Origin of the sequence: Blautia caccae (assembly GCF_040095955.1) — a bacterium.
GTDB classification, from domain to species: domain Bacteria; phylum Bacillota; class Clostridia; order Lachnospirales; family Lachnospiraceae; genus Blautia; species Blautia celeris.
The window spans coordinates 115,344-346,029 of the sequence record NZ_JBBMFP010000001.1 but is presented as its reverse complement, the minus strand read 5'-3'; the positions used below and the strand labels follow the sequence as shown (position 1 = coordinate 346,029).

The 230,686-nt window shown below is 46.2% G+C and carries 195 protein-coding genes, 4 pseudogenes and 1 riboswitch (2 of these 200 only partly in view); of the genes and pseudogenes, 153 read left to right on the top strand and 46 right to left on the bottom strand.

The window, feature by feature from the left end:
- The 3 genes in view from WMO65_RS01495 to WMO65_RS01485 are tightly spaced (at most 29 nt apart) and all read left to right on the top strand, a layout consistent with a single transcriptional unit that may run on beyond the window.
- Positions 1-1,257 carry the 3' portion of a sensor histidine kinase gene (locus WMO65_RS01495; protein WP_187370637.1) on the top strand. The gene continues 408 nt to the left of window position 1, outside the view, so only the last 1,257 of its 1,665 coding nucleotides appear in the window; its start codon lies off the left edge, out of view; its stop codon occupies positions 1,255-1,257.
- Positions 1,254-3,113, top strand: coding sequence for a cache domain-containing sensor histidine kinase (locus WMO65_RS01490; RefSeq protein WP_148393100.1), 1,860 nt, complete (start codon positions 1,254-1,256; stop codon positions 3,111-3,113). Before WMO65_RS01495 ends, WMO65_RS01490 begins: the two co-directional genes overlap by 4 nt.
- Positions 3,114-3,142: 29 nt before the next feature.
- Entirely contained in the window at positions 3,143-4,756 is a 1,614-nt protein-coding gene (locus WMO65_RS01485) for a response regulator (protein ID WP_148393099.1), read from the top strand.
- 82 nt (positions 4,757-4,838) lie between these two features.
- On the opposite strand, the gene WMO65_RS01480 is transcribed toward WMO65_RS01485, so the two are convergent.
- The 6 genes from WMO65_RS01480 to WMO65_RS01455 form a co-directional block, all read right to left on the bottom strand.
- Positions 4,839-6,128, bottom strand: a complete 1,290-nt coding sequence (locus WMO65_RS01480; protein WP_148393098.1) for a sensor histidine kinase — start codon at positions 6,126-6,128, stop codon at positions 4,839-4,841.
- A 58-nt stretch (positions 6,129-6,186) separates the two neighbouring features.
- A complete protein-coding gene (locus tag WMO65_RS01475; protein ID WP_148393097.1) occupies positions 6,187-7,326 on the bottom strand; it encodes a M20/M25/M40 family metallo-hydrolase in 1,140 nt (379 codons plus the stop codon).
- A 20-nt stretch (positions 7,327-7,346) separates the two neighbouring features.
- Complete coding sequence (locus tag WMO65_RS01470) at positions 7,347-8,048, bottom strand: LytR/AlgR family response regulator transcription factor (RefSeq protein WP_033142158.1); 702 nt, start codon at positions 8,046-8,048, stop codon at positions 7,347-7,349.
- A 96-nt stretch (positions 8,049-8,144) separates the two neighbouring features.
- The gene (locus WMO65_RS01465) at positions 8,145-9,401 is read right to left on the bottom strand and encodes a sensor histidine kinase (RefSeq protein WP_148393096.1); all 1,257 of its coding nucleotides are present in this window, start codon (positions 9,399-9,401) and stop codon (positions 8,145-8,147) included.
- A 5-nt stretch (positions 9,402-9,406) separates the two neighbouring features.
- Positions 9,407-10,120, bottom strand: a complete 714-nt coding sequence (locus tag WMO65_RS01460) for a LytR/AlgR family response regulator transcription factor (protein ID WP_148393095.1) — start codon at positions 10,118-10,120, stop codon at positions 9,407-9,409.
- 10 nt (positions 10,121-10,130) lie between these two features.
- Positions 10,131-10,460 carry a helix-turn-helix domain-containing protein gene (locus WMO65_RS01455; protein ID WP_148393094.1) on the bottom strand — a complete coding sequence of 110 codons (330 nt, stop codon included), beginning with the start codon at positions 10,458-10,460 and terminating at the stop codon, positions 10,131-10,133.
- A 236-nt stretch (positions 10,461-10,696) separates the two neighbouring features.
- Here WMO65_RS01455 and WMO65_RS01450 point away from each other — a divergent pair, with 236 nt between their 5' ends.
- From WMO65_RS01450 to WMO65_RS01415, 8 genes are all read left to right on the top strand, one after another.
- Positions 10,697-10,843: a cyclic lactone autoinducer peptide gene (locus tag WMO65_RS01450; protein WP_187370636.1), complete on the top strand. Its 147-nt coding sequence runs from the start codon at positions 10,697-10,699 to the stop codon at positions 10,841-10,843.
- A gap of 1 nt (position 10,844) precedes the next feature.
- Positions 10,845-11,411: an accessory gene regulator B family protein gene (locus WMO65_RS01445; RefSeq protein ID WP_148393092.1), complete on the top strand. Its 567-nt coding sequence runs from the start codon at positions 10,845-10,847 to the stop codon at positions 11,409-11,411.
- Positions 11,412-11,446: 35 nt separating this feature from the next.
- Positions 11,447-20,584: a DNRLRE domain-containing protein gene (locus WMO65_RS01440; RefSeq protein WP_349063557.1), complete on the top strand. Its 9,138-nt coding sequence runs from the start codon at positions 11,447-11,449 to the stop codon at positions 20,582-20,584.
- 13 nt (positions 20,585-20,597) lie between these two features.
- Positions 20,598-20,936 carry a hypothetical protein gene (locus tag WMO65_RS01435; RefSeq protein WP_349063555.1) on the top strand — a complete coding sequence of 113 codons (339 nt, stop codon included), beginning with the start codon at positions 20,598-20,600 and terminating at the stop codon, positions 20,934-20,936.
- A gap of 335 nt (positions 20,937-21,271) precedes the next feature.
- Entirely contained in the window at positions 21,272-21,967 is a 696-nt protein-coding gene (locus WMO65_RS01430) for a hypothetical protein (RefSeq protein ID WP_148393090.1), read from the top strand.
- Between the two features lie 13 nt (positions 21,968-21,980).
- Positions 21,981-22,484, top strand: coding sequence for a hypothetical protein (locus WMO65_RS01425; protein WP_148393089.1), 504 nt, complete (start codon positions 21,981-21,983; stop codon positions 22,482-22,484).
- A gap of 521 nt (positions 22,485-23,005) precedes the next feature.
- Complete coding sequence (locus tag WMO65_RS01420) at positions 23,006-23,635, top strand: hypothetical protein (RefSeq protein ID WP_148393088.1); 630 nt, start codon at positions 23,006-23,008, stop codon at positions 23,633-23,635.
- A 580-nt stretch (positions 23,636-24,215) separates the two neighbouring features.
- A complete protein-coding gene (locus WMO65_RS01415) occupies positions 24,216-24,581 on the top strand; it encodes a hypothetical protein (RefSeq protein ID WP_148393087.1) in 366 nt (121 codons plus the stop codon).
- 387 nt (positions 24,582-24,968) lie between these two features.
- On the opposite strand, the gene WMO65_RS01410 is transcribed toward WMO65_RS01415, so the two are convergent.
- From WMO65_RS01410 to WMO65_RS01390, 5 genes are all read right to left on the bottom strand, one after another.
- Positions 24,969-25,532, bottom strand: coding sequence for a hypothetical protein (locus WMO65_RS01410; protein WP_148393086.1), 564 nt, complete (start codon positions 25,530-25,532; stop codon positions 24,969-24,971).
- 9 nt (positions 25,533-25,541) lie between these two features.
- A complete protein-coding gene (locus WMO65_RS01405) occupies positions 25,542-27,872 on the bottom strand; it encodes an ABC transporter permease (RefSeq protein ID WP_148393085.1) in 2,331 nt (776 codons plus the stop codon).
- Positions 27,869-28,552 (bottom strand): ABC transporter ATP-binding protein, encoded by a 684-nt coding sequence (locus WMO65_RS01400; RefSeq protein WP_033143818.1) that lies wholly within the window; start codon positions 28,550-28,552, stop codon positions 27,869-27,871. Before WMO65_RS01400 ends, WMO65_RS01405 begins: the two co-directional genes overlap by 4 nt.
- A gap of 71 nt (positions 28,553-28,623) precedes the next feature.
- A complete protein-coding gene (locus WMO65_RS01395) occupies positions 28,624-29,661 on the bottom strand; it encodes a sensor histidine kinase (RefSeq protein ID WP_148393084.1) in 1,038 nt (345 codons plus the stop codon).
- Between the two features lie 16 nt (positions 29,662-29,677).
- Positions 29,678-30,364 (bottom strand): response regulator transcription factor, encoded by a 687-nt coding sequence (locus WMO65_RS01390; RefSeq protein WP_148393083.1) that lies wholly within the window; start codon positions 30,362-30,364, stop codon positions 29,678-29,680.
- Between the two features lie 300 nt (positions 30,365-30,664).
- Here WMO65_RS01390 and WMO65_RS01385 point away from each other — a divergent pair, with 300 nt between their 5' ends.
- From WMO65_RS01385 to WMO65_RS01265, 25 genes are all read left to right on the top strand, one after another.
- Positions 30,665-31,258: a hypothetical protein gene (locus tag WMO65_RS01385; RefSeq protein ID WP_148393082.1), complete on the top strand. Its 594-nt coding sequence runs from the start codon at positions 30,665-30,667 to the stop codon at positions 31,256-31,258.
- A 55-nt stretch (positions 31,259-31,313) separates the two neighbouring features.
- Positions 31,314-31,700: a hypothetical protein gene (locus tag WMO65_RS01380; protein WP_148393081.1), complete on the top strand. Its 387-nt coding sequence runs from the start codon at positions 31,314-31,316 to the stop codon at positions 31,698-31,700.
- Positions 31,701-31,724: 24 nt separating this feature from the next.
- Complete coding sequence (locus tag WMO65_RS01375; protein WP_148393080.1) at positions 31,725-32,537, top strand: hypothetical protein; 813 nt, start codon at positions 31,725-31,727, stop codon at positions 32,535-32,537.
- 391 nt (positions 32,538-32,928) lie between these two features.
- Positions 32,929-34,233, top strand: coding sequence for a substrate-binding domain-containing protein (locus WMO65_RS01370; RefSeq protein WP_033143815.1), 1,305 nt, complete (start codon positions 32,929-32,931; stop codon positions 34,231-34,233).
- 190 nt (positions 34,234-34,423) lie between these two features.
- Positions 34,424-35,932 carry a sugar ABC transporter ATP-binding protein gene (locus tag WMO65_RS01365; protein ID WP_033143814.1) on the top strand — a complete coding sequence of 503 codons (1,509 nt, stop codon included), beginning with the start codon at positions 34,424-34,426 and terminating at the stop codon, positions 35,930-35,932.
- An 18-nt stretch (positions 35,933-35,950) separates the two neighbouring features.
- Complete coding sequence (locus WMO65_RS01360; RefSeq protein WP_033143813.1) at positions 35,951-37,606, top strand: ABC transporter permease subunit; 1,656 nt, start codon at positions 35,951-35,953, stop codon at positions 37,604-37,606.
- A gap of 141 nt (positions 37,607-37,747) precedes the next feature.
- Positions 37,748-39,358 (top strand): response regulator, encoded by a 1,611-nt coding sequence (locus WMO65_RS01355; protein WP_033143824.1) that lies wholly within the window; start codon positions 37,748-37,750, stop codon positions 39,356-39,358.
- Entirely contained in the window at positions 39,348-41,201 is a 1,854-nt protein-coding gene (locus WMO65_RS01350) for a cache domain-containing sensor histidine kinase (protein ID WP_148393079.1), read from the top strand. Before WMO65_RS01355 ends, WMO65_RS01350 begins: the two co-directional genes overlap by 11 nt.
- 2 nt (positions 41,202-41,203) lie before the next feature.
- On the top strand, positions 41,204-42,178 hold the full coding sequence (locus tag WMO65_RS01345; RefSeq protein WP_148393078.1) for a substrate-binding domain-containing protein: 975 nt from the start codon (positions 41,204-41,206) through the stop codon (positions 42,176-42,178).
- A gap of 39 nt (positions 42,179-42,217) precedes the next feature.
- Entirely contained in the window at positions 42,218-43,267 is a 1,050-nt protein-coding gene (locus tag WMO65_RS01340; protein ID WP_148393077.1) for a galactose ABC transporter substrate-binding protein, read from the top strand.
- 370 nt (positions 43,268-43,637) lie between these two features.
- Positions 43,638-44,381, top strand: coding sequence for an ABC transporter ATP-binding protein (locus WMO65_RS01335; protein ID WP_033143809.1), 744 nt, complete (start codon positions 43,638-43,640; stop codon positions 44,379-44,381).
- A 1-nt stretch (position 44,382) separates the two neighbouring features.
- Positions 44,383-46,479, top strand: a complete 2,097-nt coding sequence (locus WMO65_RS01330; RefSeq protein WP_148393076.1) for an FtsX-like permease family protein — start codon at positions 44,383-44,385, stop codon at positions 46,477-46,479.
- A 122-nt stretch (positions 46,480-46,601) separates the two neighbouring features.
- The gene (locus WMO65_RS01325) at positions 46,602-47,321 is read left to right on the top strand and encodes a LytR/AlgR family response regulator transcription factor (RefSeq protein WP_148393075.1); all 720 of its coding nucleotides are present in this window, start codon (positions 46,602-46,604) and stop codon (positions 47,319-47,321) included.
- Positions 47,318-48,616, top strand: a complete 1,299-nt coding sequence (locus tag WMO65_RS01320; RefSeq protein WP_148393074.1) for a sensor histidine kinase — start codon at positions 47,318-47,320, stop codon at positions 48,614-48,616. The genes WMO65_RS01325 and WMO65_RS01320 overlap by 4 nt, the downstream gene beginning before the upstream one ends.
- 107 nt (positions 48,617-48,723) lie before the next feature.
- Positions 48,724-48,888 carry a hypothetical protein gene (locus WMO65_RS01315; protein ID WP_186971053.1) on the top strand — a complete coding sequence of 55 codons (165 nt, stop codon included), beginning with the start codon at positions 48,724-48,726 and terminating at the stop codon, positions 48,886-48,888.
- The gene (locus WMO65_RS01310; protein WP_148393073.1) at positions 48,885-49,580 is read left to right on the top strand and encodes an ATP-binding cassette domain-containing protein; all 696 of its coding nucleotides are present in this window, start codon (positions 48,885-48,887) and stop codon (positions 49,578-49,580) included. The genes WMO65_RS01315 and WMO65_RS01310 overlap by 4 nt, the downstream gene beginning before the upstream one ends.
- On the top strand, positions 49,573-50,805 hold the full coding sequence (locus tag WMO65_RS01305; RefSeq protein WP_148393072.1) for a hypothetical protein: 1,233 nt from the start codon (positions 49,573-49,575) through the stop codon (positions 50,803-50,805). Before WMO65_RS01310 ends, WMO65_RS01305 begins: the two co-directional genes overlap by 8 nt.
- Entirely contained in the window at positions 50,802-51,026 is a 225-nt protein-coding gene (locus WMO65_RS01300; protein ID WP_033143804.1) for a hypothetical protein, read from the top strand. The genes WMO65_RS01305 and WMO65_RS01300 overlap by 4 nt, the downstream gene beginning before the upstream one ends.
- Before the next feature lie 265 nt (positions 51,027-51,291).
- The gene (locus WMO65_RS01295; RefSeq protein WP_054350900.1) at positions 51,292-52,320 is read left to right on the top strand and encodes a LacI family DNA-binding transcriptional regulator; all 1,029 of its coding nucleotides are present in this window, start codon (positions 51,292-51,294) and stop codon (positions 52,318-52,320) included.
- Between the two features lie 491 nt (positions 52,321-52,811).
- Complete coding sequence (locus tag WMO65_RS01290) at positions 52,812-53,816, top strand: Gfo/Idh/MocA family protein (RefSeq protein ID WP_033143802.1); 1,005 nt, start codon at positions 52,812-52,814, stop codon at positions 53,814-53,816.
- A 104-nt stretch (positions 53,817-53,920) separates the two neighbouring features.
- Positions 53,921-54,751 carry a sugar phosphate isomerase/epimerase family protein gene (locus WMO65_RS01285; RefSeq protein ID WP_054351059.1) on the top strand — a complete coding sequence of 277 codons (831 nt, stop codon included), beginning with the start codon at positions 53,921-53,923 and terminating at the stop codon, positions 54,749-54,751.
- 135 nt (positions 54,752-54,886) lie between these two features.
- Positions 54,887-57,010 (top strand): cytidylate kinase family protein, encoded by a 2,124-nt coding sequence (locus WMO65_RS01280; RefSeq protein WP_225305263.1) that lies wholly within the window; start codon positions 54,887-54,889, stop codon positions 57,008-57,010.
- Positions 57,011-57,012: 2 nt separating this feature from the next.
- A complete protein-coding gene (gene iolE / locus WMO65_RS01275) occupies positions 57,013-57,909 on the top strand; it encodes a myo-inosose-2 dehydratase (protein ID WP_148393071.1) in 897 nt (298 codons plus the stop codon).
- 71 nt (positions 57,910-57,980) lie between these two features.
- A complete protein-coding gene (locus WMO65_RS01270) occupies positions 57,981-58,901 on the top strand; it encodes a sugar phosphate isomerase/epimerase family protein (protein ID WP_033143800.1) in 921 nt (306 codons plus the stop codon).
- A gap of 431 nt (positions 58,902-59,332) precedes the next feature.
- Complete coding sequence (locus tag WMO65_RS01265; RefSeq protein ID WP_033143799.1) at positions 59,333-59,782, top strand: Hsp20/alpha crystallin family protein; 450 nt, start codon at positions 59,333-59,335, stop codon at positions 59,780-59,782.
- Positions 59,783-60,071: 289 nt separating this feature from the next.
- Here WMO65_RS01265 and WMO65_RS01260 read toward each other — a convergent pair whose 3' ends face one another.
- Entirely contained in the window at positions 60,072-60,713 is a 642-nt protein-coding gene (locus tag WMO65_RS01260; RefSeq protein WP_148393070.1) for a hypothetical protein, read from the bottom strand.
- A gap of 277 nt (positions 60,714-60,990) precedes the next feature.
- On the opposite strand from WMO65_RS01260, the gene WMO65_RS01255 reads away from it, so the two are divergent.
- From WMO65_RS01255 to WMO65_RS01150, 22 genes are all read left to right on the top strand, one after another.
- Positions 60,991-61,509: an RNA polymerase sigma factor gene (locus WMO65_RS01255; protein WP_033143606.1), complete on the top strand. Its 519-nt coding sequence runs from the start codon at positions 60,991-60,993 to the stop codon at positions 61,507-61,509.
- Positions 61,510-61,513: 4 nt separating this feature from the next.
- Positions 61,514-62,293, top strand: coding sequence for a hypothetical protein (locus tag WMO65_RS01250; RefSeq protein ID WP_033143605.1), 780 nt, complete (start codon positions 61,514-61,516; stop codon positions 62,291-62,293).
- A complete protein-coding gene (locus WMO65_RS01245; RefSeq protein WP_148393069.1) occupies positions 62,256-63,140 on the top strand; it encodes an ABC transporter ATP-binding protein in 885 nt (294 codons plus the stop codon). Before WMO65_RS01250 ends, WMO65_RS01245 begins: the two co-directional genes overlap by 38 nt.
- Complete coding sequence (locus tag WMO65_RS01240) at positions 63,141-64,373, top strand: ABC transporter permease (RefSeq protein ID WP_148393068.1); 1,233 nt, start codon at positions 63,141-63,143, stop codon at positions 64,371-64,373.
- A gap of 127 nt (positions 64,374-64,500) precedes the next feature.
- Positions 64,501-65,202 (top strand): lantibiotic protection ABC transporter ATP-binding protein, encoded by a 702-nt coding sequence (locus tag WMO65_RS01235; protein ID WP_148393067.1) that lies wholly within the window; start codon positions 64,501-64,503, stop codon positions 65,200-65,202.
- 1 nt (position 65,203) lies between these two features.
- Entirely contained in the window at positions 65,204-65,932 is a 729-nt protein-coding gene (locus tag WMO65_RS01230; protein WP_148393066.1) for a lantibiotic immunity ABC transporter MutE/EpiE family permease subunit, read from the top strand.
- Position 65,933: 1 nt separating this feature from the next.
- The gene (locus tag WMO65_RS01225) at positions 65,934-66,683 is read left to right on the top strand and encodes a lantibiotic immunity ABC transporter MutG family permease subunit (protein WP_148393065.1); all 750 of its coding nucleotides are present in this window, start codon (positions 65,934-65,936) and stop codon (positions 66,681-66,683) included.
- A 2-nt stretch (positions 66,684-66,685) separates the two neighbouring features.
- Positions 66,686-67,357, top strand: a complete 672-nt coding sequence (locus WMO65_RS01220; RefSeq protein WP_103731038.1) for a response regulator transcription factor — start codon at positions 66,686-66,688, stop codon at positions 67,355-67,357.
- Positions 67,336-68,691, top strand: coding sequence for a sensor histidine kinase (locus WMO65_RS01215; RefSeq protein WP_187370634.1), 1,356 nt, complete (start codon positions 67,336-67,338; stop codon positions 68,689-68,691). Before WMO65_RS01220 ends, WMO65_RS01215 begins: the two co-directional genes overlap by 22 nt.
- A gap of 222 nt (positions 68,692-68,913) precedes the next feature.
- Positions 68,914-69,456 carry an RNA polymerase sigma factor gene (locus tag WMO65_RS01210; RefSeq protein ID WP_033143597.1) on the top strand — a complete coding sequence of 181 codons (543 nt, stop codon included), beginning with the start codon at positions 68,914-68,916 and terminating at the stop codon, positions 69,454-69,456.
- Positions 69,446-70,597, top strand: coding sequence for a hypothetical protein (locus WMO65_RS01205; protein WP_148393063.1), 1,152 nt, complete (start codon positions 69,446-69,448; stop codon positions 70,595-70,597). Before WMO65_RS01210 ends, WMO65_RS01205 begins: the two co-directional genes overlap by 11 nt.
- Positions 70,598-70,752: 155 nt before the next feature.
- Positions 70,753-72,228 (top strand): S41 family peptidase, encoded by a 1,476-nt coding sequence (locus WMO65_RS01200; protein ID WP_148393062.1) that lies wholly within the window; start codon positions 70,753-70,755, stop codon positions 72,226-72,228.
- Between the two features lie 67 nt (positions 72,229-72,295).
- A complete protein-coding gene (locus tag WMO65_RS01195) occupies positions 72,296-72,553 on the top strand; it encodes a DUF3795 domain-containing protein (RefSeq protein ID WP_103731035.1) in 258 nt (85 codons plus the stop codon).
- Complete coding sequence (locus tag WMO65_RS01190; RefSeq protein ID WP_054350916.1) at positions 72,550-73,269, top strand: AlkZ-related protein; 720 nt, start codon at positions 72,550-72,552, stop codon at positions 73,267-73,269. The genes WMO65_RS01195 and WMO65_RS01190 overlap by 4 nt, the downstream gene beginning before the upstream one ends.
- Positions 73,270-73,451: 182 nt before the next feature.
- Positions 73,452-75,617 carry an EAL domain-containing protein gene (locus WMO65_RS01185; RefSeq protein ID WP_148393061.1) on the top strand — a complete coding sequence of 722 codons (2,166 nt, stop codon included), beginning with the start codon at positions 73,452-73,454 and terminating at the stop codon, positions 75,615-75,617.
- Positions 75,604-76,788: a GGDEF domain-containing protein gene (locus WMO65_RS01180; RefSeq protein WP_148393060.1), complete on the top strand. Its 1,185-nt coding sequence runs from the start codon at positions 75,604-75,606 to the stop codon at positions 76,786-76,788. The genes WMO65_RS01185 and WMO65_RS01180 overlap by 14 nt, the downstream gene beginning before the upstream one ends.
- Positions 76,789-76,797: 9 nt before the next feature.
- Positions 76,798-77,358 (top strand): methyl-accepting chemotaxis protein, encoded by a 561-nt coding sequence (locus WMO65_RS01175; RefSeq protein WP_256138972.1) that lies wholly within the window; start codon positions 76,798-76,800, stop codon positions 77,356-77,358.
- A gap of 5 nt (positions 77,359-77,363) precedes the next feature.
- On the top strand, positions 77,364-77,744 hold the full coding sequence (locus WMO65_RS01170; RefSeq protein ID WP_256138971.1) for a methyl-accepting chemotaxis protein: 381 nt from the start codon (positions 77,364-77,366) through the stop codon (positions 77,742-77,744).
- 106 nt (positions 77,745-77,850) lie between these two features.
- Complete coding sequence (locus tag WMO65_RS01165; protein ID WP_148393059.1) at positions 77,851-78,882, top strand: ArsR/SmtB family transcription factor; 1,032 nt, start codon at positions 77,851-77,853, stop codon at positions 78,880-78,882.
- 278 nt (positions 78,883-79,160) lie between these two features.
- Positions 79,161-80,789 (top strand): ABC transporter ATP-binding protein, encoded by a 1,629-nt coding sequence (locus WMO65_RS01160; RefSeq protein ID WP_148393058.1) that lies wholly within the window; start codon positions 79,161-79,163, stop codon positions 80,787-80,789.
- Positions 80,790-80,931: 142 nt separating this feature from the next.
- A complete protein-coding gene (gene tsaA / locus WMO65_RS01155) occupies positions 80,932-81,612 on the top strand; it encodes a tRNA (N6-threonylcarbamoyladenosine(37)-N6)-methyltransferase TrmO (protein ID WP_148393057.1) in 681 nt (226 codons plus the stop codon).
- Positions 81,609-82,244 carry a hypothetical protein gene (locus tag WMO65_RS01150; RefSeq protein ID WP_148393056.1) on the top strand — a complete coding sequence of 212 codons (636 nt, stop codon included), beginning with the start codon at positions 81,609-81,611 and terminating at the stop codon, positions 82,242-82,244. Before tsaA ends, WMO65_RS01150 begins: the two co-directional genes overlap by 4 nt.
- Positions 82,245-82,265: 21 nt before the next feature.
- On the opposite strand, the gene asnB is transcribed toward WMO65_RS01150, so the two are convergent.
- From asnB to WMO65_RS01130, 4 genes are all read right to left on the bottom strand, one after another.
- Complete coding sequence (gene asnB / locus WMO65_RS01145; RefSeq protein WP_148393055.1) at positions 82,266-84,116, bottom strand: asparagine synthase (glutamine-hydrolyzing); 1,851 nt, start codon at positions 84,114-84,116, stop codon at positions 82,266-82,268.
- A gap of 127 nt (positions 84,117-84,243) precedes the next feature.
- A complete protein-coding gene (locus WMO65_RS01140) occupies positions 84,244-84,822 on the bottom strand; it encodes a dipicolinate synthase subunit B (RefSeq protein WP_033143586.1) in 579 nt (192 codons plus the stop codon).
- 17 nt (positions 84,823-84,839) lie between these two features.
- A complete protein-coding gene (locus WMO65_RS01135) occupies positions 84,840-85,697 on the bottom strand; it encodes a dipicolinate synthase subunit DpsA (RefSeq protein ID WP_148393054.1) in 858 nt (285 codons plus the stop codon).
- A gap of 94 nt (positions 85,698-85,791) precedes the next feature.
- Complete coding sequence (locus WMO65_RS01130) at positions 85,792-86,637, bottom strand: AraC family transcriptional regulator (protein ID WP_148393053.1); 846 nt, start codon at positions 86,635-86,637, stop codon at positions 85,792-85,794.
- Between the two features lie 238 nt (positions 86,638-86,875).
- Here WMO65_RS01130 and dapF point away from each other — a divergent pair, with 238 nt between their 5' ends.
- The 15 genes from dapF to WMO65_RS01055 all read left to right on the top strand — a co-directional run bounded on the left by dapF (position 86,876) and on the right by WMO65_RS01055 (position 103,136).
- On the top strand, positions 86,876-87,721 hold the full coding sequence (gene dapF / locus WMO65_RS01125; protein ID WP_033143613.1) for a diaminopimelate epimerase: 846 nt from the start codon (positions 86,876-86,878) through the stop codon (positions 87,719-87,721).
- Between the two features lie 122 nt (positions 87,722-87,843).
- Entirely contained in the window at positions 87,844-88,020 is a 177-nt protein-coding gene (locus WMO65_RS01120; RefSeq protein WP_187370633.1) for a hypothetical protein, read from the top strand.
- A gap of 471 nt (positions 88,021-88,491) precedes the next feature.
- Complete coding sequence (locus WMO65_RS01115) at positions 88,492-89,424, top strand: helix-turn-helix domain-containing protein (RefSeq protein ID WP_033143583.1); 933 nt, start codon at positions 88,492-88,494, stop codon at positions 89,422-89,424.
- 214 nt (positions 89,425-89,638) lie between these two features.
- Positions 89,639-91,015, top strand: coding sequence for an ABC transporter substrate-binding protein (locus WMO65_RS01110; RefSeq protein ID WP_033143582.1), 1,377 nt, complete (start codon positions 89,639-89,641; stop codon positions 91,013-91,015).
- A gap of 157 nt (positions 91,016-91,172) precedes the next feature.
- Positions 91,173-92,060 (top strand): carbohydrate ABC transporter permease, encoded by an 888-nt coding sequence (locus tag WMO65_RS01105; RefSeq protein WP_103731023.1) that lies wholly within the window; start codon positions 91,173-91,175, stop codon positions 92,058-92,060.
- A complete protein-coding gene (locus WMO65_RS01100) occupies positions 92,057-92,863 on the top strand; it encodes a carbohydrate ABC transporter permease (protein ID WP_033143580.1) in 807 nt (268 codons plus the stop codon). Before WMO65_RS01105 ends, WMO65_RS01100 begins: the two co-directional genes overlap by 4 nt.
- A gap of 154 nt (positions 92,864-93,017) precedes the next feature.
- On the top strand, positions 93,018-96,044 hold the full coding sequence (gene lacZ / locus WMO65_RS01095; RefSeq protein ID WP_148393052.1) for a beta-galactosidase, LacZ type: 3,027 nt from the start codon (positions 93,018-93,020) through the stop codon (positions 96,042-96,044).
- A 62-nt stretch (positions 96,045-96,106) separates the two neighbouring features.
- Positions 96,107-98,134 (top strand): beta-galactosidase, encoded by a 2,028-nt coding sequence (locus WMO65_RS01090; protein WP_148393051.1) that lies wholly within the window; start codon positions 96,107-96,109, stop codon positions 98,132-98,134.
- Between the two features lie 240 nt (positions 98,135-98,374).
- Positions 98,375-98,746 carry a CidA/LrgA family protein gene (locus WMO65_RS01085; RefSeq protein WP_148393050.1) on the top strand — a complete coding sequence of 124 codons (372 nt, stop codon included), beginning with the start codon at positions 98,375-98,377 and terminating at the stop codon, positions 98,744-98,746.
- Entirely contained in the window at positions 98,727-99,419 is a 693-nt protein-coding gene (locus WMO65_RS01080; protein ID WP_033143576.1) for an LrgB family protein, read from the top strand. Before WMO65_RS01085 ends, WMO65_RS01080 begins: the two co-directional genes overlap by 20 nt.
- 18 nt (positions 99,420-99,437) lie before the next feature.
- Entirely contained in the window at positions 99,438-100,016 is a 579-nt protein-coding gene (locus WMO65_RS01075; RefSeq protein WP_349063539.1) for a cytidylate kinase-like family protein, read from the top strand.
- A 126-nt stretch (positions 100,017-100,142) separates the two neighbouring features.
- A complete protein-coding gene (locus WMO65_RS01070) occupies positions 100,143-100,730 on the top strand; it encodes a CDP-alcohol phosphatidyltransferase family protein (protein ID WP_054350935.1) in 588 nt (195 codons plus the stop codon).
- Between the two features lie 79 nt (positions 100,731-100,809).
- Positions 100,810-101,841 (top strand): LacI family DNA-binding transcriptional regulator, encoded by a 1,032-nt coding sequence (locus tag WMO65_RS01065; protein WP_033143573.1) that lies wholly within the window; start codon positions 100,810-100,812, stop codon positions 101,839-101,841.
- The gene (locus tag WMO65_RS01060; protein WP_033143572.1) at positions 101,831-102,826 is read left to right on the top strand and encodes a LacI family DNA-binding transcriptional regulator; all 996 of its coding nucleotides are present in this window, start codon (positions 101,831-101,833) and stop codon (positions 102,824-102,826) included. Before WMO65_RS01065 ends, WMO65_RS01060 begins: the two co-directional genes overlap by 11 nt.
- A gap of 19 nt (positions 102,827-102,845) precedes the next feature.
- The gene (locus WMO65_RS01055) at positions 102,846-103,136 is read left to right on the top strand and encodes a hypothetical protein (RefSeq protein ID WP_103733146.1); all 291 of its coding nucleotides are present in this window, start codon (positions 102,846-102,848) and stop codon (positions 103,134-103,136) included.
- Here WMO65_RS01055 and WMO65_RS01050 read toward each other — a convergent pair.
- Positions 103,116-103,583, bottom strand: coding sequence for a GNAT family N-acetyltransferase (locus tag WMO65_RS01050; protein ID WP_349063537.1), 468 nt, complete (start codon positions 103,581-103,583; stop codon positions 103,116-103,118). The two genes, WMO65_RS01055 and WMO65_RS01050, sit on opposite strands and share 21 nt — an antisense overlap.
- 416 nt (positions 103,584-103,999) lie before the next feature.
- Here WMO65_RS01050 and WMO65_RS01045 point away from each other — a divergent pair, with 416 nt between their 5' ends.
- The 9 genes from WMO65_RS01045 (at position 104,000) to WMO65_RS01005 (ending at position 114,376) form a co-directional block, all read left to right on the top strand.
- Complete coding sequence (locus WMO65_RS01045) at positions 104,000-105,298, top strand: ABC transporter substrate-binding protein (RefSeq protein ID WP_148393047.1); 1,299 nt, start codon at positions 104,000-104,002, stop codon at positions 105,296-105,298.
- A gap of 98 nt (positions 105,299-105,396) precedes the next feature.
- Positions 105,397-106,278 carry a carbohydrate ABC transporter permease gene (locus WMO65_RS01040; protein WP_148393046.1) on the top strand — a complete coding sequence of 294 codons (882 nt, stop codon included), beginning with the start codon at positions 105,397-105,399 and terminating at the stop codon, positions 106,276-106,278.
- Positions 106,279-106,293: 15 nt separating this feature from the next.
- Positions 106,294-107,133 (top strand): carbohydrate ABC transporter permease, encoded by an 840-nt coding sequence (locus tag WMO65_RS01035; RefSeq protein WP_052099702.1) that lies wholly within the window; start codon positions 106,294-106,296, stop codon positions 107,131-107,133.
- 31 nt (positions 107,134-107,164) lie between these two features.
- Positions 107,165-108,703 carry a DUF5605 domain-containing protein gene (locus tag WMO65_RS01030; protein ID WP_187370632.1) on the top strand — a complete coding sequence of 513 codons (1,539 nt, stop codon included), beginning with the start codon at positions 107,165-107,167 and terminating at the stop codon, positions 108,701-108,703.
- A gap of 21 nt (positions 108,704-108,724) precedes the next feature.
- Positions 108,725-109,729, top strand: coding sequence for a LacI family DNA-binding transcriptional regulator (locus WMO65_RS01025; RefSeq protein WP_033143569.1), 1,005 nt, complete (start codon positions 108,725-108,727; stop codon positions 109,727-109,729).
- Between the two features lie 18 nt (positions 109,730-109,747).
- Positions 109,748-111,148 (top strand): L-fucose/L-arabinose isomerase family protein, encoded by a 1,401-nt coding sequence (locus tag WMO65_RS01020; protein ID WP_148393045.1) that lies wholly within the window; start codon positions 109,748-109,750, stop codon positions 111,146-111,148.
- A 1-nt stretch (position 111,149) separates the two neighbouring features.
- On the top strand, positions 111,150-111,980 hold the full coding sequence (locus WMO65_RS01015; protein ID WP_033143567.1) for a transketolase: 831 nt from the start codon (positions 111,150-111,152) through the stop codon (positions 111,978-111,980).
- Complete coding sequence (locus WMO65_RS01010; RefSeq protein ID WP_033143566.1) at positions 111,973-112,902, top strand: transketolase family protein; 930 nt, start codon at positions 111,973-111,975, stop codon at positions 112,900-112,902. The genes WMO65_RS01015 and WMO65_RS01010 overlap by 8 nt, the downstream gene beginning before the upstream one ends.
- 1 nt (position 112,903) lies before the next feature.
- The gene (locus WMO65_RS01005; protein WP_148393044.1) at positions 112,904-114,376 is read left to right on the top strand and encodes an FGGY-family carbohydrate kinase; all 1,473 of its coding nucleotides are present in this window, start codon (positions 112,904-112,906) and stop codon (positions 114,374-114,376) included.
- 132 nt (positions 114,377-114,508) lie between these two features.
- On the opposite strand, the gene WMO65_RS01000 is transcribed toward WMO65_RS01005, so the two are convergent.
- Complete coding sequence (locus WMO65_RS01000) at positions 114,509-116,011, bottom strand: GntR family transcriptional regulator (protein ID WP_148393043.1); 1,503 nt, start codon at positions 116,009-116,011, stop codon at positions 114,509-114,511.
- A 162-nt stretch (positions 116,012-116,173) separates the two neighbouring features.
- On the opposite strand from WMO65_RS01000, the pseudogene WMO65_RS00995 reads away from it, so the two are divergent.
- From WMO65_RS00995 to WMO65_RS00980, 4 genes and pseudogenes are all read left to right on the top strand, one after another.
- Positions 116,174-117,208, top strand: a pseudogene (locus tag WMO65_RS00995) (HD-GYP domain-containing protein); the annotation flags it as partial.
- Positions 117,209-117,270: 62 nt separating this feature from the next.
- A complete protein-coding gene (locus WMO65_RS00990) occupies positions 117,271-119,835 on the top strand; it encodes a hybrid sensor histidine kinase/response regulator (protein WP_148393042.1) in 2,565 nt (854 codons plus the stop codon).
- 237 nt (positions 119,836-120,072) lie between these two features.
- Positions 120,073-120,291 (top strand): hypothetical protein, encoded by a 219-nt coding sequence (locus WMO65_RS00985; protein WP_033143563.1) that lies wholly within the window; start codon positions 120,073-120,075, stop codon positions 120,289-120,291.
- Entirely contained in the window at positions 120,288-121,250 is a 963-nt protein-coding gene (locus WMO65_RS00980) for a DMT family transporter (protein WP_148393041.1), read from the top strand. The genes WMO65_RS00985 and WMO65_RS00980 overlap by 4 nt, the downstream gene beginning before the upstream one ends.
- Before the next feature lie 74 nt (positions 121,251-121,324).
- On the opposite strand, the gene WMO65_RS00975 is transcribed toward WMO65_RS00980, so the two are convergent.
- The gene (locus tag WMO65_RS00975; protein ID WP_033143561.1) at positions 121,325-122,191 is read right to left on the bottom strand and encodes an AraC family transcriptional regulator; all 867 of its coding nucleotides are present in this window, start codon (positions 122,189-122,191) and stop codon (positions 121,325-121,327) included.
- 49 nt (positions 122,192-122,240) lie between these two features.
- Positions 122,241-122,825, bottom strand: coding sequence for a GNAT family N-acetyltransferase (locus WMO65_RS00970; protein WP_148393040.1), 585 nt, complete (start codon positions 122,823-122,825; stop codon positions 122,241-122,243).
- 134 nt (positions 122,826-122,959) lie between these two features.
- Here WMO65_RS00970 and WMO65_RS00965 point away from each other — a divergent pair, with 134 nt between their 5' ends.
- Both WMO65_RS00965 and WMO65_RS00960 read left to right on the top strand, forming a co-directional pair.
- Positions 122,960-124,741: an ABC transporter ATP-binding protein gene (locus WMO65_RS00965; RefSeq protein WP_148393039.1), complete on the top strand. Its 1,782-nt coding sequence runs from the start codon at positions 122,960-122,962 to the stop codon at positions 124,739-124,741.
- 1 nt (position 124,742) lies between these two features.
- Complete coding sequence (locus WMO65_RS00960; RefSeq protein WP_033143558.1) at positions 124,743-126,584, top strand: ABC transporter ATP-binding protein; 1,842 nt, start codon at positions 124,743-124,745, stop codon at positions 126,582-126,584.
- 69 nt (positions 126,585-126,653) lie between these two features.
- Here the strand turns inward: WMO65_RS00960 and WMO65_RS00955 are convergent, their stop codons facing one another.
- Entirely contained in the window at positions 126,654-127,826 is a 1,173-nt protein-coding gene (locus WMO65_RS00955) for a GGDEF domain-containing protein (protein WP_187370631.1), read from the bottom strand.
- 312 nt (positions 127,827-128,138) lie between these two features.
- Between WMO65_RS00955 and WMO65_RS00950 the strand changes: the two genes are divergently transcribed.
- The 18 genes from WMO65_RS00950 (at position 128,139) to WMO65_RS00865 (ending at position 147,664) form a co-directional block, all read left to right on the top strand.
- Entirely contained in the window at positions 128,139-129,275 is a 1,137-nt protein-coding gene (locus tag WMO65_RS00950) for a tyrosine-type recombinase/integrase (protein ID WP_148393037.1), read from the top strand.
- A 145-nt stretch (positions 129,276-129,420) separates the two neighbouring features.
- Entirely contained in the window at positions 129,421-131,055 is a 1,635-nt protein-coding gene (locus tag WMO65_RS00945; RefSeq protein ID WP_148393036.1) for an amidohydrolase, read from the top strand.
- Positions 131,056-131,089: 34 nt separating this feature from the next.
- Positions 131,090-132,466, top strand: coding sequence for a GntP family permease (locus tag WMO65_RS00940; RefSeq protein ID WP_033143618.1), 1,377 nt, complete (start codon positions 131,090-131,092; stop codon positions 132,464-132,466).
- 136 nt (positions 132,467-132,602) lie between these two features.
- Complete coding sequence (locus tag WMO65_RS00935) at positions 132,603-133,481, top strand: DMT family transporter (protein ID WP_148393035.1); 879 nt, start codon at positions 132,603-132,605, stop codon at positions 133,479-133,481.
- Positions 133,482-133,721: 240 nt separating this feature from the next.
- Complete coding sequence (locus tag WMO65_RS00930) at positions 133,722-134,513, top strand: HpcH/HpaI aldolase family protein (RefSeq protein ID WP_033143620.1); 792 nt, start codon at positions 133,722-133,724, stop codon at positions 134,511-134,513.
- Between the two features lie 26 nt (positions 134,514-134,539).
- Positions 134,540-135,505, top strand: coding sequence for a D-2-hydroxyacid dehydrogenase (locus WMO65_RS00925; RefSeq protein ID WP_033143621.1), 966 nt, complete (start codon positions 134,540-134,542; stop codon positions 135,503-135,505).
- Between the two features lie 37 nt (positions 135,506-135,542).
- Positions 135,543-136,244 (top strand): hypothetical protein, encoded by a 702-nt coding sequence (locus WMO65_RS00920; RefSeq protein ID WP_052099707.1) that lies wholly within the window; start codon positions 135,543-135,545, stop codon positions 136,242-136,244.
- Positions 136,245-136,801: 557 nt separating this feature from the next.
- Positions 136,802-137,854: a DctP family TRAP transporter solute-binding subunit gene (locus WMO65_RS00915; protein ID WP_148393034.1), complete on the top strand. Its 1,053-nt coding sequence runs from the start codon at positions 136,802-136,804 to the stop codon at positions 137,852-137,854.
- A 38-nt stretch (positions 137,855-137,892) separates the two neighbouring features.
- Entirely contained in the window at positions 137,893-138,459 is a 567-nt protein-coding gene (locus tag WMO65_RS00910) for a TRAP transporter small permease (protein WP_033143623.1), read from the top strand.
- On the top strand, positions 138,456-139,727 hold the full coding sequence (locus tag WMO65_RS00905) for a TRAP transporter large permease (RefSeq protein WP_148393033.1): 1,272 nt from the start codon (positions 138,456-138,458) through the stop codon (positions 139,725-139,727). Before WMO65_RS00910 ends, WMO65_RS00905 begins: the two co-directional genes overlap by 4 nt.
- A gap of 153 nt (positions 139,728-139,880) precedes the next feature.
- Complete coding sequence (locus WMO65_RS00900; protein ID WP_148393032.1) at positions 139,881-140,849, top strand: NAD(P)-dependent oxidoreductase; 969 nt, start codon at positions 139,881-139,883, stop codon at positions 140,847-140,849.
- Between the two features lie 13 nt (positions 140,850-140,862).
- A complete protein-coding gene (locus WMO65_RS00895) occupies positions 140,863-142,377 on the top strand; it encodes a xylulokinase (RefSeq protein WP_148393031.1) in 1,515 nt (504 codons plus the stop codon).
- Positions 142,378-142,407: 30 nt separating this feature from the next.
- On the top strand, positions 142,408-142,872 hold the full coding sequence (locus WMO65_RS00890; RefSeq protein ID WP_148393030.1) for a flavin reductase family protein: 465 nt from the start codon (positions 142,408-142,410) through the stop codon (positions 142,870-142,872).
- 13 nt (positions 142,873-142,885) lie between these two features.
- Positions 142,886-143,218, top strand: coding sequence for a cupin domain-containing protein (locus WMO65_RS00885; protein WP_033143628.1), 333 nt, complete (start codon positions 142,886-142,888; stop codon positions 143,216-143,218).
- Positions 143,219-143,230: 12 nt separating this feature from the next.
- Positions 143,231-144,568: a hypothetical protein gene (locus WMO65_RS00880; RefSeq protein WP_033143629.1), complete on the top strand. Its 1,338-nt coding sequence runs from the start codon at positions 143,231-143,233 to the stop codon at positions 144,566-144,568.
- Positions 144,569-144,909: 341 nt separating this feature from the next.
- Complete coding sequence (locus tag WMO65_RS00875; RefSeq protein ID WP_148393029.1) at positions 144,910-145,410, top strand: hypothetical protein; 501 nt, start codon at positions 144,910-144,912, stop codon at positions 145,408-145,410.
- Between the two features lie 290 nt (positions 145,411-145,700).
- Complete coding sequence (locus WMO65_RS00870) at positions 145,701-146,771, top strand: Ldh family oxidoreductase (RefSeq protein ID WP_187370630.1); 1,071 nt, start codon at positions 145,701-145,703, stop codon at positions 146,769-146,771.
- Positions 146,772-146,830: 59 nt separating this feature from the next.
- Complete coding sequence (locus WMO65_RS00865) at positions 146,831-147,664, top strand: HAD-IIB family hydrolase (RefSeq protein WP_148393027.1); 834 nt, start codon at positions 146,831-146,833, stop codon at positions 147,662-147,664.
- 49 nt (positions 147,665-147,713) lie between these two features.
- Here WMO65_RS00865 and WMO65_RS00860 read toward each other — a convergent pair whose 3' ends face one another.
- Positions 147,714-148,571 carry an AraC family transcriptional regulator gene (locus WMO65_RS00860; protein WP_148393026.1) on the bottom strand — a complete coding sequence of 286 codons (858 nt, stop codon included), beginning with the start codon at positions 148,569-148,571 and terminating at the stop codon, positions 147,714-147,716.
- Between the two features lie 153 nt (positions 148,572-148,724).
- Here WMO65_RS00860 and WMO65_RS00855 point away from each other — a divergent pair, with 153 nt between their 5' ends.
- The 9 genes from WMO65_RS00855 to idi all read left to right on the top strand — a co-directional run bounded on the left by WMO65_RS00855 (position 148,725) and on the right by idi (position 157,522).
- Entirely contained in the window at positions 148,725-148,958 is a 234-nt protein-coding gene (locus WMO65_RS00855) for an HPr family phosphocarrier protein (protein WP_054350965.1), read from the top strand.
- Positions 148,955-149,587, top strand: a complete 633-nt coding sequence (locus WMO65_RS00850) for a sugar O-acetyltransferase (protein ID WP_148393025.1) — start codon at positions 148,955-148,957, stop codon at positions 149,585-149,587. Before WMO65_RS00855 ends, WMO65_RS00850 begins: the two co-directional genes overlap by 4 nt.
- Before the next feature lie 371 nt (positions 149,588-149,958).
- Entirely contained in the window at positions 149,959-150,657 is a 699-nt protein-coding gene (locus WMO65_RS00845) for an ABC transporter ATP-binding protein (RefSeq protein ID WP_103732784.1), read from the top strand.
- Entirely contained in the window at positions 150,654-152,441 is a 1,788-nt protein-coding gene (locus WMO65_RS00840) for a COG1361 family protein (protein WP_148393024.1), read from the top strand. The genes WMO65_RS00845 and WMO65_RS00840 overlap by 4 nt, the downstream gene beginning before the upstream one ends.
- A complete protein-coding gene (locus WMO65_RS00835) occupies positions 152,441-153,826 on the top strand; it encodes an ABC transporter permease (protein ID WP_033143781.1) in 1,386 nt (461 codons plus the stop codon). The genes WMO65_RS00840 and WMO65_RS00835 overlap by 1 nt, the downstream gene beginning before the upstream one ends.
- 89 nt (positions 153,827-153,915) lie before the next feature.
- On the top strand, positions 153,916-154,614 hold the full coding sequence (locus WMO65_RS00830; RefSeq protein WP_033143782.1) for a response regulator transcription factor: 699 nt from the start codon (positions 153,916-153,918) through the stop codon (positions 154,612-154,614).
- Positions 154,607-155,956 carry a HAMP domain-containing sensor histidine kinase gene (locus WMO65_RS00825; protein ID WP_148393023.1) on the top strand — a complete coding sequence of 450 codons (1,350 nt, stop codon included), beginning with the start codon at positions 154,607-154,609 and terminating at the stop codon, positions 155,954-155,956. The genes WMO65_RS00830 and WMO65_RS00825 overlap by 8 nt, the downstream gene beginning before the upstream one ends.
- A gap of 233 nt (positions 155,957-156,189) precedes the next feature.
- Positions 156,190-156,735, top strand: coding sequence for a nitroreductase family protein (locus WMO65_RS00820; RefSeq protein ID WP_033143784.1), 546 nt, complete (start codon positions 156,190-156,192; stop codon positions 156,733-156,735).
- A 277-nt stretch (positions 156,736-157,012) separates the two neighbouring features.
- Positions 157,013-157,522, top strand: a complete 510-nt coding sequence (gene idi, locus WMO65_RS00810; RefSeq protein WP_033143785.1) for an isopentenyl-diphosphate Delta-isomerase — start codon at positions 157,013-157,015, stop codon at positions 157,520-157,522.
- A 34-nt stretch (positions 157,523-157,556) separates the two neighbouring features.
- On the opposite strand, the gene WMO65_RS00805 is transcribed toward idi, so the two are convergent.
- Positions 157,557-158,468: a LysR family transcriptional regulator gene (locus WMO65_RS00805; protein WP_052099727.1), complete on the bottom strand. Its 912-nt coding sequence runs from the start codon at positions 158,466-158,468 to the stop codon at positions 157,557-157,559.
- Positions 158,469-158,744: 276 nt separating this feature from the next.
- Here WMO65_RS00805 and WMO65_RS00800 point away from each other — a divergent pair, with 276 nt between their 5' ends.
- The 5 genes from WMO65_RS00800 (at position 158,745) to lpdD (ending at position 162,880) form a co-directional block, all read left to right on the top strand.
- Entirely contained in the window at positions 158,745-160,175 is a 1,431-nt protein-coding gene (locus WMO65_RS00800) for a non-oxidative hydroxyarylic acid decarboxylases subunit C (RefSeq protein WP_081960556.1), read from the top strand.
- A gap of 23 nt (positions 160,176-160,198) precedes the next feature.
- Entirely contained in the window at positions 160,199-160,405 is a 207-nt protein-coding gene (locus WMO65_RS00795) for a non-oxidative hydroxyarylic acid decarboxylases subunit D (RefSeq protein WP_054350977.1), read from the top strand.
- A gap of 113 nt (positions 160,406-160,518) precedes the next feature.
- Entirely contained in the window at positions 160,519-161,895 is a 1,377-nt protein-coding gene (locus tag WMO65_RS00790; protein WP_033143787.1) for an SLC13 family permease, read from the top strand.
- 29 nt (positions 161,896-161,924) lie between these two features.
- The gene (locus tag WMO65_RS00785) at positions 161,925-162,491 is read left to right on the top strand and encodes a UbiX family flavin prenyltransferase (protein ID WP_033143788.1); all 567 of its coding nucleotides are present in this window, start codon (positions 161,925-161,927) and stop codon (positions 162,489-162,491) included.
- Positions 162,488-162,880, top strand: coding sequence for a prenylated flavin chaperone LpdD (gene lpdD / locus WMO65_RS00780; protein ID WP_054350978.1), 393 nt, complete (start codon positions 162,488-162,490; stop codon positions 162,878-162,880). Before WMO65_RS00785 ends, lpdD begins: the two co-directional genes overlap by 4 nt.
- A 162-nt stretch (positions 162,881-163,042) precedes the next feature.
- Here lpdD and WMO65_RS00775 read toward each other — a convergent pair whose 3' ends face one another.
- Positions 163,043-163,900: a MurR/RpiR family transcriptional regulator gene (locus tag WMO65_RS00775; protein ID WP_148393433.1), complete on the bottom strand. Its 858-nt coding sequence runs from the start codon at positions 163,898-163,900 to the stop codon at positions 163,043-163,045.
- Positions 163,901-164,335: 435 nt separating this feature from the next.
- Here WMO65_RS00775 and ald point away from each other — a divergent pair, with 435 nt between their 5' ends.
- Positions 164,336-165,448 carry an alanine dehydrogenase gene (gene ald / locus WMO65_RS00770; RefSeq protein ID WP_103733259.1) on the top strand — a complete coding sequence of 371 codons (1,113 nt, stop codon included), beginning with the start codon at positions 164,336-164,338 and terminating at the stop codon, positions 165,446-165,448.
- Positions 165,449-165,707: 259 nt separating this feature from the next.
- Positions 165,708-167,102, top strand: coding sequence for an alanine/glycine:cation symporter family protein (locus WMO65_RS00765; RefSeq protein ID WP_054350979.1), 1,395 nt, complete (start codon positions 165,708-165,710; stop codon positions 167,100-167,102).
- Positions 167,103-167,166: 64 nt separating this feature from the next.
- On the opposite strand, the gene WMO65_RS00760 is transcribed toward WMO65_RS00765, so the two are convergent.
- The 5 genes from WMO65_RS00760 to WMO65_RS00740 all read right to left on the bottom strand — a co-directional run bounded on the left by WMO65_RS00760 (position 167,167) and on the right by WMO65_RS00740 (position 171,124).
- The gene (locus tag WMO65_RS00760) at positions 167,167-167,820 is read right to left on the bottom strand and encodes an acetyltransferase (protein ID WP_148393432.1); all 654 of its coding nucleotides are present in this window, start codon (positions 167,818-167,820) and stop codon (positions 167,167-167,169) included.
- Between the two features lie 248 nt (positions 167,821-168,068).
- Positions 168,069-168,881, bottom strand: coding sequence for an SDR family NAD(P)-dependent oxidoreductase (locus WMO65_RS00755; protein ID WP_148393431.1), 813 nt, complete (start codon positions 168,879-168,881; stop codon positions 168,069-168,071).
- A 69-nt stretch (positions 168,882-168,950) separates the two neighbouring features.
- A complete protein-coding gene (locus WMO65_RS00750; protein ID WP_033144066.1) occupies positions 168,951-169,529 on the bottom strand; it encodes a TetR/AcrR family transcriptional regulator in 579 nt (192 codons plus the stop codon).
- A gap of 78 nt (positions 169,530-169,607) precedes the next feature.
- Complete coding sequence (locus WMO65_RS00745) at positions 169,608-170,495, bottom strand: DMT family transporter (protein ID WP_148393430.1); 888 nt, start codon at positions 170,493-170,495, stop codon at positions 169,608-169,610.
- On the bottom strand, positions 170,492-171,124 hold the full coding sequence (locus tag WMO65_RS00740) for a PhzF family phenazine biosynthesis protein (RefSeq protein ID WP_148393429.1): 633 nt from the start codon (positions 171,122-171,124) through the stop codon (positions 170,492-170,494). The genes WMO65_RS00745 and WMO65_RS00740 overlap by 4 nt, the downstream gene beginning before the upstream one ends.
- Before the next feature lie 104 nt (positions 171,125-171,228).
- On the opposite strand from WMO65_RS00740, the gene WMO65_RS00735 reads away from it, so the two are divergent.
- The gene (locus WMO65_RS00735; RefSeq protein WP_148393428.1) at positions 171,229-172,098 is read left to right on the top strand and encodes a LysR family transcriptional regulator; all 870 of its coding nucleotides are present in this window, start codon (positions 171,229-171,231) and stop codon (positions 172,096-172,098) included.
- 32 nt (positions 172,099-172,130) lie between these two features.
- On the opposite strand, the pseudogene WMO65_RS00730 reads toward WMO65_RS00735, so the two are convergent.
- Positions 172,131-172,976: pseudogene (locus WMO65_RS00730) on the bottom strand (nucleoside recognition domain-containing protein); the annotation flags it as partial.
- 91 nt (positions 172,977-173,067) lie between these two features.
- Here WMO65_RS00730 and WMO65_RS00725 point away from each other — a divergent pair.
- The 4 genes from WMO65_RS00725 to WMO65_RS00710 all read left to right on the top strand — a co-directional run bounded on the left by WMO65_RS00725 (position 173,068) and on the right by WMO65_RS00710 (position 177,995).
- Positions 173,068-173,910 carry a tyrosine-type recombinase/integrase gene (locus tag WMO65_RS00725; protein ID WP_033144069.1) on the top strand — a complete coding sequence of 281 codons (843 nt, stop codon included), beginning with the start codon at positions 173,068-173,070 and terminating at the stop codon, positions 173,908-173,910.
- A 380-nt stretch (positions 173,911-174,290) separates the two neighbouring features.
- Positions 174,291-174,683 carry a hypothetical protein gene (locus WMO65_RS00720; RefSeq protein ID WP_148393426.1) on the top strand — a complete coding sequence of 131 codons (393 nt, stop codon included), beginning with the start codon at positions 174,291-174,293 and terminating at the stop codon, positions 174,681-174,683.
- A gap of 113 nt (positions 174,684-174,796) precedes the next feature.
- Positions 174,797-177,163 (top strand): alpha-xylosidase, encoded by a 2,367-nt coding sequence (yicI, locus tag WMO65_RS00715; protein WP_148393425.1) that lies wholly within the window; start codon positions 174,797-174,799, stop codon positions 177,161-177,163.
- 5 nt (positions 177,164-177,168) lie between these two features.
- Positions 177,169-177,266, top strand: a riboswitch (purine riboswitch).
- Positions 177,267-177,344: 78 nt separating this feature from the next.
- Positions 177,345-177,995 (top strand): CatA-like O-acetyltransferase, encoded by a 651-nt coding sequence (locus WMO65_RS00710; protein WP_033140263.1) that lies wholly within the window; start codon positions 177,345-177,347, stop codon positions 177,993-177,995.
- A 39-nt stretch (positions 177,996-178,034) separates the two neighbouring features.
- On the opposite strand, the gene WMO65_RS00705 is transcribed toward WMO65_RS00710, so the two are convergent.
- On the bottom strand, positions 178,035-178,796 hold the full coding sequence (locus tag WMO65_RS00705) for a GntR family transcriptional regulator (RefSeq protein ID WP_227246384.1): 762 nt from the start codon (positions 178,794-178,796) through the stop codon (positions 178,035-178,037).
- Positions 178,797-179,151: 355 nt separating this feature from the next.
- On the opposite strand from WMO65_RS00705, the gene udp reads away from it, so the two are divergent.
- The 9 genes from udp to WMO65_RS00660 all read left to right on the top strand — a co-directional run bounded on the left by udp (position 179,152) and on the right by WMO65_RS00660 (position 189,087).
- Positions 179,152-179,919: a uridine phosphorylase gene (gene udp, locus WMO65_RS00700; RefSeq protein ID WP_033140262.1), complete on the top strand. Its 768-nt coding sequence runs from the start codon at positions 179,152-179,154 to the stop codon at positions 179,917-179,919.
- A gap of 86 nt (positions 179,920-180,005) precedes the next feature.
- Positions 180,006-181,517, top strand: a complete 1,512-nt coding sequence (locus WMO65_RS00695) for an ABC transporter ATP-binding protein (RefSeq protein WP_033140280.1) — start codon at positions 180,006-180,008, stop codon at positions 181,515-181,517.
- Positions 181,511-182,608 carry an ABC transporter permease gene (locus tag WMO65_RS00690; protein ID WP_148393424.1) on the top strand — a complete coding sequence of 366 codons (1,098 nt, stop codon included), beginning with the start codon at positions 181,511-181,513 and terminating at the stop codon, positions 182,606-182,608. The genes WMO65_RS00695 and WMO65_RS00690 overlap by 7 nt, the downstream gene beginning before the upstream one ends.
- On the top strand, positions 182,605-183,558 hold the full coding sequence (locus tag WMO65_RS00685) for an ABC transporter permease (RefSeq protein ID WP_054350992.1): 954 nt from the start codon (positions 182,605-182,607) through the stop codon (positions 183,556-183,558). Before WMO65_RS00690 ends, WMO65_RS00685 begins: the two co-directional genes overlap by 4 nt.
- A 14-nt stretch (positions 183,559-183,572) precedes the next feature.
- Positions 183,573-184,670 carry a BMP family ABC transporter substrate-binding protein gene (locus WMO65_RS00680; RefSeq protein WP_033140259.1) on the top strand — a complete coding sequence of 366 codons (1,098 nt, stop codon included), beginning with the start codon at positions 183,573-183,575 and terminating at the stop codon, positions 184,668-184,670.
- 23 nt (positions 184,671-184,693) lie between these two features.
- Positions 184,694-185,905: a phosphopentomutase gene (locus tag WMO65_RS00675; RefSeq protein ID WP_148393423.1), complete on the top strand. Its 1,212-nt coding sequence runs from the start codon at positions 184,694-184,696 to the stop codon at positions 185,903-185,905.
- A gap of 47 nt (positions 185,906-185,952) precedes the next feature.
- Positions 185,953-186,606 (top strand): deoxyribose-phosphate aldolase, encoded by a 654-nt coding sequence (gene deoC / locus WMO65_RS00670; protein WP_148393422.1) that lies wholly within the window; start codon positions 185,953-185,955, stop codon positions 186,604-186,606.
- 32 nt (positions 186,607-186,638) lie between these two features.
- On the top strand, positions 186,639-187,052 hold the full coding sequence (gene cdd / locus WMO65_RS00665; protein ID WP_033140257.1) for a cytidine deaminase: 414 nt from the start codon (positions 186,639-186,641) through the stop codon (positions 187,050-187,052).
- Positions 187,053-187,485: 433 nt separating this feature from the next.
- A complete protein-coding gene (locus WMO65_RS00660; protein WP_148393439.1) occupies positions 187,486-189,087 on the top strand; it encodes a recombinase family protein in 1,602 nt (533 codons plus the stop codon).
- A gap of 7 nt (positions 189,088-189,094) precedes the next feature.
- Here WMO65_RS00660 and WMO65_RS00655 read toward each other — a convergent pair.
- From WMO65_RS00655 to WMO65_RS00640, 4 genes and pseudogenes are all read right to left on the bottom strand, one after another.
- Positions 189,095-190,111 (bottom strand): annotated as a pseudogene (locus WMO65_RS00655) (FeoB small GTPase domain-containing protein); the annotation flags it as partial.
- A gap of 75 nt (positions 190,112-190,186) precedes the next feature.
- Complete coding sequence (locus WMO65_RS00650; protein ID WP_187370670.1) at positions 190,187-190,456, bottom strand: FeoA family protein; 270 nt, start codon at positions 190,454-190,456, stop codon at positions 190,187-190,189.
- Positions 190,457-190,531: 75 nt separating this feature from the next.
- On the bottom strand, positions 190,532-192,133 hold the full coding sequence (locus WMO65_RS00645) for a response regulator transcription factor (protein WP_148393419.1): 1,602 nt from the start codon (positions 192,131-192,133) through the stop codon (positions 190,532-190,534).
- On the bottom strand, positions 192,114-193,880 hold the full coding sequence (locus WMO65_RS00640) for a sensor histidine kinase (protein WP_148393418.1): 1,767 nt from the start codon (positions 193,878-193,880) through the stop codon (positions 192,114-192,116). The genes WMO65_RS00645 and WMO65_RS00640 overlap by 20 nt, the downstream gene beginning before the upstream one ends.
- Positions 193,881-194,138: 258 nt before the next feature.
- Here WMO65_RS00640 and WMO65_RS00635 point away from each other — a divergent pair, with 258 nt between their 5' ends.
- The 5 genes from WMO65_RS00635 to bglX all read left to right on the top strand — a co-directional run bounded on the left by WMO65_RS00635 (position 194,139) and on the right by bglX (position 201,746).
- Complete coding sequence (locus WMO65_RS00635; RefSeq protein ID WP_187370669.1) at positions 194,139-195,641, top strand: ABC transporter substrate-binding protein; 1,503 nt, start codon at positions 194,139-194,141, stop codon at positions 195,639-195,641.
- Positions 195,642-195,715: 74 nt separating this feature from the next.
- On the top strand, positions 195,716-196,672 hold the full coding sequence (locus tag WMO65_RS00630; protein ID WP_033140252.1) for an ABC transporter permease: 957 nt from the start codon (positions 195,716-195,718) through the stop codon (positions 196,670-196,672).
- 15 nt (positions 196,673-196,687) lie between these two features.
- Positions 196,688-197,581 (top strand): carbohydrate ABC transporter permease, encoded by an 894-nt coding sequence (locus WMO65_RS00625; protein WP_118593820.1) that lies wholly within the window; start codon positions 196,688-196,690, stop codon positions 197,579-197,581.
- 45 nt (positions 197,582-197,626) lie between these two features.
- Positions 197,627-199,507: a beta-N-acetylhexosaminidase gene (locus tag WMO65_RS00620; protein ID WP_148393416.1), complete on the top strand. Its 1,881-nt coding sequence runs from the start codon at positions 197,627-197,629 to the stop codon at positions 199,505-199,507.
- A gap of 7 nt (positions 199,508-199,514) precedes the next feature.
- Entirely contained in the window at positions 199,515-201,746 is a 2,232-nt protein-coding gene (gene bglX, locus WMO65_RS00615) for a beta-glucosidase BglX (RefSeq protein WP_148393415.1), read from the top strand.
- Positions 201,747-201,995: 249 nt separating this feature from the next.
- Here bglX and WMO65_RS00610 read toward each other — a convergent pair whose 3' ends face one another.
- The 7 genes from WMO65_RS00610 to WMO65_RS00580 form a co-directional block, all read right to left on the bottom strand.
- The gene (locus WMO65_RS00610; RefSeq protein WP_148393414.1) at positions 201,996-202,781 is read right to left on the bottom strand and encodes a creatininase family protein; all 786 of its coding nucleotides are present in this window, start codon (positions 202,779-202,781) and stop codon (positions 201,996-201,998) included.
- 28 nt (positions 202,782-202,809) lie between these two features.
- Entirely contained in the window at positions 202,810-203,658 is an 849-nt protein-coding gene (locus tag WMO65_RS00605; protein WP_033140248.1) for a carbohydrate ABC transporter permease, read from the bottom strand.
- Positions 203,655-204,557 (bottom strand): carbohydrate ABC transporter permease, encoded by a 903-nt coding sequence (locus WMO65_RS00600; RefSeq protein WP_148393413.1) that lies wholly within the window; start codon positions 204,555-204,557, stop codon positions 203,655-203,657. The genes WMO65_RS00605 and WMO65_RS00600 overlap by 4 nt, the downstream gene beginning before the upstream one ends.
- 68 nt (positions 204,558-204,625) lie before the next feature.
- Positions 204,626-205,987, bottom strand: coding sequence for an ABC transporter substrate-binding protein (locus WMO65_RS00595; protein WP_103732990.1), 1,362 nt, complete (start codon positions 205,985-205,987; stop codon positions 204,626-204,628).
- A gap of 102 nt (positions 205,988-206,089) precedes the next feature.
- Positions 206,090-207,670 carry a response regulator transcription factor gene (locus tag WMO65_RS00590; protein WP_148393412.1) on the bottom strand — a complete coding sequence of 527 codons (1,581 nt, stop codon included), beginning with the start codon at positions 207,668-207,670 and terminating at the stop codon, positions 206,090-206,092.
- Complete coding sequence (locus WMO65_RS00585) at positions 207,663-209,528, bottom strand: sensor histidine kinase (protein ID WP_148393411.1); 1,866 nt, start codon at positions 209,526-209,528, stop codon at positions 207,663-207,665. Before WMO65_RS00585 ends, WMO65_RS00590 begins: the two co-directional genes overlap by 8 nt.
- Entirely contained in the window at positions 209,525-209,950 is a 426-nt protein-coding gene (locus tag WMO65_RS00580; RefSeq protein WP_148393410.1) for a MerR family transcriptional regulator, read from the bottom strand. The genes WMO65_RS00585 and WMO65_RS00580 overlap by 4 nt, the downstream gene beginning before the upstream one ends.
- A gap of 213 nt (positions 209,951-210,163) precedes the next feature.
- Between WMO65_RS00580 and WMO65_RS00575 the strand changes: the two are divergent.
- From WMO65_RS00575 to WMO65_RS00545, 7 genes and pseudogenes are all read left to right on the top strand, one after another.
- A pseudogene (locus WMO65_RS00575) lies at positions 210,164-210,554 on the top strand (flavodoxin family protein); the annotation flags it as partial.
- Positions 210,555-211,289: 735 nt separating this feature from the next.
- Positions 211,290-211,853, top strand: coding sequence for a biotin transporter BioY (locus WMO65_RS00570; RefSeq protein WP_243128846.1), 564 nt, complete (start codon positions 211,290-211,292; stop codon positions 211,851-211,853).
- 316 nt (positions 211,854-212,169) lie between these two features.
- Positions 212,170-212,304, top strand: coding sequence for a hypothetical protein (locus tag WMO65_RS00565; RefSeq protein ID WP_256138944.1), 135 nt, complete (start codon positions 212,170-212,172; stop codon positions 212,302-212,304).
- 291 nt (positions 212,305-212,595) lie between these two features.
- On the top strand, positions 212,596-213,342 hold the full coding sequence (locus tag WMO65_RS00560; protein ID WP_148393409.1) for a DUF5714 domain-containing protein: 747 nt from the start codon (positions 212,596-212,598) through the stop codon (positions 213,340-213,342).
- Between the two features lie 69 nt (positions 213,343-213,411).
- Entirely contained in the window at positions 213,412-213,945 is a 534-nt protein-coding gene (locus WMO65_RS00555; RefSeq protein ID WP_033140242.1) for a histidine phosphatase family protein, read from the top strand.
- Positions 213,942-214,301, top strand: a complete 360-nt coding sequence (locus WMO65_RS00550; RefSeq protein ID WP_207708213.1) for an inorganic pyrophosphatase — start codon at positions 213,942-213,944, stop codon at positions 214,299-214,301. Before WMO65_RS00555 ends, WMO65_RS00550 begins: the two co-directional genes overlap by 4 nt.
- A 37-nt stretch (positions 214,302-214,338) precedes the next feature.
- Positions 214,339-214,593, top strand: a complete 255-nt coding sequence (locus WMO65_RS00545) for a TfoX/Sxy family protein (RefSeq protein ID WP_033140272.1) — start codon at positions 214,339-214,341, stop codon at positions 214,591-214,593.
- A gap of 136 nt (positions 214,594-214,729) precedes the next feature.
- On the opposite strand, the gene hutU is transcribed toward WMO65_RS00545, so the two are convergent.
- Genes hutU through hutH form a run of 4 tightly spaced genes read right to left on the bottom strand, consistent with a single transcriptional unit; the run spans position 214,730 to position 221,697 of the window.
- Positions 214,730-216,724, bottom strand: a complete 1,995-nt coding sequence (gene hutU, locus WMO65_RS00540; RefSeq protein WP_148393408.1) for a urocanate hydratase — start codon at positions 216,722-216,724, stop codon at positions 214,730-214,732.
- A gap of 21 nt (positions 216,725-216,745) precedes the next feature.
- Positions 216,746-218,746, bottom strand: a complete 2,001-nt coding sequence (locus WMO65_RS00535) for an oxidoreductase (protein ID WP_033140240.1) — start codon at positions 218,744-218,746, stop codon at positions 216,746-216,748.
- Positions 218,747-218,781: 35 nt separating this feature from the next.
- Entirely contained in the window at positions 218,782-220,128 is a 1,347-nt protein-coding gene (locus WMO65_RS00530; RefSeq protein ID WP_033140239.1) for a YjiH family protein, read from the bottom strand.
- A gap of 18 nt (positions 220,129-220,146) precedes the next feature.
- On the bottom strand, positions 220,147-221,697 hold the full coding sequence (gene hutH / locus WMO65_RS00525) for a histidine ammonia-lyase (RefSeq protein WP_033140238.1): 1,551 nt from the start codon (positions 221,695-221,697) through the stop codon (positions 220,147-220,149).
- A 278-nt stretch (positions 221,698-221,975) separates the two neighbouring features.
- Here hutH and WMO65_RS00520 point away from each other — a divergent pair, with 278 nt between their 5' ends.
- The 5 genes from WMO65_RS00520 to WMO65_RS00500 form a co-directional block, all read left to right on the top strand.
- On the top strand, positions 221,976-224,804 hold the full coding sequence (locus WMO65_RS00520) for a tetratricopeptide repeat protein (RefSeq protein ID WP_033140271.1): 2,829 nt from the start codon (positions 221,976-221,978) through the stop codon (positions 224,802-224,804).
- 42 nt (positions 224,805-224,846) lie between these two features.
- On the top strand, positions 224,847-226,640 hold the full coding sequence (locus WMO65_RS00515) for a cache domain-containing sensor histidine kinase (protein WP_187370668.1): 1,794 nt from the start codon (positions 224,847-224,849) through the stop codon (positions 226,638-226,640).
- On the top strand, positions 226,615-228,216 hold the full coding sequence (locus WMO65_RS00510; RefSeq protein WP_148393406.1) for a response regulator transcription factor: 1,602 nt from the start codon (positions 226,615-226,617) through the stop codon (positions 228,214-228,216). The genes WMO65_RS00515 and WMO65_RS00510 overlap by 26 nt, the downstream gene beginning before the upstream one ends.
- Before the next feature lie 166 nt (positions 228,217-228,382).
- The gene (locus WMO65_RS00505; protein WP_148393405.1) at positions 228,383-229,720 is read left to right on the top strand and encodes an ABC transporter substrate-binding protein; all 1,338 of its coding nucleotides are present in this window, start codon (positions 228,383-228,385) and stop codon (positions 229,718-229,720) included.
- A 148-nt stretch (positions 229,721-229,868) separates the two neighbouring features.
- Positions 229,869-230,686: the 5' portion of a carbohydrate ABC transporter permease gene (locus WMO65_RS00500; RefSeq protein ID WP_148393404.1), read on the top strand. The gene runs 67 nt beyond the window's last position; 818 of the gene's 885 nt are visible here — the first part of the coding sequence; the start codon lies at positions 229,869-229,871; its stop codon lies off the right edge, out of view.

Here is a 230,686-nt window from a genome sequence, read left to right as displayed (position 1 = left end):
CCGGTCACGCAAAAGGAATCTCCCCTGCTTGCCAGAACAAAAGCCTCGGAGGGGCCGCTGTGGAGCTTTATCCCGAAAGAAATCGGTACAGACCGGGAGAATTATATTGTGATCTCCAAGACAATGGAACCTTACGGTAATATTGTCCTGGCCCTGAAAAAGGATTATGCGGAGACGCTGTGCCAAAACGCAGGGGCGGGAAAGCAGTGGAAAACAGCCATATTTGACGGAAGCGGCGTGCTGGTGGCAGGGGAGAATGCCTTTGACCGGATGTCCGGGGAGAAGGGGAACATCACTTCCACGGACCAGGGAAGGATGTTCACCTCCGGCCATGTGATTACAGCCATGCAGTGGAAGATCGTAAACGGAGTGCCCTATTCTTATCTGCTGGGTGGTGTCTATCAGCAGACTGCTGTTCTGGTGGTTTTGCTGGCAGCAGGACTTCTGGTGGTATTCTTTCTCTCGAGGATCATGACAGCCAGTATCACGGAACCTCTCGGAAGGCTGACGAGAGCTATGGAACGTGACGGGTGGAGTGAACTTCTGACAGACGGAGGAAGGGATGAATACCATGAACTGATCCGGGGCTTCAACCGGATGAATGAGCGCCTGGGGCATATGGGAAATGAAGTGCTGCAGATGGAACTCAAAGAGAGCCGTCTGGAACGCATTAAAAAAGAGACGGAGCTTTCCGCTCTGCAGAAACAGATCAATCCCCATTTTCTCTACAATACCCTGGAGACAATCTATTGGAACGGGCAGTATGAAGGAGCGGAGGAAATCAGTGATGTGGTGATCGCGGTGGGGAATTATTTCCGCACCATTATCAGCAAAGGGCAGGAGTACACAACGGTAGGGCAGGAGGCTAAGAGCGTGGAGAACTATCTGTTTCTTCAGAACCTGCGCTTTGGGGACAGAATCAAAATCTCCTGGAAAATCCAGGAGGGAATAGAGGACTGTCAGGTAATGAAACTGATCCTTCAGCCGGTCATGGAGGACATGATCAATGAGGCTCTGGAAGAACGGGCAAAGGAAATTCAATTTTATGTGGAGGGAAAGCGGGAAGAGGGCAGGATACGTTTTTTTATAGGCGGTGTGCCGCAGACCACTGCACAGCATTTTCAGGAAAAACAGGATTTGCCCGGCTGTGACAATGTGGATCAGCGCCTGAAGCTTTATTTCGGAGAGGCTTATGGGATAGCAATAGAAGAAAGCGGGATCAACATTCTGGTGCCCATAAAGGAGGGGGATGTATGACGGAAATATTGAGAAAACTATCCATAAAGCGCAGGATGGTCCTCTTCTTTTGCCTCCTCTGCCTTTTCCCTATACTGCTTCTCCTCTGCTTTTCCGGGTGGAGCGGCCGGTATCAGGCGGAAAATGGTGAGCAGCGGTTTACGAACATGTATCTGGAACAGGGGCAGAACCAGTTAAATGCCTATCTGGAAGAGTATGAGCAGAAAGTCAGATATCTGACAGAAAACCCGGATCTGCTGGCTGATGTCTATCTGTATCATGAAAACTGCGGTTACCGGGGGGAAACCACTGCGTCCAGAATAGAGAGTATCCTGTACCATGCCTGCAGGGAGGAGGCATTCTTTGACTATGGGATTATTTTATCAGAGGACGGCAGTGTGTTCTTAAAAGGTCAGGATATGGAGGCGGAGGCTAGTTATTTTCAGAAGCTTATGGAATCCGAAGGGGAGAAAATAACTGCGAATAAGCCGGTTTTCCTTACAGGGGAAGACGGAAATGTGTATCTGGCAGGTCTTTTGAGGCCCGGTCTGGAGCCGAAACAGATTACGTGTTATCTGATCCTCAGATGTAATATGGATGCGTTCGGGGAAATAGTTGCACTGCTGAAACGGACACAGGAGCAGAGATTCAGCCTGATGGGGGAAGAGGGACAGGTATTATTTAGTGATGCGGAGGCTGCTGTTGAGGCAGAGGCTGCTGATGATGCAGAGGCTACAGATGAGGCAGAGGCTACAGATGAGGCAGAGGCTGCAAATGATGCGGAGGCTGCCGATGATGCAGAGCTTTCGGATGAGACAAAGACCTCGGTGGATGCAGCGGCCCCGGAGGCGGTGGATACCATACGCTTGAGAAATGGCTGGAAACTTACCATTTCCGGTGATACCATCTCTTCAAAAAATCCTTTTGGTATTCAAGGACTGCTGGCCCTCATCCTTCTTCTTTTTTCAGCGGCCTGCATGTATCTGCTGGCAAAAAGCCTGACAATCCCTCTTGGGCAGATCATGGAAAAAATGTACCGCGCAGGTCTGAAAGGAGATACACAGGAAGCTACAGAAGAGAAAAATACAGCAGTTCCGTCCGGCGATGAGCATCACATGCTGGAACAAAAACTGACAGAGATGATCGGAAAACAGCGGGAACTGCGCGATAAGATGTATATGAGCAGAATCGGTGAGGAGAAGATCCAGATGCGCATCAAAGAGCTGGAATTAAATGCCATGCAGCAGCAGATCAATCCTCATTTTCTTTTGAATGTGCTGGAAACCATTTACTGGATGGCTGAGGAAAAAGGATATGAACAGACAGAGGAGATGATCGCCGTCCTGGGTGATTATTTCAAACTCTGTGTCTCAACTGCCGGGGAGTTTGTGACCATCCGGGAGGAGATAGAAAATGCAAAAAGTTACCTGCAGATACTTGCCATATTATATGAAAAGAATTTTGAAGTCCAATGGGAGACAGACCCGGATATCCTGGACGCCAGGACCATCAAACTGATCCTCCAGCCTGTCATAGAGAACGCCTTTGAACACGGGATACGCAGTATGAAACAGGGCGGCCGCATTAGGATCACGGGCCGCCGCACGGAACACGGAGTAGAATTCTGGGTCGAGGACAACGGAAGAGGCATGACAGAAGAGCGACTGAAGGAAGTGACAGATTATATGAAGGACAGCAATTATGATCCGGCCAGAAGCGTTGGCACCAAGAACGTGAATCTGCGGATCCGTCTCTATTACGGGGAAGCATACGGTCTTTCCTATGAGTCAAAAGAAGGTATGGGGACTCGGGCTGTCATAAGGATTCCCTGGGAGACCGGGGCCGGTACACAGGGAGAAAATGTCATCAGAAGCTGATATAGGAGCAGAAAAGGAGGCTTGAAATCATGTATAAGATCATGTTGGTGGAAGATGAAGCCATCATCCGCCGGGGAATCAAAAGAGGTGTCAAATGGGAGGAAAACGGATTTGAGATAGCAGCAGAGGCAGAAGACGGGGAGGAAGCGCTGAAGCTTTTGGAGGAGACCGGCGTGGATGTGATACTCACGGATGTAAAAATGCCGGGAATGAATGGCGTGGAGCTGTCCAAAAAGGTGAAAGAACAGTATCCGCAGATAGAAATCGTCATTCTGAGCGGCTTTGCCGAGTTTGAATATGCGAAGGCGGCTGTCTCCTTCGGGGCCTTTGAATATATGGTAAAACCTGTGAGAAAACAGGAGATTGAAGCGGTCTTCGGCAGACTGAAAGAAAAGCTGGACCGGCGGTCCCGTGAGGAGGCAGAGGAACAGCGCCGCATGCTGGTATTAAACGAGGGCATGGAAAAGCTGAGAGAGACACTTCTTCTGGAACTTCTGGAGGGGGAGAGGAAAGCCTATACAAACCTGGAGGAAGAGATCATGCGTCTGGAGCTGGAGCTGTCCACCCGGAATGTACAGGCGGCTGTCATACGGACTGCAGTCTCTCAGGACGCTGAGACAGAAGAGATCAAACAGGCGTATCGGAAAATCTTACGGGAGTATGTCCCGGACGGGGTTTCTGTGATACGCAGTGCACAGGAGATGGTGCTGGTCTTTTCTGATTTGGAGATGCAGAGAGAAAATCTGCTCGCTGTCAATCTGAAGAGGGCAGCAGAAAAGATGAAAGAGGAATGCTTCGGGGAGGCCAGACCTGAAGTGCGTGTTGGAATCGGAATGATATACCCCTCCATCACCCATCTGTACAAGTCCTATGCCCAGGCGAAAAAAGCCATAGATTCCAATTTCCATGAGGCAGGCCAGATTGTAAATCTCTTCCGGGACGGAATTGAATATGAGTTTGAAAAACAGTGGATTCAGGAATACCCCAGAGAGATAAGCAGTATCACGGAGCTGGTACTGGCAGGAAAAGAGGAAGAGGTAAGGTCTTCCATCGAAAAAATGTTCGCGGAGTTCGAGCACAAGAAAATGAATCCGGAGCTTATAAAAAACTATTGTTATGTCCTGGGAATCATGCTGAAAAATGCGGTCTACGGCATTCTGAAACCTGCACAGGAACAGAGTTACCCGGACGGCTCTTTTGAGACAAGGGTGAAGAATGTCTTTTCCATGGAAGAATTAAAAGAGATCATGCAGCGGGCAGCCGGAGGCATGGTGCTTATGATGAAGGAAAACGGCGTGGAGGAACCGGCCAGGGACAGGCTTGTAATCGGCCAGGCAAAGGCTTATATAGCCGAGAACTACAGCAAAAAGATATCCCTGGACGAAATATGCCGGAATCTGTATCTGTCAACGACCTATTTTTCTTTTATCTTCAAAAAGGAGACGGGACAGAATTATATGGAATATCTGACCGGTATCCGGATGGAAAAGGCAAAAGAACTGCTTGGTACCACCACAAAAAAGGTCTATGAAATTGCCGGGGATGTGGGATACAGTGATTACAAATATTTCACGGCACAGTTCAAGAAATATACAGGGATGTCTCCGAAGGATTACAGACTGGGTGACAGGGCGGGACGGTAACAACAGAGTATCATTAAAAAATCCAGGGCAATGCATTTGGCGGCATTGCTCTGGATTTTTACAGTATAGTGACGGCTGGCAGCTACAGATTCCCAATCAAAACAGTAACGGTAAACCGATCATCCGTATAAGCAATATCCAGATTCCCTGCATATTTATCCACCACATCACGGACATTCTGCACCCCGAATCCATGGGAACTCTTGTCTTTTTTCTCTGTTACAAAGCGGTCCTTTTTTACTGTGATGGGATTCGCCTTGGAATTAGAAATCTCATAGCTGAGGAATCCCTTATCATACCTCGCCTTCAGCGATATCTGCCGTTTGGAGATGTCCTGTATTTTTTCACATGCTTCGATGGCATTGTCAAGAGTATTGGAGAACAGGGAACAGAGACTTACATCATCGATTCCCAGCAGTCCGTCAATGGAAATATTGAAAAAGCAGTCTATTTTTTTATCCAGTGCGGCACTGTATTTACTGTTCAGCACAGCGTTAACAATACTGTTTTTACAGAAAATACGGTTATTCACTGTCAGCTCTCCTGAAAGCTCCCGAAAATATTTCGCAGCGCCTTCAAAATCTCGGTTCTGGATAAAAGAATAGATGACACTCAGATGATTCTTCATGTCATGGCGTATTTTCCTGACGGTTTTCTGGTTTTCCTCCAATTCCTCGTAATAAGACTGCTGGTACTTCAGGTTCTGTATTTCAAACTCGTTTCGGATGGTCTTTGCCACATAGGAAGTCAGATAGAGACATCCTATACTGGTCAGAATGCAGGCGATACAGGCGGGATATGTGGTATGGGCTCCCTCCTGGGGAGAGTTATAGATAAAAGTAATAAGGCCAATCGCCGAAGCGAGGCAGATGATATCTATGACAAGCCACATACGTTCTGTCAGCTCCCTGGCCCTGGGGACCCATCTGCGGCAAAGCAGCCAGATCAGAAACCAGGCAGGGATACGAAGATAGGTGGTAAAAGAATGCAGGGCAGTCTGTGCCAATGGGGACATATCCCTATTGGCCAGCCAGATCTGGAAACCAATATTTTCAGTTATAAAATTAAGAATCACCAGTATTGGATACAATACTATACAAACAGAAACACGCTCCAGTATTTTCCCTTTAAAGAATATCAGCAGATACAACAGAAAGAGGAAAAGAACCGAAATAGTTCCGGTCAGCTCCTCCGGATATATGATGGGTCCGGATAAGGTGGTCAGCATCAGAAAGGATGCCAGGATAAAAAGCTTCCTTTCACTTCGGAGTATGAGAAAACGGCGAATCAGAAGGTAAAGGAAAAATACATAGGCAATGGTACCTGTGAAATTGACGATGTATTCCAGCCAATAGATTAGTTGAGATGTCATTTTATCCTCCTAAGCTTGTATAAAATAATGGCAGCTTTACATGGACAGCCGCGGCTGCTCACAGTTCTGTATACTGCAGCATTAATCCAAGCGCAATCTTCATTCCTGTCGGAATGGAATCCAGGTCCACCCATTCTTCTCTGGTATGGGCATTTTTTCCGGCAATGGTTCCGATGGTGTTGGCTGAAATACCCAGGGAGAGAGGGATATTGGAGTCCGTGGAAGCGGCATTGTAGTCGATTTCTCCGGGACAGAACATTTGGATGATCTCAGCATTTTTTTCTGTGAAGGCTTTTAATGCCTCTGCGGAAATGTCTCCGTTTCCGGGACGTACGCCCATAAGCTCAGTTTCAATGGTAAATGCACCTTTCATGTCTTCAAGGATGTCGTCAAAGTTTTGCTGCATGATCTTCAGGCATTTTTGGCTGGTGGAGCGGAATTCATATAATACGGATGCCTCCTGCGCAATGGAATTGACAGTAGTGCCGCCCTGGATATAGCCCACATTATAGGTGGTCCTGGCTTCTGTGGGAACCTGCACACGGTATAATCCTTCAACTAACCTGCACAGGATCTCAATGGCGTTGGGAGTGCCGAAATCTGACCAGGAATGTCCGCCTGCTGTTTTTACGGTGATTTTGTACCGGTAAGAGCCCACTGCTTCACAGGTGCAGTTGGACAGGCTGCCGTCAAAGGAATAAAATGCCCGTATCTGACTGCCATAAGTGCGGAAGATCTCTTTACATCCGTCCAGATTACCCAGACCTTCTTCGCAGGCGTTGGCGACGATGAGGAATCCGGTATTCATTTTCGGTTTATTCTGCAGAAGAAATTTTGCTGCCATGAGAAGATTGACCAGATTGGCAGTGTCATCCCCGATTCCGGGTGCATACAGTCTTCTGCCTTCCTGTTTCATAGTCAGAGGTTCAAGGTCAGGAAATACGATATCCATATGTGCCATAAATACAATAAGATCCGTATCTTTTTTAACACCAATTTTACACACCACATTTTTAGCAGCGTCAATCGTAACATCTTCGGCTCCCTGAGAGAGAAGCCAGTCCCGGCAGAATACGGCACGTTTGTCTTCCTGGTGACTGGGGGCCGGGATTTTTCCAAGCTCCATGAGAAGCGTTTCAGCCGTTTGTGTCTGGGAGGCGGCGTATTCTTCTATGATCATTTTTGTTTTTTCATTCATTTTTCTTGCTCCTTTTCTGCTTAGTTCAGCATATATTTTGCAAAGGCAATCGCCAGATCCTGTTTGCAGGAACGGCTCACCGGAAGTTCTTCCCCAGCCATCTGAACGGAATTTCCCTGTATGGACTGTACATATTTCAGATTCACAAGGTAACGGTTATGGATCCGCACGAAATTTTCAGGCAGTTCTGTCTCCAGTTCGGAAAGCTTTCCGTAAAAGGTATGGGTCTCCTCTGCTGTGACAGCGTTTACGGACCGCCGGTCACTGAAGAAATATTTTATCCGGCTTAAGGGAAGGCGCAGGGTCTGTCCCCTGGATTCCACCATATAATATTTTTCAGAATCCCTGCCCAGGCGTTCCAGGGCGGTATGCAGGACAGAGATGATCTTCTCTTTCTGATATGGTTTCAATATGTAATTGAGGGCCTGTACCTCATATCCCTGAAATACAAAGTCAGGATAGGAGGTAACAAAAATAATCTCCGGTGCGGAAGTCCTTTTCCTTATCTCCCTCGCGGTTGCAACGCCGTCCAGATCCTTCATCTCTATATCCAGAAATATAATATCAAACACAGAGTCGTTAAGCGCACGGACAAGTGATTCTCCGCAGTCAAATTCTGCAATCTTAAATGTCTCCCCGCACAGTTCCAGCTCTGTTTCCAATACTTTTCTCAAATCATTGCGCAGTGTCCGCTCATCATCGCAGATTACCAGATTTAACATAAGTCTCTATTCCTTTCAAAAAAAGTAATTCGCGGGAGTTGTCTTATACGATTATAACGTATTTATTGTGGAAGCTACAATAGTATTTTGGCAGCTTTAAATTATTTCCGTATATAAGATAACATTTACTGTGAAAATATGGTTTTTATGAGATATGGTTACCTTCCCATTATATTTTTCCGTAACGTTTTTCACATTGCTTAATCCGATTCCATGTTTTTCACTGCCATGGGAAGTTTTGGTAGAGATATAGTTTCCATTTTGAATACGCAATTCATGCTCGAAACTGTTTTCTACAGATATGAAAAGAATACCTTTTTCTAATTTCATTTGCAGACGCAGATACTTTTCTTTTGAATTTAATGAGGCATGGACTGCATTAGCCAATAGATTTCCCAGTATGATGCTTATATCAAAATAGTCAATACCAAGTTCTGATGGAAGTTGAATATCTATACTGAGGTTTTTAAAGTCAGTCTGCGCATCACTGAGCATATAATTTAGTATACTGTCAATAACGTGATTGGCTGAATAGCGGTGGTATGCAGTTTCTTCCAGAGCTGTCTCCATTCTTTTTATATAGAGATTTACATCCTGAAACTGTTTTTCTTTGATCAGAGCAGCTATGATATTTATATGGTGTTTTAAATCATGTCGTAAGGCATTTATTTTATCCTGCGATTTTACCATTACATCCATTTGCTGAGTATAGGCTTCCAACTGTTTTTCCATATATTCATGTCTGAGATCTTTGAGATAGACATTTTGTATGGAGTCATACAGGTAAAAGATAAAAATATTGATCAATAACAAAAGCAGTATAATGATCAGATTTATTCTTTTGTTGGGAAAGCCTTCCATAATGATTACACAGATAATGGCGATACTGCTGATTGGAACACCTATCAGAGCAGACCAGTGAGAATAATTCAATTTTTGTACTTTACGAAGATCAAATATCCGCTCAATTATAATCTCTATAATAAACAACATCAGATATGTTATAGCAGTGGCTTCTGCAGTTAAACGTTTCCCCGGATAGTATTTACTGACAGTAACAGCTGTAGCAATATCACAGAGCATACTTACAACATAAAAAAATGCAATAGAGAGAAGCCGTTTCATGATACCTGCTGCATAATTTACAGAAATTATAAAGAAACCAACAAGGCTTGTCAGCATATTTAAGATGGGATGATGAAATATTATATGTACACAACTGTTTAACAGATAGAATAATATATAAGACGCAGTCAGACGTTTTTTATTTGTAAAAGAACAACCGAAGAAATAGGTATTAAAGCGGTAAAGAATATACACCCAGAAAAGATTCAACAGTAAATAGGCTATCATATATCTCACCCCTGTATCATCTGTAAAACGGCATCACGTACGGATTTTCGTTTTGCCGGACTAATACTCAACAGGCGTCCATCGGCCATTTGTACATTATCATAAGTATATTTTTCGACAAAATTGCAATTGATTAAAAATGATTTGTGGATAGACAGAAAATATCCGTTTGTCTGAGTCTCTACGTCTCTGAGTTTACCCCAGAATTCTTCAGTGGTTTTATCTGCAGTAGTAATGTAGACTTTTTTGTCTTTGCTGTAAAAATACATGATTTTGTCATAGGGTATACGTGAATACTGATTACAATTCTTATACGTGAAAAATTGTTTTTGGGTATCAAGTCTTTGGCATAGCTCATCTAAAACGGCATATAACTCGTTCGTATGAATGGGTTTGATCAGAAAATTAAAAGGCCGTATTTTAAATAACTGTAATGCATAGTCCTTGAAAGTGGAAATGTAGATAATAGGAATATCAAAGGTTTCATAAAAAGCTCTGATTTTTTTCCCGACGTCAATGCCTGTTGTATCCTTCAGGCAGATATCTAAAATAATAAAATCAAAATGTTCATGATTATACAATCGTCTTAAAATTCCTTCACCATCATAATAGATTTCAATTTCAAATAATTTGTTATGTGATTTTTCATAAGACCGGATCTCTTCTTCGAGTTTATTACAGAGTTTTATATCATCATCACAAATGGCTAATTTATACATAATTTAAACATTACCTTTCCTTCGTTTCAGTGAAAAAAATCTCTGTGATCTTATAAAGCAGCTTTTGATTGCTGGATGACAGACAGCTCATCTTTTCATAGTACTGAGATATTCTGCCGGCATTCCCATTTATTATAACACCGGCAAGCAGTTCATCTGCAGATGCCTCTAAAACATTTGCAATACGAATAAAAGTCTCCAGTCGAGGCAGCTTTTCTCCACGTTCAATCATGCCGATATACTGTACACTCAGGTTTGTATGTTCAGCAAGATCCTCCTGTTTCCATTTTTTTGATATGCGTTTTTCCCTTATACATTTACCGATATCTTTTAAATCCATACGTCATCTCCTTGTTATTAAAATGTACTAATAGTATAGTTTTTTCGGCCCGGATTATACACAAACCAAAGGTAATGCTTTATATACTAATGGTTGCTATATACCTTTTAAATATTTTATTTTCGTAATAAACCGCATTAGTTTCGCAATGCCGGCAATAGTGAAAAACATAAAGTGGTAAAATTTTACATATAGCAATAGCCGGAAAATATAAAGAAAAGATGGAGGTAAAGAAAATGAAAAAGAATATTTTGGAGAAGACCGGAAAAGTGTTAAGTACAGTTGCCAAAGCGGCTGTACTGATTGAGGTGAACAGTACATGTCCCTTTGCCGTATACCAGCCTAAGCTGCCGGAGAGTGTGGAGAAGATGAGGAAGAAATAATATGAAGATCATAGAAAAAATGGTGCAGCAGGATATTATACAGAAAGAAAATAAAGAATGGATGGAATTCGGACTGAGACAGGCTGTTCATATTATGGGTAACTGGTGTCTGGTTATATGTATCGGACTGTTATTTCAGTTGGAAATCTGGCAGAGTTTGTTTTTTTATTTTTCTTATTGTATAGTGAGGATTTTTGCAGGTGGGTACCACGCAAAGACCAGACCAGGCTGCTACATTTGTTCTATGATTTGTATTGCACTTGCATTTTTAATTTATCAACAGATTACAATCAATAAGATAGTGTGCTGCTTATTATATATGATCGCTGTAATTATGATCATATGTTATTCACCAATGGATAACCCAAATAAAAGATTGAGTGTCGTAGAGAAAGTACATTACCGAAAAATCGTAAGATGTGTATTGTTATTATATTCCCTGTTATTTGCGGGAACCATGTGTATTTCTTTCTATAGGATGTATGTATTATCTTTACTGGCCGTTTTATTTGCGGGGATTATGGTTTTTGCAGGGCTATTGCAGGAGAAAATATCCATTCATCGATGAGTAAGCAGCATACTGCCTTTTAAAGGGAGAATGCTATGAAAAGTAAAAAAAGATTTTGGAAATCATGGCTCGCCCTGCTCCTGGCGGTTATTTTATCGCTGCAGGGAACAGAGCCTGTTTTTGTTCAGGCGAAAGAGATTTCAGAGAACAAAATAAGGGACGTAGATTTTTCAAAGCCGGAAGCATTGACTGCTGAGGAGGCCGGAATTGAGGATAAAACGAATGATTCTGCAGATGACAGCAAAGAGACGAGGAAGAAGACAGACTCTGTGGATGAAAATGGAGAAACAACAGAACAACCGGAAGATAATTTGGAAACCGGAAAAGACCTGGAGGAGAATCAGGAAACGGATACAGATGGTGATCTGACATTGGAAGATCAGGTACAGGAGAATCCGGAAGAAGAGACCACGACGGAAATAGAATTAAAAGAGCCGGCTGATTATTATCCCATACCGGAAGAACCAGAAGGGGAACTGGTTGATTATGACGAAATGTCAAAAACATATAAAAACGGTGAGGGAACTTATACGACACAGTTAGGCGGCTATCTTGGCATATATGAAGATGAGAACGGGGAACTGCAGCCCGTGGAAAATGAGCTGATTGAGCCGGATACCCGTTCCGAGGGCGATGTATTTGTTAATAAAGCCAACGATTATCTGATAACCTTACCCAAAAATATTACCGAGAACGCAGGAATTGTTTTGGATAAGGACGGGAATCGTCTGGAGATTATACCGCTGAGTGGGGATTATTCCAATTCAGTGGTGAGAGGTAATGCTGTGCTGTATAATCAGGTACAGGAAGGAATCGATGTACAATATACAGTTATAGACAATAATGTAAAAGAGGATATCGTTCTGAATCACCCTGTGGAGGCAGCAGAATTCCAATATGAGATTCTTTCTGAAGGACTTACAGCAGAAGAACAGGATGGAGTGATCTACTTATACGAAGAGGGCAGTACGCCTGCAAAAGCAGTATATATTCTGGAAGCGCCTGTTATGATTGATGCGGCTGATACGGTCAGTACGAATATCGTACTGTCTCTGCAGGAGGAGGAAGGGCGTACTATATTAACTGTCTCTCCAAATCAGGAGTGGCTCAATTCCGAGGAACGGCAGTATCCTGTACGTATAGATCCAACGACAGTAAATGTGACCCGTGAAAATTTCAGTATGATCGGTGTGGAACAGGGATCTCCCACAACTTATGTCGGTGATAACAATTACCCGTATGTGGGATATGATGATGGAATCAAGTCCATGAATTTAGAGGACTATGGTACCATGCATATGATATGCCGTACCTTTGTGAAAGTGAATTATGATTTCAGTACAATACCAAAAGATTCTAAAATTGAAAGTGCCACGTTTTCAGTGAGCCAGATGACGAATTACAGCGAAGGTGCCTCACAGTTCGGATTATACCGTGTGGATTCAGAGTGGGGAGAATTTGTTACCTGGGAAGATCAGCCCATGAATCATACATTTATGGATGTACAGAATGCAAGTGGTGCCATTAATGCCTACATTGATTACAACGTTAAAGATTTAGTGAATGATTGGATCCAGGGAATACATCCCAACTATGGGATGGTATTAAAAGCAATCGATGAGGCCAGCGGTTTGGAAGCTGCTATGCAGTGTGAGGTACTGAACAACCGCAATTCACCCTACGGACCAAAGATGACAATTGAATGGTCTTCTGCAGAAGATCCTTATCTGAGAGACATGCCCATAGAAGACCTTACGATCAACCTGCGCCCTATGACAGAAAAAAATATCAAGGGAAAGCTGAATTTTGACGGAGTATTTGCAGACGGCGTTTCCAAAAGTAAATCCAGGGTGGAATACTATTTGTCTCCAAATGAGGATAAGGAAAAACATCATGAGACGGATGCGTATCCGCTGTACAAATTCCCGGATAATACAGAATTTTTAAAAGTATTTCCGGAAGCAACAAAGTATCTGAGCAAAGATTCCAACTGGCAGAGTGATCTGTATGCGAAGCTGGAGATGGATAAACTCTTCAAAATTAAGGCAGTCGCCACTAAAGACGGCGAATCCAGTGGGGAAAAGGAAAGTGACAGTTTTGTTATATATAAGGTAAAACAATTTGATACTTTTCCTAAGATAGCAAAATATTATGGCGTTCCTCTTTCCGGTATTATGAAAGACAACGGTGTACAGGATGCGCTGGTAATGGAGAATAATACCATATTTATCAGAAATCCCAAAACCAATGTGCCGTATAATCCGCCGGCCCTTACGGATACGGATAAAATGAAGATAGACGGTGCTCTTATGGGCAGAGGACTTCACTGTGAGTTTGGGTTTGAACCGGTGAATCTGAACACCGGAAATTTCTTTATGGAACAGAAGGATGCAAAGCTTCAGGAATTAGACGGTGAATTTTCCATTCTGCGGAGTTATAATTCCAAGGCCACGGATCAGAACTCTTATTTTGGACGCGGGTGGTCTTTTGTATATGAGCAGGCTCTGATCAAAATGGAGGATGACAGCATTCTTTATACAAGGGGAGACGGCAGCTACCTGTTTCTTACCCCGAACGGAGACGGTACATATTCTGCACCGGATGGTTATGATTACCAGTTAAAAGAAGTAAATTATGAAGGGACTGAGCAGGATTATATCGGTTATGAACTGACAGATTCAGATAAAACCATTTGGTCATTTGACAAATACGGACTTTTGCGCAGCAAAACAGATATGAAAGGTTTTCAGACCGTATTGGGATATGACGATGAGTATAATCTGAAAAATATCACAACACCTTCGGGAAAGACTTTTGAAATTGAACAGGACAAGCAGGGATATATCACTGCTATCACATTTCCGGATGGAAATCAGGTGGAGTATGGATATGATGAGAATCACAATCTTGTCTCCTTTAAAAATGCGGGCGGGGACACGAGAACTTATTCATATGATAAGAAAAACCGCCTGGTAAGCTGGACAGATGAAAATGGCAGTCAGGTCGTGACAAATAAATATGATAAAGAAAACCGCGTGATAAGTCAGACAGATGCCAATGGAAATACCTGTTCCTTTGCATATGAGGATGGCCGGACGACCACTACAGATAATGAAGGATACGTCACAACCTACAACTATGATGAACAGTACCGCACCACATCTGTTGAATATCCGGACGGAACAACACGGACAGATAGCTACGCAGGGAATGAACTGGCCTCACAGACAACAGCCGCGGGAACCAGATCCTATACCTATGATGCTTCCGGAAATATCCTGTCCGAGACAAGAGAAGACGGTGCTGTCAAAAGCTATACATATAATGAGCTGAACCAGCCTCTTTCCATGACAGATTATGATGGCAGTACAACAGCTATGCAGTATAATGCATATGGAGATTTGACAGCGGTTACTTATCCGAATGGTACCACAGTTTCGCTTTCATACGATGAGCTGCACCGCATTGTATCTGTGACAGACGGAAACGGAGTCACATCATCTTACAGTTATGACGGTCCGAATCCGGTATCTTACGTTGATGGAAACGGCAATACATGGACATATACATACAGCGGTATGGGACTTTTGACCGGCACAACTGACCCTTTGGGGAATGTAAGCACGATATCTTATGATAATTTGGGAAACAAAACATCGGAAACAGACCAGAACGGCGCCACCACATCTTACGAACTGGATAAAACAGGGCATGTACTTACTATTACGGATCCTGAGGGCGGACAGACATTTTATGTCTATGATGCCATGTATAATAATGTTCTGGAAACACTGCCGAACGGAGCCGAAAAAGCATATGAATTTGACAAAAATTATCGTCAGATAAAAGAGACAGATGCCAAAGGCAACACGATCACTACAGAATATGATTCTATGGGGCGTGTCATAAGTGAGAGCAGCGAGGAAGCAGGAACGGTCTCATATGAATATGATGATGCGGGTAATATGATTCGTGTTACAGATGGAGAAGGCAATGAATCTGTGGCTGAATACAACGCTCTGGGACAGCAGATAAAATTTACGGACGCAGAGGGAAATACACTGGAGAAATCTTACGATACGGCCGGCCATGTAATTGAGACAAGATATCAGGATGGCGGAATCGAAAGCAGTGTATATGATGCAATGGGAAACCTTATTTCAAAGACAGACGTCTCAGGTGTTGTCACTGCCTTTACTTACGATGGGGAAAAACGTCTGCTGACCGCGGAAGAAGACAGTGGAAGGTGTATATCCTATACATATGACAATAATGGAAATCTGCTTACCGCAGCGAATCCTGAAGGGGGCGTGGTGTCATATACTTATGATGCTGCCAACAGACAGGTTTCTGTAACCGATGAGGAGGGAAGAACAGAACAGTTAGAATATGATGGGGTTGGCAGGCTTGTAAAAGAAACGGACGCGGAAGGTATTGTCAATACGGCAGCCTATAACGGAAACGGAGATTTGACAGAAAGTACGGACGGCAATGGAAATACCTGTAAATACACCTATAACGCCGTGCGAAAAATCACATCCCTGACAGATGGCAATGGCAATATTACGGTTATGAAATACGATAAGCTGGGTAATATGAAGCAGGTCATCGATGCGTTAAAAGGAACCACATCTTATCAATATGATTCCAGGGGAAATGTGCTGAAGATGACAGATCCTGTGGGAAGTGAATACAGCTATGAGTATGATAAGGCAGGAAGAAATACAGAAATCACCCTGCCAACAGGAAACAAGACAGAGATGTCCTATGACCGCCTCGGACGTCTGCAGAAGATCACAGATGCTCAGGGACTGTCTATTGAATACACTTACGATGGAATGGGAAGAATGCTGAGTGCCCGGGACAGTGAAGGCCACTCCATGACTTATACCTATGATGTTTCCGGCAATATGACCAGCCAGACAGATAATCTGGGACGAACGGCAGTTTATACCTATGATAAATATGGAAGACTGCTGGAAATACAGGAAGCGGATGGAAGCACTACTTCCTATGAATATGATGTGATGGACCGCATGACAGCAGTAACCGATGCAGAAGGACACCGCACAGTATTTACATATGATAAGGCCGGCAATCAGTTATCCATGACGAAAGAGGACGAAGCGGTTTATCAGTACGCCTATGACAAGCGAAATCGTATTATTTCCGAGACAGATCCGCTGGGCGCTGTGAGAAATTTTAAATATGATGGCAACGATAACCTGACAGAGTCTGTGGATGCCAATGGTATAAAAAATATATTTGCTTATGATGCCAATAATAACCTGATAAGCCAGACAGACGGCAGGGGAAATACAACATCATATGGGTACGACGAACTGGACCGTAAGATAAAAGAAGTTACGCCTATGGAGGAGATTTCAGAGTATCGTTATGATGCGTTAGGAAATCTTACAAAATATAAAGATCCCATGGAACTGATCACAGAGTATCAATATGACACTCTGGGAAACCTGGTACAGGAAATTTCGCCAAAAGGATTGATCACATCCTATACATACGATAAACATGGAAATATGACATCCATGACGGATCCAAATGGAAACAAGACGGTTTATGAAGTAAATCTGAGTGACAACATTACAAAAATCACTCTTCCAAACGGGGGTGAGTATTCTTATACATACGATGAGGCAGATAGGATCAAGAGTATCACAAGCCCTCTGGGATATAAGAGAAGCTTTTCTTATGACGCAGTTGATAATGTGATAAAAGAAACAGACAGCCAGAAGAGTACAACAACCTATACATACGACAGACTTCATAATATGCTGTCTGCAGTAAATCCACTGGACGGGAGCAGCAGTTTTGAGTATGACAAATACGGAAACCTTGCAAAAGTAACAGATCCGCTGGGGAGAAGCAATGCCTATGCGTATGACCTGGCAGGCCGAATGGTGCAGGCGGCTGATCCTATGGGTAAGATTACAGAGCTTACCTATGATCCGGTTGGAAATATCATATCTATGACCAGACCCGGAGGCAGAAAGACCGGATATGGGTATGATCAGAATTATAATCTGACCACTGTGACAGATCCCATGGGGTATGTGGAGCAAAATATCTATGACAACAGTAATCGGGTGACTGAGGTGATAGATGCGTTAAAGCAAAAGACAGCCTGGCATTATGATAAAGGCAGCCGTATAACCGAAATCACTGATAAGCTTGGGCAGACAACGGGATTTGAATACGATCCTCACGGCAATATCATCACTGTGAAAGACCGCACGGGATTAAAGACGAATCTGGAATACGATGCAAATGACAACCTTGTGCGTGTGGCTGATCCAATGGGCGGAATCACAAACTATGCATACGACAATATGGACAATCTGACTTCATTTACAGATGCGGCAGGAAAAACAACCGAATATACCTATGATCTGGAAGGAAATCTGACCTCAAGGAAAACCCCGGCGGGAAACACTGAAAAATTCGGCTATGATGAAAAAGGGCGGCTCACATCCCATATATCACCAAGCGGGAAAAAGGTGTCGTATGATTATGACAAGCTGAATGACCTTCTGGAGAAATCCTATGAGGACGCAAAAGGAAAGGAAACAGACCCGAAAGTTACTTATACATATAATAAGTTTGGTGAACGTATTTCCATGAAAGACGGAACCGGAAAGAGCAGGTATGAATACGACGCGCTTGGCAGGATCATAAAAGCCATAAACGGTTCCGGAAAAGAGACATGTTATGTATATGACGGAGCGGACAACCTGCAGGAGATTATTTATCCGGATGGGAAAAAGACCGGTTATGAATATGATCTGAATGATAATCTAATTAAAGTTACAGATAAGAACGGGTCAGTGACAGAGTATGACTACGATGCATTAGGGCGTGTAACAGCGGCTGTCCGTCCAAATCAAACAAAGACTACTGTCAAATACGATGCAGAGGATCATATTACAAAGATCACCAATACCTGCACTTCCTGCGGGAAGGAGATTTCTTCTTACGCGTATACATACAATGCCCAGGGATATATTGTCAGCGAAGCAGCTTCAGAGCTGGAAGCCGGAACACGGAAGGAACCCAGTTATGAGGACTGGTACAATTGGGGAGGCAAAAAGCTTACAGAAGATACTTCCTGCTGTCATGAAGAGAAGACAGTGATCACAAAACGCACTTACAAATATGATGACAACTGGGAATTGACCAGATGTACGGAGAAAGTGGAAGGCGGCAGAAAGACTGTCCATAATTACACCTATGACGCAGTGGGAAACCGTACTCTTTATGAAAAGATCGAGGACGGATTTACAAAGGAGAAATACAAATACGAATACAGCGATTCCAACCAGATGACGCGCCGGATCAACTGTATGATCTGGGGTGACCGGGGTGTTCGTTACCAATATGACGGGGACGGCAATCTGATCAAAACCACAGAAAACAGTTATGATACACCCACACAGTATGAGTATACTGCAGAAAACCGCCTTGCGGTGGTAAGACAGGGTGAAAATGTTCTTATGGCCGCTCTCTGCGATGGCGACGGGAACCGGGTATTTCAGATTGACAATACCTACAAGTGGGAGGACTGTTACGGTGACGAGGTGTTGATCCCTGAATCACAGAGAACAGAAAAAGGAGACAGTCCGAAAGAGCAGCTTGCCGGCCTGATTCCAAACGGGGTAAACGCCAAAGGCTATACGCTGACCGAATACATCAACGATATCAACCAGGAGAATACACAGGTATTGGCTGAATATAAAGCAGATGACACTCTGCGCCAGTCATATACTTATGGCACAGAACGTCTCAGTGTTGATAAAGGGGACAAAACCAGTTATTATTTATATGACGGCAGAGGAAGCGTGACCGGACTAATGACACAGGCCGGCGCATTGACAAACAGTTACCGTTATGATCCTTACGGTGCATTGACATCAGGAACACCCGATGCCGTGAACTATTACGGATACAATGCAGAATCCACCCATGTAAAGACAGGATTTCAGTATCTGAGAGCAAGATACTACAGTCCGGAAAACGGCACCTTTACAACAGAAGATACGGAAAGCGGTACAAAAGAGAATCCGCTCACCAGGAACCGGTATCTGTATGTGCTGAACAATCCTTTGAATTATAATGACCCAAGTGGAAAATTTTTTAAATCCTTCTGGAATAAAGCGAAAAAAGGATTCCAGGCAGCAGGGAACTGGCTTAAGAAAAATATTGTCCAGCCAATCGTAAATACAGCCAAAAGAGGCTGGAACTGGATAAAGAACACAGCATCCTCCATTGTCAGCACAGTATCCGGATGGTTTGGAGGCGGATCTTCCGGTGGAAGAAGACCATCAGGCGGAAGTCCTTCATCAGGCGGAAGACCATCAGGAAGCGGATATCCCTCAGGAGGAGGCTACCCGTCAGGAGGCGGTTATCCTACGGGAGGAGGCTCCTACCCCGGCAGCGGATACGGAACCAGCTATCATTATATTTCTCCAAATGAACAGGCATCCTATATGAGCGATGCAGAGATCGGGCAGATGAGGAATGGTCTGGGCTTATCCGGAAACCAGCTTGAAAGGTACCAGACACAGCGTTCCATCGTGATAAAGAAACAGGCAGATCTTGTGAACTGCTCGGCATTAGGTTCTTTGGCTATAGAAAAAGGATTCGAGACAACCGTAGACAAGCTGTTAAAAGAGCTGCTGAAGAAAGCTGCAGGTGCTGTCGGAGGCGTTTTAGGAGGCGCAGCGGCAATAAGCGGTGGAATTGTGATAGGCATGCTGCTGAGTACGGAAGAGGTTGGTGAGAGTAAGGAAGAGCTGGATGAGTTTGTTAAGGAGCAGGAAGAAAAGAAGAAACAGGAGAATAATAAAAATAAGCCCAATAACAAGAAGGATGAGGAGCCTGAAGCAGAATTAAATGTAGGAAAGTGGAATAAAGGTTCTTTTGAAAATGCCACGAAATCCTTATTAAAACATTTCAAAAAGCATGGTGAAGAAGTAGGTGCAAAAGATGTACAACAATATCTAAGGAAGGCAGAAGAATTTGCTAGAAACTTAAAAGGAGCAAGGAAGGTACATAATATTCGTGGTGAGACATCTAATGTAACCAGATATTATAAAAATGGAAAATATATTGATTTAGCTCCTGATGGAACTATAATTTCTTTTGGTAAGCAGTAGGGAGGGAAAATGAATGATGAATAATTTAAAAATAGATGGCATAGATGCCATAGAAAAATGTGTAGGGGAATTTCAAATATGGGCACAGGGAATATTACCATATGGAAAAATGAAAGTTAAAATTTATGAAAACAAGGATGGCGTATTTACTGGCTATACGGATGTAAGAATTATTAGAAAATTTGATAATGCCCCAGAAGGAGCCGTAGGACATGGCAAGACGATAGATGAGGCATTAATGGATACACTTAATTATTTTATAGAAATTGTGAAAGAGGACTATCCAATAGAAAAATACCCGGATGGGTTACTTGAAGAAAATATTGTATATTCAGAGTTTAGTGATTTCTAAAAGAAAGAATGGAAAATTTTTTTAAATTATATCTATAAGTGTTTACTAGTTCAAAAATATAAAGGCGGAGTACAGTCCCCAAAAGACAGAAACCAAGGGGCTGAAAATTGTTTGAAAATAATGTTTAGCTAATTGTAGAAACATCCAAGAGGGGATGTAAAGAATACAACATCAGCTATTGCTGGTATAGTATGCAGACGGTTTGAGAAGGAGCTTCCAATGGAGGAAGAACCTCAGGAGGAGGCTCCTGTTGCGGCAACAGATTCGGAACCAGCTACTACTATATCGCCTAAAATAAACAGGCATCCTATATGAGCGATGCAGAGATTGGGTAGATGAGGAATGGTTTGGGCTTATCCGGAAACCAGCTTGAAAGGTACCAGACACAGCGTTCCATCGTGATAAAGAAACAGGCAGATCTTGTGAACTGTTCAGCATTAGGTTCTTTGGCTATAGAAAAAGGATTCGAGACAACCGTGGATAAGCTGTTAAAGGAGCTGCTGAAGAAAGCTGCAGGTGCTGTCGGAGGCGCTTTAGGAGGCGCGGCGGCAATAAGCGGTGGAATTGTGATAGGCATGCTGCTGAGTACGGAAGAGGTTGGTGAGAGTAAGGAAGAGCTGGATGAACTGGAAAGGGAACAGGAGAAAAAGAAGGATAACGAGGATAGGAATGATTCTGGTGGTAGTAAGAAAAAGAAACCCAAACAAGATAAAGAGGGGGATTCTGAGACTAATGCGCCGAAGAATGAGACACCCATAAACCAAGGAAATTCTAAACCGCCACAGAAGTCAACACCTAATTCAGTGTATGAGCAATTGAATCCGGATGGAACGGTAAAGAGTAGAGCCTTTTATGATAAAAATGGCAATCAGTTTAACAGACAGGATTTTGACCATCAGCATTTTGATAAAAATACACAACAGGATTTACAACCCCATGAAAATAATTATCAGTACAATGATGATGGACTGCCTAATGGAAATTCAGCAGGTCCCTTAAAACCAGGGTACGATAATAGACCGTCAAATTAAGTAGGAGGAAATTATGAGTCATTTTATATTTGGTTGTTTTAACTCGGCTGTATTGGGATCAGAAATAACTGATGAACTAAAAAAAATAGCACAAAAAAAAGATGTTTTCATTTGGTTTGACAATGGCATAGATTTTTATTCTGATATATCAAAAATGATCAAAGAGCAAGGAGGGAAAGGAAAAGTTTTATTTGCATTGACGTCTCGGAATCAGCCAAATAATAGTGATGATCTACTGTTTCCATATGATAAATATACTAATGAACAGTTATTTGCAGATAAAACAAGAGAGTATTTTTCTCAATGTTGTAAAGAAAATTTAAAAATATTGTTTTGGTACTTAAAAGAAATGATTCAGAGATTGCAACCTAAATTATTTGATGTGTTTATCACCGAAGGATATGATTGTGATTTTATTAAAAAAAGCATAACCTTAGACGAGATGGAGTTTGATATTCAGCAACAAGTGTTAACTTCTTTTTCAATAGAATCATGTGTTTATCAAATTAAAGTTTAAAAACCAAGGTAGACATCGTCCGGCAAAGCCGGGCGATGTACTCCGGTCAGGTGGCGCGAAGCCATCCGGTTTTTAACCTGCTAACATTTCGACCCTACGATTTTTCATGATTTTCAAAAAAATAGAACTATTTTACATCGAACCAACGAGCCGATACAGTTGGCTCATGGTACATCTTTCTGAGTCCTGCCGGAAAACGGCAATACGGGCGGTCACGGCGTGTCACAGGGGCAAGAAGATGATGGGAGCGGCCCCATGAAAACTAGATGAGGCGGATTTTTTATAAGATTTTTGATTTTAATTTCTTTAGCTATAGAAAAATGCTCCGAGACAAAATTGAACAAGCTGCTAAAAGAGCCACTGTAAAAAGCGACAATAAAGTTTGTTTGAAACATAAAGGTATGTATTAATATATACAAGTTGATTTCATATATTTGTAAAATCCAATGAGATAATAGTAGATTAAATATATGTACTTGAAATTTTTAGTATTAATTTGTTCTAAGTAAAGGGGGAGAGATATGATAAAGGTATCAAAAATAATCAGGGTTTCATTAGTTGTAATATTATGTATATCAATTACATCTTGTTCAAGAGAAAAAACTTTTGACGCAGCAGGATACGTAAAGAGTACATTAGATGCAGTTTATCATAAAGAATATGCAGAATATGCAAAAATCCAGGGTATATCAGAAAAAGAAGCAAGAAAGATTTTTGAACAGGATTTTGAAGAACGTATTAATTTAGAATTTGACGGAGTTGATAATATTTCTCAAGAAGAAATACAAAAATATGTTGCTTTAAAAAGTAAGATAGACAAACTGGCAAAATTCGATGTTCTGGAATCCGAGAAAACAGAAGATGGTGATTATACAGTAAAGATACAAATAGAACCCTCAAATATTTATCAGACTTTAGAACAAAGCGCGACAGATGTAAGCAACGAAAAAATCACACAGGGGATTGAAGAAACGGAGCCGGGAGTATTTGCCGCCGTGCTGACGGAGAGCCTCCAGAGAAGTATAGACGGAAATAAATATGGGGAGAAGACAATCATTGAGGTTATAGTTACAAAAGAAAATGCAAATTCATACATTTTGGAAGAAAGCCAAATGGCGAAGATAAGCGAAGCGCTGTTTCCTAATATATAAAAATGTTTGTCATAAAAATAAAGGCTGCACATTGAATAAAGGTTGATGTGCAGCTTTTTGTATTATACATTGTACAAGTAATAATAATATCGTCCAGACAATCGTAAATACAGCTAAAAAAGGCTGGAACTGGATAAAGAATACAGCATCCTCCATTGTCAGCAAAGTATCAGGGTGGTTTGGAGGCAGATATTCCAATGGAAAAAGGCCATCACATGAGAGTCCTTCATCGAGCGGCAGGTTCTGTCTGAGGGGGGAGGAGACGCAGCGGCAATAAGCATAGGAGTTTTGATAGGCATACTGCTGAGTACGGAAGAGGATACTGAGAGTAAGATAGAACTGGATGAACTAGAAAGGGGACAGGAGAAAAAGAAAGAATAGGAAAACGGGTCTGGGAATAGTTCGAGTGGTGATAAAAAGGGGTATTCTGAGACTGTAACAACTAAAAAGGGAAATGTTATAAGGGATATTGATATGAAAAATCATGGTAACCCATCTACACATCCAGAATGGCCACATGACCATATTGCGGACTGGAGTAAAAATTCACCAAAACAGAAATAATAAAGGAGTTGAACATATGCATGATGACGTTATAGTCTCATATAACATGGATTTCAGTAGTAAGACACTGGAGATGTATACATATAATGAAAAATACAATAAAAAAGGGAAATTTATTGCTTCTGGTGTTTTAACCTACTTTTTTGAAAGTGTTCTTGAAAGTAATATAATTCTTGATATTGATGAGTGGAAAATTGAAAGTTTTTTCATGGAAAATTTAGCACTACTTGAGAAAATGAAGAATCATTGTTGGCCAATACCTTATCAGGAAACTCAAGAACTAAAAGATTTTCTTGTAATCAATGGTTATAAATATATAAAAATTGTATCGGCGTATGGATTATTTGGCTGGGTATTGGCAAAGAAGTACGAAATAAAATGAGGATATTATCTGGCAAAGTCGGACAATATTCTTCGGCCGGGTGGAGGAAAGCCACCCGGCCTTTACGACATTTTAACCTTTTATATTTTTTGACTTTTTTTCATCCGGCAGAGAATAATAATAGCAACCAATATCCCCAGAGCAATTTTATGTGAGAACAGAAACCCAATCACCCATATTAAGATGAATAATAAAAATAATAAAAGCACCAGAATCTTCATCTATTTTTTCTCCCCTCTGCGAAACGCAGGAATGTATTTATGATTTCAATAAGAACATCAATTATCACAAAAAGTATGCAGACAGGCACCAGCAATAAACAGGAGAGCGCACAGCCAAGCCATATAATTCCGGATGAAACAGTTTTTCCAAAAGGATTTTTATTCCTCATTCTACTTTTAGTGACAGGCTGCCGGTAAAGTCATTGCCCTCCAAAACAATAAAATTATCCCCGGCGGTCATTGTAAATTCATAAACATCATCAGCAGTTGCTTTTGTAATCATATAAACCTCCTTATCTCCGGAAATGATATGGCTGTCAGGACTGCCCAGCCAATATAAGGCTGCAGTACCGGATTGGATCTTTAGTGAGTAAGCTGCTTTCAGTGCAGTGCCGAACTCACGTTTCAGCAAAGTACCACCGAAGATATACTCCTTTCCATTAAACTGTGTATAGGATGCTTCATAACTTCCGGCATATTCATCAACGCCAAGTTTTCGTTCACCCTTCAAATCTTTGTCTTTCGTTATGGCATATTTGCTGGCAAAGCCCATCCATTCATTGATCTCAGCCTTCAAACCGTCTTTCAGTTCTCCCAGTTCACTTTTTATTCCTTCCTTATTATCTTCTAACTCATTCAGTAAGCCGCGGCCGATATCGGAACATCCGGTGAGACAGAACATAAGCGTCACCACGAGCAGCAATGCAGGAATAAATCTGCGCTTTAACATAATTCCTCCTTACAGTTCATTTATAGTTTCCGTAACAACCATATTCCGCAGTCGTTTGGCGGGAGCATAGACAGCGGCGGCGGCAGAGACCAGAATAAACACAATGATCACGCCCAGTAAGACTACCGGGAATTCCCATGGAATCCCGAAGAAATGTGTGAGCAGTCTGACATGCAGGAAACCGCTGAGCAAAAGTCCGATCACACAACCGACGATCAGGCCGGAAACCGCATAGGTAAAAGTCTCGGCGGCAATCATCCCGGTGAGCTGGTTTCCGTCCATGCCGACAGCCCGCATGGCACCGTACTGTTTTATCCTGGCGGTCACACTCATGGAAATACTGTTGATAATATTAAACAGCGTAATCATGGCAACCACTGCCAGAAAACCATAACCAATGAAACGCGTGGCCAGATAGGTAGCCTTGATTTCCTGATTACTTTGTCGGTTATCTGTAAAAATTACATCGTCTTGTGTAAGATCACTGATCTTCTGCACGGTTTTCTCCGTGGCATCTTTACCGAGCTGGATACAGATCAGACTATAATTTTGTTCCCCCATCAGCCGGTCAAAGGTTTCCTGGGAACATATTACGCCCATTTCGCTTGGATATAAACCGTCTGATACGGCGCAGGTGATCTTCATCTCATTTTCGCCAATCCGGATGGTATCGCCCACTTTCATTGGATTGTCCTTATTGCGGATGATCATGACACAATTGCTGTCACCATAGATTGTGGAAATATCGCCCTGAACGACTCTGTCTTTTGAGCCATCCAGCAGATAGTCAGTATAGGAAACCAGATTAATATTCTCAATGCCCTCCCGTGAGGAGGTCACCGGAACCTTATTGATGTAGGAACTGCCGAATACATGTGAAACACCAGGTATCTGACTGATTTCATCACTGAGCTGCCGGTCAAGTACCAGAGAATTGGCATAACCGTTCAGACTGATATCCGGCTGCCAGGAACGAAAAGACGGAAGAAGCTGGCCTGCAAAATCGATTCCTACAAAAAAGCAGAGAAACAGAATGATACTGAGGGAAAAGGACGCTGTCATCATAAGCCAGTTTCTTTTGGAAGCTATGGCATGATGAACACCTAATGTCCACTCGATTTTGCCGAATCCTGATTTAACCGCATGTTTTACAGAGGGCTTTGTCTCCCCATTGCCTGAGACTGCTGCCATCGGAGAAACCTTGGCAGCGCGTTTTGCCGGGGAACGAGCCGCTAGAAGCACAGTTACCACACCAACCACCGCACCGCTTATGAGTCCGACAGGACTGAGTGCAAATACCGGCATCACGGAAAATTCACCGCCAATGCCATAGTGCAGTATCGCGCAAAGTACCCAACTGACTGCTGTGCCCAGAACCATGCCTACAGGCACGGCGGTTTTACACCAGCTCAGAGCCTCCAGCCGGACAAAACGAATGATTTGGCTGCGGCTTGCACCGATACAGCGCATCATACCAAAGAATTTTGTCCGCTGGGCCACGTTGCTGTTCATACTGCTGGAAATCATCAATACCCCTGCTGACAACACCAGTACAAATAAAACAGCCGCTATCCCGTAGAAACTCATTATGGACGTATTCTTACTTTTTCCTGCAATCCCCATGACCGCCGTATTTTCAGAGATACTTTCCTTCGGAAGCTGATATTGTTCCTGCAAATCCGACATGGATTTTTCAGCCTTGCCGGCATCCTGATACTGGATATAACAGAATGGATTGTTTTTTATGCCATTTTGTTCCATGATTCCGGTAAAAGCATTCCGTGTCATGTATACGGCCACCAGATAGGTCTGTCCCTGATAATACTCTTTCTCATCAGAGCCAAAACCGGACACAATAAAGTCTGTATCAACGGCAGGGGTGCGTAAGGTTATGCTTTCGCCAATCTGTGCATGGAGAGCAATCTTTGCATTGCTGCTGAGGAGGATCTCGTTATCCTTCTGCGGAAAACTGCCTTCCTCAAGTCCATCTGTAAGCCGGGTCATATAGGTTTCATCGGTGCCGCACAGGACTGCTTTTTTTTCACCGATGTAATAAGGCAGTTCTGCGTCATCATTAAATTTTTCTGACCATCCCACGGCGGTAACATCAGGGCGCCTGATGATCTTATCTGCGGCTTCCTTTGGCGGATTTTCTAACTGAATATGCCAGCTGCCATGCTTTTTCTGCAAAAAGATACTTTCTGTCCGGATCATCATATCCGCTCCGCTGAAAATAGTTGTCACCAGCAGTACGGATATGATGATGCATAATATTGTCATCCGATTCTGCCGTTTATGCACTTTCGCTGAAATGGTAACAAGGTTCAGATAGCTTTTCATTCATGGCACCTCCCCAGATCGGTCAGTACGCCATCCGTTACCTGCAATACACGGTCAGCCGTCTGTGCGATACTCCGATTGTGTGTGATCATGATAATGGTCTGCTCATATTTTTTCGATGCTTCTTTCAGGAGCGCGATAACTTCACTGCTGTTTTGAGAGTCCAGGTTTCCGGTAGGCTCATCCGCCAGGATGAGGGAGGGCCGGGTGATCAATGCACGCCCTATGGCGACTCGCTGCTGCTGGCCGCCGGATAGCTGACTGGGAAGGTGATGGCGGCGTTTTTCCAGATTGAGCACATGAAGAAGCTCCTCCAGATATTTTTTGTTGGGCTTCTGATAGTCAAGAAGTACAGGGAAAATGATATTTTGTTCCACTGTCAGTTCCGGAATCAGGTTAAACGCCTGGAAGATAAAGCCGATATTCCGGCGGCGGAAAACCGTAAGGTTATGCTCTTTCATGGAAAAAGTATCCTTACCGTCGATAATGACCTTGCCGGAGGTTGGGGTGTCCAGGGCACCCAGCATGTTGAGAAGTGTACTTTTGCCGGAACCTGACTCACCGACCACTGCCACAAATTCACCTTTTGGTATGGAAAAGCTGACTTTTTTTAAAGCGTGTACGGCTGTTTCGCCGCTGCCATAAGTTTTTGAAATGGATTTGACTTCCAATAAGTCCATAATGAAACACCTCTTTCTTTCTTGATAAGGAAAGTCTACCATGTGAACCTTACTGGCAGATGACAATAAGCCTACAATTTTGTAGGAATTAAGAAACTGAGTGTAAATGTGGTACCTGCTCCCAGTTCACTGTCAACTTCAATGGTTCCGCTGTGTGCTTCCACAATAGCCTTTGCAAGAGACAGCCCAAGTCCGATACCCTGGGTATCTTTGGAGAAGCGGCTTCGGTAAAATCTTTTAAATATATAATGTAAATCCTCCGGGTGAATGCCGCTTCCGTTATCCTTCACTATGATCTGGACAACCGATGCGGACTGTTTCCATTCAACCGATATGGTATTTCCCTTTTCCGTATGGTCAAAAGCATTTTTTACTATATTACTGACTGCTTCCATCATCCAGGTATGGTCACACAATAATGTGACCGTGTCATCACCAAAAAGAGAGAAGTTCTTTTCTTCCTGTTCCGCACGGTAGGAAAAGTGGCTTTCGATTCTGCTCATCATCTCAGATACATTTTCCACTTTTTTTTCCAGCATGATAGTACCGGAATCCAGTTTTGTGATCTTCAACAGGTTCTGCACAAGGGTTTCTATTCTGTCCAGCTCCTGCTCCGAAAAATCCACAAATTCTTTGATCGTGGGGTATTCCACTGCTTCTTCCTGTAATATCCCATTGTAGATATTAAGGGCAGCGAGCGGTGTTTTTAGCTGATGGGAAATATCGGATATTATGTTTTTTAAAAATTTCTTTGTTGCCTTCTCGTTGTCAACATGAGCATTCAGGATGGCTGCCAGAGCATTGACCTCGTGGAATAACCGGTATAATTCGCCTTCGTCGTTACATTCAATACGCGCGTTTTCATTTCCGGACACATATTCTTTCATCTGTGTGACCGCATATTCCATGATCTTATTTTGGTCATTGAAATACCAATAGCCAACTGCCAGTATAAAGAAAACCATGCACAGAGATAGGGCCAGCACATATATAGCTGCATGTTTCACGTTCAAACAAATCAAGAGAACAGAAAGCAGGGAAAAGATCATAACAGACAGAACGGACAGGGAAAAAAATAATTTGATTTTTCTATTCACCAGTATTTTCATTTTGCACCTCCACGTTTTAATCCACAGTATTCCACTTGTATCCCATACGCCGGACGGTCACGATCTTCTTCGGCTGGCTGGGGTTATCTTCAATCTTTGTGCGGAGCCTGCGGATATAAACGGTAAGCGTGTTGCTGTCAATATACTTTTCATCGCAATCCCAGAGTTTACTCAGAATCTGTTCAGGCGAAAGGACAATGTCCGGATTTTGCATAAACAAACACAAAAGTTTATATTCACTTGCCGTTACGTCAAGCAGTTCATTATCTTTATAGACTTCGCCCTTTAAGAGCTGAACTTTTATCCCGTTGGAATCAAGCTCTGCATCGGCCTGGTTAAAATTGTCACTCCTGCGGAGCAGGGCATTGATCCGGGATAGGAATACAGCTAGCTTGAAGGGCTTTGTGATGTAATCATCACCGCCGATATCAAGTCCCATGATGATATCCGTCTCCTCGTCAGCCGCGGTGAGAAAGATGATCGGCACCTTTGATGTTTTGCGGATATTTTTACATAAATCATAGCCGGAACCATCGGGGAGAGAGACATCTAAAATGACTAAGTCATATTTACCGTTTATCCACATTTTCTCCGCCTCAAGATATGTGCGGGCTATGTCTGTTTCGTATCCCTGCTTTTTGATGGCAAAAGACAGACCATTGATCAAACTCAAATCATCTTCTACAAAAAATATACGTTTCATTTATTTACACCGTCCTTTTTCGCTTTTCCTGTATTGTTTGGTACTGCCTTAATCTTCTCACATATATGGGGAATCTGCAACTGTAGGTAAAAAACTGACAGTTTTTAAATTGTCTATTGTTCCGGAAACTATGAGTAAAATGTTAGTTGACCGGGAACTGGAAATAGATATGTGGTATTAGGTGTCAGCATTGATAAAGTAGGTAGAAGGGTTATTATTGATATACAGAAAGAAGTGTTAAGTGGTTGTAGCTATGTTTCATAAAATTGGTAATGACGAGTTTTGATTAAGAGGTGATGTATGGCAATTACTCTGGATATCAACCTAATAAGTGAGAATCTTATTGATTTAAAGGATTTGATAGAATATGGATTTTGTAAAAAGTTTGACATCAAATTAGAAGATATGATTTATATGGATAACTGGAATTGGGAAAATATACGGTTTATTTATGATATAGCTAACTACGGGAAGGTATTAGAAAAAGGAAAAATTGTAGTAGTTAATTTAAAATCTAATAAATTGAAAGATTTAGGGATTTATATAGTAAAGACAGAAAAAGAATATGTATATAATCTGTGGATAAATACGGAAGGATATCCGGAATTAGATGCAGATGTCATTAGTTTTGATAATGAAAGATTTTATAAGAAAACTTATTATACGCTTGGTGAAATTATAAAGAAATTAAAGATAAAATTAAAAACGGTATCCATAGGTATGGAAGCAGAACTTGAATATGATGAAAATATTTATAAAATTATAGAACGATCTGATAATATGGTTGTCTGGATCGTAGAAGATGGGGTGAACTTGGATCATATGCTTCATAATTATATAAAAAGTAAGGCCGAAGAAATGGATGCGGTTATTTATGAACGTAGAATCAATTAAGTAAAGAAATGGATGGGGATGTATCATCTTAATAAAAGGAGGCTACATAAAAAGAATGATCATAAAGGCTGCATTTGGAATGGAAAGTGAACTTCCCTCTAATTTGACGATTGAATGTGTAGAACAAGCCATCAATGATATCAATACAGAGTCGGACTTGGCGGCATTATTTGCTGTGGTCGAAAATAAAGCATGGTGGATAGAAGATGAGGCATATGACTTTGACGTAGGCACAGAAGAATATAAGAAGGTAAAAGAAAAAATAGATTTATGGTTTGTTTTAGCAAATAAATTACGTCGTATGATTTTTGAAATTCTAAAAGCAGAAGGTGTTGAAATACCAAAGACTAAGCAAATTCTTGTTCTGGAGCCATTTATGAAAAGAAATGGTTTCAAAGATGCACAGGGATGGTGGATTGAAACCAGCATGGCTGAAAAATAAATTTAATGATGGAGGTGTATTACAATGGATGAAATAAAACAAATCCATAATTTTGCTGTAAAATGGGCTGATAAATTCTCAGACAAAACTATTAATTTTTCAGAACTGTTTGAACGTAATATGGCCGATGACTGCGCAGAGCTTGGTTTTGAGATGGATTGCGGACATACTTTTTTTGAAAAATACGGGAATGCAGCCTACGATCATGAGGCATTGGAAAAAGTTATAGATGATATTGAAGATATTCCATTGCTTGGCTCAGCTATTTATTCACGGTGGAGATATTTCAACCATTGGGCATACACGGGCGCAGAGATTTCAGAAGCAAATAATCGTATATGGTTTCTGCTTGCTCTTAATAGATTAGCCGTGCTTACAGGAGGAAGTCCTTTCGGGTTTCAAGGAACACTGAAGAAGGTGTGTATTATTTCAAATAATATTTGTTATGGTTCTCCACCGGAACCGTATGACGAAGTGGAACAGCATATTATAATTAATGCAGAAGGACAAGTTTGGTTCTCCGGATATAATTTTGGTAATGTCAGTGGAGAATATGAGGAAGCAAGGAACAATAATTTCTCTATAACCAAGGAGTCAGCAGAAAAGTTAATGATTGCCATTTCACATTTTTTTAGTAATCAGTATATTAAGATTTATGAAACAGACGTTGGCTATTGGATATTGGAAATGACCAACACGGAGGATGTGACATATAAATTCAGAGGTTCTCTATATGCTGATATTGTTTGGAACGGAATAGACTTATCTAACCTTGTGCGAGATACAGTAGGCATGAACGATTTATATGTTTTCGATGGTAACTGCAAACGGATATAATAAACAGAATAACTTTAGAATATCATAGGTATTCAGTTGACAAGTCTAAAATATGAGATTGAAGGCGGTATAGAGCGTCTTTTAGACAACTTTGATGCCGAAGAATTATTCGTAAATGTGCGATGAAGATTTTAATCTGACGCATTAATATATATTGGAAATTATAAAGAAGTATAAAGGGCTGTGCATTGACCAAAAAATCAATGCACAGCCCTTTTTACACGAAAAACACCTACACTATTGTCACAAATACCAAACCCAACCTTAAAAATTTTAATGTTCATAGAAAAATATTCTATGTTTTCTTCCTCCTGCATCAGATATACTGTCAATATCAACAAAAACAAAGAACACGGAAAAAAGTGTCAAAGGAAAGGGAGAGAATAAGTATATGAAGAAAAAAATTGTTTTGATCACAATGGCGGTACTTTTTGGACTTTCAGCTACAGCATGCGGCTCTGGCGGTTCTTCGTCAGAAAAGACAGACACAACAAAAAAGACAGAAACAGAGGAACCGGCAGCCGAGACATCAGACGTGGCAAACAAAGACAAACCTTTAGTATGGTTTAACCGCCAGCCGTCCAACAGTTCTACCGGGGCACTTGATATGACAGCACTTTCATATAATGACAATACATATTATGTCGGATTCGATGCAAACCAGGGCGCTGAGCTTCAGGGCCAAATGGTAAAAGATTACATCGAGAAAAATATTGATAAAATCGACCGCAACGGTGACGGCGTGATCGGATACGTTCTGGCAATCGGTGATATCGGACATAATGATTCCATTGCTCGTACAAGAGGTGTTCGGAAAGCCCTTGGCACAGGAATCGACAAGGACGGCGATATCAACAGTGAACCGGTCGGAACAAACTCAGACGGATCAGCAGCAGCCGTACAGGATGGTTCCATAGAAGCAGGCGGCAAGACCTATACGATCCGTGAGCTGGCTTCCCAGGAGATGAAGAACTCCGCAGGCGCTACATGGGATGCGGCTACAGCAGGCAATGCGATTGGTACATGGGCATCCTCCTTTGGTGAGGAGATTGATGTTGTTGTTTCCAATAATGATGGTATGGGCATGTCCATGTTCAATGCATGGTCAAAGGACAACAAGGTTCCGACCTTCGGATACGATGCAAACAACGACGCGGTAGCAGCTATCGCGGAAGGATACGGCGGAACGATCAGCCAGCATGCAGATGTTCAGGCATACCTGACCCTTCGTGTTCTGCGCAACGCCCTTGACGGAGCAGACATTGACACCGGTATCGGTACAGCGGATGAAGCAGGCAATGTTCTGGGCGATGACGTATATGTATACAAAGAGGACGAACGTTCCTACTACGCACTGAATGTAGCAGTTACTGCTGACAACTACCAGGACTTCACAGATTCCACAAAGGTTTATGAGCCGGTTTCCACTCAGCTTGAGGAAAGTTCACATCCTACAAAGAAGGTATGGCTTGACATCTACAATGCATCCGATAACTTCTTAAGCTCAACATACCAGCCGCTTCTTCAGAACTATGATGGTCTTCTTAACCTGGATGTGGATTACATCGGCGGTGACGGACAGACAGAGTCCAATATCACAAACCGTCTCGGAAATCCAAGCCAGTACGATGCATTTGCCATCAACATGGTGAAGACAGACAATGCAGCTTCTTATACATCCTTGCTTAATCAGTAATATCCAGTAACTGTTCAGTCAGGTCTGCGCATTTACTGCGCTGACCGTGCAAAAGAGTAGTTACAATATCCATTGAAATGCAGACTATTAGGGAGAAGAAATTCTCCCTAATAATTTACGAAAATAGAAAGCCTGCGAAGCATGTTTTCTATTGTTTATGACTATAAAAATCATACAGGAGTAAAAATATATGGAAGATAAGAAAGATGATATCGTCTTATCCATACGCGGTATGAGCAAGTCCTTTGGCCGAAACAGAGTGCTGGACCATATCAACCTGGATGTGAAGCGCGGAACGGTCATGGGGCTTATGGGTGAGAACGGTGCTGGTAAGTCCACAATGATGAAGTGTCTTTTCGGTACATATCAGAAGGATGAGGGCAATATCTTCCTTGAAGGCAGGGAAGTGAGCTTTTCCGGACCGAAAGATGCTCTTGAGAACGGTATCGCAATGGTTCATCAGGAATTGAACCAGTGTCTGGAACGAAATGTGATCGATAACCTGTTCCTCGGACGTTATCCCACCAATTCCATGGGAGTGATCGACGAGGGCAGAATGAAAAAAGAAGCCTCAGAGCTTTTCAGAAAACTGGGCATGACCGTAAACCTCACACAGTCCATGCGTCATATGTCTGTATCACAGAGACAGATGTGTGAGATCGCAAAAGCAATTTCCTATAACTCAAAAGTGATCGTTCTCGATGAGCCTACATCCTCACTGACAGTACAGGAGGTGGATAAGCTCTTTGAGATGATGAGAATGTTAAAAGAGCAGGGAATCTCCCTGATCTATATCTCTCATAAAATGGATGAGATCTTTGAGATCTGTGATGAGATATCCGTACTCCGTGACGGTAATCTGGTCATGACAAAGAGTTCCAAAGACACAGATATGAATGAACTTATTGCAGCTATGGTTGGACGTTCTCTTGAAAACAGATTCCCGCCGGTTGACAATACGCCAAAGGATGTGATTCTGTCCATTCAGCATTTGTCCACAAAGTTTGAACCTCATTTACAGGATATTTCATTTGACGTAAGAGAAGGCGAGATTTTCGGGTTGTACGGCCTGGTTGGGGCAGGCAGGACAGAGCTTCTGGAAACCATCTTCGGTGTGCGCACCAGGGCGGCCGGGCGTGTTTATTTTAATAACCGTCTGATGAATTTCAGCAGCGCCAAGGAAGCCATGGAACATGGATTTGCCATGATAACAGAGGAGCGGAAAGCAAACGGCCTTTTTTTGAAAGGAGACCTTACGTTTAACACTACGATCGCCAACCTGGAACAGTATAAGTCGGGGGTGGCACTCTCCGATTCAAAAATGATCAAGGCAACGGCAAACGAGATCAAAATCATGCATACCAAGTGCATGGGCCCGGATGATATGATCTCAAGCCTCTCCGGCGGCAATCAGCAGAAGGTCATTTTCGGAAAATGGCTGGAGCGTGGTCCCCAGATTTTCATGATGGACGAGCCGACGAGAGGAATTGACGTGGGTGCAAAATACGAGATTTACGAGCTGATCATCAACATGGCAAAACAGGGAAAGACCGTCATTGTTGTCTCTTCTGAAATGCCCGAGATTCTGGGAATCACGAACCGCATTGGAGTCATGTCAAACGGACACCTTTCCGGAATCGTGAACACAAAAGAGACAGATCAGGAAGAACTTTTAAGACTCAGCGCAAAATACCTATAATGAGGGAGATGGAAGGATATGGCGAAAGGAAACAGTAAGATTCTTACGGCTGAACAGGAAATACAGCTGCGTCAGCCAATCGAGGATTATGTCGGCAAGATTCAGGCAAAGATCGACAGCTTCAGAGTGGATGGAATAGACAAAGTGATCTCTCTTCAGAATAAAATCGACAGTATAAAGAGAGACAGAAATTTTACAAAAGAAGAGAAAGATGCCGAGATTGCCAAAATCCGGACAGAGATGGAGAAGGCAAAGGCGGTCGAGGCAAAAAATAAAGATGAGGTTTCAAAACTGATCTCCGACGCGGAGGCATATCTCAAAACGCATTTTGACAGGGATTATTATCAGCCGGTCAAAGAAAGCTGTGAGCAGGAAAAAGCAGCCGTCCAGGAAAAACACCGCAGAAGGATTGCGGAACTGGAAAAAGAGCATCAGCAGATCATGTCAAAACTTACGGATCATCAGGAGATAAAGGATGAAAAGTATGTTTACAAGAACCGGCTGTTTGACGCCAAAATGCAGTTGGAAAAGGACCTTCAGCAGGTAAAAGACAGAAGACATATGGCATATAACTACAAATATCATCTGATTGATATGCTTCGTATGTCAAAATTCACCTTTGTGGAGTCAAGAGCGCAGAAATGGGAAAATTATAAATATACATTCAACCGCAGAGCCTTTCTTCTGCAGAACGGATTGTATATTGCCATCATTCTGATCTTTATCATGCTGTGTGCGATCACACCTATGGTAAAAAATGTACCTCTGCTTACCTATAACAATGTATTGAACATTCTTCAGCAGGCTTCCCCCAGGATGTTCCTGGCGCTGGGTGTTGCCGGACTGATCCTCCTTACCGGTACGGACCTGTCCATTGGCCGTATGGTTGGTATGGGTATGACAACCGCAACGATCATCATGCATCAGGGCATTAATACAGGCGCGGTTTTCGGACATGTGTTTGATTTTACAGGGATGCCTATTGGTGTGAGAGTGATCCTGGCTCTGTTGGTGTGTATCGTGTTATGTACCTTCTTCACAGCGATCGCAGGCTTTTTTACAGCCAGATTTAAAATGCATCCGTTTATATCGACCATGGCGAACATGCTGGTCATCTTCGGACTTGTTACATACGCGACTAAAGGTGTATCCTTCGGTGCCATTGAGCCGACGATACCCAATATGATCATTCCTAAATTAAACGGTTTCCCCACCATCATTATCTGGGCAGTTGCAGCAATCGCAATTGTTTGGTTCATCTGGAACAAGACAACCTTCGGCAAAAACCTGTACGCAGTGGGCGGCAACCCGGAGGCAGCGGCAGTTTCGGGTATCTCCGTATTCGGTGTAACGGTCGGGGCTTTCATTCTGGCAGGTATTCTTTACGGATTCGGTTCCTGGCTTGAATGCGCACGAATGGTTGGCTCCGGTTCTGCAGCCTATGGTCAGGGCTGGGAGATGGATGCGATCGCAGCCTGTGTTGTGGGCGGTGTATCCTTTACCGGTGGTATCGGTAAGATCTCAGGCGTGGTAGTTGGTGTTATGATCTTCACAGCGCTTACCTATTCCCTTACCATTCTCGGTATTGATACGAACCTTCAGTTTGTATTTGAAGGTATCATCATCATTGCGGCTGTAACACTTGACTGTCTGAAATATGTGCAGAAGAAATAAATAGATATACTTGCCAAAAGGGTCAGAGATTGTTCTGACCCTTTTGGTCGATTTTGGAAAGGCTGACGTTTACATTTATTTTTGGATTTGCTATACTATTACAATACAAGGCGGATATACACGCACATGGAGACAAAAGATATGGATACATACGCAGTGCTTTTGGTAGATGACGAGGAAGAAGTGATCCAGGTCATCATGAAAAAAATCAACTGGGAAGGCCTGGGCTTCTCAGTCATCGGATATGCCAACAATGGCATGAAAGCCCTGGAAATGATGGAGGAATTCCAGCCCGATGTGGTGATGACCGATATCAAAATGCCCTACATGGACGGCATGGAGCTGTCCAACCGCATTAAAACAGAATATCCGGCAACCAAAATCCTGATCTTCACGGGATTTGATGAATTTGAATATGCGAAAGAGGCTGTCCACCTGGAGGTGGAGGAGTATATTCTGAAACCGGTCAATTCCATAGAACTGACCAATGTGCTCACCCAGCTCAAAATAAAACTGGATCAGGAGATCAGTGAAAAACGAAATGTGGAAATCCTGCAGAAATGTTATATGGAGTCCCTACCTCTTCTGCAGGCGAACTTTTACTCCACGCTGGTGGAGGGAAGGATTCATGAAGATGAGATCCCGAAGTATCTCACAGATTATCAGATTTCTTTTCCGGGACCATGTTTCTGCTGTCTTGTCATACATACATCATCCAGTCAGGTGCCGAAGGATATGAATCCTTTGCTGCTGTCCACGTCTGTCCATAACCAGGCCAGGGAACGTCTGGGCGAAAAGTGGCAGGCAAAATGCTTTTCTTATCTGGGAAATACCATCCTGATCGCACAGCTTAAAAATGAATATGAAGTCTCGGAACTGACCGATGAATGTGACAGGTTCTGCAGATATGCACATCGTATCATCGGCGCTGTGGTCACAGTGGGAATCGGCCAGGTCTGCAGAAATATCATGGATCTGCCCCAGTCTTACAGCGGTGCCAGGGAGGCGGTTTCCTACCGGGTGATCTATGGTGCCTCCAGGGCGATCAATATGAAGGAGATCGCTCCCCAGGAGATGAGCACAACGGATTTCGCCAGCGACGCGGAACTGTCTGAACTGTTTAAAATGATCCGTTTAAAGTCAGCCGATGATGTTGTCCGGGCAGTCAATCAGTATCTGGATCATATCTCTTTTCCTGCAAAATCCCTGCAGCAGCACCACATTGATATCATGGAACTGGTAAGTGCTCTGTACCGATTTTCTGCAAATAATGATATTGCGCCGGAGGATTTTTCGGGGGATATGCGGACACTGTATGGCAGCCTTCTTGATCTGGGGCCTGATGCGCTGCGGAAATGGCTCGTTGATCTCAGCCTGTCCTTCCGTGAAAAATTGATCAGTGCCAGAAGCAGGTCCACGAAATCCATTGTATCCAGAGCCATGGAATATATCCGCAGCAACTATTCGGATGAGGAACTTTCACTGGACAATATCTGTGAGGTTCTGGGCGTGTCAAATTCCTATTTTTCTACGATTTTTAAAAAAGAGACCGGCAATTCCTTTATCGGCTGTCTGACGGATTACCGGATGGACCGGGCGTCACGCCTGCTGATCGAGACAAATGAGAAAAGTTATATCATAGCAAAGAGTGTGGGGTACACAGATCCCAACTATTTTAGTTATGTATTTAAGAGGCGGTTTGGAGTGTCACCTTCAAAGTACAGAACGGAGCATACAGAAAGTGAAAAATAAGTTTTTCGGACGTTTGAAAAGCGCGAAGCCCAGGGGCATACAGTCAACGATCATGTTTGCCATCTCCGTTATATCTATTTCCATCATGCTGATCCTGGGGATCGTGATGTACATCAGGTTTTCCGTTTTATCCCGGCAGGAGATCATACAAAGCACGCAGAAACTGATGGAACAGGCAGGAGAGAATCTGGAAGATTACCTGGGCAGTATGCGGCAGATTTCAGACGCGGTCTATTATAACGTTATAAAAGAAAATGATCTGTCCAATCAGGATATGGATATCCAGAGAGGGATGAATCTTTTGTATGAGGCGAACAGAGACAGCCTGCGCAGCATTGCCATTTACAATAATTACGGCAGCCTGATGGCAGCGGAACCCCTTGCGTCCCAGAAAGAGGACCCGGATGTGACCAGGCAGGACTGGTTTAAACGTGCTATGGGGGAAATGGAAAATATGCATTTTTCCACACCCCATATCCAGAACCTGTTTGATGACGGCACCTTCCGGTATTACTGGGTGATTTCTCTGAGCCGTGTGGTTGAGCTGACCAATAAGGGGGATTCCCAGTTAGGCGTCCTGCTTGTGGATATGGATTATTCCAATATCTCCCGGATGATGAAACAGATCAATACCCTGAACAACGGACAATATTATTATCTGTGCGACAGCAACGGGGAAATTATCTATCACATGCGGCAGATACAGATCAGCGATGGAATCGGCAGTGAGAACAGTAAAACAGCCGCAAAATACAAGGACGGTGTCTACGACGAGACCTTTGAGGGGGAACACCGCAAGGTGATCGTCAACACCATAAGCTACACCGGATGGAAGCTGGTCGGAGTGATCCCTTATTCCACATTTACACACGGAATGGTCAATATCCGGTATTTTATCATGGTGCTCATGCTCTTGATGGCAATGATGCTTGTGATCATCAACCGCGTTGTGTCTGTCAGGATTTCCAGCCCTATTTTGAAACTGAATAACTCGGTCATGGAATATGAGGCGGGGGAAAAGCCGGAGATTTATACGGGAGGCTCCCTGGAAATCCGGCATCTGGGGGATTCCATACAGCGGTCCTATGAGCAGATTGACACCCTTATGCGTAAAATTGTGCTGGAACAGAATGAAAGAAGAAAAAGTGAGCTGGATGCTCTGCAGAGCCAGATCAATCCCCACTTTTTATACAATGCCCTGGAATCGATTACGTGGATGGTGGAGGGGGAGCGGAACGATGATGCTGTATTTATGATCTCACAGCTTGCAAGGCTCTTTCGGATCAGCCTTTCCAAGGGCCGCACGGTGATTAGTGTAAAAGATGAACTGCAGCATGCCCAGAGCTATATGAATATCCAGAAGGTCCGGTATAAAAACGCGTTTTCCGTTACATTTGACGTGGATCCTTCCATATATTCCTATTGTACGGTGAAGCTGATCCTACAGCCGATTCTGGAAAATGCCATTGCCTATGGCGTCAGCAGCATGGATGACTGCGGAGAAATCAGGGTGACCGGAACCATGAGAGGGGAAAATATTGTTTTCTCGGTGGCAGACAACGGAATCGGAATGTCAGAGGAAGAGGTGAGCCTTATCCTTACGGACAGCAAACGGGTACATAAACACGGGTCCGGTGTTGGCCTTGTGAATGTGAATAACCGCATTCAGATTCTCTTTGGAAAAGAATACGGCCTTACCGTTGAAAGTGAACCGGATGAGGGGACCACCGTCTCCATCTGTATGCCGGCGGTTCCTTATACGGAGGAAAACAGCAGGATTCTGGAGAAGGGCTATATCTTCAGTCGGGAAGAAATGATTGACAGGAAAACACAGGGTAAATAGAGATGAAAAACAGCAAAAGATTGTTTATTCTGATAGAAGCGGTTCTGGCCGCAATGGTGATTGTACTGGCCTTTGTCATGCTTCAGGAGAAAAACGGCAGGGATCTTGACAAGGTCTCCGTGATCATCCAAAATTCTGATGACAACCAGTGGTCCGCATTCAAATACGGGCTCAGAATGGCAGCGGAGGACCGGAAAATAGAAATGTTTGTCGTCAGCACGGGGGGCACACTGACTGCAGAGGAGGAAAAGAGCCTGATCGAACGCGAGATTGAGAACGGGGCAGATGCAATTATAGTACAGCCCGCTCCGGATGCTGACACGGAAAACATGTTAAGAGATGTGGAAAAGAAAGTTCCTGTCATGCTGGCAGGGTGTACAGCGTCAAAGGAAAAAGAGGACTCCGCCCTGCCGGTCACAGAGCCGGACCACTATGCCATGGGCACGGCCCTGGCGGAGGAACTGCTGAAAGATTACAGCGGAAATATAGAAGGTAAGACAGTGGGAATCCTCTCAGAGACCGCTGATTCGGAAGCGGCAGCCAACCGGGAGAAAGGATTTCTCGCTGGATTGAAAGACACAGGCGCTGTGATAAGCTGGTCTGTATATGATTCCTTTTCGGAGACAGACGAAAATGCACTGGAGTTCCGTTCGAGGGTGGATTTTGTCATTGCGCTGGACGACAACAGTCTGAGGACAGCCGGTAAATATTCTGCAGCCAAGAATCTGCACGGAGCTCTGGTGTATGGAATCGGCAATTCCACGGAGGCGGTCTATTATCTGGACACAGGCTTTGCGGAATGCCTGGTGGTGCCCGATGAATTTAATGTGGGATATCAAAGTCTTACCGAGACGGCAGAAAGTCTGGATGATTATTTTCACACAATGCAGAACAGAACTGTTTCCTATACGGTGATCCGCAGGGATACACTGTTTTCAAAAGAGAATCAGGAAGTTCTTTTTACAATGAGCCAGTAGAGTACGCTTTAAGCGGCCGGAAGAAATCAGGGGTATAGTATGAGAGGAAAAAACATATTGGCAGCAGGATTGATCTTCTGCATGAGTACACAGCTCTTATGTGCCTGCCAAGAGCAGCAGCTGGCTGTGTCTGACAAGGTTCACGCGGGGGTGATCTGCTATAATCAGAGTGATACCTTCCTGGATGAGCTGATCACTTGTTTTAAAGAAAAGCTCAGTGACTATGGAAGTGAGGAGTTTAAGACCACTGTGACACTTAGGGACGCCGCCGGTTCACAGAGGACCCAGAATGACCAGGTGAAGGAACTGATTGACGCGGGCTGTAATGTCCTCTGTGTAAACCTGGTGGATCGGGCGGACCCATCGGAGATCATTGACCTTGCCAGGGATAATAATGTGCCTATCATATTTTTTAACAGGGAACCCGTTGCTGAGGATCTGATGCAGTGGGACGGTCTTTATTATGTGGGCGCAGAGGCAAAGCAGTCCGGAGTCATGCAGGGGGAACTGGCAGTAGACGTAATACAGGCAGACAGCCGCATAGACCGCAACAAGGACGGCAGAATCCAGTATGTAGTGCTGGAAGGAGAACCCGGCCATCAGGATGCCATCATCCGCACGGAAAACGCGGTGGATACCTTGAAAAACAACGGCATTGAACTGGAGAAACTGAGCTATGGAATCGCGAACTGGAATCGTGCCCAGGCACAGAACAGGATGTTATTGCTGATCAGTCAGTACCAGAATAAGATAGAGCTTGTTTTAGCCAACAATGACGATATGGCGCTGGGCGCCATTGATGCCTACAAGAAGTTGAATTATTCAGAATCTGCCCTTCCGGTATTTTTTGGGATCGACGGCACGGATGTGGGACTCCAGGCAGTCCTGGACGGGGAAATGTCCGGAACGGTATATAACGATAAAGAAGGACAGGCAGAGGCTATGGCAGAGCTGGCAGTTGCCCTTGTGTCAGGTAAGGGGATGGAAGATATTAAGTTCGAGAAGGATAAGTATATCTATCTGCCTTATTCTAAGGTTACGATGGATAACGTGGAGGATTATCTGCCGGAACCCGCAAATTACAGATAAACGTAGGCTGCGGTCTTTCTGTATGGAGATACGCACAGGAAGGAAGTGAATCCGTGATGGAATTGCTGGGTAAATGCAATCTATAACGGGGACTTATTAACAGGCGAACTCTGACCGGGGAATGCATTTGACATTCTCCGGTTTTTATTAAATTAAAAAAATACAAATCTGTCATCAAATGCAAAACTTTACAAAAATCATGTCAAACTTGTCATTCACTCATCTGTAATCGATTCCCTTTTTTCGATAGAATAAATACATACAAACAACAGCCGTCCGGCTCATCAAAAGCTTCTTAACGGCAGAATTTCCGTATCAGTTCAAAATATTTGAACGATTACAAATTTATAGAAAACAGGGAGGATTACATATGTTACAGGTAAATCATTTATACAAGAGCTACAAGACAGGGAACACCACTTACGAGGTGTTAAAGGACGTTTCATTTTCCATAGAGGAAGGCGAATTCGTGGCAGTTATGGGGCCGTCCGGTTCCGGGAAAACAACCCTTTTAAACTGCATTTCCTGCTTCATCCCTCACGACAAAGGAGAAATCCTGCTGGACGGGGTCAATATTTCCAATATGAAAGAGGAGCAGATCGCCAAGATAAGAAACGAAAAGCTGGGATTTGTTTTTCAGGATTTTATGCTTCTGGACGGGCTGAATGTTTTTGAAAATGTATGTGTCCCGAAAGTCATCCATCAGGAACCGTACAGGCAGATGGAGACAAAAGCGGAGAAGCTTCTGAAAATGTTTGAGATCTCCGATATCGCCGGCAAATTTCCGGCAGAGATATCCGGCGGCCAGAAGCAGCGTGCCGCAGTGGCAAGAGCGCTGATGAACAATCCGCTTCTGATCCTTGCGGATGAGCCTACCGGTAATCTGGACAGCCGTTCCAGCGAAGCAGTGATCGGAGCTTTTCTGGAGGCGCAGAAGGAATTGAATGCAACCACATTTATGGTGACACATGACAGTTTCTCTGCCAGTTACTGTGACCGGGTGATCGTGATGAAGGACGGAACCGTCTATACAGAATTGACCAGTAATGGAAATCACAGGGAATTCATGGAAGAGCTTTTAGATGTTTTGAGAAAAATGAACGGTGGTGAATAGAATGAAACTGAGCGGATTATTTTCAAAATTACGGAAAAACAACAAAAAGGAATATATGCAGTTCCAGTTCTGCATATCCCTGTCCATTCTTTTGATCACATCGTATCTTGTTATGTATGGGAGTGACCTGGTGCAGAAAACACTGCCGAATGGGGGTGACTCCAGAAAAATAGCGGATATGATCTTCTTCCTTGCAGCAGCAGGCTGTATTATGTTCAGTATCTACGCGACAAGTCTGTTTTTGAGATATAAGAGCAGAGAGACAGGGATTTTCCTTGCACTTGGTGCCGGGAAAAGTAAGCTTGGCAGGGCTTTATTTACAGAGATCGGCAAGATGATGGTCAGATGCTCCGTTGTGGGAATTCTGCTTGGCATTGGTCTTGCAAGTGTTATCGGTGTTATTTTTGAGCATATTGCAAGCAGCGGGAATGATAACCATTTTTCCCTCTCATTTTTGGGAATTGCAGGAGGAATTGTCTACTGCATGCTCCTGATTATCTGTGTGGCTGTGATGTGTGTGCGTTTTATGAAGAGAAGCAACGTTATGGATATCATCAATGAGCAGCGCAAACAGGAGCCGCTGCGAAAGGGCATCACATTATCTTACCTGATATCCGGTATCGTGATGATTCTTGTGGGGGTTTTTATAGGATATTTTGTGCCTATCCTCTCCGTTAATATCAGCGGACACTGGATGGGGGCCTGGACCAATCTGTTTTATATTCTGGCCGCTGCAGGGCTTTACCGGATTTTAGTCTACTCCATCGCCTCACACAGGAAAGGAAAGAATGCGCAGAAATATTATGATAACATGATATCCTACGGCATGTTAAAATTTCAGGGAGGTTCCATTGTCAGAAATATGCTGGTGATCGCATTACTGCTTATGGGAGTACAGTTTGGCGTCTTTTATCTGCCGCTTCAGGGGGGCGACAATTACGGAGAATATGAAGACGATATCTCTTACCGCTATCCCATGGATGCAGATGAACTGTCAGAGGAAGAAGTATTTGCCATGGCAGATAAGTATCAGGTATCTGTGCAGGATTACCGGGAGGCGGAATTTATTCAGGTTCTGGGGGACGGTGTAAACCGTGAGGACATGGATGAAAATAATAATATGATCGAGGAATACAACGAAAAATATTTTTATTACGAATGCATCAGCGCAGCGCAGTTTGAAGCCATGACAGGAAAAGAGACCGAGATCGCAGAGGGGCATTACAGGGTAATCCAGTCAAAATCGGGCTATGAAAATATTTTTAACAGATTTGACGATACAACCAGGCTTTATCTGCAGAATGAAGAAGATTTTATTTCTATGGAATATGACGGACTGGAGATATACCGCTCTCTTGTGATAGGAGCAGGGTATGGTGAGGATTCCAGGTATATCCTGAATGATGCGGACTATGAAAAGCTGAAGGCAGATATCAGCCAAGACAAGATCATCCGCCAGGTACTGTTTCAGGTGGAAGACAGCAAAGAGACCTACGCATTCAGCAAAGATCTCTATGAACAGTTCTGCAGCAGGGCCCCCGAAAGCATGAATCATATTGGGGCATACAATGCATATCAGGCAAAAGTGCAGGGAGAGGAATATGGATACGATCTTCCGGGTATTTATGACGGCAAAAGGCCTGCTTTAGAGGCAGACTGGCTCTACAAGCCCTCCATTGTGCCGATGGAAAAGGAAAACAGTATTATGAGACGTGCCATCTTTTTACTGCTGTTTGCATACATCGCTGTGATATGCCTGGCTGCTGAAAGTATTATCTTATACACAAGAAGCCAGAACGTAGCCATGAAAAACAGCCAAATATTCAAAGATCTGGAAAAGCTGGGTGCAAATAAGAAATACCTGCGCAGGCTTCTGAAAAGCCAGTTGGCAAAAACCTTTGTACTGCCTACGATCATGGGATGTCTTCTGATGTTTTTATATGAGCTGCTCCTTCTGTGGCAGAATGACGGCATTCTGACAACGGGTGAAATAAAAATTGCCGGATTGATGCTGGCGGTCATTGCCCTGATAGGACTCTATCAGTTTGCTTTGTACAAGATTTCCATGAAGAACGCAGCAGGTGTTCTGGAGATTTAAAAGTACGGTTCACGTTTTGCTGTACCGCGAGGCGTTTTCGGGCCAAAAGTGGTTATGCCATTGCACAAGCGTATCCTATCCCCTATAATATAAGAAAGACGGAGACGAAGAGGGGGAAGGATATGCTGAAAATAGCAGTCTGTGACGATGAGGCATCCGCAGTTGCCCTGTCGGAGAAATATACCAGGCAGTGCCTGAAGACCTGCGGGGCCGCGGCAGAGATAACGACCTATACAAGCAGCCGGAATCTGCTGTATGACATTTCCGAGGATGGATTTCATTATGATCTGATCCTTCTGGATATCGAGATGCCGGATACGGACGGCATGGAACTGGCGGCAGAAATAAAGCCTTTTCTGCCGGATGTGAAGATTATTTTCATCACTTCCCATCTGGAATATGCCATTGACGCATATGAACTCGCCATATTCCGCTATGTTCCGAAAAATGATATGGAAAAACGCCTGACAGCAGCCATCACGGACGCTGTCAGGCTGCTTTTGCTTGAAGAGGGGGATTCCTATACCATAAAAAACGGCAGTTCTCTGGAAAAGGTAATGTATCGTGACATTTATTACATTATGAAGGAGGGAAAAAATTCTGTGTTTCACACTTCCAGGGGAATCTCGAAAGTCCGGAAAAGTCTGCAGCAGGTATATGAGGAACTGCAGGCAGAAGAATTTATTTTCACGGACAGGGGTTGTATCGCAAATATCATCCACATTATGCAGCTACAGAAGCAGTCACTGGTTTTAAAAAACGGGGAGGAGCTGCCTGTCAGCCGTTCCCATATACAGGGGGTAAAAGAACAGATCACAGCGTATTGGGGGGCACATATATGATGGGATGGATGGTGTTGGTTTCCGGCTTTTTTACAGACAGTATCTGCATTTTGCTGTACTTCTTTCTCATCCGTACCTGGGACGGCGGCAGGAAAGAAAAAAGCCATACAGCGGTATTGGGGACAGCGTTTTTCCTGGCAGCCTTGTCAGGTCTTCTTTTTATACTGAAAGTGCCGGAATTTCCGATATTGACTGTGCAGGTTATTCTGGCGGCATCTGCCGGAGCATGGATTTATGGAGTCAGGAGAAAAAGGGCTCTGTTTCTGGCTGTGGAATATGCAATGGCACTCAGCCTGTGGAAGTTTATCCTTTGCGGAGCCATTGGTGTTATACTGCGCATGGATACTTTGCCGGGCAGAGGTACAGGAGGAAATCTGGCTGCGGACTGGATCGTTTGTCTGCTCACAGGTGTGTTATCCTTTTTTCTTTATAAGAAAAGGGAGGAGGAGCAGTCTGTCCGGCAGATACTGTCCAGGATCGCAGTTGCGGGACTGATACTGACAGTGACGCTCACGGAGCAGAATATTCTTCCCATAGGAGAAGAGGAAATGCTGGCTCCTCTCATATTTGCTATGGTCCTTCTCATGGGAATGCTGGTGTATTATACGCAGAGGCAGTACGAGAGGGAAAAGGAGCTGGCAGAATTAAAATCCACCCAGAAGGAGCTTTTAGAGAGGGATTACAGGCGGCTCAATGAAATCTATGCGGGTAATGCAAGGCTTTTTCATGATTTTCACAACCATATGACAATTCTGGGACAGCTTCTCAGGGAGGGAAAAACAGAGGAGGCATCCGCTTATCTGGAGGACATACAGGGGCCTGTCAAGAGGATTGCCAAAACAGTATGGACCGGGGATGAAACCATGGATTACCTGATCAACAGCAAATTAATGGCGGCAAAGGAAAAGCAGATCCATATGGAGATCAATATAGAATTTCCCAGGCAGACGGGCATACGCAGCGCTGATTTATGTGCGGTTCTCGGGAATCTGCTGGACAATGCACTGGAAGCAGCAGGGCAGGCAGAGGATGACAGCAGACGCATCATTTGGCTGACCATACGGCGCATCAACCATATGCTGGTCATAAAGGTCCAAAATACCTGTGAAAAACAGCCTGTGTGGGAAAAAGGGGAATGGATGACCACAAAAGAGGACAAATCCCTTCACGGATGGGGATTGAAGAGCGCTGCCGCCGCAGTGGAAAAATATAACGGTACTCTGCAAAACAGTTGGAAGGACTCTGTGTTTACCGCTGCGGCAGTTATGCATTACCGGGAACAGGAGGAGAGGTAAGGGTTCCATTTGCGGACAAAATGCCTCCATTTACGCCCAAATCCGTACAGCGGATTCCTCTGTGCTATGATAAGACCATAGAAAAAAGCAAAGAGGAGGAATCAAATATGCGTCATTATTACTTTCGTTTATTCTTTGGAATCATCTGGCTGTTGGCAGCATTGGTAAGCTTTCTCTCGGCGAATATCTGGTTTGGTATCCTGTATATAGTGCTGGGAGCTTGTTTTCTTCTTTCGGCATATCATTTGGGAAAGGACAGGGAGGACAAATGAAAGCAGAATTTTCCGTAAAAGGCCTTACCGCCTGGTATGTGAAAGAGAAGCCGGTTCTGCAGAATCTGACCTTTCAGTTACAGGAACATGAGGCAGTGGGGATGATCGGGCTGAACGGTGCGGGTAAGACCACCTTGCTCAATTGTCTCTGCGGCCTTCATGACCGGTTTCAGGCAGAACACATCCAATGGGAGGGCGAAGATATCTCTTTGAGAAATCCTGCATTTATGTCACGCAGATATGCTGTTTTTGACGGGGAGGCGCCTTTCGGATATTTTACATTTCGGGAATATCTGGCCTATGTGTTCGGCACATACAAGAGGCAGGTTCCTGATATAGAAACGCTGGTGCAGGGGTTTTCCTTTGAGAAATATGAAGATGTACTGATAAAAGAGCTGTCCACCGGTAATAAAAAGAAAGTGTATCTCATCACAGCATTTGCGCTGCGCCCGGAGCTTCTCTTCCTGGATGAACCGGTTAACGGGCTGGATTTTCAGAGTACGGAATTTTTGTATACGCAGATTAAAGAATATAAGGAGTACGGGACGGTTTTCTTTTCTTCCCACGTGCTGGAAAGTGTGTCTCTTACAGCGGACAGGATTCTGCTTCTGAAGAACGGAAGCATGGAGGAGCTTAAGGACAGGGAATGGAAAGAAAACGGGGATATAAGAGAGGTGCTTCGTCATGTATGAGACTTTTACAGTGTTCTTAAAAAAGCTGCTGGGTAAGCGCTGGGAACGCGCTGGCAGGTCTTTTTTATACTGCGGGATCGGAGTTACCGCCACTTATGCCGTCTGGGGCAGCATAGTCATCAGGGAAGAGATTTTTTATCTGATCCTGCTGGTGTTCTCGGCTGGTGTTATGTGGAAAGCCCTGTCTTCAGAGGAGAATCGTGTGGATCTGCGCGGTGTTCTGATGCTTCCGGTTCCCGGCAGTAAGGCAGTGCGGGCCTTTGCTGCGGCCCTTGCCGTCTATACCGTGGTGACGAAAACAGCGTTTCTGCTGACCGTTCTTCTGGCAGTGTCCGGCTTTGAGCCGTGGAAACTTGTAAACGGTCTTATCTGCGCGTTTCAGGTCTGCTTCTGTACGGCGGCGGGATACTGGCTGCTTTGTAAAAAAAGATTTCCGGCAGCAGCAGTGCTGGCAGCGGGAGAAGGATTCCTTGTTTTGGGAGCGGGAAAATACAGCCGGATGTTTCTGGTGCTTGCCTCTATGGGCGTACTGGCGGTGCTGCTTGGAAGAGCTGACCCCTGCTTACTCTGCCGGTCCCGTACAGGAGCTGCAAAACGGGTGGGAAGCCTGACAGGAGACGGAAAAAAGGGAAATGTACTACGGTACCTGTTCCGGTATATGGCCTCACACGGCAATTATATGGTGAACACGCTGGCTCTGTGCGGACTTGGCCTGATGTTCTCCTTTTTTATTCCTAAAATGGGCGGCATAAGCATGATGCCCATGGGATTTGCCCTGTTGTCCCTGAACACGCCGGTGTCGATTCTGTTGTCCTCAGACCGCAGGCTCTGCCGGGGGATTCGCATGCTGCCCGGACAGATTGGGCGGTTTGCTGTTCCTTATGGCATATTTATAGCATGTAATTTACTGGTGCCGGAATCTGTATTTTTCCTTTCCTGTGCAGTACAGTTCCCGGAAGTGGGGAAGGGAGAGGCCTTTACCGCTCTGCTTTTTATCCTGCACAGCGCCCTGCTTCTCACAGCGCTGGAGTGGAAATTTCCGCTGACAAAATGGAAAATTGAAAGTGACCTGTACCATTATCCCAGGAAATACTGCGTGCCCGTGATCATGCTCCTGTGTGCAGTCTTGGTCAGCACATGGCCTGTGATGAGTTATGTGATGCTTGGTCTTCTTGCCGGGGAGGCGGGCTGGCTGGCAGTGAAAGTGAGAGGTGAGAGAATATGAAGGAGACACATAAATGTCCGAAGTGTGCATCACACAACATTGTACGCATACCGGATAACTTCCGGTATGCCAGCGGAAATAATATCTATACCACAACAATGACACTCTTGGGAAAAATACCGGTGATCCGCTACGTCTGCTGCGACTGCGGATACGTGGAGAACTGGGTAGAACAGCCATGGGAGCTGGAGAAATTAAGAAAAACCTTCGGTGGGAAATGAGAGGGAGAGTTACTGTTCACTGCGTGCCCAGCAGCACACTTCGCGATGTACAGATATGGAGCATTTTGCTCCATATCGCGCCGGCTGCCTCGGGATTTTCATGCCTTCGGCCTGAAAACACCTCGCGGGACAGTGGCATGTGAACAATAACGGGAGGAGCTTCTGTCCGGTCCTTTTCCTATCTTTGCCCTTGCATATCGCTGTTAAAAGAGATATAATAAGACAAAAGTGCGTGCACGAGTACATTTTGGGCAGGAGGATTATTATGCCAGTAACATTACAGCAGATAGCGGAAGCGGCCGGGGTGTCCAGAGGGACGGTGGACCGGGCGCTGAAGGACAGAGGAAGAGTCCGGCCGGAAGTGGCGGAGAAGATAAAGAATATAGCGAAGGAAATGGGGTATCAGCCCAGTCTTGCGGGCAGGGCCCTTGTTATGGCAAAGCGGAATCTGAAAATCGGGATCATCATGCAGTCAGCCCAGACCCCTTTCATGGTACAGGTCTATGAGGGGATGAAAGCTGCCAAACAGGAGGTGGAAAGTCTGGGCGGTACTGTGGAGATCTTTCGTGTGGACGGCGTGGATGCAGGCCGTGTCATGGAAATCATGCAGGAAATGAAGGAGCAGGAGTATTCGGGCATTGCCCTGTCTCCGTCCGAAGATACCATGCTCAAGAAGATGATCAATCAGTTTTCCGAGGAGTATGGCATTCCCATTATCACCTTTAACTCGGATATTGAGGATACGAAAAGGATATGCTTTGTGGGACAGAATACCATCCAGAGCGGAAGGACTGCAGCCGGGTTAATGGGAGAGATCACAGGCGGCAAAGGGGAGGTGGCTGTGATCTCCGGCCATATTTCCAACCCTGCGCTGAACAACAGGATCAGGGGCTTTCAGTCCGAGATATTGGAGAGCTTTCCCGGCATCCAGCTTGTGGGAACAAAATATTCCTATGATGACGAGTGGGTGGCAGCCAAAATCGTGGAGGAGCTGCTGGAGCAGTACCCGGATCTGAAGGGAATCTACGTGACAGGAACCGCAGTAAAGGGCGTCTGCGAAGCATTGGTAAAACAGGAAAAGGAACGGGAGATCAAAGTAATAGGCAACGATTTTCTGGATGAGAATAAAAAATGGGTAGAACGGGGAGCCATCAATTTTCTCATCGGCCAGGATTCCTATATGCAGGGATATGAACCGGTGATGATGCTGTTCCATTTACTTTTTGATGATGAAAAACCGGAATCTGTTTACCGGTATGCAGAGATTGTGATAAAAAACAGATATAATTTGTAGCAGTATGACCGCTTTTCAGGCGGTCATACTGTGGTTAATACAGAAAAATGACATATCCGCCGGAAAAAAGTATCTGAGGCACTTCAGCCGATTATTCCAAATGAAAAGAAAAAACATACGTGCACGCACCTTACATTACTAATACATACTCAAGATTTAATCATTATAATCCATAAATGATAGAAAAATTACCATAAATATAGCTTGGAAAAGAATAAGTAATAATGCTCCATTACTAAGCTAAAGTAAAAATAAACAAAAGTCAAGTCTGTCATCCAGGATAAAACTGGAAATAATAGACAACATGCACAAAAACATTGTTTGTTTTTTATCAATTAGCAAAAGTTAATAAAAATAGACTGTGAATCTTGTACAAAAAAACTATTGCGTTCACGTGAACGCTATGGTATGATTGCATCATCAAGAAAGAACAAAAACAAAAAAACAAATAACTGGGAAACAATGAAAAAGAGAAATGGAGGATATGTATTATGTTAAGAGTAGGAGTTATCGGATGCGGCGGAATGGGTAAGGATCACATCAAAAGACTGACAAACAAGATTCAGGGAGCTGAGGTAGTCGCAGTATCAGACGTATTTGAGGAGAGTGCAAAACAGGCGGCAGCCATCTGCGGAGCAAAGGTATACACAGATGCAAACGAACTGATCAACGACCCTGATGTGGACGCAGTGTTCATTGTATCTCCGGGATTCGCACATGTAGAATCTCTTCTGGCAGCCATCAAGGCAGGAAAGAGAATTTTCTGTGAGAAACCGCTCTGCACAACTGCTGAGGACTGCCTGAAGGTAGTTGAGGCTGAGGTGGAATCAGGAAAACATCTGATCCAGCTTGGATTTATGAGAAGATACGACAAAGGCTATATGCAGGTGAAGGAAGCCCTCACATCCGGTGAATACGGCGAGCCCCTGATTCTTCACTGCACACACAGAAATCCGGAAGTCGGAACCAACTACACAACTCCAATGGCTGTTCATGATACAGCAATCCATGAGATTGACGTGCTTCACTGGTTAGTGGATGATGAGTATGAATCCGCACAGGTTATTATGCCGAAAGTGACAAAATATTCTCACTCTGAATTAAAAGACCCGCAGATCATGCTGCTCCGCACTAAAAAGGGTGTATGCATCGACGTTGAAGTATTTGTAAACTGCAAATTCGGATATGACATCAACTGTGAAGTGGTTTGTGAAGACGGCGCGATCAAGATGCCTTCACCGATTTACCCAAGCATCCGCAAAAATGCAGCCGTTGCCACAACCATCGACACAGACTGCTTCGTAAGATTCAAAGACGCTTATGATACAGAGGTTCAGGACTGGGTTGATGCTGCAGCTGAGGGCGTGATCAACGGACCGACCGCATGGGACGGATACCTGGCAGCTATCACAGCAGACGCACTTGTGAAAGCACAGGAGACAGGCGCAGTAGAACAGATCAACGCTGCAGTTGAGAAACCGGAGTTTTATAAATAAGCCGAAGTACGGCAATAAACCAAAATACAATAGAAATGAAGCCGGATGCACCAGACAAAGCATCCGGCATGAATAAGACAAAAACCGAAAGGATGGTATATATTATGAAACTTGGATTTAATGAGGCAACAGCACTGGAATGTAAAGGACAGTCCCTTCTGGCTGATATGGAAATGTGTGAAAAATACGGATTTGATTATATTGAGATTCGTTTTGACTGCGTAAAAGATTATCTGCAGGAGCATACCCTGGAGGAATTGGCTGACTGGTTCAAAAACCATCATCTGAAACCATGGGCATACAACACCCTGATCTATTTCAACCAGAGAGACGAAGCAGGTAAAAAAGAAATCGACGATGAAGTGGATTTCATCCTGAAAGTTTCCAAAGCGATTGGTATGAAAATGCTGATCACAGTTCCGAATTTTGACGTAAAAGACAAAAGTGTCAGTGAAATCAAGGAAGAAGCTGTGGAAAGACTCCGCTATTTATCAGACAAAGTAGGCGCTGATATGAAAATATCCCTGGAGTTCTGCGGTGCACCAAACTGTTCCATCAATCAGTTCGGCACAGCATATGATGTGGTAAAAGCAGTAGACCGTGACAATGTAGGTATCACAGTTGACACCTTCCATTTCCATGAAATGTGCTCTAAACTGGAAGATTTAAAAGCAGCAGACGGCAAGAAAATCTTTGCTTACCACTTAAATGACTGCGAAGACCTGCCCCTTGGCTCCTGCGGCGATGACAAACGTCTGTGGCCGGAAGAAGGTGTGGTAGACCATGCAGGAATCGCTGCAGCTTTAAAAGAGATCGGATTCGACGGCGTGTGCACGATCGAAGAGTTCCGTCCGGAATATTACGCTATGTCCCATGAGGAGAACGTGAAAAAAGCTGCTGAAGTGACCAAGGCATTTGTAGAAAAATATTTCTAAACGATATATGTGCCCTTTGCAGGGCATAAGGAGATGGGATAAGCAAAAATGACAGGCTGTGCAAACTCCAAACGCTGAATGTGAAGACAGAAAAGCGCAGGACTTGTCACAGAATGAGAGGAAGGAGCAGGGCGGATGGGTAAGCTCCGCCCTGTAAAAGGTGATAGTATGGCAAAGGGAGGAATTCCCGAACTGCTGAATTTTAAGCAGAAGGGTAAAGATATGAATGAATTCATCAAAGTCCCAATGTCGGAAAAGCTGGCGTACTGTTTTGGTGACCCGGCGCTGACTTTGATGTATACGATGACAACAACACTGCTGATATATTTCTACACGAACGTGGTAGGCATATCTGCAGGCGCAGTGGGTATGATCATGCTGCTCTCCAGGGTATTTGACGGATTTTCCGATGTGCTCATGGGAACTATTATTGACAGGACCCATTCCAAATACGGAAAGGCCAGAATCTGGATTCTCCGACTGGCGATCCCGTATGCATTGGCAGCCATTTTGCTGTTTACCATGCCTCCCATGGGGGATATGGGGAAGATTATTTATGCATTTGTAACTTATAACATTATGAACACAGTGGTATATACCGCAATCAGCCAGCCTTTCCATGCACTTGGTTCACTTATGAGCCGTGACAGGAGAGAGAGGGACGTGATCTGCAACATCCGTATGGTGCTTTCTATTACGGCAAGTATGATCATCACAGCATTTACCCTGCCTCTGATCAATAAAGTGGCAAAACTGATTGACAACCAGCAGATGGCCTGGATTCTTGTGACTGCGGCATATGCCATTGTATCCGTATTCGTTTTGATCAATACATACTGCACCTGTACGGAACGTGTGCAGGCATCCGGCGGCAAAAAGGAAAAAGAAAACACTCCGTTCTGGACTGCTTTCAAAGTTACGGTTACCAACAGATATTTCCTTATCGCCCTTGGCCTGATGGTGTTCTATACTGCTTATCAGATCATCATCGGTACAGATCTGACCTATTATTGTCAGTACGTGTTAAATGATGTGGATCTGGTTATGCCGCTTTCCGCAGCAGAGAAGATTTCCACTATCATCGGTATCGCAATGCTTCCGAAACTGCTTCCGAAATACGGCAAGAGAAACCTGATCTGTGCCGGATGTATCCTGGGTATTGCAGGACAGCTTCTCTTCCTGCTGAACATCACAAGTGTTCCGTTAGGTGTCGCAACCTGTATTATGAGAGGATTTGGTATCGCACCGTTCTACGGCGTACAGTATTCCCTGCCAAGTGATGCCATTGAGTATGGCCACTGGAAGACAGGTGTCCGCGTAGAAGGCCTTATGTTCTCCTCCATGAGTATGGGACAGAAAGCAGGTTCAGGCTTTACATCCGCTATCATGGGCGCAATTCTTTCCATGGCAGCATTTGACGGACTGAAAGCAACAGCAGCGGAGCAGACAGCATCTGCGATCTCCGCCATCAAGACCTTTTATCTGTATGTGCCCATCGCCATCTGGGTGATCATGTTTATCATAGCAGCATGTTATAAGCTGGACAAAATGTATGATAAGATGATGCGCGAGCTGATTTCCAGAGAAGGAAAGAACGAGCTGGAAGAGATTCCGGTGGCAGCGCACTCTGAGAATAAGATCAATGTGGCCATTGGCCGTGTCTATGGCAGCAGCGGAAGAAAGATTGCGGAGGAAATCGCAAAAGAACTGAACTGCCGTGTCTATGACCGTCAGATCATCTGTCTGCTGGCAGAGAAGATGGGAATGGAAACTTCCAATCTGGAGGAAGTGCAGAAATATCTGGATAATTATAACTATGGGGACAAAGAGCCCACATTCTCTCCGTATGCCTACCCACAGGCAGGTGTAGCGGATGATATGAACGCTGTCAAAATGTTTGAAGAACAGAGCCGGATCATCAAAGGCCTTGCCAGAAGCGCGCCCGGCGTATTCCTGGGAAGATGTGCAAACTTTATCCTTGGCGGACAGGAACACACCTATTCCTTCTTCATCTATGCAGATGATGAATACAGGGAAAAAGAAGGCAGGGAATATTACGGCGGCATTTCTCTGGAAGAACTGAAAGAGAAGGATGAGATGCGGAACAGCTATTATGAGAAATTCACCGGCATGCGGCGTGATGACCCGAAACATTACGATATGGTTGTCAATGTATCAAAGACCGGTGTACAGGGCACAGTTTCCATGATTCTTGATTACATTAGGAACAAAGAAGAGAGCAGTAAGGGAGGAAATTGATAATGTTGGATAAAAGCAAAGTAAGACTGGGTATCGCTCCCATTGCATGGACCAATGATGACATGCCTGATCTGGGCAAAGAAAATACATTTGAGCAGTGCGTCAGTGAGATGGCTCTGGCCGGATTTACAGGCTCCGAGGTGGGCGGTAAATATCCCACAGATACAGAGGTACTGAAAAGAGCCCTTAATTTAAGAGGAATCCAAATCTGCAACCAGTGGTTCTCCTCCTTCCTCATTTCCAGACCATATGAGGAGACAGAGAAGGAATTCATCAAAGCCACGGATTTTCTGAAGGAAATGGGCGCAAAAGTGATCGGCGTATCCGAGCAGAGCTACAGCATCCAGGGAAAGATGGAGCAGCCTGTCTGGGAAGGCAAATATGTCATGGATGACCGGGAGTGGAAATTGCTTGCGGAAGGCCTGAATAAGCTGGGAAAAATAGCGAAGGACAAGGGCATGACACTTACTTTCCATCATCACATGGGAACTGTTGTGCAGACAGAGGAGGAGATTGACCGTTTCATGGAAATGGTTGACCCTGAGCTGGTATTCCTTCTTTTTGACAGCGGACATCTGTCCTTTGCAGGCATTGATCCGGAAAATGTGCTGAAGAAATATGTAAACAGAGTAAGACATGTACATCTGAAAGACATCCGCAGAGAGATGGTGGAAAAATCCAGAAACGAGAGATGGAGCTTCTTAAAAGGTGTCCGTGAAGGCGTGTTCACCGTACCCGGAGACGGAGATGTGGACTTTGCACCGATCTTCAAAATTCTTGAGGAGGCCGGATACGAAGGCTGGGTTGTTGTGGAAGCTGAGCAGGACCCCGCAAAGGCCAATCCTCTGGAATATGCAAAGAAGGCAAGAGCTTATATTGCGGAAAAAACAGGTTTATGATCAAAACAGTCTGCACCTCCCGGTATTCTTACCGGGAGGTATCAGAGAATAAAGATTAGGAGGAAATCAATATGAAGATCGCATTTGACGTGGACGTACTGGCAAAACAGATGGACATCAACCGTATGGTCCATCAGGTTGCAGATTGGGGATATAAATATATTGAACAGTCACCCCATCCGAGAATTAATCCGTTTTACAAACATCCGCTTTTTTCCAAAGAGTGCGAACAGGAATACAGGCAGGCTCTGAAGGAGACAGGCGTGGAGATCTCATCTTTCATCGTTGTATACCGCTGGTCAGGCCCCACGGAAGAGCAGAGACAGTTCGCGGTTGCCAACTGGAAACGTATGATTGAGATTGCAGTGGACATGGGTGTCCAGGTTATCAACACAGAGCTGTCCGGTGACCCGAACCAGCAGGAAATCTGCAATGGCATGTGGTTCAGATCCATGGAGGAACTGCTTCCTATTATAGAGAAGGAAGGCATCCGTGTGGAAATCCAGTCCCATCCCTATGATTTCTGCGAGCTGAACAATGAGACCTGTGACCTGGTAAAATCCTTCCGTTCCAAAAATCTGGGATATGTATATTCTTCCCCTCACGGCTTCTTCTATGACGAGGGCAAAGGGGATGTGCGTTCCATGCTGAGATATGCGGGAGATGAACTGACCCATGTACTGTTTGCAGATACCTTTAATCAGACACTGGACTGCCGTTACATCGCCAATCCGCCGTGGCTGAACGGCCGGGGAAAAGCAGATGTGACCATTCATCAGCACCTGGCAATGGGGGAAGGAGATGTGGATTTTGACGGCATCTTTGAAACTCTGCGTGATATGGATTTTGCAAATAAACAACTGAAAGAAAATGCCCCGAAAGTGGGCGGTGACAATATCGCCTGCGTCTCCATGTTCGGTTTTCCTGAGAAAATGGATAAACAGGCACCGGAGGCAAGAGAGAGGATCGAGAGAGAACTTCTGGGAAAATAATATATAATTAACGACTGACAGCAAACCGGCTTTTTCATATGGCAGTATACCATGTGGAAGGGCCGGTTTTTCATTGGGCAGTGCCGGTAAAATGGTTCTATATGCTGTCCTTCAAAATGTGAAAATAATGTGAATTCTAAATCGTGTGCTTGACAATATGATATATAAGTGTTATATTACAACTAGAACAAAAGAAAATTTATTGATATTGTTCACATGTCATTGTCCCGCGAGGTGTTTTCAGGCCGAAGGCATGAAAATCCCGAGGCAGCCGGCACGATATGGAGCAGAATGCTCCATATCTGTGCATCGCCAAGCGTGTTGCTGGGCACGCAGTGAACAGTAACAATTTATTTCCTGGTTCATAACAACAGGGATTCTCTGAAGAAGTAATAAAATAATTTGTCATAGAAAGAAAGGAGAAATGACTTATGTTGATGCCCAGTATTTTTGGAGAAAATTTATTTGATGACTGGATGGATTTCCCGTTCGGAAGGGGTCTTTTTGGAAAGAACAATTCTCTTTTTGAAAATGGCGGCAGTTATGGCATGAGCACAGATGTGCGGGAAACAGAAAATGGCTATGAGGTGGACATGGAACTTCCCGGATTCAGGAAAGAGGATATAAATGCCCAGTTAAAGAATGGTTACCTGACCATCCGGGCCGCGAGAACTTCAGACAAGGAAGAGAAAGATGAAAATGGCAGATATATCCGTCGTGAGCGGTATTCAGGAAGCATGAGCAGAAGCTTCTATGTGGGTGAGGATGTGACAGAGCAGGATATTCATGCAAAATTCGAGGATGGAATTTTGAAATTGGCTATTCCGAAAAAGGATGCCAAAGCTGTGGAACAGCAGGAATATATTGCTATTGAAGGCTGAAACTATTTGAATCCGCTGCGCCGAAAAGTGCGCAGCGGATTTTATGTTCCGTCCTGACAGTTATACGTTCCATCTGGAATCATGCGTGTCTTCGGAGAAATCTACGTTCCTATGGCTTTGTCGGGTGATAATATGACAGACAGAGTTTCGCATCATATTTTTTTGATTTTGTGGAATTTAATGATAGAAATATTCAGACAGGCGGATGGTTCGCATCCGCCTTATATGATTTGAAAATAACAGAGCCCCAAAGGGCAGAAAATTGCATGGAGAGACGGTAAATATAAGATTATAATCCGTATTCCTGATACAGAGATTCCAGCAGATGTACGTCAGAAGCGGCTTTTACGATCTGATCGTTCTTTCCATCATCTGCCAGAAGGAGAATTAACCGGCTGTAACGGCTCTGTTCTTTGATCTTTCCTTCAGCAAGGCCTTTGGCAAGGCTTTCAGCAGCAGCTTCTTTCTCGGCACTTTTGATCAGCTCATCTAACAACATATACTTTACCCCCATTTCCCGATTCTTTTTCAATTCTTTGATCTTATTATGGATTTTATGAACAGTTTCACTTTGAGTCTTCGCTGCACATTGATCTGTGCTGTTCTCTACATACTCCAGAAATGCAGCCAATTCTTCTGAGATATCTTCAGGATTGTTCCCTTTTGTGCTGAAAAAGATTTTCTGTGTCTCGTCTCCAAGTGCCACCAGGTTATACCCCACCTTTATCTTGTCGCTGGCATAGATATCCAGCCGGACGCTTTTGAAATCAGAGGTGAGCAGAATGCTGTGTTCCGCATGTACGGTTATATTGTTAATCGGATATCCTAAAAACAATTCCAATATCAGCCGGCATGTCTCCGGATCTTCCAGTGCAGCAGAAAACAAAAATGCATCCTGTAAATTTAACTGTTCAAATTTCTTCCTTGCCATATGGTATCCTCCCGGAAAATATGACACGAAAGCAATCTGTCTGTGTGTATATTATAACGGATATAAAGCAAATTTACAATTACTTAAAGCGTTAAAATTATATAATTTTGCAAAATATAAATATATAAAATATAAAATTAAAATAAAATAACGGTTCAGCAGGTCTGCGCCTTTTCTGTTCGGCCCATCCGTTCCCGATATTTTTAAAATGATTTGTTTTTTTCTGTCTTTCAATCGTTATATACTATAGATACCATACAGCAGAAAGGAAAATCCCATGTCCGAAAAGAAAATTCTGAAGAACATCCGAAGCGGCCGGCAGGATTCCTTGGAAATCCTCATAAAAGAATATTACCGGGATATCTATGCGTACTGTTACTGCCGCGTGGAGGACAGGCAGACGGCTCAGGACTTGACCCAGGATGTCTTTCTGCGGTTTCTGCAGAATCTGGACAGCTATGAGCATACCGGGAAGCTGAAAAATTATCTCTATGTGACAGCCGGCAATCTGATAAAAGACCATTACAAAAAGAGAAAGGAAGTCCTTTTGGAGGAGGAAGATATGCAGCAGACTGCAGGCGGTTTTTCTTCCGGAACTGAGAATATCAGTGACAGGCTTACGCTGCAGGAAATCATCCGCGGACTTCCGGAACCGGAGAAAGAGCTGATACTTCTTCGCTATTATCAGAATCTGCGGCTGTCTGAAATCGCCGGGATTGTCTCTATGCCTGTATCCACAGTCCGTTACAGGCTGAAGCTGGCAGAAAAATATATTAAAACCAGGTGGGAGGAGTGAAGACATGAAGGACAGAAAACTGAGTAAGAAAATCAGGGAGATACCCATACCGGACTATGAGGAGGATGCCTTTTTGCGGACGCTCTCGGCTGCCAAAGAAGCAGACCTTCACCCGGAGAGGAAGCGCGTGACAAAAGCGGAATTTTTTGCAGGACAGGTTCACTTTATCAGTAAAAGAGTCTGGGCACTGAAACTGCTTCTCACAGGGCTTCTGCTTCTGGGAATCCTGGAGACAGAACTGCGGTTTGACAGCAGTGCCTGGCCGCTCATATCCGTGACAGCCCCCATATTATGTCTGGTAAATGTCAATGAACTGTGCCATATCTGCAGGCCCGGCATGCGGGAAATCCTGCAGACAGCCAGATATTCTTTGAGGGAACAGCTCCTGGTGCGCCTGCTGCTCTTCGGCGGTCTGGACGGGGCAGTGTGCCTGGCAGGCGCCGTTCTCGCAAGCGGTGTAACAGCGGGACTTTTTTTGCAGGCCATTTTATATTTTGCGGCGCCTTTCAGTGTTATGTGCGCAGGATGCATGGCAGTGCTGGGACGGTGCAGGGATGAAAATGCGCTTTGGTACTGCACGGCATGGGGAGGCTTCCTGGTTGTTGTAATAAATATGCTGCGGTCAACTTCCATTCCGGTCTATGAGACAGACCGGGTTTTTGCCTGGGGTATCACAGCAGCTCTGGGTATGGCGGTCACAATACGGGAAATCAACAGGCTTTTGAAATATATGGGAGGAAATTATCATGAAATTAACTATGGAACGGCTGACAAAACAGTTTAAAAATAAAATTGCAGTGGACAGGGTGAATATGGAGCTGGAGGAAGGCATATACGGCTTTCTGGGAGCCAACGGTGCGGGTAAGACAACACTTATGCAGATGCTGTGCGGCATTGTGACACCTACATCCGGGGAAGTCAGGCTGGATGGGCGCAATAATATAGAGATGGGGGAGGACTACCGGGATTTACTGGGGTACCTTCCCCAGGAATTTGGTTATTCCCCCAGTTTTACGGCCCGGGATTTTATGCTCTATATTGCAGCAGTGAAGGGACTTTTGCCGTCCTATGCAAAGAAAAGGACAAAAGAACTTCTGGAGCTGACCCATCTTTCCGGGGATGCGGACAGGAAAATCCGTACATTTTCCGGCGGTATGAAGCAGAGGCTTGGTATTGCGCAGGCCCTTCTCAATGATCCCAGGATACTGATCCTGGATGAGCCCACCGCGGGACTGGACCCTAAGGAAAGGGCATATTTCAGGAATATGATCTCCGGTCTTTCAAAGGACCGGATCGTTATTTTGTCTACGCATATCGTTTCGGACGTGGAATATATAGCGGATAAGATCCTGATTATGAAAAAAGGCAGATTTATCATGAACGGTACCGTGACGGAACTGACGGAGACCATCAGCGGAGAGGTATGGGAGTGCGAGACCACGGAGAGGGAACTGGAAAATCTGGACCCCAGTATCTGTGTGGTAAATTCTCATCACCAGGGGAAACAAATCCGCCTGCGCGCTGTCAGTCCGACAAAGCCAATGGAAGCAGCAGTGAGGGCAGAACCGAATCTGGAGGATCTGTACCTGAGTGTATTTTACGATGAGGTGGATGAGAGGAGGAGATGGTAGATGAAGCGTCTGGTGAGATATGAATGGAAAAAAATATGGGGAAGCAGACTGAACCAGCTTACCGTACTGGGCTGCTGCCTGTTCCTGCTGTTTTGCGTCTATTCTGTTATTGTGCAGACCTATGCAGTAGATGAAAAGGGAAACAGTGTTTCCGGAATGGAGGCAGTGAAGACCCTGAAAGAGCTGCCCACCGTGCAGGTTACCCAGGAAAATGTGGAGCAGTTTATGCAGAAGTATCTGGACTGCACGGAGGATCCCCAGACGAATTCCCGTAAGGAGGAGACCGATTTTCTGAATGAGGAGCTGTACGGGACACTTTACAGAAGAAACCGGGATTTTTTTTCTCTTCTGATGACAAATTATCAGGGCAGCAGCAGAGAATTGAACATGAAAGAAGTATTTCAGAGGAACATGGGAAAAGACTTCTACAAGAGCCGGAGTGAGCAGCTTGCCATAGAACTGGATGGCTTTGTAAAGACGGGCATGATAAAGGAAAACCAGAAAGATTACTGGCTGGAAAAGGATGCGGAGGTCAAAGATTTAAAGCTGGGTAACTTTCAATTCTGGAAAAGCATGATAAATTCCGCCGGCTGGATCATACTGATCATGCCGCTTATCTGTGTTGGAATCGCCCCGCTTTTTGCAGGGGAATACCAGACCGGCGCAGATTCCCTGCTGCTTACCATGCGCTATGGGAAAAACAGGCTGGTAAGGGCAAAAATACTCTCCGCAGTTCTCTATGCAACGGCAGTATACTGGGGAATCGTACTGGCTTATGCAGGCATTTACCTGATGATATTCGGCCCTCAGGGAGGAAACTTGCCCATACAGGCGTATGACACTGCAAATCCAATCAGCTATTCCCTGACCATGTGGCAGGCTGTACTGCTGGTTGTGCTGCTGGGCTATGGGGCCGTGCTGTGCATGACTGCTGTTACTCTGCTGCTCTCTGCTGTTTTTAAGAACAGCTATGGTGTCATTATCACTGATTTTCTGCTGGTCCTGATACCAAGCTTTCTCTATGAAAGCTCAGGGGGATATCTCTGGAAGCATGTTCTGGCACTGCTGCCGTCTAAAATAACAGAATTTCGTTTTACAGATTATCTGGCATATAACGTACCCGGAAGGGTGATCGGTCTGCCGGCCATGCTGTTTGTGGTGGATGTGCTCTGTATTGCAGGATTTATCCTTGCATCGGGATATGCCTTTAAGCATCATCAGGTGAATAAATAGAAAAACCCCGGATTTTTTATGTGTATTTATAGAAAATTTAAAATTACATTCTATCCTGAATATAAGAAAACGCCTGAAAACAAACAGATATCTGCAGGCGATTTTTCAATAGAAAGGATGGAAGCACATGAAAGAATATATTTTGAGAACAGAGAATCTGAGTAAATCATTCAAGGGGCACAAGGCGGTGAACAAAGTTTCCCTTGCCATAGAGGAGGGATGCATCTACGGCCTTCTCGGTCCAAACGGCGCAGGAAAATCCACGATGCTGAAAATGATCACAGGAATGCTGAGACCAACAGGAGGAAAAATTTATTTTGGAGATCATGAGTGGTGCAGAAAAGATTTAAACCAGATCGGCGCATTGATCGAAAATCCTCCTATTTATGAAAATCTCACAGCAGAGGAAAACCTGAGGGTACATACTCTGCAGCTGGGACTTCCGGACGAGAGGATCCGTCAGGTCCTGGATACGGTGGATTTGAAAAACACGGGAAAAAAGAAAGCCGGACAGTTTTCCTATGGAATGAAACAGCGTCTGGGGATTGCCGCAGCGCTCCTGGGAAATCCCAGGCTTCTGATCCTGGATGAACCCACCAACGGACTGGACCCCATCGGAATCCAGGAACTCAGAAACCTGATCCGGTGGTTCCCCGAGCAGGGGATAACGGTGATCCTCTCCAGCCATATCCTGAGTGAAGTGCAGCAGACTGCAGACCGCATCGGTATCATAGCAGGCGGTGTGCTGGGATATGAGGGGGATGTCGCCCGGGAAGAAGATCTGGAAGAGCTGTTTATGGATGTGGTGAGAAGGAACGGGAGGGATTGAGATGAAGCGGATGATTCAGGCAGAATTACTGAAAATGCGGCACTCCGCAATGGGAAAAATGACCTGGCTGGTGCCGGTGGCTGCGGTAGTGCTGGGATACCTCATAAGCCAGGTGGGGCTTTATGCGCAGCAGTTTACCTATAACATATGGTATGGGACATTTTATCCTTGTCTGGTGCCTCTTATATGTGCCATGAACATGCGCTGTGAAATCAGGCTCCACTACCAGACCATGCTGGCCTCCCCGGTGTTCGGTGCCGGGCAGTGGGCAGCGAAATGTGCGGCAGTGGCCCTGCGGCTGCTGTTTTCCCAGGTGATTTTCTGGGCACTGATGAGCTTGCTGGGAATAGTTTTTATTTCCTCTGTTCCGGCTGTTGCAGGCGGAGCGGGGATGCTGGTTGTGTGGGCGGTAAGTTTATGGCAGATTCCCCTTTATCTGATGTTGTCCGCTAAGCTGGGGATGATTCCCACTGTCATGCTGGGGCTTCTGGCTGCTTTTTTCAGCTTTTCCGTGGTGGAAAAAGGTTCCTTCTTCCTTTTTCCCTTCTCCATTGCAGACCGGCTGATGTGCCCGATACTGCAAATCCGTCCGAACGGGCTTCTGCTGGAACAGGGGGACACTCTTTTGAGCGCGTCTGTGTTCATTCCGGGGATGGGTATGGTAATCATTTTGCTGGCAGCAGCCGCATTTGGGAGCATAAAATGGTGGATGAGACGGGAGGCAGTGTGAAATGACAGAATTTTACAGGTTTATAAAAAGTAAAGGATACAGAATGCGGCACTCGCTCTTTTTCCCTGTCCATATTCTGATTCCGCTGGCGGGAATCTTTTTATATCTGGCATATATGGGGCTTCGGCAGGCAGGCGTCTGGGAGCATTTGACAACGTATGTGACACTTCTGGCAATGGCTTACCCTGCTATAGCCGGAATCGTAACGGCAATGCTCACGGAACGGGAGGCAAAAGCGGGAAAAATGCAGAACCTGCTGGCAGTACCCGGCCGCACAAAAGCCCTGGCGGCGGAACTGATGCTTTTATATCTGCCGGGTCTTCTTGCGGTGGGGATTGCGATGTTTGGTTTTGGAGCTGCACTTGTTTTAAAAGGGGAAAAAGGAGTGGGGTTAGGAGTTCTTTTCCTTTTGGTTTTGGTACTCTGGGCATCCAATCTGCCGGTCTATGTCATGCATCTGTTCTTAGGCCTTCGGTTTGGTGAAGGGGTGACGATTGGTGTAGGCGTAGCAGAGTCTGTCATCTCCGCAGTGATGCTCACCGGCCTTGGAGACGGTATCTGGTATGTGTGGTGGCCTTCTTACGGAATGCGGTTTTCCACCCTGCTGATTGCCCTGAGACAAGGGGCTGACCGGAGATTATGGGGCCAGATGCGCCTTGGGGGAATTTGCTATCTGACGGTATCTGTGTTATTCTTGGTCATATCATTTGTCTGGTTTCAGAGATTTGAAGGACGCAGGGAGGAGGCGTAAATATGGCATCCATTTTGGCTGTGGATGATGATATTCTGCTGCTTCAATTGATTCGGAAGATACTGGAGAGGGACGGACACCGTGTTACGGCTGTGAACGACCCTCTTGAGGTCAGAAAGCTTTCATTATCAGATTATTCTTTAATACTTCTGGACGTTATGATGCCCGGCATAGACGGCTTTTCGCTGTGCAGGGAAATCCGGGATCTGGCAGACTGCCCCATTGTTTTTCTGACTGCCAAAAGCGGGGAGGCGGATGTTCTTCTGGGGCTGGGCCTGGGCGGGGATGACTATCTGAAAAAACCTTTCGGGGCAGAGGAAATCCGCGCCAGGGTGAACGCGCACCTGAGAAGAGAGCAGAGAGAAAAAAAGAATGCTGTGGAAGTGTCCGGGTTCCGTTTTTATCTGGGAGCGAAACAGATGGAAAAGGATGGGCAGGTGCTGCCCCTTACAAAAGGGGAATATGCGATCTGCGAATACCTGGCATTGCATCACGGACAGACCTTGTCAAAGGAACAGATATATGAGGGTGTGTTTGGATACGACGCGGAGGGCGACAGCTCAGTGATCGCCATGCATGTGAAAAATATCAGGCAGAAGGCAGAAGATTTCGGAAAGATACCCATACAGACCGTATGGGGGATTGGATACACATGGAAAGAGAAAGAAGTTTAAAAGGGCTTTTTATCAAATATCTCATAAGCTGGCTGGCAGGCTCTGTTCTTCTGGCTGTCATTGGGTTTGTAATGATGTCACTGGCTATGCAGAGAGGTCTTATTTACCCGGCAAATCATGGGGATACGGAGTATGAGCAGGAGAAGGAAAATCTGAAAAACGCGGAGAAGATTCGGGCAGAGGATATTCCGCCGCTTATGGCGTATGCCCTTTTTACGGAAAATGGACAGTGGAAAGAGGGGACCATACCCCAAAAAGATGCTGAGAAAGCCTGGGAGGTAAGTCACAGGGGATACACAGGATTGGGCCGTGATTTTTATCGTGTGGTAGAGCGTGACGGCGAAGTCCTGGTGCTGCGCTATACTATGAAGGCCCAGTTTACGAATCCGAAACTGCGGAAATATCTGCCCGCAGCGGAGGAGATGATATATGGGATCATATTATTGGAAATTCTGGCGTATCTGATGTTCATGGCAGTGCGTTTCGGAAAAATGCTTGAGAATAAGATGAACGGAATCCAATACGCCATAGAAAAAATAGAGCAGGAAGATCTGGAATTTCAGGTACCAGACTGCGGAGTCCGGGAGATCGACCGTATTGGAGAGGCTCTGGACCGAATGAAGGATGCCCTGAAAAAGTCACTGAAAAGCCAGTGGAAAATGGAGAAGGCAAGACAGGAGCGGATATCAGCCCTTGCCCATGACTTGAAAACCCCCATCACGATCGTGAGAGGATATAACGAACTGCTTCTGGAGGGGAATCTCCAGGGGGATGACCGCACCTGTGTGGAGGCCATTGAGGTCAGCGTCCGCCAGATGCAGGATTATGTGGAGCAGCTTTTGGATATGACCAGGGGCGGAGATATGGAGATGCCCCAAAAAACGGCCGTCCGGGCCGATGCCTTCCTGGAAGATATCAGGAAAAAGGCACAGGGTCTGACATCAGAAAAACAGGCAGTTCTTATATGGGAGGCGGCAGTGCCGGAGGGAACCATTCGGGCAGACAGGCAGCGGCTTGAACGGGCACTGTTGAATATTCTCGCTAACAGCGCTGAATATGCCGGATGCGGAGGCAGGGTTTCCCTGCGCGCAGAGGTCTGTGAGGAGGGATTGCGTATTACAGTGGAGGACAGCGGGCCGGGTTTTACAAAAGAAGCGCTGCAGAAAGGGAAAGAAGAATTCTATACCGGCAGCAGCGCCAGAAGCGGGGGAAAGCATTCGGGGCTGGGACTGTTCATTGCAGACAGAATTATAGGAGAGCATGGGGGAAGACTGGAGCTGGGAAATTCGGAAGCCCTTGGGGGAGGGTGTGTGTGCGTTTGGCTGCCGCTTTGACGATTGAATGATCGTAAAGGCGGCAGTCTTTTTCTATGGAAATAAAGGATGGTCTGCCGGTCAGCTTGGGATGGATAAGTGAAAATATTAATATCCCGCAGTATAAACTTAGTTTTTAAAATAGAATAAAAATTTTGTAAAAGTGACCAACTTTTCTCTTCCCATACGTTATTATTATTAAGAGTGATCATTCTGAAGCAAAAACAGAAGGGAGGACATGGGGTGGAAAACAAAAGAGAAAAGCAGTCAGACGCTGAACTTCTGGAATACATATTTATGAAATACAGAAACGGCATGTATGCCGTGGCCTTCTCTATCCTGCACGACCAATACCAGGCGGAGGACGCTGTGGGGGATGCCTGTGAAAAGTTCATACCATATTTGGGAAAATGCAGGGAAATGGAGGAACGGAAGATAAAGACCCTGCTGACAAGGTTTGTAAAAAATGCAGCCATAGACATATACAGGAAGAACAGACGGGAACAGGGCAATATATCTGTGGAGGAGCAGGAGTGGCTGACAGATGCGTACAGGCCCATAGAATCCTATATGAAAAGCCTGCAGTACAGGGAGCTGATACGGGAGATCAGGAAAATCCTGCCCGCACAGTATTGGGAAGTGGTGTGTATGAGGTATTTTGAAGGAATGCCCGTTCATGAAATAGCGCTGCGCCTGAATCTGAGTGAGGAAAACGTCTATTCCAGGCTGCGCCGCGCGAAGGAAAAGGTGAGAAAGGCATTGGGAGGTGAAATGGATGAAGGATGACCGGAAGAAAAAAACAGACCGGGATGACAGCGTAGAATCCGTATTATATCTGCTGGGACAGGCATGGGAGATGGAGCATATGGAAGAAAACAGTGGGGAGCACAAATTTTCCGATACATTTGAAGCACGACAGAGGGAATTGCTGGACAGAGTAAACAAGGGAAACTACACAGCAGGAAAGAACGGGGGGAGAAAACATATGGGTAAGAAAAAGCTGATCCTATTAGCTGCGGCAGTCGTAATGCTGGCAGGACTGGCTCTCACAGCCAGCGCATCTGATTTTTTCGGACTGAAAAGTATTCTGGTGGATGATGAGATACATCCTGTGGCGGAAAAAGAATATGTCTATGAAAATGCAGAGGGCGAAGAACAGACAGGCAAAGAAAAAGAAGCTGTAAATATGGCAGCCCATGCCCTTGCCGGGAGCAATGAATATAAAGCAGCGCAGGAGTGGAGCAGCTATTTCCTGGAAAACATGAATTCAGAAGAAGAATTACAGGCCATAGCGGAGGTCAGCAAAAACGGACTGCCGCAGGAACTGGAAAAATACAGTGCATACAATGCACTCAGTCAAAGAACAGCCGATAAGATTGATGAGATAACCGGAAAATATAATCTGAAGCTGTTAAGCGAGCCGGAGACGATAGAAGGATATGACGAGATTATAAGTAAAGTTGGCATCAATGACTTTTTGCTGGATAAAGAACATTTCATCTGGGATTATGCAAGAACATTTCCGGAAGGAAACTTTAACGGAGACATTATAGTGAAATTGGAAGAGGACCAGCCAGACTATCGGTATGTAGGGGGCATGTCTGTAAACAGAAACGGAGTATTTGGAGATCTTGTTCTGAATATGGGGGAATTGTCCGATTATGAGGAATGGGAGTATACCAACAGCAATGGGGATGATGTGGAGCTTATGATCAACAATATAACAAAACACAGTTATATTTTTTATAACGGAACACAAAATTTTGTGCTGGTCAATATGTCGGAAGTCCGGGAGGAAAATGTTGATATGGACACAGAAGGAAATTATATCAACACCCTTACAAACGAACCCGCCGAAGGACCTGTATCCTTGTCAAAAGAACAGCTTCAAAGTCTGGCGGATATGATCAATTTTTCAGTATTCTAGTCTAACATATCAGGCAGTTTCAAGAGCCCTTCCGGTCATACCCGGGAGGGCTTAATTTCCGCTTATCCGGTAAAAAATAGACAGGTACACTTTCGTATGGTATAGTGTTATTATATGATCTTACACGGAAATCCGATTTACTTAATGGAGGGTATATGAAAAAGAAATATCTGTTGATCAGTGCAGCGCTCTGTCTGCTGGGACCGGTACTTTTAAAAGTAGATTCATACTTTCCCCACATACCGGAATATATGATGGCTCTTCTGACAGGACTCATGATCGGGGCAGCGGTATTGTTTTTCCTGAAAAGCGGCGGCGGGATACTTTCAAAAATTTTAGTGACAGTTTACACTGTGCTGTTTGCCGTCGTTACGATTCAGGGTGTGTACTGCAATCCGTACTGGAACACTTATATGAACACAGAGATGGAATACGTGGATATCCTGGGACAGACACTCAGTTACAGGGAAGCCGAAAAAGATATAGACTATCTTATGCATTATCTGAAAAAAGACCATCCCATGTTCATAGACGGGGTCCCGGAGGATGTGCAGCAGGCCTGTGAAAAGGCAGTGCAGGAACTGAAAGATGAGGAAACGATCACGGGAATCATGCTGTACCGGAAAGTACAGAATATCGTTTCCGTATTGGGTGACGCGCATACTTCAGGCGGCGTAACACAGAAAATGAGGCACTACCTGAAGGATATGCATCAAAAAGAGAAAGATGGATATCAGATAACTGCGGTAAACGGCATTGGGCTGAAGGAATTATTCAGAGAAAAAGAAGACTTGTACTGTTATGAAACAGAAAGCAGGGCATTAAGCCGTATGGCCACAGACCTTATCACGTTGGAAGGTCTGGAATTTCTGGATATAGATTCGGACCAAGTGCGTTATACCTTCCGGAATGATACAGGCGAAGAGAAGGAAGCGGTATACGGAACGGCAGATTTTATCCCATACGAGGAATACGAGGCGGCTGATGTTTCAGATCAGGGCGCAGATGGAAAACCTTTTGTCTCCTATCGTATTGATGTCCCCGGAAGTCTTGCCATCCTCACCTTAAATGAATGTAAGAACAGCGAGGAATACAGAACATGCCTTCAGGAAATGTTTACGGAGGTAAAAGCTGAAAATATCCGAAATGTGGCGGTGGACTTAAGGGAAAACGGCGGAGGAAATTCCATGGTGGCAAATGAGTTCATACGCTATCTCGATGTTGACACATATAAGACAGGAACGCATAGCTGGAGACGGGGGCCGTTTACCGTCGGCGGAGGAGACGGTGTCTGCCAAAATGACATACACAGCGACCTGGTATTTGACGGAGAGGTATTTGTACTTACATCTGCGGATACGTTCAGCTCTGCCATGCTGTTTTCAGAATTTATAAAAGACAATCATCTGGGCAGGATCATAGGCCAGCCGCCCGGAAATGCTCCCTCCGGTTATGGGGAGATCGCCATTTTCCAGCTGCCGAATTCAAAACTCTATGTCCAGATCTCAACAAAGAAGTTCATGAGAGCGGATGAGAAGACAGAAGATAAACTGGTGACCCCGGATATTCTGTGCGATGCTGACAAGGCATTGGAAACTCTCTATGGGGAAATAGGAGTTCCTTTCGGATGATGACACACAGTTGTCATGTTTCCTGTTGTAGAATACAGGTATCTTAACAGCAGAAAGGAAAAGAAAGATGATAGAGTCAAGATGCGGATTACTGTGTAAGGAATGCAGGTTTTATTTGAAACAGGAGTGCAGCGGATGCACTGCCATTGAAAACCCGTTTTGGGGTGCCTGTCCCGTCAAGGGATGTGCAGAGGGGAAAAAACTGGAGCACTGCGGCGCATGCGGGGAATTTTCCTGCGAACTGCTGAAGAGTTTTTCCTATGCAGAGGAGGAAGGAGACAACGGGCAGCGTATCGAACAGTGCAGAATATGGAGTAAAACATGAAAAATATAAGGAGTTATGAAGATTTTACGGAGGTTCTGCTGGAAGCCGGTTTTTCTATGGGCGGCGGCAGTTCAGAGGGGATTTATTCCATCATAAACTGGGAGTGGGACAAGGAACCGCCCTATGAGACGCCGGTCAGATGGCACACAGGAGACCGGGAGACAGATCCATGGGAGTGGCGCATGCGGGTCCTGGATGAGAGAGATGACATAGCCTATGCAAAGTGTTTTTTCAAAAAAAGCGGATATATCACGAGACAATGGTATCCCTGTTTTTTCGCCTGCCGCAGAGGAGGCATGGATTTTATGGATATGTATCTGGAGGGCAGGATCAGCAATGAGGCAAAACGCATTTATTCCTGCATAGAAGAACAAGGTGTGATGCCGCTGCATGAACTGAAGAAGTCAGCCGGGTTTGGAAAAGAAGACAAATCACGGTTTGACCGGGCGCTGGTGGAGCTTCAGATGAATTTCTTCCTGACGATCTGTGGGAAAAGACATAAGCTCAGCGCGGAAGGAAAGCCTTACGGCTGGGATTCCACTGCTTTTTGCAGAACGGAGGACTTCTGGGACAGCGAGGTCTTAAAACTGGCGACATCCGTTGATGTTAAAGAAGCGGAGGAGAGAATCAGGGAACAGGTTCTGAAACTGAACCCTCTTGCTGTGGATAAAAACATACATAAATTTATTTACGGCAGGGCAGGGAGAGTGCGCTAAGAAAGAGGCGAAAGGAGATATATAAAAGGACGGGCAGGCATATCCGCATATGCTGCCCGCCTTTTATTTTCCCCGGTCATTGCCGTCAGGGTGATAATTATATAGCATTTTCCCCATAGCAGTGATAAAATGAAACTATATTAAAATTACGAATATTGGGAAAGAATCATTGAGGATTGGTAATGCTGGAAGATTGTAAATATAGAGAACTCCTGGAGGAGAACAGAAAGTTAAGGGAAAGTGTCATCCATCTCAGAGAATATGACCCGGTCACAAATCTGTACAACAGGGAAGCTTTCTGTGCGTCAGCCGAAAGGACTATACGGCAGACTCCTCAGACACGTTTTGAGATCATCTGTATAGACATTGAGCGGTTTAAACTGATAAATGAATTATACGGCAGAGAGCAGGGCGACCTGCTTTTAAAGTACGTGGCAGAACAGTTAAAATGCCTGGTCCGTGAGGAAACACATATTGCGGGGAATCTGAGGGATGATGTCTTTGCACTCTGTATTCCCGCATACGAGGAAGAGGTCACGGTGGAGCGGATACTTCGGATCTTCAGCGATAAGCCCCTGAACTCCCAGGCGGTTCCCGCGGTTGGCGTCTATCGGATGGACGCAGAGGAGCCGGCAGCGGGGAGTATGTGCGACAGGGCCCTGATGGCTTTGAATTCTATCAAAGGAAATGACCACCATGTGGCTGTGTACCGGGAGGGAATGCGGGAAAATCTGCTGAGAGAGCAGGAAATCACAAACAGCATGGCAGCCGGGATACAAAACAAGGAATTTAAAATCTATATGCAGCCAAAATGCAATATGGAGACCGGAAAAGTGGTGGGAGCAGAAGTTCTGGTGCGCTGGCAGCACCCGGAAAAAGGTCTGCTGCTGCCAGGTGAGTTTGTACCATTGTTTGAGAAAAACCATTTCATAGAAAAGCTGGACCTGTATGTCTGGGAGGAGACAGCAGCCTGGGTCCGCCGGTGGCTTGACCGGGGCAGAGCGTGTGTGCCGGTATCGGTCAATCTGTCGCGCATGGACATTTTTAATATGGATGTGTGTTCCGTGCTGACAGACTTGATGGAGCGGTATCAGATTCCCACAGGTTTGATCGAACTGGAAATCACGGAGAGTGTATACGCAGGTCAGCCGGAGCGGATCATAAAGGAGACGGAGCGGCTGAAAAAAAGCGGATTCACGATTTTAATGGACGATTTCGGAAACGGCTATTCTTCCCTGAATATGCTGAGCAGCACCAATATCGACATTTTGAAAATGGACATGCGTTTTATGGAAGGGGAGGGGCTGAAAAGTCTGGGAATCCTGGATGCCATCTTACATATGAGCAAGTGGCTGAATCTTCCGGTGATCGCCGAGGGCGTCAACAGGGAACAGCATGTGAAAACACTGCGCAGTGTGGGCTGTGTCTACGGACAGGGCTTTTACTATTACCGTCCCATGAACACGGAAGAATTTGAACATCTGCTTCTGACACCGGGCAAAGTGGATTTTGCCGACGGAGGCAGAAAGAAGGTGGGAAGCGGTCATTTTCTGGATTTGACTGACTTGTTCCACAAGGACACCCTGACAGACCGGCTTCTTGGCAATATCACAGGTGCTGTGGCTCAGTACAGCTATGACGGGACCAGGCTCTGCGTCCTGAGGGCCAACGGGGAGTATTACCGGCTGATGGATGAATACTGGATGAATAAGAGCGGCCATGTGGATGTGATGCGGGACATTCTGCCTGAGGACAGGGAGAAAATGACAGATGCGCTTTCCAGGGCAAAAGAGAGCAAAGAGAAGGAAGGCGCTGAGGTATTTGTGAGAAAGAGAAGAGGAAATACGGTTCTATGGCTCCGAATCCGTTTTTTCTGCCTGACTTCCCAATTCGGAAACGATATCTTTTATGCGGCTCTCTCCGATGAGACAGTCCGTATGAACAGCATTGAGAACCTCCGCATCAGTGAGGAACGTTTCCGTCTGGCTATGGAGGCCACCAACACGGTGATCTTTGAACTGGATACGGAGACGCGGACTGCATATTATTCGGAATATGCGCAGAAAGCCTTCGGCCTGGACGCCACGGTTGCCAATGCCCCGGAGGGATTTATTGAACAGGGCACCGTGTGTGAGGGATATGAGGAGACTTTTCGCGAAATATACCGCGCCATTTACCGGGGGGAGGACAAGGCATCCTGTGTGGTCAGGGCAAAAATGGGGGATGGAAGTACGGTACTCAACCGCATTACACTCACTGCGATCAGGGATAAGGAAGGCAGGACGGTGAAGGCGGTGGGAATGGTGGAAAACGTATCCTGCAGTGAGGTGGAAGATGAAGAAAAATAATACGGCACCCGGCTCTTTTAAGAGAATATACAGGGTAGATTTACAGGTTTTCCTTATGACTGCCATCATTGTGGTCATCTCATGCGGGCTTACCTTTGGAGTGAGCTACCGTCTCTCCTATAACGGCATGATACGGGCACTCAGTGTCAGGGCCAACAGTATCTATGAGTATGCGGACGGCAGACTGGATGTGGAGACATTTAAGAGGCTGAACAGCAGGGCTGACGGTACGTCTTATCTTTATCAGGAAGCCAAAAAGACGCTGGAAAATGTGAGAACAGCTACAGGCGTCAGATATCTCTATACAGCAAAGGAAAAGGAGGACGGTACCTTTATCTATCTGGTGGATGGGCTGCCGGTCACGAATAGAGATTTCCGCTGCATAGGGGATATGATTGAAAAAGAATGTATTCCGGATATGAAAAAGGCCATGGCGGGTCAGGTTGTACTTCCAAAAGATATTAACCATACAAGATGGGGAAATGTCTTCATCGCCTATTTTCCCATGCATGAAAAAGATGAAGTAGTAGGTGTGCTGGGAATAGAATTCGATGCCTCCGGACAGTATCATACCTTCAGTAATATGAAACTGGCGGCACCTGCCATCATCTGCATTTTCTGCATCATCGCAGCCATTATCGCTGTGGTTCTGTTCCGCAGAATTTCCAATCCTGCCTATAAGGACATGGCCAATACGGACCTGCTCACAGGCCTGAAAAACAGAAATGCCTTTGAGGTGGATATGCATAACCTGGAGACCATGAAGGTAAAAAGCGGTTTTGCCTTTGTCTCTGTGGATCTGGATGGATTAAAACATATAAATGATACCTTTGGCCATACAGCAGGGGATACATATATCCAGGCAGGCTGCAGAATACTCAGATCCTGTCTTCCGAAACGGGCCGCTCTGTATCGGACAGGAGGAGATGAATTTACAGTCATTCTCCACGAAGTCCCCCGTGAACGCATTTTGGAAATGATAGAAAAATCCTGCAGGAGAAGACGCGTGGAGGGTCTGCCCGCGGATGCGGAGATTCAGATGTCTGCAGGATATGCCTATTATGACGATAAGACAGATACCTCCCTGGAAGACACTTATAAAAGGGCGGACGCGCAGATGTATGTACAGAAAAAGGAAAAGCACGGGGAGACGGATTTGACAAGAAGTTGACCGCAGAGGATGACCTACAGCATTCGCGATCTGATCGACTATCAGAAGACGATCATTGAAGACATCAGCCGTATACTAGGTTCCATGGCAGAGGGAGACTTCAGGGTCAAATCAGCTGTAAAAGAATATTACCGGGGCCAGTATTACCGTGTCCTGACATCCATGAGAGGACTTCGCGACAAACTCAGCAGCATCCTTCTGCAGATCAGCCAGTCAGCACAACTGGTTGCGGACGGCAGTGAACAGATCTCTTCAAGGGCCCAGGCACTTGCGTTGGGAGCGTCAGAGCAGGCAAGTTCGGTGGAAGAACTGGCAACGGCTGTAAATAACATATCGAAACATGTAAAAGCTACAGAGGAAAACGCAGTGGATGCACGTGCGCAGACGAATCAGGCCGGCACACGGGTCACCATGAGCAACCGGCAGATGCAGGAAATGATCGAGGCAATGAAGGGAATCAGCGAAAAGTCCAATCAGATCGGTGAGATCATAAAGACCATAGAGGATATTGCGTTTCAGACGAATATCCTGGCTTTGAATGCTTCTGTAGAAGCTGCAAGAGCAGGGTAGCCGGAGTGGGATTTGGTGTGGTCGCAAAAGAGATACGCAGTCTGGCTGACAGAACATCTGTATCCTCTAAAAATACGTCTGCATTGATTCAGGAAACGATGGAGGCTGTTGAAAAAGGGGATAAAGCTGCCCACGCAACAGCAGATTCCCTGTCCGATGTAGCAGAAATGACAAAGCAGGTGGTCATGGCCGTGGATAAGATAGCCTCCGCGTCCGAATATCAAAGTGATTCCATCTCACAGATCACAGCCGAGGTGGACCAGATATCTGATGTGGTCCAGAACAATTCCGCAACATCAGAGGAACTGGCGGCCGCCAGTGAAGAATTATCCACGCAGGCGCAGGTACTGGAAAGTCTCATCAGCCAGTTTCAATTACACGAATAGGCACTGCAGACAGGTAAATATTATTTGGGATCATGAGAATCCGGGATTTCTTTTTCATGGATTTTGTGATATTCTATGTACATAGAATATACGGCGGAGGAATTTTATGAGTATCATATTGAAAAAGGAACTGGATCCAATCTATGAAACCCTTGCTTTGCTCAGCGTTGAGAATCCTGATAAATGGAGGGAAGAAGTCATCCGGGAACTTGGAAGCTGTGGGCTGGGGGGAGAGATTTTTTATCAGAAGCATTTCACGGTCATTGAAAAATATATCAGGACCTTTCTGAAATATAAAGTGAAGACACCGCAGGAAGAATTTTTTTACAAAGACAAATCCAATGACATGTTTTTCTGGATCACTGCGCTTGCTGTGGAAAACCGTGAATATGTGGATCACCCCGAAACGGCTAATCCTGTAAAGCTGCGCAGAAAAATGGCGTATTATCTTGTGGACACAGAGAAAAACCAGGAAATAAAAACAGAGGACGACCTGCCTGACATTTCAGAGGACGAGGCGCTTCTTGACTTTATGGATACTCTGAGCATCAAGAGCGAAGAGATGTGGTATGTGCTGAGCTGGCTGAGAAAACCTGTCTATCGGCTTCAGCAGCTCAGTGATATGCTGAAATGCAACCTTCCGGCTTTTGAAAAAGCCAGGGAATCCGTTAAAAAACCTCTGGAAAAGCTTATGCAGAAAAAAGTTGACCCGGAAGAGAACGGATATTCAAAAATCGCGGAATCCTGCGGAAAAGACCATCTTGTCTATATGTCTCTGGGGATACCACTGGCACAGATTATTATGGAAGGACGCGGTTATCAGGGAGTCCTCCTGGGATATCTGAACGCGGGAAGGCGCTCCGGAAATGACGCCAGGGAGATTGTTATCCGCCAGGCAAAGTCACTCAGCGATAAGAGCAAGCTGGATATCCTGTGTGACCTGAAGAAGTCAAAAAAATTCAACCTGGAGCTGGCTGAGAGCCTGGGCCTGTCTCCGTCAACGGTTTCACATCATATGAATTCCCTGCTGATATGTGATTTTGTCACAGTGGAAAAGCGGGATGGGAAAGTATATTATTGTTTACAGGAGGAGTCCATACGGGAATTCTTAAAAAATGTGGAGGAGATGCTTTTATAGTGTCTCCTCCACTTTTTCTATTCCTTCCCGGGAACCATGTTACAGGCCGGTCTGCATTTCATAAAAGGCGTGTGTCTGCAGGCTGCCGGCGTCATGGATGCCGGTTAAGGACGGGAAAAGATAACAGGGGAGGAGTAAGACGTTTTATTTTTTTTGTATTTGATAAATGTGAAATGTATTTGACAAATATAAAATTGTATGATATTTTATGTGTATGAAATATATTTCAAATACATGAAATGATATTGCTGTAAGATGTAATATCCGAAAGGAACCATATGAAACTGTATAAAACGAAGGACCGTCTGCTCCTGGGCGGAACTATTTTGTTTGGAGGACTGTCCTCGCTGCTGGTGGCGTTTGCCTCTATTTTGATGCAGCAGGTAATAGACGTGGCTGTTGCCGGGGATGTGAAGGGATTTTACAGGGTACTGGCTGTGATGCTGGTTTACCTGGCGGCATTAGGGGGCATCAGTCTGCTGGAAGCTATCATGGGGAAAATTCTTATCAGGAATGTTACCAGGCATCTGCGGGACAGGATTTTTAAAGGTGTGATGAAGCAGAAACCGGTGCGGTTTTCATCAAGAAATACGGCTGATTACCTGTCTGCCCTTGTGAATGATGTAAAGCTGGTAGAGGAAAACTATCTGCTTCCATTGCTGCTCTGTTTCCAGATGATCGTGCTTTTTCTGGCTACGCTGGGAATCCTGTTTTATCTGAGTCCGCTGGTGACTGTTATTCTGCTGGGATTTCTGGTACTTTTGTTTGCAGTGCCTGCGCTTATGGGGAGAAAGCTCCAGGAGCGGCAGGATGCCTATTCAGAGCAGCTTTCTGTGTTCACAGCGGCGGCAAAGGATTTTCTTAACGGTTATGAAGTGATACGGGGATATTCTGCTTTTCGTTGTATTTTTGGCAGATACCTGAAGGTGAATAAAGAAACCGCAGAGAAAAAGTTTGCGTCAGACAGACTGATGGCAGTAAACGAGAGTTTTTCAGATATCCTCTCTTCTCTTATCACAATTGTGATCGTATTTGTGGCGGCCTGGCAGATGATGCGGGGAACGGTGACGATGGGGACACTTCTGGCTTTGATACAGCTAAGCGGAACCTTTGTCATACCGGTAGTAATGATTCTGCAGAATTTCCCTAAAATTCAGGGGATTCGGCCGGTCATGGAACATTTGGGGGAATGGATGGAGTATGAGGAAGAAGAGGCCGGGGAGACGATTGACAGACCGGAAAATTCCGGTATATCGGGGCAGAAGCGTGGAATATGCTGTTCGGATCTTACATTTGCCTATACGGAAAAGCAGCCTGTGCTGGAGCATGAAAACATGCTGTTTGAGGCAGGTAAGAAATATGCTGTCACAGGCCGGAGCGGATGTGGGAAATCCACGCTGATCAAACTCCTAACCGGATATTCCGGAGATTTTGAAGGGCAGATATACATAGACGGAATTTCTGTCAAAGAGATGACGCAGCAGGAGATTAACAGACGTATAGCAGTCATCCATCAGAATGTATTTCTGTTTGACACGGATATCAAGGATAATATCTGTCTGGGAGAGGATTACACGGAGGAGGAGATACAGGCAGCGCTGAAAGAAAGCGGAATATGGGATTATCTCTCAGGCCTGGAAAACGGGATTTATACAAAAGTAGGGGAAGACGGCCACCTTCTGTCCGGCGGCCAGAGACAGCGGATCGCAGTGGCCCGGGCACTGATCAGAAAAACACCGGTTCTCATATTGGATGAAGGAACATCTGCGATTGATCGGGAAACCGCGTTTGAAATCGAAAAAAATCTGCTGGAAAAAAAGAATCTTACGGTTATCACCATAACGCACCATATGGATGAACGTCTGGCCGGTCAGTACGATGCCGTTGTAAGACTGGGGGCTGCATAGGCGGAAGAAAAATGGCGTATGCAGGTATCTTGATTGTTAAAGCAAACTGCTGTATTCTGTATTTGAGCTATTATCCCTGCGGCCGGTCCGGAGTGTGTTGGGCAAGAGGCAGCAGGACAAAGGAAGAAACGGAGAGAAGTGCATGAAGATAAACAGAATCGCCTGCATCCATACAGATTTCCCTACAAAATTCGGCATTCCCCGCCAGAGCGGCCTGGTGAAAGAGCTTGCCGGAACCATTATATTTGAGCCAAAGTACAGAAATCCCGACGCATTCCGGGGATTGGAGGAATTTTCTCATATCTGGCTTATTTGGGAGTTTTCCGAATCAGCCAGGGATACCTGGTCGCCTATGGTGCGTCCGCCAAGACTGGGAGGCAATACGAGAAAAGGCGTGTTTGCCACGCGTTCCCCCTTCCGCCCGAACCCCATAGGCCTGTCCTGTGTCCGTCTGGAAGAGATTGAAATACATCCGGAATATGGCCCCGTACTCCATGTGACAGGGGCGGATTTAATGGACAAGACCCCCATTCTGGATATCAAGCCGTATATTCCCCACGCTGACAGCCACCCGGAAGCGGAAGGCGGATTTGCCTCCAGGCACAAGGAGGACAGGCTGGAGGTGGTGTTTCAGGAGGAGCTGGAGGAAAAAGTGCCGGAAAGCAAGAGGGCAGCCCTGAGAGGCGTTCTGGCAAATGACCCGAGACCTGCATATCAAAATGATCCAAAGCGCGTCTACGGATTCGGGTTTGCGGGTATGGAGGTCCGATTTACCGTCAGGGACGGGTGTCTCACTGTCTGTGAGGTGGTGCCGGAGATATGACACTTCTGGGCATTGACAAGGTTCTGCATCTGTACGAATATGAAGATCTGCCACAGGAGCTTGTATATCAAAAAAACGATGATGAGCTGTCCAGCGGCACTCTTATTCCCGCACCGGTAACCTATGGGCAGCGGCAGATCGCTCTTCCCATTCCCAATCTGATTCAGGGAAAGCTGTGGGCAGACAGGCCGGGGGAACGTTTGAGCGTGGGAATCGGAAAATACGGTACAAAGAAAGACGGCGGCATATACATGTGTGTACTTTTGGATATGTATGACCAGAAGCCGGTCTCCTGTTCCTACGGTGTGTATTACGGTCCGCAGCTTGTACAGAAGGCCCTGGAAATCTATTTTTTCCTTCTGGAGCAGGAAGGACTCGGAAGGCGTAAAAGGAATCCCATTCTCCACAGCAGCCGTAATCCTGTATTCAGAAACAGGACTTACTGCGGCATACTGGGCCGTTTCCCGGTCAGGCCGTCCATGACATCGCCGGGAGAGAGAGGCGGTATTGCCAATATCAGCACTTATTTTTCAAGTCTGAAACGGAGGCTGGGTGGCTGCATTTTTGAGGACTGGCAGGATGCGGTAGACTGGCTGGAGAATGACAGGGAGAGACATTCCCAGCCTTTTTGAACATCTGCCGCGCCTGCATATTTATAAAATACGGATTTTATATTTTTCCAGCCAGTAATTCACCTGCAGCATGTAGGCCAGCATCTGCGGGCCTGCCATGAGCTGGCCATAGAAAGGTTTTCCGTAGTCTGAGGGACTTTCCAGAAAAGCATGAACCTTTTTCGGGTCCAGAATCTGCCGGACGGGAGCATTGGGGTCAGCCAGAACTTCTTTTAAGCGGTCACCCAGGAGCTTTTCGTAAGCCGGGTCATAGGTTTTTGGATACGGGCTCTTTTTTCGCCAGAGAATCTCTCTGGGGAGATGACCTTCCCCGGCGTGGCGGAGCAGGCCTTTGACGATACCGTCCGGGCATTTCATGCTCCAGGGGACATTGAAGACATATTCCACGATCCGATGGTCTGCAAACGGAACCCTGGCTTCCAGGCCGGAGTACATGCTGGTGCGGTCCATACGGTCCAGAAGAGTCACCATGAACCACCGCAGGTTCAGATAGGAGATTTCCCGGCGGCGTTTTTCATGGGCATCCTCACCGGGCAGAACAGGGGTTTCCCGGATGGTCTTTTCATAGGCTGCATGGGCGTATTCCTCCATGCCGAGAGAATCGGCAAAGTCATCGGAAAGCAGGATTTTTCTTGGTTCCATGCTCGTGGACCAGGGGAAATGATCACCTTCAAACGCTTCCTTTTTATGGAACCACGGATATCCTCCGAAAATCTCATCCGCGCATTCACCTGTAAGGGTCACTTTGTTGTGCTCTACTACCTGGGAACAGAAATAGAGCATGGAGGATTCCACATCCGCCATACAGGGCAGATCTCTGGCATCTACAGCCTTGAACAGACAATCCACCTGCGCTTTATTGTCACATTCCAGAAAACGGTGGTTTGTACCTGCATACTCTGCCATTTTTTCCACCCAGGGGCGGTCCTGGCTGGGCTGGAAGGCGTTGGATTTGAAGTATTTATTGTTGTCTTTGAAATCAAAGGAAAAGGTATTCAGAACTTTCCCCTGTTTTTTCAGTTCCCTGGCGCAGATGGATGTGACCAGGCTGCTGTCCACTCCGCCGGAGAGGAAGGTACTTATGGGAATATCGGAGAGCATCTGCTTTTTCACGGCATCCTCCACAAGCCAGGCTGTCTTTTCCACTGTCTTTTCAAAAGAATCCGTATGGGGGCGGCTTTCCAGTTTCCAGTACGCATGTTCAGAGACGCCGTCTTCGCCCAGGGTCAGGCAGTGCCCGGGAAGAATCTCCTGAATCCCTTTGAAGACGCCCTTTCCATAGCTTTTGGCAGGCCCCAGAGCGAATACCTCGCACAGTCCGTCCCGGTCCAGTTCGGGTGTTACGCCCGGATAAGCGAACAGCCCTTTGAGCTCTGAGGAGAATACAAGTGTTGTGTCAGCCCAGGTATAGAAGAGGGGTTTGACTCCCAGACGGTCCCGGATAAGGCGAAGTTGTTTTTTACCGGAATCCCAGAGGGCTATGGCAAAAATTCCGTTTAGTTTCTTGATATATTCCTCCCCGTGCAGCATAAAACCATGGAGGATCACTTCTGTATCGCTGGTGGTCTGAAAGACAACGCCTTCCTTTTCCAGCTCTTTTTTCAGTTCAGGCATGTTATAGATTTCACCATTGTAGACAATGGCGTATGTCCCGGAGGCGTTTTTTTGTACCATGGGCTGATGGCCTGTGACAAGGTCGATGATCTCCAGTCTTACGTGGGACAGGCCGCAGCCGCTGTCCAGGTAAGTTCCCTGGTCATCAGGCCCCCGGCGTTTCTGCGTTTGGTTCATTTTGTCCAGAATGTGATTCCATTTCCCTTTCTCTTCAGAAAAATTTCTTTTCGGATTACAAAATCCTGCAATTCCACACATGATAATTCCCCTTTCTGCTATTGGCCCGGCAGGACATTTACCCCACGGCCGGTTACTATTCACAGCCGTGCAGAAAAAGCCCCGCCGGATAAATGATCAGGCTGCGATTTGCGGCAGCAGCGGTTATTTACTGTATAACCGGCTGATATTGTTTTCCGTTTAAAGCTGCCTCAATAGAAGGTATGAGAAGTTCTGTGCGGGCAATCATGGAGTTGGGCTTTTTTTCCGGGTTATCCTGGCCAAAGGGAACAAAATAGATATTCTTGGCATTCAAAAGCAAGCCGATATTTTTCATATTCATTCCCAGCGCGTCATTGGTGGAGATGGATATGAGCAGCGGTTTATCGTTTCTGAGATGTGCCTTGGCTGCCATGAGGGCAGGTGTATCTGTGATGCCGTTGGCAAGTTTGGCTATGGTATTGCCTGTGCAGGGCAGGATAACAAGAATATCCAGCAGGCTCTTAGGACCGATCGGCTCCGCCTGGGGGATGGTGAGCATGGGCTCTTTGCCTGTGATACTGCGGGCTTTTGCCACAAAGTCCTCCGCATTGCCGAAACGGCTGTCAATACTTTTGGCGGCATCGGAAAATATGGTCTGTATTTCGGCGCCTTCGTCCGCCAGCTTCTGTAATTCATCAAACACTTTTTTATATGTGCAGAAGGAGCCGGTAAAGGCCACTCCCACTTTCCTTCCTTTTAACGACATAATTCTTCTCCTTTTATTTATGACGACATATCATTAAATTCCTTTAATATACGAAAAACAGCTTCCGCTATGGCATGGGCGGAGGAACGAGGGGCATATCTCCCCGGAAGTCCCGGGCAGAGATATGCGGATATCCCCAGGTCCCTGGCCGCGGCAAAATCCACGCCGCCGGGAGCAGAAGCGATATCAATAATAAGAGCCTGTTTTCGGAGGCTCTTTAAAAGTGACCTGTCTAGAATCGGCGCGGGAATCGTGTTGAAGATAAAATCAAAACTGTCCGCGTGTTCTTTCAGTGCTTCCGGGGCGATGGCCTTTCCTGTCAGGGTTTCGGCTTCTGCCCGTATACCGGGTCTTCTGGCACATACAGTTACATGACAGAACATGCCTGTAAGATACGAGACCAGGGTTTTTCCGCAGGTTCCGTATCCCAATACGAGACAGCGGCTCCCGTGTAGATTGCGGCTGCTTTTCTGAATGGCTTCCGCAATGGCACCCTCAGCGGTTGCGATACTGTTTTTTACTGTGAGAATCTCATCCTTCATCAGATCAGAGACAAAGATTCCTTTTGAAAAAACTTTTTCCTGAAAGTCTCTGGGTATGCATCCTGCAAAAAAGGACTGGCCCTCCCGGAGCATATCCGGCAGAAGGGACAGGGGAATCTCTTTGCTTTTATTTATGGGAATCGGCGCAAGGACAGTCTCCGCGTTAGAAACTGCTTCCGAAAGAGAGGAGGCAGCATAACAGGAAGAGTCCGGAATATCTGCGCAGAGTGCATATTTACAAACCCTGCAGCCGCATTCCAGGAGATACTCTGCCAGGTAGACCTGGCGCATATCTCCCCCGATCACTGCAAAATCAAATTTTAAGTGACTCATTGCCTGGCTCCTGAATGTCTGAACTCTTATTTACTATATGTAAGAGGAAAAAAAGATGTGCCCCGGTATGGGGGCGGACAGAGGGGAACGCCGTTTATGACGGATTCCGTTCCCCTCTGGCGGAAGTGTGGAACAGCTTTTTATAAGCTCTGGAAAAGGAAGAATAGTTTTTAAATCCGCACTGGTAACAGGCATCTGTGACGGACATACCGTTTTGGATCAGTGCCCTGGCCCGCAGCAGACGTTTGGTAGAGATATAGCTGGCTACACTGTATCCTGTCTCCTGTTTGAACAGGTGCATGAGATAATAACGGCTCATATAGAACCTGGACGCCAGCAGGTCGATGGAAATGTCCTCAGCCAGATGTTCTCCGATATAATCCAGCACAGGAAGGATTTTGGAATTACAGCGGCTGTTTTCTATATACGTGCCTGTGTAGGCATCCATGGAGAAGCGGTTTAAAAGGATCAGAAATTCCAGAAAAAGGGCCTTCTGGTACAGGGCGGCTGCAAAGGCATCCCCGCCAAAGGATTTCTCCAGCTCCTGCAGAACCTGATACAGCCGGCTCTGGCTGAACAGCTCTACGCGCAGTACATTGGAGCGGCTGGTCTGGGCCTGCACAAAGCACCGGTTCAGGGAATCTGCCCCGTCCCGGCAGGCATCCATAAATGCAGGCGAGATATAGAGGATCATGCGTTCATAGACAGATCTGCTGTTGATGACCGGTTTGTGGATCTCACCGGCATTTACAAGGACAATGTCATAGGGCTTCAGGTCAAAAGACTTACCTTCAATATGATATGTGACATCACCGCGTATGAAGATCAGTATTTTATAAAAGTCATGATAGTGGTAGGAAAAGCTGTGTTCCTCCTCATCGGTAATGTGAAAAAGGCGGAAATCGTCTTTCAGATAACCGGTTTTGCTGTAAGAATCCAATTTGGGTCCCTCCTGTGGGCTGATTTTTTTGGTTCAGCATATTTTGCAATGTTTTTAACACGATGCTTATATTATAACATAAAAGTGTCTGATAAACTAGATACAGACTCTAAGACCGATGCTTAAAATTGTTTTGAGCCGCAGAGGTATCTGGGACGGCACTGTGGGCTGTGACATAAAATAGGGTATGGCGCGTCAGATTCTGCAGACGCATCGCAGCAGGAAAGGAAAGAGAGCAGTGAAATTTGAAAAATATCATGGAATAGGAAATGATTATCTGGTATATGACTGTCAGAAAAATACGGAGGAGCTGGATGCTGATAAAATCCGTAAAATCTGTGACAGGAATTTCGGGGTTGGTTCAGACGGTATTCTGGCAGGCCCTTATATAGAAGATGGAGAATTTGCCGTCCGTGTGTTCAATCCGGACGGCAGTGAGGCAAAAAGAGCAGGAAACGGTATCCGTATCTTTGCAAAATATCTGAAGGATGCCGGATATACTTTGAGTGAACGGCTGACGATCCGGACAAAAGGCGGGAAAGTGCAGGTGCGTTTTCTCAATGCGGACGGCACGCGGATTCAGGCGGATATGGGAAAGCTGTCCTTTTCCAGCAAAGACGCGGGACTTGCGGGGGAGGCCAGGGAAGCGCTCAGAGAGAAGATGGTATTCGGGCAGAAGGAATATGACTGTTCCTGCGCATCCATGGGCAATACCCACTGTGTGATCCCCATGGCGGAGATATCCAGGGAGAAGGTCTGCACAATAGGTGCTTTTTCTGAGCGCTCTGCATACTTTGGTGACCGGGTGAATACACAGATCATGAAGGTTTTGGATAAAAATAACATTCAGATAGAGATATTTGAACGGGGTGTGGGATATACGCTGGCTTCCGGCACCAGCAGCTGCGCAGCGGCAGGGGTGGCCTACAAGCTGGGGATGATCGATTCGGATGTGATGGTACACATGCCCGGCGGCAAGCTCTGGATCCAGATCGATGAGGACTGGCATGTGATGATGACCGGCAGTGTACAGAGTGTGTGCCGGGTTGAAATGACCGAGGATTTCCTTCGGTTTGAGCCATAGGTCCTCAGGTTGAGTAAAAACCCGTTAATGCGTCCAAACGGTGCTTTTCACTGCGCGGTACCTGCGTTAAAATGAATCTGTGTAAAGAGGAACGGATTCATTGGCAGCAAAGGGAGAGGAAGATGCAGATGGATGAGAGGACCTTCCGTGTGACTGTGAGTTCACAGCAATATCATACCTGGCAGGGAGTTCTGGAATATGAGAATTGGACATATTCTTTTCTCAGCGAGCTGGACCTGGTAAGGATGATGGATGATTTTTTGAGAGACAACAAAGAAAAAACAGATACTGAGGAATAAAAAGAGCAGAAAGGCTTCCGCGCAGCATACAGGCTGAGCGGGAGCCTTTCTGTCTGTTCTGCTGCCGCTGCCTGTAAAACTGCCGGTTTTTCCGCTTTGTTGGGCAGTTTTTTGGGGCTGAGTTTACAACAAACCTGGCATTTGATACAAAAACAATGAGGCAAAGTTGCTAAAAATGATTGAAAATGCAAAAAAACGAATCGATTATGAGTAAAATAACCGGATATATGATGGTATAATTGATGAAAACCAAGGGGCAAAAGCCGAGGTGATTAGGCCGATTGACAACAGGGATCGGAGAAAAATCCTGGACAAGGGGGAATTTCTTATAAGAAAAGTCTGAGAGAGTCCGTGATAACGGAAGTTGTACGTTTTTTTTCAACAGGTTCTTAAAAATTTGACGAAGCCTAAGGGGCTATGATAAGCTAAAGTATAAAGTTATGAGTTTATTATGGAAACGAGGGCTTACAGATGAAGAAGAGAGAAAAAGAATATGTGGAATTCCGATATTATGAGATTCCGCAGCGTGTGCCTCTGATCGCACTCATGGGCGAACGCTGGGTAACAAGGTATGGAAGTGATCCTATGCATTTCCATAACTATATGGAGATAGGCTACTGCTGTTATGGCGAGGGTGTTATGCACCTGGGAAAAGAGGACGTCAGGTACGGGGAAGGCACTGTCACAGTGATACCCAAGAATTTTCCCCACCACACAACGGGAAGGGACGACGTCTTTGACAGCTGGGAATACCTTTTTATAGATACGGAGCGCTTTTTAAAGAATGTATATGCAGATAAACCTGTGTATGCCAACACGGTGCTTGAACGGCTTCACAGCCGCATGTTTCTGACCAGCAGGGAAGAAGCACCGGAAATCGATGCGCTTGTACGTGTCATTCTGAATGAGATGCGGAACAAAGAGGAGTTTTATCTGGAGAGCGTGCAGGGATGCCTGCTCACACTGCTCCTCAAAATAGCCAGAATGAATCCGGCAGACAGCGTGCCGGAGGCTAAGGTCATAGATGACGGAAGCCTGAACAGTATTCTGGCAGTTCTGAATTACATAGAAAAGCATTATCAGGAAGAGATCAAGGTAGGACAGCTGGCACAGATATGCCATATGAGCGAGACACATTTCAGGAGAGTGTTTACGGAATACATGAATACCTCTCCGGCAGAATATGTGAATCTTGTGCGGATCGAACGGGCCTGTGAATATCTGGCCAAGTCAGATGAACGTCTGGAAGACATTGCCGTTAAGGTTGGTTTCCAGGCATCCGCCACATTCATCCGTAACTTCAAGAAGATTGTGGGAACTGCTCCACACCAGTGGAGAAGTGCGGCAAGGGGAAAAGAAGACAACCCCTCCAACTATAATGTATCGGTTTTAAAGGGCTGGTAAGGCCCCGAATGCGGGTAAATATCAGAAAAAAATAGGGAATGTACAAATTAGACAAATAAATTATTGACATATGCGGCGAAGTGATGTAATATACATATATGCTGGACCGTGAAAAAACGGAAATGTGGTCATATTACACAAACAATTTGTCGAATAATAGGACCGTATGTACATTCATGTGTTTGATGCTAATAATTAAAGGGAGGCATTTATTATGAGAAAAAAAATTGTTGCAGCTATGCTGGCTTCTATGATGGTTGTTTCACTTGCAGCCTGCGGAGGCGGAGATGACGGAAGCGGAAGTACCGGCGGAGATACCAAAAAGGAAGAGACTACCGGAACAGACGAGAAAAAAGATGACGCGGCAGATGACGCCGTAGCAGCTACAGATGATGAGAATACCCTGACCGTATGGTGCTGGGACCCGAACTTCAACATCTATGCGATCAATAAAGCAGCTGAGATTTACGCAAAAGATCATGAAGGATTTAACGTTAAAGTTACTGAGATCCAGTCAGATGATATCGAGACAAAACTGACAACTGCTATGTCAGCAGGTGATTTAAGTACATTACCTGACATCTTCCTGATGCAGGACAACTCCTTCCAGAAATATGCTACAAACTACCCGGATATCTTCGTTGACTTAACGGACAAGGGTATTGACTATACACAGTTCTCCGAAGCTAAAGTAGCTTACTCTACCTTAGACGGCAAGAACTACGGCGTTCCGTTTGATAACGGTGCTGCAATCAGCTGCTACAGAACAGATATGCTGGAGCAGGCAGGATATACTGTAGATGACTTTACAGATATCACATGGGATGACTTTATGGAAAAAGCTAAAGTTGTCAAAGAAAAAACAGGACAGCCTCTGCTGACACAGCAGGCAGGTTCTACTGATATTATCATGATGATGATCCAGTCTGTGGGAGCTTCCTGCTTCACAGAAGACGGAAAAGCAAACATCGTTGATAATGAAGCTGTTAAGAAAGCTGTTGAGATTTATTCTCAGATGGTAAAAGACGGCACATTACTTGAAGTAACTGACTGGGATCAGTATGTTGCATCCATCAACAACGGTACCGTTGCAGGCGTTATCAACGGATGCTGGATCATGGCTACTGTTACAGCACAGGAAGATCAGTCCGGTAAATGGGCAGTTACAAACATGCCTAAGATGGAAGGCGTTGGCGAAGCAAGCAACTACTCCAACAACGGTGGTTCTTCATGGGCAGTTACATCTAACTGTAAGAAACCGGACGTTGCTGTAGATTTCCTGAAATCCACATTCGGCGGAAGCACAGAACTGTATGATGACCTGATCGCTAAGGGCGCTCTGGCAACATGGGCACCGGCTGGTGATTCTGATGTTTACAATCAGGAAGTTCCGTTCTTCTCAAATGACAAAGTATATGCTAAGATCGTAGATTTTGCTACAAAGACACCTTCCAACGTTACAGGACCGTTCTACTATGACGCTCGTGATGCTATCGGTGTTGCACTTTCCCAGATCACACAGCAGGGTATTGACATCGGAACCGCACTTCAGGAAGCTCAGGATACTGTAGACTTCACAATGGGCGGCTGATAAATAACAGACCCCTGAATTGATTCTTTATTTCTAAGAAATGAAAGGTCTGCTGCTGCTCATCAAAAGCAGCGGCAGACCTTTTTGAATCGGGTACAGAGGCGGAAAGCGCACTGTATCTGTTCACAATTAAAAATGAAAAGGAGGGTGCATATTTATGAGTGGTCCTAATAAAAAAGGGATGTCTCTGGAAAAGAAACATAATGTGACAGGCTGGGTCTTTCTGATTCCGGCAACAGCCCTGATCTGCTGGATGAGTTTTTATCCCATGATCAAAGCGTTCATTATGTCAATGCAGACAGGTATTGGTATTAATTTAACCTTCGGAGGTGCTGCGAACTATCTCCGTATTCTGAAAGACCCTACATTCAAACAGTGTTTGTTCAACACATTCTTCTACCTGATCATTCAGGTACCGGTCATGCTGGTATTGGCGCTGGCACTGGCTTCTATGCTGAACAACAAGCATCTGCGGTTCAAAGGACTGTTCCGTACAGCGATTTTCCTTCCCTGTGCAACATCCCTTGTATCCTATGCTATGATTTTCCGTTCCATGTTTGCAAATGATGGTTTCATCAACACAGTCTTAAGAGGCTTTGGCATGAACCCTATTATGTGGTTTGCAAATGCATGGACCGCAAGAGCAGTTATCATTATCGCCCTGATCTGGAGATGGACAGGATACAACATGGTATTCTATCTGTCAGGCCTGCAGAATATTGAATATTCCGTTTACGAGGCTGCCAAGATTGACGGTGCTTCACCGGTACAGTCTTTCTTCAAAATTACAGTACCGCTTTTGAAACCAACGATTCTTCTGACAACTATCATGTCCACAAATGGTACACTGCAGTTGTTCGATGAGTCCCTGAACCTGACAAACGGCGGACCGGGTAAATCAACAATGACTCTGTCCCACTACATATACAATACGTCCTTTGTACAGAGCCCGAATTTCGGCTATGCGGCTGCAATGTCCATCATTGTACTGATCATGGTTGCGATTCTGGCAGTTATTCAGATGAAAGTAGGTGATGAACGATGAATAAAGGCCAAAAAATATTCCAGTATGTATTCCTGACGATCGTTTCCCTGTTATCTGTATTTCCGCTGTACTACATGTTCTGCGGAGCAACAAATAAAAGTACAGACGTAGTTGCCGGCAAGCTGATTCCCGGAGGTTATGTTGCAGAAAACTTCAAAGCCCTTCTGGCAAATCAGGATCTGGCAAGAGCTATGTGGAACTCCTTCAGAAATGCTGTTATCCTTACAGCTCTGGCTCTGCTGGTATGTTCCATCGCAGGCTACGGCTTTGAGATTTACCATGACAAAGGCAAGGATGTGGTTATGACACTCCTTCTGACAGCTATGATGATTCCTTTCGCAGCGATCATGATTCCTTTGTTCAAGATGTTCTCCACTTTGAAAATGGTTAACAGCATGGCAGCCTTCATGCTGCCCACCATATCGACACCGTTTTTGATCATGTTGTTCAGGCAGAGCGCGCGTTCGTTCCCACATGATATCATCGAGGCAGCACGTCTTGATGGTTTGAGTGAGACAGGAATTTTCTTCCGCATGTTCTTCCCGACCATGCGCTCCACTTATGCGGCAGCCATGACCATCACTTTCATGAACGCATGGAACAACTATCTGTGGCCAAAGGTAATCTTACAGACAGACAGCTCCATCACCATGCCTATGCTGGTAGCCAACCTGTTAGGTGGTTATACGGTTGATTATGGTATGCTGATGCTCGGTGTACTTATCTGTACCTTGCCTACCGCAATTGTATTCTTCTGTCTGCAGAAGAGCTTTGCCGAAGGTATCACAGGTGCTGTTAAATAAAAAAGAGACAGTATTCGGTCTTGTGCCGGGCTGTTGAAAATAAGTAATTTACAGGCGGATATTTTGTTTTCATGAGATATCCGCCTTATTTTTTAATCATACGGCAGATAAAAAATAAAGGATTGTCCGCCGGATAACGAACAGGAGGTAAAAAATGAAAGCATTTCAGTACGAGAAAGTAAAAGACCCTGCCTGGTTCCAGGAAAACAGGGCAGCGGCCCATTCGGACCACAGATATTATGGTTCCATGGAAGAGATGGAGCAGAAGCAGGAGAATTTCAGGTACAGCCTGAATGGTCTGTGGAAATTCCACTATGCAAATAATTACCACAGCACAATTCCGGGGTTTGAGTCCATGGATTACTGCTGCAGGTCCTGGGATGACATCCATGTGCCGGCTCACATCCAGATGGAGGGATATGACCGTCCTCAGTATGCCAATGTGCAGTACCCCTGGGAGGGCTGGGAAGAGCTGGAGCCAGGTCAGATCCCTACACGGTTTAATCCTGTGGCAAGTTACGTGAAATATTTTGAAGTACCTGAGAACATGAAAGGAAAGCGTGTGTTTATTTCCTTCCAGGGTGCCGAGAGCGGCATTGCAGTTTGGCTGAACGGCAGTTATGTGGGATACAGTGAGGACACATTTACACCGTCCGAGTTTGAACTGACACCATACCTGCAGGAGGGAGAGAATAAACTGGCAGCCCAGGTCTTCAAATTCACAAGCAGCAGCTGGTGTGAGGACCAGGATTTCTTCCGCTTTTCAGGTATTTACAGAGACGTCTATCTCTATGCGGTGCCTGAGGTACATGTGGAGGACATGAGGATCCGTACTCTGCTGGATGACACCTTTACAAAGGCAGATCTGGAGATCGTGCTCAAGGCCACAGCAAAGGGCAGCGTAAAGATTGCTCTGTCAAAGGATGGAAATGTGCTGATGACAGAGGAAAGTGCTCTGGGCAGTGACACAAGGCTGGTAATGAAAGTGGATAACCCCGCGCTTTGGAGTGCGGAGTCACCGGTGCTTTATGACCTGCTTTTCCAGGTGTTTGACAATGCAGGTACTCTGACGGAAGTGATTCCTTATAGGGTAGGCTTCCGCAGATTCGAGATGAAAGACAATATTATGATGCTGAACGGCAGAAGAATCGTGTTCAAGGGCGTGAACCGTCATGAATTCAGCTCTGTAAGCGGCCGTCATGTGTCGAGAGAAGAGCTGGTGAAAGATATTGTCACCATGAAGAGAAACAACATCAATGCCATCCGTACCTGCCATTATCCGGACGGTTCAGATATCTATGATCTGTGTGATGAGTACGGGCTCTATATGATCGCAGAGAACAATCTGGAATCACACGGCTCCTGGGATTCCCAGGCGGAGAAGAAGGAACCGGATCTGAACAAGGTAGTGCCTTGTGACCATCCGGAATGGCTGGGCATGATGCTGGACCGCGTAAATTCCATGTATCAGAGGGACAAAAACCATACGGCTATCCTGATCTGGTCCTGCGGAAATGAATCCTTCGGCGGCAAAGACATCTATGAGATGTCAGAGTTCTACCGCAAAGAGGACCCCACAAGGCTGGTGCACTATGAGGGGGTATTCTGGGACCGCAGATATAACGGATCCAGTGATATGGAAAGCCAGATGTATCCTTCTGTGGAGAGCATCAAGGCATTTCTGGAGAAAGACAGGAGCAAACCGTTTATCTGTTGTGAATACACGCATGCCATGGGAAATTCCTGTGGTGCCATGCACAAATACACAGATCTGACAGATACAGAGCCATTGTATCAGGGCGGATTTATCTGGGATTATATTGATCAGTCCATTTATAAAAAAGACCGTTACGGAAAAGAATTTCTGGCATACGGCGGAGATTTTGATGACCGCCCCTGCGATTACAATTTCAGCGGCAACGGTATTGCATACGGCGGAGACCGCATGCCATCCCCGAAGATGCAGGAAGTAAAGTTCAATTACCAGAACATTACGGCTGTTGTGGAGAAGGATAAGGTGCGGGTGGTCAATAAAAATCTGTTTGTAAATACAGACAGCTTTGACTGTGTTGTTCTGGTGGAAAAGGACGGACATCTGCTGAGAGAGGCAGGTCTGGAAACACATGTGGCACCTCTTTCTGAGGAAGTCTACGAGCTGCCGGTCAGTGTCCAGACTCTGCCGGGAGAGTATGCCGTCACGGTATCCTTCCGTCTGAGAGAGGATACGCTCTGGGCCAAGAGAGGGCATGAGGTTGCCTTCGGACAGGGTGTGTATGAGGTTCCGGCACCTGCTGCGCTGCACAGGGGAAAGATGGAGATCGTAAAGAGCATGCACAATATCGGCATTCACGGAGATGGATTCCGTATTCTCTTTTCCTATCTGAACGGCGGCCTCGTGTCCTATGTGTACGGCGGTGTGGAGATGATCAAGGCAATACCGAAACCGAACTTCTGGAGGGCACCTACAGACAATGACTGCGGCAATCTGATGCCCATGCGCTACGGGCAGTGGAAGCTGGCCAGCATGTATCTGAACCACAAAGACCCCCAGGGCGGATACCGCATTCCGAAGCTGGAAGTCCTGGAAGACAGTGCTGTGATCACATACACATATTATATGCCGTCCATTCCTTCCGCAGAGTGCAGCCTTGCTTACAGGGTATACGGTGACGGGACCGTGGAGACCACATTGTCTTATGATCCGGTAAAGGAACTGGGCGATATGCCGGAGTTCGGCGTGATGTTCAAGTTCGACGCGGATTACGACAATGTGGCATGGTACGGCATGGGGCCGGAGGAGACCTATGTGGACCGCTGCCTCGGTGCAAAGCTGGGAATCTACAAAAATAAAGTGGCTGACAACATGGCAGAGTACCTGGTTCCGCAGGAATGCGGCAATAAGGTGGGCGTACGCTGGGCCAGCGTCACAGACAGAAAGGGCAGGGGAATGCTCTTTACAGGAGATAAGATGGAATTCTCCGCACTTCCCTATACGCCGCATGAGATTGAAAACGCTATGCATCCCTTTGAGCTTCCGGAAGTACACTACACGGTTGTCAGGGTATCTGCAAAACAGATGGGTGTTGCGGGAGATGACAGCTGGGGTTCCAAAACCCATCCGGAATATCTTCTGAACACGGACGGCAGAATGGAATTTACATTCAGCTTTAAAGGGGTATAAGAATACAGAATAGTTTAAGAACAGGGCCGGCCTGCCACAGACCGGCCCATTGGAGGACAGATATGGGCAAAGACGTAAATTTCGGTAAAATGATTCACGGCGGGGACTACAATCCGGAACAGTGGCTGGATTCCCCGGATATCCTGGAAAAAGACATCGAGTATTTTAAGAAAGCAAAAATCAATGAAGTTTCCCTGGGGATTTTCTCCTGGGCAGTTCTGGAACCCCGTGAAGGGGAGTACCATTTCGGCTGGATGGAAGATATCATAAATCGTCTCTGGGAAAACGGTATCTCCACAATCCTGGCTACTCCTTCCGGTGCCCGCCCAAAATGGATGGCAGACAAATATCCCGAGGTCCTGCGGGTGGACGCGGACAGGCACAGAAACCTGTTTGGCGGCAGACATAACCACTGCTATACCTCCCCTGTATACAGAGATAAAGTACGCCGGATGAATATGGCTTTGTCCGAAAAATTCGGAAAGCATCCCGGTGTCATTGGATGGCATCTGTCCAACGAGTACGGCGGAGAATGCCACTGTCCCCTCTGCCAGGAAGCGTTCCGCAGTTGGCTGAAGGAAAAATACGGGACTATTGAGGCGCTGAACAAAGCCTGGGCGACAACCTTCTGGAGCCATATATACAATGATTTTTCACAGGTGGAAAGCCCGTCCCCGAGAGGGGAATCCGGACTTCACGGGTTAAACCTGGACTGGAAACGTTTTGTTACGGACCGGACCGTGGATTTTGTACGCCACGAGGCACAGGCTGTGAAAGACGGCGGCTCAGACCTTCCGGTCATGATCAATATGATGTATAACTACGAAGGCCTGAATTACCACAAATTCAAGGATGTGGTGGATATCGTCACATGGGACAATTACCCCACATGGCATAAGGGGCCGGAATCCCACACTGCCATGGATACGGGAATGCAGCATGATATTATGAGGAGCATTCTGAAAAAGCCGTTCCTCCTCATGGAATCATGTCCTTCAGCCACCAACTGGCAGAGTGTGAGCAAGCTGAAAAAGCCGGGGATGCTGCGGGCAGCGTCTCTGCAGGCAGTGGCACACGGCTCAGACAGCGTGCAGTATTTCCAGCTCCGCCAGAGCCGCGGTTCCAGCGAGAAATTCCACGGCGCTGTCATTGACCACTACGGCGGGGATGACACCAGAGTGTTCGGTGAAGTCACAGAAGTGGGAGAAGCGCTGGAAGCTCTTGGCGAAATGGCGGGCAGCCGTACCATAGCCCGGGCGGCAGTCATCTATGACTGGGAAAACCGCTGGGCCATGGAGGACGCGGCAGGTCCGAGAAATAAAAACCTGTATTATAAAGAGGCAGTGGAGAAATCCTACTATGCATTTCGTAAGCTCGGACTGGATGTGGATGTCATTGACATGGAACAGGATCTGGAAGGTTATAAGATAGCGGCGGCTCCCATGCTTTATATGTTCCGGGCCGGGTTTGAGGAGAAGGCAAGGAAGTTTGTGGAAGCAGGCGGTAAGCTGATCCTTACATACTGGTCAGGGATTGTGGATGACACGGACCTCTGTTTCCTGGGCGGAACACCTCACGGACTTATGGACGTGTGCGGTCTGCGCAGTACGGAGATTGACGGACTCTATGACGGAGAGACCAACAGCGGTGTTCCGGTGGAAGGAAATACCCTGTGCATGACAAAGAGCTACACCTGTGAGCACCTCTGTGACCTGGTGAAAACAGACGGCGCGGAGGTTTTTATGACCTTTGGCAGTGATTTTTACGCGGGAATGCCGGCACTTACCTGCAACGCTTACGGTGAGGGGAAAGCTTACTATGTGTGTGCGGATTTTGAGCAGGGCTTCTATGATGAATTATACAGGAAGCTGGTAAAAGAATGCGGAATCAAACGCTACATCCATCATATTCCCGCCGGAATCGAAGTGACATCCAGGGAGACAGAGGATGCGCTCTACCTGATCGTACAGAACTTCAACCGGGAAAGCACAGAGGTGCGCCTGCCCAGAGGGCCGTTTTCAGTCTGGTATGGGGAATATGACGGTACGGTGAAGGGCTTTGACATGGTGGTTCTCAAAAAAAGAAAATAGACAGGAACCGTATGAGCTGAGATACTGAATAACAGTTAAGAGGATATAAATGCAGACAAAGAAGTCTTACGGACTCTTTGCCTGCATTTTTCATGGAGGAAAGGGGATGGACAGATTTTTGCAGGGGCTGCATCCGACAGTGGTTGTTAAGGAATTTCCAGGTATACATTGACTTTTCTTTCTGAGGGGGTATAATTTTTAAGGTATATTGACAACGTTGAAAAGACAGAAGGAGGAGCTATGAAGTATTTGAGACAATTCTGTATTATTTTACTTTTTTCATTTCTGGGAGAAGGGCTTCATATTATCCTGCCGCTTCCCGTGCCTGCCAGTGTCTATGGTCTTGTTCTGATGCTGGCCGCGCTTCAGACAGGGATTCTGAAGACGCGTCAGGTGAGGGAAACGGCGGGTTTTTTGATTGAGATCATGCCTGTGATGTTCATACCCGCTGCCGCGGGGCTGCTGAATTCATGGGGCGTGCTGAAACCTGCCTTCGTTCCGGTTGCAGTTATAACTGCGGTCACCACGGTTTTCGTCATGGCAGTGACAGGACTTGTGACCCAGGGGATTATACGGAAGGGGAAAAAGAAAAATGAAAGCATTTCTGAGTGATTCTGTTTTCTGGGGAGCTGTTTTAAGCCTGCTTGGGTATGAAGCGGGGCTGCTTCTCAAGAGAAAATTTAAAATGGCAGTCTTTAACCCACTGCTTATAGGTGTTATCTGTGTGATGGGTGTGCTGGCAGTGGGGCATATTGATTATGACAGTTATTATGAAGGCGGCAGGTATATCAGCTACCTTCTGACACCGGCAACGGTATGCCTTGCAGTGCCTTTGTATGAACAGATGGGGCTGTTGAAGAAAAATCTGAAGGCTGTGGCAGCAGGGCTGATTTCCGGTGTGCTTGCCAGCCTTGTCAGTGTATTTCTTCTGGCAAAGCTTTTCGGCCTGAACCATGCCCAGTATGTGACGCTGCTTCCAAAGTCCATTACAACAGCGATCGGTATGGGTGTGTCTGAGGAATTGGGCGGAATTGTCACAATTACCGTGGCAGTTATCATTATTACCGGGATATTGGGCAACATGATAGGAGAAGTGATATTTAAGATTTTCCGTATTCAGGAGCCTGTGGCAAAAGGACTGTCCCTGGGGGCCGCGTCCCATGCCATCGGAACGGCAAAAGCTATGGAGCTTGGTCCGGTGGAGGGCGCCATGAGCAGTCTGGCGATCGCGGTAGCAGGTCTGTTGACTGTGATCGGTGCCTCAGTGTTTGCAGGGTTTATGTAGCGGAAGGGAGCGGTTGAGATGGAAAAAGGAATCATTACCATAGGAAGACAGTACGGAAGCCAGGGGAAGGCAGTGGGGAAGATGCTTGCGCAGCGCCTGGGCTGTGCCTTTTATGACAAAGAAGAGCTTGCCAGGATCGCCAGGGGAAGAGATTATGAGGAAGTAAGGGAATTTTATGAGGAACAGCCTGTGGACAGCCTTTTGTATGCCATTGCCATGAACAATGAGGAGGGAGAAGTGGGAAGGATACCCTTTGCCCGTATCCGGGAATTGTGCGGCAATGGTCCCTGTGTACTCATTGGCCGGTGCGGAAATGAGATCTTCCGGAAAAAACAGGATGCCGTAAGCATTTTTATACACGGGGATATGGAAAAGAGGGTTCAATATGTGACGGAGACAGAGGGGCTTTCCGCACACGGTGCCAAAAAGAAAATAGACAGAGTGGATGAGGAGCGGGCATCTTTCCACAGGTATTATACCCACAGAGAATGGGGAAGGGCGGATGCCTATGAGCTGTGTCTTGACAGCGGTGTTCTGGGGGCGGATAAGTGTGCAGCGGTGATATTTGATTATCTTAAGATCAGGGGGCTGTTTTAAGGCCTTTGGGGTTGATATTTCCGTCCATTGTGATTATCATTATAAGCAGTAAGGTGCTTCAGAAGTTTAAGGATTTCCGGGTTGTGCAGGATGCGTTTTACGGCCTGCGCCCGGCGGAGGATTTGTATGGCATTTTTTGAAAAACCATTGACCAGGAAAGAGATTTTTTCCATTCCGAACATCATGGGGTATTTCCGGATTCTTTTGATCCCGGTCTATGTCCTTTTGTATTATCATGCGGAGTCGGTGAGGGAGTATTATATTGCCGCTGTGCTGGTGGGGATTTCCGGGATCACGGATATGCTGGACGGCAAAGTGGCGAGGCATTTTCATATGATCACAGAGCTGGGGAAAGCCCTGGACCCGGTGGCGGACAAGCTGACTTTGGGTGCTATGATCCTATGTCTGGCTTTCCGGTATGAAAATATGCGCTGGCTGGTGGGGCTGTTTATATTGAAAGAGGGCTTTATGGGAATCATGGGGCTTTTGCTGTCACATTACCGGGGCAGAAAGCTGGATGGGGCAAAATGGTATGGGAAGGTCTGTACTGCGTTTTCTTATGTAGTGATGTTTGTGCTGTTTTTCTTCCTGCGGCTGCCCTTATCCCTGGTAAATGCCCTGATTGTGTGCTGCGGCGTGCTCATGGCTGTGACCTGGGTGCTGTATGTGCCGGTGTTTGTGAAGATGTGGAAAGAAAAAGGACAGGCTTATTGAAAATATTTAAACTTTTTGATAAAATATTTATATGTAAATTTTATATGCAAAAAGTCTGGATAAAGGGATAGGTCGGAATATGAAAGTAAGTATAAAAGATATCAGTGAGCGCACAGGATTCTCGCCTGCTACGGTTTCCAATGCACTGAACCACAAAAAAGGGGTCAATGCAGATACGGCAGCCGAGATTTTCCGTGTGGCGAAAGAGATGGGTTATATCAGTGAATCGCGTATCGGGAAAATCAAATTCGTTATCTTCAAGAGAAATGGTTTGATCATAGACGATACGCCTTTTTTTTCACTTCTGATCGACGGAATCGAGAAAGAGTGCCGGGCATCGGGGATGGAGATGGTGCTGTGCCGCCTGAATTATGAGGACGAGGACTACGAGGAACAGGTGAACTGGCTGATACATGACAATTCTTCCGCGGTGATCATGCTGGGAACAGAGCTGATGGAGGAGGATGTGGCTCTCTATAAGAATGCGTCCTGCCCCTTTCTCATGCTGGACTACTGGAGCTGGGACATGAGCTTTAACGGCGTTCTGATCAACAACGCGGATTCTGCCCGTATGGCAACAGAATATCTGCTGCGAAAGGGGCATAGAAGGATTGGTTATCTGAGAGGGGAATTCAGGATCAAAGCATTCCGCTCCAGAGCCGTCGGGTATGCGACTGCCCTCAATAAAGCGGGGCTGGTTCCGGAGAAGAGATATACTGTTACGCTGTCCACCACTATCAATGGCGCTTATGAGGATATGAAGGCATATCTGAAGACCGGGCCTGAGCTTCCCACAGCCTATTTCGCGGATAATGATATGGTGGCTCTGGGGGCGATCCGGGCGCTGCAGGAAAAGGGGTATCAGGTGCCGGAAGATATCTCTGTGGTGGGATTTGATGATCTGCCGTTCTGTGAGATCGCCAATCCTCCGCTTACGACTCTGCGGGTTCCGAAGCAGGAGATGGGGCGTGTGGCGGTCAGAAGGATTCTGGAAGTGATAAACGGTACCGATAAGATCAAGACCAAGACCCAGGTATGCACAATCTTTGTGGAGCGCGACAGTGTCAGGGATCTGAAGGACAGAAACGGCGGTGACGGCGATGAAGGTTAAATCAAAAGAGGTGGCAGAGGCCCTGGGTGTGTCCACCGCCACGGTATCCCTTGCCATCAACGGCAAACCGGGGGTAAATGAGGAGACAAGGAAGCGGATACTGGAATATATCAGCGGCCAGCAGGGAAAAGATGTGACGAAAGGAACCTTTGTGAAACTGATCATCTTTGAAAATTCTCCCCGTGTACTGTCAGGGGGGATGGGGTCGTTCTTCAGGATCACCTATGTGGAGAGCGTGGAGCGCCTTCAGAGGGACAAGCTGGAGGTCAGGCTTGTGTATGCTTACGGCTATGAGGAACTGAAGGAGGCGCTGCTGAAAAGCAATACGGACGGGACCAGGGGCATACTGCTGCGGGCGGATGAATTCGGTGAGAAGGATTATGAACTGATCTCCCTGTGCAGGGTTCCTCTTGTCATGAGTGACTGCGGATCCGGGGAGGCCGGCTGGAATATGGTGAACTTTAACAACCGTCAGGCTGTCTTTCAGGGGATGGAATATCTGAAAGCCCATGGCTGCAGAAGGATCGTATATTTTCAGAACGCGGAGGCCATCTATAATTTCAGGGCAAGAAGAGAGGCTTTTTTGGAGTATCTCAACAGAAATCCTGAGATTTCAGGCAGCTTTTGGGAGACAGGGAACGAGAGGGAGGAGATAGAGCGGAGGGCAGAGGAATACTTTACCCGCTGTGATGTGCTGCCGGACGCGGTGTTTCTGGAAAACTTTCTGGTTTCCGTGGGGACGGCCCAGTCCCTTATGAAGCTGGGCATATCCGTGCCGGATCAGATATCTCTTCTGGGAATTGACGCCATTCCCGACACGGTACTGCTGCCCTATAAACTGACCCACTTTGAAGTACCTCATAAAAAGAGGAGTGTACTTATGGCAGAGCTCCTTTTGGAACTTATGAACCGCCCGGATGATGGCTTTGGGCGGATGGTGCTGGTGAATGAAAAAATGGCGGAGGGCAACAGTGTAAAGGGGTAGGCGGAAAGGCAGAAGTATCTTGATTTTCGGTTTGTTTTTGAAACAGCAGATTGTGACCTTCTCAGTGATCCAGATTTCATCATTCCGGATTTCCAGGGAATATCCGTCTGTCACGTCTTTGGGAAACCGGCTCATAACAGCATCAAAATCCGGAGCCGGTTCCCAGATCCAGGATTTTCATTTCGGCATTCCGTCAACGCCTGCGACCAGACTGTGGATTACCGTATCCTTAATGCATTTTACGCTGAATCCCCTGTTTGATACAGGAATGATACTGGATTATATTTTATCATTTTTGATAAAAAACTAAAGTCATTTTGTCATTTACCTTTTCGGTTTTCCCAGTGCTTTTGAATCCCATTTTTTCATACAAATAGCAATTTCCTTTTTCCGATAAAATTGTATCTAATTCCCAATTATCATTGCCGTGTATGCGTTCCGCTTCGATAATTGCCGCCTGCGCAATTCCCATATTTCTATATTTTTTCAAAATAAATATAGGTGAGATACGTTTCGCACTTCCTTTTTCCTTTTTGTCCACGACACGTAATGCCCCGACGATATTTTTATCAACTTCTATTATGTAATAATAGGTAAAGCATTGCCGGAGGCGAGATAAAATTTTTTCAAGTGGTTCAGTTGCAGGACTGGTATCAGTGTCCTGATATTTTTCGTATAAGTCAGAAAATGTTTCAATCTGCATTTTCCAAATAAGTTCTGCGTCTTCGCAAGTTGCCCTTTTTAAAATAAGTTCCATAAATATTACCCCACTAAAGTCTAATTTGCCTCATTATACAATATCCCAGGTCAGAAGTATAGCAGTGCAGTTTTCTTTTTTTGTTAAGGTTCGGTATGAAAATAAAATAATTTTAGTTTTATATAAAATATATCCTGAATTTATTTATATAAAAATTTATATAAAACTTTATCTAAACACTAAAATGCAGGTGAGAATATAGATTTAAATGACAACTTTATGTGCAATATATATAAAAAAAGAATGTAAATATTATGAAAATGAGCAAAAAGCAAAAACACACTTGAAAAATATATAAACAAATGCTAAAATAAATTTAAATCAAGAGCAAGAAAATTTAAATAAACGACGTCGATATTTAAATGAAAGCAAAAACGATTTAAACAATGTGTTTAAAATTTCAGGGAGGATTCAAAATGAAAATTAAAAAAGTAATGGCATTGACAATGGCATCAGCAATAGTGATCTCTATGGCACTTTCAGGATGCGGAAGCGACGGCGGTTCCGAGACAAAAGAAAGCAGTACCCAAGGGGAAGGCGCCAAGAGCGGAGCTACGGAAGTTACCTTCTGGACACTGAACACAAGGCAGAATGCAGTGGATCCCATTGTGGAGGAGTTCAACAAACAAAATGAAGATGTCCATGTAACCGTTTCCTATTATGATACAGACGGAATCAAGGATGCCTGCAAAGTTGCCGCTTCTTCTAAAACCCTTCCGAATATGTGGTTCAACTGGGGCGGAAGCCTGGGAGGCTTCTATGCAGAGAACGGCCTTACATATGACCTGACAGATTATGCAAAAGAAAACAAATGGGATGAGAAATTTACACAGACATCCATGGACCTTTGTACATTGGATGGAAAACTTTCCGGCTATCCTACAAGCTACAATGTTCTGGGTGTTTATTACAGAAAAGATATCTTTGAGGAGAACGGCATAGCAGTACCCACTACTTTCGAGGAGTTTGAGGCAGCCTGTGCAAAATTAAAGGAAAACGGCATCACTCCCATATCCACAGCGGGTCTCAACGGCTGGCACACCATGCGTTTTGTGGAACTGCTCATTGAACACTATGCAGGTTCTGAACTCCATGACAAGATGAACACATTTGATGAGAGCTATGACAACGACGCAGTGGTACAGGCTCTTGCAAAATACCAGGAGTTCTGTGAGAAAGGCTATTTCCCGGACGGATTCCTGACCCAGGACCCTAATGACACCCTGATCGGTATGGCAAACGGACAGTGCGCAATGGATATCCAGGGACAGTGGCAGGATGGCAAGATCATTCAGGAAGGTCTTGATATGGACCAGTATGGTGTCTTTGCATTCCCAAGCGGTGAGACAAACAGAATGTCAGCATTTGCTGAGATGACACAGTTCAATGTGGACAATACAGAGGAAGAGCTGGATGCCTGCATGCGTTTTACAGATTACTATTATAATGAAGAAAACACAGTAAAATATGCGGAGTATTACAACCTTCCGCTGCCGGTAGTAGGCGCAGAAATGCCGGAAGGACAGCCGAACGTACCTGTACTGTTAGAGACATCTGAGAAAAACGGCATCTTCACCATCACAGACCAGGCATTCCCCACAGAGGTTGCAGATGTACTGTTCAATGCGCAGGATGCCATTGCCAATGGTCAGATGACACCGGAAGACGGAGCGAAGAGCATTCAGGAGGCAATTGAGGCTTACAATAACAAATAACAGAGAAAAGACATGTAATATAAGAACGCGGAGGGGTGAAGGCCACTCCTCCGTTTTTTGAAAACCACTGCACTGACCAAACAGATTGGAGTGAAACCATGAAAAAAAAGAATAATTATACCAGGACGGACAAAGCCGCGTATTTCTTCCTGCTCCCGGCGGCGGTCATCTATTTATCCGTGATCGTGGCACCTGTGTGCTACTCCTTCTTTATCAGCCTGTTCAAATGGAACGGTATCGGCGAGAAACAGTTTGTTGGCTTATCTAATTACATAAATCTTTTTAAAGGCGATAAAATCTTTCATACGGCAATTATCAACAACCTGATCTGGATTGTTTTGACTATATTTGTGACCATGACCATTGCACTGCTCTTTGCAGTGATACTGAGCAAGCAGTTTAGAGGACGTACCTTCTTCAGAGGCTTTTTCTATTTCCCATGTGTCATCGCACCCATTGCGGTGGCTATTATCTGGAGATGGATCTACAACCCCAACATTGGATTTATCAATGAATTTTTCAAAGCACTGGGGATCAATTTTACCCAGGGATGGATATCGGACCCCAATGTCAGTCTATATGCCGTATTCGCGGCAGCTCTGTGGCAGGCGATCGGACAGCCCATGATCCTGTTTCTGGCAGGTCTGCAGGCTATCTCACCGGATGTTCTGGAGGCGGCGACCATTGACGGTGCCAACGGAATTGAGCAGTTTTTCCTGATCAAAGTACCGCTCCTTAAGGATACCTTTGTCATTGTTATTGCAACACTGATCGTTGCAGCCATGAAGGTTTACGATGTGGTGCAGGGGCTTACCGGCGGCGGTCCAAACAATGCCACTCAGATGCTTTCCACCTATATGTATTCACAGGTGTTCCAGTACAACAACGTGGGATACGGAACAGCAGTTGCCTGTATTATGGTACTGATGATGATGATCGTTATCATTCCTTATGTATCCTTTACAGCAAAAGAAGATTAGCGGGGAGGGATTATCGTGGAAGGAAAAACAAAGAAAATCACAAAAAAAGCAGTATTATATCTTGTTCTGATCATCCTGGCGCTTATCTGGGTGGTACCCATGTTCACACTGGTGGCAACTGCGATCAAGAGTAAATCTGATTTCTACAGCGGCGCGGGATTGTTCAGTATGCCGGCACACGTTGCCTGGGACAACTTTGTCAATGCCATTACAAAAGGCCGGCTGTTCACTTATATGAAAAACGACCTGATTGTATCCTGTTTAAAAGTGCCTCTGGGAATTTTCATTGAGGCACTGGCAGCTTTTGCCCTGACCAGACTGGAAATCAGGCATAAAACGGGAACTTTTATCTTCTTTCTCATCGGAATGATGCTTCCCATGCAGACAGCCCTGGTACCGATCAATGTGATCTACAGCAAACTGGGCCTGCTGAACTCTTATTTTGGACTGTTCTATGTATATGTGGGTTTCGGTATCTCCTTTGGTATTCTGATCCTGCGGGGCTTTTTCAACGGTGTCCCCAGGGAGCTTGACGAGGCGGCATACATTGACGGATGCAACAAATGGCAGTTGTTTTATAAAATTATCTTCCCGGTGGCAAAGCCTGCTGTGGCAACACTGATCATCACAGACTTTTTGTCCACATGGAATGAGTATCTGCTGGCAAGCGTTATTATCAATGATAATATGAAGAAAACCGTTCCGGTAGGTATCATGACCTTCGTGGGCGAGCATGGAACAGATTACGGCTATCTGTGCGCGGGTGTGCTGATCTCCGTTATTCCGGTGCTGATCGTGTATCTGATTTTCCAGAGACATTTCGTGGAAGGTATGGCCGGTGCTGTAAAAGCCTGACCGTTTAAAGAAAAAGACTTGGAGGTAGAGTATGGAGACAATGAAATATAAAAAGCAGGTGGAGAAATGGGATGTCTTTGAGGTGGAGTTCCAGGGTCCTGCAACGGGAAATCCATTCACGGACTATGAAGTGACAGGAACCTTTGAGAGCAAAAATGAGTGCACAGAAGCCGACGGCTTTTACGACGGGGAAGGCATCTATAAATTGCGGTTTATGCCCTCTTTTGAGGAGGAATATACCTTCAGGATCCACGCGGGATTCTTAGACTCTGACCTGGAGGGAAGTTTTACAGCGACAGCTCCCGGACAGGACAATCACGGTCCTGTGAGAGTGGCGAATACATACCATTTTGCGTACGAGGACGGCACACCCTATTACTCTGTGGGAACGACCTGCTATGTGTGGGACCTGCAGTCCGACGAACTGATTGAGAAGACACTTAAAACATTAAAGGCGAGCGCTTTTAATAAGATACGTTTCTGCGTTTTCCCGAAACATTATGACTATAACCTGGGGGAACCGCGCTCCTATCCTTACCAGGGAACACCTATGGATTCCAGTGTGCTCACAAAGGAGAACTTCCAGGAATACACAGGAAGAAGTGAGGGGAATAACTGGGATTTTACCAGATTCAACACGGAACATTTCAGACATATTGAGAAATGCATTGAGGCTCTCAGAGACTTAGGTATTGACGCGGATCTGATCGTCATGCATCCTTATGACCGCTGGGGATTTTCCTGTATGAAGCCTGAGGAGGATGACCTTTACTGGAAGTATGTGATCGCCCGGTTCGCAGCCTACAGAAATATCTGGTGGTCTCTGGCAAATGAATTTGACCTGTTTGAGGAAAAAAGTGTGGAAGACTGGGAGCGTTACGCAAAAATCATCTGCGAAAAAGACCCATACAAACATCTGCGTTCCATCCACAACTGCAGAAATTTCTACGACCATAACCGCCCATGGATCACGCACTGCAGCATCCAGAGGCAGGATTTGTACAAATCTTCAGAGCTGGTGAATGAATGGCGGGAGAAGTACAAAAAACCTGTTGTACTGGATGAGATCGCCTATGAGGGAAATATCCAGCACGGCTGGGGCAATATAAGCGGAGAGGAGATGCTGCGCAGATTCTGGGAGGCCGCTGTGCGGGGCGGGTATCCGGGACACGGAGAGACATATATGCATCCCCAGGATATCCTCTGGTGGTCACACGGCGGGGAACTTCACGGGGAGAGCCACAAGCGTTTCGGATTCCTTCTGGATATCATGAAGGAGACGCCGGGCATTGGACTTATGCCCTATGAAAAATGCGGCTGGGATGAAGTGTGTGCCGTACCTGAGGAGAGTACATCCCAGATCAAGGCTGTAAAAGAGTATTATCTGTTTTATTACAGCTTCATGCGCCCATCCTTCCGGGATTTTTACTTTGACGATGAGACTGCGTTTGAAGTCCGCGTGCTGGATACCTGGAATATGACTGTGGAGAACAGGGGCATCCATAAAGGGAAATTCAGAGTTGAGCTGCCGGGAAAACAGTACATGGCAGTGCAGATAAAAAAAGCATAAGATTTTGTTGGAGGTGAGACGGTGAAAGTAAATATAAGGACCATATCAGAATATACAGGATTTTCTCCGGCTACCGTATCCAATGCTTTGAACCATAAAAAAGGTGTGAATAAGGACACCGCGTCAGAAATTCTCCGTGCAGCCAAGGAACTGGGCTATATCGGGGAGATGGGGATCACGAAGATCAAGCTTGTCATCTATAAGGACAAGGGCCTGATCGTGGATGACAATCCCTTCTTTTCCCTGGTAGTGGACGGATTTGAAAAGGAATGCAGGGAGGCCGGCTATGAGATGGCGCTCTGTTATCTGGACCGGCAGACAGAGGATTATAAAAGACAGGTGGAAAACCTGTGCCTGGACCGGGCTTCCGCCATTGTGCTTCTGGGCACAGAGCTTACAGACGAGGAGGCAGCGGTGTTCAGGGGCATGAAGGTACCTTTTCTGGTGCTGGATTACTGGAACCACGATATGTCGTTTGACGGGGTGTTTATCAACAACGCGGACGCGGCCAGAATGGCCGGGGAGTATCTGATCCAGAAAGGCCATACCAGAATCGGATATCTGCGGGGCAGTTACCGGATCAAGGCGTTCGGCTCCAGGGCTTCCGGATTTCAGATTGCTCTCAATAAGCACAATCTGAGGCTGGAGAACAGGTACACGGTGACCATCGGCGTTACTATGGAGGCTGCCCACCAAGACATGCTGCGGTATCTGGAAGGAAAACCGGAGCTGCCCACCGCCTTTTTTGCGGATAATGACAATCTGGCTCTGGGAGCCATGAAAGCGCTGCAGGAATCCGGCTACCGGGTGCCGCAGGATGTGTCGATCATCGGATTTGATGACCTCCCCTTCTGTGAGATCGCAGTGCCCAGGCTGACAAGCCTCAGGGTGCCCAAGCAGGAGATGGGAAGGCTGGCAGTGCGCCGCATTGTGGAAATGATGCAGGAGAGGAGCACAGCCAAGACAAAGATTCAGATCTGTACGGAATTTATTGAGCGGGACAGTGTCCTTGAACTTAAAAATTAGAAAGCAGGGTGTGTGAGTTTGAATAAGATAAAATTAGGGTTCGCCCCAACACGAAGGAGCATTTTCAGTGCTCCGGATGCTATTAAATATGCGGATTTGACAAGGGAAAGACTGGGTGAACTGGACGTTTCCTTTGTGGATATTAAGGATATCAATGAGGAAGGACTTCTGTACAACGAGGCAGACAGAATAAAGATCGCGGAAAAATTCAAGGCGGAGAAGGTGGACGGCCTCTTCTTCCCCCACGGCAATTTCGGCACAGAGTATGAAGTCGCAAGACTGGCCAAGGAACTGAATGTTCCGGTGCTTTTATGGGGACCCAGGGATGAGCGCCCGGATGAGAACGGCGTCCGTCTCCGTGACAGCCAGTGCGGGCTTTTTGCCACAGGCAAGGTTCTGAGAAGGTTTCAGGTACCGTTTACCTACATGACAAACTGCAGGCTTACAGACCCGGAGTTCGAGCGGGGAATCCGGGATTTCCTGGCTGTGTGCAATGTGGTGAAGGTGTTCAGAAATACAAGAATCCTGCAGATCGGGCCGCGCCCGTTTGACTTCTGGAGTACCATGTGCAACGAGGGAGAACTGCTGGAAAGATTCAATATCCAGCTTTCACCCATACCGATTCCGGAATTGACAAAAGAGATGAAAAAGGTAAAGGAAGAGGGCACCGAGGTGGCAAAGATCATGGCATACTGTCATGATAATATGTGTGTCAGGATCAGGGAAAACGAATTGGAAAACGTGGCTGCACTGAAAGCTGCCATGAAGAATCTGGCAGAAAAATACGGCTGTAATGCTATTGCCATCCAGTGCTGGAATGCCCTTCAGGGAGAGATCGGAATTATGCCCTGCGCGGCCAATTCCCTGCTGAATGAGGAGGGAATCCCGGTCGTCTGTGAGACGGATATACACGGCGCCGTCACAGCACTTCTTATGGAAGCAGCAGGCATGGATGAGGCCAGAACCTTCTTTGCAGACTGGACGGTACGTCATCCTGACAATGAAAACGGTGAGCTTTTGCAGCACTGCGGCCCCTGGCCTGTCTCTGTGGCAAAGGAAAGGCCGTCCATCGGTTATCCCCTGGCCTTTGACCATCCCGGAGCTGTGGAGGCTGAGGCAAAACACGGGGATATGACCCTGTGCCGTTTTGACGGAGACAACGGAGAATACTCCCTGCTTCTGGGGCACGCGAAAGGTGTGGAAGGACCGTATACCAAGGGTACCTATGTCTGGGTCGAGGTTGAGAATCTTAAGCGCCTGGAGGCAAAGCTGGTGGAAGGGCCATACATCCATCACTGTGTGGGTATTCACAAGGATGTGGTGCCCGTGCTCTACGAGGCCTGCAAGTATATAGGTGTAAAACCGGATCTGTATGATCCGATCGAGGAACAGGTTAAGGCATATTTGAGAGGTGAATGAGATGGATGATCTGAAAGCGAAAGTGTTTGATCTGCGCAGGGATACGGTTGATATTATTGTTGCCGGAAAGGGAGGTCATATCGGCGGTGATATGAGTGTTATGGAAATCCTGGCCGCTCTGTATTTCCGTGTTATGAATGTTTCTCCGAAACGGGCAGATGACCCGGACAGAGACCGGTTTGTCCTCAGCAAGGGACATTCCATGGAGGCTTATTATGCGGTGCTGTGCGCAAAGGGATTCCTTGATCTGGAAGAGGTAAAAGAAAAGTTTTCAAAGTTCGGTTCCTCTTACATCGGACATCCAAACAATAAACTGCCGGGAATCGAGATGAATTCCGGATCCCTCGGACACGGCCTTCCCGTATGCGTGGGAATGGCTTTGGCAGGAAAGATGAACAAAAAGGAATACCGGGTATATACGGTTATGGGAGACGGTGAGCTGGCGGAAGGTTCTGTCTGGGAGGGAGCCATGGCTGCCAACCAGTATCATCTGGATAACCTCTGTGCAGTGGTGGACAGAAACAGGCTGCAGATTTCCGGCTGTACGGAAGATGTGATGGGACATGATGATCTGGCAGAGAGATTTTCCTCCTTCGGATGGCATGTGATCAGTGTGCGGGGAAACGATTTGGATGAACTTCTGCAGGCATTTTCAGAGGCGTCACAGACAAAGGGAAAACCAAGTGTCATCATAGCAAATACCACAAAAGGGTATGGTTCCCCTGTTATGGAAAATAAGGCAAATTGGCATCACAAGGTACCTACACAGGAGGAATATAATCAGATTATCAGTGATTTCGCCGCAGGGAAGGAGGCTGCTCTTCATGAATAAGATAGCAAATAAACAGGTGATCTGCCAGGTACTGATGGAGAAAGCAAAGACAGATAAAGACGTTGTGGTGCTGTGCAGTGACTCCCGCGGTTCCGCGTCCATGACACCTTTTGCAGAGAATTACCCGGAACAGTTTGTGGAGGTGGGCATTGCGGAACAGAATCTGGTGAGTATTTCCGCGGGCCTTGCAAAATGTGGTAAGAAAGCCTACGCAGTATCCCCTGCCTGCTTTTTATCTACCAGAAGCTACGAGCAGGCAAAGGTGGATGTGGCCTATTCCAATACCAATGTGAAGCTGATCGGCATCAGCGGCGGCATCAGCTACGGTGCCCTGGGCATGAGCCACCACTCTGCCCAGGATATCGCTGCCATGTCAGCGGTTCCGAACATGAGGGTTTACATACCAAGTGATAAAAATCAGACGAAGTGCCTGACAGAAGCGCTGCTCGGAGATGAAAAACCTGCCTATATCCGTGTGGGGAGAAACGCGGTGGAGGATGTCTATGAAGAAGGAAATTGTCCTTTTGAAATGGATAAAGCCACCGTGGTGAAAGAGGGAAATGACGTGGCAATCGTAGCGTGCGGAGAGATGGTAAAGCCTTCTCTTGACGCAGCGAAGCTGCTGGAAAAGGAAGGCATCAGTGCAGCAGTCTTGGATATGTACTGTGTAAAGCCTTTTGACAAAGAGACTCTGCTCCGGATGGTATCCGGTGTGAAGGCTGTGATCACAGCGGAGGAGCACGCTCCCTTCGGCGGACTTGGCAGTATGGTAAGCCAGGCAGTGGGAAGCGAATGCCCGAAAAAGGTTGTGAACCTGTCCCTGCCGGATGCGCCGGTCATCACAGGAACCTCAAAGGAGGTATTTGATTACTACGGATTAAACGCAGAAGGAATCGCAGCAAAAGCCAGGGAGTTAGTCTGATATGGAGAGATACATACTGGGAATTGACCAGAGCACGCAGGGGACAAAAGCACTGCTTTTTGACAGACAGGGAGCCCTGATTGCCCGTGCGGACCTTTCCCACAGGCAGATCATAGATAACAACGGCTGGGTGGAGCATGACCCGGAGGAGATCTACAGGAACACCATTCAGACGGTTAAGAATGTGGTGGAAAAGGCCGGTATCGATAAGAACCTGATAGCAGGCGCGGGCATCAGCAACCAGAGGGAGACTGCCCTTGCCTGGAAAAAGGATGGCAGACCGGTATATAACGCCGTGGTATGGCAGTGTGCCAGGGGAGAGGAGATCTGCAGCAGGATCACAGACAGTGCGGGTATGATAAGAGAACGGACAGGGCTTAAGCTCTCCCCCTACTTTTCAGCGGCAAAGATTGCCTGGATACTGGAAAATGTGGAGGGCGCCCGGGAAAGAGCCGAAAAAGGTGATCTGTGTTATGGAACCATGGACAGTTTCCTGGTATACCGGCTCACAGGCGGCAGATCCTTTCTTACGGATTATTCCAACGCATCCAGAACCCAGCTCTTCAATATCAAGACACTTGCCTGGGATGAGGAAATCTGCAGGGTCTTTAAAATCCCGGCGGAAAATCTGCCCCGGGTTTCGGACTCCAATGGTTACTATGGGGAGACGGATTTTGAAGGATTTCTGGATAAACCGGTTTCCATACACGGAGTGCTGGGAGATTCCCACGGCGCTCTCTTCGGGCAGGGATGCCTGGAGGAGGGAATGGTGAAAGCCACTTACGGCACCGGCTCCTCTGTGATGATGAATGTGGGAAAAACACCGGTATTTGGCAGCCACGGTTTAGTTTCTTCCCTGGCCTGGGGGATGGACGGGCAGGTAAATTATGTGCTGGAAGGCAATATCAATTATACGGGTGCAGTGATAAGCTGGATGCAGAAGGACCTTCAGATGGTTGCGTCCGCAGCGGAGACAGAGCGGCTTGCAAGGGAGGCGGCGCCGGAGGACAGGACATATTTTGTACCCGCATTTACCGGCCTTGGTGCCCCCTACTGGGACAGTTCAGCCACCGGGATTCTCTGTGGGATCACCAGGACCACAGGGAAAGCGGAAATGGTGCGCGCAGGACTTGACTGCATTGCGTACCAGATCACGGACATTTTAAAAGCCATGGAGGAGGATGCCGAGATACCGATCCGGGAACTGCGGGTAGACGGCGGTCCCACAAAAAATGCCTATCTCATGCAGTTCCAAAGCGATATGGCCGGCATACCGGTACAGGTGCCAGAAGCTGAGGAACTGTCCGGGATCGGGGCCGCGTATGCTGCAGGTATTGGACTTGGCATCTACAAAAAGGAAGAACTTTTTGCGAAAATGAAGAGGACTTCTTTTGAACCGCAGATGGAAAAAAGCCTTGTGGATAAGAAATATTCCGGGTGGAAAAAGGCTGTGGAAATGGTACTCGGAAAGTGAATTGTGAAGAGGAAAGACAAGGCGTACTTCGTTTAAGCGAATGTCGTTAGGAAACTGACAAAACAAACAAATAACGGCAGACAGCTAAATGGGCAAAGGGACACGGTTATGAAACGGTGTCCCTTTGCCCATTTAGCTGTCTGCCGTCCGGAAGAAACCATTGCCTGCTGTCTGGTATTTTTCCGGAACCCGAATATTAGCTACGTTATGAAACCTATATTTCTCTGCCATATGCTTCTTCATACAAACCAAATTATAACGGTAACAATCTGCTATGCCATCTGCAAAAGAGACAGCATTACCTTCCCTTAACTGCTGAAAGGCCAGAATGACTTTCTTATTGAGATGTGTGAGTGTATGTTTCTTGGACGGATAATAGGCGAAATGGTGCCCCCATTCAAGAAGATGATTGGTTTCAGATAATATAACATATAGAGGTTCTAACGTGGTATGTTTCATTATGAATTCTAAAATATCCGTTAAATAAATAGAGCCGGGAGAAGTAAATCTGTTTGCTAACTCGTCCAGTTCTGCTTTAGTAAATTGCGGAGCTGCAGCTAATGATGCCGGGTGAATAATCAATACCATAAGTTGTAAGGCATGAAGGTAACGTAATGCCTTTTCAACATACCCGGAATTAAGAGCCAGCTGATGAAGTTTAGTATCATCCGGTTCTATAACTATAGTGCCTTTACCATTTAACGTTTTTACGAAACCTCTCTGTTCCAGTTCTGCCAATGCCCTTCTGACTGTCGATAAAGAGACATCATACTGGCCAGCCAGCTGCTTTTCATATGGAAGATACATTCCGACAGAGTATTCTCCAAGGCCGATTTTCAGATTTATGTCATCAACAATTTTTGAGTAATAATAATCCTGACCACGCATGGGATTCCACGAAAACTTCAAACCCGTTTGCACAGGACATTCTGGCGTTGTCTCTAATAGGTAATTTAACGTTTTTTCAATAGAATCCGTAAGTTCTTGATACATATGGGATAACCGGTTGTACTTTGTGAGCGGATCATTGCCCTTTAGTGTATCTATAATAACACTGGTTACAGATGCAGTCCTCTGTAAAAAGTACTCAGAGAAATAAGGACAATTTTCTGCAAAAAATGCAAGTTTATTATAAAGGCCAAATGTAGAATAGAGTTCGCTGAATAGGGAATTACCACCTATTTTTAGTATATCATATACTAATTTGGAAGGAGCATCCCATCCACCTGAGGAATATCCCAAACGTAATACTTTCATAGCCTGTTTATAGTGGGGCATTATCTCCACATCACACCCTTGCAAAGAAAAAACCATAAGTGAAGGCAGTATTAGAGCAAAAGTCTGATATACCTGTAAGATACCTTCCCTTTGTTTTAAAATCTCGAAAACAGTATTTGATGAATTACAAGTATCTTTTTTTGAAACAACAATTGGTGCAAGCCGAGGCTGAATATCAACCAGTCCTTCTGCCCGTAATGCGTCAAAGACACGGTTGATCGTATATCTGCTTACATGAAATTGCTCGCAGTACATCCTTGAGGACGGCAGGGAATTTCCGGGCGGTATTTGGCCCTCTAAAATACACTGCCTGATTTCATTATAAACAAATGTAAATTTTGTTTCTTGTGGTTTCATAACTTGCCTCCTATCTATCTGGATTATACCATGACAAACCAATTTTGTCAGTATCAAAAGGCATAAACCTATTTGTACACCTGACCAAAATGGGTGTTGCGAATAGGTAAGCAAAATAGTTATAATAAAAACGTATTATTATTAAGAAAGAGATTTGGAACCATGGAAAAGCAAAAAATCTTAATTGCAGACGATTCAGAAATGAATCGCGCGCTTTTGGCAGAGATCCTGAAAGAGCAATATGATGTAGCTGAGGCTGAAAATGGTGCAGAAGCAATTTCTCTTCTTTCAAAGCAAAGAGCAGATTTTTCCCTTCTGCTGCTGGATATTATGATGCCGGAAATGGATGGCCTTGAAGTGTTAGCCTGCATCAACAAATATCACTGGAACGACACCCTGGCTGTTATTATGATTTCTGCTGACGATTCCCCTGCAAATATAAAGCGGGCTTATGATTTGGGGGCTTTTGACTATATCAGCCGTCCTTTTGATCTGACCATAGTCCAGCGCCGAATTTCTAATACGATGTTTCTCTATGCGCGGCAGCAGCGTCTTGAGAAAATTATCGCAGAACAGTTACAGGAACAGGAAAAAAATAATGAGTTGATGATCTCAATCCTGTCTCACATTGTGGAATTCCGCAATGGAGAGAGCGGATTACATATATTGCGTGTAAATACTATTACAAAATATTTGCTGAAGCAGTTGGTTCAGCGTACAGATCAATACTTTTTGTCCAAAGCAGATATTTCATTAATAAGCACTGCTTCAGCGCTGCATGATATTGGAAAAATATCAATTCCGGATACAATATTAAACAAACCAGGACGTCTTACGGCAGAGGAGTTTGAAGTAATAAAAACTCACGCAATGGTCGGCGCTGATATGCTGTCAGACCTGCCCATTGAACAACAGGAAGCCCCGCTTGTCAAAGTAGCCTCTGAGATTTGCCGATGGCACCACGAAAGGTATGATGGCAATGGTTATCCGGATGGATTAAAGGGAGAAGAAATACCAATATCTGCCCCGGTTGTTGCTCTGGCTGATGTATACGATGCTTTGACCAGTGAGCGCTGCTATAAGAAAGCTTATTCACATGAAGAATCTTTGAAAATGATTTTGGAAGGACAATGTGGTGCATTTAATCCTGCCCTTTTACTGTGTCTGGAAGAAATTGCTGATCTGCTTGAAAGTGAGTTCAGTTTTTTTGACAAGAATAAGGACAGCACGGCATCATCTGAAAGAGAGGAATAGCATCAATGGGAAACAGTAAAAAGAGGAATTCTGCAACGCGTTTTCTGATATGCAGTTTCATTGGTCTTTTGATCTTTAGTATTATTATTTTCAGTCTGCTTGGAATCTATATGAGCCGGAAAAGTAAAAAGACTGTTTATGAAATTGGAAATATTTACATGTCCGGAATGAATGAACAAATGTCCAGGCACTTTGAAACTGTGATTAAATTGCGTTTTGATCAGGTCAGCGGCGTTGTTTCTGTTGTCTCAACAGATAACAAAGATAGGAAGAATTTATATGAGGAACTCATTTACAGGGCCCAGGTCAGGGGGTTTGACTATTTGGCGCTTTGTTCTGCGGAGGGGGATTTTCAGACACTTTATGGACAATCCATACAGCCACTTAATCCGGAACCTTTTACAGAAGCATTGTTAAAGGGGGAGCAGCGAGTCGCTGTAGGTGTTGATTCTGCCGGAAATGAAGTGGTATTGTTTGGCGTTGACGCTGCTTATCCGATGCACAATGGCCATAAGAGCACTGGTCTGATTGCTGCCATTCCTCTGGAATATATTACCGATTTTCTTTCCTTGGAGGATGACGGGCAGCTGATGTATTATCATATTATCAGGCCGGACGGCAGTTTTGTAATACAGAACCCCAACACGGAGTTGTGGTATTTCTTTGAACAGCTGCAAAAGCAGCTTGATGCTGCACCCAATGAGTTATCTGTAGAAAATGCAATTAAAGAATTTGGTGCTGCACTAAAAAATCATGAAGAATATGCTACAACATTTGAAGTAAATGGTGAAGAACGACAAATATACGGTATATCGTTACCCTATTCTGAGTGGTATTTAGTATCGGTAATGCCTTATAGTATACTGGATGATGCCATAAACAATCTGAGCGGCCAGCGTATGTTCATGACATTATTGTCCTGTGCCTCTGTTTTGCTTATTTTAACCTTGATTTTTCTTCGGTATTTCTCCATAACCCGTTCTCAGGTGCATGAATTAGAGAAAGCACGGCAGGCGGCTCTTGAAGCGAACAGAGCTAAAAGCGAATTTTTGGCAAATATGAGCCATGATATCCGTACACCCATGAATGCAATCGTAGGCATGACCACGATTGCCACAGCTCACATAGATGACCGGAAACAGGTACAGAACTGCCTCAGAAAAATTACATTATCGAGTAAACATCTGTTAGGGCTGATCAATGATGTTTTGGATATGTCTAAAATTGAAAGCGGAAAATTAACTTTAACAACAGAACAAATTTCATTAAAAGAAGTTGTTGAAGGAATTGTTAACATTATGCAGCCGCAGGTTAAGACTAAAAATCAAACCTTTGACATACATGTTGAGAATATTCTAACAGAGAATGTGTGGTGCGATGGTGTACGTTTGAATCAGATTTTGTTAAATCTCTTATCAAATGCAACAAAGTATACTCCGGAAGGCGGTTCAATACAATTATCCCTTTCTGAAGAAAAATCTCCGAAAGCAGAAAACTATATCCGAATTCATATCAAGGTCAGGGATAACGGAATCGGTATGTCGCCGGATTTTCTCAAAAAAATATATGAATCCTATAGCCGTGCAGATGAAACCAGAATACATAAAACGGAAGGGGCCGGTTTGGGAATGGCCATAACGAAGTACATTGTGGATGCAATGAAGGGAACCATTGATATAAAAAGTGAACCGGATCAAGGTACCGAATTTCATCTCACGTTTGATTTTGAAAAAGCGGATGCAGTAGAAATGGATATGGATATGGCTCTTCCCCCCTGGAATATGCTGGTGGTTGATGATGATGAATTATTATGTAAGACAGTTATGGACACACTGGAAGACATGGGAATAAAAGCTGAATGGACATTAAGCGGAGAAAAAGCAGTAGAGCTGGTAATCCAACACCACCGAAGAAGAGACGATTATCAAATCATTCTATTAGATTGGAAACTACCCGGTATGAATGGGGTTCAGGCTGCAAAAGAAATCCGGCGTAATCTGGGAGATGAAGTACCGATCCTGCTGATTTCTGCATACGACTGGAGTGAATTTGAGGCTGAGGCCCGTGAAGCAGGTATTAGTGGTTTTATTTCAAAACCACTATTTAAATCTACACTGTATCATGCTTTACGTCAGTATATGGAAATGGAAACAGAACATGGCTCAAAATGGGACCAAAATACGGATCTATCCGGATGCCGTATCCTGCTTGCCGAGGATAATGAGCTTAACTGGGAGGTTGCAAGTGAATTATTGTCTGACTTGGGTGCAGAACTGGATTGGGCAGAAGATGGTCAGATATGTCTGGACAAGTTTCAAAAATCACCGGCGGGGTATTACGATGCCATTCTTATGGATATAAGGATGCCGCATATGACAGGGTATGAGGCTGCTAAGGCAATTCGCCGAATAAGTCACCCGGATGCCTTATCTATCCCAATCATTGCTATGAGTGCAGATGCCTTTTCTGATGACATACAGCATTGTATGGAGTCCGGTATGAATGCCCATATAGCAAAGCCTATCGATATTATAGAATTGACCCGTTTATTAAAGAGATATTTAATATAAAGAATTGGAATGGCAGCACAAATGGATTACGAATATTGGACTGAGACTGCAGAGGAAGGAGAGCAGGAAAATTATTCGGCGGGGAGGGAACAATATAGTCACTGAATAGTTAATAATATTTTGTTTGCCAAATGATGCAATATCCTCTATACTGAATAATATATCTTGTTAATTTTTCCGGGCAGATATGTATCGGAGAAACCGTCTTTTACATATGAAGGAAAGCGAGGAGGAACTATGCAGGCGCATGACGAACAGGAAGACAGCCGGGAGCTCGAAGAAGAAAAAAGGCTGGAGACTATAATACCTGCAATGCTGGAGACTTGCAGACAGTTAAAAGCAGCCAGAGAGCTGGTCAAAGAAAGCCTTATAGAGGAGTTTCATGTGAAGGAAGAATTCGCGGATGTGATTTTGAAGGATTACCGTGTATCAGAAGAGGAGAGCACGGAGAAATGAATACATGTAAAAAACCAATGCTGGAAAAGGCCTGGGTGGTCTGCGGGCTTGCCGTTCTGTGCAATGCACTCTGGGGAAGCGCGTTTCCAAGTATAAAAATCGGATACAAACTGTTTGAGATACCGGGGGACAGCCCGGCGTCGCAGATTTTATTTGCCGGTATGCGTTTTGCCCTGGCGGGGCTGCTGGCTGTGGTATTCGGCAGCATTCTTCAGAGAAAGGTGCTGGTGCCAAAGAGAAGGTCATGGGGTAAGATCGTGAAGCTCTCCATGTTTCAGACAATCCTGCAGTATGTGTTTTTCTATCTGGGGCTGGCCCATACCACGGGGGTGAAAGGCTCTATTATAACGGCATCCAATACATTTTTAAGCATACTGGTTGCCAGCCTGATCTTTCACCAGGAGAAACTGACAGGGAAGAAGATTGCGGCCTGTATCGTGGGATTTGCCGGAGTCGTGCTGGTGAATCTAAACGGCAGCGGCATGGGGGCAGGGCTTAAAATAAACGGCGAAGGATTCCTGCTGGTATCTGTCACTGCCTATGCCTTTGCGTCCAGTCTGCTGAAAATATATTCACGGGATGAGGACCCTGTGGTTTTAAGCGGATATCAGTTTATGATCGGCGGTCTGGTCATGATGGTATGCGGTTTTGGCCTTGGAGGGCGCATTCATACGGTTTCCATGCAGGGAGTGGTTATGCTGGTGTATCTGGCACTGATCTCTTCTGTGGCATTTTCCGTGTGGGGGATTTTGCTGAAGCACCATCCGGTGTCCAGAATCGCTATTTTCGGATTTACCAATCCCGTGTTTGGGGTTATCCTCTCCTCGGTCTTTCTGCACGAGCAGAATCAGGCGGAAGGGTGGAAGATCGTCACGGCGCTGCTGCTGGTATGCGCAGGTATTTTCCTGCTGAATTACCAGAAGGCGGAGAAGCTGGAAGTAAAAGCATCGGCCAATTGACCGGGAGATACAGGCACATCTGTATGCAGCAGGATTTGCTGTGTACAGATGTGCCTGTTGTAACTGCTGAGGAATCAGGTCATGTCCCGGGATTCTTTTCGGTACTGGCGGGCGCTTTTATTGTAATATTTCCGGAATGCTGCGGAGAAATGTTCCACGGAGGAATAGCCCAGTTCCTCCGCGATGGAGGAAATGCTGCGGTCTGAATAGGTGAGCAGGATAGAGGCAGCCGACATGCGGGCGTCTCCTTTTTTCTGCAGAAATGTTTTGCCGTAGATGTCCTGCATAAGCCGTTCTGTCTGCCGGCATCCAAGTCCCAGCCGTTCGGCAAGCTGTTCCAGTGTGAGAACCGGATAGTCGTACAGAAAGGATTCCTCTATGATAAAATCCTGGGCTTCCGCCGGTGTTGCGGGCTTAAAGTGGTGGAGGGCTTTTTTTCCGCCCTGGTAGTTGCGTATCATCTGTACGATCAACTGCCGCAGCAGTGTTTCCACGTAGACGGTATACCCGGTTTTCTGCTCCTTTAATTCACGGAAAAGCAGCTCCAGTGTGTTTTTTATCTGACAGTTATCCTGGCCGATCCAGAAGGTTTTCTCTGTAAACAGGCGGTCCAGGTCATCTGTTTTTTTCTCTCCGGATGAAGTGCGGCGCAGCCTCAGGTAAATACAGTAATCCACCATGGGATCTCCCTGTACGGAAATCTGGGCATGGGCCACGTGGGGGCCGGCCATGTACAGGGTGTTGGGGGTGATCTCGTATGTCTTTTCCCCTACTGTTATGTATCCGCGGCCGGATGCCACATAGTGGATCTCATAGCTGTTGTCCCCGTGGCTGTGGCTGGGAATGATGCGGTGCAGGTGCTCGTAAGCGATGTTAAGCGTGCGGAACCGGGTGCTGCCTATGGTGAAGTTGATATCCAGATTATTGTATTGGATAAACATATTTTTCTCTCCTGTATGAAAGCTTCTGACAATTTAGCTGACGGAATCGTTACAGGTCCTCTATAAAATGGACGGGATACTGTTCCCAGTATTTTTTATAAACACGGTCATTTTCTCCGTCAAAATTAAGCTGATACATGCGGAAGGTAACAGGAATATTTTTTGGCTGCCACTGTTCCTCGTAGGAATACTGATATATCATTCCCAGTTTTTTCATGACCTCCCCGCTCCTGGGATTTTTTATGTCATGGGTAGCGGTGATGAAAGGCATGCCGGAATTCCTCAGTTCTTCCACTACCGCCCGGCCGGCTTCTGTTATGATGCCCTTATGCCAGAAGTCTTTTCGCAGGCCATAGCCGAAATCATGGCTTTCGCTGCTGCTTACCTGGACATAACCGATGGGAATGTGATCAGTCTTTAAGCAGACTGCATACCGGTACCCAAAGGGTTCCTGATATGTGTCCAGGTACTGCTTCTGTATATAGGCATTGGCCTCCTCCATGGTTTTCAGCGGGAACATGGGAAGAAAGGTATTTACCTCCTCATCACTTAGGATTTGATAAAGTGCCCGGGCATCATCCTGGGTGAATCTTCGGAGAATCAGCCGCTGAGTTTCAATTGTGGGAGTATTCATCCAAATGTCCTCCTTTAATAACTGTTACGCAATTATATCACGCATGGAGGAAAAATGATATAGATATTGAATATATCAGAAATTCAGATTATTATATATAATAAAAAAACTACTGAGACAGGCAAAGGAGGATTATGAGAACGAAACATAGAAAGGCAGACCTGGTATTACGGTTTTTCCAGGGCTCCAAAAAGTATTTTCTGGTGGCAGTGCTGGCCTCGCTGGTCACGACCGGATTAAATTCCCTGACACCACAGATTTTCCGGTTTACCGTGGACTCTGTGCTGGGCGGGGATAAATATAAATATTTGTCCAAGCATCTGTGGATCATGGCGCTGATGCTGGTGGGAGTGGCACTTTTCTCCGGAGCGGCACTTTTTTTGAGCCGTGCGTATACCGCGAAGGCGGGAGAAAATTTTGCGAAGAACATGAGAGACGCGCTGTTTTCCCATGTACAGAGACTTCCGATGGAATGGCATGACAGACACCAGACAGGAGATATCATACAGCGCTGCACCTCAGATGTGGAGGTGATCCGTAACTTTGTGGTAACACAGTTTTTGGAAGTGTTCCGTACGGTTTTCCTGGTGACAGTTTCCTTTGGGATGATGTTTTCCATGAATGTGAAGCTGTCCCTGGTGGTTCTGTGCTTTGTGCCTGTGGTTGCACTGTACTCCACCATTTTTTACCGCCTGATCGCCGGCCGTTTTACAACAGCAGACGAGGCGGAAGGGGAGCTCTCCACAGTGGTGCAGGAGAATGCCACGGGAGTCCGGGTGGTAAGGGCTTTCGGAAGAGAAAAGTTCGAGATGGAACGCTTTTATGAGAAGAATAATGCATTTGCAGATCTGTGGATCAAGCTGGGAACACTGTCCGGGCTTTACTGGGGAATCGGTGATCTGATCACCGGTCTGCAGGTGGTTGCCGTGATCGTGCTGGGGGCTGCGGAGGCTGTGCATGGCAATATCTCCGTAGGTGAATTTATTGCATTCGCTTCCTACAATACGACACTTGTCTGGCCTATCCGCGGGCTGGGCCGTATCCTTTCTGATATGAGCAAGGCAGGGGTTTCCTTTGAGCGTGTGGACTATATCATACGGGCAGAGGAAGAGGAGTATCAGGATAGAAAAGCCTATGAAAACCAGCATGAAAATCAGAGATTTGATATTGTATTTTCCCACGTAAATTATGGTTACAAGGATGGAAAAGAAGTGCTGTCGGATGTGACATTCTCTGTTCCACAGGGCAGTACACTGGGTATCCTGGGTGGAACCGGAAGCGGAAAATCCACGATCATGCAGTTGTTAAACCGGCTGTATGAGCTGGAGGAAGGGCAGGGAAATATCACTCTGGGCGGTAAAAATATCAGGGAAATCCCACTGGAATGGATAAGAAAGAATGTGGGAATGGTACTTCAGGAGCCGTTCCTTTATTCCAGGACGATCAAAGAAAATATAGCGGCTTCTGTGCCGGAGGCCTCCTTTGAGGAGATCAGGCAGGCAGCCAGGATTGCCTGTATTGATGACGCCATTATGAATTTTCCGGACGGATACGATACGCTGGTCGGTGAGCGGGGCGTAACCCTGTCTGGAGGCCAGCGGCAGAGGATCGCTATAGCCAGAATGCTCCTGCAGAAGGCGCCTGTCATGATATTTGATGACTCTCTTTCCGCAGTTGACTCCCAGACAGACTCCAGGATCAGGAAGGCGCTTCTGGATAACAGAAGAGATGCCACGGTGATCCTCATCTCCCACAGGGTGACGACATTGATGAGCGCTGACAGGATCATGGTGCTTAATCAGGGAAAAATTGAGGAGATGGGAACGCATCAGGAGCTGATCGGACAGCAGGGCATTTACAGAAAGATTTATGACATTCAGATGAGCCAGGATGACAGAATGCAGATGGAGGTGTAAAATGGCGGCATACGAAGAACAGGATTATAACAAACCCTTCAGCTTTAAAACATGGGCTAAAATGCTGCCCTTTTTTAAGCCTTATACGAAATTTTTTGCCATTACCATTGGCCTGAACCTGATTCTTGCAGGGATAGATGTGCTGGTTCCTCTGTTTCAAAGTTATGCGATTGACCATTTTATCGCGCTGAACACGTTAAAGGGACTGCATATCTTTGCTTTGGTCTATACAGCCATGATCGTGACCCAGACGGTATCCGTGTATATCTCTGTCCACGCGGCCACCACCATTGAGATGAATGTGGGGAAGGACTTGAAAAAGGCGCAGTTTGAGCATCTGCAGACATTGTCCTTTTCCTATTATAATACAACTCCGGTGGGATATATCCATGCCAGGGTCATGAGTGATACCCTGAAGATTGCGGGCATGATCGCCTGGGGACTGGTGGATATGTTCTGGGCGTTTATCTATGTGATCAGTGTGTTTGTGATCATGTTTATGCTCAACTGGAAACTGGCGCTGATCATTATGCTGATCGTGCCCTGCATTGCGGTTCTGACTGTTTATTTCCAGAATAAGATCCTTCACTGGAACAGGCGGGTGCGGAAGGTCAATTCCCAGATCACCAGCGCGTACAACGAAGGAATCACAGGGGTAAGGACTTCCAAAAGTATGGTGATCGAGGAGGATAACCAGAAAAATTTCCGCAGCATTACCAGGAATATGCACCAGGCAGCAACCAAATCTGCCATGTTAAACGCGGTGTATATTCCTACCATATTATTCTTCAGTTCTGTTGCCGCGGCTATTGTGCTGGCAAGAGGAGGATATATGGTGCAGAGCCAGGTGATGCAGCTTGGAACCCTTTCCGTATTTATATCCTATGCGGTGGTTATTTTTGAGCCTATCCAGCAGCTCGCCCGTCTTCTGGCAGATCTGATATCCTGTCAGGCCAGTATTGAGCGTGTGATGGATCTGTTAGAACAGCAGCCCAACGTGACGGATACGCCTGAGGTAGAGGAAAAATACGGGGATATGTTCCACGCAAAGAAAGAGAACTGGGAGAGGATAGAAGGGGATATTGTCTTTGAAGATGTATCTTTCCGGTATCCGGACGGAAAAGAATATGTGCTGGAACATTTTAATCTGCATGTGCCTGCAGGCATGAATGTAGCGATCGTGGGGGAAACAGGGGCAGGAAAATCCACGCTGGTAAATCTGCTTGGCAGGTTTTTTGAACCCACAAAAGGGCGTATCCTCATTGACGGGAAGGATTACCGGGAGCGGTCTCAACTCTGGCTCCACAGCCAGATCGGCTATGTGCTGCAGAACCCCCATCTGTTTTCCGGCACGCTCTACGACAATATCCGGTACGGGCGCTTAGAGGCCACAGACGAGGAGGTCAGGGAGGCAGCCAGGAAGGTTTCGGCTGATATTGTGGCAGGAAAACTGGAAAAAGGATACGAGAGCGATGTGGGGGAGAGCGGAGGCAGACTGTCCACAGGCGAGAAACAGCTTATATCGTTTGCCCGGGCAATCCTGGCAAACCCAAGTATATTTGTACTGGATGAGGCCACATCCTCCATTGACACTCAGACGGAACAGTTGATACAGGAGGCCACAGACCAGCTTCTGAAGGGCCACACTTCCTTTGTCATTGCCCACAGACTTTCCACCATCCGCCAGGCGGATCTGATCCTGGTGGTGAAGGACGGTAAGATCATTGAGGAGGGCAGCCACAGAGAACTGCTGAGGCAGAAAGGGTATTATTATGACCTGTACTCCAGGCAGTTTGAGGAGGAATCAGCCATGCAGATTTTGGCTGGGGAAAAAGGAATTTGATAGAAATCCCGCCGGCTTGTATAGTAAAAGCCGGCGGGTATTTTATTTCCGCAGATGAGTCTTTTATGCTTATTTGCTGAACAGAACCGTCTGGTTACGGCCGTTTTGTTTTGCCTGATACAGCGCTCGGTCTGCCTCGGAGATGGCAGTTTCCAAAAGGCCCGGTTCCCATGATTCGTGAAAAGAGACGCCCACACTTACTGTAACGGAAATTCCGGCTTTGATGGGACCGGGAATTTGAACAGAGGCGACCGATTTACGAATCTGTTCTGTTTTTTCCATTATAACGTCAGAGGAAAGCCCGGTTATCACAAGAACAAACTCTTCACCACCGTATCTGACAGCATGGAAATTATCATCTTCTGCGCAGGAGGATAAGACAGAGGCAACCGCCTGCAGACACAAATCTCCCTGCTGATGGCCGTAACGGTCATTATACTGTTTAAAAAAGTCAATGTCCAGCAGTAAAACAGCCAGGGAGCCCATGTGGATACCATATTTCTCCAGGGGTGATCTCACGGATTCCTCCAGATAGCGCCGGTTGCCGAGGCCGGTCAGAGTGTCCGTCATGGACAGCAGGTCCAGTTTTTCATTGGCAGCTTCCAACTGCCGGTTTTTCTGGTCAATGATGATCTTGTCGTAAATACCGGTCAAACGTGCGTGGTACATACGATAAGCATAGACAATGGATAATACACAGATAAAAATGCTGTTTACCAATGTGCTGAATACATTTTCCTGCCCGTAAGGAGTCCCGAGCACCAGGCAGTTGGTCAGGATGCATGTGAAAATAAGCAGGATGCTTAAAATAAAAGGCGGCACTATAAGAAAAGCAGCCATCATAGGAAGAAAGGAGCAATATACAATAATGCTCACATCCCCCAGTGCATCCAGATAGGAAATGCATCCAATCCACAGAGAAAGCAGTACGCCGAAAGATATACAGAGTCTGGAATGCAGCCGCCAGTTATCTTTGGCGCGTCTGTGGAGAGACAGAAGCACAAGCAGCCCTGCACACAGTACCGTATAGGCTATGACATAGCGAAGCCTGCGAAAGCTGTAAAAAATACTGCCGGGACGAAAAGTAAAGACTAGAATCATAAAGATCTGCGTAATCAGCATGACCCAGGCAATTACCCGCTCGGATTTATAATTTAGAGAAACCATTCCCAGTTCCAACTGGTCCCGGTATTTTTCTTCATAAGGAAAGTAAATGAGAGAATGTAACTTGTCTTTTAACATATTTAATCCTTTATGCAGACGTATGATGATGGATACTTCCATATTATATAATAAATTGTAATGAAAAGCAAAATAAAAAAATATCTGCAGCCGGCATATATGCCTGTCCTGCCATTATGAAAGTCATTGCCAACAGAGATTGAGGTGATGACTTTTTTTGGTGGATTTCAATTATATTATAATATGGAGGAGTTTCGCAGCCGTATACTTTTTATTTCACCGCAAAAGTGATTTGTTAACAATGAGTGGTAAAAAGTGGTCTGAATCCGTAAATCACAGCCACGGAAGACTCAGAAGGTCAAGGAGGTCAAAATGCCCAGAAAAGGTGAAAACATCAGGAAAAGAAAAGACGGCCGTTGGGAAGCGCGTTATATGAAAGGGCGTGATATGGACGGTAAAATCAGGTATGGATATCTGTATGGCAAGTCGTATAAAGAGGTTAAAGATAAGAAAATAAAAATCATATCAGAGTTCCCGCCCTTTTTTTCATACGGCGGCCAGCCATCCGCACTGCCGGAAGATGACAGAATCCGTACAGTCAGTATACATTGGAAGAACCATATCCGTTATACCGTAAAAGAAAGCACGTATTCCAATTACGGAGAAATACTGAATAATCATATACTGCCTGTATTAGGGGATATGCAGATCAGGAAATTTACAAACCGCACCCTGTTAAATTTTGTCCAGCAGGAACTGGAAAGAGGGATGTCCTATGGAAGTATACATGTGATTATGGGAGTGCTGAAGAATATACTGCGTTATGGGCAGGAACAGGGGTGCCTTCCTGCCGAACTCCTGAAATTTCCCCGGATTCCCGCCGGCGGTAAAGAAATACGGATCATGAGTAAAGAGGATTTCAGGAAACTGGATGCCTGCCTGAGTGAAGGTACGGATCCGTTTACTTTCGGTATCTTTTTATGTATGTATACAGGCATACGTGTGGGTGAGCTCTGTGGGCTGAAATGGGAGGACATAGACTTTGAAGACTGCAAAATATACATCCGCCGGACAGTTACACGTGTAAAGAATCTGGATATGACCATAGAAGAGGGAAAAAGGGAGTGTCCGCGAACACGGCTTAACATCGGCACGCCGAAAACTTCAACCTCCATACGGGAGATCCCTCTTCCTGACCGCCTGCAGTCTATGGGAAAAGCGTTGAAGAAGAACGGAAGTTTCTTTCTTCTGACAGGAACGGAGAACTGTGCGGAGCCGCGCACAGTGCAGCGAAGATATGCAGCTCTTTTGAAAAAATGTCAGATACCACACATAAAAATACATTCCCTTCGCCATCAGTTCTCCTGCCGCTGGATAGAACAGGGCTTTGATACGAAATCCCTGTCAGAGATTTTGGGACATACTTCCGTAAAGACAACGCTGGATCTTTATGTTCATATACAGGCTGATATAAAGAGGGAATATATGAACCGGCTTACAACACCCTGAGATAAAAGAATAATGGTTGATTGTCAGGAGCATTTTTCGACAAAATTCTGCAAGATAAAACATCTGCATGACAAAATAAAGGATTCTGACTTTACAGATTACATGCTAAAATACATAAAAATACAACAAGGGAAAGGAGAAAAGTATGTACAAACAACAAGATAAATCTGCAGATGTCATATATTATAATGGTAAAATCTACACCATGGATCAGAATATGACAATTGTTCAGTCATTTGCTGTAAAGGGACAATATCTCATAGATACCGGAACCTTTGATGAAATGAAGCAGTATGGAAATTCTGATACAAAATATGTGAATCTGGACAGAGCCTGTGTGATACCGGGACTGATAGAGGGGCATACCCATCTGCTGAAATTCGGTGAAGTATCTATGCAGATTGATTGTTTTTGGAAGCAAAAAGAAGAAATTTTTCAGCAGCTCCGCGAAAAAGCAGATACGCTGTGTCCGGGGGAATGGATTCAAAGTGATTTCGGTTGGAACAACGAGGTATGGGAGGACAAAAGTTATCCCACAAAGGAAGAGCTTGACGCAGTGATACCGGACAATCCGGTATCGCTGGGAAGATGTGACGGACATATGCTCTGGCTGAACTCAAAAGCTTTGGAACTGGCAGGAATCACAAAGGATACGCCAAATCCCCAGGGCGGGGAAATCCTGAAAAGAGAGGATGGGGAACTGTTGGGATGTGTCAGCGATAACGCCTGTAAATTGGTAGTTGATAAAATCCCGCCGCTCACAGAGAAGCAAATGGAGGAGGCACTGCTCTGTGCCCAGAATGAATCCTTTAAGCTGGGATTTACTTCGGTTATGGCCATGAATGTGATATCCAGCCATATCCGCTGTATGAAAAAGCTTTTTGAAGAGGACAGGCTGCAGCTGCGGATCAGCGGAGCTCTGGGGGCACTGCCGGGTGAAGCGGATGATCTGTCGTGGAAGAGTTATTACAAGACAGGCCCGGAGATTGGACTGTATGAGAAACATCTTTCAATCCGTGCGGTGAAATATTTTGCAGACGGTTCTTTTGGGTCACAGAGTGCTGCATTGTATGAAGATTACACGGACAGGCCCGGATACAGGGGAAAATTAAATCATTCAGATGAAGAGTTATATGCCCTGGTCAAGGAAGCATACAGCCATGGGTTCCAGGTCATCACTCATGCCATTGGGGACAGAGCAAACAGACAGGTCATAGATACTTATGAGAAAGTGCTGGGTGAAAATTCCGGTGCGGACCACAGATTCAGGATTGAACATTTCCAGTTGGTGACAGAGGAGGATGTGGACCGAATCAGAAAACTGGGTATTCTTCCGGGGATGCAGGCCATCCATGCCCCGAGAAGCGCTCCCATGGCAGAACGCCGTATCGGAAAAGAGAGGGCAGCACGTTCATATGCCAGCGGAATGCCATGGAAAAAAGGAGTGAAGGTCATAGGCGGATCTGACTCGCCGTCCTCCCCGGCCAATCCTTTCTGGGGAATTTATGCAGCGGTGACAAGGAAAGACCAGGATGGAAATCCGGAGGGCGGATGGTTTCCCGAAAACTGTATCTCCAGGGAGGCAGCCCTTAGGACTTATACCGACTGGGCCGCTTTTGGACAGTTCGAGGAGAATATAAAAGGCACCATTGAAAAAGGAAAGCTGGCTGACTTTGTAATATTGGACAGGGATATTATGGAGTGTCCTGTGGATGAAATAAAGGACATTTGTGTTTTAAAAACAGTTTTGGGTGGTAAATGTGTTTATGAACACATTTAAATAACAGTTTATATGGAAAACGGAGGAGGAAAAAATGGTAACAGGACCTTTATTAATTGTTATATTTATCGTCTCACTGGCATTTTTGCTGGTGACGATCATTAAGTTTAAATTGAATGCATTCGTATCATTGATCATCACATCATTTCTTACCGCTTTGCTTGTCAGAATGCCTTTTGGAGATATTACGTCCGCAGTGGCAGATGGATTTTCCGGAACCATAGGCGGTATAGGAATTGTAACCGGTATGGGTGTCATGCTGGGAATGCTGCTTTTTGAATCAGGGGGAATCAACGCCATTGCAGACAAAATGATTCATCTGTTCGGGGAAAAGAACTCTCCGGCGGGACTTGGAATCGCGGCATATTTTGCGGGGATACCTGTATTTGGGGATGTGGTCACGGTTTTGTTTTCCACTATGGTCAGAGCTTTGTCCAGGAAGACAAATATCAGCCGTCTGTCATTTGTCTCCTGCTATGCGGTTGCAGCTTCCATAACCGCGGCGTGTGTAATTCCCACAGCTGGGCCTCTTGCAGTCTGTGAAAATATGGAGTTGAATATCGGGGTCTTCTTTGTGTATTCCACTCTGGCTGGCCTTGTTGGATTTTTGACCGGTGGTATTTTATGGGGAAAATATCTGGACCGTAAGGAAAAGAAAAGCGGATATGTGAGGGTTCTGGATGAATTTGAACTGGAAGAACAAAAAACTATGGAAAAAGAAGAGAGCAGCGATAAGAAAATCTCTTTCGGAGCAGCGATGCTGATACTTCTGATACCAATTCTGATGATCGTGATTGGCAGCTTTGCATCGGTACTTCTCCCGGAAAACAATGGGGCAGTTCCGTATCTGGCCTTTATCGGAAATAAGAATCTGGCTATGGCAGTGGGCGTATTATGTGCCATGTTGATCGCAAAACCTTATATCAAAGGAAGTATGAGTGAGATCATGGGGCGCGGCCTGGATCAGGTGGGTATGATTCTGCTGATTACAGGTGCAGGCGGAGCGTTCGGAAAGGTAATTCAGCTGACAGGTATCGGAGATTATATGGCTCAGGTATTTGGAAATCTCCACATTCCTGTGCTTATACTGGGATTTGCGCTGGCACAGATCATCCGCTTGGCTCAGGGGTCGACCACAGTGGCCATCACAACTACTTCGGCAATCCTTTATTCAACAGTTATTGCAGCAGGTACTTCGCCTATACTGGCAGCAGTTGCCATCTGTGCAGGGGGAGTGGGTCTGTCTCTTCCGAATGATTCCGGGTTCTGGTCAATCAGCAAATTCAACAGAATCAGTATACCGGAGACCTTCCGCTGCTGGACCGTGGGCGGATTTTTGGGCGGACTTGGTATACTGGGAGCGGTACTTATATTGTCTTTATTCCAGAATGTACTTCCCGGATTGCTTTAAAAAAGAAGCCAGATTCAGAGGAAACTGCTGTATCTGCATAGACAGCAGAAAAAGAAATGAAAATCACAACATAGATAATCGCCTCCCCGGCCTTTTCCGTGTAGACTAAAGGCAAACGATACGGGGAGGTGATAAAATGGACAAAGCAGGAAAACAGCAGATATGGGGGAGCCTGGGGCTTTTGACCGCCACATTGCTGTGGGGATTTTCTTTTGTGGTGGTAAAGGATTCCACGGAATCCATTCCCGTTCTCTATCTGCTGGCGCTGCGCTATCTGATCGCCTCTGTGGGGATGGCAGTTTTTTTACTTTGCAGGAGATCTTTACCGGCGGGGATACCTTTACCTGTTATAAAACAGGGTATGGTATTGGGAGTCCTGTTGTTTGTCAGCCAGTTTTTTCAGACATTGGGATGCAAGTATACGACAGCAGGCAAGAATGCATTCATCACAACCATATACGTGATTCTTGTACCATTTTTATATTGGTGGATAGAAAAAAGACGCCCGGACAGAAAATGTGTTGCCGCTGCTTTCATCGCAATTTTGGGCATTGGCCTTTTATCCATACGAGGGGATCTGACGGTTCAAACAGGAGACTTTCTGACCGTCATATGCGGCGCAGGTCTTGCTTTGCATATTATATTTGTAGATAAATATACAAGGAAAACCGACCCTGTGGTACTGACGGCCCTGCAATTTTTCTTTGCAAACCTCATTTCCTGGCTCTGCATCCTGGCAGGGCAGATACCGTTTCCGATGCAGGTATTTGAACCGGGGATGGCCGGGAAAATGTTGTATCTTGGAATCTTCAGTACTATGGCAGGATTTCTTTTGCAGATTGTATGCCAGAAACGGATAAATCCGAATGTGGCATCCGTTCTTCTGACGACAGAAGCAGTGTTCGGAATGCTGTTTTCCGTATTACTTCTGCATGAGAGGTTTACGGCGCGTATGTTTGCAGGGTGCGTATGTATGCTTGCGGCTGTGCTCATTTCGGAATTAAAAGCACAATAATGGATTGAATATTTATTTTAAAGGTGTCTGCCGGAATTTCCGGCAGGCATCTTTTTACGTGATGGATAACCGAGCCGCAGTTCGATTCGTTCCTTCGGTATTTCTGCTCCTTCTTGCAGGCAAAACAACAATGACAGGATAAGAAATGTAGTGAACAAGAATAATAATCGTTTTACAGCGCATTTTCCGGTATTCTGATATCAAGAAAAAAACAACACAACCAAAAAAGGAGAATGCACTATGTTAAACAAATTAAGAGAAAAGCTTAACGAAGGAAAAGCAACCGTCAACACCAGAATCTGGAGCACATGGCCCACGATCGTGGAGGCTGCAGCCTCAACCGGAAACTTTGATTACTTTGAATTTCTGGCAGAGTATGCACCGTTCTCTTTCAATGATCTTGAGAATTTTGTCAGGACATGTGAGCTGTACAACACAGGCTCCATGATCAAAGTGGATTTCCAGAACCGGTTCTATGTGGCACAGAAAGCGGCGGCCTGCGGTTTCCAGGCAATTCTGTTCACAGACCACGAGACACCGGAGCAGGTGAAAGAGACCATTGAAAAATTACTGCCGAAGACACCGGAGGACAACGGCAAATTCGGTTATCCCAATGCAAGATGGATCAACTACCATCCGGAATTAAAACAGATGGACTATGCGGCCATGAACCGCAGCCTTGTAAAAGCTTTTATGATCGAAAAGAAAGAGGCAATGGACAACATTGAAGAGATCTGCTCCATTCCCGGTGTGGATATGGTTCAGTTCGGACCTTCCGATTACTGCATGAGCAGAGGATGGAACTGTGCGGACCACAAAGAGGAGGTGCAGGCAGAGCACGAGAGAATGATCAGGACCGCTTTAAAACACGGAGTGCAGCCAAGAGTGGAGATCGCCACCCTTGAAGACGCAGAATATTACAGAAATATGGGAGTAAAACATTTCTGCATCCTGGATCAGATGGACATCCTCATGGCAGCCTGGACCGGTACCTGTAAGGATGTAAAAGATATGGCAGACGCCATCAAATAAGCAGTCTTAGGAAGGGAGAGATACAGATGAAGATTGTAGTATTAGACGGCTACACATTGAATCCCGGAGATCTGGACTGGAAAGGGATGGAAGCTTTTGGGCAGGTCACAGTCTATGACAGGACATCCCTGACGGATGTACAGGAGATCATTGACAGAATCGGTGATGCAGAGGTGGTCTACACAAATAAAACCCCGCTTCCGAGAGAGGTATTCGATGCATGCAGCAGCATCAGATTCGTAGGTGTACTGGCTACAGGGTACAACGTGGTGGATGTTGCCGCTGCAAAAGAAAAGGGAATCCCCGTTTCCAATATTCCAACATACGGCACTGCGGCTGTGGGACAGTTTGCCATTGCCATGCTGCTGGAAATCTGTCATCATGTGGCGCACCACAGTGACGCAGTCCACGAGGGGCGCTGGGAGAACAATGCGGACTGGTGTTTCTGGGATTATCCCCTGATCGAGCTTGCAGGCAAAACCATGGGAGTGATTGGTTTTGGCCGTATAGGGCAGGCCACAGGGCGCATTGCGAAAGCTCTTGGTATGCAGGTGATCGCCAATGATGAATATCCCAACAAATCCGGGGAAGAGATCGCAGAGTACGTCACAGTGGAAGAACTGTATGCACGTGCGGACGTGATCGCCCTGCACTGCCCGCTCTTTCCAAGTACAGAGGGAATGATCAACAGAGAAAGTATTGCAAAGATGAAAGACGGTGTAATTATCTTAAATAATTCCAGAGGACCGTTAATTGTGGAACAGGATCTGGCGGATGCTCTGAATACAGGAAAGGTTTATGCCGCAGGCCTGGATGTGGTGTCCACAGAACCCATAAAAGGCAATAACCCGCTGCTGAAGGCAAAGAACTGTATCATAACCCCGCACATTTCCTGGGCCCCGAAAGAGAGCAGAAGCAGGCTTATGAATATTGCCGTGGACAATTTGAAAGCCTTTACAGACGGCAGCCCTGTAAACGTAGTGAACCCATAACTTTAGAATCAATGAATGTGAAAAAGGAGAAATAAAAATGTCAATGTTAGATAAGATCATCATCATGCTGACCCATAATGATAAAACCGTGCCAAACGCAATTGAAATTTTTGAGGAAAACAAAGATCTTCCCATCCAGTATTGGGGATTCAAGGACGTTGGAATGGAACCTGAAAAAATGAAAGTGCTCTGCACAAAGATGAGAGAAGCCGGCAAGACTTCTTTTCTGGAAGTGGTGTCATACAGTGAAGAAGAATGTATGAGAGGTGCAAAACTGGCAGTGGAATGCGGCTTTGACTATCTCTTAGGCACTTTATACTATGACAGTGTAGCTGAGTATGTAAAAAAACAGGGATTAAAATACTGCCCGTTTGCAGGAAAGGTATCAAAGAGCCCCAGCATTTTGGAGGGAACTGTGGAGGAGATGCTTGCGCAGGAGGCAGCATTTGCGGAAAAGGGTGTATTCGGAACAGACCTGTTAGGATACCGCTATGTGGACGGAGATCCCACAGAACTCTCCGCAGAGTATATCCGCAAAGCAAAAACACCCGTCGTCCTGGCCGGAAGTATCGGCTCAGAGGAGAGGATGGAACTTGTAAAGGAGATGAATCCCTGGTGTTTTACCATGGGAAGCGCACTGTTTACAAAGAATTTTGTAAAGGAAGGGTCATTCAGGGATAATCTGGTGTATGTTGTTGGATTTTTAAAATATTTAGGAATAGAGGACGCTGTCGCTTAATGGCAAAGCAGGCGTAAGAACAAACGGTTCGCGGTAAATGACTGCGGACCGTTTAGTTTATAAAGAAATAAGCAGTTCCATAGTCTGTACTGCATTTTCTTTCCTCCATTACAGTGAAAAAAATTTCTGGCTCGTTCCGGTACGCGCCGGATCAACAGCAGGATTAGGATAAAGTGATGAAAACAGATGAAAAATCAAAAAGATACTATACAGAATGACAAGAAAAGAAACCCCGTGTGCAAGATATATTATAGAATTTGACACAAGTTTCCTGTATTCTATTATTACATTGAAGTGCTTGAAACAGTGACAGGGAAGGAGTGGATAAAATGCCCGGGGGATGAAAAAACATGCAGATGAATCAGAAGATATATGGTAACTGTTTCTAACCGTCCAGACAGGTCTGCGCAATTCCTGCGCTGACCGTATGAGAAGATAGCGGTATCAGGCATCGGCCTATCGCAAAGCGGTTTTCGGCAGTTGGAAAGGTTCTGTAAGCCGGTATCCGGAAGAGGACGGGGCCATTACAAATAAAAAAGAAAGAAGGAAATCAGATTATGAAGATGAGAAAAGTAATAGTATTTGCAGCAGTAACAGCATTGGCGGCAGGCATGATGTCCGGCTGCGGCGGCAGCGGCCAAAACAAGACAAGCGGAAGTGAAGTGAAAGCAGCGGGAGCGGAACAACAGAGCGGAAAAAAGATAACGCTTAAATTCGCGCACTCTATTCCCAGTGACAGCGTCATATCCAAGGACATCGAGACATTTGCAGAGAAAGTGAATGAGCGGTGTGACGGAAGACTGGAGATTCAGGTCTTTGCGGATTCTGTTATGGGTGATGACGACGCGGTCATTGAACAGATCGGAAGAGGAAGCTACATGATGAATTATGTGGACCCTGCCCTGCTGAAGGATTACTGTCCGGATTATGCCATCATGTTTGCCCCTTACCTGTATGATGACGTGTCTGAAATTAAGGAACTGGCATTTTCGGAATTTGGCGAAGATCTGGCACAGAAGTGTGCAGATGCAGGCATCACAGTCCTTGACAACATGAGCGGTTACTACGGAACCCGACAGACCATTGCAACGCATTCGGTTGCTGACCTGAGTGAGATGAAGGGTGTGAAATTCCGTGTGCCGAGTACCCCGCTTCAGATCGAGATGGTAAAGGCCATGGGCGCAAGCCCTACAACCGTTGCTTTTTCAGAGGTTTACACAGCCCTGCAGCAGGGAGTCTGTGATGCCATGGAAAATCCGCTTTCCCTGATTTACGCTGCGAAATTCCAGGAGGTTGCCAAACACGTGACTATGACATCTCATATTATAGCACCGGATGGAATCATCATATCCACAGATGTGTACAAGAGCCTGGATGAGGACCTGCAGACGATTCTGAAGGAGGAAGCCGTCAGCTTTGCCGAGTACACCACAGAGCACGTGCTTGCGGACGAAGAGGCGATCAAAGAAAAAATGGAGGCAGAGGGCGTAGAATTCCACGAATCTGACACAGAAGCCTTTAAGGAAGCCTGCCAGGTTGTATATACGAAATTCCCGGAATGGTCGGAAGGTTTGTATGACAGAGCGAAAAAAGCGTTAGGCCACGAATAGACAGACGGCCTGTCCTGAAAAGGGGGTTAGGAGAAAAAATGCTGAAAAAAATATGTGTAAATATAGAAGAGATTATTGCTGGTATCGCTCTCTGTATCATGTCTGTGGCAACAGTTTTTAATGTATTCTGCAGACTGGTCCTGAGCAAGAGCTATCCCTGGGCAGAGGAGATATCGTATTTCTGCTTTGCCTGGCTGATCTTTGTGGGAGCCAGTGCAGTGTACAAACGGTATCAGCACAGTTCCATTGATATCCTGGTAAGGGTTTTTCCTGAGAAATTAAAAGTGGTGGTAACTATGTTTTCCATGATAGTGCAGATTGTGTGTATCGGAGCAGCGGCATATTTAAGCCTGGTATATTCCGTAAATGCGTGGACAAGAAAGACACCGATCATGAATATCCCTTATACTTTTGAAGCTCTGGCCATGACGGTAGGCTTTGGCCTGATGTTCATCCATGCTATTTTCTTCTGCATCAATGTGGTGAGATACCAGGATTATTTCCACACAAGACCTATATATCAGGGAATCTTTACTGTGGAAACCGTGGAGGATATGGTTCTGGAGGAGAGGGAACAGACAGAAGAAAGGGGTGAGGAAAGATGAATCTATGGCCGATTTTACTGGTTTTTGTACTGTTTTTCCTGAATATACCGGTTGCATTTTCCATGATCATTTCAGCGCTTGTGTATTTTGTATTTATGTGTGAGGGAGTGCCCATGGATGTCATGACCCAGTCACTGCTGTCCACATCGGAATCCTTTACCATGCTGGCAGTACCGTTCTTCATCACAGCCGGATGTATCATGGGATACGGAGGAATCTCCAGCAGTCTGATGGATTTCTGTGAAGTGCTGACAGGGCATTTTACAGGCGGTCTGGGGCATACGAATGTGCTGCTCAGCACATTCATGGGCGGAATCTCAGGTTCCTCCTGCGCGGATTGTGCCTTTGAGAGCAAGATGCTGGTGCCGGAAATGGAGAAGAGAGGATATACAAAAGGTTATGCGGCGGCGATCACAGCGGCATCCTCCTGTATCACACCCATCATACCGCCGGGAATCTGCCTGATCATCTATGCGACGGCGGCAAGTGTATCTATCGGGGACATGTTCCTCGCAGGTTACATACCGGGAATATTGATCGCCATTTCCCTTATGATCACCAATTATATCGTATCGAAAAAAAGAGGGTTTATTGCATCCAGGAGCCACAGGCCAACCTGGAAGGAAATATGGCCTCAGCTTAAAAAATCCGTCTGGGCACTGATTCTGCCCTTTGGAATCATTATGGGTCTGAGGATGGGGATTTTCACACCCACGGAATGCGGTGCGGTGACCATTGTCTACTCCATCGTCATCGGTAAATTCGTATATAAAGAGCTGAAGAGAGAACATATCAAACATATTATTGTTGACTCTGTGTCAAGCACAGCTAACGTTCTGCTGATCTTATCGGCAGCAGGCCTGTTCTCACAGTATATGGTCTGGGAGCAGATTCCGCAGAACATGGCTTCCGCGCTTCTGAACCTGACAAGCAACAAATATGTATTCATCATGCTGGTCCTTTTGTTCCTCTTTATCCTGGGCATGTTCCTGGATGCAGCGGCTGCCCTGATCATACTGCCGCCTCTTCTGGTCCCTGCCGCCATAGCGCTGGGAATCAGCCCTATCCATCTCGGTATCGTTATGTGCCTCATGGATACCATCGGCGGCATTACACCGCCTTTCGGGGTAATGCTCTTTACCTGCATGTCGGTTACGAAAGTGAAGCTGGTTGACTACATAAAAGAAGGATGGCCTTTGATCGTGACGGTATTTCTGATCTGTATTCTGGTTGCGCTGGTGCCGGGGATCAGTACATTCCTTCTTTGATGGAATCCTGTAATAGGTCCAATCATATGCAGGACAGGATTCAGCCAAAATGACAAGATAAGAAATGATAAATGCAAGATTGCCCATCGACCCTGCAGGCGATTGCAGGTATGATGAAAACAGTGATCAAACAGCAGAAAGGAAGTAAAATCTATGAAAAAAATACTGATTTCAGAATGGGTTCCGGAAAAATGCCTTGCCCCATATAAAGAAGACTATGATTTCACCTGTCCGTCCAGAGAAAAACACGCGTTTTCTTATGATGAGATATACGAAATGATCGAGGATTATGATGCTTATTTCATACTGGACAACGAGGGTGACAAAAAGGTGATCGACAGGGCAAAGAACCTGAAAGTCATCGCCAATTTCGGCGTGGGCTACAACAACATAGACTGGAAATATGCCACAGAGGTGGGGCTGCCTGTTGTAAATACTCCCACAACAGTGACGGAGGCCACAGCGGAACATGCAGTGGCTCTACTGATCGCCACCATGCGAGGTGTGGCAAGATATGACAGGGAGGTGCGCCGCGGTGTGTGGAACTCACCGAATTTCTCAGATATCGACTGTGAAGTCTACGGCAGAACGCTGGGAATCATGGGCTTCGGGCGTATCGGAAAGATGGTCTGCAAAAAAGCCCAGGGACTTGGGATGAAAGTCATCTACTTTGACAAATACAGAGCTTCACAGGAAGTGGAAAAAGAATATAACGTAACGTACATGAGCTTCGATGATGTGGTAAAGAACAGTGACTGCATTACCCTGCACATGCCGTATATTCCGGAGAACCATCATATCTTCAATGCGGAAGTATTCCGGGCCATGAAGGACAGCGCCTATCTTATCAACGCGGCGAGAGGCCCTATTGTTGATGAAAAAGCACTGGCAAAGGCATTGAAGGACGGCACGATCAAGGGCGCGGGCCTGGATGTGTTCGAGGATGAGCCGAATGTGGAACCGGAGCTTCTGGAGCTTGACAACGTGACACTGACCCCGCATATCGCCAGTTGTACTCTGAAGGCACGCATGGGCATGTGCCGGGAGGCACTGGGCGGAATCATCGGAGTGCTGGAGGGGAAGAAACCATATAATGTGGTGAACCCGGAAGTTTTGAAATAGAGGAGGTGGGATAATGAAATTGCTGCTTGGTCTGGACATTGGAACCACTGCAATGAAGATCGCCCTGTTTGACAGGACAGGTGCACTGCTGGCTGTCTCCACCCAGGAATACGATTTACTGACTCCTGCCCCTAATTATGTGGAGGAAAAACCGGAAGTATATTGGGATGCCTTCTGCACAGGTCTGAAGGATATAAAAAGCCGTTACACCATAGCAAAGGACGCGCAGATTTCCCTTGCCATGTCCGCCCAGGGGGAGACCATCTTCTTTCTGGACAAGGACGGCAGGCCCCTAAGAAATGCCATTGTATGGATGGACAACCGCGCAGTCAGGGAGGCAGAGATGCTTAAGGAGGCCTTCGGAAATGCCAAGTGCTATCAGAAAACAGGCCAGGTCAGTTTTGAGGCCTGCTGGCCCGCATCGAAAATCCTCTGGGTACGTGAGCATGAGCCGGAAGTTTTTCAGAACACAGACAAGTTTCTCCTGATCGAGGATTACTTTATCTACAGGCTGACAGGAAAATATGCCACAGAGCCATCTCTTGTCTGCTCCTCCACCTACTGGGATATTATTGAAAGAAGTTACTGGCAGGAGATGCTGGATTTTCTGGGAATCAAGGAATCACAACTTGCCCCTGTCAGGGAATCCGGGGAGATAGTGGGAAAAATCCTGCCCGAGGTAGCAGCAGAGCTGTGCCTCGGAACGGATCTTACGGTCTGCACCGGCGCGCTTGACCAGGCGGCAGGCGCCATCGGTGCAGGAAATATCAGGGAGGGCATGTTCTCCGAGACTGTGGGTGCGGCACTTGCCGTATGTGTTCCGGTCAACAAACCCGTATTTGATCCTGCATGTAAAATGCCCCTGTTCTGTTTCCCTGTAAACGGAATGTATATGATCCACACATTCACTAACGGAGGCATGACCCTGCGCTGGTTCCGGGATAAATTCTGTGAGGTGGAAATGCTGGCTGAGAAAAGAGGAGGTCAGGATGCCTACGATATGATCAGTAAGCAGGTGGAAAAGATACCGGCCGGCTCTGACGGCCTGGTCATGCTTCCCCATCTGGCGGGTTCCCTGGCCCCGGATGTGAACTCCAAGGCGAAAGGTGTCTGGTTCGGGTTTACCCTCCAGCATACCATGCCGCATTTTATGAGATCTATTATGGAATCTTTGGGCTATATCTTGCGGCGGAATATAGAAGCACTGAACGACATGGGAATCCGGGTAAAAGAGATTCGTTCCCTGGGCGGCGGTTCCAAGAGCCGGGTATGGTGTCAGATCAAGGCAGATATCAATCAGGTGACACTGGAGACCGTCAAATCCGTGGAGGCCGCATCTCTGGGAGCCGCCATACTGGCAGGGACTGCCACGGGCATCTTTGAGAGTGTGGAAAGCGCAGTGGACAGTATGGTGGAAGTCAAAGAACGCATCACACCCTCTGCCCACAACCGGGAGGCCTATGAGAAAGGGTACGCCATGTACCGCAAACTCTTCTCTGACCTGACCGAATGCTTTGAAAAAATGTAATACGAATATGTAAGATAAGGATGCAAACTTATGAGCGAAAAAAATATCCGGTCTGCCATGAACACCATGACGCACGGCGTATATGTCATTGGTACCCATGCAGACGGAAAATATAATCTGATGACAGCAGCCTGGCTGTCCCAGGTATCGGGAAGGCCGCCCATGCTGATGGCGGCAGTCTCAAAGAGCCACTACACCGCAGAGCTTCTGAAGGCCAGCAGTAGATTTTCTGTGAGCGTTCTGACAAAGGATCAGAGAGAGACTGCCCTGAAATGCGGCAGTGTCAGCGGAAGAAAAAAGGACAAGCTGGCGGAAGTGGATGTGGAATTTACAGAGGAGGGGCTGCCCTTTATCAAAGGTGCTGCCGCCTGCATCATATGTGAGGTGACGAGTGTGACGGAAAGCTCTGACCACTGTATTTTTATTGCGGAAGCGGTCAGTGGACAGGTATTTTCCGGAGAGGCACTTTTATACAGAGAAAAGGATTTCTTTTAGGAGGGGGAAAGATATGAAAGTTATGAGAGAGAAAGAGGCGCGGATTTCCCTGGACGGACCGGAAGTCTGCAGAGAATATCTGGAAACAGGTAAGATCACATTTGGTTCCTCCACCCTTCTGCCCGGACAGACCGGGGGCATCGATCCCGGCCATCCGTTGTCCCATGAAGTGTTTTTTGTGAGCCGTGGACATGTGATCATGAGAAATCCCCATACGGGAGGACACTATGAGCTTTTTGAGGGGGATATCATCCTGGTAGAGGAGGGGGAACCCCACGAACTGACAAATATAGGAATGGAGCCGGCAGTCATTACATGGAGCTGTGCTCCCAGCCATTTCAAATAGGAGGAATTAGAGATGAACCAGCCAAAAGTAGGAGTTGTAGGCGTCACCTGCAGATTTGAGAGCGGGGGACAAAGAGCAGAGGAATTGATAAACGGAGTGAAAAACGCACTGAGCAGCCAGGGGTTAGAAGTGGTATGCGCAGATAAGGTGGCATGGGATGCGGCGGATGCGGTGGACGTATGCAGACAGTTTAAAAAAGAGGATTTGGATGCGCTGGTTATTGTGGAAGTGACATGGATCATGGACTCCATGCAGTATATCTTCATGAACGAGCTGCAGATTCCCACAATTTTCTGGGCAGTGCCTTACACAGAGACATTTTCTATCGGATGTGTACAGCATTTCGGTTCCATCCTGAAAGGTCAGGGCATCGAATACGAGTACGTTTACGGACTGCCGGAAGATGAGGCACCTGCAGGCAGAGTAAAAGCAGCGGCCCAGGCATCCCAGATCATCAGGGCGGTAAAGGGAATGCGCCTTGCCCTTGTGGGCCCCCGTCAGACATGGCGTGTGGCAGGTCCCCAGGATATGTCCGCAGAGGAGTGGGAATTTTCAAAAAAATTTGGTGTGACCCTGATCCATATTGAAATGAGCGAGATTACGGAAGGGGCAGATAAGATCAGCGATGAGGAAGCTGAAAAGACACTTAACTGCCTGTCAAAGCGCACCGGAAAGGTGCTGGCGGATAAGGAGACCATGCTGTATATGGCAAAGGTATATCTCTCTACAAAAAAAGTCATTGAGCGGTATTCCCTGGACGCCATGGCAGCGGAGTGTTATCCCATGTACAGCGGACTGATGAACCTGACATCCTCCTGGCTGGCAGACGAGGGGATGATCGTGGACACAGAGGGAGATATCGGCCACACCATGGTGATGTATATGCTGAATCTGGCGGCAAAGGGCGGCGCCTGTGCCCTCGGCGAGGTGGGTAGCATGGATGATGTGAACAATATCCTGGCCCTGGCTCATGAGGGGAGCACAGCCCATTCCCTGGCAGAGAGCATCGACAAGGTACAGATTTCACCAAGCGGCGAGAAAGGCACATTCGTGGGCGTGCCGCTGAAGGGCATGGAAAGTGTGACCGTTTCCAGCATTGTGGGAAACAGGGGACAGTATAAGCTTCTGGTGGAAAAGGCCGATGTGGAGGCAGCCACCCATGAGGAATGGGTAGAGGGGGGAGAGAAACTCCTTGTTAAACTCCACGTGTCCGGAAAGGCCAGTCAGGTGGTAAATACACTGATGGAAAAGGGAATGGACCATCATCTTCTGGTGAAAGAAGGGGATTATACAGATGTGATGAGCCTGCTGTGTAAGTTTATGGGGATTGAGAAGGTTACGTTTTGCTAACTGATCAATCAGGTCTGCGCACTTATTTCTGGTCGGAACGGTTGGGTCAAAAAACTGCCGTTCCGGCTCTTTTAATTAAAAAAGATGGGGTAAACTTTCTATAAATTTTTAAAAAATATTATTGCAGTGGAGTGCTGTATCTGATATACTGTTCCACATATTCTGATATGGATTTTTCTATTTTTCAATTTCATTAAATCGGCAATTTCTGCCGGAATTCACAATGTAGTAACAACTGAATAAGAAAAAGCGCGGGAGCGGCAAGTTGTGGAACGGATATCTTTCTGTTATAATGTATACAGGTTCCTGAGGCTTTCGCTGCTTTGGAAAGACGAGGCAATATGAACAGAAACAGAAGGAGAAGCATAAGCAGGGCACTCAGAAAAAAACAAGTAAACAGAAATTACAAGGATAGCCTGTTCCGCATGATCTTCGGGAACAGAAAGGCTGCACTGAAGCTTTATAATGCCATCAATCATTCCAATTATCAAAATCCGGAGGAGGGTGCAGTGGACAGGGCGGTGGAAGAATGTATTGCGGAAGGTATTCTTGCGGATTTTCTGAAGAAAGAGCGTGGAGAGGTGAAAGACGTGATACTGACAGAGTATAATGCGGAACGCCATATTAAAAATGAGAAGAAGCTCAGTTATGAGGAAGGGGTCGAAAAAGGAATAGAAAAAGGAATAGAAAAAGGTCTGGAACGGGGGATAAGGGCATTTATAACTGAAAAGGAGGAGGAAGAAGCAGGGAAAACAATTATTATAGAAAAATTGCAGAAGCATTTTATGCTGGACAGAGAGAAAGCAGAATATTATTATGAGAAATTTTCTAAAAAGATGTAAAAGAGTGCTTTAAAGCAGACAGTGTAATTCGTTTTGTGTCTTAACAAAAAGAGAGCTCCTTTTTGGTGAGGATTAAGATATGACAATTCTTATCAAAAAGGAGTACTTTTTATGCCGGAAAAGGTCCAAATCCAGGGCCGTCACAATCAGAACGGATAGGTAAATCTTAAAAAGCAATATAAGACATATACCGGGCAAGATATTAAATTGAATAAGAACAAGGCCAATCGTATAATCGATTTATAATATAAAAGAAATAAAAAGCAAAAAAATAAATGGAGGAAAGCAATATGAAGAGTTATAAAGTATCAGCAGCAGAGCTTAAGAATTTTACAAAAACCGTGTTTGAAAAAACAGGTTTGCAGGAAAGTGACGCGCAGGCTATAGCGGAATTGCTGGTCCATGCAGATGTGCGCGGCGTGAGCAGCCATGGAGTTATCCGCATGAAGCCTTATATCAAAAAGATAAACGGCGGCGGAGCTTCCCTAAAAAGTACATATCCTGTGGTGCAGGAGACAGCCAATACAGCAGTTATTGACGCGGAAGGCGGTCTCGGTGCAGTTGCAGGGGAAAAGGCGGTGAAGATTGCCAGGGAAAAGGCGAAGAACAGCCTGATCTCTATTGTGTCCGTAAAGAACAGCAACCATTTCGGCATGGCAGGACACTGGGCTATGAAGCTGGCCGGGGAGGACTGTATCGGTTTTGCCTGCTCCAACACGGACCCCTCCATGGCACCTCCCGGAGTGATGATTCCGTTTATCGGCAATAATCCGTTCTCTTTTGCCTTTGCAGCAGGTGAAAAATACCCAGAAGTCTGTGTGGACATGGCGACCAGCGCGGCGGCATTTGGAAAAGCCAAGGCTTATGCCCTGGCAGGAAAACCGATTCCGGAGGGATGGCTTCTGGACAAGCAGGGCAATCCCACCACAGAATTGTCCGAATACGGAATGCTGGTTCCCATGGCAGAGCACAAGGGGTTCGGTGTGGCCTTTATTGTGGAGTTGTTTGCCACACTGCTCTCAGGCGGTGTATTGTCACCTAATGTAAATGACCAGGATCTTCCGGCTACACCGGAGCTGTCCAGCCAGAGCTTTGGCTGTATCAATATCCGGGCTTTCAGGGAGCTTTCACAGTTCCATAAGGATGCTCAGGAGTACATTGAGGATATCAAGGCCCTTCCTGTAAAAGAGGGCGTGGGCAGCGCAAAATATCCCGGGGAGATTGAATACACCAACAAACAGAGGAGTCTGGAACATGGAATCATTCTCCCGGAGGCTTTGGCAGAGCAGCTTGCTGAGACAGGAAGGTCACTTGGAATCCAGATGGCTGAGATGGCATTTCTCACAGCGGAAGAAGCATAATTCTGGATTCGCAGAGGGAATATCTCTGCGAGGAATAAATAGAAAATGGAGAAAAGTTTATGAAAAGCCTGTATGTGTCCGATCTGGATGGGACGTTGTTCAATAAAAAGAAAAGGATCTCCGATAGATCAGCGGATATCATCAACCGCTGCATAGAAAAGGGAATGCTGTTTTCAGTGGCTACAGCGCGTATGCCTTACGGCTGTGATTACCGGTTGAAGGACCTGCATATGAATGTACCGGGAATTGTGACAAACGGGGTATTTTTATATGATTTTCAGTCCGAAGAAATCATTTCCGCGGAAGCTGTTCCTGTAAGTGCAGCGCAGAAAGTGATACGTGCGTTCAAAGACTGCGGGATGTCCTGCTTTTTGTACACGTATGACAGCCGGGGAATCAGCATTTATTATGATGAAAAGAGGATGGAGGAGCAGACCCAGTATTACAGTGACAGGGCGCTTCAGAAATGTGCAGAGGTCACCTTTACAAAGAAAGCAGAGGAAATGGTCCAGAAGGGAGATTCTGTATATCTGACCTGTACCGGGACGGAAGAAGAGCTGAAACCGGTGTGCAGGAAACTGGATGAGATAGAGGAGATCAAGTATTCCTTTTATCTGAATATCTATAACGGGATGTACTGCCTGGAGGTGTTCAGTGCACATGCAAGCAAGAAAAACGCTCTGAAGAAGCTGATGAAAATCACCGGGAGCGAGGAGCTGGTGGTGTTCGGGGATAACTTCAATGATCTGTCCATGATAGAGATTGCGGACAGGAGCTATGCGCCCATGAATGCGCTGCCTGAAATAAAGAAAGTGGTGGACCGGGTGCTGCCTGACTGTGATCATGACGGTGTAGCGGCGTTTCTGGCTGAGGAGTGGGGACTTAACGTCTAGTTGCTTGGGTATCAGAAAAAAATTGGAGAGGGACTGGCAGCAGTTCCTCTCAATTATTATTAGCCTGTGTATGTTGTTCTTTGTATTCCGCAGGATTCATCCCCATGTATCTCTTGAATGTCTTATAGAAATAACTGTAGTTATTGAACCCCACCTTCTCTGCGGCCTTGTTGATGGTCATATCTCCGGTGAGATAGTGGGCTGCCTGGGCTATGCGTTTTTCCACAATATAATTGGTGAGCGTATAATTCGTCACCTTCTTAAAAATCCTGCAGATGTAATATTCACTGTAACTCACTTCCTGGGCCAGTACACCCAGGGACAGATCCTCACTCAAATGGTTGTTGATATAGTCCACCAGTTTGGCTATCATGGACACATGCCGGGAATCCGTATTATCAAAATGGATGCCGTCATAACAGTCGCTGAACAGGTAGGAGGCCAGCTGATGGATCAGCGCCTTTTCAAAGATATCCTTGCCATGGGCAGGCTTCTGGTCCCGGTATTGTTCCAGAATCCGCAGATATTTGTCAAAGCATTTTCCTTCCACATGGAAAATTGGATAATTCCTGTTGTCCTTGCTGAAGATATCCAGAAGGTTTGACTGGGCAGTATTGAAAGACAGGAGCAGATTGGGGTCAATGCTGATGCTGAAACGCTCGTAATAAGTATTCTTGTTATAGATCAGGGTGTGCGGATCAAACATGTTGATGAGGGCAATATCCCCCCGCCTGATCAGATATTCTTTGCCGTTGATTTTGAAAATACCTGCATTCCCCAGATAGACAACAATTTCATAAAAGTCATGATAATGCAGGTTGGAACGCATCTCATTTTTGGGTGTCCGAAACAGACAGTCATAGTCTCCCTTGTAAATGGAAGAGCGGGATAAGAATTTGGCTTCCATGGGTTTTCCTCCTTTATACTTTCAGTTTACTGCCGGATATTCCTAAAGTCAATGAAATGACAAGATAAGAAATGTTCTCGGCAAGATTATAAATAGAATATCAAACGGAACTGAACTACTATAGGATTAAGCAAAAAAAGAAAGGACGGATCAATGATGAAATCGTTTTGTGTCAGCCTGAAAAGTATCAGGGATATCACAGAGCTTGTGAATATAGCTTCGGATTGTGAGGGGCATATTGAACTGATTCAAGGAGGGCACAGGATAAATGCAAAATCCATACTTGGCATTTTCAGCTTGAATCTGCAGGAACCAGTAGAGATCAATATGGAAAAGGAAAATGAAGAAATAGAGTGCAGGCTGAGAGAAAGGAGAATACAGTTATGACATTGGAAGAACAGAAGGAACGGATGATCACAGGAAAGCTGTATAATGATTTGACGGAGGAGCTGGTGAACGCAAGAAAAGAAACCGTCCGCCTTACAGACCGGTACAACCGCACTTATGGGGAAGAGCCGCAGGTGCGGGAGCAGGTTCTGAAACAGATATTGGGTTCTATGGGGGAGAATGTATTTTTTGAACCATCCTTCCGCTGTGAATTTGGATTTAACATCCATATCGGAAATAATTTTTATGCGAATTTTGACTGTGTCATGCTGGATGGAGGCGGAATAGAGATTGGTGACCATGTACTGTTTGGGCCGCGGGTGGGTATCTATACGACAAGACATGCGTTTGATGCGAAAGAAAGAGCAGCAGGGGCGTGTTTTGCCAGACCTGTGAAGATTGGAAACAATGTCTGGATCGGGGCAGGGGTACATATCGACTGTGGTGTTGCAATCGGGGACAATTCCATCATCGGGGCAGGGAGTGTCATCACCAGGGATATTCCCGCGAATGTGGTGGCTGCGGGAGTCCCCTGCAGGGTGATACGGCAAATATCCGGGGAGGAAAAGACGGATTATTTTGATATATTGAGAACGGAATACCGCGATACCAAAAGTGATATAGATTGAGAAAAAGTTTTGCATATTATAGTATAACAGAATACGAAAAAATTAGAGATGCAGTTTAACTGTACTCTGGACCGGTCGTGTAGAAGATTTGGTGCAGGGGGCAGATAAACTGTATTTTTTTGTAAATTCTGCAATGGTTTGATCAGTGCTTCCGTGATCAATGCCATCCCTGACACAATATCCGATGATTTTTTTTACGGCGATGAAGATCATTGTTATCCATACACTGTTTCACACTGCGCCTCCTTGCCATACTGTTAGAGGAATTAAGATTTTTTCAGAATCACATCAGAATCTGTTAAGATTTAGGATTTATAGTAAATACCGTAAAGAGAAACAAAAACATCAGGTAGGAAAATGAGGTAGAGAGAATGCAGGAAGCAATGATTAAAATATGCGGCGTCCGAAAGGTTTACAGAATAGGGACGGAAAAAGTCATTGCTCTGGACCGGATAGACGCAGATATCCAAAAGGGTGAGATATGCTGTATCTTCGGCACATCCGGTTCAGGCAAGAGTACACTTTTGAACCAGCTTGCAGGCATGGAAAAACCCACAGAGGGAAAAATTGTGATCGACAGCGTGGATATTACAAAACTGCGGGAGGAAAAGATGGCAGCCTTCAGGCAGAAACACATCGGATTTATTTTCCAGTCCTACAATCTGCTGCCATATATGACTGCTCTGGAAAATACAGCGCTGCCTCTCATGTTCCAGGGGTATGGGAAAAAGGAGAGAGAAGCCAGGGCCGCCCGGCTTTTAAAAATGGTGGGCCTTGGGGAGCGCCTCAGCCACTATCCCTCACAGATGTCCGGCGGACAGCAGCAGCGCGTGGGAATTGCAAGGGCTTTTGCCGCAAACCCGGATGTGATCTTTGCGGATGAGCCAACCGGGAACCTGGACACCAAGACAACGGCGCAGATTATGGAAATGGTCCTGGCATTTGCCAGGGAGAACCGGCAGACCATTGTACTCGTAACCCATGACCCTGAGATGGCATCCTATGCGGACCGGATACTGACTCTGATAGATGGAAATATAGTAAAGGATGAGAGAAAGGATAAAAAATGAAGGCAAAATTAATTAGAAAAAGGTTATTTGCAGGAATCATCTGCCTGGGCCTTACCGGCAATCTGTTTTTATACAATGTTTCGGCAGCAGAGGCCGGACAGGACAGCAGCACGGCAAAAAGCGCATTGGAAAATCAGTCCGGCAGCAGTGGAAAGGAGGAGAACGGACAGGAGCAGATATCTGCAGCAGGTGTCCGGAATACAGCCTCTCAGGATGAAAACCGGGAACCGCCTGCTCCGGATGACTCCGGCCAGCCGGATAAGCCCAGTCAAGCAGACAAACCGGGCCAATCGGACAATTCCGGTCAGCCGGAGAACTCAGGTCAATCGGACAATCCCGGTCAGCCGGATAAAGACCAGCAGGGGCAGGAGCCGGCAGCAGTATCCATTTCCAGAGAAGAGATGAGCAAAGGCTTGGAATCCGGGCAGGAGTTTCAGGTCAGCCTTATTCTGAAAAATACATCCCCCAACACAGATCTTAAGAATGTAAAACTGCAGATCGAGACACCCGAGGGCTTAGCAATGGCAGCGGAACAGAAGACCGGCACCATCAAGGTGGGCAGTCTGGCTGTAGATGAAACGAAAAAGGTTGCTGTAAAGTTATCCGCCGGAAAACTTTCTGGAGATGTCCCCACACTGGTAATGAAGGCGGAAGTCTCCTATGAGTACCAGGCAGAGGGCCAGACGCGGACTGGAAGTGACCGGGAAGATATACTTCTCCCTGTTGCAGCAGACAATGGGAAAAACTTCGTAGATAATTCCGGTGAGACTAACAGTGCCGAGGCGTCAAACAGCGGGGGAGACAGCCAGGATAACAGCGGCGGGGGAGACGGCGGTTACGAGGGCGGCGACGCAGGCACCGGTGACGGAGCAGGAGGCGGTGCGTCAGAGAGTGGAAAGAAGAAGCTGGACCCCATGACCCCCAATATTATTGTCAGCCAGTACGAATATGACAGAAACATCACCGCCGGCCAGGAATTTGAGCTGAAAATGGTCCTCTATAACACAAGCAAACAAAATACAATAGAAAACATAGTCATGTCCGCAGAAGCAGGAGAGGCACTTTCCATAGAAGATTCCTCCAATACCACATACATAGAGCGGATGAAACCACAGGAGTCCGTCACAAAGGTGGTAAGATTGAAAGCACTTCCCCAGGAACAGGCGGATAAAGCCAAGCTGGAGCTGAATTTCAAGTATGAGTACCTGAAACAGGAGGAGAGAACCCAGGTGACCTCCACGGAAAAACTGTCTGTCCGCTATGCCCAGCCGGACCGTTTCAGCCTCGGAGATATCCAGAAGGAAAAGGAGATCAGCGCAAATGAGGAGACTGCCATCTCCATCCCCTATGTAAACAAAGGGAAAACCACAGTCAGCAACGTGGAGGCCAGGCTGAAGACAGAGATGGCCAGCGAAGAAACTTATAAATTTCTGGGAAATGTGGAGGCCGGCACCAGCGGAACCATTGATTTTTTCGTGACACCGCCAAAAGAAGGAAAGCATAAGGCAAAAATTCTGGTGACCTATGAGGACGTATCCGGCAATGAGAAGACAGTGGAAAAGGAGGTGGAACTGACAGCCGCCCAGGGAAATCCGGATGAGTTCTCAGAAGGGTCCATGGACGGAGTGATGCCGGGCAGTGAGGAGATGGAAAGCGGCAGTGCGGGAACATCGGCTGTGAAAGCAGTGATACCGGCTGCGGGTGTACTTTCCCTTGCAGGTGTGTATATATGGCGCCGCAGACGCAGGAAAAAATCACTGTCAGAAGAAGAGGAGAATTTATAATGTCATTTTTTGATATCATGCAGATGTGTATCCGGAATCTGTACCGCAGAAAAGGCAGGACTGCCCTCACCGTCTCCGGCGTGATCATTGGCTGCTGTGCCATTGTGATCATGGTGTCCCTTGGAATCGGCATGAAACAGGCACAGGACCAGATGCTGGCGCAGATGGGAAATCTGACCAGGATCACGGTCACTCCGTCTCCTGCAAAGGATGCCCACAAAACCCTGCTGGATAAAAAGGCTGTAAAGCAGATGGGGCAGCTTCCCGATGTGACCTCAGCCATCGTAAAAAATACGCTTGATCTGGGAGAACTGCAGCTCACTGCCGGCGAGAAGAACAGATTCCAGAACGCTTCCGCCACCATCATAGGAATCCCGGAAAAGGATCTGGAAAAGATGGGCTATACCCTGACAGACGGCAAATATCCGAAGAACAGGGCATTTGAAGTCCTGGCAGGACAGCACTTTGCCTATCAGTTTACAGACAGCAGACGCCCGGAAGGAAAAAATGTGGTGGATTACTGGGACAATGAGGACGCGAAGCCTTTTTTCAAGGCAATGGGAACCGAACTTTCTGTGGCGGAAAAAAAGCAGAAAAAAACCTCCGAGCCGGGAGAAAACCAGACAGCCTCTTCCGTCGCGGAGTGGAAGGAAATCCAGAAGCTTAAAATCGTAGGACAGCTGAAAGAAAATTACGATGCAGGGGAGGAGACAGGTTCCGGACTCATCATGCGCCTGAGCGATATGGAAAAACTTCAGAAACAGATCCAGAAGATAAGCGGTCAGAAAAAGGCAAAGGAGTACTCCCAGGTTGTAGTCAATGTTAAGGATATCAAAAGCGTGGAACAGGTGGAAAATATGGTCCGGCAGATGGGATTTCAGACATATTCCATGGAATCCATCCGAAAACCCATGGAGAAGGACGCCAGACAGAAGCAGATGATGCTGGGAGGCCTGGGGGCCATATCCCTTCTTGTGGCGGCCATAGGAATTGCCAACACCATGATCATGTCCATTACGGAGAGAACCAGGGAAATCGGGATCATGAAGGCTGTGGGCTGTTTTCTTGGGGATATCAGGAAAGAGTTCCTGCTGGAGGCAGCAGCCATTGGTTTTTTGGGCGGAAGCATTGGTATCCTGCTCAGCTATCTGGTGTCCTGGCTGATGAACCATATATCCTCCCTGGCCCCGGGCGGAGGGGATATGGATATGATGGCAGCGGGCGGCATGGACATGATGGGCGGCGGAAGTACCGTCATGTCGGTGATACCGCTGTGGCTTGCGGGCTTTGCCCTTCTGTTCTCTGTTTTCATGGGCGTGGCAGCAGGCTATTACCCGGCGAACAAAGCTGTGAAAATTTCGGCACTGGAGGCCATGAAATCATAAAACCAGCGGGTATACTTATCATTTCGGCCGTACTGTGGTATAGTTTGAATTATAAAGAACTGTTGTTGATAAGATAGGACGGAGGTACCATGAATAAGGCAAATATATTGATCATTGAGGATGACGCGGATATCCGTGAGGGTATCAGAATCCTGCTGGAAAGTGAAAATTATACGGTACAGGAGGCGGAGAACGGACATGCGGGACTGAAGCTTTTGACTCCTGATACGGACCTGGTGATTCTGGATGTGATGATGCCCGGTATATCAGGACTTAAGACGTGTGAAGAGATCAGGAAAATTTCCTATGTGCCCATTATGTTTCTTACGGCAAAGGCCCAGGAATCTGACAAGCTCATAGGGCTTATGGCAGGCGGTGATGATTATCTTGGGAAGCCCTTTTCCTACTCCGAACTGCTTGGCAGGGTGAAAGCACTGCTGAGGCGTTACCGAATATACAGCGGAAAGGCAGAGACAGAGAAGGAGGAGGAGTACCTTACCGTCAGTGATATCCGGATCAGTAAAAAATTCAATGATGTGCAGGTGGGCGAAAGACAGGTGGATCTGTCAGACCTGGAATACAAAATACTGCTGCTGATGATGGAACATCCCGCAAAGGTATTTTCTGCCCAGAATCTGTATGAGAGCATATGGAAGGAGCCGTATTTCTATTCCTCCAACAGTACGGTCATGGTCCATATCAGGAAACTGAGAGTTAAGATAGAAGAAAATCCACAGGAACCGCAGCATATAAAAACCGTGTGGGGGAAGGGGTATACCTTTGTGTAAAAGACGATACAGTTTAAAAATGAAAGCCACCCTGGTGATGCTGGCAGCCATGGGGATTTCCGTTATCTTTTATTATGCTGTAAATTATTTCATAGGCAGTGCCCTGGATTCTTATTTTGCCTCCTCCTCCTATATTGAGCGGCAGACAGATAAGACCGCGGAGGAATTTCAGGATTATGTAACAAAGAACCAGATTTCTTCTTCGGACACAGAGGCGCTGAATGCGTGGGGGAGTGACAATCCGCTGATATATTATGTGATCTTAAAGGGCGGAAAGGTCATTTATCCATCGGAATATAAAGAGGATGAAATGATGATTCCGGATGATGCCGCTGAGGATAGCAGTCCCCCCGCAGCAGAGGAGGAGAGTTACTATGAGAGTGATTCCCAGTTATATGATATACAGTTTGCAGACGGGGCAGGAAGACTGTATGTGGTGGGCTTTTTCGATTATGAGATTTACGCGGCGGCCAATTATATAGAGCTCGGTGTGTCGGTGCTGCTGTTTCTCTTTATCTTCTTATTTTTCCTGCAGAGAAAGATCCGATATGTCCATCAGCTTGAGGAAGAGGTGAAAATTTTAGAGGGCGGCGGAATGGATAAGCAGATTACCGTAAAGGGTGGGGACGAGCTGTCAGAGCTGGCCTTCGGCCTGGAGCAGATGCGGCTCAGCCTGAATGAAAATATCAGGGAAAAAGAGGAGATCATGGAGGTGAACAACCGCCTGGTCACAGGTATGGCCCATGACCTGCGCACACCGCTCACCGCCCTCCTTCTGTACACAGAACTGCTGTCCCAGGGAAAATACAAAGATGAGAAGGAGATGGAGCAGTATCTGAAAAAGACAGCACACAAGGCAAATCAGATAAAACAGATGTCAGATGACCTGTTTGAACGGTTCTACATTACAAAAAATGAAGACATTATGCTGGAGGTACCGGAAAAGCTGTGCTATATTTTTGAGAACAGACTCTCTGACCTTGTTATGTTTCTGCACAGCCAGGGATTCCGGGTGGAGTGCGATACTGACTGGCCGGAAGTAAAACTTTCTGTCCTGCCTGAATACATGGACAGAATCCTGGATAATATTGCGTCCAATCTGCTCAAATACGCGGATAAGACAGAGCCTGTCACCATTGTGTTTTCCATGCAGGATCAGCCGGAAAAACAGATCACAATGATCATAAGAAATAAAATTGATCAAAACCCTGAGGATGTCAGCAGCACATGTGTGGGAGTTGCCAATATAGAGCAGATGATGCACAAAATGAAAGGGATCTGCAAGGTGGAAAATGACGGGCAGTTCTATGAAATAAGTCTGGTATTTCCCGCATATGAATAGTTGCCGGCAGCCTTTAGGATGGCAAAAGAAATCCGGAAAGACTGAATGTGGGCATACGACAGAAAAAGAAAAAATGCTGAGCGGAGAATTCTATGACACACGCGACCAACAACTGCGTGCCATGAGCAGCCGGGCAGGGGAAAAGCGGTTTGATTGCGCATGCTGCCGGGATATGTTATATTCTAGGGAGAGACAACCGTGGAAGAAATCATTATTTAGAAAAGGAGCTTACTATGGATTTTGAAACTTTACAGTTAAAGCGTGAAAGCTGCAGGGTTTACAGTGATAAACCCGTCTCCCGTGAAACCCTGACACATCTGGTGGATGTGGCCCGCCTGTCGCCCAGCGGGTGCAATGCCCAGCCGTGGCATTTTATTATTGTGGATGAGCCGGAGGCCCATGACAAACTGGCAGAGGCATTTGATGACAACGGCCTGACCGGGTGTCCCTGGGGAGACCGTGTGCCGGCTTATATCATGATCGTGGAGGAGGAAGCACACCTTATGCCGGGGGTGGGAGAACGCTACGGTTCCCAGCATTTTGCGCAGATGGATATCGGCATGGCGGCCATGGCGCTGTGTTATGAAGCTGCATCCATGGGACTGGGAACGTGTATGATCGGTACGATGAACCAGGAAAAACTGCATCAGTATTTTGGGATACCCGCCGAGCGGGTGATACGGCTGATCATAACTGTGGGCTATCCTGCAAAAGAAGGGGAACCGCGGCGGAAGAAACGCAAGAGCCTGGATGAGATTTTAAGTTATAATCACTGGTAATGGCAAAGTGCCTTCTGTCGGAAATGGAAAGTAACTGCTGTCAGACATAGACACGATTTTCCCGGCAGGGGTAAAGCACTGGCACGGCGCTGCGAAGGACTGCTGGTTTGCCCATCTGGCAGTGGAAGTACCGGGAGTGGAAATCACAAATGAATGATGCGAGCCGGTGGATGACGATGGGTATGGGAATCTGTAGGAGAATGTGCCCAGTCGAAAATGGAATTGTGATTTTTTCCGTTATCGGATATAATTGAAAAAAAGATTTCGGAGGAATCATATGGAACCTAAGGTAATATTGGTAGATTATCTGGATAATCCTTTGGGTGAGATGAAGAAAGGGGCAGCACATGCATCCCCGCATCTGCACCGCGCTTTTTCTGTGTTTTTGTACCATGACGGAAAAATACTTCTGCAGAAAAGAGCAGAGAATAAGTATCACTGCGGCGGTCTGTGGACAAACACCTGCTGTTCCCACCCGAGGCCCGGAGAAATAACACTGGATGCTGCCCGCAGAAGATTAGACGAAGAGATGAAGATCCATGTCAAAAGATTAGAAGAGATATATTCTTTTGTGTACTATTATAAGTTTGACAATGGTATCTGTGAGTTTGAATTTGACCATGTGATCATGGGGGAATATTACGGAAGCTATAAACTGGATCCGAAAGAAGCAGAAGCAGCAGTGTGGATGGAAAAAACAGAGTTACTGGAGGATATGCAGGCAAACCCACAGAAATATACACCGTGGTTTTTGACCTGTGCCGTGGAAGTTTTGAAGAGAATATGATTTGGAGAGTGCTGTCGCCGGCACTCTCTTTTTTTTAATTCGGTTCTTTGGAGACGGGAGAGAGTCCATGCTCCATAAAATACTGGTACAGCATATCTGCCTGGTGGGGGATAGTTACGTTTTTCAGCCGTACGATCCCGATCGTCGTGCACATTGCTTCATAAAACGGAATACAGATAAGATTCGGAAAGATTCTCCGGTTCATCATGATCTTGGGCAGTATTGTAATGCCGATACCCTCGTCCACCATATTGAGCAGATGCAGATGTCTGGATGTCATATTTGTGATGTTAGGAGAAAAGTCTGCTTTTGCAAACTGATCCATACACAACTGATAAATATCTGATTCACATCCAAGGATAACAAAAGGATAATCATGGAGTTTCCTCAGGGAAAGCGGCCCTTTTCCCAGGGTCTCAGCATGCTTTTTGGAACAGACAAGCGTGAATCGGTCCTCATGGATGGGGGCAAAGTCAAATTGGTCTGTGTTCAGGTAGTTGAGCCTCAGTATGGAGAGGTTTATTTTTTTTGCTAGAAGCAGGTGTAAGAGCTCCTGCTGGCTTGCTTCTGTAATATTGATTTGGATATTATGCATATTTTCCTGAAAAACGGCCAATTGCTTGGCAATGTGGTAGTCCTGCAGCAGAGGGAGGGTACCGAAGTAAATATTCTCGGTCACAATGTCCTTGGACAGACCGGACAAGTGCGCCACCATGTCTGAATAAGTATTCACAAAGATTCTGGCATAAGTCAAAAACATCTCACCTCCCGGGGTCAGAGAGACCTTATTGTTGGAGCGAAGAAATAAAGGCAGGCCAAGTTCTGTTTCCAGGGACTTGATTTGTTTAGAGAGAGAGGATTGGGAAATATACATTTCATCGGCAGCAGCGGAGAATCCTCCGAATTCGCATATAGCCAGAAAAAATTTAACCTGTAAAATTGTCATGATTACCCTCCCGTACTGGCAGACAGCTTTTCAATATTAGAATACCACACTTTTAACAATATATAAAACTAGTTGGTATTACCATAATTCACTAAGTATAACATAGCAAAATTCGGGAAAATTGCAATTCTGATTTGGAATGACCAGGTTCCTAAAGTGAATTGTGCACAAAAAAACAGAGTGATACAATAAGCGCGTAGTAAAGGATGTGTAAAACCAACGTCGACATTGGCATCATTTTAACAAGTGCATGAAACAGGTAAAGGAGGAACTGAAGTGGCTAAAGTGTATAAAGATTTAAGAAGCTTTTTGGCAACCCTGGAGAAGGAAGGACAGTTGGTCCGCATAAAAGATGAAGTTATGCCTGAACCGGATATTGCATCTGCAGGACGCGCAGCTGCAAATATCAAAAACGGACCGGCAGTATTGTTTGAGAAAGTCAAAGGATATAAAGGAAGGGTTGTCACGAATGTACATGGTTCGTGGGCTAATCACGCGTTAATGATGGGTCTGCCCAAGGATACGCCTACCAAGGAACAGTTTTTTGAGCTGGACCGCAGATGGGACAAATATCCGGTACAGCCAAATATACTTAAAAGGGAGGAAGCGCCCTGCAAGGAGAATGTGATTGATAAAAATATTAACCTTTTTGATGTCCTTCCTCTTTATAGGATCAATGACCAGGATGCGGGCTTTTTCATCTCTAAAGGGGCTGTGGTTACAGCAGACCCGGAAGAACCCGGCAATTTTGATAAGATGAATATGGGTATATACCGGATTCAGGTTAAAGACAAAGACCGTATCGGAATCCAGGCTCTGGCTTTCCACGATATCGCTGTTCAGTTGGAAAAGGCTGAGAGAAAGAATGAGAAGCTTCCGATTGCCATCACGATCGGCAACAGCCCACTCGTTTCGTTTATGGCCTCCACACCGATCGGATACAAACAGAATGAATATGAGTTTGTGGGCGCTCTCCAGGATGGAGTCCCGACAGATATCGTAAAATCAGATCTGTATGAGCACCTTTATGTGCCGGCAGGCTCAGAGGTAGTTCTGGAAGGGTATATTGAGCCGAGAGTACGTGAGCCGGAAGGCCCGTTTGGTGAATTCCCGGGTTCCTATTCAGGATGCAGGAACCAGTGCGTAGCCAAAATTGAAAGAATCACACACAGAACAAATCCTATTTTTGAAAATCTGTATCTGGGTATTCCGTGGACGGAGATTGATTACCTGATGGCACTGAACACATCAGTTCCGCTGTTTAAACAGGTGAAGGAGAGTATCCCGGAGCTGGTTGCCCTGAACGCCATGTACTCACATGGCATGGGTGTCATTATTTCCACTAAATGCCGTTATGGCGGATATGGCAAGGGCGTTGCGTTCCGCCTGCTGTCCACACCTCATGGCATGCCGTATTCAAAAATCATAATCGTGGTGGATGAATTTGTGGATCCGTTTAATCTGGAACAGGTAATGTGGGCGCTGACCACCAGGGTAAAACCGGATAAGGATGTGGCAATCATACCGAACTGTCCTGGTATGCCGCTGGATCCGTCTTCTGTTCCGGCCGGTATGCATACAAAGATGATCATAGATGCAACCACGCCGGTTGCTCCGGAGCCGAATCCGAGAGAGGTAGAACTTCTTGATCCGCCGGTTAAGACAGAGGAATATTCCAAGATTATCCGCGAATTATTTAAAAATTAAGGTAGAAATAAGGAGGTAATAAGATGATTTGTCCGCGTTGTGATAGTAATAAAGTAAGAAAAATGGTTGATTCTCCGGTGGGAAAGGTATGGGAGGTTTATCTCTGTGAGGAATGCTTTTATTCCTGGCGTTCTACAGAAACGATCAATATCCACGAAAAATTTAAGCTGGATAAAGAAAAAATACCGACCATGCAGGTGATTCCGCCCGTTCCGCCTCTGGACAAATAGTCCGAAGGAAAATCGTCAGTCTTCATATGTGCCGGACGTAACTGTTATAGTCCGGCACATTTTTTCTGGTCACAGGGCATTTTGTGGCCGTTTATAAAGAAGAGGGTAAAAGAATGAAAACAAAAAAAATTGGTTTTATCGCGGGTATACTGGTAGCTCTGATCATCCATTTCCTGCCGCTGCAGGGTATCGAGCCTGCAGGACAGACATGTCTGGCACTGACCCTTATGACGGTTGTCTGGTGGGCAACCCAGGTCGCACAGTCCGGTTATGTGGGCGGCATCTATCTGATACTTTTGATCGTACTCGGCGTGGCAGAGCCGGAGCTTGTTTTTAAATCCTGGACAGGTTCTACCATGTATCTGATCATCGGAGCATACCTGATCGCTTCCGCAGTCAAAGATTCCGGTTTGGGGGAGCGCATTGCGTATGCTTTTATCATTAAATTTGTACGTTCCTACAGAGGGATTCTCATATCTATTTTTGTGCTGACCTTTATTATGAGTATTCTGATTCCCCATCCATGGCCGAGGGCTTTTCTGATCATGTCTGTAATGGCAGTTGTGGTGAAGAGTGCCAAGATGCCAAAAGAGGATGCCGTTAAAGTGGGGTTTACCGTATTTGCGGCATCTGTGCCGGTTTCCCTTATTTTTCTCACCGGTGACAGTATTATCAATCCCCTGGCAGTTGCCAACTCAGGTGTGGACTTAGACTGGCTGGGCTGGTTTAAAGTTATGGGGCTGCCGGCGATCGTAGCTTCTGTTTTGACACTGCTTCTCATCCTTGTTCTGTTTAAACCATCCAAAGAGCTGGAAATCAATCTGGACGAGGTGAAAGAAAAACAAAATTCTTTAGGTCCTTTATCCACCCTGGAAAAGAGAACTGCTGTCTGGCTGGTAATCGCCATTGTACTGTGGGCGACGGATTCCATTCACGGTATCAATATCGGCTGGGTAACCTTGGGTGTTGCCATGTTCATGAGTATGCCGGTTATTGGCGAAGTCCTGACCGCAAAATCCTGGGGTGAAGTACCTGTGCATGTGCTGATCTTCCTGACATCAGCCATGACGATTGGGACTGTGGGAGGCGCCACAGGGATGAACGAATGGCTGGCAAAGACCATTCTGCCATCCACAATACCAAATAATCCACTGGTGTTGGCAGCGTTTATCGCGCTGATTGCCATGATCATACATATGTTTATGGGTTCTGTTATCGCGGTTATGGGCGTAGCCATCCCGGCACTCATGGCGTTTACCTCTCCTATGGGAATTAACCCGCTGGTAACGACTCTGATCGTGTATACGGCGGTGGCGATACATTATATCCTTCCGTTCCATCATTTGAATATGCTGGTAGGACAGGGGGAAGAGAACGGTATGTATACCCAGAAAGAGACGATCCGTCTTGGCATTCCGCTGACGGTAGTGGTATTCATTGTGACTGTCCTGGTGGAGATCCCATGGTGGAAACTTCTCGGCATGTTATAATTCAATCATTCATAAAAGGTGGTAAAAACATGAGGATAATCGTAGGAGTGACCGGTGCTTCCGGAGTAGAGATGAGTTATTATCTGGTAAAGGCTCTGAAGAATATAGAAGGATGCCAGGTGCATCTTATTTTAACAGAAGGTGCAAAGAAGACCTGGAAACTGGAGAGTGATATCCCTCTGATCGACCTGGTTCTGCTTGCGGATGTTGTCCATGAGGATGAAAATCTGGCAGCAGTTATTTCCAGCGGATCTTATGTGACAGAGGGCATGATCGTCATGCCGTGCAGTATGAAGACGCTGGCCGGAATTACGGCGGGATACGCGGAGAATCTTCTGGTGAGAGCTGCGGATGTGTGTCTGAAAGAAGGCAGGAAAGTGGTATTGGTACCGCGCGAAATGCCGCTTGGAAAAGTACATTTGAGAAATATGAAAGAGGCAGCAGAATTGGGATGTGTGATCATTCCGCCGGTTCTTACCTTCTATAACGGGCCAAAGAATATTGAGGAACAGATAAACCATATTGTTGGCAAAATACTGATGCAGTTTGGGATTACGCATGAGAAGTTTGTGCCGTGGACAGGAGCAGAGGAATGAATTTGGAAGAATATCATATAACAAAGGCAAGCGGCAGCAAATACCAGATTGAGCTGCTGGCCGTTTTCTGTGGTCCTGATCTCAGTGTCACCATCTGCGGAGGAACAGGATACCATGTGGGTGCCATCGCCCTGGGGTGTGCCAGACCGATAAAAGAGGGAAGAGAGAGGTCAGCTACGGTCAGTGTTATCTGTGCGTATGAGCATAAAGATGATGAGGCGGCCAGGCAGTCTGCAAAATATCTGGCAACAACCCTGAAATGCAGGGTGTCTGTGGCAGCCGGCATACACGTGGACAATGCATCAGAAGATGAACTGGATCTATTAATGAAAAACAGTGAAGACGCATGCCGCGAACTGGTCAGGGCCGTTATGGATATCAGCGTGTGATGATAACTGCAAAAATACCAAAGAATAAATAATACAGGATACACTCCTCCCCGGATGACAGATGATCCAGAAACTGCCATCCGGGGAGGGGTGTTTTATTGTATGCCATACAATTTTTCTGTATTCGCCATTGGGGAGTCCGGAAGGCCGGACCCCCACATCTCAATACACCTGAAGTTCGTTTATATATTTATCAATATTCTTCAGCTTCTCCTCATTGGAGTAACCGATCTTTTTGTTGATATCAGCACAGAGCATTTCCATAAGAAATTCCACGCCCACGTATGAATTGAAGAAGGTACTGCTGTTTAATCCGACGGTGAAGACAATATCCGCGTATTGGGCCAGCAGCGCGCTCCGCTTGTCTGTGATGACTACGATACCGGCGCCTGCGTCCTCGGCCATCTGTACTGCCATCTTATCCAGCTTGGAATACCTGGGAAAGCTGTAGACGATCACACAGTCTTCCTTTCCGATATCACTTAAATGGTCAATGACATTGGCATTGGAATCATTGGTAGGGTACACATCCGGCAGCATATGTTTTAACAGGAAATAAGTATAGGCGCCCACACCGGAGTTGGCCCTGGAAGCTATGACAAATTTTTTCCGGCTTTTGATGATCAGGTCAGCGGCCTTGTCAAAGGTTTCCCTGGAGTTATTTTTCAGAACAGAGGAAATATTAGCCTCTGTGTTCACCAGAAATTCTTCCATAAAGTTGGCTTCGCCCCGCTCCATACTCATTTTCAGACGTTCGTACGGAACGGTAATATTGCTGGACATGCTGTAGACATTGTCCTTATAGCTGTTCCGCAGATTCCGCTGAAAGTCCATGAAGCCGGTAAATCCCAGTGCTCTGGAGAAGCGGATCACAGAGGATTCGCTGACGCTTAACTTCATGGCGATATCCGTGGAGGTCATAAAACAAGCCTCCTCCACATTGTCTATGATAAATTCTGCAATGACCTTTCCGGTCTTGGTAAGTTTGGTACTTTTGAGTAATTCCTTTATTTCATTCATGCAATTCCCCCAATAATATCCCTTTATCCAGGGATTTTTCGCAAATGATCATATTTTTCCGAAATTTTAAAGCTTCCTATGTATATGTTAAAATTGTAACATATATCTTAAAATTTTGAATGGACAATTTAACCAAAAAACCAGTCTCTTTTTCTGTAAATCTGTCTTATTGCACAAATGCTTGATGTGTGATAAAGTAAAACCATCAAAGAAATGAAGAAAAAAAGTCTTTTAAAATATAAAATGAAAAATAATATTCATTACTCTATCAGCAGGACGATGACTGGTTTCATATATTACATCATAGTATTTCATAAGTGTATCTCATTGGAATTTCATAACCGGAGGGTTTTGAAATAAATAAACCACCCACGTGGATCCGCGGCCTGGGTGCTTCCAAATTAAGCGGAACAAAAATATCAGGAGGATATAATTATGAGAGTAGGATGCGTGAAGGAAATCAAAAACAATGAGTATCGTGTAGGTTTAACACCGGACAATGTTGTCTCTTATGTCAATGCCGGCCATGAAGTTTATATTGAAAAAGACGCAGGCATCGGCTCAGGATTTACCACAGACGAGTATGTAAAAGCAGGAGCTGTAATTCTTGATTCTGCGAAAGAAGTCTGGGACAGATCTGAGATGATGGTGAAGGTAAAAGAACCGCTGAAAGAAGAGTACCAGTATTTCCACGAGGGACTGATTCTTTACACATACCTGCATCTCGCTGCTGACCGTCCTCTTACAGATGCGCTGCTGGCATCAAAGGTAAAGGGCGTTGCTTATGAGACTCTGATCGAGAGAAATGGCAGTCTGCCGCTGCTGGCACCTATGAGCCAGATCGCAGGACGCCTCAGTATCCAGGAAGGAGCAAAATATCTGGAGAAACCGTTCGGAGGTTCCGGTGTTCTGCTCTCCGGTGTACCGGGTACACCAAAAGCCAATGTTGTCATTCTGGGAGGCGGCAATGTTGGTACCAATGCCTGCAAGATCGCTGTGGGAATGGGCGCGAACGTGACAATCACGGATATCAGTCTGAACCGTCTTGCATATCTGGATGATATCTTCGGTTCCAGAATCCAGACCCTGTACAGCACAGATGCTGCCATAGCCAATGCAGTGGCAAACGCGGATCTGGTCATCGGCTCAGTCTTGATTCCGGGTAAGGCAGCCCCCAAGATCATGAAGAGAGAGTATCTGAAAAATATGAGACCCGGAAGTGTGATCGTAGATGTGGCAGTGGACCAGGGCGGATGCTGTGAGACAACAAAAGTGACCTATCACGATGACCCGACCTTCGTTGTAGATGGTGTTGTGCACTATTGTGTGGGAAATATGCCGGGTGCGGTACCCAGAACATCCACCATCGCCCTTACAAACGCTACCCTGAAATATGGTCTTGAGATTGCCGGAAAAGGTCTTGAGACAGCATGCAAAGAAAATAATGTTGTGTATTCTGCTATTAATACGTATAATGGATTCAGTACATGTAAAAATGTATCGTTAAGTTTCAATATGGAAAATACAGATGTTACAACCTTGTTCTGATACTATCACTTATATGTAACTGTTCAGTACCTTCACAGTTACGAGCAAAAATCCATGTAAAATCGCCTTTGGCGATGGGATTTTTGCCTGGCTGCTGAACTTTTTCTTACGGTCAGCGCTGTAAATGCGCAGACCTGCTGAATAGTTACACTTATACTACATAAAGTATTTTACAGCGCGGCAATAGGTTAAAGACAGATGTCGGTTTCGTACCTTTGCCGCGCTCTTTTTCTCATTGGATTCGATTGGAGGTAGATCTATGGATAGTATTTTGCATTTGCTGGAAAAAGTACAGGCAGTCGTTTGGGGACCGCCTACTATGGTTTTATTGATCGGGACAGGTTTATATTTTACGCTGAGACTGAAATGTCTGCAGGTTGTACATCTTCCGAGAGCACTGCGGTATATTTTTGAAAAAGAGGAGGGCGAAGGAGATGTCTCCGCGTTTGGATCCCTCTGCACGGCCCTGGCGGCCACCATTGGAACCGGCAGTATTGTGGGTGTTGCCACAGCACTGCGGGTGGGCGGTCCGGGCGCACTTTTCTGGATGTGGGTTTCTGCCTTTGTGGGTATGGCTACAAAATACGCGGAAGGCCTTCTGGCAGTAAAATACCGCACGGTGGACGAGAACGGTCAGATCGCCGGAGGTCCCATGTACTATATCCAGAACGGCATGGGAAAAAAGTGGATCTGGCTTGCAAAGCTCTTTGCCTTTTTCGGTATCATCACAGCACTGCTGGGCTGCGGGACTTTTCCGCAGGTAAACGCGATCACAGAGTCAGCAAGTGAGGCGTTCCATCTTCCTGTGGCCATCATTGGCATTGTGGTTACCATAGCGGTGGCAGCAGTTGTCCTGGGAGGACTGAAATCCATCTCCAAGGTGGCGGAACTGGTTGTCCCGGTCATGGCGGCAGCTTATGTGATCGGTTCCTTTGCAGTGCTTTTTGTCAATGCATCAGCCATTCCGAAAGCATTTGCCCTTATCTTTGAATCGGCATTTACGCCTCATGCCATGCTGGGCGGCGCCGGCGGAACCATTATGATCTCTGTGATGACTGCCATGCGCACGGGATTTGCCAGGGGTATTTACACAAATGAAGCAGGCCTTGGAAGTTCACCCATCGTTGTGGCTGCGGCAAAGACAAAATCCTGTGTGCGCCAGGGGCTTATTTCCATGACAAGCGTATTTTTCACCACGATCATCATCTGTACCATGACAGGTATTGTGGTGATCACCTCAGGCCTTCTGGAAACCACAGAGCTGGACGGCGGTCTGCTTTCAAATGCGGCATTCAATGCCAGCCTTCCCGGGGATATCGGTATGTACATGGTGACCATCGGCCTTATTTTCTTCTCCTTTACCACCATTATCGGCTGGTGTTATTATGGGGAGCGCTGTCTGGTATATCTGTTCAACAGCGTAAAATACATACTGCCTTATAAGATGGTTTATATTGCCTGCATAGCAGTGGCTCCGTTTTTATCCCTGAAACCTATCTGGCTTCTGGCGGATATTACCAATGCCTGCATGGCATTTCCGAATCTCATCGGACTTCTGGGACTGAGTTCTGTGGTGATCGCGGAGACGAAAGCTTTTTTCCAGAAAGAAAAAGAGAAAGATAAAGAGAAGGAACGTGGGATTGCCCCCACATAATCGGATTATACCGCACCTGCGTATTTGGGTGCGGTATAATTTTGCCGTTAAGCCGGCGGAGCGGTTAATGTTTTCTTTTGGCAGGAACCCCTACAACGGTGGTTCCGTCCGGCACGTCGCGGATCACCACAGCACCGGCCCCCACAATGGATTCCCTGCCAATGGTTATGTGATCCAGGATCGTGCTTCCTATACCGATGAAGGAACGTCTGCCTATTTTCGCGTGGCCTCCCATGGAGACCTGAGGGCAGATATTGACATAGTCTTCAGCCAGACAGTCGTGTTCGATCACTGCGTGGGTGTTTACAATGCAGCCGATTCCCACATAGGCATTGATATTGACGACGGCACCTGCCAGTATGGTGCAGCCATTGGCCACATGGGCAAGGGGGCTGATGACAGCCGTGGGGTGTATCAGGGTTGCAAGGGGAACCCCTGCAGCCAGCACCTGTGCAATTTTCTTTTCCCGCAGGTAATTGCTGCCGCTTGCCACAATGACCTCGTCATAACCATGTATCAGTTCGCTGACCTTTTCCTTTGCCTCCTCATAAATTGTGTGACCGGGAATCTGGCGGTGTCCTTTCTCTTTGATATCGAGAAAGTCAATCCTGCTGTATCTCTTCATTGCCAGAGCACAGTCCAGGGCTACCGTCCCCTGATCTCCGGCGCCCCATATTAAAAGGCGCTTCGTATTTTTTGCAAATCCAGATGTTTCCATCTCCCTACCTCCTCATTCCCTCATTTCTATCTTATGCCTGTACCAGAAAACGTTTACAGTCTGTCTGCGGATGACTCGCGGGCAGTACGGTAAGCAGCCTGTTCTGTTCAAGAATAATTCTTATTTATATGATACACTTAAAACAACAGGGAAGCAAGTGGAAGAATAGTCAGACAATCATATGGAATTGTGATAAAAATATAACAAAGGGAGGCATCAGAAGCGCGGAAGAAAAGCAGAGTATGCCGCTACTTATGGCTGGCTGAGGTATTTGCTTTTTTCTTTATGACGCCGGCGGAGAAGGATGCAGACATTTTATAGAATGCTTTCCGCGGCATGAATCTTCCCATAAACCTTATAAGCTTTGCCCCGGCATCCGGAACGGATACCACCTTTCCCTTTCTGAAATCCTTCATGGCGTCCGCCACAATATCATCCGGCTGGCGGAAACCAAACATTCCCTTTTTGTTCTTATCCATATGCATCCCCGCGTTCTCGTGAAAATGAGAGTCAATAAAGCCGGGGCAGACAGCCTGCACATGAACCCCTGTTCCAACCAGCTCTGTGTGCAGCCCTTCTGTGAAATTCAAAATGTACAGCTTTGTGGAGGAGTAGAGGACATTGTGAGGCATCACGGCAAAAGCGCCGTCGGAGGAAATATTGATGATAATACCGTCATGGCGCTGCAGCATACCTTTCAGGACGCAGTGTGTCAGTTGTGTGACACACCAGATCTGCAGGTACAGCATTTTTTCGATATCCTCTTGGGGTGTATCGGCAAAGAACGGTTTTAAACCGAAACCGGCATTGTTTACAAGAACATGGATGTCCCTGTCTCTGATACAGGAGAGCAAATGGCTGATGCCGTTTGGGTCCGACAATTCCACGATCAGCACCTCAGCTTTTATGTGGTACCGCTTTTGCAGTGTTTCCGCGTTTTTTTGTATGATTTCTCTGCGGCGGCCGGTGAGGATCAGATCATATCCGGCGGAGGCAAAGTATTTTGCATAGCTGAGTCCCAGTCCGCTTGTGGCACCTGTGATAAGCGCTGTATTTTTCATATTAACCATCCTTTCAGTGAACAAAGTTCACTCAAATCCTGTAATAAAATCCCTCTTAAAAGGGACTTATCACTTTGTCAGTTTGCTCATGTATTCTTTGATTCTTGCCGCTTTTTCTTCCGGGGTAAGGCTTTCGTCGTTTATGATCGGAATTTGTCCGTATAGGATAAACTGGGAGAAAGATTTTGTGTCGGAGATGGAGATTGTTCCGTTTGCGTTCAGGCTGTCAAAAAACTCTGCGGCAAAGGGCAGCATATAGTCACAGATAGAGTAACTGAGCAGTGTGTGGAAGGTCCGGTTCTCCTCCTTGTGGAAAAAGGCATCGTATTTTTCTCTGCTGCCGGAAGTCAAAAAAAGAGCGGCGGCCCGGTCAAAAGCGGAGGACATATCCCCGCTGTGTTCTTTCAGGGCACGTACAATGGGAGCGCAGTAATCAGAGACGTACTGTCTGACTGCCTGTTCAAATAATACCTGTTTGGATTCAAAATAGCGGTAGCAGAGACCGGGAACAACACCCACCGCTGATGCGATATCCCGCATGGTGGTCTGCTCATATCCCTTTTCCGCAAATACACGCATGGCAGTGTCCATGATTTCCTGCCTGCGCTCCTCCGGGGGTTTGGAAACCCTGATCTTATCTTTTGCCATATGATCATCTCACTTTCTGAAAACAGTATAGCACGATAAGTGAATAAATGTCAATGAACAATAGTCAATAATACCGGATTAAAGGGATTCCGCCGGAATTTCTGCATTAACCGCTTCGGCAGCAGGCATAAATTTTGACAGGATCACACCGGAAAGTATCAGACCTGCGCCCAGATAATCTGTCCAGTCCAATATCTCATGTAGAATAAGAAAGGAAAGAACCGCGGAAAATACTGGCTCCAGGGAAAAAATCAGTCCGATCCTCTCAGCCGTGGTATATTTCTGGGCCACAGACTGCGCGAGAAAACCATAAGCACTGCACATCAGTCCAAGACAGAGTATGGCTGCCCACTGTGCGGGGGAAGCCGGGAGGGACGGTGTTTCAAACAACATCATACAGACGGAGGCACACGCGGCAATAACACCAAACTGGATGGTGCTGAGAAGGAAGGTGTCTGCAGTTTTAGAGGTTTTTTCAAGCAGAAGGATATAAACAGCATAAAAAAACGCACCTGCCAGGCTGTAGATGGCCCCGCCATTCAGGGAAAGCCCATTTTTGGCGGTCAGAAGATACAGGCCGGCTCCGGCAAGAAGAATACTGGACAGTACCAGCCTGCGGGGGAGTTTTCTCCATATGATACTCTCCAGAATGGGAATAAAAATAACGGTAGTGCTGGCTAAAAACCCTGCGGTGGATGCAGTGGTACGGCTGACACCATAAACCATCCCGGAAAATGTGAGAAACAAAAGAATTCCCATCAGAATCCCTTTTCCTATATCGGAAGGCTTGGCTGAGCGATACTTTTTGGAAAAAACCAGTGTCATAAAAAGAAACGCGATTCCGAAACGCAGTGCGATCAGGTTAAAAGGGGCAATGCTTCCAAGCCCTATTTTCATCAGCAGATAAGAGGACCCCCAGACGAAAGAGACGCTGACCATCAGCATTTCAGCCTTTTTGCTGTTCATAAGTCATCCCGCCTTTCCTGCACATACAATTCAGCGACGGAGTATAGGGCGGTTTCTCCTGCAATGAAAACCCTGTCCCCGGAAAAACGGCAGTATAAAATACCGCTTCTTTCAGAAGCCTGCAGGGCGCGGAAATCCTGCTTTTTCAGCTTTTCTGCCCACATAGGGATGACATGGCAGTGACCGGAGCCACAGATCAGATCACGTCCGAGCCATGCTTCGGCCGGCATAAATCCCACGGCCGCTGCCATCTCCTCTGTGACCGGTATTCGGTGCAGGGGATAGGACGGCATGTCCAGTTCATATCGTCCATCCTTTTTTCTGACGGTAAGTTCTCCGCTTTTGGTCAGAAAGGATATCCTGGTCCTGTCCTTTATGACAAAACGCATCAGCACATAGGCAGCAGTGAGAGCGGCATGCCCGCATAAATCAATTTCCCCGCCGGGTGTAAACCAGCGCAGTTCATACGCATCCCCTTTTCTGACCGTAAATGCCGTTTCAGACAGATTGTTTTCCCTGGCAATATTCTGCATCAGCTCATCCGGTATCCACTGTTCCGGAAGACAGACAGCGGCAGGGTTTCCTTTGAATACGGTATCAGTAAAGGCGTCTGCAATGTAACATTTCATTTTCTTCCATCTCCTTGTCTTTGGTTTTATATTAGTATATACTGGTTTTTAAAATAAGGAAAATAAATAGATATTATATAAATATGCAGAAAGGTTATTTGAAAATGCAGCGTTATATTGCACTACAAAAAATAGTTGAACTTGGAAGTTTTACAAAGGCGGCCAACCTGCTGGGATACACACAGCCTGCCATGAGCCAGATGATCTCATCCCTGGAAAAGGAGCTGTCCGTTAAACTTCTGTATCGCTCCCGCTATGGCGTCCATCTGACGCTGGAGGGGGAGAAGCTGTATCCGTTCATCCAGAGAACCATGGCTCAGTATCAGTCCATGCTGGAGATGGTAAAGGAAATCAGGGGGCTGGAATCCGGGGTGATCAAGATCGGTACTTTTTCCAGTGTATCAGCACACTGGCTGCCAAAGCTGATCAAAAAGTTTCAGATACAGTACCCCAATGTACAATTCGTACTTCATCAGGGGGATTATACTACGATACCGGAGTGGGTGCGGATTGGGGAGGTGGATTTCGGATTTGTGAACCCGGACGCGGTCAAGGGAATCAGGACCAGACTCATAAAGGAGGATAAACTGATGGCTGTGCTCCCCACCGGCCATCCCCTCTGTGAACAGGAGTATGTCACCATGCAGGATCTGGCAAAGGAACCGTTTCTTCTTCTGGAAGAAGGGGCTTTCAGCGAGACTCTGACTGCGTTTCATGCCGAACAGATAGAACCGGACATAAAACTCCGTGTCCATGATGACTACTCCATTTTATCCATGATTGAGGAGGGCCTGGGGGTCAGCATCATACCGGAGCTGATTCTGTGCAAATCCAGCCACCAGGTGGCAGTGCGGCCCATACAGCCGGTTGTGAAGAGAAAAATCGGGATTATCACACAGGATAAAAACACGATTCCCATTGCAAGCAAGGTGTTCATTAAGTTCTTACTGGAAAATGTGGATATCCTGCCTTAGGGCGTGTTCGTTTTGGCAGCGGGGACGGCTGTTCATATGAACAGCCGCACCATACAATTAAATAAAAAGCAAAAGACGAAGCCTAAAACCGTGGGAATGAGAAATGCCAAAAACGTCCATTTTAAACTGTGTGTTTCCTTTTTGATGGTGAGAAGTGTGGTGGCGCAGGGCCAGTGCATGAGTGTGAACAAAAGCATAGAAACAGCAGTAAAACAGGTCCAGCCGTTTTGTACAAGCAAAGTGTGCAGGGTTGCAAGACTGCCGGAATCGGTCAGTGTCCCCTGTGCCGTGTAAGCCATGATCATGATGGGTACCACGATCTCATTGGCCGGCAGTCCAAGGATGAAAGCCAGCAGAATGATACCGTCCAGTCCCATAAGCCGTCCCGCAGGTTCCAGGAATCCGGCAAAATGCAGCAGCAGGGAAGTATCCCCCACAGTTACATTTGCCAGTATCCAGATAATGAGTCCTGCAGGGGCCGCCGCGATCAGTGCCCGCCAGAGTACGTGAAGGGTGCGGTCCATAACAGAGCGCACCAGTACACGGAAGAACTGGGGCCGCCGGTAAGGCGGAAGTTCCAGCGTAAAAGAGGAGGGAACCCCCTTCAGTACTGTCTTAGACAAAAGCCAGGATGAGAAAAACGTCATGAAAATACCCAGCAGTATGGTGGCCGCCAGTAAAAGGGCAAGGGACAGGGAAGTAAAAAGCCCGGTGCCGGCGGCAAAAAACATGGTGAGAACAGCTAAAATAGTGGGAAATCTTCCGTTGCAGGGAACCAGGCTGTTGGTCAGTATGGCAATCAGGCGCTCCCTGGGGGAGTCTATGATACGGCATCCGGTGACACCCGCTGCGTTGCATCCAAAGCCCATGCACATGGTCGGTCAAGATCAGGATTTTTTGATATCTGCGGAGCATAACTTTTTTCTGTATGCGGTAGAATAAGTAAAAACAGAGAAAGGAAGCAGGAAAATGAAAAGAAATACACAGAAAATTCTGGGAGAATATGAAGAACATTTGCTGTATCAGGAACGCAGCCAGAAGACTGTTGAGAAATACATCCGTGATCTGCGCGCCTTTTTTACGTTTCTGGATGGGAAGAAAATGGACAAAGAAGCAGTTCTGAGATGGAAGGAAAAGCTGAGAGAAACTCATGCGCCTGTCAGTATTAATTCTATGCTGGCCGCTGTGAACAGCTATCTGGAATTTGCAGGTATGCCGCAGATGAAGGTAAAGCCGCTGAAAGTACAGAGGGAGATCTTTTCCAGACCGGAAAAAGAACTGACCCGTGAGGAGTATGTGCGTCTTGTAAAAGCAGCAGATCAGAAGGGAAACAGAAGGCTCTCCCTTTTGCTGCAGTCTATCTGTGCGACGGGGATTCGTGTATCGGAGCTTCAGTATATTACGAAAGAAGCCCTGAGTACGGGACAGGCATTCGTAGCGTGTAAAGGAAAAAGCCGTACCGTTTTTCTGCACCGGGATTTATGCCGCGCGCTTCGGAGTTACTGCAAAGAGACCGGTATTGAGAGCGGTCCCGTTTTCCGCACAAAAAGCGGCAGACCTCTGGACAGGAACAATATATGGAGAGATATGAAATCTCTGTGCCAAAGTGCCGGGGTGGAGCCGAAAAAGGTGTTTCCCCATAATCTGCGCCATCTGTTTGCAAAGGCTTATTATATGCTGGAGAAGGATTTGGTAAAACTGGCGGATTTATTAGGGCACGCAAATATTTCCACGACACGTATCTATACAATGGAAAGCGGAAGAGAACATTTAAGACAGCTTGAAATGATGAAGCTTGTTATCACTACATGAATTGACTGCATAATGGTGATTATGCCATCATGCACCTGGAATCCTCAATGAAAGTTACATAGTGATATTCTAACATACCTGGTTAAGAAAAACAAATATTTGATCCGCCGGCTTATTTTCTGCCGGTTTTAGACGCCTGATGTATAAGAGAACATGGAAAAAAGACCGGAGCCGTTATTTTCCGCACACCGGTCTGCTTTTCATGTGTTTCTAAAACAATATGGCTGCATTTCTCAATGATAGAAAGGACATTACAGTTTTTGGGTATATGATATAGAATGCTTCGAACTGTAATTTTACGGCATAATCACCATTATGTACTCAACCCATAAATGAAAAGATCACATGGGATAACCGACAGTACATAGGAGGATTGAGAAATGAGAGGCGGAGATTTTTTTATTCATGTGGAGACCATCAGAGAGAATACGCCGAAAGGATGGATCATGAACCCCAATTATAGTGAAATACTCAGGTTTCATGATTTTGGGGACATGCTGCTGAAAATAAACACAGTTTTATCCTATCTGGAAAACAGCCGGGCAGGAACTGCCGAACTGCCGGAGTTTCATTCCCTGCAGGATTCCGGATTTGGGAAAAAGGCGGCGTGCTTTTATCTTCTGCAGATATTCTGCACACAGCATAACAGCTGGCAGGGGCAGCTCAGGGGCGCGGACGGAAGGAGGAGGTATTTTAGAAGTGCGCTGGAAGCTCTGTGCATGATGGAGGAGGGAATCCGGGAGACAGCCAAGAGTTCTGAAAAGACGAATTAGTCATGGCAGTATCGCAAACTTGTAATGGAAAATCAAACAGGATAGCTTACAATGGAAATATCAGCAGAAGCGGAATAGGCAATAGCTATGCATAGTTTGAAAGGAGATTGACAATGCGGTTTACAGACGGATTATGGGAGTCGAGAAACGGATATAAGCTTCACAGGGCTCATTCCCTGTGGGAGTGGAGGGCAGAGAAGAATCAGGTACATTTCATGGTGCCCTGTACGGAGATACGGTCACTCAGGGATACGATAGCCGGACCGGTCCTTCATTTTACCATCACTGCCCCGAAAGCGGACATACTGGCCGTCAAGGCCTATCATTTTACAGGCAAAAAGGAGTGCGGGCCATACTTTGACCTGGATGTTTCCTATCGGGATATGGAAGTATGCGAGATGGAGCAGGAAATCACTGTAACAAACGGCAGGATGAAAGCAGTGGTAAGGAAAACTGGAGATTTTGGAATCGCTTTTTATTTCGACGGACGTTTCCTTACAAGATGCGGGGAAAAGGGAACGGCTTATGTCACAGACGCGGAATATGAGGCAGATAAGCTGTGTGACTATAATGGAAGAAACGGCAGAAGCAGCCAAAACGAAAACTATATTCGGGAAATGCTGAGTCTGGATGTGGGAGAATATATCTACGGTCTGGGAGAGCGCTTTACTTCCTGTATCAGGAACGGGCAGTCTGTTGACTGCTGGAACCGTGACGGAGGTTCCAACGGAAATCAGGCTTATAAGAATATTCCCTTTTATCTGTCCAGCAAAAGCTACGGTGTATTTGTAAATACCCCTGCCAGAGTGGGCTTTGAGGTGGCCAATGTGAGTGTGCGCCACGTGGAGATCGCAGTGCAGGAGGAGGAACTGGAGTATATGGTGATCGGGGGCAGCGAACCGAAAGAGGTTCTGTCAAATTACACGGCCCTCACGGGAAGGACACCGGTTCCCCCTGCCTGGACCTACGGCCTGTGGCTCTCCACAAGCTGGATGCCGGATTCAGACGCGCAGATCACACTGGATACCATTGACAAGATGAAAGAATATGACATTCCACTGTCCGTGTTTCATTTCGACGCGCGCTGGATGGATGATTTTAAATGCTGTGATTTTGTCTGGTCAAAGCGGTTCGGGGATGCCAAAAAGCTGCTGGATGCTATCCATGAAAGAGGCGTGAAGGTCTGTGTGTGGATCAACCCATATATAAGCCAGGAGTCTTATCTGTTCCGGGAGGGCAAAGATAATGGGTACTTTTTGAAGACAAAGGACGGGGATGTGTGGCAGTCCGATAACTGGATGTCAGGGATCGCAATTGTGGATTTTACAAATCCTGAGGCGGTACGCTGGTACCAAAGCAAACTGGGTGCTCTGCTGGATATGGGAGTGGATGCACTGAAGACGGATTTCGGAGAGCGGATTCCAACGAATGTGGTCTATTTTGACGGTTCAGATTCTGCGAAAATGCATAATTATTATCCCTATCTCTATAATCAGGCGGTTTATGAGCTGATTCAGGAGAAGAAGGGGGAGGGATGCGTATTTTCCAGATCTGCTACGGCCGGAACCCAGAAATTCCCCTTTAACTGGGGCGGGGATAATGAGGCTTCCTATATTTCCATGGCGGAAAGCCTGAGGGGCGGTCTGTCACTCTGCCAGTCAGGGTACGGGTATTGGGCCCACGATATCAGCGGATTCTGCAGGACAGCAACACCGGACCTGTATAAACGATGGGTGCAGTTCGGCCTGCTGTCCACGCACAGCAGGCTTCACGGGGAGCAGAGCTACCGGGCACCCTGGTATTTTGATGAGGAGTCCTGCAGGGTGCTGAAGGCATTTACGAACCTGAAATGCAGGCTGATGCCTTATCTGTACAGCGGAAGTGTGCAGGTATTGGAGGAGGGAATTCCCCTGATGAGAGCCATGATGCTGGAGTTCCCACAGTGTCCCACTTCTCTGCATCTGGAGCGCCAGTATATGCTTGGAAGTGACCTGCTGGTCGCCCCTATTTTCAATGAAGAGGGCCAGGCGGAGTTTTTCCTGCCGGGAAATGGGTGCTGGACCAATTATCTGGACAGTGAAATCCTGGAGGGCGGCAAGTGGTACAGACGGAATTATGATTATTTCCATATGCCGCTGTTTGTCCGTCCGGGAACCATTCTCCCGGTGGGCGCAGAGGAGGATACTCCGGTCTATGATTACGCGGATGGGGTGACGTTTCAATTGTATGAAATACCCGAAGCGTTTGAAAAGGACTGCAGGGTCTATAATACCTCAGGGGAGCCGGTCCTTAAGCTGAATGTGAAACGCATGGGAGAAAATATAACATTGGAGCTGCAGGGGCAGGCAGAACATGTCTTTGTACAGCTCATGCATGTCAATGACATCAGATGTGACGGGGAAGTACGGAGAGAGAAATGTGAAAATGGTATCCGCTTCGAGATGCGGGAAGGTATCCTGGAATTTGCATTGCAATCATAACCGCAATCGTTTATAATGAAAACAGTTATATAAGCTCATAATATGGTTGAGCGTTTCTACCAACTGCCGTAAATAGTTGATTATAATTCTTTGGATTATAGTCATCTGTTTACGGCTTTTTTATTCATGCAGCAGAAAGTCCGCCGGGCGTACTTTTGGTGCTTTATTTCAGGAGGTATTTATGGAAAGAAAAAAACGAATTTTAAAGGATTACAAACGGGAAAGCCACTTTGATTATTTCAACAGTTTATCTTACCCGTACGTGGGAGTAACAGTCAATGTTGAGATAACAGATTTATTAAAAAAGGTTAAGGCAGAGAAACTGCCCTTTTTTCTCACGTTCTGCTACTGCGTGTCAAAGGCGGCAAACGGTGTCCCTGAATTCAGGCAGCGTATTGTAAATAACAGTATTGTAGAATATGAATCCTGCAGAACGTCACACACAGTGGCATTGGAGGATGGAACATACTGCTACTGTACTCTGGAAAGCAGTATGCCGTTTCCTGATTATCTGGACTACGCTGTACGGGCGCAGGAAGCGGCAAAAAGCGAGAGGAGTATTGAGGAGGACAGGGAGGAGAGCAATGACAAAATATTTATCTCAACGCTTCCCTGGCTGACCTACACCTCGTTTATCCAGCCTGTCCCCATTCCTGCGGACAGCAATCCGAGGATCACCTGGGGAAAGTATTACAAACAGGAGGAAAAAGTCCTGATGCCAGTATCCGTGCTGTGTAACCATGCTCTGGTTGACGGAAAACATATGGCTGATTTTTATGAGGCTCTTGACAGGGAAATCTGCGCAGTCTGCGGGCCGGTATCACTTCTCTGAGCTGTTTCCGGCCTCTGGGTCTGTTTCCGGTTTCTGAGTCTATTTTCGGAAAGTCAGTACCAGGTTGCAGGATTCCAGAGGGATATAGTGCTTGGAAGCTGCCAGGGTGAGGCCGGAGTCATCGTACAGATTTTCCTGTATCATCAGAAATGTATTTTTTTCGGACAGCCTGTATTTCTGGGCCGTGAAGTTGCCTGTGTCTGATCCTCTCAGATTCAGAGTGGAGGAGACAGCATGGCTGTATACATCCTTGTTCAGAAATTGTGTCAGGCTGTCCGTGTCTGTAAAGTCAATATTGAACCTGGTAACTGTCTCGATAGGGATAAAGCTGAGGGAGTAGGCAAATGTGCTTCCCGGCTGGTCTTTATACCACCGGTCAATAATGGCGACTACAGGGGTTTTCCTGCCGATGATATTGCTGATAAAATCCGTGGGAGGTTCCAGGCGGTATTCTGTCTCCGTCTCTGTTATGGTCTGGCCGCATTGGAACACAGGATTGCATAGATTGGTGAAGTCTTTTACAGGCGCCTTCTTTGTTTCCTGTACAAAATTACCCTTTCCCTGTACGTTGTGGATCAGCCCGTCTTCTCTGAGCAGAGCCAGTGCCTGGCGGAGTGTCATACGGCTCACCCCCATCTTTTTAGACAGGTCCGGCTCGCTGGGGAGCTGTGATCCCCTGGGATATTCCCCGCTCAGAATCTGGGCATAGAGCTGATCATAGACCTTTACATGCTTCAATTTTCTTGATTTTTCTTCGGACATTCCTGTTTTGGGAACCTTGTTGTCTAGTGGTTCATTCATATCATTCTCCTCCGTCGGCAATATGGTAATATCAAAATAAGATATGACAATTATACAACTTTACATTATATTAGTCAATTTGAAAACATGTACTAATTATTCAGTCAGATCTGGGTATACTGCTATGTGCTCTGCATCCTGCACTGGCTCTACACTAGGTCTGTAAAGAGTAACATGTCTAATATTTGACGGATAAATGTAAGCACCTTAACAGATAAAGTTGTAAAATATGCACAAAATTAGCGGATAAATATTGTATATATTATGCATAGTAATTTGATTGACAGAAAATTATACAAGTGGTAATATACATGTATAGAAAAAATATACAGGTACAAACAAGGAGGAAATACATATGAATTACGCAGAAGAGGGTGTGCAGTATCATCTGAATATAAGGAAAGGGGATGTGGGAAGATATGTGCTTCTTCCGGGAGACCCTAAGAGATGCAGTAAGATCGCGGCATACTTTGACAACCCTGTACTGGTGGCAGACAGCAGAGAATATGTGACATATACGGGATATCTGGACGGAGAAAAAGTCAGCGTCACATCAACGGGAATCGGCGGGCCGTCAGCGTCCATCGCCATGGAAGAACTTGTAAAGAGCGGGGCAGATACCTTCATCCGTGTGGGCACATGCGGCGGTATGGATGTAAATGTAAAGGGCGGAGACATTGTGGTTGCCACAGGCGCCATCCGCATGGAAGGTACCAGCAAAGAATATGCCCCCATTGAATACCCGGCGGTCGCTGATTTCGGCGTGGCCAACGCGCTGGTAAAAGCAGCCAAAAACTGCGGATATGAGTATCACGCAGGTGTTGTGGAGTGCAAGGATGCATTTTACGGACAGCATGAGCCGGAGACAAAGCCGGTCAGCTACGAACTGATGAACAAATGGGAGGCATGGCTGAGACTTGGCTGCAAGGCTTCAGAGATGGAGTCGGCCGCACTGTTTGTGGTTGCCAACTACCTGAGAGTGCGCTGCGGTTCCAATTTCCTGGTAGTAGCCAATCAGGAACGTGAGAAACAGGGGCTTTCCAATCCGGTGGTCCATGATACGGATGCTGCTATCAAGGTGGCTGTGGAAGCGCTGAGAATATTGATCCGGGAAGATAAATAACGCAGAAGGCTGGAATCCCACACAAGAGAGGGGAGAGGCTGAAACACGGCGGAGGAGGTTTTTAAGTGGAGCAGTATGTAATTGAAATGGAACATATCACCAAGGAATTCGGCAGTTTCAAGGCAAATGACGACATTACGCTGAAACTGAAAAAAGGTGAGATTCACGCGCTGCTGGGCGAAAACGGTGCAGGAAAGTCCACCCTGATGAGTGTACTGTTCGGGCTGTACCAGCCGGAGCAGGGAACGATCAGGATGAACGGAAAGCCTGTGACGATCAATAACCCGAACGATGCCAATGCGCTGGGAATCGGAATGGTACATCAGCATTTTAAACTGGTACATAATTTTACGGTGCTGGAGAGCATCGTGCTCGGACATGAATCGGTAAAACACCGTTTCCTGAAAATGGATGAGGCCAGAAAAAAGGTGGTGGAGCTGAGCGAACGGTATAAGTTTAAAATTGACCCTGACGCTTTGATCAGCGATATCACGGTGGGAATGCAGCAGAGAGTGGAAATCTTAAAAATGCTCTACTGCGATAATGATGTCCTCATCTTTGACGAACCCACCGCTGTGCTGACACCCCAGGAGATCGATGAGCTTATGAAAGTCATGAAACAGTTGGTATCCGAAGGAAAATCCATTCTGTTCATCACACACAAACTGGCTGAGATCAAGGCAGTGGCAGACCGCTGTACCGTACTTAGAAAAGGACGCTGTATCGGAACCATTGATGTGGCAGGTGCCAGCAAGGAGGAGATGTCCGAAATGATGGTAGGCCGCAAAGTGGACTTTGTCGTGGAGAAGAAAGAAATGAAGCCTCTGGGAACAGCGCTCTCGGTTCGTGATATGACGATCCGCTCCAAACGTACAGGCAAAAATGTGGTGGACCATGTATCCTTTGAGGTGAAGAAGGGAGAGATCGTCTGCATTGCAGGAATTGACGGCAATGGCCAGTCAGAGCTTGTCTACGGGATCACCGGGCTTATGGGGATCGACGAGGGTCAGGTGTTTCTGAATGGTAAGGATATCACAAAAGAAAGTATCCGCAGAAAATGTCTGGACGGTATGGCCCATATTCCTGAGGACAGGCACAAGCATGGAATGGTTCTGGATTACACACTGAAGGAGAATCTGATCCTCCAGAATTATTACACCCCGCAGTTTGATAAGCATGGATTTTTAAGATTTGATGAAATCGACAAATATGCGGAGAAGCTCATAGAGCGTTATGATATCAGAAGTGCCCACGGCGCGGAGTCCATTGCCAGAGGCATGTCAGGCGGCAACCAGCAGAAGGCAGTGATCGCCAGGGAGCTGGACAGAAACCCGGAGATCGTGATCGCGGTTCAGCCGGTCCGCGGCCTTGATGTGGGGGCCATAGAATATATACACAGACAGATCATAGCACAGAGAGATGCCGGGAAAGCAGTTCTTTTAGTATCCTTTGAGCTGGATGAGGTCATGAATGTCAGTGACAGGATACTTGTCATGTATGAAGGGAAGATCGTTGCGGATGTGAAGCCGGAAGATGTGACGATCCAGGAACTGGGGCTTTATATGGCCGGAACAGGAAAGGGGGATGCGGCATGTTAAAACAAAAGAATAAGAAGGGAAATGAGGGAGTGGAAAGTTTTCTCTCCTCCGTGCTGGCGGTGGCAGCGGGGCTGCTGTTCGGACTGTTTATCCTTCTGATCACCAACTCCAATGAAATGTTTTCCGGTTTCCTCACGATTTTACAGGGCGGATTTGTGGACGGCATGAGCGGGATATCCCAGACTCTTTATCTGGCAACCCCCATTGTGATGACAGGACTTTCTGTTGGGTTTGCCTGGAAGACAGGGCTGTTTAACATAGGCGCATCCGGGCAGTTTACCGTGGGAGCCTATATGGCGGTTCTCATTGGCGTGAAGTGCACCGGACTTCCGGGCAGTATCCACTGGCTGATCGCAATCTTAGGCGCAGCCGCGGCCGGTGCGTTGTGGGGCCTGGTGCCGGGATTTTTAAAGGCAGTGGCAAATGTAAATGAAGTGATCTCCTCTATCATGATGAATTATATCGGCCTTTATCTGACAAACCTGCTGATCACAAAGACGGTCTACGACCAGACTGGCAACCAGAGTGTTTCGGTTGCGAAGACCGCTTATCTGCCAAAGGCAGGTCTGGACAAGCTTTTTCCGGAGGCCAATCTGAATATCGGAATCCTCATCGCAGTCCTGTTCGTGGTGGGAATGTACATATTGATCAATAAGACGGCGTTCGGGTATGAGCTGAAAGCCTGTGGCAAGAACCCGGATGCCAGCCGTTATGCAGGCATCAATGCCAGAAAGAATATCATACTGTCCATGGTTATTGCGGGCGCACTTTCAGGTGTTGGCGGAGCACTTTTATACCTGTCTGATTTCGGAAAGCATATGCAGGTGCTGGATGTGATCGCGTCTCAGGGATTTTCAGGAATATCCGTTGCACTTTTGGGATTGTCCAATCCCTTTGGTATTCTGTTAGCCAGCCTCTTCATTGCGCATATCACTATTGGCGGCTATAATCTTCAGCTTTTGAGCTTTACACCTGAACTGATAGATATTATCATCTCAGCCATTATATACTTTGGGGCATTTTCCCTGCTGTTTAAGACATTTATCCGCAGATGGACGAAGAAATCGAAAAGGGAGGAGACAGCATCATGAACATTATCTATTTTTTGATACAGCAGACCATGTTTTTTTCCATTCCCCTTTTGATCGTGGCATTGGGCGGAATGTTCTCTGAGCGAAGCGGCGTGATCAATATCGCTCTGGAAGGTATTATGGTTATGGGCGCGTTTATCAGCATTGGGTTTATCAATGTATTTCAGGACCGTTTGAGCGGGCAGGGGCTGTTTCTGCTGGCATTTTTAGTGGCTGCGGTAGCAGGCGCTTTATTCTCTCTGCTCCATGCGTTTGCCTCCGTCAATCTGAAAGCAGACCAGACGATCAGCGGTACGGCGCTGAATATGTTTGCACCGGCCTTTGCTCTTTTTATGGCGAGAATGGTACAGGGAAAATCCCAGGTTCCTTTTACGGATACCTTCCATATTGAAAAGGTGCCGGTTCTGGGAGATATTCCGGTTATTGGGCCTATGTTCTTCCAGAACTGCTATCTATCCACTTACATTGGAATACTGATCTTTATTGCAGCCTCCGTTCTGATCAGCAGGACCAGGTTCGGTCTTCGGCTGCGCGCCTGCGGCGAGCATCCCCAGGCAGCGGACTCTGTGGGAATCAATGTGTATAAGATCAGATATGCGGGGGTTTTGATCTCCGGTGTCCTTGCAGGTGTGGGCGGACTGATCTTCGTGATACCGACTTCCACCAATTTTAATGCAAGCGTGGCAGGATACGGTTTCCTGGCACTGGCAGTGCTGATCTTTGGTCAGTGGAGGACTAAGGGGATTCTGGGTGCGGCGTTTTTCTTCGGTATTTTGAAGACACTTGCCAGCGCGTACTCAGGGATTCCGGTCATCAAGGACCTGCCCATACCCAATGAGATCTATAAAATGCTGCCGTATGTGGTCACACTGATCGTACTTGCCTTTTCTTCCGGCAAATCAAAAGCTCCGAAGGCGGAAGGCATTCCATATGACAAAGGAAGCAGATAGGAGGGTATAAGAGAATGATGAAAAAAGTGATAAGTCTGTTTCTGGCGGCAGCGCTTTGTGCATCCCTGACAGGATGCGGGCTGGGCGCAAAGCAGGCGGCAAAGGTCAGCAGCGGAAAAGGCGCGGAGCTGGCCCTGAGTACAGACGTGGGAAGCATTGATGACCGTTCTTTCAACCAGGGATCATGGGAAGGACTTGCAAAATATTCGGAGGAATTCGGCATTACCCATAAGTATTATCAGCCCACTGAGAAATCAGATGAGGCATTTACCACCTCCATCAATCTGGCGGCAAAAGGCGGCGCCAAGGTGGTGGTGTGTCCGGGGTATCTGTATGAGATTCCCATCCACACCATGCAGCAGAAGCACCCGGAGGTGAAGTTCATAATTTTGGACGGGACGCCTCATTCCGCAGATTCTGCAGAACCGGATATCGGGGAGAATACAGCGTCCATCTATTTTGCGGAGGAGCAGGCGGGTTTTCTGGCAGGTTATGCGGCGGTCTATGAAGGCTGCACAAAACTGGGATTTATGGGCGGGATTGCAGTTCCGGCGGTTATCCGTTATGGCTATGGATTTATTCAGGGCGCGGACTACGCGGCAAAAGAAAAAGGCATGGCTCCGGGCAGTATTGATATGAAGTACACCTATGTGGGAAATTTTGAGGCATCCCCGGAGAACATGGCTAAAGCGGCATCCTGGTACAATGAGGGTACAGAGGTGATCTTCTCCTGCGGCGGCCCTGTGGGCAACTCCGTCATGAAAGCAGCGGAAAACGCAGGGAAAAAGGTGATCGGCGTGGACGTGGACCAGAGCGCAGAGTCGGAGACTGTCATGACCTCTGCCATGAAAAATCTGAGCAAAGCAGTCTATGACTATCTGACGGATTTTTATAACGGGGAATTTAAAGGCGGAGAGAGCATTACGCTGGATGCCTCAGAGGATGGCGTGCAGCTTCCTATGGAAACTTCCAGATTTACGGTATTTACACAGGAGCAGTATGACGCCATATACGAAAAGATAGCGGATAATGAGATCACCATTTTAAAGGATGAGGGAATCGCCGACGCGTCAGAAATAGAAGCTGAATATGTGAATGTGAAACTGATTTAAGAGCAGAATAAAGGAGACAGATTATGGAGAAATTCAAACGTATCTTTGTGGTTGTGCTGGATTCCCTGGGTGTAGGGGCTATGCCGGATGCGGTGCAGTTCGGAGACGCAGGTGCCAATACCCTGGGCCATATAGCGGATTACAGATACAGGAAAGGGCAGCCTCTTCGGATTCCCATCCTGGAGAAAATGGGGATAGGGAATATCCTTCCCCTTAACGGGGTTGACAGTACGCCGTCTCCTCTTGCCTATTATTCGGCCATGAGAGAGGCCAGCAGCGGAAAGGATACCATGACCGGACACTGGGAGATGATGGGGCTTCGCACTACCAAACCCTTCCAGACTTTTACAGAGCATGGTTTTCCGGAAGAACTGATTCGTGAGCTGGAAAAGCGCACCGGAAGAAAAATCATCGGAAATAAAAGCGCCAGCGGCACGGAGATCCTGGAGGAGCTGGGGGAGGAAGAAGTGAATGAGGGTCACCTCATTGTCTATACCTCCGCGGATTCCGTCCTGCAGATCTGCGGAAATGAGGAGACCATGGGTCTTGAGAACCTGTACCACTACTGCGAGATCGCCAGGGAGCTGACCATGCGGGAGGAATGGATGGTGGGCAGAGTGATCGCCCGCCCCTATGTAGGCAGAAAAAAAGGAGAGTTCAAACGCACGGCAAATCGTCACGATTATGCGGTGAAGCCTTTTCAGAAAACGGTTCTGGATGCGCTGAAAGAGGCATCCTGTGATGTGATCTCTATCGGGAAGATCAAGGATATCTTCGACGGAGAGGGGATTACCCGGGCATACAAATCAAAAAGCTCCCTTCACGGGATGGAACAGACCATAGAGGCGGCGGGGAAAGAATTTCACGGACTCTGCTTTGTGAATCTGGTGGATTTTGACGCCCTGTGGGGACACAGAAGGGACGCGGAGGGATATGCCCGTGAGCTGGAACAGTTTGACGAAAAACTGAGCGTACTGCTTGGCAGTCTGGAAAAAGAAGACCTGCTGATCCTGACAGCGGACCACGGCAATGACCCCACATATACCGGGACGGACCACACACGGGAGAAGGTTCCGTTTCTGGCGTATTCACCTGCATTTCAGTGCGGGGGAGAGCTGGAGGAGAGCAGTGACTTTGCAAGGATCGGGGCCACCATAGCAGATAGTTTTCATGTAACAATGCCGGATGGTACTATAGGGATTTCCTGTCTGGACAAACTGACAGTATCGGAATAGAATAGAAGAATATCATGACAGTGAAAAATTATGAGGAGGATATCAGAATGGAACAGAAAGAAATATTAAGTAAAGTTGACCATACACTGCTGGCACAGACAGCTACCTGGGAGGAAATAAAGGTTATATGCGATGACGCGGTGGCTTATCAGACGGCATCTGTCTGCATACCGCCGTCTTATGTGAAACAGGCAGCAGAGTACCTGGGAGACAAAATGCCGGTATGCACAGTTATCGGCTTTCCCAATGGGTACAATACCACTGCAGTGAAAATTTTTGAGACTGCGGACGCTGTGAAGAACGGAGCAGAGGAAATTGACATGGTCATCAACCTGGGATGGGTGAAAGAGGGCCGATATGATCTGGTTAAGGAAGAAATCCAGGCGGTTAAGAAAGCCTGCGGCGGAAAACTTCTGAAGGTCATCATTGAGACATGCCTGCTCACAGAGGAGGAGAAGATCCGCATGTGCAGAACAGTCACAGAGTCAGACGCGGAGTACATCAAGACTTCCACGGGCTTTTCCACCCATGGGGCAACAATTGACGATGTGAAGCTTATGAGAGAACACACGGGAAGCGACAAGAAAGTAAAAGCAGCAGGAGGAATCTCCTCCTTTGCCGACGGGGAAGCGTTTGTAAAACTGGGGGCGGACCGCCTTGGCACCAGCCGTCTGGTAAAGGCTGCAAAGGCACAGCAGTGACAACGGGAAATAGACTGAAACGGGGTGAGATTATGATTCCAGTAAAAGAACTGATCAAACAGGCGGTTAAGGCAATGGAGAACGCATACACGCCGTATTCTAATTTTAAAGTGGGGGCAGCGCTCCATACACCGGAGGGGAAAATATATAAGGGCTGCAATATTGAAAATGCATCTTATACCCCCACCAACTGCGCGGAGAGAACGGCATTTTTCAAAGCGGTCAGCGAAGGCGAGCGCGAGTTTGATGCCATCTGTATTGTGGGCGGGAAAAATGGTGTCCTTACAGAGTACGCGGCTCCCTGCGGTGTATGCCGGCAGGTGATGATGGAATTCTGTGATCCGGAGAGTTTCCAGATAATCCTGGCCACAGATACGGAACATTATGATATCTATACATTAAAGGAGTTGCTGCCTTTGGGATTCGGACCGGCGAATCTGGCGTGACAAAGCAGGATTCGATCAGTGTGGTGTGGCAGCATGTCTTGTCAGTGACAACTGTCTGAAGGCTTCTGTTGAATAAGAGCTGATTTTTTATGAAAGGGGTTGTGTATTATCGGTTAGCCGGTAGTACGCAGCCCCTTTTAGAATCTTTCGGGAAGAAACCCTGTTTTTGAGGTTCAGCAGATATCATACCGTACAAGCAGAGCATCATAAATTATCTATGAAGAACCTATGCATAGTTTTCTATGTAAAATGTGAGAAGGGATAGGATATGGATGAGAAAACCACAGGTATTGTTGCGGAAGTAAGATTTTCCGACGGACCCGCGCTGAAGGAGCTGTTGCTGGAGATACTGACTGAGAAAATAGGAGCTGCCGACAGTTGATACCTGCCGCCGGAAGATTTGCTCTGAAGGGGGAATAACTTGAGAAATCATATGCTGCCTGAAAACAGAAAGTATTTTGCGGCTCTCTATATGCGCCTTTCAAAAGATGATGAAGGAAAGGGCGAGAGTGCCAGTATCACTACGCAGAGAAAAATGCTCAGGGCTTACGCAGCCGAGAATCATTATCCTGTCTATGATGAGTATGTGGATGACGGCATTTCGGGCACCACCTTTGAACGCCCCGATTTCCGGCGTATGATACGGGATATAGAAAGCGGCAGGGTCAATATGGTGATCACCAAGGATTTGTCGCGTCTGGGGCGCGATTATATTCAAACCGGACAGTATACAGAAATTTATTTTCCGACGAAAAAGGTGCGGTATATTGCCATCAATGACGGATACGATTCCGACAGCCCCTGTACGGATATCGCTCCGTTTAAAAACATTATCAATGAGATGTACGCCAGGGACATCAGCAAAAAAATACGTTCATCCTTTACCACTCACATGCAGGAGGGGGCTTTTGTAGGTGCATTCGCTCCTTACGGCTATATGCGGGACCCTGCGGACAAACATCATTTGGTCATAGACAGGGAAGCGGCAAAGATTGTAAGGGAAATATTTCTTAAGGCTTCGGAGGGTATCCTGCCTATTGACATTGCGCGGGAACTGAACCGGCGGATGGTGCCTACCCCTCTGGAATACCGCCGGAATCAGAGGCCGGCAGAAGGGGAGGAGTTTGAAAAGCGGAGAGGCTGGACATCATCGACCATCACGAAAATGCTGCGCAATGTGGTATATCTGGGGCATATGGCTCAGGGAAAAACTACAAAAATATCTTTTAAAAGCCGGACTTCCGTTAAAAATCCAAAAGAAGACTGGTACGTAGTAAAACACACACATGAGCCGTTGGTCAGCCGGGAGGTATTTTCCATGGCGGGACGCAGAAGCAGACAGCGCACCTGCGCCGGGAAAGGGGAGTTTACGAATATATTTTCCGGGATTGCCAAATGCGCAGACTGCGGCAGGAATATGTCCATTGTGGGAACAAGAAAAAAAGACGCCTCCGGGAATCTCGCCTGCGGCGCGTATAAACTCTATGGGACAAAAGGGTGTACCAATCATTTTATGGATTATGATACGCTCTGCCGTATCGTATTAACCGCTATCCAAAAGTCTGTCCGGATATCCGAACAGGAGGAGCGTGAAATTCTGGAGCATGCCCGGAAGTACCTGGAAAAACAAAATATCCAGACAGACAGGATACAAGAGCTTTCCGCCCTAAAAAAGCGCCTGCATGAGCTGGACAGACTGATCGAAAAACTCTATGAGGACCATGTGGAGGGACTGCTCAGTGAGGAGCGGATGAAGAAACTGCTGAGGAGATATGAGAGCGAGAACCGTGAGGTTTCTTTTAAGATGGAGGTTTTGAGGAGAGATACAAGCACAGAAAAAAAGGAGGATGCCATGGAACAGCTGAGAAAGATGCTGCACGGCTTTACGGAGCCGGAGGAATTATCCAGGGAGCTGCTTTTTCATTTTATCGACCATATTGAGATCGGACAGGGAATTTTCCGGGAAACGGAACAGGGGCGTATAAAGGAACAGACTGTGAGGATTTATTTCAGGTTTGGCAGGGACATATCCTGATATCAACCATCCACATGGTGAGCGCCTGCTTACCGCAGGCACAGCACTTCTGGAAACAGTGGTCCAGATTAAAGGCCACACGGGGAAGATACCCATAGTCCTCAAGCAGAGTAAAAAGCGGGAAGAAAATAGCCATGGGAGGGAGCATCACGCTTACCACCCAGGCTGCGACCCGATATACTCCGTAGATCAAAACCTGACAAAGGATTTCAGGAACTCCCAGCATGAGAAGGCCGTGGTAAAAACGCGGTTCCAGCCAGAACAGCCCTTGATTCAGCAGGTCAGAGGGGACATTTGCCCCCACAATGGTGATCCAGAAAATGCAGAGCAGGAACAGGAGCATAATGGGAAACCCCGTGCATCTGCTGGTGAAAATCCGGTCCAGTTTCCTGTCCCTTCTGGCATAATCCGGATTTTCCAAAGTGACACAGGCCCTGCAGATCGCCGCGGCCTGCTGGACATAGGTGCCGCAGTATTCCGCGGAAGCGCAGCACATCTCCGCGTTTCCGCGGTAAATGTCGGGAACCGGGGAAACGGCCTCTGTGTTGGAAAGGGCATCTTCAATCCCCCCGAATATGCGTTCCAGGCCTTTCCGGCTCCTGGCCGTTATGCCGATAACAGGAATCTTCAGTTCTTTTTGGAGCCGCAGAAAGTCTATGCGGATATGCTTTTTTCTGGCCTCGTCCATGAGATTTACACACAGGAGCACATGGGGGGTAACAGCACAGATCTGGAGAACCAGATTGAGATTTCTTTCCAGACAGGTGGCATCGCAGACCGCCACCACCACATCGGGATGGCTCTGCAGGATATAATCACGGGAGATCTCCTCCTCACTGGAGCGGCAGGAGAGGGAATAACAGCCCGGCAAATCTACAAAACGGTATTCCCGTCCCCGATAGTTCCTGTTTCCTGCGGCGCATTCCACTGTCTTACCGCACCAGTTCCCTGTATGCTGATGCATACCGGTCAGCGCGTTGAACACAGTGCTTTTGCCTACGTTGGGATTGCCGATCAATGCTATATTACGGAGGGGAACCTCCTTTTTCTTTTCTTTCTTCAGAACTATTCACCTCTTAATTCATAGGACAGAAGAATGTCACAGCACACTTCTGTCCCGGATTTTTTTAACAAGAATCAGTGAAGCCTCTTCTTTTCTGAGAGCCAGGACAGCGCCCCGGATAAGAAAAGCCTTGGGGCTTCCAAAGGCACTCACTCCAACACAGGTAACTTTCGTGTTTTCAATCAGACCTAAATCCATAAGGCGTTTGATGGTCTGCTGCTGCGCCGGACTGGCATTGTCCGTCAGAATGGATTTGACAATCCCTGTCTCATCCAGAGACAGGGTAAAAAGCGGAGTAAGAGACATTTTTTCCTCCATTACCGACCGGAAAATCCCGGACGGGAGAATCTATTGTATAGTATGCAGAGGGGAGAAAGAAGTTCAAAAGGGAGGAGAATCTTTGCCGGTGCTGTCTGCTGCCTGGGACTGTTTCCTGTAGTTCATGGGAGTCATTCCGGTGATCTCCCTGAAAATCTTGGAAAAATAAGCAAAATTACCATAGCCAACCTGAAGCGCCACCCGGTTGATGGGCATACGGCTTTCCGCCAGAAGGCTGCACGCAGCCGTTATACGTTTTTTCGTTACATACTGCATAAGGGACAGGCCCGTTTCTTTTTTGAACAGCCGGGACAGATGATCAGGGCTGACAAACACAATATCAGACAGATCATTTCTCTGGATATCCTCTGCATAGTGGGTATCTAAAAAGTTCTGTATGATTTCCACAGCGCTTTTGGAATTGTCAGTGATAGTGGCATAACAGAGGGCGCGGTCGATCAGGTAACTGCAGTAAGCGTACATATGGTCAATGCTCCGGACTGCGTTTTGATAGAGGCGGTCACTTTCGGCATCACCGAAAAGCCGGTGGGCCTGGATCTCTTTCTGTTTTAAAAAGCTGTACACCATCTGGGCAAAATCCTGACGGATTTCCTGCATATTTTCCGGTGTGAGAAGCGAGGCTTTGGACTGCAGAAAGGTATACAGGCTTTTTTTCAGGGCTTCCTTGTCCGCGGACTGTAGCAGAGTCTCCCAGAGCCTGATCTCGGACTGGGTGCAGGTGGTGCCGCGGGGGAGAGTTTGATCTTTGTACAAAATTCTGCCTCTCCGGTTCATGGTGCTGTCCAGCAGCTTTTCAAGTTCCGACACTTCCCGGTAAATATCTCTATAGGACACGGCATTGCCCATACTGATACTGAGTTCCATATGCATGAATTTTCCCGCGGTATCCTGCAGAACATCCAGACGCTCTTCCAGGGGGGAGAGGTCTGTCTCCGGTCCGCTTACGATGCTGACCACAGCCAGCCAGCGGCCGGGAGTCAGGGAAATGACGCACCGGGGCAGCAGGTGCTCCTGTTCCAATATTTCATAACCTACATTTTTGACAGCATACTCCCACATGGGGTCATCAATCTGGCTTCGTCTGTCATCCTGAAAGGCTTCGATCAGAACAGGAATGAAAAGCTGAGTTTCCCCGTATCCCAGTTTCCGGGGCAGGGAATAGACCTCAGCCAGAAAACCACGGGCAGTTTTGTTCCAGAAATATTCCGCCGTATTTTTTTCCTCATCCAGCCAATACTGGCTGTATTTCTTTGCCGTGCTCATCTGGCGGGACAGCTTTAACCTCTGTACAGCTTTTTCCACCGCGCTTTGCAGCGGTTCCGCGGAGACGGGCTTCAGCAGATATTCCACCACATTTAAGTCTATGGCACGCCGGGCATACTCAAAACGGGCATAGCTTGTCAGAAGAATACAGGGGATGCCGCTTTCCGAGTTCTGCAGTGTCTCCATGAAATCAAGCCCGCTGCTTCCGGGCATTTCAATGTCGCATATAATGACGTGCACAGGAACCTGGGCGATCATTTTCAGGGCTGAGGCGGTGTTTTCGGCGGTATAGACTTTCTGGAACCCAAGCGCGTTCCAGTCCAGGATTTCCTTTAGATCCTGGAGCATCAGCACATCATCATCAACCAGCAGTAAATTCATTTTGCTCCTCCTTACAGGGGAGGTGCAGTTCTGTCACTGCGCCTCCCAGCGGACTGTTGTATAATTTCATCACAGCATTTTCATGGTAAAACAACTTAAGACGTTTGGAAGCATTGGCGATTCCGATATGAGAGCCGCCGCTTCTTGCCAGGTCTTTTCCCTGAGCCCATACATCCAGACATGTTTGGGGATATCCGGGACCGTTGTCCGTGATAAAGATGGTCAGCATTTCCCTCTGCCCGGATGTTTCCGTGCATTCGATCAAAGCGGAGATGCTCAGTTCCATTTTGGTATCCGCCGTGATTCCGTGCTTGACGGAATTCTCCACAAAAGTCTGGAGAAGAAGGGGCGGTACTGCCTGCAGCAAGGCCTCCTCCTCAGCGAAAATCTCATATTGGAAATGGTCCGGGTAGCGGATCTCCATAATGGACAGATAGTCACGCAGATGATTCAGTTCCTGTCCAAGCTCCACACAGGAAACATCACTCTGGAAAATGTACCGCAGATAACTGGCTGTGATCTCGCTTAGCCGGGCTACGTCCTGACAGTTTCCGTGGCTGGCCATGGAATGGATCAGATTCAGGCTGTTCAGGAAAAAATGCGGTTTGATCTGCATCTGCATGTAGTCCATCTGTATTTTCTGCCGTTCCAGCTCCTGCTCATAGGCACGGATACGCAGACGGTTGATTTCTTTTGTGAGGTTGTTGAACTGCCTGCTGGCTGCGGACAATTCCTCCAGTTCCGAACTCATCTCTATGAGTACCGGCTTATCCGGATCATAGGATTTCAGCCTTTCCGTAAACAGGCGGAGAGGGCGCAGTATCTTTTTCTGGGTGTAGGACATGGCCAGTATGACAGCGCTTAACAGGATAACGATGATCACCAGAACCCCGGTCTGGAACAGCACAGCCTTCTCGAACTGCCCATAATCCTTGATGAACAGCTTCAATTGAAAACCGGTGTCCGATACAGAGGAATCCACCACCAGCCACCGCTGGCCTTTATGCCAGAAAGGTCCGCGGCCTGCAAGGGCTTTTTCCGGTGAGAGTCCTTCACGGGAAAGATTCCCGGCACCGGCGGCAAGTTTTCCGTTTTCTGTGAAGAGTACAGGGAAGCTGACACTTTTGGGATAGATGCCCACCAGAGGTTTGATGAGGGCCTCCGCCGGAATACAGCTTCCGTTCCACACATCCTGGTACTGATAAAGACGGATGGCATAATAGGTATCCCCCACCGGAAGCAGGGTCCACTGGTCCGACACGCTGCTGGGGTGATAGCCGGAGTCGAGAAGTTGGATCACGGCGTCCTGCAGCCCTTCTCTCTGGGGATAGGCAATGTAGCGGGAGTGTACGGCAGTTAAAAATTCCCTGCTTTTGGGAAAATAATAGAAAAGTGAGTAGTCATTTCCGGAATTTCCCGATATATAAATAAGGCTGTCGATCAGCGTCTGCCGCGCCTGTATCCTGGTAAGGGAATCTTCGCTTTGAGCCTGCGAAAGGGCTGTGCCCTGCCCCTGGGTCACCAGGGTCTGTTTTAAATGCTGGTTCAATATGAAAAAATTATTCTCCACCTGTTCCATACGGTTCTGGACCATAACACTGGCGTTCTGGGCCGTTTGTTTTCGTACCATATGGATGGCCCACACACTGACACTGAGTTCCAGAGCTGTGGCAGCCACCACCATACAGAGCAGAAGTTTGTGCCGTCCGAAGGCGGAATGTGTTTTTTTCCTGTGTTCCTTTTTCATATTTGTCCTTTCCCGGATTTTAGTCTGTGATTTTATCAGGATTTATAGTAATGTTTAATTATACACGTTTGAAAATGCAAATTCAATTACGAAAACGATGGGGAAGTATAAGAAAAACGACGTATTTCGGGGCTTTGCAAAGGAGCACGTTTTTGTGATAACAGGATGTCGGTATTGTGATTGAAAGTGGTTTGGGCCGGAAGTAAAATGAAACCACAAAACAGGCAGAGACCTGGAAATACGAAAAGGAGAATGAAGATGAAAACGAAATGGATTGCAGGACTCATGACTTCCGTGCTGGCAGTTTCCATGCTGGCCGGATGCGGCAGCTCTGCGGATACGGGAGAGAAAAGCAAAACAGAATCCGCCGGCAGCAAACAGGATGGCGGGGAGGAGCCTTACACAGTGACTATGATGTTCATCGGAAACACACAGGACGATGAACAGAAGGTGGAGGAGGCTATCAATAAGCTGACCATGAAGGACCTGAACATGAAGCTGGATATTATGCTGGTTCCCTGGGCCAATGCCAATGAGCAGCAGCGCCTTATGCTGTCAGGAGGGGAAAAGCTGGACCTGATGGTAGGACAGGCGTATCAGGCAGCCAATTTTGTCTCCACCCAGGCCGTCTACGACTTAAGTGAGATGATAGACAAATACGGCACCAATATTAAGGAAAATATGGGTGACAACGCAAAAGTGGCAAATATCAACGGATTCGTGTACGGCATTCCAAATGTCTGTGACTGGTACCGCCAGGCGTCCATCATGGTGAGAAAAGACTGGCTGGAGGAGGCCGGTTTTCAGGAAGAGGATATTAAGAGAGTGGATGACCTGGAAGGGGTATATGAGGTGGTTGCCAAGAATCATCCGGAGGCAGCCATGCTGGCTATGAGCAAGGGACAGAAATTCGACTCCGACTGGTATCAGTGTGACCCGCTGGGAGACGGGTACGGGGTACTGCTCAACTACGGCGAAAAACCGGTGGTGGAAAACTGGTATGCAAGTGATGCGTATAAAGCATTTCTAGACCGTCAGTACCGCTGGGCACAGAAGGGATGGATCGGAAAGGACGCTGCCACCACCACAGATTCCATTGAGGTGCAGATGAGCAATGGCAAGGCCTTCAGCCTGGTTTCCACCTATCAGCCGGCAATAGCCAATGAGGCCTCTGTTGCCTATAAGACAGAGATGGCGGTGATTCCGCTGTACGATGCCTTTACCACCAGCAGCTTTACGGCAGGTTTTTACTGGTCAGTGGCACGCAACTCCGAGCAGCCGGAAAAAGCGTTCCAAATGCTGGATTATATCTATGGAAATCCGGAAGCGGCAAACCTTCTGAACTGGGGTATCGAGGGAGAACACTACAAGCTCACAGAGGACAGACATGTCACCTTCCCGGATGGAGTGGACAAATCCAGTGATCCCTACAACGCTTATTTCGGATTTATGCTTCCGAACCAGTACATTTCTGATGTATGGGAAGGACTTCCTCTGGATGTGGGAGAGCAGGTCATGAAACTGAATGAGGAGGCAAGAAAATCCTGTGCTTATGGGTTTACCTACGACGGCACCGCCCTTGCCAATGAACTTGCTGCCCTGGACAATGTGAAAGGCCAGTATATTGATGCTCTGAACACAGGTTCCGTGAATCCGGACGAGGTACTTCCGCAGTTTTTGGCTGACCTGAAAGCAGCCGGTCTTGATAAGGTCATGGAATCCAAACAGCAGCAGCTTGATGACTGGCTGGCTAAACAGTAATCGTATCAGAAAACATATCACGGGCGCCGCTTGGTAATGGCGGTGCCTCTTTTTTACCACAGGAGGAGTTTTTTATGTCAAATACTGCTGTTTACGGACGTCCGGCGGGGCAGAGCCGTTTCAGAAAATGGAAACGCTGGGTACCTCTTTATCTGATGATGCTGCCGGGACTTTTGTATCTGTTTATCAACAATTACATACCCATGGCGGGCCTGGTGGCTGCATTTAAGAATGTGAATTTCGCGGACGGGATCTGGCACAGTGACTGGGCAGATCCGCTGCTTAAAAATTTTGAATATCTGTTTGTGACAAAGGATGCCTGGGTCATCACCAGGAACACCATATTGTACAATCTGGCATTTATCATCATCAACACAGCAGCCGGAATATTGATCGCGATCCTTATCTGTGATATTGCCTCGCGCAGGTTAAAGCGCCTGTATCAAAGTTCTATTTTGCTGCCGTTTTTAATGTCCTATGTGATCGTTTCCTACATTGTGTTTGCCATTTTGTCCAATGAGAACGGTCTTCTGAACAAAAGTCTGCTGCCAGCGCTGGGCATGGAACCTGTGCAGTGGTATGCTTCGGCTAAGTATTGGCCGTTCATTCTGGTCCTGGTGAATTTCTGGAAGGGCATGGGATATAACTGCCTGATCTATATTGCGTCAATTAACGGTATAGACCCGTCCCTCTATGAGGCAGCCAAACTGGACGGTGCCGGACGCTGGCAGCAGATCAGAAATGTTACGCTCCCGGGGATCAAGAGCAGTGTCATCACCCTGACCATGCTGAATATCGGGCGTATCTTCTATTCAGATTTCAGCCTGTTTTATCAGGTGCCCCAGAATTCGGGCCTGATATATTCCACGACCAATACACTGGATACCTATGTTTACCGTGCTTTGCTGAATTCGGGAAATATTCCTATGGCTGCTGCCGCCGGATTTTACCAGTCGCTGATCGGCTTTGTGGTTGTACTGGCTGCCAATCTGTTCGTGCGGAAGATCAGCAAAGAAGACGCGCTGTTTTAAAGGAGGAGTGAAAGGATGCATATCAGCAGACACGACAGGGTTTATCAGACCCTTGCAAATATATTTCTCATTATTCTTGTAGTTGTTATCATTTTACCGTTTCTCCTGTTATTCATATCATCCATAACAGAGGAAGGCACACTGGTCAGGGACGGATACACCCTGTTTCCGAAGGAATTAAGCCTGGCAGCATACAAATATATCTTTGTCAACAGCAATAAAATTTTCAGGGCTTATGCCATTACCATCGGCGTTACCATAGTGGGAACCGCACTGCATTTGATCTTGTCTTCCATGCTGGCATATCCCCTGTCTCTGAAAAAACTGCCGGGGAGAAACTTTTTTTCCTTCTTTGTCTTTTTTACCATGTTGTTTAACGGCGGTCTGGTGCCCACTTACATGATGTATTCAGGTACCTTTCATATAAAAAATACTATTTTCGCCATGATCGTTCCGGGATTCTTGATGAGTGCCGTAAATGTACTGCTGATCCGGACATATTTTTCCAACAATATCCCCGAGGCTCTCTATGAAGCCGCGGAGGTGGATGGGGCAGGTCATTTTACGGTGTTTACAAAAATCGTGCTCCCTCTGGGAAAACCGATCCTGGTGACTGTGGGGCTGTTCGCAGGCCTTGGATACTGGAATGACTGGACAAATGGTCTTTACTATATATCAGACCCGGATCTGTGGGGCATCCAGAATCTGTTAAACAAAATGATCAGTGATATCCAGTTTCTGCAGAGCGGCAATTCCACAGTCACAACAGCCATGTCCATGGGGCCTCTGCCAAGTACCAGCGTCAGAATGGCCATTGCTTTTATTGCCATGGTGCCGATCCTCATCCTATATCCGTTCCTGCAGAAATATTTTGCCAAGGGAATCGCTATGGGCGCTGTGAAGGGTTAGAAAAAATACCATTATATTGAACTTACGAATAAAGGAGAAAAACAGATGGAGAAACCATGTCTTATTCCAAAGCCTCAGGTTTACCTGCAGAGGGCCGGATATTTTGTAAAAAAGGCGGCAGTGTCTAAGGAGCGCATGCCCGGAGGACTGGAAGCGCCGCTGGCTGTGATTTGGCCGGAAGTAACAGGTACTGAGGATACGATACAGTTTACGGAAAAAAAGGAAATGCAGAAAGAGCAGTATGTCCTGGAAATCACGGAGGAGGGGATTGAGATATCCTGGGGTTCCCCTGCAGGGGCATTTTATGCTGTGATGACGCTGCACCAGCTTGTACTTTTTTCTGAAGGGAAAATAGCCTGCTGCCGTATAGAAGACTTCCCCGGTCTCAGGGACAGGGCCGTGATGATAGACATTTCCCGGGGGAAAGTACCGAAAGTGGAGAGTCTGAAAGCAATGATCGACCTGCTGGCCGGCCTTAAGATAAACCAGTTTCAGCTCTATGTGGAGGGCTTTTCTTTTGCTTATCCATCCTTTTCGGAGGTGTGGGAAAAGAGGGCAAAGGATTACCTGACACCGGCAGAGATCAGGGAACTGGATGCCTACTGCGCAGAGCGGTTTATAGAACTGGTTCCCAATCAGAACTGCCTGGGGCATATGAATGCCTGGCTGGAGACAGAGGCCTTCGGACATCTGGCGGAAAATCCGGGTGGGCTTCAGATAAAGGGAACCACGCTTCCCCCTGCAACAATGGACCCCACAAACCCGGAATCTCTGAAGCTGATCGAACAGATGCTGGATGATCTGCTGCCATGTTTTCATTCCCGAATGTTTCATGCGGATTTGGATGAGACCTTTGACCTGGGGTATGGAAAAAATAAAGACAAAGCCGAAAAAGAGGGTGTTGTAAGCATTTATCTGGACTATGTAAAAAAGCTCAGTGAAAAGGTTAAGGCCCGTGGCCATAACATGATGATGTGGGGAGATGTCCTGAGCAAAGAGGAGGATGCCGCAGCGCAGCTTCCGAAAGACATAATCGTTCTCGACTGGGGATATGAGAAGGAACACCCGGTACGCAGACGGGCGGAAAGGCTGCAGAGGGCAGGCGTTGAATTTTATCTCTGCCCGGGTACAAACAGCTGGTGCAGTTTTACGGGAATCACGGATAACATGATGCAATGTACGGAGAACGCGGTGTCTGCTGCCTATGATTTTCATGCCAGAGGGCTGATGGTCACAGACTGGGGTGATTTCGGGCATCTCCAGTATTCCCTGTTTTCCCTGCCGGGCATTCTGTATGGAGCTGCAGGGGCCTGGAACAGAGAACTTGTGACGGAGGAGGAATTGGCAGAGGCTCTTAACCGGTATGTGTTCAGGGATGAGACGGGCATTTTCGGGCGGCTGTGTCTGGAGGCCGGAAGATACAGCCGAAAAGAAGAGTTTTTATTCCCATGCAGAACGCTGGCGTTTATGACACTGCAGACTGGATGTGTGAGCAGAGACCGATTTGAAGCGTCTATTAAAAATATGGTGGATTCCATGCGCTTTTTCGTGGAACCGTGTGTATATCTTCCCTGTGAGGAGGCATATGCAGGGCGCAGCGGGATGGAGGAAGAGGCAATTCTTGAGTATCTGGATGAGCTGGCTGTACAGGCTCGGAAAGCAGACCCTGCCTGTCCGGATGGTACTCTTCTGAAAGAGGAGATGATAAACGGGCTTGCCATGGTACGGGCTGCCACCAGAACCAGAGCGCTGTGTTACGGGCTGGAGGACGGCAGCGGACTGGAAAAAGAGATTGAGGACCTCTGCGAAAGACACAGGAATCTGTGGCAGAAGCGGAATAAGACAAAGGGGCAGGAGGACAGTCTACTGGGATTTACCACACTTCTGGAACAGCTCAGGGAGAGAAAACAGGAAGAAGAGGAGTAGCGGGAAAATGAAACAGGAAGAATTAAAAAAACTGCTGGACACCATGTCACTGCAGGAGAAGATCGATCAGATGCTTCAGCTTACCGGAGACTTTTATCAGGACGCAGACAGCGTTCTCACAGGTCCGGCAGTACAGCTTGGGGTGACCGGGGAGGATGTCCGTATGGCAGGCTCCATACTGGGAACCTGCAGGGCGGAAAAACTGATCAAAATACAGAAGCGCTATATGGAGAATCATCCGCACCACATTCCGCTGCTCTTTATGATGGACATTATACACGGCATGAAGACCATATTTCCCATTCCGCTGGGACAGGGAGCTTCCTTTGAACCGGAGCTTTCCAAAAGATGTGCGGCAGCAGCGGCGAAGGAGGCGGCTGTATCAGGCCTTCATGTGACCTTTGCACCTATGGTGGATCTGGTCCGGGATGCCAGATGGGGGCGTGTTATGGAGTCCACAGGGGAGGATACCTGGCTGAACAGTCTTTTTGCAAGAGCCATGGTGGAAGGCTTTCAGGGGGATGACTTAAAGGAGCCTTATAAAGTAGCTGCCTGTGTTAAACATTTTGCGGCCTACGGGGCACCTCAGGCGGGGAGGGAATATCACACGGTGGAGCTGTCTGAAAACACGCTCCGGGAGTATTATCTTCCCGCTTACCAGGCCGGAATTGATGCCAAAGCTGCCATGGTCATGACCTCTTTCAACACAGTGAACGGCATTCCGGCCAGCACCAACAGATGGCTCATGCGTGATATCCTGAGGGAGGAGATGGGATTTGACGGCGTGCTGATCTCAGACTTTTCCGCCATTTTGGAAACCATTGCCCACGGCTGTTCCGAAGACAGCCGGGAGGCAGCGGTAAAGGCTCTTGAGGCCGGGGTGGATATTGATATGATGACAAATGTAAATGTATACGCTGCCAATCTGAGGAAGCTCACTGAGGAGGGTGTTGTACAGGAAGCCTGGATCGACCAATGCGTCATGCGGATCTTGGAACTGAAAAATAAACTGGGATTATTTGAAAATCCATACAAAGACGCTGATACAGAGAAGGAAAAAGAAATTTTCCTGTGTCCGGAACACAGGGCACTGGCAAGAGAAGCGGCTGTGAAATCTTTTGTCCTTTTGGAAAATGACGGCGTTCTGCCTCTGGATATGGGCAGAAGAACGGCATTTATCGGTCCCTATACGGACAGTAAACAGATAAAGAGCAGCTGGTCTTTTACAGGAGATGACAAGGACTGCGTAAGTATCAAAGAGGCAGCGGGGAAGGTCTTTGATGGCAGCCATACGGTATATTTAAAAGGCGCTCCTGTACTTGGGTCTGACAGTAAAGAGAGTGAAGCCAGGCTGACCGGATTTACGGGGGATGAATGCGGGATCATGACGCGTGAGGAAGAGGAAAAGATGCGAAAAGAGGCTGTGGAGGCGGCAAAAGAGGCAGATCTTGTCATTATGCCACTGGGAGAGCATTATCTGCAGAGCGGTGAGGCAGCCAGCCGTGCCCAGATCACAGTGCCGGAGGTGCAGATGGAGCTTTTCAGGGCAGTACACAGGGTGAATAAAAATATTGTGGTGGTGCTGTTCTGCGGCCGCCCCCTGGATATAAGGGAAATCAGCCAAAAGGCCAGAGCCGTGCTGGTGGTGTGGCGCCCCGGGACGGAGGGAGGCAGCGCTGTAGTGGACGTGCTGACGGGAAAAGAAAACCCCTCCGGCAGACTGCCCATGAGTTTTCCGTACTGTGTGGGCCAGGTGCCTGTCCACTACAATGAGTTTTCCACAGGAAGACCGGACCGGAAGGGAATACAGGAGCGTTTCCGCTCCAAATACCTTGATATTCCAAACGAACCACTCTATCCTTTCGGCTATGGCCTTGGCTATACACGGTTTTCTCTGTCTCAGGTAAAGCTTGATAAAGCAGAGATGAGAGAAGGGGATACCATCCATGCCGGAGTAATGCTTAAAAATATCGGAGAACGGAAGGGAACAGAGACTGTACAGTTCTACATCCGGGATATGGCGGCCAGCGTGGTCCGGCCTGTAAAAGAGCTGAAAGGGTTTGAAAAAGTTACCCTGGAACCGGGAGAGGAGCGGGAAATTATCTTTGCGGTAGAAGAGCCTATGCTCAGGTTTCATACGGAACAGAATGGATTTGCCAGCGAAGCGGGGGAATTTCTGGTATTTGCGGGAACGGACAGCAGGACAGAGAACCGGGCTGGGTTCAGGCTTGTAAAATAGAAAATTACAATGTATGAAAAGAGCTGCGCTTAGATATCTGCGCAGCTTTTTTCTATTAACTTGTTACCGGCTGGCAGAAAGCAGCATAAGGAGGGAGGAATTTTGAAGTACCTTCTGCGGCTCAGGGAGCAGGGGGTAGTCTGTCATCCGGGAAATGGGATGCGTCTGTTCAGCGGATTTTAAATAATGAAAATGCTGTAACAATGCAGCATTACGTGCCGCTAAAAGCTGCTAAATGAATAATCCAGGTTAAATTAAGGGTATGCCATGTCCCATATATGGTTTAGGGTTATTGAGGCATAAAAAAACATGCTCTGTTATTTTTTTTACCGCAGCATCGTAAATTTCATTGCCAAATTGAGCTGTAGCATGCAAAGGATTTCGTGTGCTCATGATTCCATACTGTAATTCATTTGCTGCAGCTTTTAGATTTACTGTCTCAGGATGAGAGGCTAAGAGATGAGAAGTTTCCCATCCCCCTGCATGATCACCTGGAGAAGTATATTCGTCTTTAAGTAAAAGATAATCTGCGGCAGCCAACCCTGTTATACGCTTCCATTCTTTATCGTAAGCCCATTGATTGTATAAGATAATTGCACTGCGTGCAGACTCTATTAATGGATAATGACCAATAACAAAGACTACCAGATCAAAACCATAAGACGCAGCTTCTGATATAATATGAATCAAATGATGCTGATAATGTTCAATCTGTGCGATTCCACTGTAGGGAAAGCGGTCTGCATCAAATTGGTTTTTGTTTAATGACAGTCTTTCACAAATACCAGCCTGATATTTGGGGTCTGTTTCAAGTAAAGAATTTACCCTGCTCTCTCCATAATAAACAGTTGGGAAAACAACACCACCTTGATCAGCACACCTCAAAGCTAATTCTTCGGCCTGCAGTCCGTCAGCGCCTATTGGATTATGTAAGCCATGCCATTCTAAGGTACCAAGCGGAATATATGCCACCGGACATTTATCTCTTTGCTCTATGATTTGCTCAGGTCTGAGCATATGAAATCTTTTTTCCATAAATTATCTCCTTTACTATTTATACAGATCATCCTTTGATGCCACCCGCGATCATACCCTCCATAAACAATTTTTGGCAGGCAAAAAAGATGATCATAACAGGTATGACAGATAAAACTGCTCCGGCAAACAACAGGTTATAATTATTTCCATATGGTGACAGATAGGTTTGAAGTCCTACTGTCAAAGTGAAATTTTCGTTTTTGGACATTACAATAAGGGGCCAGAGAAAGTCGTTCCATGCATTTGTGGCCTGCAAAATAGTCATGGAGGCAAAGGCAGGTTTCATTAATGGGACCATTACTGTTAAAAATATTCTTATTTCTCCGCACCCGTCAATCCGTGCTGCATCCATAAATTCCGGAGACAGTGATTGGGCATATTGCATAAAAAAATAAATTGTAAATGCTGAGACTGCAAAAGGAAGGACAACTCCTAAATGTGTATTTAACAGGTTAAAGCTTTTTATTTCGTTGTATAACGGGATCATAAGTGTCTCTACGGGAATCATCATCGTACTGAGGATAAGAACTACTAATAATTGTTTTCCCTTAAATTTGTACATGGAAACACCATATCCCACCATGGAGGAAAAACCGATAGAGAGCACTGTGAATAAAATAGTTATGATACCACTATTTTTAAACCAACTGAAAAACATGCCATTGTTATCAGTAAAGAGTAATTTGTAGTTGCCTATGTCCAGCATATCTGATGTTATTTTTAGAGCAATACCGTTTTTAAAAACAAGGCTCATATCATTCACACAAGAAGTAATAATCAAATATATAAAAGGAATCAGAGATATGGCAGCTATGATACAGAGCATAAAAGTTACAAATATCTGATATAACTGTTTTTTCTTTTTATCTATCATCTCTTTTCCTCCTTCCTGCCTATACCCAAGGTTTTAATATAAATAAAGTTTAATACCATCAGGCAGATAAACAAAACTACAGACATTGCGGAAGCATAACCCATATCAAAATGTCCAAAGGCAGTCCTGTATATATAAAGTACAATAGTCAATCCGATGTCCCCGGGAGTTTTGCTGTTTGGCCATAAAACATAACTCTCTCCAAACATTCTTAATCCACCGTATGTAAGTATGGTTATTACAAAAATGAGAATGGGTTTTACACCGGGCAGTGTGACGTGGCGAAAACGCTGCCAGGCAGAGGCACCATCCACGTGGGCGGCATCATATAATTCAGGTGATATCGTTTGCAAAGCGGATAAAAAATATAAAACATTGGTTCCCAGATATCGCCAGGTGGAAGTAAATACAAGAGCAACAATACCGGTTATTTTAGTATCATATAGCCATTCTTTGGGGCTCATTCCGATAAACTGCATAAGTGTATTCAACGGGGTGTCAGAATTGCTTGCAAAAAACAGACGAAAAAAAATGCCTGCCACTATAATGGATGTCAATGCCGGGATATAGATTGCGGAACGGAAGATATTTTTAAGAGGAGTAAATTTATGATTTAAAAGTACGGCCAATAATAAAGCCAGTACAATATTTACGATAATGATACCAACCGTAAACCCCAGGCTATTAAAAATGGCAGCACTAATATGAGGATCAGAGGCAAGCCTTTTGTAGTTATCCAACCCGGAAAAATTATATGTATTAATACCCTCCAGTTTGAAAAAACTTGTATATATCATATTGATCATGGGATACAGCATAAAAACTAAAAAAGAGCAAATGAATGGTGCACAAAAAATATAAGGTGCGGTTTTCTGAGTTATTATTATTTTTCGTTTCATATAAATAACCCTCCCGGTCAAAAAGATTGGGCTGCCGCAGGACAATTTCGGCAGCCCATGATTATTAGTTACTGAGCATTTTTTATCTCATCCGCAGCACTGTTTAATGCTTCCTCAGGAGTTGCACTTTTCTCACCTAAAACTCTAAACAGGATGTCACTGGAAATAAGTGAGTTGGCCAGAGAATATTTAGGAGATGCAGTGATATTGGATGTATGGAATTTATCTTTCATGCTGATGACAACGTCAAAGATATCTTTGCCAAAATAGTCAGTATATTTATTGGTCTCTTTCATTACATCAGTATCCCAAATATCCCATCTGAGAGGATCAAATCCAAGAACATTCCATATTTTCGCGGCACCTTCTTTACTTATTTTAGCTTCAGCCAAAAAGCGTTTTGCCAAATCTGGTACTTTGCACTGTGTTGTGATACTTGTCGCGGTTCCGCCAAAAACCGGATATTGGCTGTTTTCATCCCATACAGGCGGTGCTGCCACTTGGATTTTTCCTTTTAATTCCGGCATATAGTCTGTGAAGCGTCCCATATACCACAGGCATTCCAGCATAGATGCGGCTCCTTCCTGGGCCATGAAACCATAATATTCTTCAGTATGGAAACCACCGCCAGGAGTAGTTACAGCGGTACCATCTTCAAGCATACTCAGCATAAAATCAAGTACCTCTGCATTCTCTTTACTATTTATAATACAGGTACCGTCTTTGTCAAAATAATCTCCACCTTTTTCGCCAGTCATGATATAGTAACTCCAGGAGTCATTTACTTCAAAGGTTATAATTGGCTTTCCAGTAGCAGCAAGGACTTTTTTTCCTGCCTCGTGCAGGTCATCCCATGTAATAATATCTTCAGCTTTTACTCCTGCCTGATCCAAAATCTCCGTATTATAGAACATGATAGGGGCACCTACATGATACTCAATACCGTAATAATTTCCGTCATAATTATAAATATCCAATACCGGTTCAAGAAAATTTTCCTTTTCAGGTTCAATAATATCGTTCAGTGGTACAAAAACTTCGGAATCACCCTGAACAAAATCACTGAATCTTGCAACATTAACATCAACCAGATCGGGAGCTCCATCTCCGGACTGCAAAGTGATCAGCAGTTTACTGTGCATATCTTCAGTTGGATAAGTTTCAGTCTGTAATTCAACTAATTCATCCGGATGATTTTGGTTCCATGTTTTTACCGCATCCTGCATAAATTCCGTATGCTGTTCCACATAAGTCCAAAATGTAAGTGTAGTTACATTATCGGTGGAATCCTTGGTATCCTTAGTCTGCTTATCATCCTTATTTTGTTCGCTTTCTGTTGATGAGGCATCTTTGGATTCTGAACCGCAGCCAGATAGTGCAGAAAAGGCTAATGTGCCGCAAAGCAACAAAGAAATAACCTGCTTTTTCATAAATCTTCTCCTTCTTGTGTGTTTTCTTGAATTTAATGACGTCATTAATCTTTTTGATAGATATATCATACACAAGCAGCTATTGATTTACCATTAACAAATTTATCCTCTATTCTCATTATTTTGTTCAACTATTTTAATATATTCAGAAGGTGTATACCCATAGGTTTCTTTGAATAGTAAATAAAAATAGTTGTAGTTATGTATGCCGACGTCCAGGGCGATTTCCTGAAGTGATGTATTACCTTGCAGGATTTTTTCCTTGGCATGTTCCATCCGTATCTGGTTTATAAAGTTTATAATATTTACACCCTGGGTTTTTTTAAATATGCGGCTCAGATAAGAGGGGCTGACCGCAAATTTTTCTGCAATACTTTGCAGGCTGATTTTATGCTGATAGTTTTCTATTATATAATCAGATATTTTTTTACATAAGGAGCTCTGTTTTAATACCTGGCGTTTTTCCTTTGCCAGACGTTGGAGGGAAAACAGGGTTTCTATAAGGGAATTTTCCATATCCTCAAGAGTGTTAAATTTATCAAATACATCATAAGGATTCGTTTCTGCGAAAACTAATGCATTGTCAAGTTGATATTCGTTCACTTTTTTAATGATATAACTAATGAACTCAACATAAAATACCTGCAATTGATGCTTCATTATTCCTGAGCTTTTGATGTCGGTAAATAGTCTGGAAATATAGTCATTGATATCGTTCTGACCCAGAAAGATTAATTCTGTCAATTGCTGTTTTTGTTTTGGGCTGAAACGTAATATATTCTTCTCAGTGATTGATGTATTTTGAGAAAGAAAATTTTTATTTCCTTTAAAATATTCCTGAAGCAATAAGTTCTTTATATAGTCACTTTTTGGTTTGATCATTTTGTGACCGGAAAGAAAATCTGATATTACAAAGGATAAGTCCAGATTGCAAAACCTTTTAAGTACAGTGCGTATTTGTTTTGCAAGGTCAACAACTTCATCTGTAGAATTGCCCTTTGCCTGAAATACCAAAAGAATAATACCTTTATCTAAGGATACCAGAAAGAAGTTGTGATAATATTTTATGGTTTCATCTATTAACATTCGTATAGTCGTGTCGTCTATTGATACTTTTGAGGAATCTTCAAAATAAAGGTCAATACCACATATAGCAAGAATTAATTCGCCTTTCACCCAGCCAAGGGCAGTTTTTTGAATCAGTTTTTCTAAGTAATCTGTATCTGGCATTTCTTTACTGACAAGCTCGTAGATTAAGTGCTCACGTTCTTTCGAGATTGAAAATCCATCTTTGTCCTTATTTTCTGTATTTATTTGCCATATAGTTTTTTTGATAATATCATTGATACTATTTTCGGTTATCTGGTATTTTAATAGATAATCAACTGCACCGTTTTTCAGACTGCTGCGTACGTATTCAAAATCATCGTATGCGCTTAATACTATGATTTTTGTCTCTTTAAATCCATTGCTTATATAATTGATCAAGTCTATGCCGTTAGATCTTGGCATACTGATATCAGTGAGTATAATATCAGGTTTATACATATTGAAAGCATCTATTGCCTGTTTGCCATCAGATGCTTCGGCAACCATTTCACAATTTAATGTTTCCCATTGTATCATTTTCTTTAATTGTACTAATACTATGGGGTCATCATCTACTAACATAATTTTATACATGGTGTTCCTCCCTGGATTCGGATATAGGATTTTTTGTGATAACAGGCAGATTAATTAAGATAGTTGTATAACTTCCTTTTTCACTTAAAACTTTTAAACCATATTGGTCACCCATCATAAGTTTTATCCTATTGTTTACATTGCTGACACCTAATCCGCTGAATCTTGAATTCTTTTCCACAGTATTATTTTTGGAGTCCAGCGCTAATTCTTCTATTCTCATGCCAACACCGTTGTCTGTTATAGAGAATATCAGTTGGTCATTTTTGCATTTGCCTGCTATAGTGATGAGCCCTCTTCTGCAAGAAGGTTCAATACCGTGGATAATGGCATTTTCTACGATTGGCTGGAGGATAAAGCGCGGCATTTGAAAATCCAAAATCTGTGGGGATATTTGGAATTCCACATCAAATTTTCCCATTAAACGATAGTCCTGGATAATTATATAGTTTTTGATCAAAGAGATTTCTTCTTGTACTGTGTGGAGGCTGTCGTCATTTTTCATGCTGTCCCTGAGCAATTCAATAATTGCGTTTATAATAGTTTCTATGGATGTTTCCTTTTTTAACTTGGCTATAAAAGAGACAGTGTTCAAAGTGTTTGCTAAAAAATGAGGGTTGATCTGAGCTTGTAAAGCCTGGATTTCCAGCTTCCTCTTTTGACGCTCATTCATTTTTATATTATCCAACAATTGAGTTATTTCTTCGGCCATTTTGTTAAATTGCCTTGTTAGGATCGTAAGTTCATCATTTCCATCCTCCACTAATTTTAATGAAAAGTCTCCTTTTTCAAATGATTTAATTCCTGTTATCATTTTGTTGATTGGCGAGATTATGGTAATGGAGAATGCTAAGGTAAAAATGATACCAAATATGATTCCTATAAACCCTACCAAAAGAAAATTTTTCAATATAATCTTTAGATCAGATTGAAGATAGGTGAGTGGAATAAGTGCTGCCATTTTCCATTCCGCTTGCTCTATAGGAAAATTATATATCATTGTATTTAATTCGGCGAAGTGGTAATTATTACCAGTAATGTTGTGGGAATCCTGAATTTCTTTAAGTACATTATTATTTGGATATATTTCTCCGACGGGAGTATTAAGATCGGCAGATGAAATAACAATGTCATTATTGTCTATGATGAATACCTGCATGTTCATGGTACTGGAAATTTTTTCGTATATATTTCGGATTTTATCTTCTTCTATAGCCATTATCATATATCCGATAATCTTACCGTCAGATTTTTTTTTGATGGCTTTACCTAAAAGTATATAATTTCTATCATTATTTACACCGGAAGCAATTCTTTTTTCGTAATTATGATTAATGGCTTTCCAGACACATGCACCGTTGTACGAGTGGCATATGTCTAAAAATTCATTAAAATAATCAGATTTTAAATTTACAGTGAACGTGTTATTTCCATAGACATTGAGTTTTGCTCCTGTTAATGTGTAAAGTGTTATTTCGGATACAATATTGTCAAAGACATATTTTTTGCTCATTTTATCGGTAACGGCTATTTTTACTTTGTTTTTCATTCGCTCATTATAATCATTGTAATTGATAAGTACATCTTGGATTTCTTCAAGATAACTTATTTCTATGCTGTCATTTCTTACTTTTTCTATTTTTTCATTTATACTTGTACTTATTTGTGTTAATGCTTCACTGATTGAAAGATTGACTTTATCCTGAATAATCTCACTGCTTTTATTATAGAGCAGAATCCCATATAGTGTTATAGGGAGCAAAGTTACAAAAATAAACATAACAAATAGCCTTTTAAAAATATTAACAGTTCGTAATTTTAAGATGTAAAACTTGAAAAAATTTTTCCAGTGTTTCATTGGTCTATTAGCTCTCCCCTCAGTGCTTTCTCTACAGGTATTAAGTGGCTGACATAAGGACGTTTGCCAGAAAGAACGTCATCATAAAACGCCTGCTTCCAGTCAATATATTCAACATGGTCTTTCAATTCTTCAATGGAAGCTAAAAGAGCGTTCCGTTTTTTAGTAAACATTTCTTTCCTTTGATGAATCGTAGACTCGTCCTGCATACATAAATCCAGATATTCTTTCATTTCCTGAATGTTCATATCACATTTTTTCAGACAAATCAGGTTTTTGCTCCATTTCAAATCTCGTTCATCAAAAATCCTGCGATTGTTTTTATCTCGTTTTACATTAGGAACTAATCCTTTATTACAGTAATATTTTAAGGTCTGATAAGTCATATTGGCTTCTTTACAGACCTGCATCATAGTATACATTTTCCAATCCCCCGTTTCATACATAAATAAAAATAGAAATTTACAAAAATCTCTTGACCGATAGTTATAATCGGTTGATACAATCATAGTGTACAGCAATGGGTAACAAAAAACAATGGTGCAATTTTATGAGAGTGTGTGGTCTGCCTGCAAAGTCAAAAGAATTAAAATTAAAAGTGGAGATTGCATAAGAAAAAAGGAGGACATAATAGTGAATGTGAAATCATCCATGTAGGAAACAAAGGGATTCGGGGATGTACAGCCTGCCGGGCATGTGCCGAGAAGGCCAAATGTGTGTTTGATGATTATGTCAACGAGATTGTGCCTAAGTTTGAGGCCTGTGATGGACTTATTATTGGCAGTCCGGTATATTATGCGTCCGCCAATGGCACGCTGGTGTCATCTCTGGACCGGTTATTCTTCAGCACGCCCTTTGATAAGACAATGAAAGTGAGAGTAAGTGTTGTGGCGGCCAGAAGGGTTGCAGGGAATGCGGACACTGGCAAATAATATGTCATTTCTTATAAAATCCATTGCACTTGGGAAAGAGCGGCTGGGGATGCCGGAAAAGGAAGCTATGCAGCATACAAACTTTATCCGTTAAAAAGGAATATTATCTGAACCGGATGTTTATAGAAATACGGTTTATGATATGACTGAACCCGATTGACAATCGGCTTTAGCAGTGTGATATAGGCGGGAATTTGGCTGCGGGCAATCCATACAATATGATACGTGTACTATAATTAAGGGAATTGTGCTTATATGATAGTAATATCTGCGCAGCTCTTTTTCTGCGCCGATGGAGTATTTGACCGCTGATATTATTTATTGCCAGGATAGCGATTTCCGTCGTCAAAAGGCGGCAGGTTGTTTCATAGGAACACCCCGCAAACCTACATGAAATCAGCTGACACCCCGGGATTTGTCAATTTTTTTACCTTTAATATTCCTGATCCCAATAATAACAAAAGGGATGCCAAACACTATTCAAATTAATAGCTCATTTCGTTTCATTACTTCATGCTGTTGCTCATAACTCTGATTGTTCGCTTGGGCACCATTTTACCCTTTGCAGGACGGTTTTTTACAAAGCAGAATTTTTGGTGAATGAAATAATGTAGATTTTATAATGTTAACTTAAATTAAAATATAAGTTGACAATCGGAGGCTGATTGATTATACTTCTTTATGTAAAGAAAAGCACAGCCACAAAACAAGCGGTAAAACCGTAAAAAATGTTTGAGAAAAGCTTTTCTATAAAATCAGGAAAGATTTATGCCGTCGAACAACAGGCGGAAAAGTCGAAATAAGTTTTGCAACCTCGGAGGAAAAGTATATGGAAACAGCAATGCCCAGTAAAAACAAGAAAATGAGTACCAGACAGATGACGATCATTGCACTGATGACAGCGGTAACCTGCATTTTAGGCCCCTTGGCCATACCGCTGCCGTTCAGCCCGGTGCCGATCAGCTTTACCAATCTGGTCATCTATTTCAGCATTTTTGTGCTTGGCACTTATTCAGCAACCGTCAGCTATCTGGTGTACCTGCTCATTGGAATGGTAGGACTTCCGGTGTTTTCCGGATTTGCCGGAGGATTTGGCAAAATGGCAGGCCCGACGGGCGGATACCTGGTGGGATTTATTTTCATGGCGCTGATTGCCGGATTTTTTGTGGACAGATTTCAGGGAAAAAGAGTGCTGCAGGCAGCAGGAATGGTTCTGGGAACCGTGGTGGCTTACCTGTTCGGGACTGCATGGCTCTGCGTTCAGGCCAATCTGTCCTTTGGCGCGGGCCTGGCAGCCGGGGTGATTCCCTATGTGCCCGGTGATCTGATCAAGATTGCGGCTGCGCTGGCTGTGGGACCGGTACTTCGGAAGGCTGTGAGAAGGGCAGCGTAAAATAACAGATACAGAGAAAAGACAGTGTGATGCGGACACTGTCTTTTTTTTGCAGTTCGGAAAGGAATCCGTGGCTCCCTATATAACAAAAAGATCCGGACGCTGCCGTCCCTTCCCGGGGAAAGGTGCATGATGCGCAGGATAATCTTAAATAACTGTAAAAAACACTTAAAATATATAAGGGGAATATTCTGAAAATGAGTTATAATAAACAATAATATTATGGGCGGAGGGAGAAAGGACGGAGCAGTCAAATTAGGGCCTGTGGAACAATTGTGTTCTTGCGGCATTTGCGGAAGATGATAAGGGCAATGTCATGGCGGAATCCATGGATCTTGTGGAGATGGAAAGACGGATCACCTTCCCGGGAAGCGGAAAATTATCCTGTATCTCAGAGGCGGGGATACTTGTACTGAAAACGGATACCTTTGCAAGATGCATTGCAGGATGATGCCCGCAGGCGACTGTGCTCCGGCGCGTAAGTCCGGCTTAGAACGTGGTTGAAAATAAGGATTTATGTGGAAAACCAGGATTATAAATATATTTTGATATATAAATAATATCTTATCTCTGATATAATAAAAAACAGATAACAAGAGGTATTGGTAAATTTTGAAGGCCCCTCTGTAGCAGACTGTGCTGATTCAAATGTCAGTATCCGGGGCGCATAAATGTTTCAGTGTGATATCTGTGTCCGGACACCGGAAAAATTTACCTCAAAACAAAAAAGCGGAGGAAGAGTATGGCACATTCAAAGAGTCAAAATGCCTGTCTTGTATGCGGCAAAGAGTTAATTTATCATGAAGAAAGCGTGGAAATGGAGTGCATATACTGCCATAAAAAATTTATGAGTAATGCGGCCTGTGCGGACGGCCACTATGTATGTGACACCTGCCATTCTAAAAAAGGGATTGAAGCCGTAAAAGAGATCTGTCTGCATAGTAAATCAAAGAATCCGTATGAAATTGCGGTTCAGATGATGGAAACCCCATTTATCCATATGCATGGTCCGGAAAATCATGTGCTGGTGGGAGCTGCTCTGCTGGCAGCTTATAAAAATGCAGGCGGTGACATCGAATTGGATACGGTAATAGAAGAGATGAAAAAACGCGGCAGTCAGGTGCCGGGAGGTACATGCGGATTTTGGGGATGCTGCGGTGCAGCAGTCAGCACCGGGATCTTTGTCAGTCTCGTCACAGGTGCCACACCTTTAAGCGGAAAAAGCTGGGGTCTTTCCAATCAGATGACATCCAGGGCACTGGCACAAATCGGAGCCATTGACGGCCCCAGATGCTGCAAGAGAAATGCGTTCCTTGCCATGAAAGAGGCCGTGCAGTTTGCAGAGGAGCATTTACCAAACGCAGAAGGCAAAACGATTCAGATGGAACTGCCGGATGAGATCATATGCACGTTTACGAGAAAAAACCATCAGTGTATCGGGAAAAGATGCCCGTTTAATGCGGTAAACCATAAAAAGAAAACAGAATGATTACGGCTGCAGCCAGATAAAGGGGCTTCCTCGGTTACAGTGGATAAATTCCCAAATGAGGTGAAACATATGATTATATACACAGCAAGACACGGACAGACAGAATGGAATGCCCTCCATAAAGTCTGCGGCAGAACAGATGTGGATTTAACCCCGGAAGGATATAAGCAGGCTGAAGCATTGGCCGAAAATGTATCCGGGTGCCGCATCCATATGATCTATTCCTCACCCCTGCGCCGCGCGGTGGAAACCAGCAGAATAATTTCAGAGCGAATGGGAATCCCCTATTTCACAGACAACAGACTGATGGAACAGGACTATGGCATTTACGAGGGCGTGGATAGAAAAAATGAGGATTTTCTGAGGAATAAGAAAAATTTTGCGTTCCGTTATCCCAGCGGGGAATCCATGATGCAGACTGCCGTTCGTGTGTATGGGCTGTTGGATGAGATCAGAGAAAAAGAGGCAGGTAAAAATGTTTTACTGGTCAGCCATGGCGGAGTCTGCCGGGTCATCAGATCTTATTTTGTGGATATGACAAACGAGGAGTATTTCAATTATACGCAGAAAAACGGAGCTCTGGAGGTATACGAATACAGATGAAAGACAGTTTGAACAGGGTATTGGGCATGCATGTCAAAGTGATCATAGACAGGCCTCTGGGCAGCTATCATCCGGAACACAAAGACCTGTATTATCCCATTAATTATGGATATATCGAAGGAATCCTGGCTGCTGACCAGGAGGAACAGGACGTCTATTTTATGGGCATCCATGAACCTGTCGAATGCGCGGAGGGTGTTATCATCGCTGTGATCCACCGGAAAAACGATGTGGAGGATAAGTGGGTGGCAGCTCCTGAGAATATGAAATTCAGCATTGATGAGATAGAAAAGACAGTGCATTTTCAGGAACAATACTTTGAGCATGAGATTCTGATGCAGGATACGCATGAATAAAAGGGTATCAAACACAAACAACGAAAGAAGGGATAAGATGGGAGAACTATCAAAGCTTCTGAATATCGGCCCGGTGGTAGAAGAACAACTCAATCAGGTCGGAATCACCACTTATGACCAGTTAAAAGAAATAGGAAGCAGGCAGGCATGGTTAAAGATCAAAGCCATCGATGATTCTGCCTGCATCCACCGTCTGTATGGCCTGGAAGGGGCAGTACAGGGAGTGAAAAAGAGCCAGCTTTCACCGGAAGTAAAAGCCGAATTGAAAGAATTCTATCATCACTGTAAATAACCGATAAACAAATCCTGCCGCCCGTAAAATCCACATGCCGGTTCAGGAAAGAAAAACAGCCGCACAGTATACGGAAGAATCATACTGTGCGGCTGTTTTATGTCCTTATGCTTTAGAGGGTGCATGAGACAATTGTTTACTTACTTAAGCCGTTAATCATTTCAGAAAGTTCCTGATCATCGCAGCTAAAAGGAAGGGTGAGTGTATTTCCCGGTTCCTGATAGAGAGAGACAGTTTCCAGTGCGTGGGGATTACCTGCCCAGGCACGCCTTGCGACACCACACATGACATCATAGTTCACTGCACGGCAGATGATCTCATCCACCTCAGGAGAACCGTCCAGGAGCAGGCCGTAGCCGCAGCTCTGAGAATTGCCGATGCCGGTTCCGCCGCCGTTGTGCATGGTCATCATGGTCATTCCCATGGCAGCGTCACCGCCGTAGACAAGTGCGGACATGTCTGCGGTTATGTTGCTGCCGTCATGGATGTTGGAGGTTTCTCTTGAGGGTGCATCCACACCTCCGGTATCCATGTGATCCCGGCCCATCATGATAGGCCCGGTTTTGCCTTCCCGTACCAGACGGTTGAAGGCAAGCGCGATCTTTTTCCTTGTCTCGCCGTCCTGATAAAGGATTCGGGCCTGAGTACCGATGACCAGATTGTTTTCACCTGCGTGTTTGATCCACAGATAGTTGTCATAGTCCTGGAACCGGCGGTCTTTGTCAATACAGTCCATTGCGGTCTGGTCTGTAAGTGCAAGATCTTCCGGTTTTCCGCTTAATACAACCCAGCGGAAGGGTCCGTAACCATAATCGAAGAGGGTCGGCCCCATGAATTCTTCCACAAAGGATTTGTAGATGAATCCATCCAGATCATTTTCTCCGTTCCGGCACACTTCTCTGATTCCGATGTCATACATTGTAGTAGTCAGACTGTTTCCGTAATCAAAGAAATAGGTGCCTCTGGAACGCAGGATTTCGATCAGTTCGTGATGCCGGAACAGTGTTTTCTTTACTTTTTCTTCAAATAAAGGTTTGTTTTCGGCAAGCATTTTTGTCCGCTCTTCAAAGGTAAGACCCTGTGGACAGTACCCGCCGTCAAATGCCACATGGCAGGATGTCTGGTCTGTGAGCAGGTCGATTTTCTGGTCTGTTTCCACTGCGTATTCCAGCAGATCTACGATATTTCCATGGAAGGCAATGGAGACCGGTTCCTTTTTTTCCTGATATTCTTTTGCAAGTGCAAAGGCTTCTTCGGGGGTACGTGCCATGGATTTTATCCACCCCAGGCGCATACGCAGTTCTATTTTAGAGACGTCTACCTCTGCGATGATGCCCACGCCCTGGCAAAGCTCAATGGCTTTACCCTGCGCCCCGCTCATGCCCCCAAGGCCTGCTGAAACCAGCAGGTTTCCGCGGAGGACTTCCTCATTGCTTTTGTGAAGGATCTGCCTGGCTGCTGCCAGGAAGGTAGAATACGTACCGTGCACAATTCCCTGGGAGCCGATGTAAAACCAGCCTCCGGCGGTAAACTGACCATAATTGGTGACTCCAAGGGCAGCGCAGCGATTCCACTGTTCCAGATTATTATATTTACCTACCATGAGACCATTGGCAAGAATGACCCTGGGGCAGGAGCGGGCTGATTTGAAAAGTCCTACGGGATGACCGGAGCTGACCACAAGAGTCTGTTCTTCTGTGATTTGTTCCAGGTATTTTTTTATGAGCCTGTACTGCATCCAGTTCTGGCATACCTGTCCGGTTTCTCCGTATGTGACCAGTTCGTAGGGATAAAGTGCCACATCAAAATTCAGGTTATTGTCGATCATGACCTGAATGGCCTTTCCGGCCAGGCATTTCCCTTTGTATTCGTCCACGGGTTTTCCGTAGATAGCTCCGTGGGGACGGAAACGGTAGCCGTAGATCCGGCCGTGTTCCATAAGTTCCTGGTAAAATTCAGGAATGATCTCCCGGTGGTATTCGGGGGGAATATAGCGCAGAGCGTTTTTGAGGGCAAGCTTTACGTCTGCCTCACTCAGTGCAACCTCCCGCTTCGGTGCCCGGCGCACTGCCGGGTCGAAGGTACCGGGGGAGGGGAGAGGCCCCTCCCATGCATATAAAATAGTGTCCATATTGTATATCCTTCCCTGCCTTTACAGACTGCGTGCCAGCTCGTAGGCATCCCAGACTGCATACATAATATTGCGTACTCTCCGTGCGTCACCCAGCAGATAAATCTCATTTTCTTCCAGGCTTAACTGCTCGTAAAGTGAATTGTTGGAGGTATATCCGATGGCACAGACAAATGTGTCAGCGTCTAATTTGTGCTCTTCACCGTCTTTTGTGTAGGTCACCGTGTTTCCTTCGATGCATTTGACGCCTGCGCCTGCAATCTGCTGTACATGGTGGAAGTGCAGCAGATCCTTCAGCATGATCTTATTCATATGGGGAACCGGTGCCCCTGCAGATAAAATCTCAGGCAGGGCTTCCAGTATCGTCACCTGTTTTCCGTTTTCAGCCAGGTCAAGGGCCAGTTCGCATCCTACAAGACCGCCGCCGATGATGACGGTATGGCTGCCCGGTTTGATCTCGCCGGAGAAGATGCGCTCTGCAGGGTACATATCGTGATTTCCCGGCAGACGGAGGGTCCGCGGCGTGGAACCGGTGGCAACGATCACGGCGTCATGGGGATAGGATTTCAGGGTTTCTGCCGTAACAGCAGTATTGTAATGAATCTCCACACCCATTTCCTCCAGGGTTCTCTGATACCAGTCAATCAGCTTTAAGTCATCGTGCTTGAATGAAGGTGCACCTGCCAGATGAAGGGAGCCGCCCGGCCGGCTGCTTTTTTCCAGGATGACAGGGGAATGTCCTCTGAGTTTCAGGACTCTTGCTGCCTCCATACCTGCCACGCCGGCGCCGATGATGAGAATCTTTTTCTGTACACATGCGGGCTTCAGATCATAGTATGTCTCTCTTCCGCAGGAAGGGTTCACTGCGCAGGAAACAGGTTTGGCGGTGATAAGCCGATTCATACAGCCCTCATGGCATCCGAGACAGGGGCGGACAAACTCGAATCTGCCGCTTCGGATTTTATTTACCGTGTCAGGGTCAGCCAGAAGACTTCTGCCCAGGGCGATCAGGTCGGTTTTGCCATCCCGCAGGGCTTCGGAAGCCAGGTCCGGATTTTCCATGCGTCCGGCAATGAGGATGGGGACATCCATTTCTTTTTTCAGAATTTCGCCGAAGGGAAGGTTCATTCCTTTTTCAAAATACATAGGCGGATGGGACCAGTACCAGGAATCATAGGCTCCGGCATCCACATCCAGTGCATCGTAGCCTGCTTTGACCAGAATCTTGGCAGCTTCGATACCTTCCGGGATATCACGGCCGAGTTCTTCAAATTCTTCGCCGGGAAGGCCGCCTTGGCGCACGCCTTTTATGTAGGATTTTAAACAGTAGCGAAGGATGACCGGGAATTTCTCACCGCATTTTTTCTTGATATTCTGTACTACTTCACAGGCAAACCGGAGACGGTTCTCCAGGCATCCGCCGTATTCATCCGTCCGTTTGTTAAAGAACGGAATGGCAAACTGATCCAGAAGATATCCCTCATGGACGGCATGAATTTCAATACCGTCAAAGCCTGCCTGCTGGCAGATTTTTGCCGTATCGCCGCATCGTTCTACGATGGTATGGATCTCATCCACGGTCAGTTCCCTGCACATAAGGTTCTCATCCCAGTAACTGCTGATCGGGGAGGGGGCGATGGGGGGCTGTCCGCAGAGCAGGTGAGGTTTCAGCACACGGCCGAAGCCGGCAGTGAGCTGAGTGAAAATTTTGGAGCCGTAAGCGTGGACACGCTCACACATTTCCGCTGTGTTCATGATAAATGTGGAAGGGTTGTCCGTGGGGCACGGCATGGTTCCGTCCACTGCTTTTTCAATATCGTTTTCCGCGTAAATGGTACCTGTGATGATGAGGCCCACACCGCCTTTGGCCCTTGCCACATAGTATTCAATTCCGCGTTCGTTAAATGTATTCTCAGCGGTTACCATACCACCGGTGCCCATGGCTGCCATCACATATCTGTTTTTCAGGGTACAGCCTGCCAATTGGTAAGGCTCAAATAAAATTTTATGGTTTTCTTTCATGATTTTCACACTCCGAATATAGATTTACCGGTTTGTCACACCAGTATTTTTGCCATCAGCGCTACCATTGGAATCAGAATGATGGTGCGGATGAAGAAAATTTTAACAAGGTCTCCGAAGCCTACGGGAATATCAGATTCCAGCATGGCGTTGGCGCTCTCCGTAAAGAATATGATCTGTGATGTGGACAGCACAACAACGAAAAACGCACTGGCCGCAGCCACAGCTTTGCCTTTGATCAGGGTTGCCGGTATGGACAACGCAAAGATTCCCACAATGGAGGAAGCAGCGATCTGCTGTGCATCCGGAAGTCCTAAGAGACTTAAGATCGGTGCCATGGGAATGGCAATCCATTTGGCAATAGGTGTATAGTTAAAAATCAGAAGGCAGATAACGGAAAGGGATACAATAAAAGCATTTACCTTGATACCAAACATAAAAGAAGATTTCAGCTGTTCTAAAAATACAGTGAATTTTGTTCCCGATGCTTTTTCCAGGGCATCCTGGTACGCGGTGGGAAATGTCTGGCCACTGTAGTGTTCCGGTTTTCTCTGGGCCTCTGTCTGTACGGTTCCGTCAATATAGGTATCCGGTTTTCTGGACAGCGGAGGAATACGGATCATAATTGCCGCCAGTACAAATACACAGATAAAAGCCGCCAGTACAACCTCGCTGTAGAGATTTTCTATTCCTGCAATGGATGACAGGAAGGCAAAACCGCCCAGACTGGCAATACTGAAGTTGGTGGTGATGGAGCTGGCTTCTCTGGCTGTATATACTTTCTTCTGATACAGGTCATTGGTGATCATAACGCCTGCCGCGGGAGCTGCCACAAAGGAAGAAATAGCATCCACAGCCGATTTGCCGGGTACCTTATAGACACGGCGCATGATCGGCTCGAGCAGTTTTCCCAGAAATTCCAGAAAACCGAATTCTGTGATAAAGGCAACCAGGGTTCCGGCTACCATGATGGCAAAGAACGAATCAGCGGCAATGCTCAGAGAGGTCTCTCCGATCTCCGGGTCTATAATGGGAGCAGGCCCAATCTGGAAGATAGCCATGACACTGAAAATAGCTGCAGTGACATAGGTAAAGTAGGAGAAAAGATTATCTTTCTGATAAGTGCTTTTCAGGATGCCGGGTACATTTTTTCCGTATTTTACATAGATGCTGGCTGCCAGTACAACAAGGCAGGAAATCATAACAAAAATATACTGGACTTTTGGACCAAGTGCAGTCTGAATGATGTCCATGATATGTACCATGGGCACTTTTTTGTTGCCATTGTAAGGAATGGTAACAAAGAAAAGAAAAACACCGATAATACTGCAGATAAAGAAACGTACTTTAATGCTTGAGCTGTATTCTTTTTTATTTTCCATATTTAACTCCTATATTCTTTAAAAGACGATGGGGCCGCAGGCGTTTTCCACTGCCTGGAGCAGGCTGTCATCAGCAAGCAGTTCTTCACAGGTATTGATTTCAGGGTAGAGCTCACGGTCTTTGTCATAGAATGGGATTCTGCTGCGGACCATGTCATAGGCTGCTTTTGTTCCTTTTCCAAGCGCACCCTTTTTACCGGCATCTGACTGGCTTCTTAAATCAATTGCCTGGCAGGCACAGAGAATTTCCATAGCCAGTACACGACGTACATTTTCGGCAATATCCCGGGCTGTTCTTGCGGAGATGGTGCCCATGGATACATGGTCTTCCTGGTTGGCGGAAGAAGGAATGCTGTCCACGCAGGCCGGATGAGCCAGTATTTTATTCTCAGATACCAGGGCAGCAGCACAATACTGCACGATCATATAACCGGAATTCAGTCCGCCGCCCTCTACCAGGAATGCGGGAAGTCCGTAGTTGAGGGCCGGATTTACAAGACGCTCAATACGGCGTTCTGCCACATCTGCAAGTTCAGCGACAGCGATACCGAGGAAATCAAAGGTGAGAGCCATGGGCTGTCCGTGGAAGTTTCCGCCGGAAATGACCTCCTGGGTCTCCGGGAAGATGATCGGGTTGTCTGTTACCGAGTTCATTTCCACTTCTATCTGGTCAATAATGTAATTCAGGGCATTTTTAGATGCGCCGTGAATCTGGGGCAGACAGCGCAGGGTGTATGGGTCCTGTACGCGAAGCTCGCCCTGCTCTGTCGTCATCTGACTGCCTTCCAGCAGTTCATTTAAAATGCGGGCGGTGTCGATCTGGCCTTTGTGCGGGCGGGTGAGATGGACCTGTGGTTTCAGTGCTGTTGTGATACCGTTCAGTGCTTCAAAGGAGAGGGCTGCCGCGATATCTCCGTATTTGATCAGGCGGATGGCATCATATACTGTGAGGGCTCCCACAGCGGTCATGACCTGTGTTCCGTTAATCAGCGCAATGCCTTCTTTCTCATGAAGGTTGATGACAGGGATTCCTGCTTTTTCCATGGCCTCTCTGCCCGGATAAATGTGTCCCTCATATTCAGCAAGCCCCATGCCCATCATGGGAAGCACCATGTGGGAGAGCGGAGCCAAATCGCCGCTGGCACCCAGAGAGCCTTTCTGCGGAATGACGGGGTGCAGATGTTTGTTCAGCATGGCAACCAGGGTTTCCACTGTCTCGAGACGTGCACCGGAGAAGCCTTTTGCCAGATTGTTCAGACGGAGCAGAATGATGCCGCGGACTACTTCTGCCGGGAATGCCTCTCCGGCTCCCACTGCATGGGTCATGATCACGTTTTTCTGAAGCTGTACACAGTCCTCTTTGGAAATGACAACATCGCTGAATTTGCCGAATCCTGTGGTAACGCCATAAACGACTTCTTCGCGTTCTACAAAGTCATCAATGATTTTTCTGGATGCACGGATGCGTTCCACTGCCTCCTTGTCCAGTTCCACGAAAGCGTCAAAACGGCAGACTGCCACCAATTCGTCCAGCGTCAGTGTTTCCCCTGTTATTACTACTGTTTGCATAAAAAATCCTCCTCTTTTTTATATGTGGTTTTTCTATAAACTTCACACGCTTTTCTTTTATTATAGACAACAGATGTCAGTTTATCGTCACTTTCTGACTTGACATGTCATGCAAATTAAAGTTTTAACAGGAAAAAGTGAAAAAGGAGGAGATGTTCAGGATGACGATTCAATGAATTCTTTACGGAATGCGAAAATTCAGATATAATGTAAGGCAGATATTTCAGATATGTTCCAGTGACATAAACTATATATCAGCAAAGGGGAAAACAGGAAAAATGAAAATTACGGTTCATTTTCTGGGAAAACCGGAGATCATCAGGGACGGGGTCAGGGTGGTGATCCCGCAGAAAAAGATTCAGGCATTGCTATTATATCTTCTTTTTAATGAGAGCTGTTCCAGGGATGAGCTGGCAGCCCTGTTCTGGGAGGAGCAAAGTGAGGAGGGAGCCAGGCGAAATCTGCGGAACAGCCTGTATAAGCTGCGGACACTGTTGGGGGATGGTGTTCTTGTGACCATGGGGAAAGAGTATATCAAGCTGGACCCGGAGATAGAGATTGTCAGGGATACCGATGTATTTCTCATGGACAATGGTGAAAAATATCTGCTGCAGATGGAGAACTGCTGCTTTTTAGATAAGTTTCATCTGAAAAATTGTGTCGGGTTTGAAAAGTGGGTGAGCAGTATTCAGAATGTGTATGAGAAGCTGTTTGTGGACCGTTTTCTTCCTGCCATGAAAAAATGCATGGAGAGAGAGGATTACACTGCGGCGGAGGGATATGCAAGGAAAATACTGCTCCTGGACCCTTATCAGGAGAGGGCTTGCTGTGCGCTGATGCAGATTTATGCGGCGCGCAGGGATTATAACAAGGCGGTACTGGTCTATACCGGGTTTGCGGAGAATCTGAAGAAGGATGTGGGAGTGGAGCCGGAGCCACGTACAAAGGACCAGTATGAAAAAATCCTGCTCATGCGCAAACGGCGCAGGGAGGAAGGGGACGGCTCTCTCTACGGCGGCCATCTGCAGGCTGTGGCAGAGCTCTCCAAGGAGTATCTCAGATACAGCCGCAGGGAGGAGGCGGATATCTGCATTCTCTGCGGAAGTGTAGGCATGGGGAAATCCATGGTCTTAAAAACGTTTATTGAGAGTATGGAGAACGCAAGGGTGATCTCCGTGGAGTTCCAGGTTTCAGACCAGCAGGTCAGATATCTGGCTTTGGAGAAAGTGATGGAGCAGATCTGTGACAGATGCCGTATTGCTCTTCCCCAGGAGAATATGGAATTCTTCGGGGGAAACAGTGATATCTGTTACAGGAACCGGATGGAGATCATGATGAAGGCGGTCAGGAGAAAGGACGGCAATTATATTCTGCTGCTGAGGAACATGGAATCCGTAGATGAACAGAGTCTCAATCTGCTTATCTCCTGTTTTTTTGAGCGTTACAGAAGAGACTTCTTTATATTAATGGAATACTGCCCAAATTTTCAGGCACAGCCGCAGCTTCTGGCACGCCTGGAATCTGTGTCACGGGTGAGGGTGGTGAGACTCCGCCATCTGACGGAGGAGGAAAGCAGAGCATATCTGGTGGATGCCCTGGGAGAAAAGTTTCCGGAAAAACTCTCCTCCCACAGCATCTATGAATATACAGGCGGAAACCTGAGGTTTCTGAAGGATGTGGCGGAAAATATCCGTGTAGGGGCAGAAGAGAATTTTCAGTTTCTGCCGGAGACGGAGAGGACACTGGAGAGGCTGTTTTCCGGATTCAGGCAGGAGGAATACGAGTATCTGGAGTATTTGTCTGTGATGGAGCACGGTACCGATGTACAGCAGCTTAGCAGTATGCTGGAAGAAAACTCCGTGAAGGTGATGAAGATCCTGGATTTTCTCATGCGAAGAAGGCTCCTTTCCGAGACCGGCGCGGGAAAGCACAGGATGCTGAAAATACGGGAAAAAATGGTGCGGGACATGATATATGAACGCACCTCCCAGTTTAAGCGGCTGGAACTTCACAAGCTGGCAATCCGGTATTATGAAAAGATATACCAGAAGAACAGAGGGGTATATTTTTATCTGTCCGAACTGCGGTATCATTACAGTTTTACAGACTGCGAGTATGAGAAGCTGTATTATGATATTATGAATCTGCAGTATGTGCTGGACTATTACGATGAATTTTTCCCTACGGTGGTCAATGATGAAGATACGAGAAAGAGTTTAAGGCTGGACAGGGAACGCATTTATCAGGATATGGACGAGTATACCCAGCGCCTGGAAGCCATGGAGGATGAGGTGGATTTCAGGGATTATGAGGAGCTGCATATGGTCCTTGATTTCCTGGCAGGGCGTTCGCTCACACGTGACGGCAAGCGTAAGCAGGGGATTGTGTATATCCAGGAGATGATAAGGCGCGCCAGGGAGCTGGAACGGACGGATATGCTTCTCAAGGGATACGTGGAATTGATCTGCTTTGGCCTGAAGGAGGGCAGTGTCAAGTGGATGGAAAAGTATCTGAAGGAGGCAAAATCCACAGAGAACCTGAAGGCTTATGCCAGGGAGAGAGGGGTACTGCTGCGGCTGGAGGGATACTGCAATATCCTGAAAGAAGAGTATGACAAGGCAGAAAATCTACTGCTCTCCTCCATCCAGTTATTTGAAAGCCCGAAGATGAAACGGGCCAATTATTTTAATGTGGCAGGCGCCTATGACTATCTGGCGCTGATCTACAGGCGGCGCGGGGAGTATGAGAAGGCCGGTAAGATCATGGAGAAAGCCATCTGTCTCTGCCAGGAAAAACGCGTGACAAAGAGCCTGGATCTGTTTTATGAGGATTACGGATATATTTTATATCTGCAGGGGAACTATGGGGAGGCAGAGCGGTATTTTCAGAAGAGCGCCAGAATCTACGATGAGTTCGGTACCTATTGGCTTCGTTCGGTGGGGGAATGCTGCATGTCCGTCATCGCCCTGTCCAGAAAAGAGGAGGACAAGGCGCTGGAACATTTCCGTATGGCTGAAATCTTTTCACAGAAAGATATGACAGCGGAGGAACTGAAAATGCTGGAGGATACCAGGGCAAGGCTGAAGGCGGCAAGAGTATTGAGGTGAGACAGTAACATGATACCGCATATCAAAAAAAGAATGAAAAACATGAAGATCTTCAACAAAATGTTTCTTTCCTGTCTGTTGGTCACACTGCTGATCTCTCTGATCTCTGGAGGGATTACATATTATATCGCATCTGATATTATCCTGAATAAGACTGTGATGCAGACAGAGGAGACCATTAAGCAGATTTCAGAGAATTACGATTCCTTCATGAAATTGGTTTACAATAAGCTGGACTATCTGGCATTTAACCCAACGGTACAGGAAGAGCTGATATACGGAAAACCGGGGGAGGACGAGGAAGGATATTACAGCGGAACCAGAAAATTAAAACGTCTGATGGTCCAGATGTTCAACAGTATCCATATGGAAGATATGGAGATATACGGAGAAAACGGAAAAGAATATTTCTGTTCGATTCTTTATCAGGCACCGGATCTGCCGAACACAGAGGAATTAAAGCAGACGGCCCGGGAACGCATGGGTGCTATTGTATGTGTTAATGATATCGGTACCAGCGGGAATCTGCAGGTGGTGAAGGAGATCAAAGATATTCTCTCCATGCAGTCTCTGGGAATCCTGCGCACATCCATCCGTCTTTCCGCTCTGGAGCGTATCCAGCACAATGTGGATTTCGCGTCTTCGGGTAAAATTATTCTTTTGGATGACAACAACAAGATCATCCTGGGGGAAAAATCAGAGCTTACAGACAAAGCGGATGACTTATTTGTAAAATGGGATGATTCCTTCCGTTATGAAATTGAGGGTGCGCCCTATCAGGTGATATACCAGGTCTCAGAGTATACAGGATGGAAAACCATAGGAATCCTTCCTGACAAAGAAATCAGTAAATCCCTTATGCCTCTGCAGACAGGAACCGCGGTGGCGGCAGTACTGGGTATTCTTCTGAGTCTGGCCCTGTCAGTCATTATGTCTTACTTTCTTGTCCGTCCGATCACCAGTACAGTGGGGGCACTGAAAAAGTTCTCAAAGGGCGATTTCAAAGTCCGCCTGGAGGAGGAGAGGAAAGACGAATTCGGAGAGATGAATCAGGTGTTCAATTCTACGATCCAAAAGGTGGAAAAACTGCTGGAAGAGATTGCACACAGCCGTGTTTTAAATAAAGAAATGGAATTCAAAGCCCTGCAGGCACAGATAAATCCTCATTTTCTGTACAATGCCCTGGATACCATTAACTGGATGGCACATAAAGAGGGCAAGGATGACATCTGTGATATGGTCAGTGCCGTGAGCAATCTGCTTCGTATCAGCATCAGCAACAAGGAGGCTGTATTCACAGTGGAAAAAGAGCTGCGGTATGTAAAGGATTATCTCTATATACAGAAGACACGGTACCGCAACCGCTTTGAAGTGGTCTTTGACATAGCCCCTGAAATCTATCAGCAGCTTATTCCAAAGCTCACCATTCAGCCTTTGGTGGAAAATGCCATTGTCCACAGTGTTGAAGTGAGCAGAGAGAAGGCGGAGCTCACAGTGAAAGGGCACAGAGACGGCGATGTGGTTCTGATCTGTGTCTCAGATACCGGAGTGGGTATGTCGGAGGAGACAAGGAAGGCACTGCTCATGGAGCCGGGCAGCGCGGACAGGCAGAATATCAATACAGCCCATACGGGACTGGGGGTCTATGCCGTACATCAGAGGCTGAAATATCTGTTTGGGGAAGGGTATGGGCTGGCTGTCCAGTCAAGTCCCGGAGAAGGGACATGCATCACAATACGGATTCCGTTCCAGATGAGTACAGATGAAGTTTACGCGCGGGCAGAAAATTTAGCGGATAGGAGGCCTGAAAATGGATTTGAAAGTCCTGATTCTTGATGATGAATATATAATACTGGACGGCTTGTGTTCCTTTCCCTGGGAGATGTATGGCTGCTGTGTGGTGGGAAGCGCGGAGGATGGCGCGGAGGGGCTGGAGCTTGCGGCCAGGCACCATCCGGATATTATTCTGAGTGATATTAAAATGCCGGGCATGAACGGGCTGGAATTTTCAGAGCAGGTAAAAAAAGAAAGCCCGGATACGGAGATCATCCTGCTGACCGGGTACGATAATTTTTCGTTTGCCCAGCAGGCACTGCGCATCGGTGTCTGTGAATATCTGCTGAAGCCTGTGAACTTTAGGGAGATGCATGCAGTCATTGAACAAGTCTGCAGCCGCATCCGCCTGCGCAATAAGCAGAAAAAAGACTATTCGGAAATGAGAAAAAAGTACCAGCAGACACTGCCCATGGTTAGAAGCAAGCTTATCTCTGATTTAATATACGGCAGGTTTCGCGATCCGGCTGACATGGCTGTGCGCATGGAGCTTCTCAATATCAGAATGGAACAGCACGTCTTTGTCTATGCCCGCATTACAAGCGCCGGGGATGGGCAGACAGCGGATCTGGAGCCGGGCCTGTATGATTTTGTGGTGTGTAATATCTGTGAGGAATTTCTGAGGCAGACCAGTGTACAGGTATATTCCGAGACAGACACCCTGGGATATTGTTTCATTGTGGTCTATCCAAAATCCATGGACGGAAGAGACTGTGTCAGCCACTGTGTGCAGGCCTGTGAAGAGATACAGAAAAATATAAAGGATATCACTATGGGGGATATTTCATTCGGGATCAGCCTTGCACAGACAGATCCCTACTCTGTAAACATGTCTTACAAACAGGCAGTGGAGGCCTGTGAACAGTGTGTGTACATGGGAGAGGATTCCAGTATACTGGAGTATACGGATGTTGCAGATGTGCAGATGAATACCTGGAATATCACGGAGGGGGAACGAAAACGGCTTTTTTCAGAAGTTGCAAGGGGAAATATTGAGACTGCCAGGAATTTTGCCGGGCAGATCTTTGAGGGGTGTGAGGAGCTGGATGTCATGCGGTATGCGGCTATGGAACTGCTCATCAGCTGCTTTCAGTATCTGGGAAATGAATCCCAGAAGTTTCGGACCGCTGTGGAGCGGACTTCTGTTCTGACAGAGAGTATTGAGAAGATGTATTCCTGCCATACACGCCGTGAACTGCTTGAATATCTGAAAAAGTCACTGGGTTTTCTGGCGGACCAGAACAGGGGTGTCAAGCTGGACAGGAACCAGCAGACCGCACAGCGTATTTTAACATATATTGAAGAGCATTACAGGGAAGACCTTTCCCTGGATTCCCTTTCCGAGTATTTTAAGATCAGCAAGACATATATCAACCGGCTGCTGAAGAACAATACAGGGAAAAGCTTTCTGGAAATCCTGCTGGACTGCAGACTTGTAAAGGCAGAACAGCTCATTTCAGAGAACCGATATAAAATATACGAGGTAGCGGAAATGGCAGGCTACCATGACCTGAGTTATTTCATACGGGTATTCAAGAAAAAATACGGAGTGACTCCCAATGTATATCGCAGGATATAGGAAAAATGTGCACACTTATAATAAAGTGTGTGCATTTTTTTTATTGTTTTGTTTCCGTATGTCCGGTTTTTACCACTTTTTTGCATATAGATTTTTCGCGTGTAAATTTATAATATGAGTATCAATAAAAGAGATACACAAACCGGTATTTCAAAGGAGGAAAGATATGAAAGTAAAAAAAATCGCAGCATTGGCACTGGCCGGAGTAATGGCATTTTCCACATTACTTACAGGATGCGGAGGGGAAAGCAGCTCCCAGACGGGAGAGACAGGAAAGAAGGCAGCAGATGCATCAGAAAAATCATCGGGTGAACGCAGGAAGATAACAGCGCTCCTCAGATGCAGTGAGACATCCACAAAATACATTATTTTGAAGAAACTGCTGACGGAGTTCAGTGAGGAAAAAGGATTGGAAGCTCCGGAGTTTGAGCTTGTCAGCAGTGATGCAGACTATGTGACAAAGCTGCAGCTCTACATCAACAGCAATGCGCTGCCGGATATTTACGGATGCGCCAACGGCGCTCTCTCCAAAGCAGCAAAAGATATAAATGCGATTGTGAATGTGGGGGAGGAGCTGGAACGTATTGGGGTGAAAGACAATATGAACGGAGCTGTGTATGACTTTTTCAAAGATGCAGAGGATGGCAATGTGTATCTGTTTCCGGAAAGCCTGAACTGTGAATTCTTCCTGTACAGGAAAGATATTTTTGAAAAATATAACCTGGAAGTGCCTGAGACATGGGACGATTTCCTGGATGTCTGCAGGACTTTGAAAGAGAAGGAAGAAATTCCGCTGATTGTGGCCGGAAAAGAGAACTGGCAGCTTATGAGATATCTCTCTTTTGCACCATGGCGCATGACGAAAGACCGGTTTATCATGGACTACATTGGGAAGAAAGAAACATTTTCTGAAAACACAGCGGCAAAAGAAGGCGTGAATCTGCTGTATACACTGGGAACAGAAGGTTATTTCCAGGGAGGATTTCTCAGCACAGATTACACGGCAGCTACAGACCTGTTCTTTGGCGGCACGGGCTGTATGTGGTACAGCGGCTCCGGTCAGATTTCACAGGCAAGCGACATGTACAGCAAAGGTGAGCTGGGATTCTTCCCGGTGCCGGATGTGGCAGGCCAGGAGAATATGGAGACAAATATTCCTATTCACGGCGGATTCGGTACAGCCTTCAATGCCCAGACCTATGATGATACCATGAAAGAATTTTTCCAGTATATGTGTGAAAATTATTCTGACTCCTGTTATAACGATGCAAAGGTGTTCTCGCCGTTCAATGATGAGATTCCTGAGGGATTAGATCAGATGTTCTACGATCTGCAGCCACTGTTTGAGACAGCAACGGACGCCTGGGTATCCTGGGATGACAAGCTGGATTCCGCTACCTTGACAAACCTGGTGGATGAGCAGCAGAAATTAGCACAGGGTAAAGAAAAACCTGAAGAATTTGAGGCGGCAGCAGACCAGTTCATCATCAATAACAGTAAATAAGAATTGCAGGAGACAGGTGCAATTTAAATATCAGGCGCCTGTCTCATTTTCTGCCTGTAAATGCCAAAATAAGGAGATTTTTCGGTAACGGTTCACGGAATGGACAGCAACATTTTCTCCCGGCATATGACAGAGAAAGGAAGATATTATGCAAAAATCGTTTGGACGTAAAAAAGTGATCATGATGTTCCTGCTGCCCGCCTTTATTGTGTATACCCTGTTTGTGGTAGTCTCTGTTGTCTGGGCAGGATACTACAGCCTTTTTGATTGGAGCGGAGTGGGAGAAAAGAATTTTTTGGGGATTCAGAATTACATACAGCTTTTTACAAATGACCCGACTTTTTGGGCGACAGTTGCCCACACATTGCTCTATACCGTCATCTGTGTTCTGATCCAGGTGTTCGGCGGGCTGCTGTTTGCCGTGTTTTTGAGCAGAGTGACAAAGTTTAGGGCAGGGCTGCAGACCTTGTATTATGTGCCGGTAGTAATCTCCTCAGTGGCTATCTGCCAGATATTCACAAAGCTGCTGTCTGTGACACCGCCGGGGGTCATCAACTCTGTGCTTGGTTTTTTTGATCAGAATCTTCTTTACATGGAATGGATATCCAATGACTCACTTTCCCTCCTTGTTGCGGCATTTGTGGAGGGGTATAAGTATCTTGGGCTTTATATGGTTATATTTTATGCCGCACTTATCGGCGTTCCGAAGGAACTGGAGGAGGCTGCGATCATGGACGGTACCAATGTGGTGCAGCTATACCGGCACGTGAAAATTCCGTATATCAGACCCGTCATCATCGCCAACTGCGTTCTGGTGCTGAACGGCTCTCTGCGTTCCTTTGATATCTCCTTCCTTCTGACAAAAGGCGGGCCAGGAAATTCATCGGAGCTGATGTCCACATATATGTATAAGCAGGCATTTTCCAGTATGAAATACGGGTACGGAAGCGCAGTCGCCATGGCGAT

Excerpts from the sequence above, each read along its gene's own strand:
- WMO65_RS01490 (WP_148393100.1), top strand. The coding sequence starts at position 1,254 with ATGACGGAAATATTGAGAAAACTATCCATAAAGCGCAGGATGGTCCTC.
- WMO65_RS01485 (WP_148393099.1), top strand. The coding sequence starts at position 3,143 with ATGTATAAGATCATGTTGGTGGAAGATGAAGCCATCATCCGCCGGGGA.
- WMO65_RS01480 (WP_148393098.1), bottom strand. The coding sequence starts at position 6,128 with ATGACATCTCAACTAATCTATTGGCTGGAATACATCGTCAATTTCACA.
- WMO65_RS01475 (WP_148393097.1), bottom strand. The coding sequence starts at position 7,326 with ATGAATGAAAAAACAAAAATGATCATAGAAGAATACGCCGCCTCCCAG.
- WMO65_RS01470 (WP_033142158.1), bottom strand. The coding sequence starts at position 8,048 with ATGTTAAATCTGGTAATCTGCGATGATGAGCGGACACTGCGCAATGAT.
- WMO65_RS01465 (WP_148393096.1), bottom strand. The coding sequence starts at position 9,401 with ATGATAGCCTATTTACTGTTGAATCTTTTCTGGGTGTATATTCTTTAC.
- WMO65_RS01460 (WP_148393095.1), bottom strand. The coding sequence starts at position 10,120 with ATGTATAAATTAGCCATTTGTGATGATGATATAAAACTCTGTAATAAA.
- WMO65_RS01455 (WP_148393094.1), bottom strand. The coding sequence starts at position 10,460 with ATGGATTTAAAAGATATCGGTAAATGTATAAGGGAAAAACGCATATCA.
- WMO65_RS01450 (WP_187370636.1), top strand. The coding sequence starts at position 10,697 with ATGAAAAAGAATATTTTGGAGAAGACCGGAAAAGTGTTAAGTACAGTT.
- WMO65_RS01445 (WP_148393092.1), top strand. The coding sequence starts at position 10,845 with ATGAAGATCATAGAAAAAATGGTGCAGCAGGATATTATACAGAAAGAA.
- WMO65_RS01440 (WP_349063557.1), top strand. The coding sequence starts at position 11,447 with ATGAAAAGTAAAAAAAGATTTTGGAAATCATGGCTCGCCCTGCTCCTG.
- WMO65_RS01435 (WP_349063555.1), top strand. The coding sequence starts at position 20,598 with ATGATGAATAATTTAAAAATAGATGGCATAGATGCCATAGAAAAATGT.
- WMO65_RS01430 (WP_148393090.1), top strand. The coding sequence starts at position 21,272 with ATGAGGAATGGTTTGGGCTTATCCGGAAACCAGCTTGAAAGGTACCAG.
- WMO65_RS01425 (WP_148393089.1), top strand. The coding sequence starts at position 21,981 with ATGAGTCATTTTATATTTGGTTGTTTTAACTCGGCTGTATTGGGATCA.
- WMO65_RS01420 (WP_148393088.1), top strand. The coding sequence starts at position 23,006 with ATGATAAAGGTATCAAAAATAATCAGGGTTTCATTAGTTGTAATATTA.
- WMO65_RS01415 (WP_148393087.1), top strand. The coding sequence starts at position 24,216 with ATGCATGATGACGTTATAGTCTCATATAACATGGATTTCAGTAGTAAG.
- WMO65_RS01410 (WP_148393086.1), bottom strand. The coding sequence starts at position 25,532 with ATGTTAAAGCGCAGATTTATTCCTGCATTGCTGCTCGTGGTGACGCTT.
- WMO65_RS01405 (WP_148393085.1), bottom strand. The coding sequence starts at position 27,872 with ATGAAAAGCTATCTGAACCTTGTTACCATTTCAGCGAAAGTGCATAAA.
- WMO65_RS01400 (WP_033143818.1), bottom strand. The coding sequence starts at position 28,552 with ATGGACTTATTGGAAGTCAAATCCATTTCAAAAACTTATGGCAGCGGC.
- WMO65_RS01395 (WP_148393084.1), bottom strand. The coding sequence starts at position 29,661 with ATGAAAATACTGGTGAATAGAAAAATCAAATTATTTTTTTCCCTGTCC.
- WMO65_RS01390 (WP_148393083.1), bottom strand. The coding sequence starts at position 30,364 with ATGAAACGTATATTTTTTGTAGAAGATGATTTGAGTTTGATCAATGGT.
- WMO65_RS01385 (WP_148393082.1), top strand. The coding sequence starts at position 30,665 with ATGGCAATTACTCTGGATATCAACCTAATAAGTGAGAATCTTATTGAT.
- WMO65_RS01380 (WP_148393081.1), top strand. The coding sequence starts at position 31,314 with ATGATCATAAAGGCTGCATTTGGAATGGAAAGTGAACTTCCCTCTAAT.
- WMO65_RS01375 (WP_148393080.1), top strand. The coding sequence starts at position 31,725 with ATGGATGAAATAAAACAAATCCATAATTTTGCTGTAAAATGGGCTGAT.
- WMO65_RS01370 (WP_033143815.1), top strand. The coding sequence starts at position 32,929 with ATGAAGAAAAAAATTGTTTTGATCACAATGGCGGTACTTTTTGGACTT.
- WMO65_RS01365 (WP_033143814.1), top strand. The coding sequence starts at position 34,424 with ATGGAAGATAAGAAAGATGATATCGTCTTATCCATACGCGGTATGAGC.
- WMO65_RS01360 (WP_033143813.1), top strand. The coding sequence starts at position 35,951 with ATGGCGAAAGGAAACAGTAAGATTCTTACGGCTGAACAGGAAATACAG.
- WMO65_RS01355 (WP_033143824.1), top strand. The coding sequence starts at position 37,748 with ATGGATACATACGCAGTGCTTTTGGTAGATGACGAGGAAGAAGTGATC.
- WMO65_RS01345 (WP_148393078.1), top strand. The coding sequence starts at position 41,204 with ATGAAAAACAGCAAAAGATTGTTTATTCTGATAGAAGCGGTTCTGGCC.
- WMO65_RS01340 (WP_148393077.1), top strand. The coding sequence starts at position 42,218 with ATGAGAGGAAAAAACATATTGGCAGCAGGATTGATCTTCTGCATGAGT.
- WMO65_RS01335 (WP_033143809.1), top strand. The coding sequence starts at position 43,638 with ATGTTACAGGTAAATCATTTATACAAGAGCTACAAGACAGGGAACACC.
- WMO65_RS01330 (WP_148393076.1), top strand. The coding sequence starts at position 44,383 with ATGAAACTGAGCGGATTATTTTCAAAATTACGGAAAAACAACAAAAAG.
- WMO65_RS01325 (WP_148393075.1), top strand. The coding sequence starts at position 46,602 with ATGCTGAAAATAGCAGTCTGTGACGATGAGGCATCCGCAGTTGCCCTG.
- WMO65_RS01320 (WP_148393074.1), top strand. The coding sequence starts at position 47,318 with ATGATGGGATGGATGGTGTTGGTTTCCGGCTTTTTTACAGACAGTATC.
- WMO65_RS01315 (WP_186971053.1), top strand. The coding sequence starts at position 48,724 with ATGCGTCATTATTACTTTCGTTTATTCTTTGGAATCATCTGGCTGTTG.
- WMO65_RS01310 (WP_148393073.1), top strand. The coding sequence starts at position 48,885 with ATGAAAGCAGAATTTTCCGTAAAAGGCCTTACCGCCTGGTATGTGAAA.
- WMO65_RS01305 (WP_148393072.1), top strand. The coding sequence starts at position 49,573 with ATGTATGAGACTTTTACAGTGTTCTTAAAAAAGCTGCTGGGTAAGCGC.
- WMO65_RS01300 (WP_033143804.1), top strand. The coding sequence starts at position 50,802 with ATGAAGGAGACACATAAATGTCCGAAGTGTGCATCACACAACATTGTA.
- WMO65_RS01295 (WP_054350900.1), top strand. The coding sequence starts at position 51,292 with ATGCCAGTAACATTACAGCAGATAGCGGAAGCGGCCGGGGTGTCCAGA.
- WMO65_RS01290 (WP_033143802.1), top strand. The coding sequence starts at position 52,812 with ATGTTAAGAGTAGGAGTTATCGGATGCGGCGGAATGGGTAAGGATCAC.
- WMO65_RS01285 (WP_054351059.1), top strand. The coding sequence starts at position 53,921 with ATGAAACTTGGATTTAATGAGGCAACAGCACTGGAATGTAAAGGACAG.
- WMO65_RS01280 (WP_225305263.1), top strand. The coding sequence starts at position 54,887 with ATGGGTAAGCTCCGCCCTGTAAAAGGTGATAGTATGGCAAAGGGAGGA.
- iolE (WP_148393071.1), top strand. The coding sequence starts at position 57,013 with ATGTTGGATAAAAGCAAAGTAAGACTGGGTATCGCTCCCATTGCATGG.
- WMO65_RS01270 (WP_033143800.1), top strand. The coding sequence starts at position 57,981 with ATGAAGATCGCATTTGACGTGGACGTACTGGCAAAACAGATGGACATC.
- WMO65_RS01265 (WP_033143799.1), top strand. The coding sequence starts at position 59,333 with ATGTTGATGCCCAGTATTTTTGGAGAAAATTTATTTGATGACTGGATG.
- WMO65_RS01260 (WP_148393070.1), bottom strand. The coding sequence starts at position 60,713 with ATGGCAAGGAAGAAATTTGAACAGTTAAATTTACAGGATGCATTTTTG.
- WMO65_RS01255 (WP_033143606.1), top strand. The coding sequence starts at position 60,991 with ATGTCCGAAAAGAAAATTCTGAAGAACATCCGAAGCGGCCGGCAGGAT.
- WMO65_RS01250 (WP_033143605.1), top strand. The coding sequence starts at position 61,514 with ATGAAGGACAGAAAACTGAGTAAGAAAATCAGGGAGATACCCATACCG.
- WMO65_RS01245 (WP_148393069.1), top strand. The coding sequence starts at position 62,256 with ATGAAATTAACTATGGAACGGCTGACAAAACAGTTTAAAAATAAAATT.
- WMO65_RS01240 (WP_148393068.1), top strand. The coding sequence starts at position 63,141 with ATGAAGCGTCTGGTGAGATATGAATGGAAAAAAATATGGGGAAGCAGA.
- WMO65_RS01235 (WP_148393067.1), top strand. The coding sequence starts at position 64,501 with ATGAAAGAATATATTTTGAGAACAGAGAATCTGAGTAAATCATTCAAG.
- WMO65_RS01230 (WP_148393066.1), top strand. The coding sequence starts at position 65,204 with ATGAAGCGGATGATTCAGGCAGAATTACTGAAAATGCGGCACTCCGCA.
- WMO65_RS01225 (WP_148393065.1), top strand. The coding sequence starts at position 65,934 with ATGACAGAATTTTACAGGTTTATAAAAAGTAAAGGATACAGAATGCGG.
- WMO65_RS01220 (WP_103731038.1), top strand. The coding sequence starts at position 66,686 with ATGGCATCCATTTTGGCTGTGGATGATGATATTCTGCTGCTTCAATTG.
- WMO65_RS01215 (WP_187370634.1), top strand. The coding sequence starts at position 67,336 with ATGGAAAGAGAAAGAAGTTTAAAAGGGCTTTTTATCAAATATCTCATA.
- WMO65_RS01205 (WP_148393063.1), top strand. The coding sequence starts at position 69,446 with ATGAAGGATGACCGGAAGAAAAAAACAGACCGGGATGACAGCGTAGAA.
- WMO65_RS01200 (WP_148393062.1), top strand. The coding sequence starts at position 70,753 with ATGAAAAAGAAATATCTGTTGATCAGTGCAGCGCTCTGTCTGCTGGGA.
- WMO65_RS01195 (WP_103731035.1), top strand. The coding sequence starts at position 72,296 with ATGATAGAGTCAAGATGCGGATTACTGTGTAAGGAATGCAGGTTTTAT.
- WMO65_RS01190 (WP_054350916.1), top strand. The coding sequence starts at position 72,550 with ATGAAAAATATAAGGAGTTATGAAGATTTTACGGAGGTTCTGCTGGAA.
- WMO65_RS01185 (WP_148393061.1), top strand. The coding sequence starts at position 73,452 with ATGCTGGAAGATTGTAAATATAGAGAACTCCTGGAGGAGAACAGAAAG.
- WMO65_RS01180 (WP_148393060.1), top strand. The coding sequence starts at position 75,604 with ATGAAGAAAAATAATACGGCACCCGGCTCTTTTAAGAGAATATACAGG.
- WMO65_RS01175 (WP_256138972.1), top strand. The coding sequence starts at position 76,798 with ATGACCTACAGCATTCGCGATCTGATCGACTATCAGAAGACGATCATT.
- WMO65_RS01165 (WP_148393059.1), top strand. The coding sequence starts at position 77,851 with ATGAGTATCATATTGAAAAAGGAACTGGATCCAATCTATGAAACCCTT.
- WMO65_RS01160 (WP_148393058.1), top strand. The coding sequence starts at position 79,161 with ATGAAACTGTATAAAACGAAGGACCGTCTGCTCCTGGGCGGAACTATT.
- tsaA (WP_148393057.1), top strand. The coding sequence starts at position 80,932 with ATGAAGATAAACAGAATCGCCTGCATCCATACAGATTTCCCTACAAAA.
- WMO65_RS01150 (WP_148393056.1), top strand. The coding sequence starts at position 81,609 with ATGACACTTCTGGGCATTGACAAGGTTCTGCATCTGTACGAATATGAA.
- asnB (WP_148393055.1), bottom strand. The coding sequence starts at position 84,116 with ATGTGTGGAATTGCAGGATTTTGTAATCCGAAAAGAAATTTTTCTGAA.
- WMO65_RS01140 (WP_033143586.1), bottom strand. The coding sequence starts at position 84,822 with ATGTCGTTAAAAGGAAGGAAAGTGGGAGTGGCCTTTACCGGCTCCTTC.
- WMO65_RS01135 (WP_148393054.1), bottom strand. The coding sequence starts at position 85,697 with ATGAGTCACTTAAAATTTGATTTTGCAGTGATCGGGGGAGATATGCGC.
- WMO65_RS01120 (WP_187370633.1), top strand. The coding sequence starts at position 87,844 with ATGCAGATGGATGAGAGGACCTTCCGTGTGACTGTGAGTTCACAGCAA.
- WMO65_RS01115 (WP_033143583.1), top strand. The coding sequence starts at position 88,492 with ATGAAGAAGAGAGAAAAAGAATATGTGGAATTCCGATATTATGAGATT.
- WMO65_RS01110 (WP_033143582.1), top strand. The coding sequence starts at position 89,639 with ATGAGAAAAAAAATTGTTGCAGCTATGCTGGCTTCTATGATGGTTGTT.
- WMO65_RS01105 (WP_103731023.1), top strand. The coding sequence starts at position 91,173 with ATGAGTGGTCCTAATAAAAAAGGGATGTCTCTGGAAAAGAAACATAAT.
- WMO65_RS01100 (WP_033143580.1), top strand. The coding sequence starts at position 92,057 with ATGAATAAAGGCCAAAAAATATTCCAGTATGTATTCCTGACGATCGTT.
- lacZ (WP_148393052.1), top strand. The coding sequence starts at position 93,018 with ATGAAAGCATTTCAGTACGAGAAAGTAAAAGACCCTGCCTGGTTCCAG.
- WMO65_RS01090 (WP_148393051.1), top strand. The coding sequence starts at position 96,107 with ATGGGCAAAGACGTAAATTTCGGTAAAATGATTCACGGCGGGGACTAC.
- WMO65_RS01085 (WP_148393050.1), top strand. The coding sequence starts at position 98,375 with ATGAAGTATTTGAGACAATTCTGTATTATTTTACTTTTTTCATTTCTG.
- WMO65_RS01080 (WP_033143576.1), top strand. The coding sequence starts at position 98,727 with ATGAAAGCATTTCTGAGTGATTCTGTTTTCTGGGGAGCTGTTTTAAGC.
- WMO65_RS01075 (WP_349063539.1), top strand. The coding sequence starts at position 99,438 with ATGGAAAAAGGAATCATTACCATAGGAAGACAGTACGGAAGCCAGGGG.
- WMO65_RS01070 (WP_054350935.1), top strand. The coding sequence starts at position 100,143 with ATGGCATTTTTTGAAAAACCATTGACCAGGAAAGAGATTTTTTCCATT.
- WMO65_RS01065 (WP_033143573.1), top strand. The coding sequence starts at position 100,810 with ATGAAAGTAAGTATAAAAGATATCAGTGAGCGCACAGGATTCTCGCCT.
- WMO65_RS01060 (WP_033143572.1), top strand. The coding sequence starts at position 101,831 with ATGAAGGTTAAATCAAAAGAGGTGGCAGAGGCCCTGGGTGTGTCCACC.
- WMO65_RS01050 (WP_349063537.1), bottom strand. The coding sequence starts at position 103,583 with ATGGAACTTATTTTAAAAAGGGCAACTTGCGAAGACGCAGAACTTATT.
- WMO65_RS01045 (WP_148393047.1), top strand. The coding sequence starts at position 104,000 with ATGAAAATTAAAAAAGTAATGGCATTGACAATGGCATCAGCAATAGTG.
- WMO65_RS01040 (WP_148393046.1), top strand. The coding sequence starts at position 105,397 with ATGAAAAAAAAGAATAATTATACCAGGACGGACAAAGCCGCGTATTTC.
- WMO65_RS01030 (WP_187370632.1), top strand. The coding sequence starts at position 107,165 with ATGGAGACAATGAAATATAAAAAGCAGGTGGAGAAATGGGATGTCTTT.
- WMO65_RS01015 (WP_033143567.1), top strand. The coding sequence starts at position 111,150 with ATGGATGATCTGAAAGCGAAAGTGTTTGATCTGCGCAGGGATACGGTT.
- WMO65_RS01010 (WP_033143566.1), top strand. The coding sequence starts at position 111,973 with ATGAATAAGATAGCAAATAAACAGGTGATCTGCCAGGTACTGATGGAG.
- WMO65_RS01005 (WP_148393044.1), top strand. The coding sequence starts at position 112,904 with ATGGAGAGATACATACTGGGAATTGACCAGAGCACGCAGGGGACAAAA.
- WMO65_RS01000 (WP_148393043.1), bottom strand. The coding sequence starts at position 116,011 with ATGAAACCACAAGAAACAAAATTTACATTTGTTTATAATGAAATCAGG.
- WMO65_RS00990 (WP_148393042.1), top strand. The coding sequence starts at position 117,271 with ATGGGAAACAGTAAAAAGAGGAATTCTGCAACGCGTTTTCTGATATGC.
- WMO65_RS00985 (WP_033143563.1), top strand. The coding sequence starts at position 120,073 with ATGCAGGCGCATGACGAACAGGAAGACAGCCGGGAGCTCGAAGAAGAA.
- WMO65_RS00980 (WP_148393041.1), top strand. The coding sequence starts at position 120,288 with ATGAATACATGTAAAAAACCAATGCTGGAAAAGGCCTGGGTGGTCTGC.
- WMO65_RS00975 (WP_033143561.1), bottom strand. The coding sequence starts at position 122,191 with ATGTTTATCCAATACAATAATCTGGATATCAACTTCACCATAGGCAGC.
- WMO65_RS00970 (WP_148393040.1), bottom strand. The coding sequence starts at position 122,825 with ATGAATACTCCCACAATTGAAACTCAGCGGCTGATTCTCCGAAGATTC.
- WMO65_RS00965 (WP_148393039.1), top strand. The coding sequence starts at position 122,960 with ATGAGAACGAAACATAGAAAGGCAGACCTGGTATTACGGTTTTTCCAG.
- WMO65_RS00960 (WP_033143558.1), top strand. The coding sequence starts at position 124,743 with ATGGCGGCATACGAAGAACAGGATTATAACAAACCCTTCAGCTTTAAA.
- WMO65_RS00955 (WP_187370631.1), bottom strand. The coding sequence starts at position 127,826 with ATGTTAAAAGACAAGTTACATTCTCTCATTTACTTTCCTTATGAAGAA.
- WMO65_RS00950 (WP_148393037.1), top strand. The coding sequence starts at position 128,139 with ATGCCCAGAAAAGGTGAAAACATCAGGAAAAGAAAAGACGGCCGTTGG.
- WMO65_RS00945 (WP_148393036.1), top strand. The coding sequence starts at position 129,421 with ATGTACAAACAACAAGATAAATCTGCAGATGTCATATATTATAATGGT.
- WMO65_RS00940 (WP_033143618.1), top strand. The coding sequence starts at position 131,090 with ATGGTAACAGGACCTTTATTAATTGTTATATTTATCGTCTCACTGGCA.
- WMO65_RS00935 (WP_148393035.1), top strand. The coding sequence starts at position 132,603 with ATGGACAAAGCAGGAAAACAGCAGATATGGGGGAGCCTGGGGCTTTTG.
- WMO65_RS00930 (WP_033143620.1), top strand. The coding sequence starts at position 133,722 with ATGTTAAACAAATTAAGAGAAAAGCTTAACGAAGGAAAAGCAACCGTC.
- WMO65_RS00925 (WP_033143621.1), top strand. The coding sequence starts at position 134,540 with ATGAAGATTGTAGTATTAGACGGCTACACATTGAATCCCGGAGATCTG.
- WMO65_RS00920 (WP_052099707.1), top strand. The coding sequence starts at position 135,543 with ATGTCAATGTTAGATAAGATCATCATCATGCTGACCCATAATGATAAA.
- WMO65_RS00915 (WP_148393034.1), top strand. The coding sequence starts at position 136,802 with ATGAAGATGAGAAAAGTAATAGTATTTGCAGCAGTAACAGCATTGGCG.
- WMO65_RS00910 (WP_033143623.1), top strand. The coding sequence starts at position 137,893 with ATGCTGAAAAAAATATGTGTAAATATAGAAGAGATTATTGCTGGTATC.
- WMO65_RS00905 (WP_148393033.1), top strand. The coding sequence starts at position 138,456 with ATGAATCTATGGCCGATTTTACTGGTTTTTGTACTGTTTTTCCTGAAT.
- WMO65_RS00900 (WP_148393032.1), top strand. The coding sequence starts at position 139,881 with ATGAAAAAAATACTGATTTCAGAATGGGTTCCGGAAAAATGCCTTGCC.
- WMO65_RS00895 (WP_148393031.1), top strand. The coding sequence starts at position 140,863 with ATGAAATTGCTGCTTGGTCTGGACATTGGAACCACTGCAATGAAGATC.
- WMO65_RS00890 (WP_148393030.1), top strand. The coding sequence starts at position 142,408 with ATGAGCGAAAAAAATATCCGGTCTGCCATGAACACCATGACGCACGGC.
- WMO65_RS00885 (WP_033143628.1), top strand. The coding sequence starts at position 142,886 with ATGAAAGTTATGAGAGAGAAAGAGGCGCGGATTTCCCTGGACGGACCG.
- WMO65_RS00880 (WP_033143629.1), top strand. The coding sequence starts at position 143,231 with ATGAACCAGCCAAAAGTAGGAGTTGTAGGCGTCACCTGCAGATTTGAG.
- WMO65_RS00875 (WP_148393029.1), top strand. The coding sequence starts at position 144,910 with ATGAACAGAAACAGAAGGAGAAGCATAAGCAGGGCACTCAGAAAAAAA.
- WMO65_RS00870 (WP_187370630.1), top strand. The coding sequence starts at position 145,701 with ATGAAGAGTTATAAAGTATCAGCAGCAGAGCTTAAGAATTTTACAAAA.
- WMO65_RS00865 (WP_148393027.1), top strand. The coding sequence starts at position 146,831 with ATGAAAAGCCTGTATGTGTCCGATCTGGATGGGACGTTGTTCAATAAA.
- WMO65_RS00860 (WP_148393026.1), bottom strand. The coding sequence starts at position 148,571 with ATGGAAGCCAAATTCTTATCCCGCTCTTCCATTTACAAGGGAGACTAT.
- WMO65_RS00855 (WP_054350965.1), top strand. The coding sequence starts at position 148,725 with ATGATGAAATCGTTTTGTGTCAGCCTGAAAAGTATCAGGGATATCACA.
- WMO65_RS00850 (WP_148393025.1), top strand. The coding sequence starts at position 148,955 with ATGACATTGGAAGAACAGAAGGAACGGATGATCACAGGAAAGCTGTAT.
- WMO65_RS00845 (WP_103732784.1), top strand. The coding sequence starts at position 149,959 with ATGCAGGAAGCAATGATTAAAATATGCGGCGTCCGAAAGGTTTACAGA.
- WMO65_RS00840 (WP_148393024.1), top strand. The coding sequence starts at position 150,654 with ATGAAGGCAAAATTAATTAGAAAAAGGTTATTTGCAGGAATCATCTGC.
- WMO65_RS00835 (WP_033143781.1), top strand. The coding sequence starts at position 152,441 with ATGTCATTTTTTGATATCATGCAGATGTGTATCCGGAATCTGTACCGC.
- WMO65_RS00830 (WP_033143782.1), top strand. The coding sequence starts at position 153,916 with ATGAATAAGGCAAATATATTGATCATTGAGGATGACGCGGATATCCGT.
- WMO65_RS00820 (WP_033143784.1), top strand. The coding sequence starts at position 156,190 with ATGGATTTTGAAACTTTACAGTTAAAGCGTGAAAGCTGCAGGGTTTAC.
- idi (WP_033143785.1), top strand. The coding sequence starts at position 157,013 with ATGGAACCTAAGGTAATATTGGTAGATTATCTGGATAATCCTTTGGGT.
- WMO65_RS00805 (WP_052099727.1), bottom strand. The coding sequence starts at position 158,468 with ATGACAATTTTACAGGTTAAATTTTTTCTGGCTATATGCGAATTCGGA.
- WMO65_RS00795 (WP_054350977.1), top strand. The coding sequence starts at position 160,199 with ATGATTTGTCCGCGTTGTGATAGTAATAAAGTAAGAAAAATGGTTGAT.
- WMO65_RS00790 (WP_033143787.1), top strand. The coding sequence starts at position 160,519 with ATGAAAACAAAAAAAATTGGTTTTATCGCGGGTATACTGGTAGCTCTG.
- WMO65_RS00785 (WP_033143788.1), top strand. The coding sequence starts at position 161,925 with ATGAGGATAATCGTAGGAGTGACCGGTGCTTCCGGAGTAGAGATGAGT.
- lpdD (WP_054350978.1), top strand. The coding sequence starts at position 162,488 with ATGAATTTGGAAGAATATCATATAACAAAGGCAAGCGGCAGCAAATAC.
- WMO65_RS00775 (WP_148393433.1), bottom strand. The coding sequence starts at position 163,900 with ATGAATGAAATAAAGGAATTACTCAAAAGTACCAAACTTACCAAGACC.
- ald (WP_103733259.1), top strand. The coding sequence starts at position 164,336 with ATGAGAGTAGGATGCGTGAAGGAAATCAAAAACAATGAGTATCGTGTA.
- WMO65_RS00765 (WP_054350979.1), top strand. The coding sequence starts at position 165,708 with ATGGATAGTATTTTGCATTTGCTGGAAAAAGTACAGGCAGTCGTTTGG.
- WMO65_RS00760 (WP_148393432.1), bottom strand. The coding sequence starts at position 167,820 with ATGGAAACATCTGGATTTGCAAAAAATACGAAGCGCCTTTTAATATGG.
- WMO65_RS00755 (WP_148393431.1), bottom strand. The coding sequence starts at position 168,881 with ATGAAAAATACAGCGCTTATCACAGGTGCCACAAGCGGACTGGGACTC.
- WMO65_RS00750 (WP_033144066.1), bottom strand. The coding sequence starts at position 169,529 with ATGGCAAAAGATAAGATCAGGGTTTCCAAACCCCCGGAGGAGCGCAGG.
- WMO65_RS00745 (WP_148393430.1), bottom strand. The coding sequence starts at position 170,495 with ATGAACAGCAAAAAGGCTGAAATGCTGATGGTCAGCGTCTCTTTCGTC.
- WMO65_RS00740 (WP_148393429.1), bottom strand. The coding sequence starts at position 171,124 with ATGAAATGTTACATTGCAGACGCCTTTACTGATACCGTATTCAAAGGA.
- WMO65_RS00735 (WP_148393428.1), top strand. The coding sequence starts at position 171,229 with ATGCAGCGTTATATTGCACTACAAAAAATAGTTGAACTTGGAAGTTTT.
- WMO65_RS00725 (WP_033144069.1), top strand. The coding sequence starts at position 173,068 with ATGAAAAGAAATACACAGAAAATTCTGGGAGAATATGAAGAACATTTG.
- WMO65_RS00720 (WP_148393426.1), top strand. The coding sequence starts at position 174,291 with ATGAGAGGCGGAGATTTTTTTATTCATGTGGAGACCATCAGAGAGAAT.
- yicI (WP_148393425.1), top strand. The coding sequence starts at position 174,797 with ATGCGGTTTACAGACGGATTATGGGAGTCGAGAAACGGATATAAGCTT.
- WMO65_RS00710 (WP_033140263.1), top strand. The coding sequence starts at position 177,345 with ATGGAAAGAAAAAAACGAATTTTAAAGGATTACAAACGGGAAAGCCAC.
- WMO65_RS00705 (WP_227246384.1), bottom strand. The coding sequence starts at position 178,796 with ATGAATGAACCACTAGACAACAAGGTTCCCAAAACAGGAATGTCCGAA.
- udp (WP_033140262.1), top strand. The coding sequence starts at position 179,152 with ATGAATTACGCAGAAGAGGGTGTGCAGTATCATCTGAATATAAGGAAA.
- WMO65_RS00695 (WP_033140280.1), top strand. The coding sequence starts at position 180,006 with ATGGAACATATCACCAAGGAATTCGGCAGTTTCAAGGCAAATGACGAC.
- WMO65_RS00690 (WP_148393424.1), top strand. The coding sequence starts at position 181,511 with ATGTTAAAACAAAAGAATAAGAAGGGAAATGAGGGAGTGGAAAGTTTT.
- WMO65_RS00685 (WP_054350992.1), top strand. The coding sequence starts at position 182,605 with ATGAACATTATCTATTTTTTGATACAGCAGACCATGTTTTTTTCCATT.
- WMO65_RS00680 (WP_033140259.1), top strand. The coding sequence starts at position 183,573 with ATGATGAAAAAAGTGATAAGTCTGTTTCTGGCGGCAGCGCTTTGTGCA.
- WMO65_RS00675 (WP_148393423.1), top strand. The coding sequence starts at position 184,694 with ATGGAGAAATTCAAACGTATCTTTGTGGTTGTGCTGGATTCCCTGGGT.
- deoC (WP_148393422.1), top strand. The coding sequence starts at position 185,953 with ATGGAACAGAAAGAAATATTAAGTAAAGTTGACCATACACTGCTGGCA.
- cdd (WP_033140257.1), top strand. The coding sequence starts at position 186,639 with ATGATTCCAGTAAAAGAACTGATCAAACAGGCGGTTAAGGCAATGGAG.
- WMO65_RS00660 (WP_148393439.1), top strand. The coding sequence starts at position 187,486 with ATGCTGCCTGAAAACAGAAAGTATTTTGCGGCTCTCTATATGCGCCTT.
- WMO65_RS00650 (WP_187370670.1), bottom strand. The coding sequence starts at position 190,456 with ATGTCTCTTACTCCGCTTTTTACCCTGTCTCTGGATGAGACAGGGATT.
- WMO65_RS00645 (WP_148393419.1), bottom strand. The coding sequence starts at position 192,133 with ATGAATTTACTGCTGGTTGATGATGATGTGCTGATGCTCCAGGATCTA.
- WMO65_RS00640 (WP_148393418.1), bottom strand. The coding sequence starts at position 193,880 with ATGAAAAAGGAACACAGGAAAAAAACACATTCCGCCTTCGGACGGCAC.
- WMO65_RS00635 (WP_187370669.1), top strand. The coding sequence starts at position 194,139 with ATGAAAACGAAATGGATTGCAGGACTCATGACTTCCGTGCTGGCAGTT.
- WMO65_RS00630 (WP_033140252.1), top strand. The coding sequence starts at position 195,716 with ATGTCAAATACTGCTGTTTACGGACGTCCGGCGGGGCAGAGCCGTTTC.
- WMO65_RS00625 (WP_118593820.1), top strand. The coding sequence starts at position 196,688 with ATGCATATCAGCAGACACGACAGGGTTTATCAGACCCTTGCAAATATA.
- WMO65_RS00620 (WP_148393416.1), top strand. The coding sequence starts at position 197,627 with ATGGAGAAACCATGTCTTATTCCAAAGCCTCAGGTTTACCTGCAGAGG.
- bglX (WP_148393415.1), top strand. The coding sequence starts at position 199,515 with ATGAAACAGGAAGAATTAAAAAAACTGCTGGACACCATGTCACTGCAG.
- WMO65_RS00610 (WP_148393414.1), bottom strand. The coding sequence starts at position 202,781 with ATGGAAAAAAGATTTCATATGCTCAGACCTGAGCAAATCATAGAGCAA.
- WMO65_RS00605 (WP_033140248.1), bottom strand. The coding sequence starts at position 203,658 with ATGATAGATAAAAAGAAAAAACAGTTATATCAGATATTTGTAACTTTT.
- WMO65_RS00600 (WP_148393413.1), bottom strand. The coding sequence starts at position 204,557 with ATGAAACGAAAAATAATAATAACTCAGAAAACCGCACCTTATATTTTT.
- WMO65_RS00595 (WP_103732990.1), bottom strand. The coding sequence starts at position 205,987 with ATGAAAAAGCAGGTTATTTCTTTGTTGCTTTGCGGCACATTAGCCTTT.
- WMO65_RS00590 (WP_148393412.1), bottom strand. The coding sequence starts at position 207,670 with ATGTATAAAATTATGTTAGTAGATGATGACCCCATAGTATTAGTACAA.
- WMO65_RS00585 (WP_148393411.1), bottom strand. The coding sequence starts at position 209,528 with ATGAAACACTGGAAAAATTTTTTCAAGTTTTACATCTTAAAATTACGA.
- WMO65_RS00580 (WP_148393410.1), bottom strand. The coding sequence starts at position 209,950 with ATGTATACTATGATGCAGGTCTGTAAAGAAGCCAATATGACTTATCAG.
- WMO65_RS00570 (WP_243128846.1), top strand. The coding sequence starts at position 211,290 with ATGGAAACAGCAATGCCCAGTAAAAACAAGAAAATGAGTACCAGACAG.
- WMO65_RS00565 (WP_256138944.1), top strand. The coding sequence starts at position 212,170 with ATGGCGGAATCCATGGATCTTGTGGAGATGGAAAGACGGATCACCTTC.
- WMO65_RS00560 (WP_148393409.1), top strand. The coding sequence starts at position 212,596 with ATGGCACATTCAAAGAGTCAAAATGCCTGTCTTGTATGCGGCAAAGAG.
- WMO65_RS00555 (WP_033140242.1), top strand. The coding sequence starts at position 213,412 with ATGATTATATACACAGCAAGACACGGACAGACAGAATGGAATGCCCTC.
- WMO65_RS00550 (WP_207708213.1), top strand. The coding sequence starts at position 213,942 with ATGAAAGACAGTTTGAACAGGGTATTGGGCATGCATGTCAAAGTGATC.
- WMO65_RS00545 (WP_033140272.1), top strand. The coding sequence starts at position 214,339 with ATGGGAGAACTATCAAAGCTTCTGAATATCGGCCCGGTGGTAGAAGAA.
- hutU (WP_148393408.1), bottom strand. The coding sequence starts at position 216,724 with ATGGACACTATTTTATATGCATGGGAGGGGCCTCTCCCCTCCCCCGGT.
- WMO65_RS00535 (WP_033140240.1), bottom strand. The coding sequence starts at position 218,746 with ATGAAAGAAAACCATAAAATTTTATTTGAGCCTTACCAATTGGCAGGC.
- WMO65_RS00530 (WP_033140239.1), bottom strand. The coding sequence starts at position 220,128 with ATGGAAAATAAAAAAGAATACAGCTCAAGCATTAAAGTACGTTTCTTT.
- hutH (WP_033140238.1), bottom strand. The coding sequence starts at position 221,697 with ATGCAAACAGTAGTAATAACAGGGGAAACACTGACGCTGGACGAATTG.
- WMO65_RS00520 (WP_033140271.1), top strand. The coding sequence starts at position 221,976 with ATGAAAATTACGGTTCATTTTCTGGGAAAACCGGAGATCATCAGGGAC.
- WMO65_RS00515 (WP_187370668.1), top strand. The coding sequence starts at position 224,847 with ATGAAGATCTTCAACAAAATGTTTCTTTCCTGTCTGTTGGTCACACTG.
- WMO65_RS00510 (WP_148393406.1), top strand. The coding sequence starts at position 226,615 with ATGGATTTGAAAGTCCTGATTCTTGATGATGAATATATAATACTGGAC.
- WMO65_RS00505 (WP_148393405.1), top strand. The coding sequence starts at position 228,383 with ATGAAAGTAAAAAAAATCGCAGCATTGGCACTGGCCGGAGTAATGGCA.